The 230,686-nt window shown below is 56.7% G+C and carries 207 protein-coding genes, 13 tRNA genes, 1 other RNA gene, 1 pseudogene and 1 riboswitch (2 of these 223 cut by a window edge); of the genes and pseudogenes, 143 read left to right on the top strand and 79 right to left on the bottom strand.

The features are described 5' to 3' along the window. Both dctP and AAY24_RS05925 read right to left on the bottom strand, forming a co-directional pair. Positions 1-785: the 5' portion of a TRAP transporter substrate-binding protein DctP gene (dctP, locus tag AAY24_RS05930; RefSeq protein ID WP_046858899.1), read on the bottom strand. 274 nt of this gene lie to the left of the window's left edge; the window shows 785 of its 1,059 coding nt (coding positions 1-785); the start codon lies at positions 783-785; the stop codon falls past the left edge of the window. Positions 786-859: 74 nt separating this feature from the next. Then, positions 860-2,215 carry an FAD-dependent oxidoreductase gene (locus AAY24_RS05925; RefSeq protein WP_046858898.1) on the bottom strand — a complete coding sequence of 452 codons (1,356 nt, stop codon included), beginning with the start codon at positions 2,213-2,215 and terminating at the stop codon, positions 860-862. Positions 2,216-2,636: 421 nt separating this feature from the next. Between AAY24_RS05925 and AAY24_RS05920 the strand changes: the two genes are divergently transcribed. Then, a complete protein-coding gene (locus AAY24_RS05920; RefSeq protein ID WP_046858897.1) occupies positions 2,637-3,905 on the top strand; it encodes an HD-GYP domain-containing protein in 1,269 nt (422 codons plus the stop codon). A 46-nt stretch (positions 3,906-3,951) separates the two neighbouring features. Here AAY24_RS05920 and AAY24_RS05915 read toward each other — a convergent pair whose 3' ends face one another. Both AAY24_RS05915 and AAY24_RS05910 read right to left on the bottom strand, forming a co-directional pair. Further along, on the bottom strand, positions 3,952-4,392 hold the full coding sequence (locus AAY24_RS05915) for a DUF488 domain-containing protein (protein WP_046858896.1): 441 nt from the start codon (positions 4,390-4,392) through the stop codon (positions 3,952-3,954). A gap of 199 nt (positions 4,393-4,591) precedes the next feature. Further along, positions 4,592-5,140, bottom strand: coding sequence for an REP-associated tyrosine transposase (locus AAY24_RS05910; RefSeq protein WP_082117054.1), 549 nt, complete (start codon positions 5,138-5,140; stop codon positions 4,592-4,594). Between the two features lie 343 nt (positions 5,141-5,483). Between AAY24_RS05910 and AAY24_RS19605 the strand changes: the two genes are divergently transcribed. Both AAY24_RS19605 and AAY24_RS05895 read left to right on the top strand, forming a co-directional pair. Beyond that, positions 5,484-6,344, top strand: a complete 861-nt coding sequence (locus AAY24_RS19605) for a MarR family winged helix-turn-helix transcriptional regulator (RefSeq protein ID WP_335337216.1) — start codon at positions 5,484-5,486, stop codon at positions 6,342-6,344. 274 nt (positions 6,345-6,618) lie between these two features. Continuing rightward, positions 6,619-8,754, top strand: a complete 2,136-nt coding sequence (locus tag AAY24_RS05895; RefSeq protein WP_046858893.1) for a YgiQ family radical SAM protein — start codon at positions 6,619-6,621, stop codon at positions 8,752-8,754. 21 nt (positions 8,755-8,775) lie between these two features. On the opposite strand, the gene AAY24_RS05890 is transcribed toward AAY24_RS05895, so the two are convergent. Continuing rightward, complete coding sequence (locus tag AAY24_RS05890) at positions 8,776-9,405, bottom strand: class I SAM-dependent methyltransferase (RefSeq protein WP_046858892.1); 630 nt, start codon at positions 9,403-9,405, stop codon at positions 8,776-8,778. Positions 9,406-9,462: 57 nt separating this feature from the next. Next, entirely contained in the window at positions 9,463-10,908 is a 1,446-nt protein-coding gene (locus AAY24_RS05885) for a helix-turn-helix domain-containing protein (RefSeq protein WP_046858891.1), read from the bottom strand. Between the two features lie 220 nt (positions 10,909-11,128). Here AAY24_RS05885 and thrC point away from each other — a divergent pair, with 220 nt between their 5' ends. From thrC to AAY24_RS05865, 4 genes are all read left to right on the top strand, one after another. After that, entirely contained in the window at positions 11,129-12,511 is a 1,383-nt protein-coding gene (thrC, locus tag AAY24_RS05880; protein ID WP_046858890.1) for a threonine synthase, read from the top strand. 147 nt (positions 12,512-12,658) lie between these two features. Beyond that, the gene (locus tag AAY24_RS05875; protein ID WP_046858889.1) at positions 12,659-14,206 is read left to right on the top strand and encodes an alpha-isopropylmalate synthase regulatory domain-containing protein; all 1,548 of its coding nucleotides are present in this window, start codon (positions 12,659-12,661) and stop codon (positions 14,204-14,206) included. Between the two features lie 85 nt (positions 14,207-14,291). After that, complete coding sequence (locus AAY24_RS05870; protein WP_046858888.1) at positions 14,292-14,759, top strand: hypothetical protein; 468 nt, start codon at positions 14,292-14,294, stop codon at positions 14,757-14,759. A gap of 132 nt (positions 14,760-14,891) precedes the next feature. Next, entirely contained in the window at positions 14,892-15,752 is an 861-nt protein-coding gene (locus AAY24_RS05865) for an HDOD domain-containing protein (protein ID WP_046858887.1), read from the top strand. Between the two features lie 79 nt (positions 15,753-15,831). Here AAY24_RS05865 and AAY24_RS05860 read toward each other — a convergent pair. Together AAY24_RS05860 and AAY24_RS05855 are read right to left on the bottom strand one after the other, a co-directional pair. Further along, positions 15,832-15,907, bottom strand: a tRNA-Gly gene (locus AAY24_RS05860). A gap of 198 nt (positions 15,908-16,105) precedes the next feature. Then, on the bottom strand, positions 16,106-16,906 hold the full coding sequence (locus AAY24_RS05855; protein WP_199930504.1) for a TSUP family transporter: 801 nt from the start codon (positions 16,904-16,906) through the stop codon (positions 16,106-16,108). A 149-nt stretch (positions 16,907-17,055) separates the two neighbouring features. Between AAY24_RS05855 and AAY24_RS05850 the strand changes: the two genes are divergently transcribed. Then, a complete protein-coding gene (locus AAY24_RS05850; RefSeq protein ID WP_046858886.1) occupies positions 17,056-17,538 on the top strand; it encodes an asparaginase domain-containing protein in 483 nt (160 codons plus the stop codon). Positions 17,539-17,542: 4 nt separating this feature from the next. On the opposite strand, the gene AAY24_RS05845 is transcribed toward AAY24_RS05850, so the two are convergent. From AAY24_RS05845 to phaZ, 5 genes are all read right to left on the bottom strand, one after another. Further along, complete coding sequence (locus tag AAY24_RS05845; RefSeq protein WP_046858885.1) at positions 17,543-18,697, bottom strand: carboxylate-amine ligase; 1,155 nt, start codon at positions 18,695-18,697, stop codon at positions 17,543-17,545. Positions 18,698-18,736: 39 nt separating this feature from the next. Beyond that, positions 18,737-19,540, bottom strand: coding sequence for an N-formylglutamate amidohydrolase (locus AAY24_RS05840; protein ID WP_046858884.1), 804 nt, complete (start codon positions 19,538-19,540; stop codon positions 18,737-18,739). 748 nt (positions 19,541-20,288) lie between these two features. Next, positions 20,289-21,338, bottom strand: coding sequence for a Glu/Leu/Phe/Val dehydrogenase dimerization domain-containing protein (locus tag AAY24_RS05835; RefSeq protein WP_046858883.1), 1,050 nt, complete (start codon positions 21,336-21,338; stop codon positions 20,289-20,291). Between the two features lie 35 nt (positions 21,339-21,373). Next, positions 21,374-24,826 carry an indolepyruvate ferredoxin oxidoreductase family protein gene (locus AAY24_RS05830; protein WP_046858882.1) on the bottom strand — a complete coding sequence of 1,151 codons (3,453 nt, stop codon included), beginning with the start codon at positions 24,824-24,826 and terminating at the stop codon, positions 21,374-21,376. Positions 24,827-25,491: 665 nt separating this feature from the next. Continuing rightward, entirely contained in the window at positions 25,492-26,652 is a 1,161-nt protein-coding gene (gene phaZ / locus AAY24_RS05825; RefSeq protein ID WP_046858881.1) for a polyhydroxyalkanoate depolymerase, read from the bottom strand. A gap of 303 nt (positions 26,653-26,955) precedes the next feature. On the opposite strand from phaZ, the gene msrB reads away from it, so the two are divergent. The 7 genes from msrB (at position 26,956) to AAY24_RS05790 (ending at position 32,204) form a co-directional block, all read left to right on the top strand. After that, the gene (gene msrB, locus AAY24_RS05820; protein WP_046858880.1) at positions 26,956-27,426 is read left to right on the top strand and encodes a peptide-methionine (R)-S-oxide reductase MsrB; all 471 of its coding nucleotides are present in this window, start codon (positions 26,956-26,958) and stop codon (positions 27,424-27,426) included. Positions 27,427-27,613: 187 nt separating this feature from the next. Then, entirely contained in the window at positions 27,614-28,798 is a 1,185-nt protein-coding gene (locus AAY24_RS05815) for an O-succinylhomoserine sulfhydrylase (RefSeq protein WP_046858879.1), read from the top strand. Beyond that, positions 28,770-29,396: a class I SAM-dependent methyltransferase gene (locus AAY24_RS05810; RefSeq protein WP_234422253.1), complete on the top strand. Its 627-nt coding sequence runs from the start codon at positions 28,770-28,772 to the stop codon at positions 29,394-29,396. Before AAY24_RS05815 ends, AAY24_RS05810 begins: the two co-directional genes overlap by 29 nt. 133 nt (positions 29,397-29,529) lie before the next feature. Beyond that, positions 29,530-29,949, top strand: coding sequence for a CBS domain-containing protein (locus tag AAY24_RS05805; RefSeq protein WP_046861057.1), 420 nt, complete (start codon positions 29,530-29,532; stop codon positions 29,947-29,949). 7 nt (positions 29,950-29,956) lie between these two features. Next, entirely contained in the window at positions 29,957-30,175 is a 219-nt protein-coding gene (locus AAY24_RS05800; RefSeq protein WP_046858877.1) for a DUF2835 domain-containing protein, read from the top strand. Further along, positions 30,172-31,062: a hypothetical protein gene (locus AAY24_RS18440; protein WP_052761092.1), complete on the top strand. Its 891-nt coding sequence runs from the start codon at positions 30,172-30,174 to the stop codon at positions 31,060-31,062. Before AAY24_RS05800 ends, AAY24_RS18440 begins: the two co-directional genes overlap by 4 nt. 155 nt (positions 31,063-31,217) lie before the next feature. After that, positions 31,218-32,204, top strand: coding sequence for a WD40 repeat domain-containing protein (locus AAY24_RS05790; protein ID WP_052761091.1), 987 nt, complete (start codon positions 31,218-31,220; stop codon positions 32,202-32,204). A gap of 97 nt (positions 32,205-32,301) precedes the next feature. On the opposite strand, the gene AAY24_RS05785 is transcribed toward AAY24_RS05790, so the two are convergent. Then, positions 32,302-32,377 (bottom strand) — tRNA-Asn (locus AAY24_RS05785). 102 nt (positions 32,378-32,479) lie between these two features. Then, positions 32,480-33,037, bottom strand: a complete 558-nt coding sequence (locus AAY24_RS05780) for a GspH/FimT family pseudopilin (protein ID WP_046858876.1) — start codon at positions 33,035-33,037, stop codon at positions 32,480-32,482. Between the two features lie 227 nt (positions 33,038-33,264). Between AAY24_RS05780 and uvrB the strand changes: the two genes are divergently transcribed. Then, positions 33,265-35,271 carry an excinuclease ABC subunit UvrB gene (gene uvrB, locus AAY24_RS05775; RefSeq protein ID WP_046858875.1) on the top strand — a complete coding sequence of 669 codons (2,007 nt, stop codon included), beginning with the start codon at positions 33,265-33,267 and terminating at the stop codon, positions 35,269-35,271. 4 nt (positions 35,272-35,275) lie between these two features. Here uvrB and AAY24_RS05770 read toward each other — a convergent pair whose 3' ends face one another. Next, positions 35,276-36,031 (bottom strand): phosphatase PAP2 family protein, encoded by a 756-nt coding sequence (locus AAY24_RS05770; protein ID WP_046858874.1) that lies wholly within the window; start codon positions 36,029-36,031, stop codon positions 35,276-35,278. Positions 36,032-36,198: 167 nt separating this feature from the next. Here AAY24_RS05770 and AAY24_RS05765 point away from each other — a divergent pair. The 10 genes from AAY24_RS05765 (at position 36,199) to AAY24_RS05720 (ending at position 44,151) form a co-directional block, all read left to right on the top strand. Next, positions 36,199-36,275: transfer RNA gene (locus tag AAY24_RS05765), tRNA-Val, on the top strand. 278 nt (positions 36,276-36,553) lie between these two features. Continuing rightward, on the top strand, positions 36,554-38,464 hold the full coding sequence (thrS, locus tag AAY24_RS05760; RefSeq protein WP_046858873.1) for a threonine--tRNA ligase: 1,911 nt from the start codon (positions 36,554-36,556) through the stop codon (positions 38,462-38,464). A 100-nt stretch (positions 38,465-38,564) separates the two neighbouring features. Next, complete coding sequence (infC, locus tag AAY24_RS05755; RefSeq protein ID WP_046858872.1) at positions 38,565-39,056, top strand: translation initiation factor IF-3; 492 nt, start codon at positions 38,565-38,567, stop codon at positions 39,054-39,056. Positions 39,057-39,161: 105 nt separating this feature from the next. After that, positions 39,162-39,359: a 50S ribosomal protein L35 gene (gene rpmI / locus AAY24_RS05750; RefSeq protein ID WP_046858871.1), complete on the top strand. Its 198-nt coding sequence runs from the start codon at positions 39,162-39,164 to the stop codon at positions 39,357-39,359. 20 nt (positions 39,360-39,379) lie between these two features. Then, entirely contained in the window at positions 39,380-39,739 is a 360-nt protein-coding gene (gene rplT, locus AAY24_RS05745) for a 50S ribosomal protein L20 (RefSeq protein WP_046858870.1), read from the top strand. A gap of 144 nt (positions 39,740-39,883) precedes the next feature. Further along, positions 39,884-40,915 (top strand): phenylalanine--tRNA ligase subunit alpha, encoded by a 1,032-nt coding sequence (gene pheS / locus AAY24_RS05740; protein WP_046858869.1) that lies wholly within the window; start codon positions 39,884-39,886, stop codon positions 40,913-40,915. A gap of 84 nt (positions 40,916-40,999) precedes the next feature. Then, entirely contained in the window at positions 41,000-43,378 is a 2,379-nt protein-coding gene (gene pheT / locus AAY24_RS05735) for a phenylalanine--tRNA ligase subunit beta (protein ID WP_046858868.1), read from the top strand. A gap of 3 nt (positions 43,379-43,381) precedes the next feature. After that, positions 43,382-43,681, top strand: coding sequence for an integration host factor subunit alpha (locus AAY24_RS05730; protein ID WP_046858867.1), 300 nt, complete (start codon positions 43,382-43,384; stop codon positions 43,679-43,681). Then, positions 43,662-44,021, top strand: coding sequence for a MerR family transcriptional regulator (locus AAY24_RS05725; protein WP_046858866.1), 360 nt, complete (start codon positions 43,662-43,664; stop codon positions 44,019-44,021). The genes AAY24_RS05730 and AAY24_RS05725 overlap by 20 nt, the downstream gene beginning before the upstream one ends. Positions 44,022-44,074: 53 nt before the next feature. Then, positions 44,075-44,151: transfer RNA gene (locus AAY24_RS05720), tRNA-Pro, on the top strand. 91 nt (positions 44,152-44,242) lie between these two features. Here the strand turns inward: AAY24_RS05720 and AAY24_RS05715 are convergent. Beyond that, positions 44,243-44,824: a DNA-3-methyladenine glycosylase I gene (locus AAY24_RS05715; RefSeq protein ID WP_046858865.1), complete on the bottom strand. Its 582-nt coding sequence runs from the start codon at positions 44,822-44,824 to the stop codon at positions 44,243-44,245. A gap of 354 nt (positions 44,825-45,178) precedes the next feature. Then, positions 45,179-45,374: riboswitch (cobalamin riboswitch) on the top strand. A gap of 310 nt (positions 45,375-45,684) precedes the next feature. Between AAY24_RS05715 and AAY24_RS05710 the strand changes: the two genes are divergently transcribed. The 6 genes and pseudogenes from AAY24_RS05710 to AAY24_RS05685 all read left to right on the top strand — a co-directional run bounded on the left by AAY24_RS05710 (position 45,685) and on the right by AAY24_RS05685 (position 51,665). After that, positions 45,685-47,400, top strand: a complete 1,716-nt coding sequence (locus tag AAY24_RS05710; protein WP_052761090.1) for a TonB-dependent receptor domain-containing protein — start codon at positions 45,685-45,687, stop codon at positions 47,398-47,400. 200 nt (positions 47,401-47,600) lie between these two features. Next, on the top strand, positions 47,601-48,425 hold the full coding sequence (locus AAY24_RS05705; RefSeq protein WP_052761089.1) for an ABC transporter substrate-binding protein: 825 nt from the start codon (positions 47,601-47,603) through the stop codon (positions 48,423-48,425). Beyond that, positions 48,422-49,429 carry a FecCD family ABC transporter permease gene (locus tag AAY24_RS05700; RefSeq protein ID WP_335337215.1) on the top strand — a complete coding sequence of 336 codons (1,008 nt, stop codon included), beginning with the start codon at positions 48,422-48,424 and terminating at the stop codon, positions 49,427-49,429. Before AAY24_RS05705 ends, AAY24_RS05700 begins: the two co-directional genes overlap by 4 nt. A 71-nt stretch (positions 49,430-49,500) precedes the next feature. Then, positions 49,501-50,205 (top strand): annotated as a pseudogene (locus tag AAY24_RS05695) (ABC transporter ATP-binding protein); the annotation flags it as partial. Positions 50,206-50,208: 3 nt separating this feature from the next. After that, positions 50,209-50,925, top strand: a complete 717-nt coding sequence (locus AAY24_RS05690) for a 16S rRNA (uracil(1498)-N(3))-methyltransferase (RefSeq protein ID WP_046858863.1) — start codon at positions 50,209-50,211, stop codon at positions 50,923-50,925. Positions 50,926-51,026: 101 nt separating this feature from the next. Next, a complete protein-coding gene (locus tag AAY24_RS05685) occupies positions 51,027-51,665 on the top strand; it encodes a LysE family translocator (RefSeq protein WP_046858862.1) in 639 nt (212 codons plus the stop codon). A gap of 3 nt (positions 51,666-51,668) precedes the next feature. Here AAY24_RS05685 and AAY24_RS05680 read toward each other — a convergent pair whose 3' ends face one another. Both AAY24_RS05680 and AAY24_RS05675 read right to left on the bottom strand, forming a co-directional pair. Next, entirely contained in the window at positions 51,669-51,926 is a 258-nt protein-coding gene (locus tag AAY24_RS05680) for a hypothetical protein (RefSeq protein WP_046858861.1), read from the bottom strand. A 131-nt stretch (positions 51,927-52,057) separates the two neighbouring features. Next, a complete protein-coding gene (locus AAY24_RS05675) occupies positions 52,058-52,477 on the bottom strand; it encodes an Lrp/AsnC family transcriptional regulator (protein ID WP_046858860.1) in 420 nt (139 codons plus the stop codon). A 143-nt stretch (positions 52,478-52,620) separates the two neighbouring features. On the opposite strand from AAY24_RS05675, the gene lysA reads away from it, so the two are divergent. Further along, positions 52,621-53,946, top strand: coding sequence for a diaminopimelate decarboxylase (gene lysA / locus AAY24_RS05670; protein ID WP_082117050.1), 1,326 nt, complete (start codon positions 52,621-52,623; stop codon positions 53,944-53,946). On the opposite strand, the gene AAY24_RS05665 is transcribed toward lysA, so the two are convergent. Beyond that, a complete protein-coding gene (locus tag AAY24_RS05665) occupies positions 53,928-55,334 on the bottom strand; it encodes an ATP-binding protein (RefSeq protein WP_082117049.1) in 1,407 nt (468 codons plus the stop codon). The genes lysA and AAY24_RS05665 overlap by 19 nt on opposite strands. After that, positions 55,327-56,001, bottom strand: a complete 675-nt coding sequence (locus AAY24_RS05660) for a response regulator (protein WP_046858857.1) — start codon at positions 55,999-56,001, stop codon at positions 55,327-55,329. The genes AAY24_RS05665 and AAY24_RS05660 overlap by 8 nt, the downstream gene beginning before the upstream one ends. A 134-nt stretch (positions 56,002-56,135) precedes the next feature. Here AAY24_RS05660 and AAY24_RS05655 point away from each other — a divergent pair, with 134 nt between their 5' ends. The 4 genes from AAY24_RS05655 (at position 56,136) to AAY24_RS05635 (ending at position 60,389) form a co-directional block, all read left to right on the top strand. Further along, positions 56,136-58,067, top strand: coding sequence for an LTA synthase family protein (locus AAY24_RS05655; protein WP_046858856.1), 1,932 nt, complete (start codon positions 56,136-56,138; stop codon positions 58,065-58,067). 20 nt (positions 58,068-58,087) lie between these two features. Beyond that, on the top strand, positions 58,088-58,837 hold the full coding sequence (locus tag AAY24_RS05650) for a phosphatase PAP2 family protein (protein ID WP_046861051.1): 750 nt from the start codon (positions 58,088-58,090) through the stop codon (positions 58,835-58,837). A gap of 507 nt (positions 58,838-59,344) precedes the next feature. Further along, the gene (locus tag AAY24_RS05640) at positions 59,345-59,662 is read left to right on the top strand and encodes a DUF1244 domain-containing protein (protein WP_046858854.1); all 318 of its coding nucleotides are present in this window, start codon (positions 59,345-59,347) and stop codon (positions 59,660-59,662) included. A 91-nt stretch (positions 59,663-59,753) separates the two neighbouring features. After that, entirely contained in the window at positions 59,754-60,389 is a 636-nt protein-coding gene (locus AAY24_RS05635; protein ID WP_046858853.1) for a hypothetical protein, read from the top strand. Positions 60,390-60,446: 57 nt separating this feature from the next. Here the strand turns inward: AAY24_RS05635 and AAY24_RS19565 are convergent, their stop codons facing one another. From AAY24_RS19565 to AAY24_RS05590, 9 genes are all read right to left on the bottom strand, one after another. Continuing rightward, positions 60,447-61,064: a sulfur globule family protein gene (locus AAY24_RS19565; RefSeq protein ID WP_063370448.1), complete on the bottom strand. Its 618-nt coding sequence runs from the start codon at positions 61,062-61,064 to the stop codon at positions 60,447-60,449. A 162-nt stretch (positions 61,065-61,226) separates the two neighbouring features. Next, positions 61,227-61,601 carry a sulfur globule family protein gene (locus AAY24_RS05625; protein ID WP_046858852.1) on the bottom strand — a complete coding sequence of 125 codons (375 nt, stop codon included), beginning with the start codon at positions 61,599-61,601 and terminating at the stop codon, positions 61,227-61,229. A gap of 186 nt (positions 61,602-61,787) precedes the next feature. Further along, the gene (locus tag AAY24_RS05620; RefSeq protein ID WP_046858851.1) at positions 61,788-62,906 is read right to left on the bottom strand and encodes a hypothetical protein; all 1,119 of its coding nucleotides are present in this window, start codon (positions 62,904-62,906) and stop codon (positions 61,788-61,790) included. A gap of 14 nt (positions 62,907-62,920) precedes the next feature. Further along, positions 62,921-64,183, bottom strand: coding sequence for a vWA domain-containing protein (locus tag AAY24_RS05615; RefSeq protein ID WP_046858850.1), 1,263 nt, complete (start codon positions 64,181-64,183; stop codon positions 62,921-62,923). A 23-nt stretch (positions 64,184-64,206) separates the two neighbouring features. Beyond that, on the bottom strand, positions 64,207-65,253 hold the full coding sequence (locus tag AAY24_RS05610) for an AAA family ATPase (RefSeq protein ID WP_046858849.1): 1,047 nt from the start codon (positions 65,251-65,253) through the stop codon (positions 64,207-64,209). 145 nt (positions 65,254-65,398) lie between these two features. Next, positions 65,399-66,313, bottom strand: coding sequence for a KPN_02809 family neutral zinc metallopeptidase (gene ypfJ, locus AAY24_RS05605; RefSeq protein ID WP_046858848.1), 915 nt, complete (start codon positions 66,311-66,313; stop codon positions 65,399-65,401). 134 nt (positions 66,314-66,447) lie between these two features. Next, positions 66,448-67,638, bottom strand: a complete 1,191-nt coding sequence (locus tag AAY24_RS05600) for a YbfB/YjiJ family MFS transporter (RefSeq protein ID WP_046858847.1) — start codon at positions 67,636-67,638, stop codon at positions 66,448-66,450. 232 nt (positions 67,639-67,870) lie between these two features. After that, positions 67,871-70,084 (bottom strand): EAL domain-containing protein, encoded by a 2,214-nt coding sequence (locus tag AAY24_RS05595; protein ID WP_052761087.1) that lies wholly within the window; start codon positions 70,082-70,084, stop codon positions 67,871-67,873. 17 nt (positions 70,085-70,101) lie between these two features. After that, entirely contained in the window at positions 70,102-72,228 is a 2,127-nt protein-coding gene (locus tag AAY24_RS05590) for an HDOD domain-containing protein (RefSeq protein WP_046858846.1), read from the bottom strand. Positions 72,229-72,386: 158 nt separating this feature from the next. Between AAY24_RS05590 and AAY24_RS18435 the strand changes: the two genes are divergently transcribed. After that, positions 72,387-73,553 carry a P-loop NTPase gene (locus AAY24_RS18435; RefSeq protein WP_052761086.1) on the top strand — a complete coding sequence of 389 codons (1,167 nt, stop codon included), beginning with the start codon at positions 72,387-72,389 and terminating at the stop codon, positions 73,551-73,553. A gap of 169 nt (positions 73,554-73,722) precedes the next feature. Next, positions 73,723-74,802: a zinc-binding metallopeptidase family protein gene (locus AAY24_RS05580; protein WP_046858845.1), complete on the top strand. Its 1,080-nt coding sequence runs from the start codon at positions 73,723-73,725 to the stop codon at positions 74,800-74,802. A gap of 32 nt (positions 74,803-74,834) precedes the next feature. Here AAY24_RS05580 and AAY24_RS05575 read toward each other — a convergent pair whose 3' ends face one another. Further along, positions 74,835-75,566 (bottom strand): proteasome-type protease, encoded by a 732-nt coding sequence (locus AAY24_RS05575; RefSeq protein WP_046858844.1) that lies wholly within the window; start codon positions 75,564-75,566, stop codon positions 74,835-74,837. 139 nt (positions 75,567-75,705) lie between these two features. Here AAY24_RS05575 and AAY24_RS05570 point away from each other — a divergent pair, with 139 nt between their 5' ends. Together AAY24_RS05570 and AAY24_RS05565 are read left to right on the top strand one after the other, a co-directional pair. Next, positions 75,706-77,163 (top strand): circularly permuted type 2 ATP-grasp protein, encoded by a 1,458-nt coding sequence (locus AAY24_RS05570; RefSeq protein WP_046858843.1) that lies wholly within the window; start codon positions 75,706-75,708, stop codon positions 77,161-77,163. A gap of 1 nt (position 77,164) precedes the next feature. Continuing rightward, positions 77,165-78,085, top strand: coding sequence for an alpha-E domain-containing protein (locus AAY24_RS05565; RefSeq protein WP_046858842.1), 921 nt, complete (start codon positions 77,165-77,167; stop codon positions 78,083-78,085). Between the two features lie 13 nt (positions 78,086-78,098). Here AAY24_RS05565 and AAY24_RS05560 read toward each other — a convergent pair whose 3' ends face one another. The 11 genes from AAY24_RS05560 to AAY24_RS19125 form a co-directional block, all read right to left on the bottom strand. Then, positions 78,099-78,941, bottom strand: a complete 843-nt coding sequence (locus AAY24_RS05560) for a universal stress protein (protein ID WP_046858841.1) — start codon at positions 78,939-78,941, stop codon at positions 78,099-78,101. Positions 78,942-78,956: 15 nt separating this feature from the next. Continuing rightward, entirely contained in the window at positions 78,957-80,435 is a 1,479-nt protein-coding gene (locus AAY24_RS05555) for a SulP family inorganic anion transporter (RefSeq protein WP_046858840.1), read from the bottom strand. 913 nt (positions 80,436-81,348) lie between these two features. Next, positions 81,349-81,603 (bottom strand): DUF2188 domain-containing protein, encoded by a 255-nt coding sequence (locus tag AAY24_RS18745; RefSeq protein WP_063370447.1) that lies wholly within the window; start codon positions 81,601-81,603, stop codon positions 81,349-81,351. 43 nt (positions 81,604-81,646) lie between these two features. Next, positions 81,647-82,585, bottom strand: coding sequence for an ADP-ribosylglycohydrolase family protein (locus tag AAY24_RS05540; protein WP_046858838.1), 939 nt, complete (start codon positions 82,583-82,585; stop codon positions 81,647-81,649). Then, positions 82,575-82,784: a hypothetical protein gene (locus AAY24_RS05535; protein ID WP_046858837.1), complete on the bottom strand. Its 210-nt coding sequence runs from the start codon at positions 82,782-82,784 to the stop codon at positions 82,575-82,577. The genes AAY24_RS05540 and AAY24_RS05535 overlap by 11 nt, the downstream gene beginning before the upstream one ends. A gap of 362 nt (positions 82,785-83,146) precedes the next feature. Then, positions 83,147-83,767 (bottom strand): hypothetical protein, encoded by a 621-nt coding sequence (locus AAY24_RS05530; protein ID WP_046858836.1) that lies wholly within the window; start codon positions 83,765-83,767, stop codon positions 83,147-83,149. Positions 83,768-83,840: 73 nt separating this feature from the next. After that, a complete protein-coding gene (locus AAY24_RS05525) occupies positions 83,841-84,458 on the bottom strand; it encodes a hypothetical protein (protein WP_046858835.1) in 618 nt (205 codons plus the stop codon). Continuing rightward, complete coding sequence (locus AAY24_RS05520) at positions 84,455-85,978, bottom strand: YfjI family protein (protein WP_046858834.1); 1,524 nt, start codon at positions 85,976-85,978, stop codon at positions 84,455-84,457. Before AAY24_RS05520 ends, AAY24_RS05525 begins: the two co-directional genes overlap by 4 nt. After that, on the bottom strand, positions 85,975-86,862 hold the full coding sequence (locus AAY24_RS05515; protein WP_046858833.1) for a toprim domain-containing protein: 888 nt from the start codon (positions 86,860-86,862) through the stop codon (positions 85,975-85,977). The genes AAY24_RS05520 and AAY24_RS05515 overlap by 4 nt, the downstream gene beginning before the upstream one ends. A gap of 196 nt (positions 86,863-87,058) precedes the next feature. Continuing rightward, complete coding sequence (locus AAY24_RS05510; protein WP_046858832.1) at positions 87,059-87,256, bottom strand: helix-turn-helix transcriptional regulator; 198 nt, start codon at positions 87,254-87,256, stop codon at positions 87,059-87,061. Positions 87,257-87,423: 167 nt separating this feature from the next. Continuing rightward, positions 87,424-88,002, bottom strand: a complete 579-nt coding sequence (locus AAY24_RS19125; protein WP_199930503.1) for a hypothetical protein — start codon at positions 88,000-88,002, stop codon at positions 87,424-87,426. Between the two features lie 420 nt (positions 88,003-88,422). Here AAY24_RS19125 and AAY24_RS05500 point away from each other — a divergent pair, with 420 nt between their 5' ends. The 7 genes from AAY24_RS05500 to AAY24_RS05470 all read left to right on the top strand — a co-directional run bounded on the left by AAY24_RS05500 (position 88,423) and on the right by AAY24_RS05470 (position 98,930). Further along, positions 88,423-90,630, top strand: coding sequence for a type I restriction-modification system subunit M (locus tag AAY24_RS05500; RefSeq protein ID WP_046858830.1), 2,208 nt, complete (start codon positions 88,423-88,425; stop codon positions 90,628-90,630). 163 nt (positions 90,631-90,793) lie between these two features. Continuing rightward, positions 90,794-91,768, top strand: a complete 975-nt coding sequence (locus AAY24_RS05495; protein ID WP_046858829.1) for an Abi family protein — start codon at positions 90,794-90,796, stop codon at positions 91,766-91,768. Next, complete coding sequence (locus tag AAY24_RS18430) at positions 91,765-93,114, top strand: restriction endonuclease subunit S (protein WP_052761085.1); 1,350 nt, start codon at positions 91,765-91,767, stop codon at positions 93,112-93,114. The genes AAY24_RS05495 and AAY24_RS18430 overlap by 4 nt, the downstream gene beginning before the upstream one ends. After that, positions 93,111-94,037 carry an FRG domain-containing protein gene (locus tag AAY24_RS18425; protein ID WP_052761084.1) on the top strand — a complete coding sequence of 309 codons (927 nt, stop codon included), beginning with the start codon at positions 93,111-93,113 and terminating at the stop codon, positions 94,035-94,037. The genes AAY24_RS18430 and AAY24_RS18425 overlap by 4 nt, the downstream gene beginning before the upstream one ends. Before the next feature lie 11 nt (positions 94,038-94,048). Then, positions 94,049-97,147, top strand: coding sequence for a type I restriction endonuclease subunit R (locus tag AAY24_RS05480; protein ID WP_046858828.1), 3,099 nt, complete (start codon positions 94,049-94,051; stop codon positions 97,145-97,147). A gap of 22 nt (positions 97,148-97,169) precedes the next feature. Then, positions 97,170-98,450 (top strand): hypothetical protein, encoded by a 1,281-nt coding sequence (locus AAY24_RS05475; RefSeq protein WP_199930502.1) that lies wholly within the window; start codon positions 97,170-97,172, stop codon positions 98,448-98,450. Positions 98,451-98,516: 66 nt separating this feature from the next. After that, the gene (locus tag AAY24_RS05470; protein ID WP_046858826.1) at positions 98,517-98,930 is read left to right on the top strand and encodes a type II toxin-antitoxin system PemK/MazF family toxin; all 414 of its coding nucleotides are present in this window, start codon (positions 98,517-98,519) and stop codon (positions 98,928-98,930) included. Positions 98,931-99,100: 170 nt separating this feature from the next. Here AAY24_RS05470 and AAY24_RS05465 read toward each other — a convergent pair whose 3' ends face one another. The 3 genes from AAY24_RS05465 to smpB all read right to left on the bottom strand — a co-directional run bounded on the left by AAY24_RS05465 (position 99,101) and on the right by smpB (position 101,447). Further along, positions 99,101-100,312: a tyrosine-type recombinase/integrase gene (locus AAY24_RS05465; RefSeq protein ID WP_063370446.1), complete on the bottom strand. Its 1,212-nt coding sequence runs from the start codon at positions 100,310-100,312 to the stop codon at positions 99,101-99,103. Positions 100,313-100,475: 163 nt separating this feature from the next. Further along, positions 100,476-100,852, bottom strand: a transfer-messenger RNA (tmRNA) gene (ssrA, locus tag AAY24_RS18740). 112 nt (positions 100,853-100,964) lie between these two features. Next, positions 100,965-101,447, bottom strand: coding sequence for an SsrA-binding protein SmpB (smpB, locus tag AAY24_RS05460; RefSeq protein WP_046858825.1), 483 nt, complete (start codon positions 101,445-101,447; stop codon positions 100,965-100,967). 221 nt (positions 101,448-101,668) lie between these two features. On the opposite strand from smpB, the gene AAY24_RS05455 reads away from it, so the two are divergent. From AAY24_RS05455 to AAY24_RS05445, 3 genes are read left to right on the top strand one after another with little or no spacing between them, the layout of a single operon-like run. Then, the gene (locus AAY24_RS05455; RefSeq protein WP_234422279.1) at positions 101,669-102,997 is read left to right on the top strand and encodes a sodium-dependent transporter; all 1,329 of its coding nucleotides are present in this window, start codon (positions 101,669-101,671) and stop codon (positions 102,995-102,997) included. Then, on the top strand, positions 102,998-103,435 hold the full coding sequence (locus tag AAY24_RS05450) for a type II toxin-antitoxin system RatA family toxin (RefSeq protein WP_046858823.1): 438 nt from the start codon (positions 102,998-103,000) through the stop codon (positions 103,433-103,435). Then, a complete protein-coding gene (locus tag AAY24_RS05445; protein ID WP_046858822.1) occupies positions 103,413-103,745 on the top strand; it encodes an RnfH family protein in 333 nt (110 codons plus the stop codon). Before AAY24_RS05450 ends, AAY24_RS05445 begins: the two co-directional genes overlap by 23 nt. Positions 103,746-103,751: 6 nt before the next feature. Here AAY24_RS05445 and AAY24_RS05440 read toward each other — a convergent pair whose 3' ends face one another. Continuing rightward, positions 103,752-104,246: an outer membrane protein assembly factor BamE gene (locus AAY24_RS05440; protein ID WP_046858821.1), complete on the bottom strand. Its 495-nt coding sequence runs from the start codon at positions 104,244-104,246 to the stop codon at positions 103,752-103,754. Positions 104,247-104,341: 95 nt separating this feature from the next. On the opposite strand from AAY24_RS05440, the gene fur reads away from it, so the two are divergent. After that, the gene (gene fur, locus AAY24_RS05435; RefSeq protein ID WP_046858820.1) at positions 104,342-104,770 is read left to right on the top strand and encodes a ferric iron uptake transcriptional regulator; all 429 of its coding nucleotides are present in this window, start codon (positions 104,342-104,344) and stop codon (positions 104,768-104,770) included. 30 nt (positions 104,771-104,800) lie between these two features. On the opposite strand, the gene recN is transcribed toward fur, so the two are convergent. Together recN and AAY24_RS05425 are read right to left on the bottom strand one after the other, a co-directional pair. Continuing rightward, positions 104,801-106,468: a DNA repair protein RecN gene (gene recN / locus AAY24_RS05430; RefSeq protein ID WP_046858819.1), complete on the bottom strand. Its 1,668-nt coding sequence runs from the start codon at positions 106,466-106,468 to the stop codon at positions 104,801-104,803. A gap of 5 nt (positions 106,469-106,473) precedes the next feature. After that, positions 106,474-107,355 (bottom strand): NAD(+) kinase, encoded by an 882-nt coding sequence (locus tag AAY24_RS05425; RefSeq protein ID WP_046858818.1) that lies wholly within the window; start codon positions 107,353-107,355, stop codon positions 106,474-106,476. Positions 107,356-107,583: 228 nt separating this feature from the next. On the opposite strand from AAY24_RS05425, the gene hrcA reads away from it, so the two are divergent. The 16 genes from hrcA to AAY24_RS05345 all read left to right on the top strand — a co-directional run bounded on the left by hrcA (position 107,584) and on the right by AAY24_RS05345 (position 130,713). Beyond that, a complete protein-coding gene (gene hrcA / locus AAY24_RS05420; protein ID WP_234422250.1) occupies positions 107,584-108,648 on the top strand; it encodes a heat-inducible transcriptional repressor HrcA in 1,065 nt (354 codons plus the stop codon). Positions 108,649-108,782: 134 nt separating this feature from the next. Continuing rightward, complete coding sequence (gene grpE / locus AAY24_RS05415) at positions 108,783-109,388, top strand: nucleotide exchange factor GrpE (RefSeq protein WP_046858817.1); 606 nt, start codon at positions 108,783-108,785, stop codon at positions 109,386-109,388. A 92-nt stretch (positions 109,389-109,480) separates the two neighbouring features. Then, the gene (gene dnaK, locus AAY24_RS05410; RefSeq protein WP_046858816.1) at positions 109,481-111,415 is read left to right on the top strand and encodes a molecular chaperone DnaK; all 1,935 of its coding nucleotides are present in this window, start codon (positions 109,481-109,483) and stop codon (positions 111,413-111,415) included. A 117-nt stretch (positions 111,416-111,532) separates the two neighbouring features. Then, positions 111,533-112,666 carry a molecular chaperone DnaJ gene (dnaJ, locus tag AAY24_RS05405; protein ID WP_046858815.1) on the top strand — a complete coding sequence of 378 codons (1,134 nt, stop codon included), beginning with the start codon at positions 111,533-111,535 and terminating at the stop codon, positions 112,664-112,666. Positions 112,667-112,723: 57 nt separating this feature from the next. Next, on the top strand, positions 112,724-113,527 hold the full coding sequence (gene dapB / locus AAY24_RS05400; RefSeq protein WP_046858814.1) for a 4-hydroxy-tetrahydrodipicolinate reductase: 804 nt from the start codon (positions 112,724-112,726) through the stop codon (positions 113,525-113,527). A 37-nt stretch (positions 113,528-113,564) separates the two neighbouring features. Next, entirely contained in the window at positions 113,565-114,032 is a 468-nt protein-coding gene (locus tag AAY24_RS05395) for a hypothetical protein (protein ID WP_046858813.1), read from the top strand. 214 nt (positions 114,033-114,246) lie between these two features. Beyond that, positions 114,247-115,236 (top strand): flagellar hook-length control protein FliK, encoded by a 990-nt coding sequence (locus AAY24_RS18420; RefSeq protein ID WP_052761083.1) that lies wholly within the window; start codon positions 114,247-114,249, stop codon positions 115,234-115,236. Positions 115,237-115,499: 263 nt separating this feature from the next. Beyond that, positions 115,500-115,787: a LapA family protein gene (locus AAY24_RS05385; RefSeq protein WP_046858812.1), complete on the top strand. Its 288-nt coding sequence runs from the start codon at positions 115,500-115,502 to the stop codon at positions 115,785-115,787. Between the two features lie 78 nt (positions 115,788-115,865). Continuing rightward, positions 115,866-117,086, top strand: a complete 1,221-nt coding sequence (gene lapB / locus AAY24_RS05380) for a lipopolysaccharide assembly protein LapB (RefSeq protein WP_046858811.1) — start codon at positions 115,866-115,868, stop codon at positions 117,084-117,086. Continuing rightward, the gene (gene pyrF, locus AAY24_RS05375) at positions 117,083-117,808 is read left to right on the top strand and encodes an orotidine-5'-phosphate decarboxylase (RefSeq protein ID WP_046858810.1); all 726 of its coding nucleotides are present in this window, start codon (positions 117,083-117,085) and stop codon (positions 117,806-117,808) included. Before lapB ends, pyrF begins: the two co-directional genes overlap by 4 nt. Positions 117,809-117,900: 92 nt before the next feature. Beyond that, complete coding sequence (gene recC / locus AAY24_RS05370) at positions 117,901-121,110, top strand: exodeoxyribonuclease V subunit gamma (protein WP_046858809.1); 3,210 nt, start codon at positions 117,901-117,903, stop codon at positions 121,108-121,110. A 1-nt stretch (position 121,111) separates the two neighbouring features. Beyond that, entirely contained in the window at positions 121,112-124,735 is a 3,624-nt protein-coding gene (gene recB, locus AAY24_RS05365) for an exodeoxyribonuclease V subunit beta (protein ID WP_046858808.1), read from the top strand. Next, the gene (gene recD, locus AAY24_RS05360; protein ID WP_234422249.1) at positions 124,732-126,588 is read left to right on the top strand and encodes an exodeoxyribonuclease V subunit alpha; all 1,857 of its coding nucleotides are present in this window, start codon (positions 124,732-124,734) and stop codon (positions 126,586-126,588) included. Before recB ends, recD begins: the two co-directional genes overlap by 4 nt. A 317-nt stretch (positions 126,589-126,905) precedes the next feature. Then, positions 126,906-127,637: a nucleotide-binding protein gene (locus AAY24_RS05355; protein ID WP_052761082.1), complete on the top strand. Its 732-nt coding sequence runs from the start codon at positions 126,906-126,908 to the stop codon at positions 127,635-127,637. A gap of 325 nt (positions 127,638-127,962) precedes the next feature. After that, a complete protein-coding gene (gene sat, locus AAY24_RS05350) occupies positions 127,963-129,150 on the top strand; it encodes a sulfate adenylyltransferase (protein ID WP_046858807.1) in 1,188 nt (395 codons plus the stop codon). Positions 129,151-129,438: 288 nt separating this feature from the next. Continuing rightward, a complete protein-coding gene (locus tag AAY24_RS05345) occupies positions 129,439-130,713 on the top strand; it encodes a bifunctional O-acetylhomoserine aminocarboxypropyltransferase/cysteine synthase (protein WP_046858806.1) in 1,275 nt (424 codons plus the stop codon). A gap of 90 nt (positions 130,714-130,803) precedes the next feature. Here AAY24_RS05345 and AAY24_RS05340 read toward each other — a convergent pair whose 3' ends face one another. The 5 genes from AAY24_RS05340 to AAY24_RS05320 all read right to left on the bottom strand — a co-directional run bounded on the left by AAY24_RS05340 (position 130,804) and on the right by AAY24_RS05320 (position 134,217). Then, on the bottom strand, positions 130,804-131,175 hold the full coding sequence (locus AAY24_RS05340) for an SEL1-like repeat protein (protein WP_052761081.1): 372 nt from the start codon (positions 131,173-131,175) through the stop codon (positions 130,804-130,806). Positions 131,176-131,456: 281 nt separating this feature from the next. Then, positions 131,457-132,275 (bottom strand): mechanosensitive ion channel family protein, encoded by an 819-nt coding sequence (locus AAY24_RS05335; protein WP_046858805.1) that lies wholly within the window; start codon positions 132,273-132,275, stop codon positions 131,457-131,459. Between the two features lie 118 nt (positions 132,276-132,393). Then, positions 132,394-133,269 carry a secretin N-terminal domain-containing protein gene (locus tag AAY24_RS05330; RefSeq protein WP_199930501.1) on the bottom strand — a complete coding sequence of 292 codons (876 nt, stop codon included), beginning with the start codon at positions 133,267-133,269 and terminating at the stop codon, positions 132,394-132,396. Next, positions 133,232-133,759, bottom strand: a complete 528-nt coding sequence (locus AAY24_RS05325; protein ID WP_046858803.1) for a DUF7931 domain-containing protein — start codon at positions 133,757-133,759, stop codon at positions 133,232-133,234. Before AAY24_RS05325 ends, AAY24_RS05330 begins: the two co-directional genes overlap by 38 nt. After that, on the bottom strand, positions 133,756-134,217 hold the full coding sequence (locus AAY24_RS05320) for a GNAT family N-acetyltransferase (RefSeq protein ID WP_046858802.1): 462 nt from the start codon (positions 134,215-134,217) through the stop codon (positions 133,756-133,758). Before AAY24_RS05320 ends, AAY24_RS05325 begins: the two co-directional genes overlap by 4 nt. A 537-nt stretch (positions 134,218-134,754) precedes the next feature. Here AAY24_RS05320 and AAY24_RS05315 point away from each other — a divergent pair. Further along, the gene (locus AAY24_RS05315) at positions 134,755-135,354 is read left to right on the top strand and encodes a lytic transglycosylase domain-containing protein (RefSeq protein WP_052761080.1); all 600 of its coding nucleotides are present in this window, start codon (positions 134,755-134,757) and stop codon (positions 135,352-135,354) included. Positions 135,355-135,371: 17 nt separating this feature from the next. Here AAY24_RS05315 and AAY24_RS05310 read toward each other — a convergent pair whose 3' ends face one another. Then, positions 135,372-135,710 (bottom strand): PilZ domain-containing protein, encoded by a 339-nt coding sequence (locus tag AAY24_RS05310; RefSeq protein ID WP_046858801.1) that lies wholly within the window; start codon positions 135,708-135,710, stop codon positions 135,372-135,374. Between the two features lie 21 nt (positions 135,711-135,731). Continuing rightward, positions 135,732-137,987, bottom strand: coding sequence for a DUF1631 domain-containing protein (locus tag AAY24_RS05305; protein WP_234422248.1), 2,256 nt, complete (start codon positions 137,985-137,987; stop codon positions 135,732-135,734). A gap of 496 nt (positions 137,988-138,483) precedes the next feature. On the opposite strand from AAY24_RS05305, the gene AAY24_RS05300 reads away from it, so the two are divergent. Genes AAY24_RS05300 through AAY24_RS05285 form a run of 4 tightly spaced genes read left to right on the top strand, consistent with a single transcriptional unit; the run spans position 138,484 to position 141,428 of the window. Continuing rightward, the gene (locus tag AAY24_RS05300) at positions 138,484-139,017 is read left to right on the top strand and encodes a glycine zipper 2TM domain-containing protein (RefSeq protein ID WP_046858799.1); all 534 of its coding nucleotides are present in this window, start codon (positions 138,484-138,486) and stop codon (positions 139,015-139,017) included. A gap of 45 nt (positions 139,018-139,062) precedes the next feature. After that, positions 139,063-139,374: a PepSY domain-containing protein gene (locus AAY24_RS05295; protein WP_199930499.1), complete on the top strand. Its 312-nt coding sequence runs from the start codon at positions 139,063-139,065 to the stop codon at positions 139,372-139,374. Positions 139,375-139,383: 9 nt separating this feature from the next. Further along, positions 139,384-140,070 carry a response regulator transcription factor gene (locus tag AAY24_RS05290; protein ID WP_046858798.1) on the top strand — a complete coding sequence of 229 codons (687 nt, stop codon included), beginning with the start codon at positions 139,384-139,386 and terminating at the stop codon, positions 140,068-140,070. Continuing rightward, complete coding sequence (locus AAY24_RS05285; RefSeq protein WP_046858797.1) at positions 140,070-141,428, top strand: ATP-binding protein; 1,359 nt, start codon at positions 140,070-140,072, stop codon at positions 141,426-141,428. Before AAY24_RS05290 ends, AAY24_RS05285 begins: the two co-directional genes overlap by 1 nt. A 94-nt stretch (positions 141,429-141,522) precedes the next feature. Here the strand turns inward: AAY24_RS05285 and AAY24_RS05280 are convergent, their stop codons facing one another. Further along, positions 141,523-142,590: a DUF2333 family protein gene (locus AAY24_RS05280; RefSeq protein WP_052761078.1), complete on the bottom strand. Its 1,068-nt coding sequence runs from the start codon at positions 142,588-142,590 to the stop codon at positions 141,523-141,525. Positions 142,591-142,744: 154 nt separating this feature from the next. Here AAY24_RS05280 and gorA point away from each other — a divergent pair, with 154 nt between their 5' ends. Then, positions 142,745-144,097, top strand: coding sequence for a glutathione-disulfide reductase (gene gorA, locus AAY24_RS05275; RefSeq protein WP_046858796.1), 1,353 nt, complete (start codon positions 142,745-142,747; stop codon positions 144,095-144,097). A 25-nt stretch (positions 144,098-144,122) separates the two neighbouring features. Here the strand turns inward: gorA and rsgA are convergent, their stop codons facing one another. From rsgA to AAY24_RS05260, 3 genes are read right to left on the bottom strand one after another with little or no spacing between them, the layout of a single operon-like run. After that, positions 144,123-145,133 (bottom strand): small ribosomal subunit biogenesis GTPase RsgA, encoded by a 1,011-nt coding sequence (rsgA, locus tag AAY24_RS05270; protein WP_046858795.1) that lies wholly within the window; start codon positions 145,131-145,133, stop codon positions 144,123-144,125. A 21-nt stretch (positions 145,134-145,154) separates the two neighbouring features. Continuing rightward, the gene (locus AAY24_RS05265) at positions 145,155-145,442 is read right to left on the bottom strand and encodes a hypothetical protein (protein ID WP_046858794.1); all 288 of its coding nucleotides are present in this window, start codon (positions 145,440-145,442) and stop codon (positions 145,155-145,157) included. Continuing rightward, positions 145,439-146,713: a M48 family metallopeptidase gene (locus AAY24_RS05260; RefSeq protein WP_046858793.1), complete on the bottom strand. Its 1,275-nt coding sequence runs from the start codon at positions 146,711-146,713 to the stop codon at positions 145,439-145,441. Before AAY24_RS05260 ends, AAY24_RS05265 begins: the two co-directional genes overlap by 4 nt. 78 nt (positions 146,714-146,791) lie before the next feature. On the opposite strand from AAY24_RS05260, the gene orn reads away from it, so the two are divergent. Then, positions 146,792-147,352, top strand: a complete 561-nt coding sequence (gene orn, locus AAY24_RS05255) for an oligoribonuclease (protein WP_046858792.1) — start codon at positions 146,792-146,794, stop codon at positions 147,350-147,352. 15 nt (positions 147,353-147,367) lie between these two features. On the opposite strand, the gene AAY24_RS05250 is transcribed toward orn, so the two are convergent. Then, positions 147,368-147,991, bottom strand: a complete 624-nt coding sequence (locus tag AAY24_RS05250) for a putative metalloprotease CJM1_0395 family protein (RefSeq protein ID WP_052761077.1) — start codon at positions 147,989-147,991, stop codon at positions 147,368-147,370. A gap of 80 nt (positions 147,992-148,071) precedes the next feature. Beyond that, on the bottom strand, positions 148,072-149,133 hold the full coding sequence (queG, locus tag AAY24_RS05245; RefSeq protein ID WP_046858791.1) for a tRNA epoxyqueuosine(34) reductase QueG: 1,062 nt from the start codon (positions 149,131-149,133) through the stop codon (positions 148,072-148,074). Positions 149,134-149,245: 112 nt separating this feature from the next. Here queG and AAY24_RS05240 point away from each other — a divergent pair, with 112 nt between their 5' ends. From AAY24_RS05240 to AAY24_RS05175, 14 genes are all read left to right on the top strand, one after another. After that, complete coding sequence (locus AAY24_RS05240) at positions 149,246-150,751, top strand: bifunctional ADP-dependent NAD(P)H-hydrate dehydratase/NAD(P)H-hydrate epimerase (RefSeq protein ID WP_046858790.1); 1,506 nt, start codon at positions 149,246-149,248, stop codon at positions 150,749-150,751. Then, complete coding sequence (tsaE, locus tag AAY24_RS05235; protein WP_046858789.1) at positions 150,752-151,231, top strand: tRNA (adenosine(37)-N6)-threonylcarbamoyltransferase complex ATPase subunit type 1 TsaE; 480 nt, start codon at positions 150,752-150,754, stop codon at positions 151,229-151,231. Between the two features lie 109 nt (positions 151,232-151,340). Next, on the top strand, positions 151,341-152,642 hold the full coding sequence (locus tag AAY24_RS05230) for an N-acetylmuramoyl-L-alanine amidase (RefSeq protein WP_052761076.1): 1,302 nt from the start codon (positions 151,341-151,343) through the stop codon (positions 152,640-152,642). A gap of 267 nt (positions 152,643-152,909) precedes the next feature. Next, entirely contained in the window at positions 152,910-154,703 is a 1,794-nt protein-coding gene (gene mutL, locus AAY24_RS05225) for a DNA mismatch repair endonuclease MutL (RefSeq protein WP_046858788.1), read from the top strand. Between the two features lie 50 nt (positions 154,704-154,753). Beyond that, a complete protein-coding gene (miaA, locus tag AAY24_RS05220) occupies positions 154,754-155,665 on the top strand; it encodes a tRNA (adenosine(37)-N6)-dimethylallyltransferase MiaA (RefSeq protein WP_046861033.1) in 912 nt (303 codons plus the stop codon). A gap of 115 nt (positions 155,666-155,780) precedes the next feature. Then, positions 155,781-156,035: an RNA chaperone Hfq gene (gene hfq, locus AAY24_RS05215; RefSeq protein WP_046858787.1), complete on the top strand. Its 255-nt coding sequence runs from the start codon at positions 155,781-155,783 to the stop codon at positions 156,033-156,035. Positions 156,036-156,380: 345 nt separating this feature from the next. Continuing rightward, on the top strand, positions 156,381-157,667 hold the full coding sequence (gene hflX / locus AAY24_RS05210) for a ribosome rescue GTPase HflX (protein WP_046858786.1): 1,287 nt from the start codon (positions 156,381-156,383) through the stop codon (positions 157,665-157,667). Between the two features lie 123 nt (positions 157,668-157,790). After that, positions 157,791-158,939 (top strand): FtsH protease activity modulator HflK, encoded by a 1,149-nt coding sequence (gene hflK / locus AAY24_RS05205; RefSeq protein WP_046858785.1) that lies wholly within the window; start codon positions 157,791-157,793, stop codon positions 158,937-158,939. Next, positions 158,939-159,814 carry a protease modulator HflC gene (hflC, locus tag AAY24_RS05200; protein WP_046858784.1) on the top strand — a complete coding sequence of 292 codons (876 nt, stop codon included), beginning with the start codon at positions 158,939-158,941 and terminating at the stop codon, positions 159,812-159,814. The genes hflK and hflC overlap by 1 nt, the downstream gene beginning before the upstream one ends. Positions 159,815-160,007: 193 nt before the next feature. Beyond that, positions 160,008-160,193, top strand: a complete 186-nt coding sequence (locus AAY24_RS05195; protein WP_046858783.1) for a DUF2065 domain-containing protein — start codon at positions 160,008-160,010, stop codon at positions 160,191-160,193. Positions 160,194-160,205: 12 nt separating this feature from the next. Continuing rightward, positions 160,206-161,384 (top strand): ATP phosphoribosyltransferase regulatory subunit, encoded by a 1,179-nt coding sequence (locus tag AAY24_RS05190; protein WP_046858782.1) that lies wholly within the window; start codon positions 160,206-160,208, stop codon positions 161,382-161,384. A 44-nt stretch (positions 161,385-161,428) separates the two neighbouring features. After that, positions 161,429-162,724 (top strand): adenylosuccinate synthase, encoded by a 1,296-nt coding sequence (locus AAY24_RS05185; protein ID WP_046858781.1) that lies wholly within the window; start codon positions 161,429-161,431, stop codon positions 162,722-162,724. A gap of 207 nt (positions 162,725-162,931) precedes the next feature. Further along, positions 162,932-164,725: a DEAD/DEAH box helicase gene (locus AAY24_RS05180; protein ID WP_052761075.1), complete on the top strand. Its 1,794-nt coding sequence runs from the start codon at positions 162,932-162,934 to the stop codon at positions 164,723-164,725. A gap of 102 nt (positions 164,726-164,827) precedes the next feature. Beyond that, a complete protein-coding gene (locus AAY24_RS05175) occupies positions 164,828-165,481 on the top strand; it encodes a rhodanese-like domain-containing protein (protein WP_234422247.1) in 654 nt (217 codons plus the stop codon). A 14-nt stretch (positions 165,482-165,495) separates the two neighbouring features. Here AAY24_RS05175 and efpL read toward each other — a convergent pair whose 3' ends face one another. Both efpL and AAY24_RS05165 read right to left on the bottom strand, forming a co-directional pair. Further along, positions 165,496-166,062, bottom strand: a complete 567-nt coding sequence (efpL, locus tag AAY24_RS05170) for an elongation factor P-like protein EfpL (RefSeq protein WP_046858779.1) — start codon at positions 166,060-166,062, stop codon at positions 165,496-165,498. A gap of 90 nt (positions 166,063-166,152) precedes the next feature. Further along, on the bottom strand, positions 166,153-166,590 hold the full coding sequence (locus AAY24_RS05165; protein WP_046858778.1) for an RrF2 family transcriptional regulator: 438 nt from the start codon (positions 166,588-166,590) through the stop codon (positions 166,153-166,155). Between the two features lie 98 nt (positions 166,591-166,688). On the opposite strand from AAY24_RS05165, the gene AAY24_RS05160 reads away from it, so the two are divergent. The 6 genes from AAY24_RS05160 (at position 166,689) to AAY24_RS05130 (ending at position 171,019) form a co-directional block, all read left to right on the top strand. Then, the gene (locus AAY24_RS05160; protein WP_046858777.1) at positions 166,689-167,015 is read left to right on the top strand and encodes a metal-sulfur cluster assembly factor; all 327 of its coding nucleotides are present in this window, start codon (positions 166,689-166,691) and stop codon (positions 167,013-167,015) included. Between the two features lie 61 nt (positions 167,016-167,076). After that, complete coding sequence (locus AAY24_RS05155; protein WP_046858776.1) at positions 167,077-168,195, top strand: hypothetical protein; 1,119 nt, start codon at positions 167,077-167,079, stop codon at positions 168,193-168,195. A 282-nt stretch (positions 168,196-168,477) separates the two neighbouring features. Continuing rightward, positions 168,478-169,565, top strand: a protein-coding gene (locus AAY24_RS05145) for an IS3 family transposase (RefSeq protein ID WP_418064575.1) whose coding sequence is annotated in 2 segments (ribosomal slippage) — positions 168,478-168,730 and positions 168,730-169,565 — 1,089 coding nt in all. Because the reading frame shifts where the segments join, the coding sequence is not laid out codon by codon here. A 194-nt stretch (positions 169,566-169,759) separates the two neighbouring features. Then, positions 169,760-170,191: a hypothetical protein gene (locus AAY24_RS05140; RefSeq protein WP_199930497.1), complete on the top strand. Its 432-nt coding sequence runs from the start codon at positions 169,760-169,762 to the stop codon at positions 170,189-170,191. 2 nt (positions 170,192-170,193) lie between these two features. Beyond that, positions 170,194-170,586 (top strand): helix-turn-helix domain-containing protein, encoded by a 393-nt coding sequence (locus AAY24_RS05135; protein WP_046858772.1) that lies wholly within the window; start codon positions 170,194-170,196, stop codon positions 170,584-170,586. Continuing rightward, the gene (locus tag AAY24_RS05130; RefSeq protein WP_046858771.1) at positions 170,567-171,019 is read left to right on the top strand and encodes a hypothetical protein; all 453 of its coding nucleotides are present in this window, start codon (positions 170,567-170,569) and stop codon (positions 171,017-171,019) included. The genes AAY24_RS05135 and AAY24_RS05130 overlap by 20 nt, the downstream gene beginning before the upstream one ends. A 179-nt stretch (positions 171,020-171,198) precedes the next feature. On the opposite strand, the gene AAY24_RS05125 is transcribed toward AAY24_RS05130, so the two are convergent. Next, positions 171,199-171,273: transfer RNA gene (locus tag AAY24_RS05125), tRNA-Val, on the bottom strand. A gap of 121 nt (positions 171,274-171,394) precedes the next feature. On the opposite strand from AAY24_RS05125, the gene gltX reads away from it, so the two are divergent. From gltX to AAY24_RS05095, 6 genes are all read left to right on the top strand, one after another. Further along, complete coding sequence (gene gltX / locus AAY24_RS05120; protein ID WP_046858770.1) at positions 171,395-172,807, top strand: glutamate--tRNA ligase; 1,413 nt, start codon at positions 171,395-171,397, stop codon at positions 172,805-172,807. Positions 172,808-172,859: 52 nt separating this feature from the next. Further along, positions 172,860-174,548, top strand: a complete 1,689-nt coding sequence (locus AAY24_RS05115; protein ID WP_046858769.1) for a glutamine--tRNA ligase/YqeY domain fusion protein — start codon at positions 172,860-172,862, stop codon at positions 174,546-174,548. Positions 174,549-174,613: 65 nt separating this feature from the next. Further along, a tRNA-Ala gene (locus AAY24_RS05110) sits at positions 174,614-174,689 on the top strand. A gap of 67 nt (positions 174,690-174,756) precedes the next feature. Next, a tRNA-Glu gene (locus tag AAY24_RS05105) sits at positions 174,757-174,832 on the top strand. A gap of 165 nt (positions 174,833-174,997) precedes the next feature. Then, a tRNA-Ala gene (locus tag AAY24_RS05100) sits at positions 174,998-175,073 on the top strand. Between the two features lie 72 nt (positions 175,074-175,145). Next, positions 175,146-175,221, top strand: a tRNA-Glu gene (locus AAY24_RS05095). A gap of 118 nt (positions 175,222-175,339) precedes the next feature. On the opposite strand, the gene AAY24_RS05090 is transcribed toward AAY24_RS05095, so the two are convergent. Continuing rightward, positions 175,340-176,299: an AraC family transcriptional regulator gene (locus AAY24_RS05090; protein ID WP_234422246.1), complete on the bottom strand. Its 960-nt coding sequence runs from the start codon at positions 176,297-176,299 to the stop codon at positions 175,340-175,342. Positions 176,300-176,457: 158 nt separating this feature from the next. Between AAY24_RS05090 and exaC the strand changes: the two genes are divergently transcribed. Next, the gene (exaC, locus tag AAY24_RS05085; protein ID WP_046858768.1) at positions 176,458-177,978 is read left to right on the top strand and encodes an acetaldehyde dehydrogenase ExaC; all 1,521 of its coding nucleotides are present in this window, start codon (positions 176,458-176,460) and stop codon (positions 177,976-177,978) included. 106 nt (positions 177,979-178,084) lie between these two features. Here the strand turns inward: exaC and AAY24_RS18415 are convergent, their stop codons facing one another. From AAY24_RS18415 to mfd, 4 genes are all read right to left on the bottom strand, one after another. After that, complete coding sequence (locus AAY24_RS18415; protein ID WP_052761074.1) at positions 178,085-179,092, bottom strand: DsbA family protein; 1,008 nt, start codon at positions 179,090-179,092, stop codon at positions 178,085-178,087. A gap of 130 nt (positions 179,093-179,222) precedes the next feature. Continuing rightward, a complete protein-coding gene (locus tag AAY24_RS05075; RefSeq protein ID WP_046858767.1) occupies positions 179,223-180,164 on the bottom strand; it encodes a bile acid:sodium symporter in 942 nt (313 codons plus the stop codon). A 21-nt stretch (positions 180,165-180,185) separates the two neighbouring features. After that, entirely contained in the window at positions 180,186-180,932 is a 747-nt protein-coding gene (locus AAY24_RS05070; protein WP_046858766.1) for a peptidoglycan binding protein CsiV, read from the bottom strand. 160 nt (positions 180,933-181,092) lie between these two features. Further along, on the bottom strand, positions 181,093-184,584 hold the full coding sequence (gene mfd, locus AAY24_RS05065; protein WP_082117042.1) for a transcription-repair coupling factor: 3,492 nt from the start codon (positions 184,582-184,584) through the stop codon (positions 181,093-181,095). Between the two features lie 237 nt (positions 184,585-184,821). Between mfd and napF the strand changes: the two genes are divergently transcribed. From napF to moaA, 8 genes are all read left to right on the top strand, one after another. Further along, positions 184,822-185,340 carry a ferredoxin-type protein NapF gene (gene napF, locus AAY24_RS05060; RefSeq protein ID WP_082117041.1) on the top strand — a complete coding sequence of 173 codons (519 nt, stop codon included), beginning with the start codon at positions 184,822-184,824 and terminating at the stop codon, positions 185,338-185,340. A gap of 21 nt (positions 185,341-185,361) precedes the next feature. Further along, a complete protein-coding gene (locus AAY24_RS05055) occupies positions 185,362-185,619 on the top strand; it encodes a chaperone NapD (RefSeq protein ID WP_046858765.1) in 258 nt (85 codons plus the stop codon). Then, positions 185,616-188,177 carry a nitrate reductase catalytic subunit NapA gene (gene napA / locus AAY24_RS05050; protein WP_234422245.1) on the top strand — a complete coding sequence of 854 codons (2,562 nt, stop codon included), beginning with the start codon at positions 185,616-185,618 and terminating at the stop codon, positions 188,175-188,177. Before AAY24_RS05055 ends, napA begins: the two co-directional genes overlap by 4 nt. Before the next feature lie 139 nt (positions 188,178-188,316). Then, positions 188,317-189,132, top strand: a complete 816-nt coding sequence (gene napG, locus AAY24_RS05045) for a ferredoxin-type protein NapG (protein WP_335337214.1) — start codon at positions 188,317-188,319, stop codon at positions 189,130-189,132. Continuing rightward, positions 189,129-190,055: a quinol dehydrogenase ferredoxin subunit NapH gene (napH, locus tag AAY24_RS05040; RefSeq protein WP_335337213.1), complete on the top strand. Its 927-nt coding sequence runs from the start codon at positions 189,129-189,131 to the stop codon at positions 190,053-190,055. The genes napG and napH overlap by 4 nt, the downstream gene beginning before the upstream one ends. Before the next feature lie 48 nt (positions 190,056-190,103). Beyond that, complete coding sequence (locus AAY24_RS05035) at positions 190,104-190,532, top strand: nitrate reductase cytochrome c-type subunit (RefSeq protein WP_052761347.1); 429 nt, start codon at positions 190,104-190,106, stop codon at positions 190,530-190,532. Between the two features lie 95 nt (positions 190,533-190,627). Continuing rightward, positions 190,628-191,191 carry a NapC/NirT family cytochrome c gene (locus tag AAY24_RS05030; RefSeq protein WP_046858761.1) on the top strand — a complete coding sequence of 188 codons (564 nt, stop codon included), beginning with the start codon at positions 190,628-190,630 and terminating at the stop codon, positions 191,189-191,191. Positions 191,192-191,332: 141 nt separating this feature from the next. Then, positions 191,333-192,313, top strand: a complete 981-nt coding sequence (moaA, locus tag AAY24_RS05025) for a GTP 3',8-cyclase MoaA (RefSeq protein WP_046858760.1) — start codon at positions 191,333-191,335, stop codon at positions 192,311-192,313. Positions 192,314-192,401: 88 nt separating this feature from the next. Here moaA and AAY24_RS05020 read toward each other — a convergent pair whose 3' ends face one another. Then, entirely contained in the window at positions 192,402-192,701 is a 300-nt protein-coding gene (locus tag AAY24_RS05020) for a YciI family protein (RefSeq protein WP_046858759.1), read from the bottom strand. Further along, positions 192,702-193,259, bottom strand: a complete 558-nt coding sequence (locus AAY24_RS05015; protein ID WP_046858758.1) for a septation protein A — start codon at positions 193,257-193,259, stop codon at positions 192,702-192,704. 150 nt (positions 193,260-193,409) lie between these two features. Between AAY24_RS05015 and AAY24_RS05010 the strand changes: the two genes are divergently transcribed. From AAY24_RS05010 to icd, 9 genes are all read left to right on the top strand, one after another. Further along, positions 193,410-194,267 (top strand): PHP domain-containing protein, encoded by an 858-nt coding sequence (locus AAY24_RS05010; RefSeq protein WP_046858757.1) that lies wholly within the window; start codon positions 193,410-193,412, stop codon positions 194,265-194,267. A gap of 42 nt (positions 194,268-194,309) precedes the next feature. Beyond that, a complete protein-coding gene (locus tag AAY24_RS05005) occupies positions 194,310-194,933 on the top strand; it encodes an L-threonylcarbamoyladenylate synthase (RefSeq protein WP_046858756.1) in 624 nt (207 codons plus the stop codon). A gap of 40 nt (positions 194,934-194,973) precedes the next feature. Further along, entirely contained in the window at positions 194,974-195,630 is a 657-nt protein-coding gene (locus tag AAY24_RS05000) for a site-2 protease family protein (RefSeq protein ID WP_046858755.1), read from the top strand. Positions 195,631-195,725: 95 nt separating this feature from the next. Beyond that, positions 195,726-196,943 carry a tryptophan--tRNA ligase gene (locus AAY24_RS04995; RefSeq protein WP_046858754.1) on the top strand — a complete coding sequence of 406 codons (1,218 nt, stop codon included), beginning with the start codon at positions 195,726-195,728 and terminating at the stop codon, positions 196,941-196,943. 89 nt (positions 196,944-197,032) lie between these two features. Continuing rightward, positions 197,033-197,872 (top strand): segregation and condensation protein A, encoded by an 840-nt coding sequence (locus AAY24_RS04990; RefSeq protein WP_046858753.1) that lies wholly within the window; start codon positions 197,033-197,035, stop codon positions 197,870-197,872. Positions 197,873-197,968: 96 nt separating this feature from the next. Next, entirely contained in the window at positions 197,969-198,778 is an 810-nt protein-coding gene (gene scpB, locus AAY24_RS04985) for an SMC-Scp complex subunit ScpB (protein ID WP_063370444.1), read from the top strand. Next, positions 198,768-199,613: a 23S rRNA pseudouridine(2605) synthase RluB gene (gene rluB, locus AAY24_RS04980; RefSeq protein WP_046861025.1), complete on the top strand. Its 846-nt coding sequence runs from the start codon at positions 198,768-198,770 to the stop codon at positions 199,611-199,613. The genes scpB and rluB overlap by 11 nt, the downstream gene beginning before the upstream one ends. After that, positions 199,610-200,275 carry an endonuclease III domain-containing protein gene (locus AAY24_RS04975; protein ID WP_046858752.1) on the top strand — a complete coding sequence of 222 codons (666 nt, stop codon included), beginning with the start codon at positions 199,610-199,612 and terminating at the stop codon, positions 200,273-200,275. The genes rluB and AAY24_RS04975 overlap by 4 nt, the downstream gene beginning before the upstream one ends. A 91-nt stretch (positions 200,276-200,366) precedes the next feature. Beyond that, positions 200,367-201,623: an NADP-dependent isocitrate dehydrogenase gene (gene icd / locus AAY24_RS04970; RefSeq protein ID WP_046858751.1), complete on the top strand. Its 1,257-nt coding sequence runs from the start codon at positions 200,367-200,369 to the stop codon at positions 201,621-201,623. Positions 201,624-201,829: 206 nt separating this feature from the next. Here icd and cspD read toward each other — a convergent pair whose 3' ends face one another. Further along, on the bottom strand, positions 201,830-202,042 hold the full coding sequence (gene cspD / locus AAY24_RS04965) for a cold shock domain-containing protein CspD (RefSeq protein ID WP_046858750.1): 213 nt from the start codon (positions 202,040-202,042) through the stop codon (positions 201,830-201,832). A gap of 361 nt (positions 202,043-202,403) precedes the next feature. On the opposite strand from cspD, the gene clpS reads away from it, so the two are divergent. Together clpS and clpA are read left to right on the top strand one after the other, a co-directional pair. Then, a complete protein-coding gene (clpS, locus tag AAY24_RS04960; RefSeq protein WP_046858749.1) occupies positions 202,404-202,724 on the top strand; it encodes an ATP-dependent Clp protease adapter ClpS in 321 nt (106 codons plus the stop codon). 95 nt (positions 202,725-202,819) lie between these two features. Next, on the top strand, positions 202,820-205,078 hold the full coding sequence (clpA, locus tag AAY24_RS04955) for an ATP-dependent Clp protease ATP-binding subunit ClpA (RefSeq protein ID WP_046858748.1): 2,259 nt from the start codon (positions 202,820-202,822) through the stop codon (positions 205,076-205,078). A gap of 23 nt (positions 205,079-205,101) precedes the next feature. On the opposite strand, the gene infA is transcribed toward clpA, so the two are convergent. The 3 genes from infA to aat all read right to left on the bottom strand — a co-directional run bounded on the left by infA (position 205,102) and on the right by aat (position 206,901). After that, positions 205,102-205,320 (bottom strand): translation initiation factor IF-1, encoded by a 219-nt coding sequence (gene infA / locus AAY24_RS04950; RefSeq protein WP_029134356.1) that lies wholly within the window; start codon positions 205,318-205,320, stop codon positions 205,102-205,104. Positions 205,321-205,475: 155 nt separating this feature from the next. After that, positions 205,476-206,210, bottom strand: a complete 735-nt coding sequence (locus AAY24_RS04945) for an arginyltransferase (RefSeq protein WP_046858747.1) — start codon at positions 206,208-206,210, stop codon at positions 205,476-205,478. Beyond that, the gene (gene aat / locus AAY24_RS04940; protein ID WP_046858746.1) at positions 206,197-206,901 is read right to left on the bottom strand and encodes a leucyl/phenylalanyl-tRNA--protein transferase; all 705 of its coding nucleotides are present in this window, start codon (positions 206,899-206,901) and stop codon (positions 206,197-206,199) included. Before aat ends, AAY24_RS04945 begins: the two co-directional genes overlap by 14 nt. A 72-nt stretch (positions 206,902-206,973) precedes the next feature. On the opposite strand from aat, the gene AAY24_RS04935 reads away from it, so the two are divergent. Next, positions 206,974-207,642, top strand: coding sequence for a flagellar brake protein (locus AAY24_RS04935; RefSeq protein WP_046858745.1), 669 nt, complete (start codon positions 206,974-206,976; stop codon positions 207,640-207,642). A gap of 46 nt (positions 207,643-207,688) precedes the next feature. On the opposite strand, the gene trxB is transcribed toward AAY24_RS04935, so the two are convergent. Continuing rightward, positions 207,689-208,651, bottom strand: coding sequence for a thioredoxin-disulfide reductase (trxB, locus tag AAY24_RS04930; protein WP_046858744.1), 963 nt, complete (start codon positions 208,649-208,651; stop codon positions 207,689-207,691). Between the two features lie 321 nt (positions 208,652-208,972). Here trxB and AAY24_RS04925 point away from each other — a divergent pair, with 321 nt between their 5' ends. The 6 genes from AAY24_RS04925 (at position 208,973) to serS (ending at position 215,319) form a co-directional block, all read left to right on the top strand. Next, positions 208,973-211,273 carry a DNA translocase FtsK gene (locus AAY24_RS04925; RefSeq protein WP_046861024.1) on the top strand — a complete coding sequence of 767 codons (2,301 nt, stop codon included), beginning with the start codon at positions 208,973-208,975 and terminating at the stop codon, positions 211,271-211,273. 37 nt (positions 211,274-211,310) lie between these two features. Next, positions 211,311-211,904: an outer membrane lipoprotein periplasmic chaperone LolA gene (lolA, locus tag AAY24_RS04920; protein ID WP_199930495.1), complete on the top strand. Its 594-nt coding sequence runs from the start codon at positions 211,311-211,313 to the stop codon at positions 211,902-211,904. A 77-nt stretch (positions 211,905-211,981) separates the two neighbouring features. Next, positions 211,982-213,259 (top strand): replication-associated recombination protein A, encoded by a 1,278-nt coding sequence (locus tag AAY24_RS04915; RefSeq protein WP_082117234.1) that lies wholly within the window; start codon positions 211,982-211,984, stop codon positions 213,257-213,259. Positions 213,260-213,406: 147 nt separating this feature from the next. Then, positions 213,407-213,733: a fluoride efflux transporter CrcB gene (gene crcB / locus AAY24_RS04910; RefSeq protein WP_046858741.1), complete on the top strand. Its 327-nt coding sequence runs from the start codon at positions 213,407-213,409 to the stop codon at positions 213,731-213,733. Next, the gene (locus AAY24_RS04905; protein WP_046858740.1) at positions 213,730-214,041 is read left to right on the top strand and encodes a DUF190 domain-containing protein; all 312 of its coding nucleotides are present in this window, start codon (positions 213,730-213,732) and stop codon (positions 214,039-214,041) included. Before crcB ends, AAY24_RS04905 begins: the two co-directional genes overlap by 4 nt. A gap of 3 nt (positions 214,042-214,044) precedes the next feature. Continuing rightward, entirely contained in the window at positions 214,045-215,319 is a 1,275-nt protein-coding gene (serS, locus tag AAY24_RS04900) for a serine--tRNA ligase (protein ID WP_046858739.1), read from the top strand. Between the two features lie 74 nt (positions 215,320-215,393). On the opposite strand, the gene AAY24_RS04895 is transcribed toward serS, so the two are convergent. Further along, a complete protein-coding gene (locus AAY24_RS04895) occupies positions 215,394-215,579 on the bottom strand; it encodes a hypothetical protein (RefSeq protein ID WP_046861023.1) in 186 nt (61 codons plus the stop codon). A 65-nt stretch (positions 215,580-215,644) separates the two neighbouring features. Continuing rightward, positions 215,645-216,316 carry a Bax inhibitor-1/YccA family protein gene (locus AAY24_RS04890; RefSeq protein ID WP_046858738.1) on the bottom strand — a complete coding sequence of 224 codons (672 nt, stop codon included), beginning with the start codon at positions 216,314-216,316 and terminating at the stop codon, positions 215,645-215,647. Positions 216,317-216,534: 218 nt separating this feature from the next. On the opposite strand from AAY24_RS04890, the gene AAY24_RS04885 reads away from it, so the two are divergent. The 9 genes from AAY24_RS04885 to AAY24_RS04840 all read left to right on the top strand — a co-directional run bounded on the left by AAY24_RS04885 (position 216,535) and on the right by AAY24_RS04840 (position 222,417). After that, a tRNA-Ser gene (locus AAY24_RS04885) sits at positions 216,535-216,625 on the top strand. A gap of 490 nt (positions 216,626-217,115) precedes the next feature. After that, positions 217,116-218,075, top strand: a complete 960-nt coding sequence (locus AAY24_RS04875) for a hypothetical protein (protein ID WP_046858736.1) — start codon at positions 217,116-217,118, stop codon at positions 218,073-218,075. 212 nt (positions 218,076-218,287) lie between these two features. Next, a complete protein-coding gene (locus AAY24_RS04870) occupies positions 218,288-218,932 on the top strand; it encodes a response regulator (protein WP_046858735.1) in 645 nt (214 codons plus the stop codon). 3 nt (positions 218,933-218,935) lie between these two features. Next, positions 218,936-219,565, top strand: coding sequence for a uracil-DNA glycosylase (locus AAY24_RS04865; protein ID WP_046858734.1), 630 nt, complete (start codon positions 218,936-218,938; stop codon positions 219,563-219,565). A gap of 7 nt (positions 219,566-219,572) precedes the next feature. Continuing rightward, a complete protein-coding gene (uvrC, locus tag AAY24_RS04860; RefSeq protein WP_046858733.1) occupies positions 219,573-221,402 on the top strand; it encodes an excinuclease ABC subunit UvrC in 1,830 nt (609 codons plus the stop codon). 6 nt (positions 221,403-221,408) lie between these two features. After that, positions 221,409-221,993, top strand: coding sequence for a CDP-diacylglycerol--glycerol-3-phosphate 3-phosphatidyltransferase (gene pgsA, locus AAY24_RS04855; RefSeq protein ID WP_046858732.1), 585 nt, complete (start codon positions 221,409-221,411; stop codon positions 221,991-221,993). Between the two features lie 64 nt (positions 221,994-222,057). Further along, positions 222,058-222,133: transfer RNA gene (locus AAY24_RS04850), tRNA-Gly, on the top strand. 99 nt (positions 222,134-222,232) lie between these two features. Continuing rightward, positions 222,233-222,306 (top strand) — tRNA-Cys (locus AAY24_RS04845). Between the two features lie 23 nt (positions 222,307-222,329). Further along, positions 222,330-222,417, top strand: a tRNA-Leu gene (locus AAY24_RS04840). A 39-nt stretch (positions 222,418-222,456) separates the two neighbouring features. Here AAY24_RS04840 and AAY24_RS18870 read toward each other — a convergent pair. Next, positions 222,457-223,242, bottom strand: coding sequence for a GntR family transcriptional regulator (locus AAY24_RS18870; RefSeq protein WP_082117039.1), 786 nt, complete (start codon positions 223,240-223,242; stop codon positions 222,457-222,459). Positions 223,243-223,457: 215 nt separating this feature from the next. Here AAY24_RS18870 and AAY24_RS04830 point away from each other — a divergent pair, with 215 nt between their 5' ends. From AAY24_RS04830 to AAY24_RS04805, 6 genes are all read left to right on the top strand, one after another. Then, positions 223,458-224,459: a TRAP transporter substrate-binding protein gene (locus AAY24_RS04830; RefSeq protein WP_082117038.1), complete on the top strand. Its 1,002-nt coding sequence runs from the start codon at positions 223,458-223,460 to the stop codon at positions 224,457-224,459. 96 nt (positions 224,460-224,555) lie between these two features. Then, positions 224,556-225,044, top strand: coding sequence for a TRAP transporter small permease (locus AAY24_RS04825; RefSeq protein WP_046858730.1), 489 nt, complete (start codon positions 224,556-224,558; stop codon positions 225,042-225,044). A 2-nt stretch (positions 225,045-225,046) separates the two neighbouring features. Next, positions 225,047-226,342 carry a TRAP transporter large permease gene (locus AAY24_RS04820; RefSeq protein ID WP_234422244.1) on the top strand — a complete coding sequence of 432 codons (1,296 nt, stop codon included), beginning with the start codon at positions 225,047-225,049 and terminating at the stop codon, positions 226,340-226,342. A gap of 37 nt (positions 226,343-226,379) precedes the next feature. Then, on the top strand, positions 226,380-227,606 hold the full coding sequence (locus AAY24_RS04815) for an aconitase X (RefSeq protein ID WP_046858729.1): 1,227 nt from the start codon (positions 226,380-226,382) through the stop codon (positions 227,604-227,606). Next, entirely contained in the window at positions 227,606-228,019 is a 414-nt protein-coding gene (locus AAY24_RS04810; RefSeq protein ID WP_046858728.1) for an aconitase X swivel domain-containing protein, read from the top strand. Before AAY24_RS04815 ends, AAY24_RS04810 begins: the two co-directional genes overlap by 1 nt. Positions 228,020-228,121: 102 nt before the next feature. Next, positions 228,122-230,686, top strand: the 5' portion of a protein-coding gene (locus tag AAY24_RS04805; RefSeq protein WP_046858727.1) for an FAD-binding and (Fe-S)-binding domain-containing protein. It continues 267 nt past the right edge of the window; 2,565 of the gene's 2,832 nt are visible here — the first part of the coding sequence; the start codon lies at positions 228,122-228,124; its stop codon lies off the right edge, out of view.

Below are 230,686 nucleotides of genomic sequence, written 5' to 3'. Positions count from 1 at the left end.
TGCTGATCTTCGGCGCTGAGCTTGTCCCAGGTCTTGTGGTTGATGACCAGTTCGAAGGGTGCAGTGGGTTGGTGAACGCCGGGCACGATCACGTATTTGGACACCTTGTTAAAGCCGGGGGAGACATTCTCATAAGGCGTTCCCCATTCGGTGGCATCGATCACCCCACGCTCCAGCATGGTGTAGACATCAGCGGCCGGGGAGGTGACAGTGGCGGCCCCTAACTGCTTGGCCAGATCCAGCCAGGCACCCACGGTGCGCAGTTTCAGGCCCTGCATATCGGCCAGGGTGCGGACCGGTTTACGGGAGTGCAGAAACACTTCCGGGGTGCGGATAAACAGGGGCATGGAGACCAGACCAAACTCCTTTTCACGGAACTCCCGCTGCAACTCATAACCACCGCCCTGGTAGAGCCAGTGCAACATCACCTCGCTGTCAAAACTGCCGGCATATCCGGCAAACAGCACGGTGGTGGTGTCCCTGCCCCAGTCGTGGCCCATCCAGAGATGGCCCATATCGGCGATACCGTTTTTCACCGTCTCCGACACTTTTTGCGGATTGCCCAACGCGCCGCCCGGGAACACTTGGATCTGGATGCGCCCATTCGAAAGTTCCTCGACCTTCTTGGCAAACGCCTTCGGGCCCTCATCCATGATGGGACCGCCGGGCCATCCCGTTGCCATCTTGAACCGGTATTCGGGTGACCCGGCCGCATTGACCGTTGATGCGGCGATGCATAGCGCGGCGGTGACGCCGAGTACTTTTTTTACAAACGATAACTTCATCACTCTTCCTCCAACCTAGGGATAAAAACGGGACTTGCCAGCCCCTCTTGTAATACTTTTATCTGCAGTGCCGCTCAGTCGAGCGCAGCACCATCTTCGTTTAGCAGGGCACGTATCTGTTCGCCGCTGATGGCGCGTAGGGGAATGCGTTCACGGATGGCGGTGACGGCGGCAATCCCGGCCGCGTGGCCATAACCGAAACACTGTGCGGTAACCCGGGCGGATGCCAGCGCCTGGTGTTGTGCGCTGAGGCAGCGGCCGGCCACCAGCAGATTCTCGCCCTGGGCTGGAACGAGGGCGCCGTAAGGTACTTCGTAGTAGTCATCAAGCAGCCATTCGACGGTTGGTTTCTGACCGTTGTGCATTTCTATCGGCCAGGGCGAGCGAACCACGCCGTCAGCCCGTTTACGCCGGTTCACCACATCACTGTCGGAGAGTGTCTCCACGCCAACAATGGAGCGGGTCTGGCGTATACCTACTTCAACACCGGTATCGTTAATAAAGCTGGCTTCGCAGCCGGGCACTTGGTCACGCAGAAAGCGTGCATATTCGCGGGCCTGACCACGGCCCACCTGTTCTGCCTCGGTGTGATCCACCGGGTCGAGGACATTCAGGTCCCGGCCGTCACGACCCAGGACGCGGGTCGCGTTGATGAGTAATTCCCCGGGGCGGGGTGTTTCAAAAATCCAGATTTTGGATCTGGGTAGCTCATAACCACCCGTACTATCCGCTTCGATCAGGGCCTTGATCACTTTCTGGGAGCTGATCGTATCGTCGCCCCAATAGGCTTTGAATCGGTCCGTGTCCACACCCGCGAGACGGAAGATCATGGTGGGATTCTGGATGTGGCCATCGTCACCCAGTTTGAAGCTGTAACCGGCGCGGGCCACCACATCGGCGTCACCACTGGCATCGATAACCACTTTTGCGTGTACCGCGCCAATGCCGGATTTACTGTTGAGCACCACGCCGTGCAGGGTGTCATCCTCCTTGATCACACCGATCACCTGGGTGTGGTAGAGCATCTGTACACCGGCGTCGATCAGCAGGCCCTCGCCAACTTCGCGCCAGACCAGTGGGTCGTGAGTGACCGTCCAGGTTTTGCCATAGAGTTGTGGATCGGTGATGCCGTTACGCAGCGCCATGGCGGCCCGGAAGCGTTCCGTAAAACCGAACACCACCTGCTCCGGTCCGCTTTTGAGCGCGTCGGTGGAGAGGTACATACCACAGATGGTGCCGGACAGACCCGCCACAGCTGCACCACCACAAAATCCGTAACGCTCCACCAACAAGGTTTTAAGACCGCGTTGAGCGCTGGTTACCGCGGCTGCGATACCCGCCGCGCCACCACCGACAACCACAACGTCAACCTCCGTTAGAACCGGGAGTGAGTGATCGGTCTGGTGAACCTGATTTAGCTGCCATTGCATAGTTGCGCCTCACAGAGATCCAATAGATGTATAACTAACATATCAGTCATACATTACAGTGGCAAGCGCTCTGAAAGAGAAAAAATAACCGGTGTTTTGTACGGTTTGATGCGCGTTATTGGCGTTTACTGGGGGGGGAATTGATATGGGAAACGAGTGAGGTGAGAAAGGGGGTTGCCAGCGCATGCCTGGATTTTTCGATGCTGGATTAATTGCCGGCAACCGAACAGTCGGAACCGTATTCTGTTTTTCTTCACGGAATCGGCACATTTATGGTGCGAAGGAGAATTAAAACAGTGTTATTCGGCGGGGGATTGGCCTGCTTGTTGGGACAGATCAACTGATTATCATTTATATCGTTCTGGATTTTTGGCGGCAGTTAGACTATCCACCATTTAAACAGGCTGCTTCAGGTAACTGAATGAATTCTTTTGAAACCCTGACCATCGACCTTCGTCAGATGATCTTTGCCATCGAGGCAGCAGTTTCCCAGGTGGGGATGAACGATACCAATCACGGCAAGCGGGTTGGCTATATCGCCAGTCAGCTGGCCCACCACCTGGACTGGGATGAGGCGGATATCCAGTTTGCCTTCGAGCTTGGCCTGTTGCATGACAGCGGGGTCTCTACTGAGCAGATGCATTCGGCGCTGGTTAATCACTTTGACTGGCGAGATGCCTATATCCACTGCGAGATCGGTTACCGTCTGTTGAAGGATTTTGAACCGCTGGCGCGCTTTGCCGGTCCCATTCGCTATCACCACACACCCTGGGAGAAGCTCCGGGAGCTGGATATCAGTCAGCGGGACAAGCAGATGGCGAATCTTATTTTTCTGTCAGACCGGATAGACGTACTGGCGGTCTCCCATTACGAAAACGATATACTGCTGGCCCGGCAGGAGGTGATGCAGTCCATCCTTCGTTATCGCGGCAGCTATTTTGACCCGGAACTGGTGGCGGCTTTTCAATTAGCGGAACAGTCGGAAGCTTTCTGGATTGCGCTGGAGGATCGGCATGTCACCCGTTACGTCTGGGACATGGGCCAGTACGGAAACCGGGAAAAGTTGAGCATTGCCCAGATCAAGCAGCTGTCACTGATCATGGCTTATATCGTGGATCAGAAGAGCCCGTTCACTGCCCGGCATTCGGTCCGGGTGGCCGGCCTGGCCCGCTACCTGGCTGATAAGCATGGCCTACCGGGGGAGCAGTGTGACAAGATCGAAATCGCCGGGCTGCTGCACGATCTGGGCAAACTCCATATGCCGGACCAGATCCTGGAGAAGCCGGGGCCGCTCACACCGCTTGAGCGTTCCATCATGAATAAACACAGCTTTGAGACTTTTCAAATCCTGCGTCATATCCAGGGGCTGAACGAAATCGCCGACTGGGCGGCGTTTCATCACGAAGAGCTGAATGGGGCCGGCTACCCGTTCCATCGCCGGGCACAGGAGCTGAGTATCGAAGCGCGAATCATCGCCGTGGCAGATGTGTTCCAGGCGCTGGTGCAGGACCGCCCGTACCGGGCCGGCATGCAGATGGATGAGGTACTGATAATCCTGGAAGAGTACAGCCAGAGTGGGAAACTGGATCCGGAAATTTCCGCCCTGGCCCGGCAACATGCCGAAGCGTGTTTTCGGATTGCCCTGGGTCAGAATCGGCCGGAAGGGGGGAAGTCACTGCGACCGGCTTAGGCTGTTAATAGTCGGGTAGTAACGAGAACCAAGGAAGGTGCCATAACTATATTAAATGCTTAACCTGAAGTTCGAGCCCGGTATGCTCGTTCAAGTATTCCACCACAAGCCTGCGGTGGCAGTGATGCGGTTGGTGTTCACTACAGAGTAAACAACCCTGCTCCAGAACGCTTTGATCCACATCTTTTTCTATTGATCTGCGTGCCATGAGATTCAGAAACTTATCCTGGTAAGCATCCCACGTGATTGCTTTTTTCTGGTATGCGCTGAGTATATCCTTGGTTGGTGCCCAGTCAGGTAGGTGAATATATGATGCGTCACATAACTCCCGTAGAAAAAAGCGCAGATCATCTTTTTTAGCGAAACCGGACAGTTGTGAAATATTATTCAACCGTACATCAATTAAGGTGCGTATGTTCGAGTTACGGATAAGGGTAAAAAAATGCTCCGCTTTTTTCTGGGTGAACCCGATAGTATAGACATGCATTATTCCGCACCAATAGTCTTAGACGGTAGTCGCTACAAGCTTGCACTGCCGTCATTATACGCTGTCCCCAGGGTTACGCAGACAAATACTTGTTGTTTCTTTGCTCCGTAAAATAGCATCAGGCATTGGGCAGTAGGGTGGGTGTCGCGGCGTTCCAATATGGGTAGGGTGGGCACGTCGTTTGTGCCCACGCGGTATATCATTCCCCAAAATCCCCACCAACCGGTTTTGTCTTATCCCCAGCCCAATCCTCTGTATAAATACCTCGCGCCACCTCCCGGTGAAAGGTGGAGTAGGGCCAATCCATCACCCGGTTACAAATGCCATGTTTGACCGGGTTGTAGTGAATATAATCGACATGCCGGGCAAAGTCCTGCTCATTCCGGATTTGGTGTTCCCAATAGCGGCGCTGCCAGATCGTCGACTCCCGATACTTACGTTTTGAAGCGTTGATCCAATCGTGCCGTTTGTAATCTTTCGCACAGGCTCTGCTGACCAAGCGTTTGATCATTCCCCATCGAAACGAATAATTTACGTCATCCGGTGGCAGTGTCCAGATGCAATGCAAATGATCAGGCAACAGAACCCACGCTTCTATTTTGAATGGGTATTTTTCGCGCACCGTTTTGATAGCCTGTCGCAACGCTGTGCGTATTTGCAGATCACATAGGATCTGTTGTCGGCGATAGGTCACCACCGTGAAAAAATAGCTGGTGCCTTTGTTATGAGTTCGTCTGTATCGAGACATCCTTGTTCGATTTTTGATTGTTGTTTGATCCGCGTGGGCACGAAAGGCGTGCCCACCCTACTTGTCTGCAACTGTTTTAGTTTGGTAGGACGGGCACGTCTTTCATCCCCAAGGGGCTATTCTCTCCTCAAATGTTGCGTCTTCGAGCATCATTTTGTTGTCCCCGGGGTTTGTGCCCAGCAAGTAATAATTCTCCAAGGGTTACAATCTTTCGAACATAGGTCGGACACTCAATTTGGTATGTATTCTGCGACCATCTCTGATGTTCATTGCCATTAGTATAAGATTAATCCCTCCTGCTAACAGCTCAATACTTTGGACAATATAGAAATGGGTGCCGAGCATGCCAGCGGAAGCCCAGTGGTCTAGCAGTATTGCGCAGGGTATTAATACGACTATGCCATTTGCACCGATAATCGGCATTCGGCGCTTCTTCAGTTGGGTCAATTTTCCATTTCGTGATTTCGCCAGGGCAAAACCGCTTCCACCAGTCAGCGCGATGGAAGGGACCAGGATGAAAAGTCCCGGCGATACAATCAAACTTTTTACCGTTGCGATAGTTGTCGTGTCACCAAAAATTTCGACAAGAAGAGTTGCTGAAAAAAACATAGCTACACACAAAATGGCTACTAATGCTGCGAATCTATGGAGTAGAAGTGTCATAGTTTCTTCCGGAAGCGTTAATTTGGTAACATATTGTCATTATGCGAGTGATGTATTTGGTTGTCAACATGTTGTCAAGTTATTGGAAGAATTGCAGATGAAAGAATCCGGGAAAGGTTCAGTATTCACCAATATTGTGCTTGAAGTGTTCAGACTAGGAGGATTGCTGGTTAGTGAAGGTGACCAGATGGGTTTTGAGTATGGCGTCACCAGTGCTCGTTGGAAAGTGCTGGGGGCACTCTCACTGGCCGGTGAGCCGCAAACTGCTTCACAGATAGCAAGAAGCATGGGGTTAACAAGACAAGCTGTACAACGATTGGTTGATGCCATGTACGAGGATCAACTCCTGATCTTTCACGAGAATCCAGATCATAAGCGTGCCAAGTTGATCAGTCTGTCAGAACTAGGTGAAGAGGTTTATTTGAAGTTGGATGAAAAACAAACAGAATGGGCAACGAAATGCTCCATTGGTATTACGAAAGTAGAACTCGAAACTACACTGTCAGTCCTTAAAAGAATCTCTGATACTTTAAACCGCTAATAGTTGATTAAGCCGAGTGTTGTAGATATGCGTTAAATTCATGGGAGGCTGTCAACAAATTCAAATTAGGTGAAAAGCATTTCGATTGCCCGCTCAAGCTTGGCTATTTAACGAGTAGGTTTTATACAGCGGGATATCGTTTCTTCGGCTTTAAGGTGGGTGGCTTATTGTCCTGGTTTAACCTTTTATTTCATCAGGTTAAGCCATGCCCGCCTGCATTCCTTCAGCCAACCGGGTATACTGTTCCGTCAACTCTCTTCACGGAATATTTCCCATGCAATCGGCTCCCAATCTCTTCTCCTATCGCCAGTACTGGGCCAAGCGGTTTGGCACAGCGCCGGTGCTGCCCATGTCCCGCGCGGAGATGGATGAGCTTGGTTGGGATAGCTGCGATGTGATCCTGGTGACGGGGGATGCCTATGTGGATCACCCCAGTTTCGGTATGGCGCTGATCGGTCGCTTGCTGGAGGCCCAGGGGTTCCGGGTCGGTATCATCGCCCAGCCGGACTGGCGCTCGGTGGAGGATTTTCAGCGGCTGGGTAAGCCGAATCTCTTTATCGGTATCACCGCTGGCAACATGGACTCCATGGTCAACCGCTATACCGCCGACCGCAAGATCCGCTCCAACGATGCCTATACCCCGGACGGGGAGGGCGGCAAGCGGCCGGATCGTTCGGTGGTGGTGTATGCCCAGCGTGCCCGGGAGGCGTTCAAAGGGGTGCCGATTATCATCGGCGGGATCGAGGCGAGCCTGCGCCGTATTGCCCATTATGATTACTGGTCTGACAAGGTGCGGCGCTCCATTCTGCCGGACTCCAAGGCCGACCTGCTGATGTACGGTAACGCGGAGCGGGCCATTGTGGAGGTGGCCCACCGGCTGGCCCGGGGCGAGCCGATCAGCGAGATTACCGATGTGCGGGGCACCGGTTTCATGCGCCAGAGTGTGCCGGAGGGGTGGCTGGAGATCGACTCCAGCACGGTGGATGAGCCGGGCCGGATTGATCCGAAACCCTCGCCCTATGAGAGTGAGCCGGCCTGTGAGTCGGCCCCGGCTGCAGATGGTCAGGTGGTCACTTTTCATCAGCGGCCGAAAAAGTCCGACCGCAGTCACGCGGTGGTGCGTATCCCCTCGTTCGACCAGGTGGTGGCGGACCCGGTGCTCTATGCCCACGCCTCGCGGGTGTTTCACCTGGAGACCAATCCGGGCAATGCCCGGGCCCTGGTGCAGCGGCACGGCAAGCGGGAGGTGTGGCTCAACCCGCCACCGATCCCGCTGGAGACCGACGAGTTCGACCGGCTCTACGAGTTCCCCTACACCCGCAAGCCCCATCCCGCATATGGCGAGGCGAAAAACCCGGCCTGGGAGATGATCCGCTTCTCCATCCCGATCATGCGCGGCTGTTTCGGTGGTTGTACCTTCTGCTCCATCACCGAGCACGAGGGGCGCATTATCCAGAACCGCTCCCACGAATCGGTGATCCATGAGATCGAGACCATCCGCGATACGGTGCCGGGTTTTACCGGCACCATCTCCGACCTGGGTGGGCCCACCTCCAACATGTACCGGATGCGTTGCGAGAGTGAGAAGATCGAGTCCGCCTGTCGCCGGCTCTCCTGTGTCTTCCCGGATGTCTGCAAGCATATGCAGACCAACCACAGCTCCCTGACCCAGCTCTATCGCAAGGCCCGGGCAGTGAAAGGGGTGAAGCGGGTGCTGATCGCCTCCGGTCTGCGTTACGACCTGGCAGTGCGGGACCCGGAATACATTAAGGAGCTGGTGACCCACCACGTGGGCGGTTACCTGAAGATCGCCCCGGAGCACACCGAGGCGGGGCCGCTGGACAAGATGATGAAGCCGGGCATCGGTACCTACGACCGCTTCAAGAAGCTGTTCGAGAAGTACTCCCGGGAGGCGGGCAAGGAGCAGTATCTGATCCCCTACTTTATCGCCGCCCACCCCGGCACCTCGGACCAGGATATGCTCAACCTGGCACTGTGGTTGAAGCGGAACGACTTCCGTCTCGACCAGGTGCAGGCGTTCCTGCCCACGCCACTGGCAATCGCCTCCGCCATGTACCACACGGATCGCAATCCGCTGAAAAAAGTGAAACGGGATTCAGAGTTGGTGTCGACCCCCAAGGGGGCGCGCCAGCGGCGGCTGCACAAGGCTTTTTTACGCTACCACGATGCGGAGAACTGGCCGCTGCTGCGGGAGGCGCTGAAGCAGATGGGCCGGGCCGACCTGATCGGCAATGGCAAGCGTCACCTGGTGCCGACCTGGCAGCCGGAAGGCACCGGTAAACGGGATGGGCGTCGGGGCAGTCAGGTGAAACGTACCCCCCGTGGCATCAAACCACCGGTGGCGAGAAAGGTTGCCGGTGGCCGGAAGCGGGTCGGTAAGCGGCGCTGATCCGGGCTCGCCGGGGCGGCTCTACAGCGCCGGGGTGAAGCGCAACAGAAAGTAGTTGAACTGCTGCTCCGTGCCGTCCGGTGTCTGGTGGGTCTCCTGCCGGGTCTGTTGCAGTTTAAAGGCGTGCCCCAGCTCCGCGGAAATCTTCCGACTGTCATACTGAACAATATCCAATCCACTGCACTGTTTCGGCCCCTCCGGGGCGAAGGCGGCGATAATCAGGTGTCCGCCCGGCAGCAGCGTCTTTTTTACATTGGCCAGATAGCGATGCCGCTCCTCCGCCTGGATGAGGAAGTGAAACACCGCCCGGTCATGCCACAGGTGTACCTGGTGCGGTAGCTGGAAATCGGTGGCGTCCGCCTCCAGCCAGTCGACCTGGCTTGCCCGATCCCCCAGGCGCGCCCGGGCCAGATCCAGGGCCGCCCCGGCAATATCCAGTACCGTGATGGAGCGGTAACCGGCCTCGATAAGATGATCAACCAACCGGGATGCGCCGCCGCCCACGTCGATAATGGTCTCTTCCGGGGCGAGGTGACATTGGGCGATCAGTTCCAGGGAGCGTGCCGGGGCCGGTTGAAACCAACTCATCTTGTCGGCGTCGCGGCTCTGGTAGAGATGTTCCCAGTGTGCTTTGCGGTCGATCGGTTTCATGGCGTTCTCCGACTGATGTTTACGGGAATAGGTCGGGCGTGTCGTGTCAGCCGTTGTCTAGCGCTCACCGGAGTCGGAATCCTCGAAGGAATAGGGGAATGCGCTGCGGGCATTCTCGTCGATGCTGATACGCCGGGAGAGGGGCGGGAAGGCCCGTTGCGGGCAGTCGCGGCGCTCACACACCCGGCAGCTGACACCGATCGGTTCCACGGCCGCCGGATCTTCCAGGTCGAGACCGGTGGAGTAGATCAGCTTGTGGGCGTGTTTGATCTCGCAACCCAGGCCGATGGCGAACTTGCGCTGCGGTTGCAGGTAACTGGTGTCGGATTCATATACGGTACGGGCCAGGCAGAGATAGGTCTTGCCGTCCGGCATTCTGGCCAGTTGGCGCAGGATGGTGCCGGGGGAAGAGAAGGCTTCATGCACGTTCCAGAGTGGGCAGACGCCGCCGAGTCGGGCAAAGTGGAAACTGGTGGCGCTCTGTCGCTTGGAGATGTTGCCGGCCATGTCGACCCGTACAAAATAGAACGGGACGCCCTTGTCACCGGCCCGCTGCATGGTGCTGAGGCGGTGACACACCTGTTCGAAGCTGGTGCCGTAGAGCCCGCTCAGGCAGCCGATGTCGTAGCGCAGCCGCCGGGCGTCGTTGAGAAACTGGCTGTAGGGCATCAGCAGGGCGCCGGCAAAATAGTTGGCCAGGCCGACCCGGCAGATCGCCTGGGCCTGGCTGCTGCCCAGTTCGGCGTCGGCCAGTTCCTGCTCGATCAGATCGTGGAAGCGCAACAGGGCAATCTGGTAGGCGATATGGAACGAGCGTCGGGCCGGGGAGGAGGGTTTGGCCAGGTAGAGGGTCTTGTTGGTGGCATTGTACTTTTTCTGCAGTGAGCCTTTCTGTTCAAAACTGTTCAGCTGTACCTTGATGCCGTACTGCTGCCTGACGAATTCGGTCAGGTTCTGTTCCAGGTTGTCGATTTCAAACCGCTGCGCCTCAAACAGGGATTCGGCCGCCTGGTCCAGGGATTCGATATGGTTGTTGCGCCGATAGAAGAAGTCACGCACCTCTTCATAGGGGAACTGGGCACCATGCAGCGCTTTGATGCGCTCTTCACCGGCAATCGATTCGGACAGGGTCTGGTGATCCACCTGGAGGCGTTGATAGGCACGGAACAGTTGCAGGAAACGGTCCGCCAGCCGGGGCGAGGTGGAGACCACTTCCCGCAGTTCATGGATGGCGATATCGGAACCCCGGAAGATCGGGTCGTTGAGGGACTCCCGCAACTGGTTGGCGCGCCGGTCCTCATCCTCGGTCCAGTCGGTGAAGTCGATGTTCAGGGCCAGTTCCAGTTTGGTCAGGATGCGCTTGTTGAGCGGGCGGGCATCGTTCTCGATCTGGTTGAGATAGCTGGCTGAAATGGCCATCTTTTCCGCCAGTGCGGCCTGGGTCAGGCCCTTCTGATCCCGCAGCTTCCGGATTCGACTACCCAGGTTGGTCAGTTTTGTCATTCGCCAAGGACTCGTTGAATATGCTGAATTGTAAATATAATTGCATAAAAATATATAACAAACAGAATCTTATGTTACATATCCTGTGTTAGCAATACAGTTTGAAAAGATTTGCAGATAACGCTTCAAAGGGTAGCTTGGAATCTGATTCTCTGCTCAAGACTGGTATACTGGCCCGCTGTTGCGTTTTTACCATTATCAGGATCGAGGACGATCAACCATGCGTTATGTGAGTACCCGAGGGGGCATAGAGCCGGTTTCCTTTTCTCAGGCCGTCATGATGGGACTGGCCACCGATGGCGGTCTGCTGCTGCCCGAGTCCTTTCCGCAGGTCGATGCCGCAACCTTGCAGCGCTGGGCCAAGCTGTCGTTCCAGGCGCTGGCGGTGGAGGTGATGCAGCCCTTTGTGGGGGAGGACATCTCCCGTGAGGAGCTGGTGGCGCTGGTTGAGAAATCCTATGCCAGTTTCAGTCATCCGGAAGTGACCCCGCTGGTGGAGCCGGGCAACCTGCGGATTCTGGAACTGTTCCACGGTCCCACCGCAGCCTTCAAGGATGTGGCCTTGCAGTTCCTGGGCAACCTGTTTGAGCTGCTGCTGGAGCGCAGTGGCCAGCGCCTGAATATTCTGGGCGCCACCTCTGGCGATACCGGCTCGGCGGCCATTTATGGTGTGCGGGGCCAGGAGCGGATTGATATCTTTATCCTGCATCCGAAGGGACGGGTGTCGCCCATCCAGGAGCGCCAGATGACCACGGTGCTGGATGCAAACGTGCACAATATCGCCATCACCGGCACTTTTGACGACGGTCAACGGATTGTCAAAGAGCTGTTCAACGACCTCGACTTCAAACAGGAGTACAAGCTGGGTGCGGTCAACTCCATCAACTGGGCGCGTATCCTGGCCCAGGTGGTCTACTACTTCTACGCCTGGGGGCGGGTGAGTGGTGGGGATGCTTCGCAGAAGGTCTCCTACTCGGTTCCGACCGGAAACTTTGGCGATATATTCGCCGGCTACGTGGCCCTGCGTATGGGGCTGCCGGTGGAGCGCCTGATCCTGGCCACCAACCGCAACGACATCCTGAGCCGCTTCGTTAACAGCGGTGTCTATCAGACCGGCGAGGTCCATCCCACCATCAGTCCATCCATGGATATCCAGATCTCCTCCAACTTTGAGCGTTATCTCTACTTCCTGATGGACCAGAATCCCGCCAAAGTGCGGGAGCTGATGGAGCAGATGGGCCGGGAGGGCAAGCTGGAGGTGTCGCCGGAGAAGCGGGCCGAAGTGGCAGCGCTGTTCCATGCGGCGGCCGTGAGTGAAGATGAGACCCGGGAACAGATCCGGGAAACCTATGCCGAGACCGGTTATATTCTCGATCCCCACACCGCGGTTGGTGTGCATGCGGCCAGGGCGTTCCCCGGCGCTATCTGCCTGGCAACGGCCCATCCGGCCAAGTTCGGCGCGGCGGTGAAAGAGGCGATCGGCGTGGAGTCCGAACCGCCCCCTTCGCTGCAGGGTCTGATGGAGAAAGAGACCCGTTGCGCCGTGCTGGCTGCGGATGCAGGGGTGATCCGGGATTTCATGAAATCGACCCTGGCCGACTGATCCCGAAGGCATGGGGTCATTCCGGTTGATAAGCCGGCCTGCGCCAGGCCCAATCTCCTGTCGAGATCCAGATACAGAGGGCGGATAGGCCCATGCCTGTCCGTCATTGGCAATCAGTGACTAATCAAAAATCAGCGAATAAAAATCATGGCAACAGAGTCCAGACAGATCAAGATCGTCGATACCACCCTGCGTGATGGTGAGCAGACCCAGGGGGTCTCCTTTTCACCGGAAGAGAAGCTGAATATTGCCAAATCGCTGCTGGAATTGCTTAAGGTTGACCGCATTGAGGTGGCCTCAGCGCGAATTTCCGAAGGCGAGAAGGCGGCGGTGGCGGAGATTATCCGCTGGGCGGACAGTGTGGGTCTGGCTGATCGGGTCGAGGTGCTGGGGTTTGTCGATTTCAAACGCAGCGTGGACTGGATTCGGGAGGCGGGCGGCCGGGTCATCAACCTGCTGGCCAAGGGCAGCGAGAACCACTGTGTCAACCAGCTGAAGAAGAGCCTGACCCAGCACGTGGGGGATATCAAGAAGACCATCAATTACGCCCACAAACAGGGCATGAAGGTCAATATCTACCTGGAGGACTGGTCCAACGGTTATCGGGACAACCGGGAGTATGTCTACGAACTGATGGACCGCCTCAAGGGGCTCGGCATCGAGCATTTCATGTTGCCGGATACTTTGGGCGTACTCACCCCGGATGAGGTGTACAGCGATCTCACCGACATGATCGAACGTTTCCCGGAGTGCCAGTTCGATTTCCATCCCCACAACGATTATGGTCTGGGGACCGCCAACGCGGTGATGGCGGTCAAAGCCGGGGTCTCTTCCATCCACTGTACCCTGAACTGCCTCGGTGAACGGGCCGGTAACGCCTCCCTGGCGGAAGTGGCGGTCAACCTGAAGGATCAGATGGGCATCAAGCTGGGTATTAACGAATCCCACCTGGTGTTGCTCAGCCAGATGGTGGAGAGCTTCTCCGGCAAGCGGGTGGCGGACAACGCGCCCATTATCGGCGCCGACGTGTTTACCCAGACCAGCGGTATCCATGCGGATGGGGACAAGAAGGGCGGACTCTACCAGACCAAGCTGACACCCGAGCGCTTCTCCCGTCGCCGCAGTTATGCCCTGGGCAAGATGAGCGGCAAGGCCTCGCTGCAGAAAAACCTGGAGCGGATGGATATCTCCCTCTCTCCGGAGAATCTGGAGAAGGTGCTGAAGCGGGTGGTGGAACTGGGTGACGAGAAGAAGGCGATCACCTCCGATGACTTGCCTTTTATCATTGCCGAGGTGCTGGAGAGCAAGGACTATCACCACATTGAACTGTTGAACTGCTCCATTACATCCGGACTCGACCTGGAGTCCACCGCCAGCATCCGGGTACTGATAAAGGGTGAGGAGGTGCGCGCCTCCGGCATCGGGAATGGCGGTTTCGATGCCTTTATGCACGCAGTGGCCAAGGTGCTGAAGAAGCATGATGTGCCGTTGCCGAAACTGGTGGATTTTGAAGTGCGTATCCCCCGGGGAGGCAAGACCAATGCGCTGACCGAGGCATCAATCGCCTGGGAGATCGATGGGCGTAGCTATAACACCCGTGGTATCCACTACAACCAGGTGTTTGCCGCTATCAACGCCACCATGCGCATGCTCAATATCCTGCTGCATCGGCAGGAGAAACTGGCCGAGAGGTAGCGCGCAGCTGTCCGGTCTGATTTAAAGATTTTCAGTGGTATGTCGCTAACTCCGGGTAAGCTCTATGCAAATGGAAAAGTAATTCATGGAAAGTATGCAAAAACTGTTTGATTCCATCGAAGCCTGTGCCGAGCGCTTGGATCAGTTGAATAAGCGTTACACACACCTGTCTACCGAGGCGACCCGGGAGAGTGTCAAGACCTGGAGAGTGGTCAGGGAACAGGTTCTTGCTGAGCAGGTGGACGAGAGCTCTGATCAGCAGGCGCCTGAACTGAAACCGCTGGCCAATGAACTGCTGGAGAAGCAGGGGCACACTCTGGACGAAACGATCGAAATTCTGGAGGCGCAGCATGGCATTACAGTTGACTTGGTGGGCCTGATCCAGAGCATCGGAAAAACCGCCTACATCGCAGCCCTGAGACGGGAGGCGGTGGAACTGCAGGAAAATGCCATATCCTTCCCCCAGATCGCTTCACTCTGGAATGATCAGGGCCGTCCCGCCATCGGTGGCGAGACCTGGAGTGCCCGAACTGTGTCTATTCTGGTTGAATAGCCGGACAGAGATGGGGAGCTGGTTCCATTTTTTCAGTCCATATTCCGGCCAGGGGTGTTTTTCTCCACTGTAATCTGACTGATAATAGCCTTTTTGGATTACTCAACTTAATCTATATCCTTTGGTTGCCGCATGAGTGATAGTGATACTCCTAAATTTGATGTAAAGGCGTTCGCAAACACCCTGGTGGCGGATATCGAGAGTAACCGTATTCGGCTGCCCACTCTGCCGGCGATCTCTCTGGAAGCACTGCTGGTGGTCAATGATGCGGCCAGTTCCATGGCCGATGTGGCGCGTATTATCAGCAAGGATACCTCCATGGCGGCCCGGTTGGTGCGGTACGCCAACAGCCCGCTCTACCGGGGCGTCAGTACCGTCACTTCCGTGAAAATGGCCATCACCCGGATCGGTTTTGATGCGGTTAAGAACGCCATTCTCAGCCTGGCGATGCGGGATGTATTCACCACCGCCTTCAGACCCCTGCAATCGCGAATGGAAGCGCTCTGGAAACATAGTGTGGATGTGGCTACCAAGGCGACCCTGCTGGCGTCCCACTTTTCCCATCTGAATAAGGATGAGGCGATGCTGGCCGGTTTGATTCACGACGTGGGTGTCATTCCGGTACTGATCAAGGCCACGGAATATCCCTTCCTGCTGGAGAGCGAGGAGAATCTCGACAAGGTGGTCGATAAACTGCACATGCCGATCGGTAAATTCATGCTGTCGCGCTGGAACTTCGATCCCGCCCTGGTGGACGTGGCTGCCAGCCATGACAAGCTGGATCGTGTGCCGAAAGGGGACAAGGTGGACTACGTAGATATTATCCAGGTGGCGAACATTCTCAGCCACCAGGGAACTGAACAGCGCTGGGCCGGCCTGGATATCAGCAGCAACCTGGCCTGCATACGGGTGGGCCTGGACCTGATTGCAAACCTGGATAAATCCGTGCAAGTTGAAGAGGACGAGTCGGAACTGAGCGATATGCTGAACTGATCGGTCGCGGATGGTTTTACTTTTTTGAATCGCGCATAAAAAAAGCCCGGGGCCAATCGGTCCCGGGCTTTTTTGTGTTTGGAGCGGGAAACGAGATTCGAACTCGCGACCCCAACCTTGGCAAGGTTGTGCTCTACCAGCTGAGCTATTCCCGCATCAATCGAAGGCCGGTATTCTATTGATTATGATTGTCATGTCAAGCGCTAACTGAAATTTCTGGCAGATTTTCGAGCGGTTGACGGATTGGCCGCCAAGGGGCATTCCGGTCCGGTTATCGGACTGTCCGGCAGATTGATTTCTCTACTGATCGGGCCATTGAGGAGCGCCCGGAACCCGCTCCCCAAACCACTGGTTCAGTGTTGCGTGAGACCGCTCCAGGCCAGCAGGGCCGGGTAATTCTCCAGCAGCAGTTTGGCGCTGATCAGGATACAGACCAGCACGATCATGGGGCGGATCAACCGTACGCCCCGTTTCAGAACCAGCCGGGCGCCAAACCGGGCGCCGATCAGTTGTCCCACTCCCATGATCAGTCCGATGCTCCAGACCACGTGACCGCTGAGAATGAAAAAGCTCAGGGAAGCAAGATTGCTGGTCAGATTGAGTACCTTGGTGTGGGCGGTAGCCCGGGTCAGCCCAAAGCCGAGCAGGCCGACAAAACCGATGGCAAAGAATGAACCGGCACCCGGCCCGAAAAAACCATCATAAAAGCCGACACCAAACCCCACGGTCAAGGAAAACAGCCAGGGTGTGATACGGGCGTTGCGATGCTCGTCGCTGATGGTTGGGGAGAGCAGGAAATAGAGCGCCATGCCGATCAGCAGCAGCGGGATGATACCGGCCAGAAACTGGGTGCTGATCCGCTGCACCACCAGGGTTCCTGCCACGGCACCGACAAAGGTGCAGGCGATCATCAATTTCAGCTCACCCAGCTTGATCAGGTCGTTGCGGATGAAATAGAGCGACGAGGAGAAGGTGCCAAAAGAGCCCTGCAACTTATTGGTGGCCAGGGCCTGGGTGGGTGGCATGCCGGTGGCGAGCAGGGCGGGCAGGGCGATCAGTCCACCACCGCCGGCGATTGCATCCACCATGCCGGCCAGCAGGCCGGTAACAAATAGCAGAATCAGGAGCTCCGCCGACAGTTCAATAACGGACATAATGGTTGGTCCACAGTGGCGTTTCAGGCATGATTGGCACCCGGCGCAAATAGCTGCATGTTAGCCGAGTTGAGTATGGCAGCATACACTGAATGGCATCCCATCACTTTATAACCGACAGACGCTCTACGACTAGGGGATACACCGCAATGAAGATCAAGATTTATACCACCGGTGGCACCATCGACAAGATCTATTTTGATCAGAAGAGTGAGTTCCAGGTGGGCGAACCGCAGATTGTGGAGCTGTTGCGGGAAGCCAACATCACCTTTGATTACGAGTTGGAATCCCTGATGCGCAAGGACAGCCTGGATATGGATGATGCAGACCGGGCGCTGATCGCGGAGCGGATTCGCCAGGATCCGGATTCGCGCATTCTGCTGACCCATGGCACCGATACCATGGTGGAGACCGCCCGGGCGTTACTGGGGATCGAGGGTAAGACCATTGTCCTGGTCGGCTCCATGCAGCCGGCCCGGCTGCGTTACAGCGATGCGGTTTTCAATATCGGTTATGCGATTGCCACGGTGCAGATGATGCCGCCCGGCATCTACGTGGCCATGAACGGTCAGGTGTTCGATCCGTTGCATGCGCGCAAGAATGTGGCTGCACACCGGTTCGAGGCGGTCTGAGCCGTCACGGCTGCCAGGCAGCGGACGCTTCGGTGCCTACCAGGGTCTCATCGATCAGCAGACCCACTACCTCCCGCAGTGCCTGCTCATGCTCCATGCCGTCGGCCAGTGCCGTCTCGTAAGCCCTGACCTGACGATGGGCGCTGGTGCCTTCCCGGACAATGGTGCGCATGTGGTTCAGCTCCTGTTGGCAGCCGAAAAACTCCCCATCCTCCTGTAACAGCTCCAGCACCTCATCCATCAACTCGTCAAACTGGACAATGGTCCCATGGCCAAAATCGATCAGCCCCTCGTCGATCCCGTAGCGGTGGGCACGCCAGCGGTTCTCGTTGATCAGAAACAGGCTATAGCGCCGCCAACGCTGATTGCTGCGGCGGAGCCGGTAGAGCATGCGCAGCCAGCAGCGATAGAAGGCCGCTACGCAGAGCACATCATCGAGCCGGGGGCAGACATCGGATATGCGCATCTCCAGGGTGGAGTAACGGTGGCTGGGGCGGATATCCCACCAGATCTTGGAGGCGTCCTCGATAACGCCGGCCTTGACCAGTACCGCGATATGCCGTTCGTACTCCCCGTAGCTGTCGAAATAGTCCGGCAGGCCGGTTCTGGGCATGCCGTCCCACAGGGAGATACGATAGGACTTCAGGCCGGTGTTGCGGCCGCGCCAGAAGGGCGATGAGGTGGTGAGCGCCAGGATATGGGGCAGTATATAGGTAGCCTGGGACATCAGGTCGATGCGCAGGTCGTCGTCCTCGATGCCGACGTGGATATGCATGCCGCTGATCACCAGCTGCCGTACCACCTCCTGCAGGTCGTTGGCCAGTTGGTTGTAGCGTTTCTTGCGGGTATGCTCCAGTTGGCTCGGTCTGCCAAAGGGATGGGTGGAGGCGGCAACCAGTGCCAGGTTGTGCCGTTCGGCGACACCGGCCACGGTACGGCGCAGATAGGCGAGATTCTCCCGGGCCTCGGAGAGGCTGTTGCAGATCTGGGTGCCCACCTCGATCTGGCACTGGAGGAATTCCGGTGAAACCTGGTCCACCAGCAACGCCTCGCACTCTTTCAGCATGGTCTTCGGTGCCTGGCTGATCAGATTGCGGCTCTCCCTGTCGACCAGCATGTACTCCTCTTCGATACCGATGGTAAAAGACGGTTCCTTCATGTGCCCTCCAGGTCGACCGGTTTATTGCTATGGTGCTCGTCAGGTAAAGGTCATCCGAGCCAGGATCGGTTTTAGATGGCTATGGATGATTTCGGCCCATTCAGTGACTCCCGCCTGTTGTCCGATCAGATCCTGGCGGATCTCCATCAGCAGATGGGGGTAGCCGTTTTTCTCCGCATGCACATCCATGGTAAAGCCGACCGGATTACGCGCATGGTACGGCTCATTGTCACCCACGTTGAAGCGTTGGGCGGCTTTCAGGCTCTCCAGCATAGGCTGGGCGATCCGCCGGTCCCGATCCCACAAAATGCCGATATGCCAGGGACGGCTGAATCCCTTGAATATGGGGGTGAAACTGTGAATGGAGCAGAGTATCGGTGTCTGGCCCCGACTGACAATTCTGCCCAGAATATGTTCGATCTGGTTGTGATAGGGCCAGAACAGGGCCATCTCTCTTTGCCTGATCTGGTCCGGCGTCAGGGCGTGGTTACCGGGAATCTCGATATCATCGCTGACCTCGGGTATGGATGAGCCATCACCCGGGTGTCTGTTCAGGTCGATCACCAGGCGGGAGTAGTTGGCCAGCAGGGCCGTTGCGTTGAAGTGACTGGCCAGCAGGCGGGTCAGCTTCTCACAGCCGATGTCGTAGGCGACGTGCATGCCCAGAATATTGAGATCAAGACCCAGATGGGCCAGTTTATGGGGCACCCGATTACTGGCGTGGTCACAGACCAGCAGCAGCGGGGATTGGCTCTCACTGTTTAACTCCTCCCAGGCCGGCGGCTCTTCCGGGGTGAGGAGATCCTGGTGGGTCGGGGTCTGTGCGGTATCTGGGCGTTCCAAGAACCTTGTCCTGTTCGCTGTGGCGCCTGTGTCTGCGCCCTTATATGTCAGTATATCTGATGGAGAATGGCTCCACCAACGGAGTGGTCACCGGCATTGTCCGGTATCAATAACCCTGTGCCTGGAAAAAGGTATTTGGGTACTTTTGGCCTCAAAAGTGCTTCGCCAAAGGCCGGCTGGCCGGGCGAAATTTGTTTTACAATGAGGATTCCGGTCCTGTGGACAGGGTTACTTTTAGGGGTAAAAGTAACCAAAACCCTCGCTCCACCACGCCACCCCTGCGGGGTTCCCTGCGTTTCTCGCCAGCGACGGGGCGCGCATAACTCGCTGCGCTCAGACAAATGCGCGCCGTTTTCCGTCGCCGGCTGCGATACTCGGTGGCGTGGAAGTCGGACTATCCTGCCGGCCCCGAACTCCGGGTTACCTGCTTTATGGCGAACAAGCCGATTGGCAGACTGTATGATAGTGCGCCAACCCCGTTCAGCCTGTCGAGCATCGCAGGACTGAGCGGAATCAAGCGTGAAATTGTCTGAGCCGCAACGCGGCGAGTTTTTTCACGCGCCGCTCGGGCCGAGAAGCGCAGAGCACACGCAGGGCAGGCTGACCGGGAAAGGCTTTTGGGTACTTTTGGCCACAAAAGTACCTCGCCGAAGGCCGGCTGGCCGGGCGAATCCCCTTCAATCGGCCAATGTTCTCTTCGCCGTTATCCTCGCAGAACCTTTGATCCTGCACCGGCGCTGATCAGGCTTCAGCTGAACCGCTCTTCCGCCAGCTGATCAGCCAGCACATCGGTGGGTTTGTGCTGCTGTTCGGCGCGGCTGAAGATCTCCGTCAGGGTGTCGCCGATACCATCCACCTGTTCCATCACCTGCTGCGGATCCATGTCCGATCGTTCGTAACAGACATCAATCACTCCGCCGGCGTTGATCACATAGTCCGGGGCGTAAAGTATGCCCCGTTCCATCAATGCCTGGCCGTGGCGTTTGTCCGCCAACTGGTTGTTGGCAGCCCCGGCCACGATTCGGGCCTGCAGGCGCGGGATGGTGGTGTCGTTAAGAATCGCCCCCATGGCGCAGGGGGCGAACAGATCCACCGCCTGATCATAAATCTCCCCGTTGGCCACCGCCACGGCCCCCAGTTCGTCGACTGCGCGCTGCACTGCCGCCTGATTGATATCGGAGACCCAGAGCCGGGCGCCTGCGGCGCGCAGCTGGCTGGCCAGGTGATAACCCACGTTGCCCAGGCCCTGAATAGCCACCCGGACCCCCTGCAGATCATCCCGGCCCAGGCGGTATCTGACCGCCGCCTGGATGCCCACAAAGACGCCCCGGGCGGTAATGGGGGAGGGGTCGCCGCTGCGCCGCTTGCCGTCGGCATCGAACTTTTCCGCAATGCCGGAGATATGGCGGGTCTGCTCACTCATCAGCAGCATGTCCGGAACACTGGTGCCGGAGTCCTCCGCCACGATGTAACGACCGCCCAGGCGTTCCACCGCCACGCCCATGGCGCGGATCAGTTGCGGGGTTTTGTCGCTATGTGGATCGCCGATGATGACCGACTTGCCACCTCCCAGGGGCAGGTTGGCAATGGCGGACTTGTAGGTCATGCCCCGGGAGAGTCGCAACACGTCATTCAACGCCTCCGCTTCACTGGCATAAGGATACATACGGCAGCCGCCCAGGGCCGGTCCCCGGTGAGTGTTATGGATGGCGATAATGGCCTTCAGCCCCGATGTTTTGTCATGGCAGAAAACCACCTGTTCATGGTTGTCGAATTCGTGATGGCTAAACAGTTTCATTGCTTATTGTCCTTTGTTTTTTGTCAGGGTTGTTGTCACGCGGCCTGCTGTGCTTCCAGCGTGTTTCCCAGCAATTGGTTAAGCAGTGCCTGCTGTCGGATTGCGGCCTGCTCGGCTGCGGCCTGTTTGACATGGCCGAAACCACGAATCTCCTCCGGTAGTCGAGCCAAAGCGATGGCGGTCTCCAGGTTATCCCTGTTCAGCCCAGAGAGCAGTGTCTCCAGGGTGGTTTCGTAATCCTCGATCAGTGCCCGTTCCAGCTGCCGGTCGGGATTGTTGCCGAACGGATCCAGGCGACTGCCGCGTAACACCTTCAGGTGTCGCAGCAGTCCCAGCATTTTCAGCATCCAGGGGCCAAACCGGCGCTTCCGGTGTTTGCCGGTTTCCGGGTCAGCCTTCGACAGGATTGGCGGATCGAAATGGAATTCCAGGTGGAAGTCGCCTTCGAACTGGTTGGCGATCTGTTCCCTGAATGCGCGGTCGCTGTAGAGTCGGGCCACCTCGTATTCGTCCTTGTAGGCGAGCAGGCGGGCATAGTTCTCCGCTACGGCCTCAGTCAGGCCACTCAGTCCAAGCACCTGCTCCCGCTCCCGCACCCGCTCCACCAGCTGGCGATAGCGTCTGGCGTAGGCGGCGTTCTGGTGATCGGTCAGGTGTTGGCTGCGGTGAGCGATCAGCTCATCCAGGGTTTTGGGGGCTGCAACGGCCGGCTTGTCCGGCGCGGCCAGCTGCTGTACCGCCTCCAGATCGACCGCCGCACGGCGGCCCCAGAGCAGGGCGCGCAGGTTGTCCTGGATCGACACGCCATTCAGTTCGATGGCCTTTTTGAGCGCCTCCAGGGAGAGGGGCAGATAGCCCTTCTGCCAGGCGAAACCCACCATGAACAGGTTGGCGCCGATGGCATCCCCGAGCAGGGACTCCGCCAGCTGGCTGGCATTGATGAACTGGGCATGCCGGGTGGTCTTCTCCAGTTGGGCCTCCAGGGCCGGGGCCGGGAAAGTGAGATCCTTCTGTTTGATGAATCCCGAAGTCATGGCCTGGTGGCTGTTGATCACCGCATCGGTCCGTTCCGGGTTCAGCTTGGCCATGGCTTCGAAACCGGTGGCCACCGCCAGATCGCAGGCCAGCAGGGTGTCCGCCTGACCGGCGGCAATGCGCATGGCGTGGATATCCTCAGGTTTTACGGCAATTCGGATGTGACTCACCACGGCACCGTATTTCTGGGCCAGGCCGGTCATGTCCAGCACCGTGACGCCGCGGCCGTCGATGTGGGCCGCCATGCCAAGCAGGGCGCCGATGGTCACCACGCCGGTGCCGCCGATCCCGGTCAGCAGGATGTTGTGCGGACGCTCCAGGCCGGGCAGTTCAGGGAGAGGCAGATCGGGCCACTCCAGTCCGTCCGGCTGGCTGGCGACCCGTTTCAGCTGGCCGCCGTGCACGGTGACGAAACTGGGGCAGTAACCCTCCACACAACGCATGTCCTTGTTACAGGAGGATTGATCGATGGCCCGTTTGCGACCGAACTCGGTCTCCACCGGAATGATCGACAGGCAGTTGGACTGGGTGCTGCAGTCGCCGCAGTTCTCGCAGATGGCGCTGTTGATAAAGGGACGTACCTTGGGATCATTCAGCAGCCCCCGCTTGCGCCGTCGCCGCTTCTCGGCGGCACAGGTCTGTTCGTAGATCAGCACCGACACCCCCGGGGTTTCACGTAGCTCGCGCTGCACTTTTTCCAGGTTGTCCCGGTGATCAAACGTGGTGTCCGGCGCAAACTCGGTGCGGTCCTTGAACTTGTCCGGATCGTCGCTGACCAGGGCGATCCGTTTCACCCCTTCCGCCGCCAGTTGTCGGCTCAGCTGCTGGACGCTGAAGCTGCCGTCCACCGGCTGGCCACCGGTCATGGCCACCGCGTCGTTATAGAGGATCTTGTAGGTGATATTCACATTGGCCGCCAGGGCGGCGCGGATCGCCAGCACACCGGAGTGGAAGTAGGTGCCTTCACCCAGGTTGGCGAAGATGTGTGGGGTGTCGGTGAACGGGGCCTGGCCGATCCAGGGTACACCTTCGCCCCCCATCTGGGTAAAGGTGTCGGTGCCGCGATCCATCCAGGTGGCCATGTAGTGACAGCCGATACCCCCGGTGGCCCGGCTCCCTTCAGGCAGCAGGGTGGAGGTGTTGTGGGGACAGCCGGAGCAGAAGTGGGGTACCCGATCCAGGGTGACCCGGGGCAGGGCCAGTTCCGCCTCCTTTTTCTGCAGGAAGTGGAGTCGCTTCTCGATCACTTCGCTCTGGTGGAAACGCTCTATCCGGGCGGCGATCACCCGGGCGATGCGGGCTGGTGTCAGCTCCCCGGCGGAAGGCAGCAGCCACTGGTTGGACTCGTCGAACTTACCCACGATCTTTGGTCGGACGGCCTCCTTCCAGTTGTACAGCTGCTCCTTGATCTGGTTTTCGATCAGGCCGCGTTTCTCCTCCACCACCAGGATCTCATCCAGCCCCTCGGCGAACTGTCTCACTCCTTCGCGCTCCAGGGGCCAGCTCATGCCGATCTTGTACAGGCGGATGCCGATCTGCGCCGCCATGGTCGGAGTGATTCCCAGATCCTCCAGCGCCTGCATCACATCCAGGTAGGATTTGCCGGTGGTGGCGATGCCCAGCCTGGGGGTGGGGGTGTCGATGACGATCCGGTTCAGCTTGTTGACCCGGGCGAAGGCTAGGGCGGCGTAGAGCCGATGTCGATGTTGCAGGCTCTCCTGTTCCAGCGGTGTGTGGGGCCAACGGATATTCAGTCCGCCCTCCGGCAGTTCATAGTCGTCCGGGATGGTGATCTGCACCCGCTTGGGATCGATGGATACCGAGGCGGAGGTGTCGACGGTTTCGGCAATGGTCTTCAGCGCTACCCAGCAGCCGGAGTAGCGGGACAGTGCCCAGCCGATCTGCCCGTAATCCAGAATCTCCTGGACTCCGGCCGGATTCAGCACCGGGATCATGGCGTCCATAAAGGCGTACTCGGTCTGGTGCGGCAGGGTGGAGGATTTGCTGTTGTGGTCATCCCCGGCGATAACCAGCACGCCGCCATGGGGCGAAGTGCCGGCCGCATTGGCGTGTTTGAACACGTCACCGGAGCGATCAATGCCCGGCCCCTTGCCGTACCACATGCTGAACACGCCGTCATAGCGGGCCCCTTCAAACAGATTGACCTGCTGGGTGCCCCAGACAGCAGTAGCCGCCATATCTTCATTCAATCCGGGCTGGAAGTTGATGTGGTGTTGATCCAGGTATTTGCCTGCTTTCCAGAGCTCCTTGTCCAGACCGCCCAGGGGGGATCCGCGGTAGCCTGAAATGAAGCCGGCGGTATTGAGACCGGCCTGCTGGTCGCGCTGCTGCTGCAGCATCGGCAGACGGGTAAGGGCCTGAACGCCGGTCAGGTAGACACGACCAGTGTCCAGGGTGTACTTGTCATCGAGTTTGATATCAGCCAATGCCATATGAGGATCTCCCAAGGCCTGCTTCGGGCCCGGTGGCCCGATAGAGTCAGTCGCCGACGATCAGATACCAGGCAACGGCGTGAACCGCTGCACCTTGGTCGTGCGGCCTGTTTAAATCGATCAGACGTTGCGGCTAGCTGATCGGTGCGGATTGGCCGGGAGAGGCCGCGTAACTGGATGGGTGGTAGGGATGGTCGGGTGGACAGGTCCACCGGGTGGATGTGGCATTTATCATTTTTCAGTTCTCCAACGCGGGGTCGCCGCTTTTGGTTGCTGCCCGGACCGGTCGGTTCGGGCTGATCGAGGCCCTTTTGGGGCCTCCTATCAGTGCTTGGTAACGGCCTGGGTGAGGCGCGTTACAGTCAGACGATAAAATACCTTAGTAAATGCGTCAAGTTTAACGGGACTGCCCCTGGGCCGGGGCCGGCACCGATCCGTTGCCGGCATGTTCATCCGGGGACGGTAGCAGTGGCCCGTTAGCGGCTGTTCAGACAGGGGTCAAGACGAAGTTAATGGAACTGGATGGCGTGCTTTTCCAAGCACAGGCGGGTGGACTGTTAGGTCGGGATGCAGGTGAGGATGATATGGAAAGGTGGGCACGGAGATGGTGCCCACCCTGGAATTGTCGGTTTAGATTCGGTGGCGGGTTTCCACCAGGGAACTGCCTAGTTGTCATCGACCTGGTTGATAAAGGCGCGAATCCGGGGTGCGATCTCCTCGCGGAAGCGGCGGCCATTGAAGATGCCGTAGTGGCCGACGCTTGGCTGGGTCAGATGCTCGTGCAGTGGCGCCGCCGGACAGAGCTTGTGCGCCGCCTGGGTCTGCCCCGGACCGGTGATATCGTCCAGCTCCCCTTCGATGGTCATCAGGGCGGTATCCTTGATCAGCTCCGGTTTTACCAGCCTGCCGTTGCACTCCAGGATCCCTTTCGGCAGATGGTGTTCCAGGAAAACCTTCTGGATCGTCTCCAGGTAGAAAGGGGCGTCCAGATCCATGACAGCCAGATACTCGTCGTAAAATGCCTCGTGCTGGGCTGCGCTGTCTCCATCACCTGAGACCAGGTGATCAAAGTAGTCGTGATGGGCCGAGATGTGCCGGTCCAGGTTCATGGAGAGGAAACCGGCCAGCTGCAGGAAGCCGGGATAGACGCTGCGACCGGCACCGCGACGATTCATCGGCACCGTGTGAATGGTGTGGCGCTTGAACCAGTTCAGGTCACGGTTCTCGGCAAAATCGTTCACTTCGGTCGGGGTCTTGCGGGTATCCACAGGGCCACCCATCAGGATCATGCTGCGGGGTACCTGTTCCTGGTCTTCCGACATCAGGGCGACAGCCGCCATGGCCGGGACCGAGGGCTGGCAGACCGCCATCAGGTGCACATCACCGTCGAAGTAGCGGATGTACTGACGCAGATAGTTCACATAGGTGTCCAGGGTAAAGCGACCTTCTGACAACGGAACGCTGCCGGCGTCGTGCCAGTCGGTGATGTAGACGTTGTGGTCGTGCATGAACTCCCGGACGGTGCCCCGCAACAGGGTGGCGTAGTGACCGGACATGGGAGCGACCATGAGCAGATTGGGTTTGGTTGGATCCGGGGTGCCGAAGCGCAGCAGATCTCCGAACGGGTTGCGGATCACGACCTGCTCTTCGATATCCAGGTCGAAGGCGGGACGGGAGTAGGGACGGGTATAGCGTTCCAGCAGGCGGCTCGCCGCATGCCACTGTTTTAACCAGGGATTGTCTTTGGTTAACGCGGCATTGATAAAAGCATAGAAATTGACCGAACGGGCCCAGAAAGCGCCCATGGCGTGGAGGTTGTAAAGCATAACTATAACTCGCCGGTATGTCTCGAAGGGGCACTACAGTACCCTCGATAATGCGGTGCAGCAACAAGCAATTAACGAGAGATAACACAATTAACCCATTGATAGTTTGACAGTTACCGATAGTCGCAGATGTAACCGATTGAATTTTATTGAGTAAGGTCTATATAACTTGAAATCCAAGGGGTTTTTGTTGTCAGTTCGAAATGATTATCGCCTGGTGGCGAAGCTGGAACCCCACAATTATCAGGTTTTTATTGGCCGGTGATTGAGCTATAGCTATCAGACAGATTCCAGGAGAACAGTATGTCCAGTGAAAACCCGAGCAAAAAAACATCCCCCTTTGAACGCCCCACGGATGACGATCTGCGCGGACGCCTGACCGATCTCCAGTACCAGGTGACTCAGCAGGAGGGAACCGAACGGCCGTTCCAGAATGAGTTCTGGGATGAAAAACGGGACGGACTCTATGTGGACGTGGTGAGTGGCGAGCCGCTGTTCTCTTCCCGGGACAAGTTTGATTCCGGCACCGGTTGGCCCAGTTTCACCCGACCGGTGGATCCGGCCCATATCGTGGAACGCAAGGATAATAAGCTGTTCATGGAGCGCATCGAGGTACGCAGCAAAAACGGCGACTCCCATCTTGGTCACCTGTTCCCAGATGGCCCGGCCCCCACCGGGTTGCGTTACTGTATCAATTCTGCCTCACTGCGCTTTATTCCGCGGGAATCACTGGAGGCGGAGGGCTATGGCGAATATCTCGAACTGTTTGAGTGACCCCGACCCATCTGCAACAGCTTGACACTCTCCAGCGGACAGCCTAGTCTTTGCGGGAGCGCCGATTTATCTCAGATTGCGGGCGCTATAAAAATGCGGCTAAAGCGAGGAACACCTGCTTTGGCTGTGCGGCCAGGCGGGTTTTTTCATGCCCGCTGTTTTTTTATTCCAGTAAAGGTATCCCTAAATGGCACAGGCGAAAGACGAGTGGGGCTTGGCGACACGAGCGATCAGGGCCGGACACAACCGCACCGCCGAGGGCGAACATTCCGAACCCATATTCACCACCTCCAGCTTTGTGTTTCAGAGTGCTGCCGAGGCGGCGGCCCGATTCAGCGGTGATGAGCCGGGTAACATCTACTCCCGTTTCACCAATCCGACCGTGACCTGTTTTGAACAGCGTCTGGCCGCCCTGGAAGGGGGCGAAGCCTGTGTTGCCACCGCCTCCGGTATGTCGGCAATTCTCTCCACCTGCATGGCGCTGTTGCAATCGGGAGATCACATCGTCTCATCCCGCAGCATTTTCGGCGCCACCAATGCCCTGTTCAACAAGTACCTGTCCAGAATGGGCATCACGACCAGTTATGTACCGTTGAACGATCTGGCCGCCTGGGAGGCGGCGATTGGTCCCAATACCCGTCTGCTGTACGCCGAGACCCCGTCCAATCCACTCACTGAACTGGGCGATATAGCGGTCCTGGCGGATCTGGCCCACTCCCATGGTCTGTTGCTGGTGGTGGACAACTGTTTCTGCACTCCGGCCCTGCAGCAACCGTTGGCGTTGGGGGCGGATATCGTGATTCATTCCGCCACCAAGTACCTGGATGGGCAGGGGCGTTGTGTCGGCGGTGCCGTAGTGGGCGATGCCAAGCGGGTGGGGGAGGAGGTGTTCGGTTTCCTGCGTACTGCGGGCCCGACCATGAGTCCATTCAATGCCTGGGTGTTCCTGAAAGGATTGGAGACCCTGCGTCTGCGTATGCTGGCCCATTCCGAGAATGCACTGGCCCTGGCCCGCTGGCTGGAGCAGCAGGCGGCGGTTGAACGGGTCTATTACCCCGGACTCCCCAGCCACCCGCAACACGACCTGGCGCAGCGTCAGCAGAAGGCCGCCGGTGGCATGCTCTCGTTTGTGGTGAAGGGTGGGCGAGAGCAGGCCTGGCGCCTGATCGATGCTACCCGGATGATCTCCATTACCGCCAACCTGGGGGATACCAAGACCACCATTACCCACCCGGCCACCACCACCCACGGCAAGCTTACAGATGAGGAGCGCCGTTCGGCCGGCATCGAAGAGGGGCTGTTGCGTATTGCGGTGGGGTTGGAGGATATCGAGGATATCCAGCGTGACCTGGCCACCGGTTTGGGCGGGTAGTTCCATGCAGGATAAGGCGTTGCTCGATATGTGGAACCGGCGTCATGCCGAGGCGGAGAGTCTGGGGCAGGTGGCTGACGTGCTGGAGCAGAATATCCATCTGGCCAGCCCAGGCGGCCAGGCACTGGATCTGGCCTGTGGTCGTGGTGCCAATGCGCTCTACATGGCCAGGGCGGGATTCGATGTGACCGCCTGGGATCTCTCCCCGGTTGCCATCGAGCGGTTGAATCAGGCGGCGCAGCAGGCCGGACTCGATATCCGTACGGCAGTCCGGGATGTGATTGCGCAGCCACCGGAACCGGGCAGTTTCAATCTGATTCTGGTCAGCTATTTCCTGGAGCGGAGCCTGGCCAGGGCTATTGCCGCCGCCCTGAAACCGGGGGGGCTGCTCTATTACCAGACCTACAGCCGCGCTGCTGTAACCGATGCGGGGCCATCTTCACCCCACTACCGCCTGGATGACAATGAACTGCTGACGCTGTTTCCCGCCCTGAAGGTGCGGGTCTACCGGGAAGAGCGTCTGCTCGGGGATAGGGAGCAGGGCTGGCGGGACCGGGTCATGCTGGTGGCAGAGAAGGTCTGGACCAGGCGCCGCTGATCCTGTTCCCGGTTGCTGTTTCCTGGAGATGCCCCGGGAGTTGGATGATAATGTGGGACAAATCGTCATGCCTGCTGGCTGGGATTGTTCAGCCTGATTGATGGTGGCATCGCCTGTCATCGAGGAGAGCAACATGAGTAAGGCACTCCCCCATGTCCGTGTGAGGGACATAATGGATACCGGGTTCGGCCTGATCGAAGGGAGTGCCACCGTTTACCAGGCGCTGCTGATGATGAAGGAGCTTGGAGCATCCTTTCTGGTGGTGAACCGGCGCCACGAAGATGATGAGTATGGCCTGGTGCTGGTGTCGGATATCGCCCGGCAGGTACTGGCCGTGGACCGACCGCCCAAACGGGTCAATGTGTATGAAGTGATGACCAAGCCGGCGGTTTACGTGGATCCCGAGATGGATATACGCTACTGCTCCCGTCTGTTTGCCCGCTTTGATCTGATCCGGGCTCTGGTGGTGGAGAAGGGACAGATGCTGGGTGTTATCAGCCCCAAACTGCTGGTACTGGACGGCATCTTCCTTGGTCTGGATCAGCAACGATAACCGCCAAATGCAACGCCACCGATTCAGTATTGATATCAGCGCCGACACTTTCCTGCGCTACTATCGGGGTGTGGCCAGCGCGGTTATCGTGCGGGGCGAGGATGGGCGGACCATTCAGCTGCCGGCTAAACACTTCCGCCCTTTCGTCACCGCCGCCGGGGTTTCCGGGCGTTTTGAGCTGTTGCTGGATGCCAATGGCAAATTGATTGAATTGAGACGTCTATGATCAGAATTTTCCTGCTGCTATTTGCTGTCTGCCAACCTCTGCTGGCGTTTGAGCTGCGCTATGTGCCCGCCGACCAGGCGATGGATATGGAATCAGTAGGGACCGGTACAGACGACCCCGAGGCACTGCCGGATGGGGTGGCCAGCGTGGGAACGGGGGCAGTGAGCCGGGCCTGGCTGGTGTTTCCCACCGGCCGCTATGATCACGCTATCCTGGGGGATGGGATTGAGGCGTCGGGGGTGAGGGTAGAGCGGGCCTCCGGTGAACGCCAGACGCTCCGGCTCCCGGATGGTTCGGTTTTTGAGGATCGTTATCCCCGCCTGGCCGATCTGGATGGGGACGGCGAGGATGAGCTTGTGCTGGTGCGCAGTTATCTGGAGCGGGGCGCCGCGTTGGTAGCGTTAAAGAGCACGCCGCAGGGCCTGGAGATCCTGGCGGAATCGGCGCCCATCGGCCTGGCACACCGCTGGCTGAATCCGGTTGGCACGGGTGATTTTGACCGGGATGGTAGCGTCGAACTGGCGGCGGTGGTCACTCCCCATATCGGTGGCGTTCTGACGCTCTATAAACGGGACGGTGACCGGCTGGTGCCGGCATATCGGATGGCCGGCTTCTCCAATCACCGCATCGGTTCGAGCCTGCTGGGACAGTCGGCGGTGCTGGATCTGGATGGTGACGACATCCCCGATCTGGTGGTCCCGGCCCCCGGCTTCCGCGAGCTGCGGTTTATATCCATAGTGGATGGGGCGTTGCAGGAGGTCCGTAAGCTGTCCCATAGTAGTCCCATCGTCACCGCCCTGGAGATTGTGGATCTGGACGGGGATGGGGATCAGGATCTGCGTTACGGCCTGGCCGATGGACGGCAGATAGAGCTGTTGTTGCCCTGACAAGTTGCAGCCCGCCCCGGATGGATCATTGTGCAGGGGAATCCCGCTGATCAATGAATCGTTATGCCCTGTTGCCCACTGTCTTGATAAGGTGAATTGGGTAGTGCTTTAGAAGAAGCCGACCATGATCGGCTATGGAACGAACCGGATGAGTTATGCGCACTGTTGCGACCAGTCTGATGTTGTTGTTAACCCTGTTGCTTGCTGGTTGTGCCGGGCTGAAACCGGCCCAGCCGCCCGATCTCAATATTACCAATGGCCACCTGTTCGGTATCACCCGGCTGGCGTTTGAGCCCACCGGTACACGTATCGCTTCAGCCGGATTCCAGGGCGATCTGGCGGTCTGGTCGGTGCCGGCCGGCGAGTTGCTTGGCAGGTTCAAGTGGCACGATAAACCGGTCCGGGGGCTGGCCTGGCTCCCTGGTGGGCAACTGTTGAGCGCCGACGAATCGGGCTTGATTGTTATTTCTGATCTGGCCGACAAGCGGATTCTGCATCAGCATGAAACGTCATCCGGGCTCACTTCGCTGGCCTACCTGGCCGGGGCGCATTTGGTTGTGGCCGGTTATGAGGATGGTCGGGTGGTCACCCTGAGCTATCCCGATCTCACGGGGCAGGGGCAACGGGAACTCGGCTCCGAGGTGGTGGCATTGGCCAGCGATCATGCCGGTGAGCGGCTGGCAGTCTCCACCGACGATCGGCGGGTACGGCTGTTCGATTCTAACCTGACAGAGATCCGGCAACTGGAGTCTCCCTCGGGCACTGCTCTGGAGCTGCGTTTTTCTCCGGATGACCGGGAACTGGCTGCCGGTGCCTGGTACAGGATCTTCTACTGGGATCTGGCCACCGGTGGCATCCGGGCTCAGACAACCGAACACTGGGGGGCGGTCACCTCCATCGACTACCACCCCGCTGGTGATCGACTGATCAGTCTCGGACGACATACCGATGCCAATCTGCGCCTGGTGACGACGGATGGGGGGAAAGTGTTGCGGAGATTGCAGGGGCATCGGCTCTGCGGTGCGGCGGTACGCTTCAGTCCCGATGGCCGGTTTGTCGCCAGTGGCAGTGATGATGAGAGCATCCGCTTGTACGATCTGAACAAGCCCTATCGGCCCCAGCGGGTAGGTAGGAACTGGTGATCCGAAGCCGGTTGGAAAAGCGTCGCCCGGGGCGCAAAAAAACGTTCAACAAAGAAAAAGGGTTAGTGACCGCTAAGTCGCTAACCCTTTTAAAATATGGCTCCTCGGGACGGGCTCGAACCGCCGACCTAGTGATTAACAGTCACCCGCTCTACCAACTGAGCTACCGAGGAATGTGTCGAGGCGCGTATACTAATCACCTATTCCGGTGGGGTCAAGAGTGGACGGAAAAAAGTTTTCATTTACCACATCACACCCGGATTCGGAGCGGATTATCAGGGACAGTCGATTGCTGAACCGTCGGGTTTGGTGGATGACAGGCGAGGTCGTCCGGTGTTGGAGAGAATGATTGCCCGTGGCTCAACCGCTTGTCGCTGATCGCAGAAACTCAGGGTCAGGTTGTAACCCGGTGACATGCCTCGCGGGTTGAACAGGATACGTTTGCGGCCCGGGGTAGAGCGGATGGTGATCCGGTCATCCGGTTGCTGAACGTGGCGAATCAACTGGTCGCCGTTATCGACAGCGTTGCTATTGTTGCTGTCTTCCACCAGGATGTAACCCTGCTCCCAGACGGTGCTGTCGAGGCAGTCCTGGCCGTTCTGGCTGGGGCAGAGAATGGTGTCTTTGCCACGGGTGATCGCCTCACTGCGGCCCAGCTGCAGATGGCTGATCATGGTGTTGATTGAACTGGCCCGGGTGTTGGTTCCAATCAGTGCCCCCATAGCCGGTATCGCCAGCGATAGGGTGATGCTGGCGATGGCCAGCGTGGTAAGTAACTCCAGCAGGGTGAGCCCTCCACAGTGACGGGAAAGCCCATTCGTATGGGTTTTCATGATGACACTCCTATGTCGGGATGTGGCACAATTCCATTGCGCCATGCGGAGCTGAATTTACCCCGATAAATTTGGGGAATGGATAAGATTGTTGTGAAGCCCGGGTAGGATATTTCTGAATTTAACTCCTGGCGGCCGATCGCTTGTCGGCGGTTCGTTCAACCCCGTTCGGACAGGGCGCGGCGGTTTTTTTGGGTTCCATTGTTAACCGGTAATTATTGATAGATATGGCCAAGGCGTTCCAACTAGTCTCAGATTTCCAGCCCGCCGGTGATCAACCGGAGGCTATTCGCCAGCTGATTGAGGGGATTCGGGATGGTGAGGCAGGACTGACGCTGCTCGGTGTAACCGGTTCGGGCAAGACCTTTACCATCGCCAACGTGATCCAGGAGCTGCAGCGCCCCACCCTGATCCTGGTGCACAACAAGACCCTGGCCGCGCAGTTGTATGGGGAGATGAAAGAGTTCTTTCCACACAATTCGGTGGAATACTTCGTCTCCTACTATGACTATTTCCAGCCTGAGGCTTATGTTCCATCTTCAGATACGTTCATTGAAAAGGATGCCTCGATCAATGACCACATCGAGCAGATGCGACTTTCTGCCACCAAGGCACTGCTGGAGCGGCCGGACACTATTATTGTCACCACCGTCTCCTGTATCTATGGTCTGGGTGATCCCCGTTCCTACCTGAGCATGGTGCTCCACCTGGTACGGGGCGATCAGCTGGATCAGCGGGATATCGTGCGCCGTCTGGCGGAGTTGCAGTACACCCGCAACGATGTGGAACTGCACCGCGCCACCTACCGGGTGCGGGGGGAACTGATCGATATCTATCCGGCTGAGTCGGATGGCGAGGCTGTACGCCTGGAGCTGTTTGACGGCGAGGTGGAATCAATAGCACTGTTTGACCCGCTTACCGGCGAGATCCTGCGCAAGGTGCCCCGTTATACCGTCTATCCCAAGTCCCACTATGTGACCGAGCGCGTCACCCTGCTGGAAGCGGTGGAGAAGATCAAGCTGGAGCTGAAGGAGCGGCTGGAGCAGTTGCGGGACGCCAACAAGCTGGTGGAGGCGCAGCGACTGGAGCAGCGCACCCGCTTCGATATCGAGATGATCCTGGAGTTGGGCTACTGCTCCGGCATCGAGAACTACTCCCGTTATCTCTCCGGTCGCGAGGCGGGGGAGGCGCCGCCTACCCTGTTTGATTATCTGCCGGATAACGCCCTGCTGGTGGTGGATGAAAGCCATGTCTCCATTCCCCAGGTCGGCGGCATGTTCCGCGGCGATCGTTCGCGCAAGGAGACCCTGGTGGAGTACGGTTTCCGGCTCCCCTCGGCCCTGGATAACCGGCCACTGCGCTTTGAGGAGTTCGAGCAGCGCTCCCCCCAGACCATCTATGTATCGGCCACTCCACGCGACTATGAGCTGGAGCACTCCGGGGCGGTGATTGAGCAGGTGGTCCGTCCTACCGGCCTGGTGGACCCGGAACTGGAAGTACGTCCGGCCGGCAGCCAGGTGGATGATCTGTTGTCAGAAATCAATCTGCGTATCGCGGTGAACGAGCGGGTGCTGGTTACCACCCTGACCAAGCGGATGGCCGAAGATCTGACCGATTATCTGAATGACCACGGCATCCGGGTCCGCTATCTGCACTCGGATATCGATACGGTTGAGCGGGTTGAGATTATCCGTGATCTGCGGCTTGGCGAGTTTGATGTACTGGTGGGTATCAATCTGCTGCGTGAAGGGTTGGATATGCCGGAAGTCTCCCTGGTGGCGATCCTGGATGCGGACAAAGAGGGTTTCCTGCGTTCCGAGGGGGCGCTGATCCAGACCATCGGCCGGGCCGCGCGTAACGTCAACGGCAAGGCGATCCTCTATGCTGATCGCATAACCGGCTCCATGCAGCGGGCGCTCGATGAGACCAACCGGCGCCGGGAGAAGCAGGTTGCCCATAACCTGGCACACGGAATCACACCCCAGAGCATCACCAAATCGGTGGCCGATATTCTGGAAGGTGCCCGGGCGGGCGGCCCGATGTCGGCCAAGCGCTATGCCAGGGTGGCGGAGGAGGAGACGGAGTACGGTTCCCTGTCGCCTAAACAGATGGCCAAGCGTATCCAGGCACTGGAGAAGCAGATGTACCAGCATGCCCGGGATCTGGAGTTTGAGGAGGCCGCCAGGATACGCGATCAGATCAAGTCGCTGAAAGACAAGGGGTTGCTGGCTTGACCGGTCAGGTCTGAGGGCTGGTTCCCCAACTTGCCGGCAGTATGAATTTCAGTATCCGGACCCCCAGGCGCTGCAGATAGTAGCCGATCGGTGTGAAGAGCACCCAGGCCAGCAGCAGCAATACCGGCAAGCTGGAGCCCACCAGGTTGTCGGTCAGCCAGTGAGCACCGGCCACCATGCGCGGCAGCAGGATCAGGGCGCCGATCAATGCCGCTGTCAGGCCCCAACGCCAGCGGGCGAAGAACCAGACAGAGCCGACCCAGATCAGGGTGACGATTCCGTGGTCACCCGGAAAGCTGCCATAAGAGAAGTCCTTGGCCTTGATATGGGGCACCAGTTCACTCAACCGGTAGGCCGGCTCCAGTACCAGCGACGGGCTGAACCGCTGCATCGCCAGTAACTCCTTGTAGAGGCTCAGTAATTCACTCTGGCTCAGCAGGATAATGAAGGACATGACGCCAAACATGCTGAGGCGCTCGATACGCAGAGTTCTGGGACCGCTGAAGATAAACAGAAAGAAGAACAGGATCATACCCAGCCCCACCACCACATCGGCAGTCTTGGTATTGAGTGCAGCCCAGAAGCCGACCTGCCAGTCGCCATCGGCCAGCAGGCCGTTGAGCAGGAAGAAAAGTTGGTTGTCCAGGGCGTCCCAGAGTGCCCGGGTCGGTTCAAACAGCCAGCTACCAAAAAGCAACAGCGCGAACAGATGGCAGAGGAAAAAGGGCAGGGGGTACCAGACGCGCCGAATTTGCTGCACAAAACCACTCCAGATGGTAAAGAGAGCGGGTTTTAGCCCCTATTCCGGGGGAAGTCAACCGAGTGCTGTCTAGGGGTCAACCCCCCGCCAACATTTTTTTCTGTCCGAAACGGTTTTTGCTGCTTGCATAAGCGGTCGGTGGCCGTGTATTATGCGCCCTCTTTTACAGGCGCGTAGCTCAGTTGGTTAGAGCACTACCTTGACATGGTAGGGGTCGTTGGTTCGAATCCGATCGCGCCTACCAACACCGGGAAAGCCCCCGTTCATGCGGGGGCTTTTTCTTTCGTCCATGAAGGGACGAAATCTGCACAGTAAAGCAGTGATCAGGGTTATAAGATCGGTTAGTCAGCAGTCTGTCTGCCCCGGTACACGGGGTGAGTGAAAAGCAGGAAGCGCGACCACACGACTGAAACCTGTGTTAATCCTTGCGGCCTGCCCGGCAGGCCGCTTCTCATGGATCGTTTTGATCCGTTGTAATTCACGTGGCCTCTCGTATGGGTCACCACTGAGAGAGAGAATAAAATGCCTGTCATTACCCTCCCCGACGGCTCCCAGCGGAGCTTTGATAACCCCGTTTCCGTACATGATGTAGCTGCCTCTATCGGACCGGGCCTGGCCAAGGCTGCACTGGCCGGGCGTGTCGATGATCAACTGGTGGATACCTCTTTTCTGATTGAGCAGGATAGCCGGCTGGCGATTATTACCGATCGGGACGCTGAAGGCGTGGAGGTGATCCGTCACTCTACTGCCCACCTGCTGGCCCAGGCGGTGAAACAGCTGTTCCCCACCGCCCAGGTCACCATCGGCCCCACCATCGAGGATGGGTTCTATTACGACTTCTCCTATGAGCGCCCCTTCACGCCGGACGACCTGAAGGCGATCGAGGCGCGGATGAAGGAGTTGGTCAAGGCCGATATCCCGGTCACCCGGTCGGTTATGTCCCGGGACGAGGCAGTCAAACTGTTCCGTGACATGGGGGAGCAGTACAAGGCGGAGATTATCGAGTCGATTCCGGCCAACGAAGAGCTGTCGCTCTATACCCAGGGCGATTTCACCGATCTGTGTCGGGGTCCCCATGTCGCCCGTACCGGGCAGTTGAAGGCATTTAAACTGATGAAACTGGCGGGTGCCTACTGGCGCGGTAACTCGGACAACGAGATGCTGCAGCGGGTGTACGGCACTGCCTGGCGGGACAAGAAGGAGTTGAAGGCCTATCTGCATCGCCTGGAAGAGGCGGAGAAGCGGGATCATCGCAAGCTGGGCAAGGCCCAGGATCTGTTTCATCTGCAGGAAGAGGCCCCCGGCATGGTGTTCTGGCACCCCAATGGCTGGACCATCTACCGGGAAGTGGAACAGTACATCCGCGGGAAGATCCGCAAGGCCGGCTACAAAGAGATCCGTACACCGCAGATCGTGGATCGCAGTTTGTGGGAAAAATCCGGTCACTGGGACAAGTACCGGGAGGATATGTTTACCACCAAAGCGGAAGAGCGGGATTTTGCCATCAAGCCGATGAACTGCCCCTGCCATGTGCAGGTGTTCAACCAGGGGCTGAAAAGCTATCGTGACCTGCCACTGCGTCTGGCCGAATTTGGCTCCTGTCACCGTAACGAGGCGAGTGGCACCCTGCATGGCCTGATGCGGGTGCGCAATTTTGTCCAGGATGATGCCCATATCTTCTGTACCGAGGATCAGATCCAGGATGAGGTCTCGGCCTTCGTGGATCTGCTGTTCGAGGTCTATGCCGATTTCGGCTTTACTGATATCCAGATTGCTCTCTCTACCCGCCCTGAGAAGCGGGTGGGCAGTGACGCAGTCTGGGACAAGGCGGAAAGCGCCCTGGAGCAGGCGTTGAACGCTAAGGGGCTGGATTGGCAGCTACAGCCGGGCGAGGGAGCCTTTTATGGACCCAAGATCGACTTCTCCCTGCGGGATTGCCTTGGTCGGGTCTGGCAGTGCGGCACCATGCAGGTCGATTTCTCCATGCCGGGGCGGCTGGATGCCAGCTATATAGCGGATGATAACAGTCGCCAGGTGCCGGTCATGTTACACCGGGCTATTCTCGGTTCGCTGGAGCGTTTTATCGGGATTCTGCTGGAGGAGTCGGCGGGCGCGTTGCCGCTCTGGCTGGCGCCGAATCAGGCGGTAATTATGGATATTACCGACCGGCAGGCCGATTATGTGAAAAAAGTATCCGAAATGCTGGATAATCAGGGGTTCCGGGTACAAATAGACTTGAGAAACGAGAAGATCGGCTTTAAAATTCGCGAACATACTCTGGCAAAAGTTCCCTACCTGTTGGTAGTGGGCGACCGCGAGATGGAAGAGGGAACAGTGGCCGTACGTACACGGGGCGGCGAAGATCTTGGCAGCATGACCGTCGAGGCGTTCGCGCAGCGCATGCGGGACGAAATCAGCCGCCGTTCAAAATAAAGGCTTACCAGTTGAAAGCACCGGTTATCGGTGCTTTTTGTGTTGGTAAGCTTAGGTTCTCTGGAGGAACTGAGTTATCGCTGCACCAAAAAGAAACCGGATGAACGATGAAATCGACGTCCGTGAAGTCCGTTTGATCGGCGCCGATGGCGAGCAGGTCGGTATTGTCCCGCTGGAAGAAGCCATGGGTGTCGCCGCAGAGAGTAATCTCGATCTGGTCGAGATTCAGCCCAATGCGGAACCGCCTGTCTGCCGTGTCATGGACTACGGCAAATATGTTTTTGAGGCAAAAAAGCAGAAATCAGCGGCCAAGAAAAAGCAGAAGCAGGCGCAGGTTAAGGAGATCAAATTCAGGCCAGGGACTGGTGAGGGGGATTATCAGGTCAAACTACGCAACCTGATACGTTTCCTGAATGACGGGGACAAGACCAAGGTAACCATGCGGTTCCGCGGTCGTGAACATGCCCATCGGGAACTCGGTCTGGAGTTGCTGAAACGTGTTGAGACAGATCTGGCTGAATACGGTGAAGTCGAACAGCAACCTCAGATGGAAGGCCGGCAGATGGTGATGGTTCTGCGTCCCAAAAAGTAAGTATCTTAAAATCGAGATCCAAAGATCGAGACAGGTTGATGCCGGTACCACGCAGGTGCTGGGCAGAGGCCCCGATCGGCGGATTAAATAGCGGAGTTACAAGTAATGCCAAAGATCAAGACAAATCGCGGCGCTGCCAAACGGTTCAAGGTAACCGGCAACGGCGCTATCAAGCGTGGCAAGTCCCACCGTCGTCATATCCTGACGAAAAAGAGCACCAAGCGTAAGCGTCAGCTGCGTTGCCCCTCACAGCTGCACAAAGCTGACGTGGCCGTAGCACGTCGCATGATTCCGTACGCCTGAGCCGATAGGAGACTGAACAGATGCCTCGCGTAAAACGTGGTGTACAAGCACACGCCCGACACAAAAAAGTGCTTAAAGCGGCCAAAGGTTATTATGGCGCCCGTCGTAAGGTCTATCGCGTAGCCAAACAGGCGGTGATCAAGGCCGGCCAGTATTCCTACCGTGATCGTCGCCAGAAGAAACGGCAGTTTCGTGCCCTCTGGATTGCCCGTATCAACGCCGGTGCCCGCGCCAACGGACTCTCTTACAGCCGTATGATCAACGGCCTGAAGAAAGCCGGTGTGGAGATCGACCGCAAGATGCTGGCCGATCTAGCTATTTTTGACAAGCCGGCGTTTAGCGCCCTGGCAGAACAGGCCAAGGCCAGTCTCTCCAGCTGATAGCTTGTCATTGCGACCGGAAGGTTCCGGCGCATTAGTGTGACAACGACAGGGGAAAGGCCTTTTGGTCTTTCCCCTTTTGTTTTGTGTGCAGTGTCCGGTCCGGCAGGTTCCTGGCGCTGGCTCCAGATGAGGACCCTTTTGATGGATTCTGAATCCAATATTGAACTTTCTGCCCTGGTCGATGAAGCGGCCGGTCTTATTGAGCGGGCGGATAAACTGGCGGCCCTGGACGAGGTACGGGTGCGCTATCTCGGCAAGAGCGGCCTGTTGACGGCCCAGCTCAAGCAGTTGGGTAAGCTCCCGGCCGATCAGCGACCGCTGGCGGGGCAGGCCATCAACAAGGCCAAGCAGGCGCTGCAGGGCCTGATCGAGCAGCGCAAGAGTGCGCTTGAGCAGCAGGCATTGGCCGAGCGCCTGAGTTCAGAGCGGGTCGATGTGACGCTGCCGGGACGTGGTCTGGGGCAGGGTGGTCTGCATCCGGTATCCCGAACCCTGGCACGGATCGAAGAGCTGTTCTCCCGGGCCGGATTCGCCATTGAAGAGGGGCCTGAGATCGAAGATGACTACCACAACTTCGAGGCGCTCAATATACCGGCGCACCATCCCGCACGGGCCATGCATGACACCTTCTATTTTGACACCCATCTGCTGTTGCGGACCCATACCTCGCCGGTGCAGATACGTACTATGGAGAATGCCGGTCCGCCGCTGAAGATTATCGCGCCGGGACGGGTCTACCGGTGTGATTCCGATCTGACCCATACCCCGATGTTCCACCAGGTGGAGGGGCTGCTGGTGGATGAGGATGTCTCTTTCGCTGATCTGAAAGGGGTGTTGTACGATTTCCTGCAGAACTTTTTCGAGCGCGATCTGAAGATTCGCTTCCGCCCATCCTATTTCCCTTTCACCGAGCCGTCCGCAGAAGCCGATATCGAGTGCGTGATGTGCGGTGGTGAAGGCTGCCGGGTGTGTAGCCACACCGGCTGGCTGGAGGTGCTGGGCTGCGGCATGGTGCATCCTGAAGTGTTCCGTCATGTGGGTATCGACAGCGAGAAGTACACCGGTTACGCCTTTGGTATGGGAGTAGAGCGGTTGACCATGTTGCGCTACGGTATCAATGACTTACGGCTGTTTTTTGAGAATGATTTGAGATTCCTCAGGCAGTTTGCCTGAGTGATCTTCCGGACCCGGCCCCATGTCGGGTCATTCGCGATATTCGGAGCGCAGTAGGCGCCCCTTAGGATTGGATAAGAGATTATGAAATTCAGTGAAGCCTGGTTGCGTGAGTGGGTAAACCCAGCCGTTTCGACCACTGAACTGGCTGACCAGCTCAGCATGGCGGGGCTGGAAGTGGATTCGGTCGAGCCGGTGGCCGGCGAATTTGAAGGTGTGCTGGTGGGTGAGGTGTTGACCCGGGAGCAGCACCCCAATGCGGACAAACTGAGCCTCTGTACGGTGAATGTGGGCAGCGGTGATCCGTTGCAGATCATCTGTGGTGCGCCCAACGTGGCGGCCGGCCTGAAGGTGCCGGTTGCGGTGATCGGTGCCGTGCTGCCGGGCAATTTCAAGATCAAACGGGCCAAGCTGCGCGGACTGGAGTCCCAGGGCATGATCTGCTCCGCCTCGGAACTGGGCCTGGCAGCCTCCTCTGATGGCATACTGCCGTTGCCGGCAGATGCCCCGGTGGGGGATGATTTCAGAACCTATCTCGACCTGAACGACCAGGCGATCGACGTGGATCTGACGCCGGATCGGGGTGATTGTCTGGGTCTGGCCGGTATCGCCCGGGAAGTCGGTGTGATCAACCGTACCCCGGTTACACCACCCGCCATGGAGCCGGTGGAGGCTGTGAATGATGAACGGTTCCCGGTCTCCCTGGAGGCGCCTCAGGGCTGTCCCCGCTATCTGTGTCGGGTGATCAAAAATATCGATCCGGCGGCCCAGACGCCACTCTGGATGCAGGAGCGGCTGCGCCGCAGCGACCTGCGTCCCATCAGCCCGGTGGTCGACGTGACCAACTACGTCATGCTGGAGCTGGGGCAGCCGATGCATGGCTTCGACCTGGCTGAACTGGAAGGTGGCATCCGGGTCCGCATGGCGGAAGAGGGCGAGAAACTGGTGTTGCTGGATGGTCAGGAGATCACCCTGCGCAGCGATACCCTGGTGATCGCTGACCAGGCCAAGCCGGTCGCCATTGCCGGCATCATGGGTGGTGAGCATTCGGGCGTCAGTGACAGCAGTCGGGATGTGCTGCTGGAGAGTGCATTTTTCGCCCCCACCATGATCGCCGGGAAGGCGCGCAGCTACGGCCTGCACACCGATTCATCCCACCGCTTCGAGCGGGGTGTTGACCCGCAGCTTCAACGCCGTGCCATAGAGCGGGCCACCCAGCTGCTACTGGCCATTACCGGGGGTGAGCCCGGGCCGGTGGTGGAGTCGGCCGATGAGTCCCTTATAGAGGCGCGTCCGGAGATCCTGCTGCGCCGTGCCCGGGTGGCCAGGGTGCTGGGCCTGGAGATTGATGATGACACCATCAGCGACATCCTGACCCGCCTGGAGATGCAACTGGAGCCGGTAGCGGAGGGCTGGAAGGTGACTGCCCCCAGTTGCCGTTTCGACATCAGCATCGAGGAGGACCTGATCGAGGAGGTGGGTCGGATCTACGGTTATACCCGGATACCGACCCGGCGCAATTCAGCGGCTACCGCCATGCAGTCCGAACCGGAAGTGGCATTCAGTCTGCGTCGGGCCAAGCAGTTACTGGTGGATCGGGATTACCAGGAAGCGATCACCTACAGCTTCATCAGTCGCGGGATGCATGACCTCATCGACCCGGCGCATGGCACAGTAGAACTGGCTAACCCGATATCCTCCGATATGTCGATCATGCGCACCACCCTCTGGGCTGGTCTGCTACAGACGGCCATGTATAACCAGTCACGTCAGCAATCCCGGGTAAGAATATTCGAGTCCGGTCTTAGGTTTATTAAGCAAGATGATGATATTAAACAGGAATTGATGCTTGCTGGTCTGGTTTCCGGGGCTCTGCAGCCGGAAAGTTGGGCCGCTCCTGAGCGAAACGTGGATTTCTTCGATCTGAAGGCCGATCTGGAGGCGTTGTTCGCCCTGACCAGTTGTGCAGACGAATTTCGGTTCCAGGCGGAGACCCACAATGCACTGCATCCGGGGCAGAGCGCCCGGATCACCCGGGGGGATGAGCAGGTCGGCTGGATCGGTAAACTGCACCCGCAACTGGAACAGAAACTGGATCTCTCTTCCGGGGTCTATCTGTTCGAGATCGGCCTGAACCGGCTGATGGAAGGCCGCTTGCCTGCCTTCAAGCCACTCTCCAAGTACCCTTCGATCCGGCGTGATATCGCCATCGTGGTGGATCAGGCGGTCGGTTTTGACCAGATTCGACAGACTATTCGTGAATCGGTACCGGAAATTCTGAGAGAAATTCTGATTTTTGATGTCTATACTGGTGAAAAGGTAGACTCAGGACGAAAAAGTCTCGCTTTGGGCTTGATTTTACAGGAAAGTTCCCACACTCTTACCGATGAAAATGTGGAGCGTGTAATGGCGCAGATAGTCGCCGCGCTTGTCGAACGCTACAATGCACAACTGAGAGATTGAGATATGGCTTTGACCAAGGCGGATCTTGCCGAAAAACTTTTTGATGAACTTGGCCTGAACAAACGGGAGGCCAAGGAGATGGTTGAAATGTTTTTTGAGAAAGTGCGCATTTCCCTACAGGAGGGCTCACAGGTTAAATTGTCCGGTTTCGGAAATTTTGATCTGCGTGAAAAGAAAGAGCGCCCTGGCAGAAATCCGAAGACCGGGGAGGAGATCCCAATTTCAGCGCGCAGGGTGGTGACGTTCCGCCCGGGTCAAAAACTGAAGGCGAGGGTAGAAGCTTATGCTGGAAGCAAGCAGTAATACTGCCGATCTGCCGGCGATACCCGGCAAACGCTACTTTACCATCGGTGAGGTGAGTGAGCTGTGTGGTGTGAAGCCACATGTGCTGCGCTACTGGGAGCAGGAATTCAGTCAGCTGAAGCCGATCAAGCGGCGTGGTAATCGCCGCTATTATCAGCGCCATGATGTATTGATGATCCGCCAGATACGCAGTCTTCTGTACGATCAGGGCTTTACTATTGGTGGAGCGCGTCAGCAGCTCTCTGGAGAGGGGGCCAAGGAGGATCAGGATCAGAGTCACCAGATCGCCCGGCAGCTGCGTGCGGAACTGGAAGAGGTGTTGCAGATCCTCAAACGCTGATTCCTGCAGCATTGACAACAGTGTGCATACCGCCTAGTATGCGCGCTCAGTTTCGGGCGGTGGCGCAGTCTGGTAGCGTGCTTGTCTGGGGGACAAGTGGTCGCAGGTTCAAATCCTGTCCGCCCGACCAAACGAAAAAAAGGGGTGTCCGCAAGGGCACCCCTTTTTTGTTGTTTGGGTTGGAGTCCGCCCCGGTTTTTACCCCGGCCGCGTCTGCTGGTTCAGGCGGAGTCCAACAGTTCCCGATGCCGGAAACAGTCCAGGGTGTGGTCATTGACCATGCCGATGGCCTGCATGTAGGCGTAACAGATGGTGCTGCCGACGAACTTGAACCCGCGCCGTTTCAACTCCCGGGACATGGCATCCGACTCGGGTGTGGTGGCCGGAAGCTGCTGCAGTGATGGCCAGTGGTTGATGATCGGTTCATCGTCCACAAAGCGCCAGATGAAGCTGGCAAAGTCACCGTATTCGGCCTGAATATCCAGGAACAGTTTTGCATTGGTGATGCTTGCCATCACTTTCAGGCGGTTACGGACGATGCCGGGATCGGCCAGCAGTTGCTCCACTTTGCTGGCGTTATAGCGGGCGACCTTCTGTGGATTGAACTGGTCGTACACCTTTCGATAGTGGTCCCGCTTGCGCAGTATGGTAATCCAGGACAGACCAGCCTGGGCGCCCTCCAGAATCAGGAACTCAAACAGGGTTCGGTCATCCCGGCAGGGCACGCCCCACTCCCGGTCGTGATACTGCTGATAAAGGGGATCTGATCCGGCCCAACCACAGCGTTGAATGTTGCTTGGCATGACGTTATTACCTGCACGGGATAAGCGCATGTTTTATGGAATAAAGCCGCTTTATCGGCGGCAGTTGGGTGTACCGGCAGATGATCCGGATCAGAGCTCTCCATCTCCGCTGGTATGGGCCATATCGGCTGTTCCGTGCCGACCGCCGGTCGCCCGATGATAACATCGCTGGCTGGGTAAGATCTGTAATCGCTTCGCAGATGATGGCTCCAGGTGTACCTGTTTGTATCCATAACCCCTTTGTTGGGAAATTAACCACTTCTGCTGGGCTCTGCTCGGCCTTAATTTCCAGGCACCGCTGTTTAACTTGTGAATAGGGGGATAAATCCCTTGTGGATTTTCATGTATGGATTAAAATGGCCGCCTCTGAAAGGTGCCCGCTACGGGTTAATAGGGAACTAAGGTGCGCCTCATCCAGGCAACTCCTTGACTGTCCTCGCAACTGTAAGCAAGTAGTCCGGTCTCATTACGCCACTGGTCCGATGATTGGGAAGGCGATACCGGGTAATGATCTGCAAGTCAGGAAACCTGCCTTTCACGCGTCGCATTTCTACCGAACGGGGTATTCAGTAGAGCGGTCTTCCGTTAGCTGACGCATCCACGCAGGTCGGAAAAACCTGTGCTTGTATGCAGTCCCGCTGTGGCCATGCCCGGGTAAGGCATTCCCATCACTCGCAAGTCTTTTTCCGTCCTGCATTGTCTTTAGAATGCACTCCCGCAGTGGAGTAACGGAGAGGCCTGTAATGACCTGCAAGAAACCTTATTCACCAGCCGTTCTATCCACACTTTGCCTGCTATCGCCTATTGCGCTTGCTCAGGCAGCCACTTCAATAAATACCATCAACGTGACCGCCTCTCGAATGTCTCAAACGGTTGATGAGACCCTGGCGTCAGTGACGGTGTTGACCCGAACGGAGATTGAAAAGAGTCAGGCCCGGGATATTACCCAGTTGCTGGATGGCATCCAGGGACTCAGCATGAGCAATAACGGGGGGCTGGGCAAGACAACCTCAATCCGGTTACGGGGCACCAACTCCAACCAGGTTTTGGTGTTGATCGATGGTGTCCGTATCGGCTCGGCTACCCTGGGAACGGTCAGTTTTCAGGATATTCCGCTGGCTCAGGTTGAGCGCATTGAGATCGTCCGGGGACCCCGCTCCCAACTCTACGGTGCCGATGCCATGGGTGGGGTGATACAGATCTTTACCAAGCGAGTGCAGTCCGGAACCCAGATAAATGCTGATGCGGAGTACGGTTCGCACAATACCCGTCGTCTGGCCCTTGGGGTAAACGGCAGCCAGCATAACCTGGAGTACGGTTTTAACCTGTCTGATCTGCATACTGATGGATTCAGTGCCCTGAAAAACAATAATCCGGATGACGACGGTTACGATAACCGGGCTTTTTCCGGCCATCTGGGCTACCGTTTTTCCAACGGGCTGAAGCTCACGGTCAGTGCCCTGCGGGCCAAGGGTGAAAATGAGTATGACAGCGCCTGGGGACCGGCCAATTTCTACGACTCCGAGTCGATACAGCAGTCGTTGAACGGCAAGCTGGAATATTCGCCCAATGATATTTGGGATATATCGCTTTCAGTCGGCGAAAGTCGAGACGAAATGACCAGCTATGTGAATGATGTTTTCAACTCGTTCTTCAATACTAAACGCCGTCAGTTTACCTGGCAGAATGATGTGGCTCTGGGTGAGGAGAGCATTCTGACATTCGGTTTTGATTACCTGCGGGACGAGGTGGCCGGCACCAGTAACTACAGCGTAAACGAGCGGGATAACAAGGCGGTATTTGCCCAGTACCAGCGGGAGTTCGGGCGCAATGATATCAGCATCGGGCTTCGGCATGATGACAATGAATCGTTCGGGACCTACAACACCGGCAGCATCTCCCTGGGACGGGAGTTAACCGAAACCCTCCGGCTGGTAGCTTCCTACGGAACCGGCTTTCGTGCTCCCACATTCAATGATCTCTATTACCAGGATCCCTGGGGATCCAACGGTAATCCCAACCTGACCCCGGAAGAGTCGGAAAGCTTGGAGTTGTCTCTGCGTGGCAAGCCGTCCTGGGGCAGATGGAACATCAATCTGTTTCGAACCGATATCGACGATCTGATCGATTGGGTAGAGGTGGCTCCCTTCACCTATCAGCCACAGAATATTGGCCGGGCCCGGATCAATGGTATGGAGGCGGGGGTGACCACAGAGCTGGCCGGCTGGGAGATAAGCGGCAACCTGACCCTGCTTGATCCGCGAAATCGTATAACCGGTAAGCAGCTGACCGATCGCAGCAAGCGGTCCCTGCGTATCGATATTGACAGAGCCTTTGGCAGGACCGAAGTAGGCGCCACGTTCAATGCCCGCAGTCACAGCTTCAGTGACACGGACAATACGCTGCTCACTGATGGTTTCGGTACCCTGGATCTGCGGGTGGCACAGCATTTGACCAGCGAGTGGACCCTGCGTGGGCAGATAAGCAATCTGTTTGACCGGGACTATGAGACCATCCGCACTTATAATACCGGCGGCCGGGAACTGTTTGTTTCTCTCCATTACGTGCCAAAATAGTCCGACCGGTTAGATAGTCGAGGGCGGAACCAGGATCGGGGCGCGCAATAACAGGGTTGTTGCACGCCCCGATCCTGCTTTTAGTCGTCAGTCGCGGGCGTGGTGGAAGATGCGGGTATCGGTCATAGAGATCCAGGGAATTTGGTTGGCTTTGGCGATGGCGGACTTGACCCGTCGGGACAGGTAATCAGGAATCAGTTTTGAATCGGCGTCTACTCACTATTCTGTTTTTGATGTTGTTTGCCGTTGCTGTCAGTGGCGCCGAACGGCCTGGCCGGGTGGTCTCCATCAACCTCTGTACCGACCAACTGCTGCTGATGCTGGCTGCGCCGGAGCAGATCGCCTCGGTCAGCCACCTGGCCCTGGAAGCCAACAGCTCCTTCATGGCGGTGCAGGCGGCCAATTATCCGGTCAATCATGGCAAGGCGGAGGAGATCCTGGCCCTCAAGCCGGACCTGATCCTGGCTGGCGCCTATACCGATCGACCGCTGATTGCCCTGTTGAAAAAACTGGGCTACCGGGTGGAACAGTTAGCCCTCTCATCCAGTATTGAGGATGTTCGTCACAATATCCGCCTGATTGCCCGCCTGATCGGCCGTGAAGCAGAAGGACGGCAGATGATCCAGACGATGGATCAGCGCCTGGATCGTATAAAGCAGTTACGGCCCAAGGTCAGGCCACGCGGCGCTTTTTATCAGCCCAACGGTTACACCAGTGGCCGGAACACGCTGCAGCACGCGGCCCTGGAGCTGGCCGGCTGGGAAAATATCTCAGCTCAGGAGGGGGTGGTGGGCTATGGCGCCATTGACATGGAGCGGTTGATCCTGGCCAGGCCGGTGCAACTGTTCACCTCCTCTTACTCACCGGGTACTTACTCCCGGGGACAGCAGATGCTGGAACATCCGGTGCTGCGCCGGCTGACCCAGGGCAGGGCGCCAATCGAGGTGGCCTACCGCTACTGGATCTGTGGCGGTCCGATGATCGCTGACGCGGTGGAGATACTGCACCGGAGTCTGCCCAGGTGAACCGCCCGATAAATATACCGCATGGCAGGCTGGTCCTGATGCTGGGTCTGTTGGTGGCGCTGCTGTTTGTCGCTTCACTGTTCTTCGGTTCCAATCCCCTGCCGGTGTTGCAGGCCGCCCGGGAGAGTCTGTTGGATACGCCCACCGTGCTCGGCCTGATCTTCGCCGAGATCCGTCTGCCCCGTGCCCTGATCGCCCTGTTTGCCGGGGCTACCCTGGGTCTGGCGGGTGCCGCCATGCAGGGCCTGCTGCGGAATCCGTTGGCCAGTCCAGGGCTGATCGGCAGTGCCAGTGGAGCTGCTCTGGGGGCGGTTGGCATGCTCTATTTCGGGATGGGGGCCCTGTTGCCACTGGCGGTGCCTATGGGGGGTATGGCCGGGGCGCTGCTGGCTACCTTCCTGGTCTACCTGATGGCGGGACGGGAGGCCGGTACCCTGACCCTGATCCTGGCCGGTGTTGCCATCAACGCCCTGGCGCTGGCCATGATCTCCCTGCTGCTGAACCTGGCACCGAGCCCCTATGCGGTGCGGGAGATCGTGCTCTGGATGATGGGGTCGATAGCCAATCACAGCATGCACGATCTGTGGATACTGCTGCCCGGCGTGCTGCTGGGCTGGGCCATGCTACTGGGTACCGGCCGGTCGCTGGATGCCTTGACCCTGGGGGAGGAGACCGCCAGTACCATGGGGATCTCACTCACCCGGCTGCGCTGGCGTATCTTTCTGGCGGTAGCCCTGTCGGTGGGTTCGGTGGTCTCCATTACCGGCTCAATCGGTTTTGTCGGCCTGGTGGTGCCCCATCTGCTGCGGCCCCTGGTGGGCTTTCAGCCATCACGACTGTTACTGAGCAGCGCACTGGGTGGTGCGGCACTGCTGCTGGCGGCGGATATCACTACACGGCTGTTCCCGGTTGGCACCGATATCAAGGTGGGGGTGGTGACCTCCCTGGTGGGGGCGCCGTTTTTCCTCTATCTCATAATCAAAAGTCGGCGCTATCAGCTATGAATCGACTGCAGGGTGAAAATCTGCTGGTATCCCTGGGTGGGGTATCTGTGCTGAAGGGGGTCGATTTCAACCTCAAGGCGGGTGAGATGCTCGGTCTGATCGGACCCAACGGGGCGGGTAAGACCACCCTGCTGCGGGTACTGGCCGGTCTGTTGAAGCCCGCTTCAGGCAGTCTGTTCTGGGGCCGGAGCGACTATCTCCAGTTGTCCCCCGCAGAGCGGGCCAAACGGGTCGCCTATCTGGCCCAGAGCGGTACGGCCCACTGGCCCATGAGTGTGGAACGGCTGGTCTCTCTGGGCCGTCTGCCCCATCTGTCCGACTGGCAACGGCCGGGTGAGGCGGATGAGGAGATCATTCAACAGGTGATGGCGGAGACCGACCTGAGCGATTTCCGCACCCGGCAGTTCGATACTCTGTCCGGCGGAGAGCGCTCCCGGGTGCTGCTGGCCCGCGCCCTGGTGGCGGAACCGGAACTGCTGCTGGCGGATGAGCCGGTGGCGGCGCTTGATCTGGCCCACCAGATTGAAGTGATGTCGCTGTTGCAGTGCTATTGCCAAAGAGGCGGATCGTTGGTGGTGGTACTGCATGACCTGCGCCTGGCTGCCCACTACTGTGACCGGCTGATGCTGTTAGTGGCGGGTGAAACCCTGGCCGATGGAACGCCGGAATCGGTCCTGACCGGCGATAACATGGCGCGCGCCTTCGGGGTGCGCCTCAGCAGCGCTGCCACGTCGATTGCGGAGACCCTGAAGCTGCCCTGGGAGCGGAGTCGCTAGACAATGAATCTGCTGCTGCTCGATCAAGCGGATCTGCTGGAGAGTGACGTTGCGATCATCCGCGATCATCGGTTGCAACATCTGCTGAATGTTCACCGCGCCTGCCCCGGGGATCGTCTCAAAGCCGGACTGCTCAATGGCGAGATGGGCCAGGCGGAAATTCTGCGCCTGGATGGCCAGCAGGCGACACTGCGCCTGATGCTGAATGAAACGCCACCCAAACCCTTGCCCCTGATCCTGGTGCTGGCACTGCCCCGTCCCAAGATGTTGCGTCGCTGTCTGGGTATGGTGGCTGAACTGGGCATCAAACAGCTCTACCTGATCAACAGTTATCGGGTGGAGAAGAGCTACTGGCAGAGCCCCCTGCTGTCACCGGATGAGATACACCAGGCCCTGCTGCGGGGATTGGAGCAGGCCAAAGACACCCGCCTGCCGCAGGTGCAGATACGGCAACGTTTTAAACCGTTTGTGGAGGATGAACTGCCCGGATTGGTGGCGGGCAGGGCCGCACTGGTGGCCCACCCCTATACTGGTGGCGCCGGTAATCCTCCGTTGCCCTTGAGCCAACCGGCGCTGGTCTGTGTCGGACCAGAGGGTGGATTCATCTCCTACGAGGTGGAGAAGTTGCAGGCGGCTGGTTGTCGGCCGCTGGCATTGGGTGAGCGGATCTACCGGGTGGAGACAGTGCTGCCCCTATTGGCGGGTCGACTGTTTGGTTGATGGAGGGCCACTGCAGATAGTAGTTCAGCAGGCGGATTCAATCGTGCTAGAATGATTTATTGCTTATATTTTTGTAAGCTATTGAATATAAAGTGAATTATATGTTTTTTGATACCTATCTCTGGGCCTATCTGGTGGCCATTATCCTGCTCACGGTGGCACCCGGGGTGGATACCCTGCTGGTGATCAGAAACAGCGTTCGCGGCGGCTTCAGGGATGGGGCACTGACCAGTTTTGCCATCTGCATGGGGGTATTCGTGCATGCGGCGGTCTCTGCCGGGGGTATCTCCCTTATCCTGATGCAGTCGGCCCTGATGTTCTCCCTGCTCAAACTGGCCGGTGCCGGTTACCTGGTCTGGTTGGGAGCCAGGAGTCTCTACAGCGCCTATCGTGGGGAAGCGGGCCTGAAACTGGAGTCTGGAAAGATCCGGCACCGGCAGGTCAGCGCCTGGACCTCCCTGCGGGAGGGCTTCCTCTCCAATATACTGAACCCCAAGACCGCTATCTTCTACATGGCGTTTCTGCCCCAGTTCATCCAGCCGGGCGACCCGGCCCTGACCAAGTCCCTGTTTCTGGCCGGCTTGCACTTTGTCATTGCCAATATCTGGCAGCTTGCGCTGGTGCTGATGGTGGGACGGGTAACCAACTGGCTGGCCCGCCCCCGGGTGGGGCGCTGCTTTAACAGCCTGACCGGGTCGGTGATGGTTCTGTTCGGTATTCGCCTCGGCTTTGACTCCTGACCGCTATACCTCGTCCTCAAGCCATTCAATCAGGTAGTAGAGACGGAACCCTTCGGATGAACGGGAGGGACCGTACACCAGGGCGGGAAAGTGCTGCTCCTTTGCCTCGGCCTGCTCAATGGCGCTGCTGCAGGAGTCCACGATCTGCACGCAGTTCTCGGCAAACCGGGCCCGTTTCTTACCGGGGGCGTAGATCACCGCATACTGTTTATTGACCACCGAACTGGCCGGGTCGTTACCGTGGGTTCTGGGAAATTTCATTAAAACACCGCCTGTTGCCAAGGAACGCTTTCAGCTTAACGCGATTGCAACCGGATGAAAAATCAGCCCTGTTAATCGCTGAATAGTTGCAGTGGATGGTGGATTACAGCTGTTGTCGCGGAACCGGCCGGTTACGGGGAGATTGATTGCAGCACCGGACAGGTGAGCAATCTTTTCAGATCCGGCAGTTGCTCCAGTTCACGACGGATCTGATTCAGGCGCTCCATGGAATCGGTTTCGGCAAACAGGATCAGGTCCACCTCGCCACTCAGGGCGTGTCCGGAGCGGAGTTCCGGGATGGCCTGGATGGCCGGTAGCAGCTCATCCAGTTTGAAGGGGGAGAAGCTGAGCTGGAAGTAGGCCTGAACTGCTTGCCGGCCGTTCTCCGCCAGTTTGAGGGTATAGCCCTGGATAATCCCCCGCGCTTCCAGGCGTTGTATCCGCTCTGCCACCGCGCTGCGAGAGAGGCCGATATCACGCCCGATAGCGGCCAGCGATGCCCGGGCGTTCTGTTGCAGGCGGCTGATGATCTGTTGGTCGAATTTATCCACTACACGATTATGGCGAGTTCGGGGGGCTCCCGTCCAGCACTCTCCTGATAGGCGATTTCACGGAAATAACCGACATTTACCGGTCAATAACCGGCCTGTTTACAGCTGTGTTGTGGCTTGGTCGTCAGTAGCATGGGCGCCAGATGAGCAGCACACCCGTCAACTATCCGCCAGCGGCTCCACTTGCCGGCGGGATCAAACAGAGGAGCGCGTCGGTGCCCAACGAAACCAGCTGGCATTACCAGAATCAACAGCTTTGCATGGAGGCGGTACCCGTGGATCGCATGGCGGAAAAGGTGAGTACACCGTTCTACTGTTACTCCGCGGCGGCAATCCGGGGTCGTATTGGGTTGTGCCAATCCGCCTTTGAAGCGATCGGTGCCACTATTCACTATGCCGTGAAGGCCAACAGCAACCTGGCGGTGCTGGGGCTTATGGCGGAGGCGGGACTGGGTGCGGATATCGTGTCGGAGGGTGAACTGGTTCGTGCATTGCAGGCGGGAATTGAACCCCGGACCATTATCTTCTCCGGCGTCGGGAAAAGGCGTGCGGAACTGCTGGCCGCGTTGGATGCCGGCATTTTCCAGTTCAATCTGGAGTCGCTCCCGGAGCTGGAGCAGTTGGCTGATCTGTGCCGCACCCGGGGATGCACGGCCAATGTCTCCATCCGGGTCAACCCCGAGGTGGATGCGGCCACCCACCGGCATATCACCACCGGAGTGAAGGGCAGCAAATTCGGAATACCCATTGAACAGATGGCGTCTGCCCTGAATCTGATCGCCGCCAGCGACGGTTTGCAACTGCATGGCCTTGCGGTGCATATCGGATCCCAGATCGTGGAGCCGGAGCCCTATCGCCGCGCCTGCCGGCGTCTGCGGAGGTGGGTGTTCGACATGCGGGCCCAGGGGCACGCCATCAATCACCTGGACCTTGGGGGCGGTTTCGGGATCGATTATGGTGATGGTCGCTGTCTCGATTACCGGGCAGTTGCTGCTGTAATGGAGCAGGAACTGGGGGATCTGGCGGTGCAGATCGCGGTGGAGCCGGGGCGTTCCCTGGTGGCGGAAGCGGGGCTGCTGGTGAGTGAAGTGGTCTATCGCAAAGAGGTGGAACCGGTACCGTTTCTGATTCTGGATGCCGGTATGAATGATCTGTTACGACCGGCCCTGTACCAGGCTACTCACCAACTGGTCACCCTGAAGGAGCCGGATGGGGTGCCGGAGATCTGCCATGTGGTGGGACCTGTCTGTGAAAGCAGTGACACTTTTCTGCGTCAGGTCAGTCTGCCGCAAATCGCTGCGGGAGAGCGTGTCGCCCTGCTGCACGCTGGTGCCTATGGGGCGGTGATGGCCTCCGGCTACAACAGCCGGGATATTATCCCCGAAGTAATGGTCTCCGGTGATCACTATACCCTGGTCAGAAGGGCCGTCAGCTACCGTGACCTGATGGCCTATGAATTGCCGGAGTGAACGGGTTGCCTGTCCCGGTTAACTGAGGAGTCCGCTTGCAGCAGGATGCCGATACTGAATGGCTGTCCGCTGGCCTTGTCGGCGGGGTTGACCGTGATGGTGGCCCCATGGAGCTCTGCGATCCGCTTCACAATCGACAGCCCCAGGCCACTGCCGTTGGGGCCGCTCTGTGTACCACGCCGAAAGCGCTGAAACATCAGCTCCAGGGTTTTTTCGGACATACCGGCCCCGGAATCCCACACCTCCAGCCGGAGTTGCCCGTCACCATCCATCAGCCGGATACCGGCGGTTCCCGGAACCGGTGTGTATTTAATGGCATTTTCCAGCAGATTGCGCAGCATGATCTGCAGCATGGTCGGATCGCCACTGATCCGGTACTCATCCGCATCTGCCTCTATGGTCAGTCGGATCCGGTGTTGTCCGGCATCCGCTTCCAGGCTGTTGATCACGCTCTTGCTCAAACTGACCAGATCGACCGGTTGGAACGCCAGTGTGGTTTCACTCTCCCGGTCAGCCCGCGCCAGGGTCAGCAGCTGATTGACCAGGTGGGTGGTGCGGTCGATCCCTTCCAGTGCCTTGCCCATCGCCTTAGTGCGTTGTTGTTCATCGGTGGCACGTTGTGCCACCTGCAACTGCACCTTGAGTCCGGCCAGCGGGGTGCGCAACTCATGGGCCGCATCGGCGGTAAAACGACGCTCGTTTTCAATGGTTCGGGCGAGGCGTTGCAGCAACCGGTTGAGGGCACCGATCAGTGGCGCCACTTCAGTCGGTGCGTCCGCCATATCAAACGGTCGAAGCGCATGCGGCCCCATGCTTCCCGCCTCTTTCACCAGTTGGTTCAGCGGTTGCAGGCTGCGGCTGACACCGAGCCAGATAAACAGACCCAGCAGGGGTATGATCAACACGATAACGGAGAGCGTATCTTTGATCAGATAGGAGACCAGCTCTTCCCGCGCCTCCAGCTTTTGCGCCGTGTAGACAACCAGGCCGGTCTGTGAATCCCGCAGGGTAAAGACACGCCATTTTTCGCCATCAAACCGGTAGTCACTGAAACCTTCCGGCAGATTGGTGAGGAAGTCGGGTGCATCTTTGGACTGGATGATGAGTCGGTCCAGCACGGCGGAAAAGGCGATATTCAGTTCGTAGGCGTGTTGAAAGTGACGATCCAGCTCAATCTTGCGGATCATCTCCACTTCGCCTTCCAGGATCTCCTGTTGCAGCAGTCCGAACAGGACCCGGGCGTTCTGGGCCAGGCTGGCGTCGTAGATCTCTTCCAGTTCGTGGGTGGCATCCCGGTTGACCAGGACAAAAATCCCCAGCCAGGTGATGCTGATCAGACCGATCAGGCTCAGCAGCAACCGCCTGCGGATGGAGCTCCGTCTAGCCATTCGGGCCGGCCTGTTTTGGGATGATATAACCGATTCCGCGCACGGTCTGAATGGTGGATTTTCCCAGTTTTTTACGCAGGTGGTGGATGTACACCTCGATGGCGTTGCTCTCCACGCCATCGTCCCAACCGTACAGTGCCTCCTCCAGCCGCTGTCGTGACAATACCTGGCCACTGTTCAGCAACAGGGTTTCCAGAATGGCATACTCCCGGGAGGTGCAGGAGACCGGTTGGTCGTTCAGATGGACTGTACGAGCGGCCGGATCGAGCGTAATGGCTCCGTGCCGGAGCAGGGGAGTGCCACGACCGGCCCGGCGCCTGGCTATGGCCCGCAGACGGGCCGCCAGCTCCTCCAGGTCAAACGGTTTGGGTAGATAGTCATCGGCACCGGAATCGAGTCCGATGACACGATCATTGAGACTGTCCCGTGCAGTGAGCAACAGCACCGGAATGGGGTTGTCCTGCTGGCGTATCCTGCGTAGCAGGGTGAGTCCATCCTGTCCCGGCAGGGAGATGTCCAGGATGGCCAGGTCGAGACTGTGGTCCTGCAGGGCAAGCTCCGCCTGGAACCCGTCGGATATCCAGTCCACGGTATAACCCATCTGTTCCAGGCCGACGCAGAGTCCATCGCCCAACAGTTGATCATCCTCTACCAATAATATCCGCATAACGGCCCGTTATCCCGCTGGCATTGCAAAATGAACCCCCTATCAAACAGGGGCAGTCTTAAGTTTTCCTTAATTTTTGCCAAGTAGTCTTCCCCCCTGATAGATCCACGGTTTTTAGCAGGGGACAGGTTTTTATGCAGGAGAGATTCGCCAACAGCCGGTATACACTGATCGGGCAGATGTTCATGATCGCACTGATCTGCTTTTTTATAACCCGGACGCTGCTACTGGTGGCGGTATTCCCGGAAACCGATCTGTCGATCATAGCACTATTAAAGATCTATCTACTGGGGTTCATTTACGACCTGGCATTCTACAGTTACGCTCTGATACCGGTCACCCTGTATCTGCTGCTGATTCCCGAGCGGTTCTGGATAACCGCCCTGAATCGCGGAATTGTACGTCTGGCGATCTTTGCCACCCTCTACGGTCTCGGTTTCATTCTGGTGGCGGAACTGCTGTTCTGGGATGAGTTCAGCGTACGGTTTAACTTTATCTCGGTGGATTACCTGGTTTACCGGCGTGAAGTGACCGATAACATTCGTGAGTCCTATCCACTGCCGCTCTATCTTGGTGCCATTCTGGTGGGCAGTTCCCTGGTCTACTGGTTGGTATCCGGCAGGATACGTGCGGCCCTGGATGTGCAGGAGAGTTTCCGGCACCGCGCGGCTTATGCGGGCGGTCTGCTGTTACTCCCGGTGTTGAGCTTCCTTCTGGTCAATCAGGATCTGCGCGAGTTCTCCGCCAACAGCTATCAGAATGAACTGGCCAGCAACGGCCCTTACCAGTTTATCGCCGCTTTCCGCAATAACGAGCTGGACTATTACAAGTTCTATCCGACACTCCCTGACTCCACCGCTGCCAAACTGCTGCAACAGGAGATTCGTCCACAGCAGGCGAACAGCCCCAGTTTTGATATTCGTCGGCCTATAGACAATCCGGGTTCTGAACGACGTCTCAACATTTTCCTGGTGATGGTGGAGAGCCTGAGCGCCGATTTCCTCGGTACTTTCGGCAATGCCGAGAACCTGACACCAAACCTGGATCGCCTGGCGGAGCAGTCCATGCTGTTTACCAATCTGTATGCCACCGGCACCCGCACCACCCGGGGGCTGGAGGCGGTCACCCTGTCGATTCCGCCGACCCCGGGGCGCTCCATCGTCAAGCGTATCGGGCATGAAACAAACCTTTGGTCGATCGGCAATGTGCTGAAACAGAAGGGCTATGACGTGGAGTTCATCTACGGTGGGCGGGGCTATTTTGAAAACATGAATGCCTTCTTTGCCGGTAACGGCTACGGCATTATTGACCAGTCCAGTACACCGGATGATGAGATGGGCTTCACTAATGCCTGGGGTATGGCGGATGACGATCTGTATAACCAGGCCATCAAAGCGGCGGATGCCGCCTATAGTGCGGAGAAGCCGTTTTTCTTCCACTTGATGACCACCACCAATCACCGGCCTTACACCTATCCGGATGGCCGGATCGACATGCCCTCCGGCAGTGGCCGTTTCGGTGCGGTTAAATACACCGATTGGGCCATCGGACAGATGATTGAGCAAGCGCGGAAAAAGCCCTGGTTTCAGGACACTCTGTTTGTAATCATGGCGGATCACACCTCCGGCAGCGCAGGTAAGGTGGCACTGCCGGTGCCGAAATATCACATTCCCATGCTGATCTACAGCCCGGAACATATCGCTGCACAAAAGGTGGATGCCCTGTCCAGCCAGATCGATGTAGCTCCTACGCTCCTGGCACTGTTGAACATGGATTATGAGTCTGCTTTTTTCGGCAAAAATATCCTCACCATGCGGCCACAGGATGAGCGGGCGCTGATCGGCAACTATCAGAAGCTGGGGCTCTATGCCGACAATCGACTCTCCATACTCAGTCCGAAACGGCGTATGACCCGACAGATCGACCCGACGGGTCCGGATCCCGTTGAAGCCCCTGTTGCTGTACCCGATACCCAGATTGAACGGGACATCGCCTACTATCAGGGTGCCAGCTATATCTATTCCCAGCATCTGAATGCCTGGGACTCCCCAACGGTCACCCGGTAATGCAGCAGAATGGCAATTTTATGCGCAACCATCTGGTTCTGCCGTTGCTGATGTTTACTTTAGTGGCGGGTTGTCTGGAGGTGAGCTCTCTGGACCTGCAGATCGCCGATCTGATCTACCAGGCGGGTGGGGCGGGCTGGACCCTGCGCGGAAATCCACTGTTGGCTGATATTCTGCACGATGATGCCAAGGCGCTGGTGAAGATGATTGGCATTGTGCTGCTGCTGGTTGCCGTGGTCAGCCAGTTTCTCGACTCCATGCGACCCTACCGCAGGGCGATCTGGTATCTGGCCCTGGTCATGCCCCTGTCAGGTCTATTAGTGGGTATAAGCAAGGATCTTACCCATGTTGACTGTCCCTGGAGTCTGTTGCGCTATGGGGGGGATCACCCCTACGTGCGGCTGTTTGAAGCCCACGCTGGCGAGTATAAATATGGCAAGTGTTTTCCGGCCGGGCACGCCAGTGCCGGTTATACTTTCCTGGCACTCTACTTTTTCTTCGCCCTGCTGCGACCCCGGTGGAAATTTTATGGCTTGGCAGTGGGCGTCTGCCTGGGACTGGTGTTCGGTATTACCCAGCAGATACGCGGCGCCCATTTTTTCTCCCATGATCTATGGACCGCCGCGATCTGCTGGTTCAACAGTCTTGGTTGGTATTGGTTTCTCTTCCTGAGAAAAAAGTCTCCGGTGCCAGAAGAAAATTTGCAGTTTCCCAATACGTCATGGCAACAACCCGGGACGGTGGTCAGTATGACTACCAACGAAGAATAAGGGTGCCTGAAGAGCGACCATAGTGGTGTCGATACCCCGGTGTGCTGTAATAGCGTGGAGGGGCTGGTCTGTGGTGATGGGGGCGATACTGTTTAGGTGGTTGATAGTGTTTGTATGGCGGGCGATGCCGCGGCTGATTGTGGTGGATACTCTTGCCGGTATAGTGTCGCCGATCAACCGGGCGGGCAGTCCATGTGACCTTCACAACTTCATGCTGGCTGCCGTGATGTTTTGCAGTAGCGCTCTTACCGTGGCGGTCAGCCGCCTGAACCTGTGCGACAGCTGCCAGTGATAAGGATGCGATAATCAATGTTCTGGTTAAAAGTTTCATTCCGTTTCTCCTCTCTGATTTCAGGGTACGGCTAAAGCATAAAGCCCGGTGACTGAATGCCACCTGAACGGGATTGTGGGTTTTTGCCATAAAAACCCTGTGGTTTGTCTTTTGTCTGGTAGCCCGTAAAGGGATAGATTAGAGCTACACAATCGGAACAGGAGCTTGGAGGCATTATGAATGAGCTGGACAGAATGAAATTGGAGGCGGCCGCTTTTCGGGGGTTGGTTGGCCATCTGCGAGAGCGGACCGATGTACAGAATATCGACATCATGAATCTGGCCGGTTTCTGCCGCAATTGCCTGTCCAAATGGTACAAGGCGGCGGCCGATGTCCGAGGTATTGAGCTCACGAAAGACGAGGCGCTGGAGGCGATCTACGGCATGCCCTACGACGAATGGAAGGCAAAATACCAGCGGGAAGCCACCCCGGAGCAGAAGGCGCAATTCGAGCAGACCAAACCGTTGCACGCCAAGATCAGCGGACACCTGTAGGGGAGGTGTTCCTCGCAGGTTGAATATTAACCGGGGCATTTCTGTGTCACACTGTCCAGCCCGGATAACGCCTATCCCTGCAGGGAATACCATGACAAAACTGAAGCTGGAAGAGATCCTTGAACGTCTGCAGAAGCTGCAGACAGAGCTTGAGCGGGAGATCGACCAGCTGCTGATTGAGAAACGGCGCCAGTTCCACTACTCACTTGAACAGGGCAAGGTCCGCTTTGAACAGAGTTTCAGGGCCCTGCACCGGCGGCAACGGGTGGGACTGTGGCGTTACCTGCGTGGTGCCAGGATCAGGCATCTGTTGTCTGCCCCGATCATCTACAGTGTGATCATACCGCTGGCGCTGCTCGATCTGATGATCACTGTTTACCAGCACACCTGCTTCAGGATCTACGGCATTCCCCTGGTACGTCGGGCGGACTATCTCTCTGTGGATCGACTGCAGCTCTCCTATCTGAACGCGATTGAGAAACTGAACTGCCTCTACTGCAGTTACGGGAATGGGGTAGTGGAGTATTGCAGAGAGATCAGTGCCCGTACCGAACAGTATTGGTGCCCGATAAAGCATGCCCAGCGGACCCCGGATCCCCATCATCTGGTGGAGAAGTTTTTCGATTACGGCGATGCGGAGGCCTATCGCCAGCGGTTGCAGCATCTGCGTCGGCAGTGGGATGAGTGCGAACCGGCCGACAGATCAGGCACGGGCACGGGTACTTGAAGGGATAGCCAGGTGGAAATACAGGATGGGCAATATTTTGCCCATCCTGCCATTCACTTACTGCTGCGGGCTGTTGGGCTGCTCCTGCATGCCGCGTTGCATCGCTTCCTGCTGGGCTTCTATCTGTTTCTGTGCCTCGGCACGACGGGCCTCCATATGTTTCTGCATCTCGGCGCGGTAGGCGTCCCGTTGCTTCTGCATTTCGGCACGGCGCGCTTCCATCTGCTTCATCCACTCTTCCTGTTGTGCGTCTGCAGCGGGATTGCTCCCGTGGAAAGGTGCCATGGGACGGGCGTAACCGGGCTGGTACGGGGCTGAGGGCTGAAACTGTTGACGCTGGGCGCGCATCGCCTCACGCATGGCCTGATGCCGTGCCTGCATCTCCTGCATCTGCTCCTGGGTCATGTAAGGCTGCGGTGCAGCGGCCGGACCCGGAGCATAGGGATAGGCGCCGGCACCATAGGGATAGCCGTAATAGGGGGCGTTATAACCATAACCGTTCCCGTTACCGTACATGTTGCCACGGCCACGGAAGCTCATGTTGAAGTCGCCGGAACCGTCGCCCATACCGTTACCGAATCCATTTCCGTTCCAGGGGTTTCCACCCCACCAGGCACTGGCGGTCATGCAGGTGGCGGTGAGGGCAATCGCAGCGATTACTTTGGATATTTTCATAGAATTAACCTTGGCGGGTTATTGGCAGAGTGGCATTGCTCATCTTCCCGGAGTTCATCCGTTGAACCCTGGGAATCCGAGACTCTGCACAGCACTTAAAGGGGATACTACAGTCGGCACGTCCCTGTGCCTGTTTACATCCTTGGATCATCAGATGATCGGTTATTGAGCTGGTGCCTGCGGAGCTACCGGTGCGGCAGGAGCCGGGTAGCCGTAAGGAGCCGGTGCGCCGTAACCGTAGGGAGCTGCACCGTAAGGGGCCGCGCCATAAGGAGCTGCACCATAAGGGGCTGCACCATAAGGAGCGCCATAACCGTAAGGTGCGCCGTAACCACCATAGTAGGGATTGCCATAACCATAGCCGTTACCACGGGTATAGGCATTGCTGCGACCGCTGAAGTTCATGTTGAAATCACCGGTGCCGTCACCAAAACCATCACCCATGCCATTCCAGGGACCACCGCCCCACCAGGCAGATGCAGTGGCGGAAGCGGACAACATGGCGACAACGGCAGCGATTTTTGCAAATTTATTCATGGGTATCTCTCCTGATATTTCTTAATTAAGTTTGTTTTTCGTCCTGTAAAGCGCTACAGCTCGCCTTAACTGAGCAACAGAATATAAGAAAATACTAAAATAGTAAATAACTATTTCAGAGAAAATAATAATTCCCTTTATTTTCAGGTGGTTGGTTTCTTCCTGCTGCGAACTATTGGTGAAATGTTACTGTTTTCTACCCAGCAGACAGGTGAATTTTTGCACCATGGGCAGTGAAACCGGTTGAATTTTCTTCCGCATTACCGAGCCCACTGCGTCTGTCAGACTGAGAATTGGGGTGAGTACACTGTCGTCCATGTGTGCCAGGAACAGCATGGAACGGATCTCTGTTTCCAGATCGGGCAGCCGGCTCCGCAGTTGCAGGAGGGGACCGTCGTCAGCGGTTATCAGTTGCTCCACCACCTGCTCGATCTGTTCCAGCTCGCGCAGTTCCTCTTTGTGAGTGCGGATATCCGAGAAATAGTTGCCCACCGCCCGGAACAGGGCACTCACCACGTCCTGGTTGGCCGGCCGGGTCAGTACGTCAATTACCGCGTTGGCAAAAGTCTGTCCCCGCTGGTCCAGCAGTTTTTCCAGAAAGCCGGCATAGGGATTGCCCTCCGCGGTCAGTGTCTGCAGGGTAGGGTGGTGGTCGGGCAGATCGTATCGGGCCGGCAATGGCTCAGGCAGTTGATCCGGTACGGTTTCCAAAAATCCGACCCGATAACTCTTTGATGAGCGGCCCCGGTTCCAGAGGCGCTGCTTCATCTCATCATCGATCAGTCCCGGCTGGAGTACCAGGCGCACGGTCTCCAGCATCTGCTGGGGTTCGGTCTCAAAGGGGAGATGCTCGACCAGAAATGCCGCCAGTTCCTTGGCCAGCGGGCCTGTTGCCACAGCGGGCTGCTCCAGCAGCCGCCTGGCGTACTCGGCCTGAGGTTCGCACCACCAGGCCAGGCAGGCCAGCTCGTGGCTCAGGCCGGGGGAGCAGACCACCGCCATGACCGCCTCCGGCTCGGCCAGTTTCAACAGGCTCGACATCCGGGCACTCTCCACCTGTCCCATGCGGGTCCAGCGCTGAATAAACACCGGGTAGCCACCGGGGGAACCTAATGCGGCGCCGGCCAGCAGTTCCCGAACTTTCTTCAGATAACGATCCGGGTTGCCGCCCGGGTGCAGCGCGACCTTCATCTGCTTGTCGCCCTTCTTGCCCAGCACCTCCATGCGATTCTCATCAATGCGGATAGCGTCGGCGTTGACAGCCAGAACGTTGAGACGCAGAAGATCCTCGTGTGTCAGGTCCATATAACCCGGACTCCTCAATTGAGTTGAATGCGTTGACCCCAGGGGATCTCCGCCTTGCCCTTGATCAGCCAGATCACCGGTATGGCCGGCTCCTGGGGCGGAAAATCCCCCTGGGCATCGGTAAAGTAGATGAGCAGGTCGGCGTGGGTCCCCTCCTGCTCGACCCATTCAAAGACCGGCCGGAAATCGGTATCACCGCCACCCTTGAACTCCCGTGGCAGCCGCAGTGGCTCCCAGGGTTCAGCAATCCAGGGGCCGTCGCTGGCCAGCACGGCATCGCAGGCGAGCAGGGTGACGCGGGCATTGGCCTGCCCCTTGATGGCATCGATTTCAGATATGAACTGGCGCATCTCTTCATGGCTGATGGAGCCGCTGGTATCCAGTCCGATCACCACTTTCAGTTCGTTGCTGCGCAGGCTCGGCAGTATGGCGTCGCCCTCCCGACGTGATGGTCGGGTCCAGTTGTAGTCCTCCCGGGCGGTGGCGGTCATGTATTTGGCCAACAGCATGCGCCAGGGCAGCTGGGGTTGCAGCAGGTGACCGATCATGCGCCCCAGTTCGCCCCCCATCTTGCCCGCCTGCATCGCCTGCTGGTGTGCCCCGGCTAACCGCTGGCTCCACTGCACCGCCAGTTGTTCCCGCTCGCCTGGCGACAGGGGTTCAGGTTGTGGAGCACCATCAGGCTTTGAACCGGACACCGTTTTGTTGCCGCCGGCGGTTTGGGTCGATTCGCTCTGTTGCGGCCGGGGCTGGTCAGCGTTTTTTTCAGAGGGGGGGTGATCGTCCGGCTGGCCACCGCCGCTATCCGGGTTGCCACCGGGATTGCTGTCGTTCTGATCGTAGATGTGGTGATCATGGGTGTTCATCTGATCGCTTTCAGCGATGCAGGGGTAGATCTCCTCGGCGGTCATGCCCTCAAATTCGGCCAGATTGAGGGCGCCCGGGCAGGGCTCCAGCTTTTCGGCCACCAGCAATGGGTTGATGGCCAGATCACAAGCGATATCCCAACGGTATTTGTCCCGGTGCATTCTGCGGGCGAAGTGGGACAGACCGCAGTGGAGCGCTTCGTGAGCCAGCACAAACTGGGTCTGCTCCAGGGTCAGGGCATTGATGAAATCGGCGTTGTAGTAAAAGGTCCGCGCATCGGTGGCGGTGGTCTGGCACCAGGTCGGGTCGGCCTCTTGCATCGGCAGACGCAATACCAGGGCACCCAGGAAGGGTTTGTCCAGGATCAGTCGCGTCCGGGCGGCGCTGAGTTTTGTTTCGATCTCACTCATCGTCTGGCTGTATCGCCTATCCGTCAGAGATCGTAAAGCATGACATCTGCCACGGCCTCGGCCCAGGGGGCGAACTCCGCCACGCCGAACAGATCCTGGCCGATAGCGCGGTGCATATCGGAAACCAGCATGATGCCCATCTCCCGCTGGGGGAACTTGCCGGCATAGTCCAGTATACGTCCATAGATCTGCTGCTCGTCAGCGCTGCCCCGGGCCTTTACCGCCCGTGCCACCAGGGCAGAGGCGACCGCATACTGCAGATCGATTTCACTCGGTACCAGCGCGTTGTCACCTGCCAGGATGGCATCGATGTCGGGCAGCTTGTCCAGGTTGTCGACAAACGCCGCCAACTCGATACCGGCAGCGGGCCCCACACAGGCCTGCAGAGTGTCGCAGAGCAGATCGGGCATAGCGCCAAACTTCTGCAGTCCACGGTGGGCGAACTCCCAGGAGCGGGGTGTGGGGAAAGCCACCGGGTTGTGGGCCGGATCAAAGTCGAACAGGCGCTCGGGGCGGAAACGCAGAAAAGCGATCACCCGTTCGTCGATGCCGTTGTCGTAGGCCCAGGCGACCCAATCGTCCAGGTGGGTGTCGACCTCAAAGTGGGTAAAGCGGTTGGCCAGTGGAGCCGGCATGGTATAGGTGACCCCCCGGTCACCCTGGCGATTGCCGGCAGCAAATATGGCCCAGCCCTCCGGTACGTCGTACTCCCCCAGGCGTCGGTCAAGAATCAGCTGATAGGCGGCGGCCGAGACACTGGGAGGAGCGGAGGTGATCTCATCCAGAAACAGAATACCCCGTTCGCCATGACTATCGACATGGGGCAGCAGTGCCGGTTCGGCCCATTCAACCCGTTCGCCACTGCGGAACGGAATACCGCGCAGGTCGCTTGGCTCCATCTGTGACAGGCGTATATCGATCACCGGTATCTGGTGGCGGTCACCCACCTGGCTGACCAGTTGTGACTTGCCGACACCCGGGGGACCCCAGAGCATAACGGGGGTGTGGTGGCCTTGTTCGGTACTCAGGTATTCACGGTCCAGGATGGCCGATATCGCGGCTGGTCGCATGGTACTCCCTTGGTTTTAAAGTAGTGCAGATACGCTGTCTGCTAATAACCTACCATAAAACTGGGATAATCAAATAATAAGAGATAGTGATACAAGCGCTGGTGAAGTTTATCAATATGACCGGACGGTAGCTATTGAGCCCGCACTACAGTGTACTGGCGGAAAAGGTGTCGCACAGCTTCAGATTGCCGCTCTGAAACCCCTTCTTGAACCAGGCGACCCGTTGTGCCGAACGTCCGTGGGTGAATGAATCCGGCGTTACGTGGCCCTGGGTCTGTTTCTGCAGTCGGTCATCGCCAATGGCGCTGGCTGCGGTCAGGGCCTCTTCGGCGTCACCCTCCTCAAGCAGCTGTCGTGATCGGTCTGCGTGATGTGCCCAGATACCGGCAAAACAGTCTGCCTGCAGCTCCTGCCGCACCGACAGTTTATTGGCCTCGACCTTGGAGAGGGAACGTTTTGCTTCGTGAACTTTGCTGGAGATGCCCAACAGGGTCTGCACATGGTGTCCCACCTCGTGGGCAATCACATAGGCCTGTGCGAAGTCACCGGGGGCCTTGAAGCGGGATTTCAGGTCATCATAGAAACTCAGATCGATATATACCTGCTGGTCTGCGGGACAGTAGAAGGGGCCACTGGCGGCCTGGCCCAGGCCACAGGCCGATTTGACCACATCCCGAAAAAGCACCAGTTTGGGCTCCTTGTAGGTGCCCCCCATCTGTTGGAACAGGGCATGCCAGGTGGTCTCGGTATCCGCCAGCACCACGGATACGAAGCTGACCAGCTCCTGTTCGGCGGCGGTCTGTTTGATAGGGCCTGCCGATTGGGAGTCGACGGACTGGATGCCACCGCTACCCAGCATGCCGCCGAGGTTGCCGGTGTAGAGGCCGTAGGCACCAAACGCCAGGATGGCAACCACGCCACCCTTAAAGCCAAACAGTTTGAATATGGTCGGTAGCAGGTTGAGCATGCCACCGCCGCCGCCAAGTCCGCCCATGGCCGGACGGCTGCTGCCTCGGCGATCCTCGACGTTGCTGCTCTGTTTCTGACCCCGCCAACGCATTGTGTTGCTCCATTTGTGTCGAGAAGAGGGTGACCTGTCGGTCATCTGCTAACCAATTCTGACAGCTTCTCATTAATCGGGCGGCAGCCAGTAGAGGGTAATGGTAAACCTTTGTTAAATCTATCCGGCGGGATTCAGCCGGGGACCACCTGAAGCTGGGCATTTTCACGGAATGCCAGCCAGCCGATCAGCAGCAGGCCAATACTCATGATAATAGCAGCCAGATAGAGTGAGCCGTTGTAGGTGCCGGACGTTTCAGCCAAGGTGCCTGCCAGTGCCGGGGCGATGATCTGGGCCACACCGTAGCTCAGGGTCAGCTTGCCCATGGGTTTGGCCGGTTTGGTTGGGTAGAACTTTCCGATCATGGTCAGCATTAAACTCACGATGCCAATGAAGGTGCCGCCGTACAGGGCGGCACTGAAAAGCACCAGTTGCAGGCTGGCATCGAACAGGGTCGGGAGCATGATGCCGATAATCTGCAGTCCGAAGGCGATGGCCAGTGCTTTCAGCTCCCCGGTCTTCCGGGCAATACGGTCCCAGATGAAGCAGGCGGGTGCGGCCGCCAGGCCCACCATCAGCCAGGCCAGCTCTCCATAACCCTGCAGCGCGGGCTCTGACTCCACAATGACCACTAAAAACGTAGCGCTTACCACATAACCGAAACCGGCGCAGAAGTAACTGCTGAACAGAATGATCAGCCAGTTGCGTCTGGGGGGAGCGTCTTCCATCCTGACACCGCTGTTGGTGAACGGCGTGCTGTCGGGCCGGGGCAGCCAGCCCCAGGCGGGGATAAACAGGATGACGCCGATCAGGGTCAATGCCAGCCACTGCTGATCCCAGCTGAGGTGGTCTGCCATCAGGTCAACGGCTACCGCACTCAATACAATACCCAGGCCCAGGCCACTGAAATGGATGCCCAGTTCCATTCGGTGGTTATGTCTGATCAGCCAGTTCAGAATCAGGCCTGATCCGATTAACAGCCCGGCTGCGCTGCTCAGTCCGGCCAGAAAACGCATCGCACCCCAGATCCAGATGTTTTCGCTAAGCCCCATCCCGGCCGTGGTGATCAGCGCCAGAATCAGGCCAATACGGTAGAGGGTGTCCTTCAGGTGCAGGTTGCTGATGGAGGCGGCGATCAGTGCCCCGGCCATGTAACCCATGTAGTTGAAAGTCGCCAGCCAGCCGCCGGAGGCGTCCCCGAGGCCGGCCTGGGATTGCATGATAGGTAGCAATGGTGTGTAGGCGAAGCGCGCTATGCCCAGCGACAGGATCAGGCTCATCACGCCGGCAAACAGGACTTTTATATGGGATGGAGAGTGAGGCATCAGTACTCCTGACGGGTTATCAGAGACCGTTATACTCGGCCTTCAACGAATTTCCTGATGGTGCCCTGAAAATAGTTTCAATGTAAACCATTAGTAATTTGAGGATATTGCTGGTTACGCGGGGTGAATGGGGATTTTGAGCGGGGGGTTATTGGAACGGGAACCACTGTCTGCTCCAGTGAGCCGGGGCAGACAGTTGGGGTGCGGTTTTCAGGCGGTCGCCGGTGGTTTCTCAGCTGTGCTGTTGCTGCAGTTCGACCCCGTTCAGAAACTGCGCGGTCTGTTCCTTGGGCATGGGTCGGCTGAACAGGAATCCCTGGGCATGGGGGCAGCCAAGCTGTTTCAGTTGTTGATGCTGGCTCTCTGTCTCCACCCCTTCCGCGATGATCCTCAGGCCCAGCTCCTTGGCCATGGCGATGATGGCGGTGACGATGGAGTTTCGGTTGTTAGTGGCGCGGATACCACTGACAAAGGAGCGATCAATTTTTAGTGTGCTCAGCGGTAGGGATTGCAGATACCCCAGTGAGGAGTAGCCGATACCGAAATCATCAACCGCAATGCAGATACCGGCGGCATGCAGTTGCCGCAGCTTGTTGATCACCTGATCCATATCCTGGATCAGAACATTTTCCGTGATTTCCAACTCCAGCGCGGAGCCGGGGATACCATGCTTCTCCAGGGTGTTGAAAACCTGCTGTTCAAAATCGGCTTGCGCCAGCTGTTTCGAGGAGACATTGACTGCCAGGTTCAACTGGTTATGTCCGGCCTGACGCCATTTTTTCAGTTCGGCACAGCCGGCATCCAGTACCCACAGGCCGATCTCATTGATCAGTCCGTTTTCTTCCGCCACCGGGATAAACTCGGTTGGGCTGATATAGCCGGCCTCCGGGTGCTTCCAGCGTAACAGGGCCTCCATGCCGGAAATCTCACCGGAGCGCAGGTCAATCTGGGGCTGAAAATAGACATGTAACTGCTCTTCATCTATAGCTCGTCGCAGACCGCTATCCAGCGACAGGTGTTGATCCACCATGGTCTTCATGTTGCTGGAGAAGAACTCGTAGCCATCCTTGCCGCGACGTTTTACATGGTACATGGCTATATCGGCATGTTTGATCAGGGTATCCATGGTCTCGCCGTCATCGGGATAGAGTGCAATCCCAATACTGAAACTGACGAACACCTCGACTCCATCAATGAAGATAGGCGTTTTGAGATTTTTCAGAACTTTCTCGACCAGTCGGGCCACGTCTTCCTTATCGGTGACTTCCGGTACCAGCAGGTTGAATTCATCACCTCCCACCCGGGCCAGGGTGTCGCTGTCCCGCAGGCTGTTGCGCAACCGGTTGGCCACGGTCTGTAACAGCTGGTCGCCGGCTACATGGCCGAGGGAGTCGTTGATGACCTTGAATCGATCCATGTCCAGGTACATCAGGGCCAGTTGATTGCCACTCCGCCTGGCCTGGGAGATGGCCAGTCCGAGCCGGTCCCGCAGCAGTGCCCGGTTGGGCAGCTGGGTGAGCAGATCGTGGTAGAGCTGGAAGTTGATGATCTCTTCCGCCCGTTTTCGCTCACTGATGTCCCGGGCTACGCCATAGGTGCCGACGTAACGCTTGCTATCGCCGTCGTCACTGTTGCTGTAGATCCCCATGGAATTCAGTTCGATAGAGACGGAGCGGCTCTCGAAATAGCGGCTGCCCTGGGCGTTATCCCGGCAGCGCAGTCTGAATTCAACGTTCCGGCTGGCCCGGTCTCCGGTGCGGCGTTCGGCAAAGGCGTATTTGGCCTTTTCGATATCCTCTTCATGCACTACTGCCGAGTAGTGCTGACCAATCAGTTCATCCTTCGGGTAGTCCAGTAGTTGGCTGATGCGATCATTGACGAAACAGAACCGACCGTTTTCGTCCAGCATGTAGATGATGTCGGGGGAGTTGTCGACGATGAATCGATAACGGTATTCGGAGGCCTCGAGTTGCTGGTGTACCTGTTTGAAGTCCCGCTCGAGGTTTCGTTTTTTCAGAACCTTTTCGATAATTCCGATCAGTTCGACTGGATTATAGGGTTTGCGCAGAAAGTCGTGTACTCCCTGCCGGAGGGCTTCGGTGGCATTGGCGAAGGTTGCTTCGCCACTGACGATGACCACATCGATATCGGGATAGTCGGCCTTCAGCATCTCCAGGAAATCGAGCCCGGAGATCTCCGGCATATTCAGGTCCAGCAGGATCAGTTCAATCGATTGTTGGCGCAGGATTTCCAGCGCGATCTTACCGTTTGCGGCAATAACACTCGAATGTCCATAGGCCCGGAGAAGATCACGAACGCTTTCCCGCATGCGCACTTCATCGTCCACCACCAGGATTTTGGGTTGCTCAGCCTGGGATGCTTGTCTGGTCCCGCCGGGTAACTGGGGTTCAAGATCACTCCCCAGCCAGGATTCCGTCGGCTTCATTATTCTTATACCTCCAGTTACTCGTCCCCGAGAAGACGAGGGAGGTGGATTAGAAATTCAGTTCCACCTCCTGAGCGACCTCTGCAACTGATGCTCCCTTTCAGCTCATTAATAAGGTTATTTACGATGGTTAATCCTAAACCCGAGTGGTTGTTGCCTTTGGTGCTATCTACCGGTGTGAACAGTTTTGCCATGATTTCCGGGGGGATACCGGGACCAGTGTCCCCAATACTCAATTCAACGTACTCACGCCCTCCGATGTTGATATGGTCGTGGGTTCTGATGGAGAGCTCTCCGCCATCCTGCATGGCCTCGACCGCATTTTTGATCAGGTTGGTCACTACCTGTTTCAGGGCCGCCCGGCTGGTCTGAATGGGCGGCAGATTTTTGTCCAGATCCAGTTGTGCACTGATCTTGTGGGTCTGGAAATAGGAGTCTCCGAACAGGGAAACCAGGTCATTAATAACGCCATTGACGTCCACTGAGTGGGCGGCGGCATTCTTGGAGTCGTCTATGTCCCGTAACCGCAGCGCAATGTCTCCAACCCGCTGTATCTCTTCCGTGACAATTTTCAGTTGATCGGAAATGGCCGGATCGTCGCTGAATTTGACCGACAGGACGTGCAGATAATTATTGATAATACCCAGGGGATTGTTGATCTCATGGACAATGCTTCTTGCTTCGCGCTGGTGCCATTGACGGGTATTTTCCAGCAGTTCTCCGGTGCGTTGCTCAATGTTCCGTCGGGTATCGATAGTCCGGGCGACGGTGCCGGCGAACACAGGCAGAAACTCCTGCTGGTGCGAAGACAGCTCGAACTCTGATTCATGGCAACCCGCCACAATCACACCCAAGCGGTTTGCTTCGCTGATCAGGGGAATACAGAGCAGGCCGTCCCTGTCCAGTGCACGGGCCAGTTGTTGATCAATCAGGGCTACCGGGTTGGCGTCTGCCGCACTCACCGGCATCTGGATCTCTCCGGTAATCAGCGCCTGCGCGACCCGGCTCCGCCCCTCCTGTATGGGGAGGGTGAACTCCATCATCTGGGCGTGGCTGACTGACGGAGCCGCTACTGCCTGCAGGTGCTGATTATCCCCATCTGCCAGGAATAACAGGGTGTGATCCATGCCGAACAGGATATGCAGCTCCATAAGAACGGCGTTGAGGAACTCCTGCAGTTCCTGCTCTTTTCCCGGTTCCAGGTTGATACCGCTGAGCAGGGCAAACTCACGCACCCGGCGGGCCAGTTCCAGTCGCACCTCCTCGGTTTCAACCTGGACTTCGATCTGTCCTGCTCCATCCCGGTTCAGTTCGATGCCAAGACCGTCGGCACTCTTCTGCACCTGTTTTTCGATATCTTTTTGCAGATGATCTATTACCGACGGTGTCAGACCAAACAGCAGGTCTGCTTCTTTATAGAGTGTGTCCCGGTCTTCACTGGGATCAGACAATTTATGGATGAAGTTGATCAGGCGTACCAGGCGTGGCGATTCCAGCAGCCGTTCAGCCGGTTCATTCTGGTACAGCAGGGCATCACTGATAAAGGACTTCAGCTCCCACTCCCGCATCACCAGGGCACCGACTTCGTGATAGGCGGCTCCGAACTGTTCCCGCTCCAGCTCCGCCAGTGCGCTATCGCCAGAGGTGTTCAGCAGTAACTTGCTGTAATCCTCGGGGTGATTGCTCAGAAAGACCAGCTGTCCGAGTCGGTGCAGCAAACCGGCCAGATAGGCCTCATCCGGGAACTGGTAGCCAGTCAGGGCAGCGAGGGATTTTGCCGCATGGGCACACCAGAGCGATTTGTACCAGACTGCACCGAGGCTTTTCCCGGTCTGTATATTGAACTGGGAGAAAAACTGCTGTACCGCAGCCTCGACCGCGATGGTTTTGACATTGTTCAACCCCAGTACCACCAGGAGATGCTCGAAGTCCCGGTCTTCGTTCCATTGTGCATAGGCGGGGGAGTTGCAAATAGCGGTGATTCTGGCGGTCAGTCCGCTATCCTGCTGAATAATATTCGCCAGTGTATGAAAACTGACATCGACTTGATAGCAGGCTTCGATTAATCTGAGTAGTACCTGCGGGACAGAAGGGAGCCTTCCCAGGTTGAGATTTTCGATAGATAGCGGCGTTGCCTTTTTCATGGCGTTACATCCTGCACCAATTATCAATCATAAGTCAATGAGATAAAAAGAAATTCCATACGATTTCTGGATAAATGAAAACCAAATTAGCAACCATTTGTGGCACGCTTGGCAGAAGTGATAGCGTGGAAGTTCCAAAACGTGAACCGGTTAACACAATGGTTGTGATCGCCAGCGGAAAAGGTGGTGTCGGCAAAAGTACCCTGTCCGCCAATCTGGGCATAGCCCTGGGCCAGATGAACCAGCAGGTCTGCCTGTTTGATGCGGATACCAATCTGGCCAATATCAATATTCTGTTCGGTATCAATCCGCGCCAGACGCTGCGCGAATATCTGAGTGGCGAGCGGCGTATTGAGGAGATCCTGTTATCGGTTTCGGAACGGCTTAACATCGTGCCCGCGGCCAGTGGTATTGCGGAGTTTCTGGAGTTGTCATCGCAACAGCAGGAGCGCCTGCTGGATGGCCTGCGCCACATTGAACAGCAGAATGATGTGATCCTGGTTGATTCCGCGGCCGGTGTTGGATCGGGACAGCTGGGCTTTTTCCTCGCCGCTGTCTGTCCGGTGCTGGTTATAACGCCCGAGCCCACTTCGCTCACAGACGCCTTTTCGTTCCTGAAAATGGCCAAGCGCTACGGATTCAGTGGTACCGTCTATGTGGTAATCAATCAGGCCACCGATCTGCACGCCGCCAGAAGTGCCTTTAAACGGTTCAGAAAAGCGACCGAGAAGTATCTGCAACTACCGGTGGGATACCTGGGGTATGTATTACAGGATCAGCAGGTCCAGCTTTCAGTCAGTAAGCAGCAACCGGTACTGCTTGGCAAGCCGGAGTGCCTGGCCAGCCGCTGTATCCGGGTGATCGCCGAACGCTTGATACGGCTGTTGCAGAACCAGCGGGGTGGTGCCGAGACATTCAGCCACTACCTGAAGGAGATGAATCAACCCTTTGGGATTGCCCTGCCGCAAGTGGCTGAAGACGCTTCGGCACAGCTAACAACGACGCAGGTGGCGGCTTGGCAGGCGCAGGTGCTGGAGCGGCTGGGCGAGCTGGACCAAGGCGAGTCAAAGGCGTTTATCCGGCGTGCGGTGAGCGAATGGATGACCCGCTACGATGCCGATGAAGCCGCGCTGTTTGATGACCGGGAATCTCCCCAGTTGCAGGTGCCAAATGATCAGCATGGGTCGGCCGGCTCTGCCGAAACGCTGCACAACAGCGGGCAGGAGCGGCCACAGCGACACCAATTCAAAGAGGCGCTGGCCGGGAGTCCGTATACGGCCGCCGCGCAGTTTGCTGAACTGTTGGCCCGCATCGAGGCAAAATAACCGGGCGCTGGTCGACATGCGTGCTGGCGGCCAGCAGGTGGATCATCACCATAATCAGGCCGACGATGGTGATTGATCGCCATCTGTCGGTTCAACGGCCCGGGCGGATGGCTCCAAAACCGGACGGTAGTGAGTATTGCAAGGGTAATGAGATGCGTGGAATTGAGTTATGAAGACATACACCTGCCAATGCGGCTCGCGCCTGCATTTTGAAAACTCCCTCTGTGTCAGCTGCGGACATGAGCTGGGGTTTCTGCCGGACAGGCGTACACTCTCCGCACTGGAACCGGCCGGGGAAGGGCTTTGGCGGGCCACGGCTGACGGGGCGCTCTATCGGAAGTGTCGCAACTATACCGAGCACCACGTCTGCAACTGGATGGTGCCGGAAGCGGATAACCATGCGTACTGCTTCTCCTGCCGGCTTTCGGAAATCATTCCCGACCTGGGTAATCCCAACAATCTTAAGCTCTGGGGTTTGATTGAGCAGGCCAAACGGCGCCTGCTGTACAGCCTGATGTGGCTGGAGCTGCCCATTGTCAACCGGGAGCAGAATCCCCAGTTTGGTCTCGCTTTTCACCTGATGGAGGATCAGGGCTATTCCGAGTTTGCACAGGAACAAGTCCCACAGAATCAGGTGTTTACCGGGCACACAAACGGTGTTATTACGCTCAACATTGCCGAGGCGGACCCGGTTGCCCGTGAATTGACCCGGGCCCACATGGGGGAGAGCTATCGCACCCTGCTGGGCCATTTTCGCCATGAGTCGGGGCACTACTACTGGGATGTTTTAGTGAAAAACTCGCCCCGGATCGAGGCGTTCCGGCAGCTGTTTGGGGACGAGCGTATCGGCTATTCCGATGTGATGCAGGGCTATTACATGAACGGCCCGGTGGCGAACTGGCAGACCAACTGGATCAGCGGCTACGCCAGCGCCCACTCCTGGGAGGACTGGGCGGAGACCTGGGCACACTATCTGCATATGATCGACAGCATGGAGACGGCCCGGGATTACGGTTTTGATCTGGGTGATAAAACGCTCCATGTGGCGAACCGACAACAGTTCCATGCGGAGTACCTCTCCTCGATCTCCATCAATGAGCTGGTGAATGAGTGGAGTAATTTTACCGTCGCCCTGAATGACGTGAACCGCAGCATGGGGCTGCCGGATGCCTATCCCTTTGTGCTGACGGACGTGATTATTGAAAAGCTGGCGTTTGTGCATGACGTGGTGATCAACAAGGGCCAGTAACCGTCCGGTACATCGGTCAGCGGGGTGGGGGCCTATTCCCAATCAAACTTCGGCAGATCGGTAAATGCCCGTTTCAGCCCGTCATTCCACGATTTCTGCAGCGATTTGTAATAGGGGGAGGCCAGTTTCAGAGAGAGTTGTCGGGGCTCCTCCAGGCTGTCGCGGGTATACATGGCCAGTTCAAAGGGAGGGCCGACCGAGATGTTACTGCGCATGGTGGAGTCCAGTGATACCAGTGCACAGCGGGCTGCATTGTTCAGTGAGGACTCTACGGTGATCACCCGGTCCAGTATGGGCTTGCCATATTTGTTCTCGCCGATCTGCAGATAGGGGGTGTCGGTGGAAGCGGCAATGTAGTTCCCTTCCGGGTAGATCAGGTAGATGCCGTGCTCCTTTCCCGACAGCTGTCCACCCAGGATGAAGCTGGCTGCGGCACTGCCGCCGCCCTTCTCCAGGGCCGGACCGTGGTGCTGCTGCTCTTTCAGACTCAGATCGCCGATATAGTCCGCCACGTCGAACAGGTGCTTGGCTTTCAGCAGATTGAATTCGGCATCCGGATCGTCCAGGTCACGCTGGATAGCGTTCACCACCGCCTGGGTAGTCGCCAGGTTGCCTGCGGAGAGCAGCACGATAACGCGGTCCCCGGGCCAGCAGAATCGGTGCATTTTTGAACAGGTACGAATGTAATCCACACCGGCATTACTGCGCGAGTCGGACGCAAACACAATGCCGTCGTTGACACAGATTGCAATACAGTAGGTCATTCCATAGGCTCCAGGGATAAGTCAGGACCGGGCTGGAATAGTACCAGATTGTTGGCTGATACCCATGGGAATTTACTTGGCGATCCCGTTGGAAGTACGCTATTGTGAGTAAAGGCAAACAACAGATAGCAGAGACCGTATGACTATTCGTTGGGGCAGCTACAGGGTCAAGGGGTTCTACGACGAACTGATGCGCGTAACCGGGAAGCCACGCCCGGCGGCGGCAGGGCTTTGCCAGTATCTGCGGGATCTGTCGGACCGGGAGATTGAAGAGTACAAATCCGCCGCCGACATGGCCATCAGTCTGATGGGCATTACCTTCACTGTCTATAGCGAGGAAGAGGGATCCATCGATCGGGCCTGGCCATTCGATATTATTCCCCGGGTTATCGCGAAGTCCGAATGGTTGCAGGTGGAAGCCGGCCTCAAACAGCGGGTCCGGGCCCTTAACTGTTTCATCGACGACATCTACCACGACCAGCAAATTGTCAAAGAGGGGCTGTTTCCCGCCGGTCTGCTGGAAAACTCGGTCAATTTTCGTAAGCAGTGTATCGGAGTCAATCCGCCGGGCGGTATCTGGGCCCACATCTGCGGCTCGGATCTGGTCCGGGATAAAGATGGCACAATCTATGTGCTGGAAGACAATCTGCGTGTCCCTTCCGGTGTCTCCTACATGCTGGAAAACCGTCAGGTGATGAAACGGGTCTTCCCGGACCTGTTTGAAAATCAGAATATCCTGCCGGTGGATGATTACCCCTCCAAGCTTTACGACATGCTTGCCGCCCTGTCGCCCCGGCAGATCGAACAGCCGGAGATCGTGGTTCTGACGCCGGGCATCTATAACTCCGCCTATTTTGAACACTCCTACCTGGCCCAGCAGATGGGTGCCGAGTTGGTGGAGGGGAGTGACCTGATGGTGGAGCAGGATGATTGCGTCTATATGCGCACGGTGGAAGGGTTGTCCCGGGTGGATGTGATCTACCGGCGTGTCGACGACCTGTTCCTGGATCCGGAAGTGTTCCATCCCGACTCCTACCTGGGGGTACCGGGGCTGATGCGGGCCTGGAAAGCGGGCAATGTCGCGCTGGCCAATGCGCCCGGAGCAGGTGTTGCCGACGACAAGGTGGTGTACGCTTTTGTACCGGAATTTATCCGCTACTACCTGAACGAGGAGCCACTGATGGGTAACGTGCCGACCTACAAGTGTGTGGATCGGGAGGATCGTGAATATGTGCTGGAGCATATCGCGGAACTGGTGGTGAAGCCGGCCAATGAGTCGGGCGGTTACGGCATGCTGATCGGCCCCCATGCTACGGTCAAAGAGCGGGAGCAGTTCAAGAAGTTGATCCGCAAGGATTCGCGCAACTATATCGCCCAGCCCATGCTGACTCTGTCCACAGCACCCACCCTGGTCAAGAACCGGGCGGAACCCCGGCACCTCGATTTGCGGCCGTTTATTCTCAGTTCGCCCAACGACATCTATGTCACCACCGGCGGGTTGACTCGGGTCGCGATGCGTAAGGGTTCCATCGTTGTGAACTCATCCCAGGGCGGCGGTAGCAAGGACACCTGGATCGTGGACGACGAGGGAAGCTGACATGCTGTCACGGGTGGCGGAAAATATCTACTGGATGGCCCGCTATGTGGAACGTGCGGAAAATACTGCGCGTCTGATCATGGTCAATACCAACCTGTTGCTGGATCTGCCCAAGGGACTGCAGCCGGGTTGGCAGCCGATTATGGAGATCCTCGGCACCGAGGAGTATTTTCTGGAACACTACGATGAGGTCAATGAGCGTACCGTCCTCAAGTTTCTGATTGCCGATCCCAAGAGTCCCTGCTCAATCATCCAGTCACTGCAGATGGCCCGGGAGAATGCCCGGACTATCCGCGACATCATTCCCCGGGAGGGGTGGGAGCAGATCAACGACCTCTACCTGATGGCTAAGAGCAACGCCGTCAGTGGCTATTCGAAGCGGGGTCGTTACGATTATCTCAAGCGTATCGTTCAGGGCACCCAGACCATGACCGGTCTGCTGGCCGGTACCATGCTGCATGATGTGGGTTACGAGATCCTGCGCATGGGACGCAATCTGGAACGGGCTGAGATGACCACCCGCATAATCGATGTGCGCTCGGCCAACCTGCTGGAGGAGCACGAGGGCCTGAGCCCGTTTGATAATATCCAGTGGATGAGCGTGCTCAAATCCCTCTCGGCTTATCAGATGTATCGCCGCACTATCCAGGTGCGGGTCCGGCGGCGGGATGTGCTCAAGTTCCTGCTCAAGGATAAGCAGTTTCCCCGCTCTTTTTTCCACTGTCTGCTGCAGGTGAAGAGTTGTCTGCAGGGGCTGCCGCGCAATGAGGATGCCATTACACTGCTTAACGAGGTTGGCAAAAAGGTGTTGCGTGCCGACCAGGCGATTCTGCAGCAGGATGAACTGCACCAGTTTATCGATGAACTCCAGGTTGGTATGGCGGAACTCCACCAGTCCATCACCCAGACCTACTTCCAGTAGTCCCTATCGCGCTCTAACGTAGCAGAAGTACCGGCACGGAGGCGTTGCGTATCACGTTGGTGGTGGTGCTGCCGACCAGAAAGCGGCGGATCACCGAATGGCCATAGGCGCCCATCACCAGCAGGTCGATGTTGTGGTTGGCCCGGTAGTCACACAGTACCCGTTCCACCTCTCCGTCCAGAATTTCGGCTTCAGTCTGGAAGCCGGCTCCCTCAAGGGTGGTGCTGGCCCAATCGAGCTGGGCCTGTGCCGAATCACTCGCTGTTCCCACCATCACCAGATGGCAGGGCAGTCCCTTAAACAGCGGGCTGTCGGCCACCATCTCCACACCCTTGCGGGTAGTGGGACTGCCGTCAAAGGCGATCATGAACCGTTGCGGGGCTTTGAAGCTGGCGGTGGTAATAAGGATCGGGCGGTGCAGGGTACGCACCACGTTCTCCAGGCGGCTGCCGATATGCTGGCTCAGGTGGTCATCATGTTTGCCCATGATCAGCAGCCGGATATCGGACTCCATCTCGATCAGTGTCTCCACCAGGTTACCGTGGCGCTGCCGGCTGCCCGGTGTTGCCATGCCCTGGGAGATGGCCCGCTCCCGGGCCGCCTCCAGCACCAGTTTGCCCTGTTTCAGCGCCAGTTTGCCCCGCTGTTCATCCAGTGCCGCCAGTTCATCCAGCAGGGCTTCCCGGCTGCCCAGGCCGATGTTACCGCTGAGATTGGTCTCGGTCGGGTACTCTGATTTGTCCAGCACATGAAGGAATTCCAATGGGGCATCAATCCGCAGGCTGGCCCACACGGCGTAGTCACAAACAGCCGGTGAGATATTGGTGCCGTCAATACAGGCGATCACTTGGGTCATCGGAGTACTCCTTGATCAATGGTTCATCAGCTTTTCAACGGCGGTCGGATCGTCGTGCACGGCGAATCGGTCAACCACGGTGGCACTCGCTTCATTGAGTCCGGTCAGCTCCACCTCGGTCCCTTCGCGGCGGAACTTGAGCACTACCTTGTCCAGTGCCGCGACCGCAGTGATGTCCCAGAAGTGCGCCTGGTGCAGGTCGATGACTACTTTATCCACCACTTCCTTGAAGTCAAAGAACTCGACAAACTTTTCCGCCGAGGCGAAGAACACCTGGCCCACTACCTGGTAAGTACGCAGCGTACCATCCTCGCTCAGTTGTGACCGTACATGCTTGAACTGGGCCACTTTGTTGGCGAAGAACATAGCCGCCAGCAGTACCCCGACAAACACGCCATAGGCGAGGTTATGGGTGAGCACCACCACCAGTACCGTGGTGGTCATGACAATATTGGTGCTGAGCGGGTGTTTCTTCAGATTGCGCAGAGAGTCCCAGCTGAAGGTGCCGATGGAGACCATGATCATCACCGCCACCAGTGCTGCCATCGGGATGTGTGCCACCCAGTCCCCCAGGAATACCACCAGCAGCAACAGCGCCACGCCGGCGGTCAAGGTGGACAGCCGGGTGCGGCCACCCGATCTTACATTGATCACCGACTGGCCGATCATGGCGCAACCGGCCATGCCGCCCAACAGGCCGGAGGTGATATTGGCCACACCCTGGCCTTTACACTCGCGGTTTTTGTTGCTGCCGGTATCGGTCAGGTCGTCAATGATGGTGGCGGTCATCAGGGACTCCAGCAGTCCCACTACCGCCAGCGAGGCGGAATAGGGAAGGATAATGGTCAGGGTTTCCAGGGTCAGTGGCACGTCCGGCCAGAGAAAAACCGGCAGGGTATCCGGTAACTGGCCCATGTCTCCCACGGTGCGAATATCCAGATCCAGGCCAATAGCCACGGCGGTCAGCACCACAATGGTCACCAGGGGTGAGGGGATGGCACGGGTGAGGTAGGGGAACAGATAGATGATGCCAAGCCCGCCGGCGGTCATGGCGTAGACATGCCAGGTGACGTTGGTCAACTCCGGCAACTGGGCGATGAAGATCAGGATCGCCAGGGCGTTGACGAAACCGGTCACCACCGAGCGGGAGACAAAGCGCATCAGGGAGCCCAGCCGGAGATAACCGGCGAGGATCTGCAGCAGGCCGGTGAGCAGGGTTGCTGCCAGCAGGTACTCCAGACCATGCTCCCGCACCAGGGTGACCATCACCAGCGCCATGGCACCGGTGGCGGCGGAGATCATGCCGGGTCGTCCGCCCACAAAGGCGGTCACCACCGCGATACAGAACGAGGCGTAGAGGCCCACTTTAGGATCGACCCCAGCAATGATGGAGAAGGCGATCGCCTCGGGAATCAGGGCCAGCGCTACCACCAGACCCGCCAACAGGTCACCGCGGATGTTACTGAGCCAGCTATTTCTGAATGTCACAACCATAAACAACTTCCAAAATCCTGTGTCAATGAATCCCTTTGGCGGCGTTCTGACAGGCCGCCTGGTCTGACGCTATGGCCAAATTACGGGGTGCAGGCAGCGCCAGCCCATGGGCATCATGGGGCGCTGGAGTATCGGCTGGTTTTTAAATCAACTGGAGAGGGAGTGGGTGAGCACACCACCCATGGGTGGTGATGATCTTAGCGTGATCCCGCGTTCGTGAACCGATTTTTGATCCTGCAGACTGCTTTGTTTAACTGTAAAACGGGCGCGATGCTACCACAGTTGAGGGTGTGGCGGCCAGATCGGCAAGCTCCATCAGACGCTATAGTTACCTGTAACCCGCCGTTTACAGGCCAACTTCGGGTGGATACAGGGCAAAAACCGGGCTGGCCGGGTCGGCGGGCATCACTCCCAGGGAGGTCAGAAAATGTGTGCAGCAACTGATAGTGCAGGATACGCAGTTTCGGGTAGATCCATGGCGGGGTGGGGCTTGGCCGTTTTCATGCTCACCACCCTGACTGGCTGCTTCCATACAACGCCAACCAGCACCACAGCAACCATCCCCAACTGCAGCGGCGCGGGATGCTGCTGTAACTCACCCATAGAACACTACAATCCAAGCGCCGGCCGTTGGCCCGATTGCGCGACCGGCTTTACCTGCAAAGGTATGCGTCCCGGTGGCGTAATCCATCCCGCCGGTTTCCGAGTGGACGTCAATGTCTGCCAGACCAACGGCGCACCCTTAACGGCTCCGCTGATGATCAAGCCGGGGGAGCCGTCTTACTGCCGGACCGATCTGTAGCTGTTGGGTACCGTATCAGGTGACTTAATCGGGTATGGTGATTCTGGGCAGGAAGGGAAAAGGGTCGCTGGTTAGCGACCCTTGTGATATGTGGAGGGTGCTCCAACCCGATCAGAGAAATGATTTTTTCCCTAGATTTTCCGGCACCGGAGGTCGGTTGTCTCCGAAACGGTGCTCAAATTGAACCCGGGCATCATCCCTTCGGGGATCAGGATTCTTCCCGTCCTTGCCGTTGTAGAGCTGGGTGCCTTGGTTCAGGCTGATCTTGACCCCGGCATCGACCGCATCCCGTTTCTTATCGAAGTGGCGGTTGCTGTGGGCCGCACCGCCTTTGTTGACGTCCCAGCCGTTCGCGGCGTGGGGCACAAGACGTGGTGATCCTGGTTTGTTTGGCGTCATTGCCGCCGGTCTACTGGGTTCCTGTTGAAATCAGTTGCGTCGCCAGTTCCAACGCATCCACCGGCCAGAAACACTCGGGGCGTGGTCGATGGACGCCGGGATGTCCGGCTTTTGGGCGGCAGTTCAGAACCTGGTCGACCCATTGGGCGGGTATGGCGTCCAGGCCGTACACCGCGCCCAAAAGCGCACCGCAAATGGCCGCATTGGTATCGGTGTCACCACCCCGCATCACCGTATCGACGACGCCCGCTTCAAAGCTCGGGGCATTAAGCAGTTGCCACAGGGCGTTGCGAAACGCGGTCAATACCCAGCCCTGTTGCTGGACGTAGTCGGCGGGAGGTGCGGCGGCAGCTTTAGTAATGGCGTGCATCAGGATCGGGTCAACGGCCAGGTCGGCAGCCCACTGATTGATATTTTGGTAGAGCGTGTCAGCCTCACAGCCGGATGTAATGGCATGCGCAATCGCCATGGCGAAAAGAGCGTTTGCCTGCAGACAGACCAGATTGGGGTGCGTCAGCCCGGCGTCCTGCATGGCCCAGTCACTGACTTTCTCCAGCGGGTGGTTGGCTCCCAAGATGCCGAGGGGGCTGATCCGCATCATGGCTCCATTGGCCTCGCTATCTACGTTTGGACACCCCCGAAGACCATCGGAGATGGTCAGGCCGCAGTCAAAGGGATTGGAGTCGAGCCAGAATTGGTAGGCCTGAAGCGCAGCATCAGGGTCATAGGTTCCACGCTCTGTCAGCATCCGGGCCAACAGCAGCGCCATTTCCGAATCATCGGTCGGCTGACCGGCAAGGGTATTCCAGGTGCCACCATCGGCCAGTTCCCGAACACCTTTCGGATAACGATGTTTAATCTCCTCCGGTGTCTGGAACTCCACCAGGCTGCCGAGCGCATCTCCGGCAAGTTGACCCAGAAGACAGCCCTGGGCGCGCTTAAGCCGCATAGGTCACCCCAGGAACCTGTAAGCGTTGTTCCCGGACTTCCTTTACTGTTGCTGCCGGGGCAACGGCGGCAAATCGAATTTCAAGGTTCTGGATCACAATGGTCTTGTTCACCCTATCGCCCATGGTGAGTAGCTGGAACTGTTCTTGCTCGGCGACCAACGCTACAGGTCGATATCCAAGGGCGGGTTCGTCTTTCATCTGGTAATAATGTCGGAAACCACGTGGCGAATGTAACGCATGGATAGTGGCCGGCAATATAACACTTGATAACCCCGATGCAACTTGCCTTTGAATAGCGTTTGGGTAGACGAACGAGGGTGGCCATGACCAATCCCATCCATCCTGAATGTGGAGGCGGGACGGTTCATAGTAGTGGAGCTTTAATTACAGGCAAGAAAAAAGGGTCGCTGGTTAGCGACCCTTGTGGTGGCGGGGACTACCGAAAAGTATTTGTAACCAACCGTTAGTTAAGGGTAATCTCTTTTTATTCATGCGCAGTTGCCCCCAATGTTGCCCCCGTGTCCAATAGGTCGCCGCTGGTTGTTTAAGCCATCTTACATCTAATCATCTAGCGATTCCCCCAGCAGGTTCAGCCGTTCCGCTATCCCAGCCAATGAAAGCTGCACGAAGGCATCGTGCTGGGTGGTCAGCCGCTCGAAAGTGTTCCAGTGCATCCCCTTGGGCTTCCAACCGTTACCGTTGAGGAAACCCGGCTCCCACCCCAGCTTGTCGCGGATTCGATCCGCCCGCCGTGCTGCACGCTCATCCCAGGTTTCCCCCTGGCTGGTGTATGAAAGATTATAGCAGTGACGACATGCAAAAATGTTGGAGCCAAGATAGAGAATAGCGGCACGGCGGTTGCAGCCTTGTGCAGGGCATAAAAACCAAGGGCGTTTCCCACCTATATTGCACTTGGTCCAAGTTAAGCCGATTGGATAGTGCATTGATATCCATTTTTCATTCTCTCGGCAATATCGATAATCCAGAATAACGCGGTCTGGCTCAGCAGATAATTTGATTGTGCCATTTACTATTCCATTTCGGCTCCAATTTATAGTGCACGATCGCCCGGGGAGTAGCAGATCATGCCGCTTTAAATATCGAACATCCAGCCATCGATAATCCTCAATTGTGGCTTTTTGCTCAGTGTACCAGCGCCGTCCGCTACCCATACCGCCCATGTTCACCTCCAGAATTTTTTACCGAAATCATTTGGGAAATCCACCTTTTTGTTTCGGCCCTTGCGGGCCGTGGTTAGTTGTTGTTGGCCTGCTGTGGACTTGGTAAAAAACGTTCGCAATAGTGCCGGTCCGTGTCCCACAATCCGGAGATAGCTTCCGGCTCTCCTTTGGCGCAGTGGCCAAGGTGCGGATGGTCGATCCGCTCGAAGTGGATGCAATCGCTGCAGCGGACGGAGCAGGGACGCGGTATCGGCTTGTCGGCCGTACGGTTCCAGCACCAGGGGCAGCCCAGTACTTCGCCGGAGAACCATGACCAGATCGGGCCGCAGTGCTGGCAGTTGGCTTGCTCGGTGTAGTGGTCGGGGCGTTTGCCCTGCTTCATCTCCCTGCGTTGCACCAGTGAGTGGGCGAAGGTGGCCATGGTTTCGACGCTGATTGTACCGGCGTGCCAGTCCTCGATGTCTTCCGGTGCCAGTGCTTCCTTCACCTCAGTGGGTGTGATGTCGAGTCCCCGGCAAGCATCGGACAGGGACTCCAGCAGCTTGGAGCTTTGCTGTTCTGAATTCCTATACGCAGAATTCGCAATATCCGCACAATTCCCCAGTTCAGCGGTTTTTTGCGCATTCTGCGAATTGTGCGTATAGGGTGCTTCGGTCGAAGAAGTTACCCCGAGGATTTCGCGCCAGCTCATTGCCAACCCCTCGCTATCTCCGGTCGCACCCGCACCATGGGCGAAGGAGGACGGCCGGGTCCGTCACGGGGCGGTTCAATTACCTCCAGATAGCCCCGTTCTCCCAACGCCTCCAAGGCATCGCGCAACATGGCGACGCGTGGGAAGGTACCGCGCAGGGCGTTGAAGGCTTGGCGCACGGTGAATCGGTCCAGTCGGCCCCGCTCGATCCAGCTCCACACCAGCCGGGCGGCGGCAATGGTGGGATCGGCCCCCATCATGTTCAGTGCCGCCAGGCTGTGGCGGGTGATGACGGCCATGATCTCCAGGGCAGCGGTCATGGTATCGGCGGTGATGTCTGCCTCCCATGGCGCACCATGGGCGTGCTTGATGCCGTGTAGCACCCCGGCCAGGCGTGCTGCCGCGCCCGGCGCCTTGTCCGCCCAGTCGGTGAAGTGCTCCAGCTCCCGACCCGGTTGCATCTGTACCTCGATAGCCTGGGCAAAGTTGAACCACTCTGCGTAGGCGTCATTGCTCAGACGCAGCAAGTGGGGATATTTGTCGCCGTGTTCATCGGTGGCGAGTTCCCAGTCCAGCATGGCGCGGAGTCCGGTGGTGTAGGCGTCCCGCACGCCTTCTGGTACGGGATGGGATTGCAACGCTCGGTATCCCAGTGGAGACGGTGGCAGCAGATAGAGAAACCGCCCCAGCAGCACCCGGCCCCGGAATCCCGGCTTGGTGGCCAGGCCCCGCAAAACATCCGGTTGGGGGCTCAGACCGATACTCAGTCGTGGGCTTTGAAGGAAGACCGGTGGGCGGCTGCCCCGGTCCACTCGTTCAGCATCGCCGCTATGGGCCTTCAGTACCAAGTCCAGATTAGGGATGCCATTGGAGTAGCGGCCTTGCAGCAGGTCAAAAACGCCGCCCTCGGACGACAGCCAGGCCATGCACTCGCCCTGTTCGGCCAGCATTGCCCCCAGACGCTCCGGGGTGGCATCTGAAGTCCATATCTGCGGTTGCATGGGAACCTCAGGTAGTTCGGCCTCAATGTCGGCGGCCTCCCGCGCCAGCTCTTCCGCCTTACTGTTGTTCTTCTCCTTGGCGGCCTTGCTGCGCTTCTCCTTGGCGCGAGCCTCCAAGGTCTTGCGCTCGCTGGAGATGCGTTTGATCTCCGGCTCTATGATCGTGGCTTGATCACGCTCCCAGGCCACGAGTGGCGCGGTGGCGGCGGCCTGCACTGCACTCTTTCGGTTGCCAGGGGGCAGGGCAGCTACTACCCACAGGTTACAATGTTCGAAGTAGCCAGGCGTCACCGCGACCCGCAGACGACGAGCAGCAGCGGTAGCGCAGGCGATCAGGATCATCCCGGCGGCCAGCTCCGGTGGGGTCTCAGTAGTGGCAGCGATGGCGCGGGCATAGTCTCCAGCCCAGCTGGGCAGGTGTACGAGATCGAGATGCGGCAGGTTGGGCGCATCTAAGGACACCAGCTCCGGCCAATCCTCTGGCGGTGGCGCGGCGGACTTCAGCAGATCGGCATTCATACTTCACCTCCTGCTAGCCATACGGCCAGGTCGTTGAAGTCAGTCAACTGCTCCGGAGCACCCTTCGGCCACTGGGGCAGCGCCAGGAGCGCCCCCGATGCGATGGCGGCGAACTTTGCCTTGGTGGCTCCGGGATTGCCAGCGGTCAGCCGGTCATCGTCACCCGCAATCACCAACTCGGCGGATGGCCAACGGCAGCGGGCAGCGACGGCCACCGGTGCCAAATTTCCAGCATCGATAGCAGCCAGCACCAGGGCGGCAGGTTCATCCTCGGCCAGGGTGCAGCCGGTGGCCCAGCCCTCGCAGATGATGACGCGGGTGGGATTTTCCATGTCTCCCGCCACGGGGATGAAACAGCCCTGCTTGCGTCCACCTGCGAGCAACAGCTTGCCACCATCGGGGGCGATGAATTGCAGGCTGGTCAGTTTGTCGCTGAAGTCCAATATTGAAAGCATCAGCGCGCCCTTGTGAAGCCTTGCGCCGTGCGGCTGGATGCGCTTGCGGATCAGATAGGGGTGGTCGCCGGGGGCGGATGTTGCCGCATTCCAGATCGCGGCGGCCCGGTTTGCGGCATCGGCCTGCTGGACGCAACGTTGTATCTCGGCCTGCTTTTTGGCCTCTTCTACCCGACGGGCGAAGGCAGCCCGTTCGGCCTGCGAATAGGGCTTGTCGCGTTTCGCCTGCCAGTTCTCGGTAAAGCCCGACGACCAGTCGCCGAAACAACCGCCTATGCCATCATCAAAGAGCTTGCACCAACCGGCGGTGTTGCCGTAGCGTTTACCCGTACCGGGGAAGCGGTGCAACTTGCCGAGCTTTATTACATCCGGCGGCTCCAGGCCAGCAGCGCGGATTGCATCACGAAAGCTGGAGATGGCATCAATCATCACGCGCCCCTCCCCAGTGAATGAGCCAGTCCGCCACCGCTACTGGGAGCAGGCCCCACAGTGCCAGGGTAACGATTGCTGCTTTGCTGCAGGCGGCAAGGCCGGTAGAATGACAGGTGTGTTTAGAACTCTTAGGGGTCGTCTGGTTGCAGCCAGCACGGCCTTTTCTGTTTGTGGTCATTGCCTTGATTCCCAATTAATCCGCAACCTTGCGGCTAGCTTCAATCTGCTGGTTCACCCAGTCATCCACTTCAGCCTCGATCCAGCCGACGGCACGACTACCTAGGGAGATGGGCTTGGGGAAGCTGCCTTCCGATATGCGTAGATAGATGGTTGATCGGGAAAGGCCGGTGCGGGCCTTGACCTTGGGAAGACGTAGTATCGAATAAGTCATAACGGGGCCTCTTGGGTGTAGTTTGAAGTGCATCGGACTTGAAACTAACGGGCCCAACTGTCATTAACGGCTAATTGACAGTAGTTTGTTTTACAGCGGGGTATATTCGAGTGTTTTTTTGTTGGTGATTTGTTGAGTTAATAGAATAAAAATCTTGTGACGTTTCCTCAAAAATCTGGTTTGAAGTCCTTCACAGCTCTATAGAAGGTGGATTCACTGATATCGAAGCGTTCTAAGGCATCGAGCATTATGCATTTTTTAGAATCTGATGAGTGATAGCCCCGTCGAAAGATGTAACGGGCAACCTCTTCGTAAGAGACTTTTTTTGAGGCGTCTCGTGGTTTAGACGAACGTTCACGACTGAGCGCGCTATTCACTCCCTTCGAGGCATATTCGCTGAAACCGCCTTTAAGATAGTTGTGAAGTGCCTCGAACGCTTCGTCAAGCGCGACTATTTTGTTCAAGTGCTGGTATGGGATTGGTGCAGATTTAATGACGTTATCTGATGGTTGATCTACCAAGCTGGTAACGCCAACATTAGCGATATAATTTGCTCTAGCTCTTCTCCAGTTAAATAACATTTCTAGTGCATAGTCTGGGTCCAGGTCCCGTACATTGTGTAATGCCCTCGATACCTGGTCGGCTAGAATCCTTGGAAATCTCCTTTGTGAAATTTTTTCAGAATTATTCGGCTGGCTGGTGGTTTTGGTGCTTTCGGATGGCTGTTTATTTGTGAAATTATCCATTCGCTCGGGCAACTTTAAATGCATGGGATCACAAGTGTATCAGTTCTTGAATGAAACCAAACTACGCAGCCATAAAGCCTCGTTGTGCCTCAGAATAGATGGCTACGTTTTACCGCTGGCTAAAAGAATTAACACTTTATACCGTAATTTTATTCCCTATGCTCCAGAATAAAGTTAGTATATCCGCAGTACATCCGAAAACCTACTCTTTTGTGAGGTTACTTATGGCTGAAACTAAATCGACAACCTTGACTGTCCGCGTGCACCCGGAAGTAAAGGAGGGGCTACGGTCAGTGGCTGATAAGGAGCGGCGTAGTCTTGCCAATATGATCGAGGTAATGATCCGGGACTATTGCGAGCGAAGTGGTGTTCAGATATATGAAGAAAAAAGTAATTAAATAACAAGGACATAAATAAAGAATGAACGGCGAAACCCACAGCCAACTGGCCAACTTTATCTGGGGTATCTGCAATCTGCTGCGCGGCCCCTACAAGCGCAATGAATACCGCAAGGTCATCCTGCCGCTCACCGTTTTGCGCCGCTTTGAATGCCTGCTGGAGCCCACACGGCAGGCGGCTCTGGAAGAGTTCAAGTCGCTAAAGACCAAGCCAGAGCGTGTGCAGCAAGCGCGTCTGCAGCAGGTTACGGGGCATCGCTTCTACAACCTGTCGCGGATGCAGTTGACCCTGCCAGCGGAAGGTATCCACTCCCTGCTGGATGATCCCAACAACCTCGCGCCCAACCTGAATAGCTATATCAATGGCTTCTCGCCCAACGTGCGCGCCATCATGGAGAAGTTCAAATTCAGCGAGCAGATCGCCCACATGGGCGAGAAGAACATCCTGTTCGAGGTGGTGAAGGCGTTCTGCAAAGTTGATCTGTCTTTTCCTGGCCTGCAGCCGGATGAAGCCAATATTCATATGGGCTATGTGTTCGAAGAACTGATCCGGATTGGCGCGGAACAGTCGAACGAAGAGGCCGGGGAGCACTTCACCCCCCGCGAGGTGATCAAGTTGATGGTCAATCTGCTGTTGGCCCCGGAGGATGATCTCAACGAAGGCGACAAGGTGAAGACCATTTATGATCCTGCCTGCGGAACGGGGGGCATGCTTTCGGTGGCGGAAGCCTACATCCGTCAGCTTAATAGCCAGGCTCGGCCACTTCTCTACGGCCAGGACTGGAACGACGAGGCCTGGGCGGTCTGCAAGGCAGACATGCTGATCAAGGGCGAGGATGCCGACAACATCATCCAGGGCGATACCTTTACCAAAGATGGCTTCAGACCTGGCAATGCGGAAGGCCGTCCGGACCAGTTCGACTACATGCTGGCCAATCCCCCGTTTGGCGTGGAGTGGAAGCAGCAAAAGAAATACATCGAACAGGAGGCCGATACGCTCGGCTATGCCGGACGCTTCGGAGCGGGTACGCCGCGCATCAACGACGGTGCGCTGCTGTTCCTGCAACACATGATTTCCAAGATGCGGCCCGTGGATAAGGAGGGTAGCCGCATCGGTATCGTTTTCAACGGCTCACCCCTGTTTACCGGTGACGCGGGCAGTGGCGAGAGCGAGATCCGCCGCTGGATCATCGAAAACGACTGGCTGGAGGCCATCGTCGCCCTGCCGGAGCAGCTTTTCTACAACACCGGCATCGCCACCTACATCTGGGTGGTGACCAACCGCAAGGCTAAGGAACGCAAGGGCAAGATGCAGCTCATCGATGCCCGCAACTTCTGGGTACAGATGGAGAAATCCCTCGGCAACAAGCGTCGCCGTATCGGTGACCCAGATGACCCAAACCACCCCCGCGACCCCGGCCATATCGCCGACATCACCCGCGTCTATGAGAACTTCAACGATGGAGAAAGCCGATGGGTTGTGTTCGACAAAGACAATAAGGTATTGGGGATCGGTGAGAAGGAACCAGAGATCGATGAATCAAACGGACAAAAGAAAAAACACCTGATCGTCAGCAAGCTCTTCGACAACGAAGACTTCGGTTATCACAAGATCACCGTCGAGCGCCCACTGCGCCTGAACTTCCAGGCAACTGAAGAACGCATTGCCCGGCTGGAGGAGCAGACCGCCTTCAAGAACATCGCCAGCAGCAAGAAGAAAAACGAAACCATTCGCCAGCAGGAGATTGAAGTGGGTAAGGCACGGCAACAGACCATCCGCGATCTGTTGGCGGCCTTTGCCGAACAGCATGGCGAGACCCTGTTCAAGGACCGTAAACAGTTTCTCATCGCCCTGCGAGAGATCGACCGGGCGCGGGGCGTCAAGCTCTCCGCACCGGAGCTGAAGGCCGTGCTAGCTGCACTGGGAGAGCGTGACGAAACCGCCGAAATCTGCCGGGACAGAAAAGGGGAGCCAGAGCCGGATGCCGGCCTGCGCGATACCGAGACCGTACCGCTGAAGGAGAGCATCGAGGAGTACTTCGAGCGCGAGGTGCTGCCCCATGTGCCCGATGCCTGGATCGACCACAGCAAGACCAAGGTGGGCTACGAGATACCCCTCAATCGCCACTTCTACCGTTACGAGCCGCCGCGTGAGCTGGATGTGATCGAAGCCGAGATCAAGGGGCTTGAAGGGGAGATTCTGGAATTGCTCAAGGAGGTGACGGCGTGAATCACCAGCAAAACCTCTGCCGGCCCTATGCGGGCAATCTGGCCGGGCGGCCTCAATCGGTCTTGAAAAAGGTACGCATTGCGTATAGTCTTTACCACAACACACCCGCCATGCCTCTCAACGATGCACACTTTGGCGGGTTTTTTGTGTCCGGGGGGCGCCCGTGACCCACTTCGACAAGGCCGCCTATACCCTCGAACAGCACCTCAAACTGCTCCGCCAGCGCGGGCTGGAGATGGCCGACGAAGGCCGCGCCCGCCACTACCTAGCCAATATCGGCTACTACCGCCTTTCGGCCTACACCCGCGCCTGTTACCAACCGGGGCTGGATGAACACCGTTTTCTTCCTGGCACTGATTTCGAGTCAGTCCTCGACCTCTACATCTTCGACCGCGAACTAAGGCTCCTGCTACTGGATGCCATCGAGCGCATCGAGGTGACGCTGCGCGCCCAGCTCGCCAACACCCTGGCCGAACACCACGGCCCCCACGGCTACCTCGACCCGGCCCTGTTCGACACCCGCTACCGGCACCACTGGCTTATCGACAAGCTCGACCGCGAGGCGCAATCCCGCCAGGTTGAAACCTTTCTCGCCCACTACCGCAGCAAGTACACCGCCGCGCCGCCTCAACCACCCATCTGGATGGCGGTGGAGCTGCTCAGCTTCAAGGAGGTCTCCACCCTGTTCGCCAACCTGCGCCTGCCGGCTGATACCCAGCGTATCGAGGCCCATTTCGGCTGGAAATTCCCCCTGCTGCGCTCCTGGTTCCGCAGCCTCTCCGACCTGCGCAACCACTGCGCCCACCATGCCCGCGTCTGGAACCGGGAGTTCGGTAGCCGCCCCGAGATGCCCCGGCGGCTAACGCGCCCCTGGCCGCAGATACCGCCAGCGATTCCCGCAGGCAGCAGCGAACACCCGGAGCAGCGCATCGACCCGCGCCGCCGTCTCTACGCCCAACTGGTGGTGATCGAGACCCTGATGCAGGTCGCCTGTCCCGAGAGCCGTTGGGCCGAGCGACTGGCGCAACTGCTGCAACGCCATCCGGCCCCATCGCGGCCCCACATGGGCTTTCCGCCGGAATGGGACAAGGATGCCTTCTGGCAGGCCGCTTTGGCCAGGAACGGAGGTGCGGTATGAGGTATCCGGCTTACCCCGAATACAAAGAGAGCGGCGTCCAGTGGCTGGGGCGGGTGCCGGGGCATTGGGGCGTTAAATCGGCACGTTTTGACTATGCTATTCAACTTGGAAAAATGTTGCAGCCAGAAGCATCTTCACTGTCCGACCAAGAAACACCATATCTCAAGGCTCAGCATGTACAGTGGGAATCTGTAAGGACTACTGATTCGCCTACAATGTGGGCTTCTCAGTCCGACAGGAACAAATACGGCGTCTGCGATGGTGACCTGTTGGTGTGTGAGGGTGGTGACGTCGGCCGAGCTGGAATAGTGCGCAACCCTCCAGATGCAACCATCATCCAGAATGCTTTGCATCGTGTCAGATCTCGAAACGCTGACCTCCGGTATCTGATGTTTGTTTTAGAACATGCTGCAAGTCAGAATTGGTTTGAAATACTCTGCAATCGCTCAACTATCGCTCATTTCACCGGCGAGAAGTTTGGGGCTTTACAAGTTCCTGCCCCCCCACTCCCCGAACAAACCGCCATCGCCGATTTTCTCGACCGTGAGACGGGGCGGATCGATACGCTGGTGGCGAAGAAGCGGCGGCTGGTCGCGCTGCTCAAGGAGAAGCGCACCGCGCTCATCTCTCGCATCGTCACCCGTGGCCTGCCGCAAGACGCCGCCCGCGAGTTCGGCCTGGAGCCCCATACCCGCTTTAAGGATTCCGGTATTGAATGGCTGGGGCAGGTGCCGGAGGGGTGGGATCTTAAAAAAGTAAAGTATGTGGCCAAGGTAATAATCGGGATCACATATTCACCGGATGATGTTGTGGATGAGAGTGAAGGGATTCTGGTTCTAAGGGCTTCAAATGTTCAAAACGGGAAACTTAGTTTTAACGATAATGTTTACGTAGAGAAGAAAATTAAAGATTCTGATCGCGTAAAACAGGGTGACATATTGATTTGCTCGAGAAATGGCAGCGCACATTTAGTTGGGAAGTGCGCATACATAACTGCTGAGCACTCAGGATACACATTCGGAGCATTTATGTCGGTTGTACGCTCTGATTATGGCCTTTATCTCTATCAATTTTTTAATTCAGACATTTTCAAAGCCCAGTCTGGATTGTTTAATACAAGCACGATAAATCAACTAACTTCAAGTACTCTTGAAAATATGGTTGTGGCTTTTCCTCCTAAAAAAGAACAAACCGCCATCGCCACCTACCTCGACCGCGAAACCGCCAAAATCGACAAACTGGTGGAGAAGGTTGAGGCAGCCATTGCCCGCCTGCAGGAGTACCGAATTGCCCTGATCACCGCTGCCGTAACGGGAAAGATTGATGTCAGGGAGGCGGTAACATGAACGAGTTCACCATCAAGAGTTTTGAGCAATACCTGACTACAGTTCGCGATGAACTGGGTATTGTGGAGCAGAATGGCCAGCGGGTTCGCCGCTATTTTCGCGGTCAAACCAAACGGGCGGACGCGGGCTATGACCTCAAGCCTTCTATTGGCCGCTATGCCCACCTGAACGATCTGTCTCTCGCCGAACGTGACAGGTTGGAAAATGAGGTGCTGGAGACCTTCAGCAACCATCTGATTTCCTATGTCAATCATTTGCCGCGCAACGATTGGGAAGCGCTCGCTATTGCTCAGCATCATGGCCTGCCAACACGTTTTATGGACTGGACCACGAATCCATTAGTGGCACTCTATTTCGCCTGCCGTGACTCCAAGAAAGATAAGAATGGCAACCCGTGCGACAGTGCCGTTTATGTGCTGATCAGCGATCCGCCGCGCTTCAGCGAACTGCGCCGCCAGCAGAAAAACGGCCACTACAGTGCGGAGGAAGCAGAGCCCGACGAACCTTATTCAAACGACGATGATGGCTACGATGGTTTCGGACTGGACGAAAACGATGAGCCGGCGGTTGTTTCAGATGATGATCTGGACACCGCTACTGATTCCGGGCCGCGCACACCGACGGAACCTGCCCTGGAAGGTGGACTGTCGCCTTTCGATATTAGTAGTAACGTTATCTACGATCCGCCGCATGTGTCACCACGCATCCGCGCCCAGGACGGTGTGCTGCTGGCGTGCCATCAGCCGATGCAGCCACTGGAAGAAAAAGACGTTCTGGAGATTGTGATCAGCCACACAGCCCATGACGATATTCGCCGACGACTGGATCAATACGGTGTATTCGATAAACAGCTGTTCCCCGATCTGGATGGCATTGCCAAGTGGCTCAAGTATCGGGTGTTTGAGATCAACGGAGTGACCTGAGGAAAAGCACCATGAAGCAAACGACCGAAAAAGCCTTTGAATCCTATGTGGTGCAGATGCTGCTGGCCAAAGGCTGGCAGGCCGGAAATGTGAACGGCTGGGACCAGGAACGGGCACTGTTCCCGCAGGTGATCACCGATTTCATTGCCGAGACACAGAAGGAGCTGTGGCTGGCCATGCGGGAGCAGCATGCCGATAATCTGGAGCCGATGCTGCTGGCAACCCTGGTCAAGGAGCTGGCCATCAAGGGCAGCCTCCATGTGCTGCGCCATGGCTTCAAATTCTACGGCAAGACCTTTCAGCTGGCCTATTTCAAACCCGCCCACGGGCTGAATGAAGAGGTGCTGGCGCAATACCAGGCCAATCGGCTGACCGTAACCAGGCAGGTGCCTTGCCATCCGGGTGATCACTCCACGGTGGACCTGGTGTTTGCCGTCAATGGCCTGCCGGTGGCGACCTGTGAGCTGAAGAACCCCTGGACGGGGCAGAACTGGCGGCATGCGGTCAAGCAGTACAAGAATGACCGAAATCCCCGTGCGCCGCTGTTCGAGTTCAAGCAGCGGGCGCTGGTGCATTTTGCTGCCGACCCGGATGAGGTGCACATGACCACCCGGCTGGCCGGGGGAAAGACCTTCTTTCTGCCCTTCAATCGCGGCAGCCATCCCGGCGAGGTGGAGTGTGGCGCGGGCAATCCGCAGCATGCTTCTGGCTATCGCACTGGCTATTTCTGGGAAGAGGTGCTAGAGCGGGAGAGTTTTCTCGACATCCTGGGACATTTCATCTTTATCGAGAAGAAGGATGAGAAGATCGATGACGGGAAGGGGGGTAGCCGGTTGCGAACCAAGGAGACCATGATCTTCCCGCGCTATCACCAGCTCGATGCCACCCGCAAGCTGATCCATGCCGCCCGTAATGAGGGAGCGGGGCAGAACTACCTGATTCAACATTCGGCAGGTAGCGGCAAGACCAATTCCATCTCCTGGCTGTCGCACCGGCTGGCCAGCCTGCACGATGCGCAGGATCACAAGGTGTTCGATTGCGTGATCGTGATTACCGATCGCCAGGTGCTGGACCGCCAGTTACAGGATGCCATCTACCAGATCGAACACGCCCAGGGCGTGGTGAAGGCCATTGACCAGGATTCGAAGCAGTTGGCCGAGGCGTTGATCGACGGTACCCGGATTGTGGTCACCACCCTGCAGAAGTTTCCCTTTGTGTTGCGTGGCCTGCTGCACGCTGCTGGCGCCGATGATGTCGATGCACCGGATGAGGCGGCCCAGGCGCAAGCCAGGGTCTGGGAGGCGGAGATCGCCAAGCGCCGCTATGCGGTGATTGTGGATGAGGCGCACTCCTCACAGACCGGGGAGACGGCGCGGGAGTTGAAGGCCATTCTGGGGGCGAATAGCGGCAACAATGGCGATGATGAGGAGGCCGATTGGGAAGATGGGCTGAACCAGGTCATGGCCTCGCGTGGCCGTCAGCAGAACCTGAGCTTTTTTGCCTATACCGCCACGCCGAAGGGCAAGACGCTGGAGCTGTTTGGTCGTGTGGGCGCCAAGGGTACGCCCGAACCTTTCCATCTCTACAGCATGCGCCAGGCCATCGAGGAGCGTTTTATCCTCGACGTGTTGCAGAACTACACCACCTACAAGACCTATTTCAAACTGGTTAAGGCGGTGGAGGAAGACCCGGATATGCCGAAGAAGAAGGCGGCGCGGGCACTGGCCAAGTTCCTGGTGATGCACCCCACCAATATCGCCCAGAAAATAGAGGTGATTGTCGAACATTTCCGCAGCCATGTACGTACCCATCTGGGCGGGCGGGCCAAGGCGATGGTGGTAACCAGTTCGCGCCTGCAAGCGGTGAAGTATATGGAGGCCTTCCAGCGATACATCGATGAGAAGGGCTACGCTGATATCCGTCCGCTGGTGGCTTTCAGTGGCACCGTGCGTGACCCGGACAGTGGGTTGGAATACACCGAACCGGGTATGAATACCGATGTGGTGAGCGGAAAGCCGATCAGTGAAAAACAGTTGCCGGAGCGATTTGGTTCGCCTGACTACCAGGTGTTGCTGGTGGCCAATAAATACCAGACCGGTTTTGACCAACCGCTCTTGATGGCCATGTATGTCGATAAGCGATTGGATGGCGTGCAGGCGGTACAGACCCTTTCTCGCCTCAATCGCATGATTCCGGGAAAGGAAGCGCCGTTTGTGCTCGATTTCGTCAACGAGGCCGAGGACATCTATGCCGCGTTCAAGCCTTACTACGACGCGACCAGTTTGCAGGAGAGTTCCGATCCAACCCAGCTGGAACAGATGAAACACGAGCTGGATGTGTTTCAGGTCTATCACTGGAGTGAGGTGGAGGCCTTTGCCCGTATCTTCTACAGAGCGCCGAAAAAGCAAAACCCGGCCGATCACGCCCATTTACAGCGTCATCTGCAACCGGCAGTGGATCGCTTCAAGGCGATGCAGGATGATGACCAGCGCGGCGAGTTCCGAGACAAGCTGAGCGGCTATGTGAAGGTTTACAGCTTCCTGAGCCAGATCATCCCCTATGGCGATCAGGACTTGGAAATGCTCTACAGCTATGGTCGGTTCCTGTTGCCTCATTTGCCACTTGAGCGCGATACCAGCACGGTCAAGTTGGGCGACGAGGTGAATTTGCAGTACTACCGCCTGCAACGGGTCTACTCAGGGGCTATCGATCTGAAAGATGGTGACGGCGAGGAGTATGGGGTTAAGAGCCCCACGGATGTGGGCAGCCGTAAGGCCAAAGAAGAAAAAGCACCGCTGTCGGAGATCATCGAAGTGCTTAACGATCGCTTCGGTACAAACTTTACAGAGGAAGACCGGCTTTTCTTCGAGCAGATAAAAGAGAAGGCGGCTAATACACCGGAAGTGGTGCGTCTGCGTCAGGCCAATCCCTTTGACAAGTTTCAGCTTGGATTACGGCAGATGCTTGAAGACCTGATGATTCAGCGCATGAGCGAGAACGACAAGATCGTCTCGCGTTATATGGATGATAAGACGTTTGAGGATGCGGCTTTCGCGGTGTTGTCGAAAGTGATTTACGAGACGATTCCGGCGGACGAGGGGGAACTGTGAAATTTCCATGGAGGCCAAACCCATGAACGACGGTGAGCTGTTTTGCCATTTGTCCTCGGCCAGAATTGCGGAACTGATTCGAACCGCTGAAGGGGCTGTCTGTTATGCGGGGCCGGGTATCCAGCAGGAACCGGCAAAGGCCATAGCGGAGGTCGCCAGCCGCATCGGCCCCGAACTGGTCACTGTCAGCCTGGACTTCGACGAGCGCGTTATGCGCATGGGATACGGCGATATAGCGGCGGTTCAGTCGCTGCGTGAGGCCGGAGTCTTGATCAACAGCTCGCCGGGCTTGCGCAGTGCACTGATAATTGTGGATGGTGAGGGGTACACCTTTACGCCAACGCCGCTCTATCTCGAAGCGGAAACGGCCACTGATTCGGCACGCAATGCCCTGCGCCTTTCCCCGGAGCAGGTCGCCGAGGCACTGGCACGGTTGTCACCAGCGGCAAAGGCCATTGCTATTGCCCGTACCAATGATCCGGTGGAAAAGACACGTATCGCCAATTTGCCCGTAGAGGTTGGCGGTATCCAGGTTGATGAAGTCCAATTCAAACAGGTGGATGAAAATCTGAAACAAGCGCCGCCGGTCCGGTTTGATCTGGCCCGGCAGGTGCGTGTATTCGAGCCCTATCTGCAATATGTGGAACTGAGCCTGACCGGGGCCGCGATCCAGCGTCATCGGCTGGCGATACCGGCCAGTATTCAAAAACTTGGTGTCAGCAAGGATCTGGAAGGGAGGCTGCGCACCACGTTCGACCTGATCGAGAAGGGTGGCAAGCTCTCGTCCAAGCCGTTGGAGAATGCCCTCAATAAAATCCGCAAGAACTTTACGCCATCGCTGGGCAAGGATCACGGGCGGGTGGTGTTGAAGTCGGCCAAACCGATCCTGATTGAACGACTTGAGGCGTTTCGCAAACAACTCGAAGAGCACCAACAGCAGGTCGGCGCAGAACTTCAGAAGCATCTGGATGAATCCCGGCAGACCATTGTTGATTACTACTTGCCTCGGGTGATGGAGGCTCCGCCCGATGCATTGCTGGGTCAGTCGCTTTCCGGTCAGGCCACCGAGAATGGAGCACGCCAGTGGTTGAACGCTGAGCTGGACCGGGTGTTCCCCAGCGCCGAGTCCCTGATCCAGGTTATGCGCTTGGAGGAGCGATACAAGGACGTGACCTTTGAGACGTTAAACCGCGAGGATTTTCTGCAATTGGTCAAAGAAGCGTTTTCGGGTGTAGATTGGGACAAGGCTTATGCAGAGTTTCGGGCAGCCGGTGAGGATGGTTCCGATGCCCAGAAAGATTGAATGCCATAATTTTGGCGTGGCGCGCTTTGCTTGCCCGCTTTGCGATGGTGTAGGGGGCAAGCTCGCATGGCGCTGACCTTTCATCCCCATCCCGGTATGGTGCTGATCTGTGACTTCAATACTGGCTTCAAGGTCCCGGAGATGATCAAGCGGCGGCCGGTGGTAGTGATATCGCCCCGGCCCCGGCGCTCGAACCGGCTTTGCACCATCGTGCCGTTGAGTACCACCGTCCCGAATCCGGTAGAGCCATTTCATCATCGCATGGACCCACGTTCATTACCGGGGAAACTGGCCCGAAGAGAGACCTGGGCCAAGTGCGATATGCTGGCCACCATCTCATTGGAGCGGCTGGACCGGGTGATGGCCGGGAAGGAACCAAGCGGGAAGCGAATATACGTCGCAGACCCAGTGACCCCCGACGATCTTGAGGCGATCCGCCGGGGTGTGATGATTGCCCTCGGATTGGTCAATCCATCTTGATTCAATGGCCCACAGGAACCATAATGGGGGTGTTCCCGATAAATCGGGCTTGAAAGACTACCTTCGGGTAGCAGACCCCAGCCGGTGATGACAAACTGACTGGGGCCTCTGATCCAAGGCTCTGCATCGCTAGGTGCAGGGCCTTTTGTCTATCTGGAGGGCGGCTTCGTTCAAGCGTGCTGGTTAATCGAAATGATCTCCGCGCCTGCTTTCAGCTTGTCCAGGTAGTCCGCCCAGTCCTGCATCATCTTGCGCCGTTCCGGCAGGTGGGCGGTGCGGTTGTAGGCGCGTCCATTGGGATCGCGTACCGCATGGGCAAGCTGGTGTTCGATGTAGTCAGGACGGAAACCAAGCACTTCATCAAGGATGGTCCGCGCCATGGCCCGGAATCCGTGGCCACTCATTTCATCTTTGCTGATCCCCATACGCCGCATGGCAGCGAGTATGGCGTTTTCACTCATCGGGCGTGCTGCGCTTCGCGCGCCAGGAAAAACGTAGTGGCCCCGCCCGGTAAGAGGGTGCAGTTCTGTCAGGATTTTCACGGATTGGCGGGAGAGGGGGACAATGTGCTGGGTGTTGGTCTTTGTTACTGTGTAGCGCCATTCGGCTCCCTCCAAGTCGATGTCCGCCCACCTTGCATGACGCAGCTCCCCAGGTCGGACAAAGACGAGAGGGGCAAGACGCAACGCACAGCGTACGGTAAGGGTGCCTTCATAGCTATCCAAAGCGCGTAGTACCCCGGCAACTTTCGCTGGATCGGTGACGGATGCGAAGTGTGTCTCTTTAACGGGAGGTAATGCGCCGCGCAGATCGCCGGAAGGATCACGTTCGGCCCTTCCTGTGGCTACCGCATAGCGGAAGACCTGTCCGCAGTTCCCGAGGGCGCGATGGGCGGTTTCCAGGGCTCCGCGTTTCTCAATACGGCGGATAACCTCAAGCAGTTGCGGGGCGGTGATGTCGGCTACAGGGGAGCCGCCGATCCACGGGAAGATGTCCCGCTCCAGGCGGCGGATGATCCGATCGCCATGATTGGCGGACCAGTTGGGGGAGTGTTTCGCGTACCACTCCCGCGCCACTACCTCAAAGCTGTTGGCCTGTTTCGCCACTTTCGCCGTTTTCTGGGCCTTGCGGTGTTCGCCGGGGTCGATGTCAGCGGCAACCTGCTTGCGTGCCTCGTCCCGCCGGTCTCTGGCCTCTTTCAGACTCACATCGGGGTAGGTGCCGAGTGAAAGCAGCTTTTCCTTACCGTCGAAGAGGTATTTGAACCGCCACCACTTGCCGCCCTTGGGGCTGATCAGCAGGAACAGACCCCGCTCGTCATAGAGCTTGCGCTGTTTGGCCTCGGGCTTGGCCTTTTTGATTGCGGTGTCTGTAAGCGGCATTTGGGGTAACTGCTCCGTCAGTCTTGGGGTAACCCCAATAGTTACCCCCATGTGATTCAGGATTCTATGGGGTAACTTTAGACGCTACAGGACAAGCAGGCAATAAAAAAGCCCGCTGTTATGCGGGCTGTAGGCTTTTATTGGATCTTATTAAATGTTGAATTGGTGGAGGCGGGGGGAATCGAACCCCCGTCCGCAAGCACTCCGCCTTTGGCTCTACATGCTTAGTTCTGCCGATTATATTTAACCGGCTACTGCCCGGCAGACAGGGCGTGTAGACGGCGGTTCCGGTTAAGTTTTAGCGATTCCGTCCCGGACGTACTTCATCGCGATCTTGTGAGCTGTGACGCCTGAAATGTCCCGAGGGACTCTGGACGCACAAGCACGGCTCCAGTCAGACGGCTTCTACCGGTTATTAAGCGGCGAGAGCGTAGTTGTCGTCGTTGGCAACTATAGTGTTACAGACTTATTTACGAGGCTGTCTGTATCCTCGGCATGCACCTCAGGTTTCATCACCCACGTCGAAGCCATGTCGCCCCCTGGGTAAAACCTAACTAAGTAGACAGTATACCCTGTCTGTTGGTTCCTTGTCCGCAATGATATGGGGTTACGGCGGGCTATTTCAAGCGGCCGGTGCGTAGCGCCAGTCCGTTCAGCGGGCCTTGAGGATACGCTGTTTGTCCCGGTCCCAGTCCCGGTTCTTTTCGGTTTCCCGCTTGTCATGCAGCTGTTTGCCCTTGGCCAGGCCGATCTCCAGTTTGACCTTGCCTTTCTTCCAGTACAGCGCGAGCGGTACCAGGGTATAGCCCTTGCGATCCACCATGCCGATCAGCTTGTCCAGTTCCTGCCGATGCAGCAGCAGCTTGCGGGTGCGCATCGGCTCCGGCTTGATGTGGGTGGAGGCGCTGAGCAGCGGTGTGATATTGGTGCCGATCAGAGCGGCTTCGCCATTTCTCAGAAAGACGTAGCTGTCGGTAAGTTGCACCCGACCTTCACGCAGGCTTTTGACCTCCCAACCCTGCAGTGAGATGCCCGCCTCGTAACGCTCCTGAATGAAGTATTCGTGTTTTGCCTTCTTGTTCAGGGCAATGGTTGAACTGCCCGACCCAGGCTGTTTTTTCGATTTCTTTGCCATGGGGGGATTGTATGTGAGAGGGTGGGGCGGAGGCTAGTAGGATGTTATTGATGGCATTGGTTTGCCGACCCTTTACTTGTCCTGAGCAGGGAATTGGCTGAAAATGCGGTTTTTCTGTTTCCCGGGACGGCTGAGCTGGCTTTTGTCGGCCAACCAGGTTTTGGAGGATTGACTCCTTGTCCAAGCGTATCTCTATCCATGGCCAGTGGTCGTCCCGCCTGATGTTTGTTCTTGCGGCGACGGGATCTGCCGTGGGTTTGGGAAATGTCTGGAAATTCCCTTATATGACCGGTGATAACGGGGGTGGTGCCTTTATCCTGGTCTATCTGCTCTGTCTGGCCCTGGTGGGCATCCCGATCATGATGGGTGAGGTGCTGATCGGTCGCCGTGGTCGTCAATGTCCCGTGAACAGTCTGCAGACACTGTCGATTGAAGCGGGTGCCAGTCGGGCCTGGGGTTGGTTGGGATGGGCCGGCATGCTGGCCGGTCTGATTATTCTCTCCTACTACAGCGTGATAGCCGGCTGGACCCTCGCCTACCTGATGCGCATGGTGGCCGGTGCCTTTGAGCGGGTCACCGCAGAGGGGGCGAGCAGTATCTTCACCCAGTTGGTGACAGATCCGGAGCGGCTGTTGGCCTGGCATACCATCTTTATGGTGATGACTATCAAGGTGGTCTCCCGGGGAGTGGGCAATGGTCTGGAGAAGGCGGCCCGGATACTGATGCCGTGCCTGTTCCTGTTGCTCCTGATTGTACTGGTTTACGCCGCCAGAACCGGTGATTTCAGTCAGGCCTACGCCTACTTGTTTGATAGTGATTTCAGCAGCCTGACACTGTCCGGGGTTTTAAGCGCCATGGGCCATGCCTTCTTTTCCCTGTCGCTGGGGTTGGGGGTGATGCTGATGTACGGCTCCTATCTGCCCCAGGGCGTCTCTATAGCCAGGACTTCTGTTCTGGTAGGTTTGCTGGACCTGGTGGTGGCGCTGCTGGTCGGGCTGGCCATATTCTCGCTGATGTTTGCCAATGATCTGGCGGCGGGTGAAGGCCCGGGGCTCATTTTCCAGACTTTGCCCATCGCATTCGGGCAGTTGCCGGGCGGGATGCTGTTTGGTGCGCTGTTCTTTCTCCTGCTGGTGTTTGCCGCCTGGACCTCATCCATTGCCCTGATCGAGCCGCTGGTGGCCTGGTTGGTGGAGAATCGCGAAATAGACCGGATTCGGGCCGCCATCTGGAGCGGTATTGTGGCCTGGTTGCTGGGTATTGTGACGATTCTCTCCTTTAGCAGTTGGTCGTTCAGTTTCAATTTTGCCGGTGTGCTCAAACGCCACGGTCTGTTCGATGTGCTGGATATCGCCATTTCGAGTATCATACTGCCCCTGGGGGGGCTTGGCATGGCGCTGTTTGTCGGTTGGGTGCTGCCCCGGGAGTCGGTGCTGGACGAACTGGGTGGTTCCGCCAGGATCGGTTTCAAGATTTGGTATTTCATTATCCGTTTTATTACGCCTGCAGCCATGCTGTTGATTTTCCTGCGGGCGATAGGAGTTTTATAGTTGCCTGTAGTCCGAAAGAGTGCCCTGGTGGGACATTCAGCCGCCGAGATGTTCGAGTTAATCAACGATGTGGAGTCTTACCCACAGTTTCTGCCGTGGTGTAAGTCGACCGAGTTGCTCTCCCGAACGGAAGAGAAGCTGTGTGGTCGGCTTGAAGTGTCCCGTGTCGGTATCAGTCAGTCATTCTCCACCTGTAACCAGCTTTTCCCCTATGAGCGGATAGTGATTCAACTGCAGGAGGGCCCGTTTAAACACCTTCAGGGCGAGTGGCGCTTTACCGCTTTACGTGAGGATGCCTGCAAGGTGGAACTGGAGCTCGATTTTGAGTTTTCCGGCCGGCTGATCAATTCCGCATTTGGTGCCGTTTTTGGTCAAATTGCCAATACACTAGTCGATGCGTTCTGCAAACGAGCAGATGAGGTGGTCCGTCGTGAGTGAACATTTTGATGTTGAAGTAGCCTATGCCAAGCCTGAGGAACAGGTCATCCTGACGGTCAGTGTCGAACCGGGTACTACTGTTCAGCAGGCAGCAGAGCGGTCCCGCATTACTGATCGTTTTCCCGAGATAGATCTGTCCAGTGCCAAATTTGGTGTGTTCGGCAAGGCGGCCAAGGGTGACGCCACGCTACAGCCAGGTGATCGGGTGGAGATCTATCGACCTTTGATTGCCGACCCGAAAGAGGCCCGTAAGAAACGCGCAGCCCAGGGCAAGCAGCTGAAGAAAGGGGGCGGCAAGGAGACCGGCTGAACCGGTTTATTCGTCCGGCTCGATGCCAACAGATTCCAAAACCCGGGAGAAGATACCCTGATCGTCGCCGGTATAATCCGGTACCGAGATAATCAGCTCATCTTCCGGTTTGGTCTCGATCAATTCATCCGTGGGTTCCGGCCGGTAGTCCCCTTCGATCCGGGTCAGACGATCGTCCACAAAGTACAGGGTGACCCGCTCCTGCTTGATCTCCTCGTTACCGGTCTTCATGCTGTAAAAATAGTCCCACCGGTCCTGGTGAAATACGTCCACTAACATCGGGGTTCCCAGCAAGTAGCTGACCTGGCTCTTTGACATGCCCGGCTTCAGATTGTTGATGGCCTCCTGACTGACAACGTTGCCCTGCTGGATATCGGGGCGATAGACCAATGGCAGTCTGTTCAGCGCGTCAGGGATGGCGTTACTGATGTCCTTGACGGTAGAACAGCCAGCGAGTAGGAGGCTTGCACCACATACCCAATAGATGAGAAGCTTTTGCATTCAATCTTTCCGGTTTGATAAGGGATCTATCCAAATCTGAAGTTGGCCGGAATGATACCTGAATCACAGCATGAAAACACCTGAGGTAATTTGTTTTGGAAGATCAGGATATTAGGAAGGCTGGCTTGAAGGTGACCGCACCTCGGGTGAAGATTCTTGAGCTGCTGGAGAAGAGCCCGGAACGGCATGTCAGTGCAGAGGATGTCTATAAGATGCTGCTGGCTGCCAATGAAGATATCGGCTTGGCGACCGTCTATCGGGTGCTCACCCAGTTTGAAAGTGCCGGCCTGGTGGAGAAACGCCATTTTGAGGATGGTTACTCGGTGTTTGAACTCAGTCGGGGTAGCCACCACGACCATATTGTCTGCATCACCTGTGGTCGGGTACAGGAGTTTGTCGATGACACCATCGAGAAACGTCAGCAGATAATTGCCAATGATCTGGGGTTTCAGATCAGCGACCACGAACTGGTCATCTACGGCAAATGCCTGGATGAGAACTGCCGCCATAAGAAGGCGAAATAGTCGACAGACGGATTTGACACCGGGCCTCGCTCAACTGTTGGTGCGTTCCACCATCTCCCGAGCGTGGCTCAGGGTCTGGGCGGTGATTTCCACACCCCCCAGCATGCGGGCGATTTCGTCGATCCGGGAGTCACCGTCCAGCCGACCGACCTGGGTTCGGGTCTCCTGCCCGTTGGAAGCCTTTTCAATCCGCAGATGCTGATGTCCCTGGGAGGCTACCTGGGGCAGATGGGTGACGCACAGCACCTGGCGGCTGTCGCCGATCTGGCGCAGTAAACGTCCGACAATCTCCGCAGTGCCGCCGCCGATACCCACATCCACCTCGTCAAAGATCAGGGTGGGTACCTGGGTGCAACTGGCGGTGGCTACCTGAATGGCCAGGCTGATGCGGGAGAGTTCGCCCCCCGATGCCACCTTGGCCAGGGGTTTCGGCGGCTGTCCGGGATTGGCAGAGACCAGGAAATCAATCTGATCCAGGCCGTTGGTCGTCGCCTTATCCTGCGCTACTGGCGTTACCTGGGCCACGAATTGTCCGTTTGGCATGTCGAGGGTACGCATGCAGTCGGAAACCTGCTGCGCCAGCCGTTCCGCCGCCTCCTGGCGTGATTGGCTCAATTTTCTGGCGTTGCCGAGATAGTCGTTCCAAAGTGTATCGACCTGTGTTGCCAGCGCGGTCAGGTGCGTGTCTGACTGCTCCAGCTGGCCGAGCTCCTCCTGTAACTGTTGCAGCAGGGCAGGGATCTCTTCCGGTTTGCAGCGGTATTTTCTGGCCAGATCGTGAATCTCCTGCAGACGCTGATCCAGGTGGTCAAGCCTGGCCGGGTCAAGTTCCAGGTTATCCGCGTAGTGTCGGAGCGATGAGAGGGCTTCACTAACCTGAATGGCCGCGCTGTCGAGCAGGTCGCAGGCGCTTTTCAGCCCCGAATCCATCCCGCTCAGCTCCTGCAGTTCGTTATAAGCCCGGTTGATGCGGGAGAGGGCTGCGTCCTCGTCATCCAGCAGATTGAGGGCGCTATTACAGTGCTCAATGATATTCCCAGCGTTGCTAAGCAGGCCATGTTCCTGGAGTAGCTCTGCCAGTTCGTTCTCACCCAGTTCAAGTGAGTTCAATTCGTTGATCTGGTAGCGCAACAGGTCGATTCGGGCGCTGCGCTCCGCCTCGTTACTGCGCAGGGTGGCCAGTTCCTGTTCCGCTTCCCGCCAGGTCAAGTAGCATCTGGCGGTCTCCTGACAAAGCTTGCCGTGACCAGCGTACTCGTCCAGCAGTGCTCTCTGGTGCTGACGCCGCAACAGGGATTGGTGGGCGTGCTGGCCGTGGATGTCCACCAGTTGTTCACCGATTGCCTGCAGGGATTTCAGCGGGGCCGGGCTGCCATTGATGTAGGCCCGGGAGCTGCCGTTACGCAGTAAGACCCGGCGGATGATGCATTGACCGTCATCGTCCAGGGTATTCTCTTCCAACCACTGGTTTACCGCCGGGAGCTCCCGGATATCGAAAATGGCAGTGATCTCGGCCCGGTCGCAGTCGTTACGGATCATGCCGGTATCGGCGCGATCCCCCAGCACCAGCCCCAGGGCGTCCACCAGAATCGATTTGCCGGCCCCGGTTTCACCCGTGAGCACGGTCATCCCGGGGAACAGCTCGACCTCCAGGGAGCTCACAATGGCCAGGTCTTTGATGTTTATCTGTTGCAGCATCGGGGCTACTTTTCCTTGAAGGCGTTGTTGTGCTCGCTCCAGCCCAGTTTGGTTCTCAGAATATAGAAGTGGTCATGGTTGAGTGGATGGATCAGTCGTACCGGGTGGGCATGTTTGCGAATGGTTACCCTGTCGCCCCGGAGTGGCAGACTGGTCTGGCCGTCACAGGTGATCCGCAAATGGGCATTTTCTGCCAGATCGCAGACCACAATCTCGATTTCGCTGTCGCCGTCCACCACCAGCGGGCGGTTGCTGAGGGTGTGGGGACAGATCGGGACCACCAGGGTGGCGTTCAGGTCTGTGTGCAGCAGGGGGCCTCCGCCAGAGAGGGCGTAGGCAGTCGAACCGGTGGGTGTGGAGACGATGATACCGTCGGAACGTTGCACATTGACGAAACTGCCGTTGATGTAGGTCTCCAGTTCAATCATGCGGGCGATATTCCACTTGTGTACCACCACATCATTAAAGGCGGTGTAGTGGGCCCCATCGATCTCGGCATTGAGCAGGAATCGGGACTCTTCCCGATACTCCCCGGCGAATATCTGTCCCAGGGTGGTGAGCATCTCCTTCGGGGTGATGTCGGCCAGGAAGCCGAGACGCCCCAGGTTGATGCCCAGCAGGGGGACGTTGTAGTCCGCCAGGCTGCGGGCCGTGTGCAGCAGGGTGCCGTCCCCACCCACCACGATGGCCAGGTCAGATTCGGCCCCCAAGGTGTCCAGAGAGACCGGGATCATCCTGTGATTCGGGGTTCGGTTGGCTGTATTCTCTTCCAGCAGGACCCGGTGCCCCCGCTTCTGCAGGAACTGTCCCAGTTCGAGGATGGTCGCGTGAGGCGACAGATCCCCATGTTTTCCGATCAGACCGATAGTCTGGAATTTCTCTGGCATGGGTGTTGTCATCTGTGTTGTCATGCAGCAGTTGCAGGCGTCAACTTATCATGCCGCTACTGGCCAGCCAACTATCGGCATAAGCTTTATGATGCCGGGATCCTTTCTTGACACTGCCAGATGTCAAAATGATAATCCAAGGAGTTAGCACTCGATTATCAAGAGTGCTAATGGGTGCATATCAGCAACGGACGGGAAATAGTTGCTCGGGTACTACAGGGGTTGGTTGTGACGGTTAAAAAAGTGTCGAGTGAATTGTCGGTAAACGAGCGCGCTCAGCACTTGTTGAAGATTCTGATAGAGCGCTACATCGAGGACGGTGAGCCGGTCGGTTCCCGCACCCTGTCGCGGGATTCCGGGCTGGATCTGAGTCCGGCCACAATTCGCAATGTCATGGCCGATCTTGAAGATATGGGGCTGGTCTCGTCGCCCCACACCTCGGCAGGCCGGGTGCCAACCGTCTCCGGCTATCGCATGTTTGTTGATACCCTGGTGACACTGAAGCCCCTTGAAGCGGGGAAAATCAAGCAACTGGAAACCGGGTTAGGTGCTTCTGCCGATCCCAAGATACTAGTGGAGTCGGCGTCGAAACTGCTCTCCCGTCTAACCCACATGGCCGGACTGGTGATGGTCCCGCGTCGCAAACAGCTCACGTTCAAGCAGATTGAGTTCCTGCCACTGTCCAGTAAGCGACTGTTGACCATTCTGGTGACTACCGATGGCGAAGTGCACAACCGGGTAATCGATGTCCGTAAGGCCTATACCCCATCCCAGTTGGTTCAGTTTGCCAATATGCTGAACCAGCACTACTCCGGGCTCTCCATGGAAGAGATGCATCAGCGGCTGGTGCGGGAGATGGAGCAGGCTCGCAAGGATATGAACCAGATCATGGCCCAGGCCCTGGAAATGGCAGAACAGGTGATTGATCCGGAGATCAGCGGTGATGATTACGTCATGGCCGGGCAGACCAACCTGATGGACTTCAATGACTTCTCCCAGATGAACAAGCTTCGTGAGCTGTTCGACTCATTTACGGAAAAGAATGAAATTCTCCATCTGCTGGACGGTTCGATGATGGCGGAAGGTGTACAACTGTTCATTGGTGAAGAGTCAGGGTACCGGGCGCTGGACCAGTGCAGCCTGGTCACCGCCCCCTACCAGGTGGACGATAAAGTGGCTGGAGTGCTGGGCGTGGTGGGGCCAACGCGCATGGCGTATGACCGGGTGATACCGATCGTAGATATCACCGCCAAGCTGTTAAGCACTGCCATGCAGACACGCACAGAAAAATAATTGACTGAAATGGCTTGAAACAGCCTTAACCATCCCCAGTTTGTGGGGATTATCAGGATCTTCTTTCAATCAGGCTGCCGAGCCCGGTGGTTGGGTTGATTTATATTAAGGCTTCAACAAGTTAGAGGAAACAGATGAGCAAAGATCAGGAACAGGTCAGCGATCAGGTGGTGGTTGACGAAGCCGCTGAGGAGAGTGCCGAGGCAGAGTCAAACCAGGAGCCTGCAGCAGCCGAAACGCCGACCCCTGAAGAGTTGGTTCTGCAGTTGGAAGATGCCCGGGCCAAGGCGGATGAACACTGGGATCAGTTGGTACGCACCAAGGCCCAGATGGATAATCTGCGCAAGCGGCAGGAACGGGAGCTGGAGAACGCTCATAAGTACGCCTTGGAGCGGTTCGTGAATGAGCTGCTGCCGGTGCGTGACAGCATGGAGATGGGGCTGGCGGCGGCCAATGAAGAGAATTCGACCGTTGACCAGTTGCGTGAAGGCACCGCGCTTACCCTGAAGCTGTTCTCCGATGTGATGGAGAAATTCAATGTGGTGCAGATCAACCCCGAAGGTGAACCCTTTGATCCGGATCTGCATCAGGCAATGAGCACGCAACCGCGTAATGATGTGCCCCCGAATACCGTGGTGGCAGTGGTGCAGAAGGGATATACCCTGAATGGTCGCCTGGTTCGGCCGGCCATGGTGATGGTCTCCCAGGCCGCACCCGGCCAGGTGGATGAGAAAGCCTGACCTTGAAAAGCGCAGGGTTATCCCCCATCTGGAATAACAAGTAGAAACAAGTACTTTAATATTTATAGACAGTTAACCGGAGAGACCAAACAATGGGAAAGATCATCGGAATCGATCTGGGCACAACCAACTCCTGCGTCGCAGTGATGGATGGGGACAGCGCCCGTGTTATCGAGAACAGTGAAGGCGATCGCACAACCCCCTCTATCGTTGCTTATAACAGTGAAGGCGAGGTGTTGGTCGGTCAGTCAGCAAAACGTCAGGCGGTGACCAATCCCCAGAACACCCTGTTTGCGATTAAGCGTCTGATCGGTCGTCGTTTCGATGATGAAGTGGTTCAGCGTGATATCGAGATGGTGCCTTACAAGATTGTAAAGGCCGATAACGGTGATGCCTGGGTTGAGGCGAATGGCAAGAAGATGGCGGCGCCGGAGATCTCGGCAAAGATTCTTCAGAAAATGAAGAAGACCGCCGAGGATTATCTGGGTGAAGAGGTGACCGAGGCCGTGGTTACCGTACCCGCCTACTTCAACGATTCACAGCGCCAGGCCACCAAGGATGCCGGTCGTATTGCCGGACTGGATGTGAAACGTATCATCAATGAGCCGACCGCCGCCGCACTGGCTTACGGTATGGACAAGAAGCGTGGCGACCAGAAACTGGCTGTGTTCGATCTGGGTGGTGGTACCTTCGATATCTCCATTATCGAAATTGCCGAGATTGATGGCGAACACCAGTTCGAGGTGCTCTCCACCAATGGTGACACCTTCCTGGGTGGTGAGGATTTCGACCTGCGCATCATTGATTACCTGGTGGAAACCTTTAAGAAGGAGCAGGGCTTCGATCTGCGTAACGACCCGCTGGCCCTGCAGCGACTCAAAGAGGGCGCTGAAAAGGCCAAGATCGAGCTTTCCAACGGTCAGCAGACCGACATCAATTTACCCTACATTACGGCGGACGCCAGTGGTCCGAAACATCTCAATATCAAGCTGACCCGCTCCAAGCTCGAAGCATTGGTAGAGGATCTGGTAAACCGGACGATTGCCCCCTGCCGCACGGCACTGAATGATGCCGGTCTGAGCGCCTCCGAGATTGATGAGGTAATCCTGGTGGGTGGACAGACCCGTATGCCCAAGGTCCAGGCCAAGGTTGAAGAGTTCTTCGGCAAAGCCCCCCGGCGCGATGTCAACCCGGATGAGGCAGTAGCTATTGGTGCAGCTATCCAGGGCGGCGTCCTGGGTGGTGATGTGAAGGATGTGCTGTTGCTGGATGTGACTCCGCTCTCTCTCGGTATCGAGACCATGGGTGGTGTGATGACCAAGCTGATCGAGAAGAACACCACGATCCCCACCAATGCCAGCCAGGTGTTCTCGACGGCCGATGACAACCAGACCGCAGTGACTGTGCATGTTCTCCAGGGTGAGCGGGAACAGGCCAGTGCCAACAAGTCACTGGGGCGCTTCGACCTGACTGACATTCCACCGGCACCCCGTGGTATGCCGCAGATCGAGGTCAGCTTCGATATCGATGCCAACGGTATTCTGAATGTGTCGGCCAAGGATAAAGCGACGGGCAAGGAGCAGTCCATCGTGATCAAGGCATCGTCTGGATTGAGCGATGATGAAGTAGAACGGATGATCAAGGATGCCGAGGCGCATGCCGAGGAGGATCGCAAGTTCAACGATCTGGTCCAGGCCCGTAATCAGGCGGACAACATGATTCATGCTATCCGCAAGTCAATGGAAGAGTTGGGTGAAGATAAACTCGAACCCGGTGAAAAGGACTCCATTGAGGCGGCCATCAAGGATCTGGAAGAGGCTGTCAAGGGTGATGATAAGGATGCCATCGAGGCCAAGACCAAGACCCTGACCGAGGCGTCTGCCAAGATGGCGGAACGACTCTACGCCCAGAAGGGTGGAGATGGAGCTGCCGGGGCCGCCGGTTCTGCTGACGCCAGTGCCGGCTCCGCGGGTAAGGATGATGATGTGGTTGACGCCGAGTTCGAAGAGGTAAAAGAGGACAAGTAACGGTATAGAGTGACGGGTTACCCGTCTGATATTTCACAGTTGAGGCGCGAGGGTATGGAGGGGCTGTAGAGCTCCTCCATACCCTCGCGCTTCGGCGGTTTACAAAGCAGATCGAATATGTCGAAGCGAGACTTTTACGAAGTATTAGGTGTCAGTAAGAACGCCAGCGAAGCTGAGATAAAAAAGGCTTATCGACGCCTCGCCATGAAGCACCATCCGGATCGTAATTCCGGAGACAAGTCAGCTGACTCTGAAAAGCTGTTCAAAGAGGCCAAGGAGGCTTACGAGATCCTTTCCGATCCACAGAAGCGCGCCGCTTACGACCAGTTTGGTCATGCCGGTGTGGATAACTCTGCGGGTGGGGGCTATGGACACGCCGGCGGAGGTAACTTCAGCGATATCTTTGGTGATGTGTTTGGCGATATCTTTGGGGGTCGAGCCGGTGGTTCCCGGGTGCATCGGGGGGCTGACCTCCGTTACAACCTGCAGATCTCCCTGGAAGATGCCGTGGCTGGTACCACGGTCAAGATCCGTGTGCCCACCATGGTCAAGTGTAACCCGTGCAATGGGACGGGTGCCAAAAAAGGCACCAAACCCAAGACCTGCAGCACTTGTGCCGGTCATGGCCAGGTGAGAATGCAACAGGGTTTCTTCTCGGTTCAGCAGACCTGTCCGACCTGCCGTGGTAAGGGCACGGTCATTGAATCACCCTGTCCGGCCTGTCACGGTGCGGGTCGCATACAGGAGCACAAGACGCTGTCGGTGAAGGTGCCGCCCGGCGTCGATACCGGCGACCGGATACGCTTGTCGGGTGAAGGGGAAGCGGGGGAGAGCGGTGGACCCGCCGGTGATCTGTATGTGCAGATTTCAGTCAAACCGCACGAAATATTCACCCGGGAAGAGAATCACCTGTTCTGCGAAGTACCCATCAGTTTTGTCAGTGCCGCCCTGGGGGGAGAGCTGGAGGTGCCGACCCTGAATGGCAAGGTGGTATTGAAGATTCCGGCCGGTACCCAGTCCGGCAAGATGTTCAGAATGCGTGGCAAAGGGGTCAAGCCGGTTCGGGGTGGCCCGGTCGGTGACCTGCTCTGCAAGGTCATGGTGGAGACGCCGGTGAATCTGACCGATGACCAGAAAGAGCTGCTGCGCCAGCTGGACGAATCGATGAAAGGCGCCGGCAGCAAGCACAGCCCCCACTCCACCGGTTGGATGGATGGCGTGAAGAAGTTTTTTGAAGGTATGGGGTTCTAGTCGATCCGGCTGAACCATCCGCGCAACCGAATAAATTCAGTGACAGGAACAGTATCGATGACAAGAGTAGCAGTCGTGGGGGCCGCCGGGCGTATGGGCAAGGCGCTGATACAGGCCGTAACAGACGCTGAAGGCATGAATCTTGGGGCTGCGGTGGAGCGACCCGGTAGTACGCTGATCGGTGCAGATGCTGGTGAACTGGCGGGCGTTGGTTGTATCGGTGTAACCGTCCGGGATTCACTTGAGACGGTTGCGGAAGATTTTGATGCGGTAATTGACTTTACCACGCCCCAGGCAACCCTGAATCACCTGGAGATCTGTCGTCAACACAAAAAGCGCATAGTGATCGGGACTACCGGCTTTTCCGAGGCTGAACGGGCGCAGCTGCAGAGCGCATCGGCCGAGATTCCGATCATCCTGGCCCCCAATATGAGTGTCGGGGTCAACCTCTGTTTCAAGCTGCTGGACATGGCGGCCAGGGTGATGGGGGATGAGGCGGATATCGAGGTCATCGAGGCTCACCATCGCCACAAAGTGGATGCACCTTCCGGGACCGCTCTGCGCATGGGCGAGGTGGTGGCCTCGGCCCTGGGGCGTGATCTGAAAGAGTGTGCGGTGTATGGGCGTGAAGGAATCACCGGTGAGCGTGAGCGTAAAACCATCGGATTCGAAACCATTCGGGCCGGTGATGTGGTGGGTGACCACACCGTGCTGTTTGCGACGATGGGTGAACGGGTTGAGATAACCCACAAGGCCTCCAGTCGCATGACCTTCGCTAACGGTGCGGTGCGCGGTGTACGCTGGCTGATGCAGCGGGATAGCGGCCTGTTCGATATGCAGGATGTCCTTGGTCTGCGCTAACCACCATACCGGAGCTGTCTGGCCCGGATCGGTCGGATTGCTGAAGCGGCTTGGCGCACTGCTGCTGTTGCTGCCGCTGTTGGCTTCCTGCAGTGGTGATGATACGAGCCCTGAATCACGCATACGCGCCTTGCTGAACACGGCCGAGGAGGCCGTGGAGTCCCGTTCCCTTTCTGCCGTTTCTCCCCTCCTGTCACCTGCCTTCAGCGATAGTGCCGGGCAAGACAAACAGGCTCTGTTGCGCCTGCTGGGCGGTTACTTCGTGACCCATCAGTCGATTCATCTGTTGACCCAGGTAAGTCGTCTCGACCTGATCGGGCCGGACCGGGCCCATGTGACACTCTATGTTGCCGTGGCGGGCCAGCCCCTCAAGACTGTTTCACAACTGATTTCGCTCCGTGCCGAGCTTATACGCCTGGATCTGAGCCTGGCTGAGGAAGCGGGGGAGTGGCTGGTGGTGTCGGGAGCCTGGAGACGGGCAGAAAAAAGCGATTTTCTCGAGTAATCCTCGTTCTGGAGTCGATTGGCATAGTTGCTGCTTGTTAATTGTCAGTCCAAAAGGCGCAAACCAGGAGTGACAAGTGAATAGTGCGGTGCCAGGTCCAGATATGTTTCCATCCGTATCGCCTGCTTCGTCAGGAAGTGGTGCTACATCCTCGTCAGGTATAGCGAAAAATCAAGGGAATCAGTCCGATTTTAACCAGCTTTTCGAGGGGGAGATGCTGTCCCCTGAAGATATGGCGAAGCTGAAGGAGCTGCTGCCACCCGAGCAGTTACAGGAGCTGGAATCCATGATGGAGAACGGCAATTCATTGCCGTGGGCGGCAGATCTTGCCGATCCCGCCACGGCCAATCCGGCGCTGTTGCAATGGATCCTGCAACTGGCCGGTATTGAGCCCGGGGGGGAAGAGGCCGCCAACCGGCTCGGTACACAGTCGGGTGCGGGGGCTTCCCTGACCCCGGTGGATCTACGCAACATGCTGTTGAGCCAGGGAGCAAATACGGGACCCGCCTCCGGGACACCCGGGCAGTTGAATGGGGCGCTGAGTCCGGCGGATGCCCAGAGCGCAATCCTGCTGGCCAAAGGTGAACTGGCGGCGGACGCAATGGGAATTAAATCGGCTGTAAATGCCGGTGACCTGTCCGCCGGTTTGCTGAACAACACCGGGACGACTTCAGGGACACCTTTTGCGTCGCTGGTTTCAGGCCTGGAACAGGCGTCGTCCTACCGTTCCGGTGTCTACACCCCTCCGGCCATTAATCTTCCTGTTGGTGAGAAGGGCTGGGACAATATGCTCGGTAACCGGGTTGCCTGGATGGTAGGCGGTCAGTTGCAGCAGGCTACCCTGCATATCTCGCCACGACACTTGGGGCCGATCGATATCCAGATATCCATGCAGCACGATCAGGCCAGCGTCAGCTTCCTGGCAAATAATGCCGCGGTGAAGGAAGCCATTGAAGCGGCCATTCCCCGGTTGCGTGATATGTTTGCCGACAACAATATGCTGTTGGCCAATGTGGATGTGGGGCAGCATGATGCCAGCACCCAGGACGGCGGCCCGGAGATGTTCGGGCAGCCGGGCGGCAGTAGTGGTGGCAACGGTTTCGGGATGGATGGGGAATCTGGCCAGACAGCTGAAGACTCCACGGATATGCTCCAGAGCGAGACCCTGGTAACAACCAATGGGCTGGTGGATGACTACGCCTGACTAAGCCCCGGCCCGGCCAGCGGCCGGCTATCGGCCTCCCCGCTGACGCCGGGCCAGAGGTGTTGTATCAACCCGTCTGGCCCGGTGCCAGAGCTCTATTTTTTCCTGCCACTGTTTCCAGTTCTACTCTGTTGAGAGCTCCGTGTTAACGATCCATCGGCACAGTTGTGGTCCAGCGTCTTAATTTCCCGGTACGGTTCCGGCGGAATCTTGGTTATGATAGTCGCTATCGGTATCTGATCGACCATGGGAGAGACTAGACTGTGCGATATTTAAAGCTGATTTTCATTTTACTGATCATGATGATCGGCGCTGCATTTGCGGTCATGAATGCCGAGACCGTGCAACTCAATTACTATTTTGGAGTGCAAGAGTTCCCCTTGTCGGTGATACTGGTGGCGGCTGTGGCTATCGGGGCGATTCTGGGCGTGCTTGCCACGCTGGGCAGTTCCCTCAAGCTGCGCCGGGAGAATATGAGCCTGAGGCACAAGGCCAAAATTGCCCGTCAGGAGGTCAACAACCTACGTGCGTTACCGATCAAGGACAATTGAGATTATGTTAGGGAAAGGGATAATCCGTTCAGGATCTGCTGTTTTGCCTCGCCACAGTCCGTGGACCGCTGAAACCCCATGATGGAACTGTTCTGGTTACTGTTGCCTGTTGCTGCCGCCTCCGGCTGGTGGGCGGCGAAACGAAGCATCTCCCGCCAGGAGGTGACGGCGGCCGAACGCTCGCCCGGTTATTTCAGTGGCCTGAATTATCTCCTGAACGAACAACCCGACAAGGCCATTGATGTCTTTATCAAGATGCTGGAAGTCGACAGCGACACGGTGGAAACCCACTTGGCCCTGGGCAATCTGTTCCGACGTCGTGGTGAAGTGGATCGTGCCATCCGGATCCATCAGAATCTGATCGCCAGGCCGATGCTGAATCGGGAACAGCGCGCCCAGGCGCTGTTGGAACTGGGTCGAGACTACATGAAGGCGGGATTGTTTGACCGGGCCGAGAGCCTGTTTAATGAGTTGGGTGAGATGAACATGTTCCAGGCCCAGGCGCTGGAGAATCTGCTCACTATCTATCAGCAGGAGAAGGATTGGGAAAAGTGCCTGCAGGTGGCTAAACGACTGGAACAGCGCACTGGCATTTCGCGCCGCAGGGAGTGTGCCCACTACTACTGCGAGCTTGCGGAAGAGGCCCAGCTCCGTAAGGATCTGGTTAAAACAACCAAGTTATTGAAAAAAGCCCATCTCTCCGATGAGAGTTGTGTCAGGGCGACTATTCTACAGGGCCGGATTGAGGCAATGAACGGCTCGCCCAAGAGCGCTATCCGTACGCTGAGGCAGGTGGAGAAGCAGGATTCAGCCTATCTCTCTGAAGTCCTGCCGGAGATTATCGACTGCTACCGGGAACTGGGTAACCGGGCGGAACTTGTCAAATACCTGCGCAAGCTTTATGAGCGCCATCACTCGATCAGCAGTGTGCTGGCGCTGACCGATTTTATTCAGGAAGATGAGGGTGATGAGGCTGCGCTGCGCTTTTTAAGCGGTTATCTGCATGCCCATCCACACCTGGAAGGCCTGAACCGGATGGTGGGGCTGTCGCTGAAATCAGGCCACACCGATGGGTGGGGAAGTCTGCAGATACTGCAACAGGTCCTGACCAAATTGCTGGACCACCGTGCGGCCTATCAATGTGTCAGTTGCGGATTTACCGCCAAGACACTGCACTGGCAGTGCCCCAGCTGCAAATCCTGGAGCAGTATCAAGCCAAGGGACGGGCTGGATGAGATCTGCCCCCGGCTGCCGCCTCAAATTGATCAGAACCCAACACTTGCAAGGCATAATCCATGACCGTTTTATCCCGCAACCCCCGTATTATTGTCGCCCTCGATTACCCCTCCGCTGCACCGGCTCTGGACCTGGTTTCCGGCCTGGATCCGGCCTCCTGTCGCCTCAAGGTAGGCAAGGAGATGTTCACCCGGCTGGGGCCGGGCTTTGTGGAAAAGCTGGTGGGGAAGGGCTTCGATGTGTTCCTTGACCTGAAATTCCACGATATTCCCAACACCGTGGCGGCGGCTTGTGCGGCGGCGGCTGACCTGGGGGTCTGGATGGTCAATGTGCATGCCTCCGGTGGCAGCAAGATGATGATGGCCGCGCGGGAGCGGCTGGAGTCCCTGAGCCACCGGCCACTACTGATTGCGGTGACCATTCTGACCAGCCTGGGGGAGAAGGATATAGCCGAGATCGGTTTTTCCGGTGCGCCGGCGGATAATGTGATTCGCCTGGCCAGGCTGACGGCGGATTCCGGACTGGACGGGATTGTCTGTTCGCCCCTGGAAGCGGCGGAAGTGCGGCCCCTGGTCGGGCCGGAGTTTCTTCTGGTCACGCCAGGTGTCCGTCCCGCCAGTGCCGTCCAGGATGATCAGAAACGGGTCATGACCCCGTTGAATGCCCTCAACAACGGTGCCGATCTGCTGGTGATCGGTCGCCCGATCACCGCCGCCGATGATCCCCAGGCGAGCCTCGACCGGATCCAGCAGGAGATTGCCGGTTTTTGCGGCGCACAGAGCTGATCCGGCAGTCCCAGGCTCATGGAATGAGCCTGGCAGACGGGTAATATCCGGGCGGTCATGGCTTCAGGTAATCCATAATTACAAACGCCCCTATGCTGCATCTCTACCATAGCAATCGACTGGAACAGCTGACCGACCTGCTGGCCGATACCCTCCGCCAGCCATTGGCAGATCCGCTGGCGACCGAAACCATTGTGGTGCAGCATCCCGGTATGGGACGCTGGCTCTCCCTGCAATTGGCCCGACGTCTCTCCGTCTGCGCCAACGTGACATTCCCGTTACCCGCCGGTTTCATCTGGCAGCTGCTGCGCCAATTGCTGGACGATGTGCCGGAGGTGGATGGTTTTAAACCGGAGCTGATGCAGTGGTGGCTGTTTGAGCGGCTGGCACAAAGCCTGCCAACAGAGGGGTTTGAGCCGCTGCACCGTTACCTGGAATCGGATGATGAGCTGTCCCGGTTTCAGCTTGCCGGCGAGATTGCCAACTGTTTTGATCAGTATCTGGTCTATCGGCCCGACTGGATAACCCGTTGGCAGCAGGGCCGCAGTGCGATGCCCGATGACCATTGGCAGGCGGCACTGTGGCGCGACCTGGTGGCCAGTCAATCTGCCGAACACTGGGTCGATCTGCAGCAGCGCCTGGCCCGGATGGTGGAGCATGGGTCCATCGATCCGCAACGCCTGCCGGAACGGATCAGCCTGTTTGCCCTGAATGCCCTGTCACCTGGCTACCTGGAGATTCTCCAACTTGCCGGCCGCTGGCTCGACATCCACCTGTTTATCCTGAATCCGACCGAAGGTTACTGGATGGACCTGGTCTCGGAGGAGGAGCGTGGCCGGCGTGCCCTGGAGAGCACGGATCAGGGGCTCTATCTGGAGGTGGGTAATCCCCTGCTGGCCTCCATGGGCGGGCAGGGGAGTGATTTCCTGGCGTCGCTGCTGAATTACGATCCGGGTGCCACTGAAGCGTTCATTGAACCATCCGGGGAGAGTCTGCTGCACCGACTGCAGCGCGACATCCTGCATGCCGCCGAGATGGATGAATGGCCCGATGATGCTCCGGTGCATGGGGAAGACCGCTCGTTACAGTTCCATCTCTGTCACAGCCCCATGCGTGAAGTGGAGGTGCTGCACGATCAATTGCTGGCGTTGCTGGCCGATGACGAGACCCTGCAGCCCAGTGATATTCTGGTGATGACTCCGGATATGGACAGCTACGCACCCTACATCGAGGCGGTGTTTGGTGAGTCGGTCGGTCGTACCCACATCCCCTATACCCTGTCGGATCGCAGTCAGATTGCTGAAACCCCCGTTGTTTCGCTGTTTATGCAACTGCTGGCCCAGCCGGGCGGCCGTTATCCGGTGGATGAGATTTTTGCCCTTCTGGAGCAGCCTATCCTGCATCGCCGCTTCGGTCTGACCGCGGCTGATCTGCCCCGAATTCGCCAATGGCTGGAAACCGTAGTCATACGCTGGGGGCGGGATGGCTCGGAGCGGGCGGCGCTGGGCCTGCCTTTGTGCGGACAGAACAGCTGGCAACAGGGACTGGACCGCCTGTTGCTGGGGTACGCGCTGCCAGGTGATGATGAACAACTGTTCCAGGACCTGCTGCCCTGTGATGCGGTGGAGGGGAGTGATGCACAGCTGTTGGCGGGGCTATACAGTTTTGTCACGGCCCTGTTTGAGCTGGAACCACTGCTGCGGGAGGATGCCTCACCCGCGGACTGGGTGGTACGGCTGAACAGTCTGATCGACCGCTTTTTCGAGCCCGATGAGGCGGAGTCCCGCCTGGTCCAGCTGCTGCGCAGCAGTGTTGCCCGGCTGGCCGAGACTGCCGCACTGGCCGGTTATAGCGGCATGCTTTCCCGGGATCTGTTGATCGCCCAGTTACAGGATCAGCTTGCCGCGCCGTCGGGAGGGCGTTTTCTGGGGGGTGGTGTCAGTTTCTGTGCCCTCACGCCGATGCGGGCACTGCCATTCCGGGTGATCTGCATGATCGGCATGAACGACGGCAGCTTCCCCCGGGAACGGCGCCCGGTGGGATTCGATCTGATGGCCGGCAATCGGCGTCAGGGTGACCGGTCACGACGGGCAGATGACCGCTACCTGTTTCTGGAGACCCTGATCTCGGCCCGGGATCTGCTCTATTTCAGCTACGTGGCCCGGGATATCCGGGACAACACGCCCTTGCCACCTTCGGTGTTGGTAAGCGAATTGATGGATTATCTGGATGACCGGTATGGGACGGATCAGCCCGGGTCCCTGTCCCAGGAGTTGAGTGTCTGCCATCCGTTACAGCCCTTCAATCCACGCTATTTCGTACCGGACACCGGACTGTTCAGTTTTGATACCGCCAACTGCCAGGGGGCAAAGGCGCTGCTGGCACCGACGGGTCAGCCGGGTCGTTTTATCCGGCAGCCGCTTGGGGAGCCGGAAGAGCAGTGGCGGCAGGTGGAGCTGACCCAGCTGATCCGTTTTTATGATAATCCGGTGCGTTATCTGTTATCGGCCAGGCTCGGTATCACCATCGCCTATGAGCAGGCCGGGATGGAGAGTCGGGATCCCTTTGAGCTGGACTATTTTCAACGCAGTGACCTGTTCCAGCGGCTGGTGCAGCGGGCATTGCAGGGGGGCGATCCGGCCCAGCAACTGAGCGTGGAGCGGGCCCGCGGCATCCTGCCCCACGGCACCCATGGAGAGGTTCATTTTGAGCGCCTGGCTGAGCGTGCCCGGCAATGGGCCGATCAGTTGCAACCACTCTACCCGGCGGAGACCCGGGTGATCAGTGTCGATTTCCATCACCAGGCGCTGCGGCTGGTTGGCCGGCTGGAACAGGTCTCTGCCGACGGTCTGCTCGGCTATTCACTGGAGAAGATTCCCGATCGCCAACTCCTTGCATTGTGGATCAGGCACCTGGTGTTGAATGTCGCCGCTCCGGAAGGGGTGGCGCCGACCACCCGCTGGCTCGGTGGTGAAGGGTTGGTGACCCTTCATCCAGTGGTCGATGCAGAGGCCCGTTTGGGTGAGCTGCTGGATCTCTACTGGCAGGGACTTCAGTGGCCGTTACCCCTGTTTGCCCGCAGTGCCCGGGCCTATGCCAACGCACTGGCAGAGGATAAGCCCCGTGAAACGGGACTGAAACGGGCCCGGGACAGATGGTTTGGCGGCTACCAGGGATACGCCGAGTATGACAATCCCTACTACCGGCTCGCCTTCCCCGATGGCGAGGTGCTGGATGAAAGGTTTGAGGCTGTGAGTGAGCAGGTCTTCCTGCCGCTGCTTTTGGCCATGGAGGTGAGTTGATATGCAGCCACTTGCCCTGTTTGATACCCCCCTCGATGGCATGAATCTGATCGAGGCGAGCGCCGGGACCGGCAAGACCTATACCATCACCGGTCTCTATCTGCGCCTGATCCTGGAGCAGGGGCTGACGGTGGAGCAGATCCTGGTGGTCACCTATACCAAGGCGGCCACCGCTGAATTACGGGAGCGCATTCGAACCCGCATGGTGGCGCTCAAACGGGCGGCGGAGATGGATGGGGCGGATGAGTTCCGGGATGCTCTGCTGGCTGATCCTGCGACCGTGGAACTCCGTTTGCAGCGCCTGACACTGGCCATACTCAGCTTTGATCGCGCTGCCATTTTCACTATCCACGGCTTCTGTCAGCGGCTGCTGTCAGAAAACGCCTTTGAGAGCGGTATGCCGTTTCAAACCGAGATGTTGCTGGATGAACGATCCCTGGTTCAGGAGGTGGTGGATGATTTCTGGCGTCGCCATATCCAGGATATCCCCTCCGGTCTGCTCGGTTATCTGCTGGATCGGGGTATCACTCCCGACCAGCTGGCGGATGGACTGAGGGGCAATATCAATAAGCCCTATCTGGAGATCCGGGGTCAGGGGATGCCGGAGGGGCTGGCGGAGCTGGAGCGGGATTTTCTGAACCACTTTGAAGTGGCTCGCCAACTCTGGCTGGATCAGCGTGAAGCGATCGTTACGCTGCTTAAACAGAGTGATGGGCTGAACCGGCAGAAGTATCGACTGGCATCCATCGATAAGTGGGTGCTGGCGATGGATCAGTTCCTGCAACCCGGTCCCGGCCCCCGATTCGCGGAGCTGGAAAAATTCACCAGCGGTGCATTGGCCAAGGCCCTGAAAAAAGGTGGCGTTGCACCAACCCATCCCTTTTTTGATCACTGTGACACGCTGCTGGGCGCACTGAACTCCCTGGAGTCCCATTATGAGCAGGCCAGGGTAGCACTGCTTAGCGAACTGATCCCCTACGTCAATGAAGAGCTGTACCGGCGCAAGCAGCAGTTGCGGGTGCAGTCCTATGACGACCTGTTGCTGAATCTGCAAGGGGCGCTGCGCGGGGATCGGGGTGCGGCACTGGTGGATGCGGTGCGGCGCACCTACAACGCCGCCCTGATCGATGAGTTTCAGGATACCGATCCCGTTCAATACGAGATTTTTGAAACACTGTTTGTGGAGCGGCCTGGCATCCTGTTCCTGGTTGGGGATCCGAAACAGGCCATCTACAGCTTCCGGGGCGCGGATATTTTTGCCTATCTGAAGGCCAGTGCGGAGGCCAGAAACCGGTACACCCTGGATGTGAACTGGCGCTCAGTAGCCCCCTTGATCGACGCGGTTAACCACCTGTTTGCCCAACCCCAGGGCGGTTTCCTTTTTCCGCAGATAGGGTTCCAAGTATCCAAGCCGGCGCCGAAAGAGCAGACGCGACTGCTTGACCCGGCCGGTGATCCGGCCTGCTTCAGAGTTGGTTTTATCCCTGGCAAACAGAGCAAGGAGCAGGCTGCGCAGATCGCCGCAACCTGGACCGCCCGGGAGATCGCCCGTCTGCTCGGTCCGGGAGTGAGTGCCGCCCGCCTGGGTGAGCGCGCCCTGGTCGGTGGAGATATTGCTGTGCTGGTACGCACCCACCGGCAGGGCCGGATGATCCGGGATGCCCTGGCGGAGCGGGGTATCTACAGCGTCCAGCGCGCCCAGGAGGACGTGTTCAAAACCCATGAAGCCACCGAGCTGGAGCGGTTGTTGCGGGCGGTTATGGAACCGCAGCGGGACGGACTGGTCTTCGCCGCCCTGGGGACCGATCTGCTGGGTGTGTCAGGGGATGAGATTGCCGGATTGGCCAGCGATGAAACACAACTGGGTGGTTATCTGGAGCAGTTCCAGGTCTACCATGAACTCTGGCAAGCGCACGGTTTCATGCGCATGTTCCGCCACCTGCTGCGGGAGTACCGGGTTACCGAGCGACTGCTGGGTCTGCCCGATGGTGAGCGGCGATTGACCAATATCCTGCACCTGAGCGAACTGATCCATCAGCAGGAGCGTGATACCACCGCCGGTATGGAGGCGCAGATCAACTGGTTCAGCCAGTTACGTCTCGGGGATATGCCGGAAGATGAGCAGCGCCAGCTGCGCCTGGAGAGTGATGACAATCTGGTGCAGATTGTCACTATCCATAAGAGCAAGGGTTTGCAGTATCCGGTGGTGTTCTGTCCCTTTGTGTGGGATGGGGGAACGCGCGCTATCCGTTCCGATGAAGCGTGTCACTTCCATGATCCGGGTAAAGATAACCAGGCGGTGCTTGATCTGGGGTCCCCTGACTGGCCGGCCGCCTGTCAGGTGAGCCAGGCGGAGACCCTGGCGGAAAGTCTGCGACTGCTCTATGTGGCACTCACCCGGGCGGAACAGCGCTGCTACATCACCTGGGGCAAGGTGAATGGTGCCGAGACGTCGCCACTCGCCTGGCTGCTGTACCCGCCACCCTCCCCGGAAGATATGGGCCTGGATGCCCCTGCGGAAGCGAAGGATCAGGATCGGCTGGAAAGTCTGGCGACCCATTTCAAGTCCCTGGACGAGTCCGCTCTGCTGGGGCCACTGCAGGCCTGGAGTGAGCAACTGTCGGGCGAGGTGTTGATCAGCCCCTGTGATACGGAGCCGGAAGAGCCCGAAGTGGCCAGTGAGCCGACTGCTGTTGAGCGACACTCTCCTTACGTGGCGGAAGCGTTGCAGGCTCGCCAATTCAACCGATATCTCAGTCGCGGTAACGCGGTGACCAGCTTCTCCGCCCTGGCCGCCGGCAGTGAACATTTTGAGCTGCCGGATCATGACGAGATCCTGTCGCCCATGGAGCTGACCAGTGAACCGCCAACCGGCCGGGATCGGTTCAGTTTTCCCCGGGGCGCCAATCCCGGAAGTTGCCTGCATGCCATTTTTGAACGGCTTGAATTCAATCGGCATACGCTTGACGAGTTACAGGATCTGGTGCAGCAGCAGCTGGCTGCCTATGGCATCGACCCGGTGTGGCAGGATGTTGTCTGCCAACTGGTCAACGATGTGCTCGATACCCCCCTTGAACCCGGCAGTGACCGCTGCCTCAGACGGCTCAGCAAGGCGCAATGCCTGGTGGAGATGGAGTTTAACTACCCGGTCGCCAGGCTCCAGGCGCCGGGTCTGGCTAAGCTGTTGATGGAGCAGGGGTTCGCCGGGTCGGAGGCCCTGGAGCAGGCGATTCGCCGCCTCTCGTTTACCGATACCAAAGGATACCTGAAGGGCTTCGTGGATCTGATTTTTGTCCATGACGGGCGTTATCACCTCCTTGATTACAAATCCAACTGGCTGGGTGATCAGATTGAAGACTACGGTCAGGCTAATCTCGCCTCCGCCATCGCCCGTGACGGTTACTATCTGCAGTACCTGCTCTATAGTCTGGCTCTGCACCGCTATCTCGCCCAACGGATTGCCGATTATGACTATGAGCGCCATTTCGGCAGCATCTACTACCTGTTTCTGCGTGGTATCTCGCCGACAGCTGGGCCAGATTACGGCATTTTCCGGGATCGTCCCGCCAGGCGGCTGATCGAGGCGCTGGATGACTATTTTGCCGGGACGGAGGTGTCTGCATGAACCGGTTGCCCGATGTGGTGATGCGATTGAAAGCGCTGCTCCCGCTGACCGACCTGGATCTCCATTTTGCCCGGTTGATAGGGCGGCTGGCCGGGGATCAGTGCCCGGAACTGTTGACTGCTGCCGCCCTGACGAGTCATGTCACCGGTGCGGGTGATGTCTGTTTGCCGCTTGACCAGTGGAGTGACCGCAAGATCGGTGACGACGGGGATGCAATCAGCCTGCCGGGTCGGGCAGAGTGGGTCACTCTGTTGCAGGAGTCCCCGGTTGTTGGATCTCCCGGTGAGTTCAAACCCCTGATCCTGGATCGGGCGGGGCGCCTGTATCTGCAACGCTACTGGGCTTACGAGCAGCAACTGTCCGATTTGCTGCGGCAACGCAGTCAGCAGGATCTGGGGGGGATCGATGAAGAGAAACTGCAACAGGGACTGGGGTTGCTGTTTCCCCCGCAACCGGATCTGGTTGTGGACTGGCAGAAAGTGGCTGCCGCCGTTGCGGTAAGGAAACGACTGGCCGTTATTTCAGGGGGGCCGGGGACTGGTAAGACCAGTACCGTGGTACGGATTCTGGCACTACTGCAACAGCAGGCGGCCAATCCGTTGGTCATCGCTTTGGCAGCGCCAACCGGAAAAGCGGCTGCCCGCCTGCAGGAGTCGATCCAGATAGCCCGGGAGCAGTTGCCCATGCCGGCGGAAGTGCTGGAGACGATCCCGACCCGGGCGACGACTCTGCACCGGCTGATGGGGAGTCGACCCGACCGGGTCCAGTTCAGGCATGATGCCCACAATCCCCTGCCGGTGGATCTTCTGGTCATCGACGAGGCATCAATGGTGGATATGGCACTGATGGCCAAGGTGGTGGCTGCGTTGCCGGTCGGCGCGCGACTGATTCTGCTCGGTGACCGCAATCAACTGGCTTCGGTGGAGGCCGGTGCGGTGTTGGGGGATATCTGTGGAGACCAGGCGGGTTATACAGTGGATTGCCGACAGTGGCTAGAGCGGTTGACCGGCCAGATCCTGCCCGATGAGGGGCTGGCGCTGAATCCGCTGGCGGACGCCGTGGTGCAATTGCGGCACAGTTACCGTTTTGGTGGTCAGAGCGGCATTGGACAGCTGGCCGAGGCGGTAAACCGGGGGGATGGCGAGACCGCGCGGCGGTTACTGGACCAGGCCCAACCGGCGGATGTCCGACAACTGGACCGGGAGGAGGAGCCGGTAGCATTTGCCGCTGGCATCTATCGGGACTATTTGCAGCGGATTGCCGGGGGGGCGGCGGTTGGGGAGATTTTTGCCGCTTTCGACAGTTTTCGCGTGCTTTGCGCTCTGCGCTCGGGGCCAGCCGGTGTTGCAGGTCTGAATCAGGAGATTCGTCAACACCTTGAGCAGGACGGACTGATCGATCGGGGTGTGACCTGGTATCCGGGGCGACCGGTGTTGATTACCCGGAATGACCATAACCTGAAACTCTACAATGGGGATATCGGTATCCTGTTGACGCACGATTCGGGCCTGCTGCAGGTCTGTTTTCAGACCGCGGACGGACTCCGCTGGGTCAGTCCGGCGCGACTGCCTCCCCATGAAACGGCTTTTGCCATGACGGTACACAAGAGCCAGGGCTCGGAATTTGACCGGGTGCTGCTGGTTCTGCCGGAGCGGGATTCGCCACTACTCAGCCGCGAACTGATTTACACCGGCCTTACCCGAAGTCGCCGGAAGTTTATACTTTCAGACCGGCGTGGGATGTTGCTTCCGGCGCTGGCCAGACGCACTCGCCGGGCGTCCGGGCTGCGGGAGAAGCTCTGGGGTGATGAAAATAGGGGTGCAGATGTGACCGCCATCACCGTTGAAAGATGAATTCGGCGGGATATCCCTTTTTTGTGAATTTTATCAACGCAGCAGGGGTAAAAAATGTCAGAAAATCAATCGGCAGATCCTGATTACTTGCGTTTTACTTTAATTTGGATAATATTCATGCGGGTATTTAAGAGGGTTATAACTTTCTGGTAGTATTACCAGGGTCGGGGGAGTCCTCTGAGTACTTTATTGGAGGGATGGTTGTCAGCGGCCGCGCTCAGAGTGATGGATCGGAGAATCCGGGAGGCTGAATATCTAGGGGCACCGGTCAACGGAATGGCTGCCTCTTAACATAAAATATGCGGGGACAGGACTAAATGCACAATATCATGGTGCTAAACGCGAAAGGTGGTTGTGGCAAAACAACAATATCAACCACGTTAGCCTGTTATTTTGCCGGCCAGGGCTATAAGACAGCACTCATGGATTACGATCCCCAGAACTCCAGCCACAACTGGCTGGATATGCGAAAACCCTCCCAACCCCAAATCCTCTCCATAGACGCCGCACATCAACGCACCGGAATGACACGAACCTGGCAGCTGCACGCCGGGGCAGGGACCGAAATCGTCGTTATCGATACACCGGCAGGCGTTACCGGGGGACAGCTGGTTGATCTGTTCAACAAGGCCGACACCATCCTGATACCGGTCATGCCCAACATTATCGATCTGCAGGCGGCGGAAGGTTTTCTGACTGAACTCATGCGTTTTGCCAAGAACCGACTGCACGGCAAGCGGGTAGCCATGGTGATCAACCGGGTTCGTTTTAAAACCGCCACCTACCAGAAGATCGAAGAGCTCTCAGCACGGATGGGTATACCCCTGATCGGTTCCCTGCGTGATACCCACAACTATGCCATCGCCATGGAGTCGGGTATGGGCATCTGCGAAATGAAGGCCAGCATGTCATCCAAGGATCGAAAACAGTGGCAGCCGATTATCAACTGGCTGCATGAAGCGATTCCGGGTAAAGATCCTGTGGAAGAGGCCAAGTTCGCCAAACTGCAGGGTTGGCAGTCAGAAGCCAAGAGCGTCGCTCTCTCCTGAAGCTGATGCCGATGTAAGTTCTTTCCGGACAGCCGCCGGAGAGGCTATTTCCAACCAATTCAATACAGTATTTTTTTACTGCCCTTATAAATATAAATTTGGGATAACCCACTCATCCATGTGTTAGGGTATGCCCTGACTTTTTATTGGGTGTGACACCGGTACTCAAACGGCTAAAGTCCTGGTGAAGTGTTACCAGCGACTGGCTGCATGACCGGATCGGATGTATCCCGCTCATTTCTATACTGACCGATTGGACGAGTTTTAGTCGTAATCGGAAAATAAAATACTAAACGATAATCTGTTCTTAAGGAGATCTAGAGAGATGATCAAGCCTGTCGGATCCGATACCCTTCAGCCGCTTTTTGTCTATGACACCGATAAACATCATGCCCTCTCCCACGAGGCCGAATCCCTGCCTTCAGTGGTAATCAGCTCCCAGGCCGCGGGTAATGCGGTGATGTTGGGTGCCGGTTATTTCAACCCGCTGAAAGGTTTTATGGATGTCGCGGATGCCATGGGTTGCGCCGAGAAGATGAAAATGTCTGATGGCAGCTTCTTCCCGGTTCCTGTCCTCTGTCTGCTGGAGAGCGTGGAAGGGATCCAGGGTGCCGCCCGTATCGCCCTGCGTGATCCGAACGTGGAGGGAAATCCGGTTCTGGCCGTCATGGATGTTGAGAAGGTCGAACAGGTTTCCGATGAGCAGATGGAGGTCATGACCAGCCGGGTCTATGGCACCACTGATCCAGAGCACCCTGGCGTGGCCGCCTTCAACAACCAGGGACGCTATGCGCTTTCCGGACCGATCCAGGTGTTGAATTTCAGCTATTTCCAGAGTGATTTCCCTGACACCTTCCGCACCGCGGTGGAGATCCGTAACGAGATCCAGGAGCGTGGTTGGAAGAAAATCGTAGCCTTCCAGACCCGCAACCCGATGCACCGGGCCCATGAAGAGCTGTGCAAGATGGCGATGGATGCGGTGAAGGCCGATGGTGTGGTGATCCACATGCTGCTGGGCAAATTGAAACCCGGTGATATTCCGGCACCGGTGCGGGATGCGGCGATTCGCAAGATGGCGGAGCTCTATTTCCCGCCCAACACCGTCAGCATTACCGGTTACGGTTTCGATATGCTCTATGCCGGTCCCCGAGAAGCGGTGCTGCACGCCTATTTCCGCCAGAACATGGGTGCTACCCACTTCATTATCGGTCGCGACCATGCCGGTGTGGGTGACTATTATGGCGCCTTTGACGCCCAGACCATCTTTGATACCGAAGTGCCGCCAAACGCACTGGATATCGAGATCTTCCGGGCCGATCACACCGCCTATTCGAAGAAGCTGAACCGGGTTGTGATGATGCGGGATGCTCCGGATCACAACAAGGAAGACTTCGTACTGCTGTCCGGCACCAAAGTGCGCGAGATGCTGGGGCAGGGCATGGCGCCACCGCCTGAGTTCTCCCGTCCTGAAGTGGCGGAGATCCTGATGAACTACTATCAGTCATTGAACTGATAGGCGACGCCCCCTCCGGTGTGCCTGCACCGGAGGGGTGCTTAATTCCGTTCAGGCCACACCGACGATTCCTCCCCCATTCTTCCTGCCCCTCCGAGCAGGACCTATACTTAGCTGAACCCGTGGTGACCCGATAGAGGGTTGGCTATGAATCCACCATTTGGCGGGCAGTTTCATAGCTGCTGGTTAGTCTGTCAGAACAGATAGTTATTCGACAGCGCGTTGATCAAGCAGTTAAGATGCAGAACATTTTGAGTGGATTGGCAGAATAACAGTGGAGGAGCGCCAATGAAGATTGAAACAGTCGCGATACACGGTGGGTTTGAACCGGATCCCACCACCAAAGCGGTGGCGGTACCGATCTATCAGACCACGTCGTACGCCTTTGATGACACTCAACATGGCGCCGATCTGTTTGATCTGAAAGTCCCGGGTAATATCTATACCCGCATCATGAACCCGACGACCGATGTGCTGGAACAGCGGGTGGCCGCCATGGAGGGGGGCGTTGGTGCTCTGGCACTGGCTTCCGGCATGGCGGCGATCACCAACACCATATTCACGCTCTGTGAGGCGGGTGACAACATTGTCACCACTACCACCCTCTATGGCGGTACCTATAACCTTTTCGCGCACACCTTACCCCAGCTGGGGATAGAGGCCAGGTTTGCCGACCCTAAAGATGTGGAGGGCATGGCGGCTCTGATCGATGACCGTACCAAGGCGGTGTTCTGTGAGTCTATTGGTAATCCTGCCGGCAACGTGGTGGACATCGGTGCAATGGCAGATATGGCCCATGCCCATGGCGTACCACTGATTGTTGATAATACAGTTCCATCACCCTATCTCTGTCGGCCGTTTGAGCATGGGGCGGATATCGTGGTACACGCACTGACCAAGTATATGGGTGGCCACGGTACTACTATTGCCGGTGTGATTGTGGATTCGGGCAAGTTCCCCTGGGCTGAACACGCCGATCGCTTCCCCCGGCTCAATGAGCCGGACGTCTCATATCACGGCGTGGTTTATACGGAAGCCCTCGGGCCGGCGGCCTTTATTGGTCGGGCCCGGGTAGTGCCATTGCGTAACATGGGGGCGGCGATCTCTCCATTTAACAGTTTCCTGATTCTACAGGGTATAGAGACTTTGCCCGTGAGGATGGACCGACATTGTGAAAATGCCCTGGCGGTGGCGAACTACCTGCAGTCCCATCCCCAGGTGGAGTGGGTCCGGTATGCCGGTTTGGAGGGCAGCCCGGACAAACCACTGGTGGATAAATATATGGGGGGGCGGGCTTCCAGTATTCTCTCCTTCGGTATTACCGGCGGCAAGGAGGCTGGCGCCCGCTTTATCGATGCCTTGAAACTGGTGGTTCGCCTGGTGAATATAGGTGACGCCAAGACTCTGGCTTGTCACCCGTCTACCACCACCCACCGGCAGCTCAATCCGGAAGAGTTGGCGAGAGCAGGGGTCAGTGAGGATCTGGTGCGGCTCTCTATCGGTATTGAGCATATTGACGACATTATCGCCGATCTCGATCAGGCGCTGGCGGCATCCCGATGACGTAATCCGGGGGATCGGTTACACCGATCCCCCGGTTCCCAGAGGCGGATGGATTATCTTCCCTCAGTTGCTCCCCTGGTTGATATTGAACTACTCTTCAACCCGCCTTATATAGTCGGCCATAATCTCCTCGGCATGTTTCACCTGTTCCAGGGTCATGGAAGAGGCGGCGGCCATCTTGAATTTCTCTGCATACTTGTCACCGCTGTGTTCTGCCATGCCGAACCAGATGTACGCCTTTGAATAATCTTTCTCAGTTCCCCGTCCATAGAGATAGAGACCGGCCAGTTTACCGTAGGCGTCCGCATCTCCGGCTTCAGCGGCCTGTTTGAACTGGTTAAACGCTTCTTTGTGATCACCCCGGTCGTAGGCGGCCAGACCCGCTTCAAGGTCTGCATGGAGTGGTGTGGAGATGAGTGCCGTCAAGGCGGCGATGAGGAGCAGTTTTCTGTTTGGTTTCATAACCTGATCTCCAGTGGCGAGAAGCGGCTATTTTAATGTAATCAACCGGTAGTTAGAAGCTGACCGATTGACCCGAAACAGTGATATCTCATAATCAGTGGGGAAATTTTGGCTGATGGGGTGGTATTCCCCCATCCGCTGCTAGAGACGGAATGTTGATCTGTTGCTGAGAACTTGCGTCCGGGGTGCGCTAAATCGCTTCGCCGGAGTTAGGGGGCAGGGCCAGAATATGGTGCAGGAGGAGAAAAAAGTGCCCGCCATTGGCGGGCACAGTCAGACAATTATTCTGCCTTATCCAGATGCACATCCATCTGTGGGTAGGGGATAGAGATGCCGTTGTCGTCAAAGGCAAGTTTGATCCGTTCGGTAAGATCAAATTTGACGTTCCAGTAATCAGCGCTTTTGACCCAGGGGCGGACATTGAAGTTGACACTGCTGTCAGCCAGTTCTCCAACAGCAACCAGCGGGGCCGGATCTTTCAGCACGCGCTCATCAGCTTCCAGGATATCGTTCAACAGCTGTTTGGCTTTGCGTATGTCGTCGCCATAACCGATGCCAAACACCATGTCGATACGGCGCGTCTCACGGGCGGAAAAATTGGTGATGGTGCCATTGTAGATGGAGCCATTCGGGACGATCACTTCCCGATTGTCACCGGTACGCATGATGGTGCTGAAGATACTGATGGTTTCCACCACACCGGCAGTGCCACCAGCTTCAACAAAATCACCGGTTTTGAAGGGCCGGAAGATGATCAGCATGACACCGGCAGCAAAGTTCTGCAGCGAGTTCTGCATGGCCAGGCCGACAGCCAGGCCGGCTGCACCGAGCAAGGCGATCAGTGAGGTTGTATCCACACCCAGCTGATCCATGGCTGCAATAACAATGAACAGCAGCAGGATGGCGTGCAGGATAGACGTGACGAAATTGATCAGAATCGCGTCCATCTTGCTCTTGTTCAATAACTTTCTGACTATCTTGAGCAGAATACTGGCTACCCAACGACCGATGAAGAAGGTCGCCAACGCAAGAACAATGTTAATGCTCCAGGGGATTACAAAGGTGGATACCAGCTTCTCTATGTCCATGAATTCAGGCATGTATGTATGACTCCTATCGATACCGGTTTAGTAAGTGGGGTATCCGCCTAATATAACAGATAGACGTCGCTATCCATCCCCTGGAAAATGTGAAACAAGGTAAATTGTGTGCTGTCATTCAGTAGTGCAGCTCTTCAACCAGTAGTTCGATGGCCCGATCATCCTGACTGACCATGCGAGCCTCCTTTAAAATATCGTGACCCGTTGTACCCATTGTCCGGGCCGCACCACCGAGGCTGATCCATTCCCCCAGTTGTCCCGAAACGATGCTTTGTACCTGTTGCTTGTCATAGTGGCCCTGTCTGTTCCCGGGGCGATTCATCTCTGTACTGATTTCCAGCGTGACCCGATTTCCGTTGACCCGGGGCACGACATAAAATCCGCTGGCGACATCCCGGTACTGGGTGGTTGTGCGTTGGCGGAGGGTATTGCGGGTGACAATAGTAGTTCGTTCGGGGATCGGGACGGACTGACCGGTGGCGATGAAAGCGGGATATCCTTCCAGTACCTGGACTGTATGGGTGACATCCCGATGGCTTTCGGTTTGTGCTTTTTTGACCCGCAGCCGGACGTCACCATCTCCGGGTTGGCCTACAATGACTCTGCCCTGTTTGCCGACCATCGCATCTATGTCTGCCCCCAGGGCCTGTTGCGAGGCGTGATTGCCGGCGAATTGCCTGACTGAGATCCGTAATCGTCTGGGTGGCTGGTCGAGTCGCTGCAGGATCTGCCGGATCTCGGCCAGATTGGCGGCCGAGGTACGTATAATCAGTTGATCATTCATGCCGCTGATTGAGCCATCGGAATCGATAAAGGGTTTCAGTATGGGAATGATCTCCGCCACCGGGCGGCTCTTGAGTTGAATGATCTCCAACGGATAATCAGCGGCGGACTGGCCGTATACGAAGAGGAGAATGAGTAGAAGAAGGGGATGCCGCATGGTGATGGCCTCTGGATTAAAGGTGGAGTCTGCGCAGGCTGCTCTCCTGTTCACTCCGTTCCCACACTTCGGAGAAAAAATCGGTTAACAGGCGGGCTTCCATAGGGTGGCAGAAGTTTGCTTCGCCCTCATAGAGACCGGTATTTCTGCGCCTGATATAGCCGATCCGGTCGACTATGATGAAGTTTTCCGGGTGATCGATATAGTCCTCATGGGGACGCCGGATCTCAATCTTGCTGGTGATCCTGCGTGACAGATCAACTAAACGATGTCCTTCCCGACGTGCCCGTTCGCTGTCCTGGAGTAGAATACGGATACCCATCCCCCGGCATGTGAGCGCGAGTTGCTTGACCGCTTCCAGGAAGTCTCCCTGATCGAACACCGGCTTGTCCAGGTCGTAAGTGAATATATCGAGCGTGCGCTTCGCCTGCCGGACCATGGCCTCGCTCGCCTGCCGGAACTGGTCGCGGCCCTGCAAGGAGATGCGTTCGCGGCTTTCAGCCAGCATCAGTCCATCGAAATTGACTGCTTCTGATCGACTCATACTGGCTCCTGACGGGTTTTGGGTGGTGCTGCTGTAAGTTCCATCCGACGGTGGGGGATATCGGCCTCGAAGAAGGTCTCACCGACGCAGTGGAAACCGTGCTGCAGATAGAAGGGGATGGCGCGCTCCTGGGCGTTCAGGAAAAGCGGAAGCCTATTATGGGTATGGGCGAGCTCGATCAGCCGGCTCAGCAAGGCACTGCCAACCCCCTGGTTGCGCCAGTCAGCCAAGACAGCCATCCTGCCGATCTGACCATCCACAGTGAGACGTCCGGTACCGATTCCGTTGCCTGCGTTGTCCGTAGCGACAACATGCAGGGCAGATGCGTCCAGGTCATCCCATTCCAACTCCTTCGGTACCCGTTGTTCAATGACAAATACCGATTCCCGGATCGATCGGAGCAGCGATCTGTTTCTTAACCAATGGGCCTGGCTTACCGTGAAGGCTGGGCTGGACATCTGAGTTTTCCGCTCTGTTGTATATCGTTCCGACAGTATAGATGAGGTCCGACCTGAGCTGAATTACTGAATGATCAGCCGTTTAAGAATTGGCTCCAAATGCCGATGAGGTAGCAATAGGGTGTGCTGAGGAGAAGCCTGCTGAGGTGAAGATTAACAACAACGGCCCGGGTGAAAATTTGCGGGAGGGCGGCCGTTGTCATCAATCCTCGGCGTTTATAGTGGCTGACTCCCGATCCGGTGATTGTGTTGATGGTCACAAATCCTTTGGCAGCACTGGTATTTGCCGTTTTGGTATCGAGAATTGTGTCCTGGGTACGGTGAAAGTGGTATCTGCATAACAGCTTGGAGTGAAGAGCTGTTCTCAGCTTGCCCGCAAAGGCCCATTAAGCTGTCCCGGGCCAGGCAGACAGGTTATGATTGAAAGTCATGCGGACCCTAACCGGCGCGGGCGTTGAAAGTGGCTTGCCGGTTAACCGCCATAGGGGATCTGGATTGAAAGTCTTACTGAAACCTGGAATCAGGCTTGTGGCGTCAATGGGGCTGATGATTATCATCGCCCCGGCATTTGCCGATATCTACAAATACGAGGATCGGAGCGGAAAGCTCTATTTTACCGATCGCCCCATGAAGGGGAGTCGTTATCGGCTGTTGTCGCAGACCAAGACCAACCAGAAAAGATCCTCCGGTTCTCGGATCGACATCGCCTCAACAGAAAAAAATCGCCAACGCTATGCTCCCCTGATTCAGGAAGTTGCCCGCAAAGTCCGTCTTAATCCGGCCCTTCTGCATGCAGTGATCAGAACCGAATCGGCTTATGATCCCCGTGCACTGTCCCGCACCGGGGCCAGGGGATTGATGCAGCTGATGCCGGAAACGGCCAAACGTTACGGGGTGTATGACAGCTGGGATCCCAAATCGAACCTGACGGGAGGGGCGACTTACCTGCGGGACCTGCTAGTCATGTTCGATAACGACCTGCGCTTGGCCGTGGCAGCCTATAACGCGGGTGAAAATGCGGTGAAACGGTTTGGTAATCGGGTGCCGCCCTATCCGGAAACCCAGGCCTATGTGACCCGGGTGCTCCAGTTCTACAGCGAGAATGAAACGTCAGGCCGGTTCGCTTCTATCGATTGATACTCGCTAGAGGTTTTTTATTCCCGCCACTCACTGATCAAGCGAGCAATAGTGCTCCTGTCCTCATCCGATATGTCGATAATATGGAAACCTATCCAGCGTTGATTGGATCCATCCATCTCCTGAATCCACAGGCTTTCGGCACCGAGTTCCATGCTGGTTGACTCCTCGCAACCGGGAGCAAATACCAGTTTGAACTGGAACACATAGTTTTCCGGTAATTCTTTTTCCGAAATCATCATGAACCCGCTGACCGATATATTCACCAGGGTTCCAATCAGTTCATTCGACTCAGAATCGAGAATATCAATTCTGGCGTCGCAGATTTTTCTCGGGTTGGAACGTTTTTCAGGCATTTCCATTTTCCTTATTAGCGTCTAACCGGCAGTACTCATACCGATGGATTTTTGCAGAATAGCATGAATGGTTTTCAATGCCTTGCTCACAAATGGTATGCCGGTAGACTTTATGATACTTGCCTTGCCAGCGCTAAGCATCTTTGCCAACTCATCGGCCGGGGTTATATAGGCCTGGATGCCAAACCGGTCGACAAACATATACTTATGGGTGATCGGGCTAAACCATGAGAGCTTCAGCCGACGTAACTTGTTGTCCTCGTCGATCAACTCGAACCAGGTGCCGAATTTAATTTCCCGTAATTTGAGTCGCATCTGCAATTCCGTTTCACTGGGTTCCTCCTTGACCGGTTGTTCTTGCGGAGTTTTTGCTTCACTGGTAATCGGTTTGATAATCGGCTTGGATACCTCAACCACCTCTTCAGGCTTTTTCTCAGCAGGAGCGGGTACTGGTTTGTCCGCCACTACCGAGTCGAGTAGCTTAAACAGTGCATTACTATCCGGGTGATGATAATTACCCAGTGAGTCGAGTCCGCTCTTGATATGCTGAATCAGGGTCTCCTTGTTCTTGATCAACCACTCTCTGGCCTTGGGGTTGTGTCGCGCATCAATGACTTTTACCAGGCTGTCTACCACCACCAGGGCTGAAGACCACTCCTTGCTTTTTTCAATATCCGGATCCCGCAGCAGCATCAGAATCATCCGGTCCAGCCAGGCGTGATTGAGAAAACGCTCCAGCACCGGGTGCAGGCTGCGCCCCTTGGTCATGTCGTTGATAACCTGTTTGGCCTGCTGTCGGGCAGACTCCAGCCGCTCCCGGCCCTTGGCTGCCTCCTGGTTCCGCTCCTCCAGTACCTTGGCGCGGGACTCTAAATCGCCGACCTGACTTTCCAGCTTGTAGTACATCTCATCAAAGATCGACAAGTCGTTCTTGAAATCAGACAGGATGGTTTTGACGATCTCCTGCGTCGGGTAATAGATGCCCCGTCGCAGATCTTCCTCATCGATCCAGAGTTTGCCCGCGTCAACCATCAGGTTCAGCAGTTTTCTGGCGATGTGCCCTTCATCGGTTATAAAAGAGCGATCCAGAATGGCCACTTTCAGATAGGGGGTGTGCAGGTGACTGATCAGCGCCTTAGTGATATTGGCCAGGCCCTCTTCGTTCAGCACCTGCTCAAACAGCATGCCCACCAGTTCAATAGTATCCAGGTCGGCGGTGGGGATGGTGTCCTTATTCAGATCATGGAGTATTTTACTTCGTTCCGACTCCAGGGTTTTCCTGACCTTCTGGATCAGCCGGGTATCCAGTTCAATGGACTGGGGGATACCTCCGTCGCTTTCCGGTTGCGGCAGATAGTCCGCTTCAGATCGTGGTTGTATCTGCTCTATGACCTGCACGATGGCGGTCGGTTGTCTCAACTGAGTGACGTTACCCCCCGGTGCGAATTCCGGGTGATTACTGAACGCCGGGTCTGCCGCTCGTCTGAGGGTCAGCAGATCATGAATCGATTTAAACAGCTCTTCACCCAGGGCAACATTGCTCCCGGCGCCTGGGCTCTGGCCGGCGGCTGGGGAGGAGATTTCCGGTCTCTCGTTAAGCGGAGCAGTCTGGGCAGGCTCGGTCGGCAGGGAGTTGTCTTCGTCAGTCGTCTCCGTCTGGCCGCCTGATGGGGGAATGATGGAGCTCAGTTTGAGGTTAGGGAAGATGCCCTCCTCAATCAGCTTGTCATTCAAGTTCTTGTATATGGTGGCAGCATCCCCGAGGACAAACTTTCCAAACAAGAAATAGATAATCAGCAGGATCTGCTTATCTACATCGAGGATGTCACTGGCCTGCTGAAACGCCGTGGCGGTATGGGCGGGGCAGGCGGGGATATCATAGTCCGGCAGTTTCATTCCGCCACGCAGCACAGCCATTCGCTTGCCAAGGGCGTAGAGTTCCTGGTAGCAGTTGGACTGGGTTTTGGAAATCATGCTTTGGATGGCGATGTGCTTCTCCAGTGCATCGTTATCGACCATCTCCAACTCGATCTCGCTGGACTCTTCAGCCGGTGTATCGGGATAATTGATCGGTTTGCCCTGTACAAACGATCTGAAACCCTGCTCAATCGATTCCCGGAACGCCCGTTCAATCTCTTCCCGGCGGGAAAGAACCTGGTCGATAGCCTCGAAAAATCGTGCCTGGGAGGCGTTGGTTTCGGCTTTTTTGGCAAAATCGATAAATGCCGGCTCAATCTGCCCGAACAGCTCGTTGAGTTGAGTGGTGAGGTAAACCATCACCATGTCTCTGCATTCACCCAGAATTTTTTGATGTTTGTTGTCTATGTGGGTCGCTGATGACTTCGAGTACAACTCATCCATAGGACTTCCTTGACTTTGTTAGTGCATGGTGGCGTGGACTGAACCGTCTGCGGGTCCAAGCCATTGCGTGCTTTAATTATGTAGTCTTTAGACCATCTTTACCTAGATTCCTTTTTGTTGGCAAGGAGTCGATGGATTAAAGAGTGTCTGGGCAATTTGCTCGGGTAATATTTATAGATCCGTGATTGGTGTGATAGCGGACGATTCGTGCGCATCGTTCATATATTAAATATCGAATTATATCAAAATGATAGCTTGTAGTAGATGCTGGGTTTGGTGGCTGTTTTTATAACCCCTCCTGGTTTGGTTGGGATGATTTTCTGTTCAGGTTCGGTTCAGGGGACTGGGCGTACTCTGCGGTCAAAGGTGAAGGATTGGCCTCTCACCGGCGATCAAAGTACAGGAAGCTATCATGAAAAAAAGAGCCGTTATTCTGGCGCTGAGCATTATTGCAGCCCCCGGTATGCTGTTAGCGGGCAATGATTTCCGGGCCCAGGCACGGGTGCTGTCCAGCCAGCCAATCTATGAGGTGGTCCGGGTCAATCAGCCGGAGGAGCGATGCTGGACCGAGCAGGTCCACCACCGTGGCGGTTCCCGCACTGAATCGTATACCCCGACTATAGCAGGTGCCATTGTTGGTGGTGTGGTTGGAAACCAGTTTGGCCACGGCCGGGGCAAGGATGTGATGACTGTTGCGGGCGTCCTGCTGGGGGGATCGATCGGCAATGATCTGGGCAAAAAGCCGACCCGTGGTTATGTGACCAATGAGCGGCGTTGTGAACTGGTGGATCACTATCGGGAGTATGAGGAAGTGGTCGGTTATGATGTAACATACAGGTATCAAGGCGAGGTGTTCCATACCCGTACGGACAAGGAGCCCGGAAAGTTCATTGATGTACGCGTCTCTGTGGACCCTGCCGGTCGTCATCACAGGAGCTTTCGGTAGCATGACCGAAGCCCCGGTTAGCGGGGGTTCTGTCGGGAGGATTGTATGGTTTTAAGGCGTCGCTGGCGCATGATGATGGGGTTGCTGCTGGCTGGCATGATGTTGAGTCTGCCGGTGGCAGCTCAAAGATACAATGCATCGGAAAACAGGACCAATGAGCGGGGTGTTGACCTGGATTCAACCGTGGAACGGATTCGACGGGAGACGGGAGGCAGGGTGCTGCATGCCGAAACCAGGAACAATAAGGGCAACCGGGAACATCGGGTAAGAATCATTACCGATCGGGGCGAAGTGAAACGCTATCGGGTGGATGCCGGTTCAGGGAAAGTGGTGTCCCCTGGCAAGCAGCGTAATTGAGGAGTCGCCATGCGTATTTTGGTCGTGGAAGACGAAGCCAGCCTGCGCAATCAGTTACAGCAACGGCTTGTGTCAGAAGGGTATTCAGTGGAGGCGGCGGCTGATGGAGAAGAGGGGCGATTTTTTGGCCAGGAGTACCCCTTTGATGTGGCGATTATCGACCTCGGATTGCCAAAACTATCGGGTATCGAACTGATACGAGGACTGCGTCAGCAGCAGATCAGCTTCCCGATCCTTATTCTTACCGCCCGGGACAACTGGCAGGACAAGGTGGAGGGTTTGGAAGTGGGAGCAGATGACTACCTTGTGAAGCCCTTCAACATGCAGGAGTTGCTGGCCCGGCTCAACGCCCTGTTGAGACGCTCAGCGGGCTTCGCCTCGCCCCGGATCGCTTGGGGACCGATTGAGATCGACACCCTGCAGCAGGTGGCGACGCTGGAGGGCCGGGAAGTGACACTGACGGCCTACGAGTACAAGGTACTGGAGTACCTGATGCTCCATGCCGGTAAGGTGGTATCGAAGAGCGAACTGACAGAACATATTTACGATCAGGACTTTGATCGTGACTCCAATGTCCTGGAGGTATTTATCCGGCGGCTGCGGAAAAAGTTTGACCCGGATGGGAACCTGCAACCGATCGAGACCTTACGTGGCCGGGGTTATCGTTTTAACCGTCTACAGCCCACCAACAGCTGATGGGATCGATCCATGGCAGACTGTTACTGGCAGCTTCCGTGGTGCTGGCTGCCTTCCTGGGACTGGGGGCACTGGGGCTGGATCGGGCCTTCAGAGACAGCGCGGAAAGCGCTTTGCAGACCCAATTGATGGGGCAGGTTTATGCACTGCTGGGAGCCGCCGATACCGATGAGCAGGGCCGCATGCGGCTGCCGGAAACTCTGCCGGACCCGCGTCTGTCCAATCCGGCATCGGGTCTTTATGCCCAGGTCAGCGGAGAACAGGGCAACTACCACTGGCACTCCCCCTCTGCAGTGGGGCGCAATCTGCCCATGATCGATGGGATCCCCCCCGGCCAACCGCACTTTGAGTATCTGGCCTCCGATGACTCCCTCTATCTGCTCAGCTACTCCCTGCTCTGGGAGGACGATGCCGGTGGCGAGATCGCCTATCTGTTTGCCGTGGCTGAAAACGCCTCCGGCTTGCAACAGCGGGTGGCGGCTTTCAGGCGGACTATCCTGCTCTGGCTGGGTAGTGCGGCGGTGATTCTGCTGCTGGTACAGGGCGTGGTTCTGCGTTGGGGACTCAAACCACTCCGTGCAGTGGCGCAGGATCTGCGCATGATTGAAACCGGTAGTCGCACGCGGCTTGAGGGGGACTACCCCCGGGAACTGCGGCGGCTGACCGATGGTATCAACTCCATGATTCAACAGGGCGAGTCGAGTCGGGATCGCTACAGAAACAGTCTCGGTGATCTGGCACACAGCCTGAAAACACCGCTGGCGGTACTACAAGGCGCTGCCGAAGGAGGAGACGCCGGGCTGCTGAGAGAGGCGGTGGCCGAGCAGGTTCCCCGGATGAACGATATTGTGCAGTACCAGCTCAAATCGGCCGCCGTTGCCGGTCGTGGCGTGAGCCTGACCCACAAGACGCGGGTGCGCCCCGTGATCGATAAGCTGGTCAATACCCTGCAGAAGGTCTATCGGGACAAGGCGATCGATTGCCGCTGCTCGGTGGCGGAAAATGCGCTGTTTCCTGCCGAGCAGGGTGATCTGTTGGAGTGTCTGGGGAATATTCTTGAAAACGCCTTTAAATATGCCCGTACCACGGTGGTTGTGGATTTTGAACGGACCCCGGATGGGAAGCGCGTATCTCTAGGTATAGGCGATGATGGGCCAGGAATTCCCGTTGCAGTACGGGAACGGGTGTTACGCCGGGGTGAACGGGCCGATCAGCGGACGCCCGGTCAGGGAATCGGACTCTCTGTTGCCAGCGAGATTGTCCACCTGTATGGCGGTGATCTGGATATCGGTGAGAGTGATCTGGGCGGCGCCAGAATCGTGATAGTAATGCCGGGACCGGACAGGCAAACCGGTTGATCCTAGCTGGATCGGAAAGCTGCGTTAGCCGATCGGTCCGAAGTCCCAGGAATTTCGGCACTTTTGCACCAGAGAGTGCAAAAGTGCCGGTCAATCATCCCTCACTCATCAGATTACGCAGGTCGATCACGGCTGCATTCGCCCGGGAGATATACGACGCCATCACCAGGGAGTAGTTGGTGACGATGCCGAATCCGCCACCGTTCAGCACCATCGGGCTCATTACCGGCTGCTGGGTTGCTTCCAGTTCCCGAATGATCTGGCGCAGGCTGACCAGGGCATTCTTTTTCATCAGAATCTCGCGGAAATCCAGTTCCACCGCGCGCAGGAAATGGACCAGCGCCCAGGTGGAGCCCCTGGCCTCGTAAAAGACATCGTCGATCTCCAGCCAGGGGGTGTGGACTTCCAACTGGCTCATTCCCTGAGTGGATTGGGCTGCGTCCGGGTCACCGGCCAGATCGGTATTGATCCGCTCCTGGCCCACACTGGCGCTGAGACGCTGGGAGAGGCTGCCGAGCCGTTTTTCTACCACCGACAGCCAGACTCTCAGGTTGTCCGCCCGGGCGTAGAACTGGGTATTCTGGGCATCGTTTTTCGCCAACCCGGCAAGATAGCGGCGCAGTGCCTGTATGCCTTTCCTGTATTCGCCTTCAGTGGAGGGGAGGATCCAGGAGTCATTGCTGAAATTGAACTGGGGTTCGGCCACCGACAGGTCTTTGTTCTCGGTTGACTGGGACTGGGAGCGGCTGATGTCGTTACGCAGGGCACGGGCCAGATCCCTGGATTGTACCAGGGCGCCGAATTCCCAGTTGGGGATGTTATCCAGCAGCACGCTGGGGGGCATGATGTCATTGCTCAGGTAGCCGCCGGGTTTCTCCAGCAGGGTCTCCATCACCCGGATCAGTGCCGCCGTGGTGTGCGCACCGGTCACGCTGTCGGCCCCGGACAGCTCCTGGCGGGTGTTCTCCTCGATATCGAACGAGTCGGGTTCCAGGCTCCAGTAGACACTCAGACCGTACAGGATGATGATGAGAGTCACGGTCGCCAGCCCGCTGGACCAGATCAGGCCTTTTTCCCGCAGTGTCTGCGGATGGTAGAGCCAGGAGATGCGACGAATCAGCTGACTGAATTTAGCTATCAGGGTGGTAAGAAAATTCTTCACTTGTTTAGGGTTCCCTATTATTGACTGTCCAAGATTAGCTCATTTTGGGACAATAGCCCGGGTCGTGAGCCTGGCGGTCCGTCGGTCCTGGCGGGGTGACATGCGCCCAACCCGGCAGGCTGCTAAAGTATCCCATATTTAGCAGGAGTGATGTATGGCCAAAACCTATGATCTGATCGCCATTGGTGGCGGAAGCGGCGGGCTCTCAGCCGCTGAACGGGCGGCAAAATATGGTGCCCGCACAGCGGTGGTGGAAGCGGGAAAGCTGGGCGGGACCTGTGTCAACGTGGGCTGCGTGCCGAAGAAGATCATGTGGTATGGCGCCTCTATCGCCCACACCCTGCACGACGCTTCGGCGTACGGTTTCTCCCTCAGACAGGAGGGCTTTGACTGGTCCCAGTTGGTCGCGGAGCGGAACCGTTACGTGGCCAATATCAACACCTGGTATCACACCTACCTGTCCGATTCCAATATTGACGAGATCAGTGGTTATGCCCGCTTTGTGGATAATCACACCCTGGAAGTTAACGGCGAACGCTACCGGGCGAAGCATATTGTCATCGCACCAGGCTCCTATCCGGTCGTGCCCGATATCCAGGGCGCCGAGTTGGGTATCACCTCGGATGGATTTTTCGCCCTGGCTGAACAGCCCAAGCGGGTGGCGGTGGTTGGCAGTGGTTATATCGCCGTGGAACTGGCGGGCATGCTCAATGCGGTCGGCAGCGAAGTGACTATGTTCCTGCGCAGTGAACATCTGCTGCGGCGCTTTGATGACATGTTGCGTGAAAGCCTGATGGAGGAGATGCTGAATGATGGGGTCAATATCATCTCCTCATCCAGTATCGACCGGGTGGAGCGGGCAGATGACGGGACCCTGAGTCTGTTCTGTGCCAAAAGTGGCCAGGTACAGAGCGGTTTTGACCAGCTCATCTGGGCGATCGGTCGCAACCCTTCGTCCGGGGATCTGGGGCTGGAGAATACCGACGTGGTCTGTGATGCTGCCGGATATATCGGTGTGGATGCCTTTCAGAATACCGCCGTGCCCGGGATCTATGCCCTGGGTGACGTGACCAATGCGCCGCAACTGACGCCGGTGGCCATCGCGGCAGCGCGACGGCTTTCAGATCGCCTGTTTGGCGGCATGGAGGATCGCCATCTGGATTACTCACTGGTACCCAGTGTGGTCTTCTCCCATCCGCCGATAGCCACCGTCGGTCTGACTGAGGCGGAGGCGCGGGCCTCCCATGGCGAGGCGGTTAAGGTCTACCAGACCCGTTTTACACCGATGTATCACGCCTTTACCGAGCGCCAGAGCAAGGTGGCGATGAAACTGGTCTGTGTCGGTGCACAGGAGAAGGTGGTGGGTTGCCACATCATCGGTTTCGGGGCGGATGAGATGCTGCAGGGCTTCGCCGTGGCGATTCGCATGGGTGCCACCAAGCAGGACTTCGACGATACCATCGCCATTCACCCCACCGGTGCGGAAGAGCTGGTCACCATGCGCTGAGGCCAGCGCTACCCGGTGATTCCGATCAGCTGTGGAGTGGCGTCATGCCTTCTGCCATGTGCAGATAGTTGGCCAACCGTTGCGGCGTGATTTTTCCGTCAGCGACCGCTTGTTGCAGGGCACAGCCCGGCTCATGCTGATGGCTGCAGTTACTGAATCGGCAGTGGCCGAGGAATTCCCGGAACTCAATAAAACCGTTGGCCAACTCCTCCAGGGCCAGTTTTCCCAAGCGGAAACTGCGTACCCCGGGGGAGTCGATCAGCATGCCGCCGCTGGGTAGCTGGTAGAGGGTGGTGGCCGAGGTGGTGTGACACCCCTGGCCAGAGGCCGCCGACAGGCGGCCGACCTGAATTTCGATATCCGGTAGCAGGGCATTGACCAGTGATGATTTGCCGACGCCGGATTGGCCGACCAGGATGCTGGTCTGGTCGTTGAGTCGATCGATCAGCGGATCCAGCCCGTGTTCATATTTTGCGCTGATCTCGATCAGTGGGTAACCGATCTGGGGGTAATGTCCGAACTGCTGCTCAAATGCGGCCAGTGCTGCTTCGTCCATCAGATCCCGTTTGTTCAGTGCGATCAGGGTGTTTACCCCGATCTGTTCTGCGGCCACCAGATACTGGTCCACCAGATAGGGGGTGGGGGCGGGCTCGGGTGCCAGCACGATGACCAGTTGGGTGATGTTTGCCGCCAGGGCGCGCTGTTCACCGCTGTAGTTGGGACGGATCAGGGCCGTATCCCGGGGCAGAATGGCGGTGACCACGCCCTGATTGTCACCGGTGGGCTGCCAGACCACCCGATCACCACAGACAACCTGGCCGATGTTTTGCCGGCTCAGACAGTGGGTGTAGTGACCCGAGTCATCGCTCACCACCAGGTTCTGTCCGTGTCGTGTTACCACCAACCCTTCAAGTGCGTGACCCGTTCCGGACTCGCTGATCAGCTCATCCACCTGCTGCCTCAGCTTCTCTCTTCGTCGCTCCTGTATCGCCTTAATCCGCTCACGCTGACGCTGGGTCAATCTCCGTTTTGCCATGCGAAAGCTGCTACTCCGGTTTTACTTGTTGAACTTGTAGTAGTTTTGATTCAGGTATTCCGCGGTGTTCTCCACCTCGTCATCAAACCAGTTCAGATTGAGTGCCAGCTGACAGCGCTGTACCTGGGCGGTGAGGCCTTTGCGGCTGGTCACCATTCGGTCTTTCCGGGTATACAGTTCACTGCCGTGGCAGGAGGTGCAGTTTTCCGTCACCTGTGATTTTCCTGCCTGTATATCGAAGGCATTAGCCTGGCCAATGGTGAGTCCCATCAGACAGGTTGTGGCGATAAATGTAGTCAGGTTTTTCATTCAGTGATCTCTTCCGTAGTTGGGACAGACTCTATTTTAGCCGATAAATGTGCGACCCGTACCGGTGCCGGTGGATGACTGTCATGGAATGCCGAATAGAGCGGGTCTGGGGTCAGGGTATTGGCATTTTCCCGGTAGAGCTTGACCAGCGCACGGATCATCGGCTCAGCCCCGGTCTGCTGCACGGCGAAATCATCGGCTTCGAATTCGTGTTTCCGCGACAGGATCGCCATCACCGGTTGCAGGAATTGGGTGAATACGGGCAGCGTGAGCATAAACAGCAGCAGTGCCAGTGCGTTGCTCTGGGCATTTACCCCCAGTGAGTGGTAGAACCAGCTCTGTCCGGCCAGCCAGCCGAGCAGGGCAAAGCCCAGCAGCGACAGGAGAGTGGAAAGCAGCAGCTGTTTGAACACATGGCGACGTTTGAAATGCCCCAGTTCGTGGGCCAGCACCGCCTCCATCTCGCTCCCTTCCAGGCTATTCGCCAGCGTATCGTAAAAAACGATACGCTTGTTTTTACCGAAACCGGTAAAGTAGGCGTTACCGTGCCCGGAGCGCTTTGAACCATCCATGATGAAGATGCCATTACTGGTGAAGCCACAGCGCTCCAGCAGGCCCTGGATGCGCTGTTTCAGCGGCCCCTCTTCCAGGGGGGTGAACTTATTGAATACGGGCGCGATCAGGGTGGGATAGATCCACAACATCAGCAGCATGAAACCCATCCAGACCGCCCAGGCGGCCAGCCACCAGTTGTCACCCGCACGCTCCATCAGCCACAGGATTACCCACAGCAGGGGGGTGCCCAGCAGCAGCGCCAGTAACAACTGCAGTAGCAGGTCGCCCAGGAAACGGCGTGGCGTGGTGCGATTGAAGCCGAAACGCGCTTCCACCACGAAGGTGTTCCAGACACCTAGCGGCAGTTCCACCAGGGCGGAGATGAGGGAGACGGAAAAGATCAGGCCGATGCCGCTCCAGAGCGGATCGCCCGACAACAGCTGCCACTGCCGGTTAAGGAAGTCGATCCCTCCACCCAGGGTCCAGACCAGCAGCAGGCCGGTACCGATAAACAGGCTGATCTGACCGATATCCAGTTTTGCACGGGTGTAGTCGGCGGCCTTCTGGTGCTCTGGCAACGTTACCTGGGCGGCAAAGGCCGATGGCACCTGGTTCCGGTGGGCGGCCACGTGCCGCAGCTGACGCTGCATCAACCAGAGTTCCAGGAACAGTCCAATAGCGACAGCGGCAATGAATAAAAGGGTAAATAGTTGCATCCCTACAGGATACAGCGATCCCGGTGCTTCTGCTAGAATGCGGCAGCTAAGCAGACACAACCAGCCACGGGAGATGAGATGGCGCAGGAATCAACCAACCTGATCTGGATCGATCTGGAAATGACCGGCCTCGATCCGGAAAATGATCGCATTATTGAGATCGCCACCATCGTTACCGATGGTGATCTGAATGTGCTGGCCGAGGGGCCGATGATCGCCATCCATCAGGCTCCCGAGGTGATGGCGGCGATGGATGAGTGGAATACCAACCAGCATGGTAAATCGGGCCTCACTGAACGGGTACTGGCCAGTGAAGTGAGCGAAGCGCAGGCGGAGCAGGAGACCCTGGCCTTTCTACGTCAGTACGTGCCCCAGGGTGTATCGCCGATCTGTGGCAACAGCATCTGTCAGGATCGTCGGTTTCTGGCTCGCTACATGCCGGAGCTGGAGGCCTATTTCCATTACCGGAACCTGGACGTGAGCACACTCAAGGAGCTGGCCAAACGGTGGGCACCGGCTATCGCGAAAGGGGTGGTGAAGAGTGGTCGGCATCTGGCGATGGATGACATCGTGGATTCGATCAACGAGCTACGACACTATCGCGACCACTTCCTGCGCCTGCCGGAAGAGCCGGCCTAAGCTTTCGATCGGCACTCAGATCAGCAGGTCGAGTTCCTCGATGGATTCCGATTTGAGCGACACCGCGCCACTGCTGGCCAGTCGATTCTCCAGGCGGGTGGTGCCGGTTTCATCGGCCGGACCGGTCGTTGCCAGGTTCTCCCGGGCGGCCTGCTGTATCTCCGCTCTGGCCGCTGCCGCCATTCGGCTCGCCTGTGCCGCTACGCGCCTGTCCTGGGCGGAAGGCTCGCTGGGAGCCAGCGCGGCCCGGTGCAGCGCCTCGGCCTTCTCCAGTGTGGCCTGGGGATCGCCCGGGACCGGGCTGGCGTCGATCCGCACATCTCCACCCACGGCGTAGAGCCGGCCATCCGGCCCCCGCTGGAAATCAAAGTTGGCACCGCTGACGGCGAAGCGTCCCGCTGCACTGAGATGGGCCTGCTCATGGGCGCGCACTTCCCGATCCCGCTGCTGCAGAGCCCGCAGAGCCTGATAATCGGCACTGTCCGTTTCAGTGGGGCTGTCCGTCCTGTCGCTCGGTCTGGTGGCTGACGCCGGCTCAGGTGCCGTGATCAGACTGTTCCCTTGGGTACGGTCTGTCCCCGGCCCGCCCGAGGCGGGAGCTGTGTAGCGGTATGCGGGGGTGATTGAATGTATCTCCATGGCGGTCACTGTCACTCATGAGAGGCATGCAATAAGCATAGTCTACTCCGCACAGATGTCCCGTTCAAAGGCGGCTGCCCTCAATCCAGATGCTGTGCAAGCGCCCATTGGACATGTTCCCGAACCAGTTCCGATGGGTCATTGCGGCGGCTGTTAAGCGCCTCCAGTGTCTCCGCTGTGGTCTCCCCATTGCCCAGGGCAACGGCAATATTCCGTAACCAGCGCTGATGGCCGATGCGGCGGATGGGGGATCCCTCCAGGCGTTTCAGGAATGTCTCTTCCTCCCAGGCAAACAGGGCACACAGGGTGGCGCTGTCCAGACCGTTGCGGGGGTGGAAGTCGGCCTCCTTTGTCGCCTTGGCGAAACGGTTCCAGGGGCAGGCCATCAGGCAGTCGTCACAGCCATAGATACGGTTGCCCATCAGCGGGCGCAGCGGCTCCGGTATGGGGCCATCCAGCTCGATGGTCAGGTAGGAGATGCAGCGCCGGGCATCCACCTGATAGGGTGCGACAATGGCCTGGGTGGGACAGATGTCGATACAGGCGCTGCAACGACCGCAGTGATCCGCCTCCGGCCGGTCTGTCGGAAGTGGCAAAGTGGTGTAGAGTTCGCCCAGAAAAAACCAGGAGCCGGCCTGCCGATTGACCATGTTGCTATGTTTCCCGATCCAGCCCAGTCCCGCCTTCTCGGCCAGGGCTCGCTCCAGCACCGGTGCGGAATCGACGAAGGCGCGGTAGCCAAACGGGCCGACAGCGGTTTCAATCCGGTTGGCCAGTTTCTGCAGTCGATTCCGCATTAGCTTGTGATAGTCCCGGCCCAGGGCGTAGCGGGAGATAAAGGCACGTTGGGGATCAGCGAGGGCTGCCCGGGGATCATCGTCGGGTGGCAGGTAGTCCATGCGTACCGAGATGATGCGCAGAGTGCCCGGCACCAACTCGGCCGGACGGGAACGCTTCACCCCATGGCTGGCCATGTAGGTCATGCTGCCGTGCATGCCGCGATCCAGCCACTGGTGCAGGTGCTGCTCGGCCAGGGTCAGGTCGGTATCGGCAAAGCCGACCTGCTGGAAACCGAGTTCGGCACCCCAGTGCCGGATCTGCTCGGCCAGGGCCTGATAATCTGTCGATGGTTGCTGTGACATGGTGAGCCGGGATCATAGCATCTATTCCAGCTCGGGATAGTGCCGGAGGGGCGGGACAAATCCCTGGTCAAGACCCTACAATAGGCGAAACAACTGTTGCGGATTGAGCCCCATGACACTGATTACCGATCAATCACAGTTCCCGTGCCGACTCTACCAGGCTGAACAGGTACGAAGCCTGGATCGTTGTGCCATTGAGACGTTTGGTATTCCCGGCCTGACCCTGATGGAGCGCGCTGGTGACGCCGCTTTCGACCTGATCCGGACACGTTGGCCCGCCGCACGGCACATCACTGTGCTGTGTGGGCCCGGTAATAACGGCGGAGACGGTTTCGTGGTGGCCCGTCTGGCGATACAGGCGGGGCTGACGGTGCGTCTGCTGCTACTGGGAGACAGTGCAAAACTCCGGGGAGACGCACTGACCAGCGCCGACAAATTTCGTCAGGCAGGGGGACGTATCGAATCCTTTAGTGAGCTGGATTTCTCCACCGACCTGATTGTGGATGGCGTATTGGGTACCGGCCTGGAGCGGCCGGTCACCGGTGATTGGGAAACCGCCCTGTTGGCCGCCAACCGTCATCCGGCGCCAATTCTGGCCCTGGATATCCCCTCCGGACTCCATGCCGATAGTGGTCGCATCCTGGGTTGCGCCATCCGGGCAGAGGCGACCATCACCTTTATCGGACTCAAGCGGGGGCTGTTTACCGGCCAGGGTCCGGCCTGTTGCGGATCGATTGCCCTGGATGATCTGGCGGTGCCGGGCGGTGTCTATCAGAGCATCGATGCAACGGCCCATCTGTTGCGTTGGCAAACCTTCGCGGAACAGTTGGTGCCACGGGTACGCACTCTGCACAAGGGGCAGTGCGGCCATCTGCTGCTGGTTGGTGGTGACCGGGGCTTCTCCGGGGCGATTCGCATGGCGGGTGAGGCGGCGTTGCGAACCGGGGCAGGGCTGGTCTCCATTGCCACCCGGGCTGAGCACGCAGCACTGATCAGCAGTCAACGTCCGGAACTGATGTGTCACGGGATTGAGCAGCCGGAGGCGCTGCTGCCGCTCATGGCCCGGGCTGATGCGGTGGCCATAGGACCGGGCCTGGGTAAGTCGTCCTGGGGGCAGGACATGCTGGGCCAGGTGTTACAGAGCGGTCTGCCCCTGGTGGTGGATGCGGATGGGCTCAATCTGCTGGCCCAGGAGCCTGCCCAGAGAGCGAACTGGATTCTGACCCCCCATCCGGGCGAGGCGGCTCGGTTGTTGGGTTGTGCCACGACAGAGATTCAGGCGGATCGGTTCGGTGCCGTGGTACAGATACAGCAGCGCTTCGCCGGCGTGGTGCTGCTGAAAGGGGCCGGTACATTGATCAGCGGTGGGCCGGACCAGCCAGTCGGCGTCTGTTGCGAAGGCAATCCGGGCATGGCCAGCGGCGGAATGGGTGACCTGTTGACCGGCATTATCGGTAGTCTGCTGGTACAGGGCAGTACGCTGGAGACGGCTGCAGCGATGGGTGCCTGCCTGCACGGGGCTGCCGGGGATCTGGCCGCGAGAGCCGGCGAGCGGGGCATGCTGGCGACCGATCTGTTGCCGGAGATTCGTCGGTTGATCAATCCGGAGGTGAACTGAATGGTGCGGCTGGAGGCCAGTAGTGAGCAGGCGCAGGAGAGGATTGGCGAACGGCTCGCCCGGGTTGCTCCGGCCCGTTGTCTTATCTACCTGACCGGAGACCTGGGGGCCGGCAAGACCACCCTGACCCGTGGCCTGTTGCGCGGTCTGGGGTACCGCGGTGCGGTGAAAAGTCCCACCTACACCCTGATAGAGCCCTATGAGATTGGTGACCAGCGCTGTTATCACCTGGATCTCTACCGTCTCGCCGATCCGGATGAGATTGAATACCTGGGGTTGCGGGACATGCTGGAGGAGGACGCGATCATGCTGGTGGAGTGGCCGGAGCAGGGCGCCGGTGCGCTGCCCGATCCCGACCTGATGATCCATATCGGCTATCTCGACCAGGGCCGGGAGCTGACCCTGAGTGCGGCGACTGAACAGGGCGTTCGGGTGCTGAAAGCGCTGCAGCAGGAGTTAGGTGAAGGAGTTAAGAGTTAAATGTAGGTTAGCTTGCTATCCTTTAGATATTTCTGGAATTTATTGGATTTGCATGCTATCGTTTAATAGCATCACATCATCCGGTCCGGTAATTGAAGCGACACAGAATATGAAGAAGTTAACCGCAATCCTGCTGATGTTGGTCTGTTGGCCGTTGTTGGCCGGGCAGACAGTGGTCGATAATCTTCGTCTCTGGGCAGCGCCAGATCACACTCGCCTGGTCTTTGATACCAGTGGTCCGGTGCAGCACAAACTCTTTACCTTGAAACAGCCGGATCGGCTGGTCATCGATATCAACAGTGCCCGCCTGACCGGTACCATGCCGGTGGTGAATGACAATCCCCTGATCAAACGGGTCCGTAGTGCCCAGCGCAAAGACGGTACCCTGCGGGTTGTGCTGGATCTGCATAACCCGACTCACCCGAAAAGTTTTGTGCTGCGGCCAAACAGCAAATATGGCCACCGGCTGGTGGTGGATCTGTTCGGTGAAGACGAGCCCGCCGGAGGGAAAACGGTACAAAAACCGGTCAAGCAGGTACAAACCGACGGTATGCGCGACGTGGTGATCGCCATCGATGCCGGTCATGGCGGCGAGGACCCCGGTGCCGTAGGTCGGCGGGGAACCTATGAAAAGAATGTGGTGCTCTCCATTGCCCGTAAGCTGGCTGCGCTGGTGCAAAAAGAGCGCGGTATGAAAGCGGTTTTGACCCGGGATGGAGATTACTACCTGCCTCTGCGCAAGCGCATGGACCTGGCCCGATCCCATCGTGCGGATCTGTTTATCTCTATTCACGCCGATTCATTTCGTGATTCCCGGGCTCGCGGTTCATCGGTTTACATCCTCTCCAAGCGCGGCGCTTCAAGTGAAGCGGCACGCTGGTTGGCGGAGAGTGAGAACAGTGCCGACTTGATCGGTGGTGTGAAACTGGAAGACAAGGACGATGTATTGGCCTCGGTGTTGCTGGATCTCTCCCAGACCGGTACCGGGCAGGCAAGTCACGAAGTAGCCAGCAAAGTGCTGACTCAGCTCAAACGGGTTGGGCGAACCCACAAGAGTTCTGTACAGCATGCCGGGTTCGCGGTACTCAAGTCACCTGATGTCCCCTCGATCCTGGTGGAGACAGCGTTTATCTCCAATCCGGACGAGGAGCGCAAACTGGTGAGTTCGGCGCACCAGCAGAAAATGGCCAGCGCCATCATGAGTGGTCTGCGCAGCTATTTCCGCAATAGTCCGCCACCCGGGACCCTGTTGGCTCAACTGAAGTCACGGCAACATACCATCGCCCGGGGTGACACGCTCGGGGCTATCGCCAACCGTTACAACATCAGTCTTGCGAGCCTGAAGTCGGCCAACGGTATTTCCGGTGATGTAATCCGGGTCGGGCAGGTACTGGTGATTCCGGAAACCTGATCCATTCCGTGGCGTCTTAAGCGGTTTATCGGGACCAAACCTCGGCATTCGACCGGTTCGACCCGCGGCTCAAGCCGCCTCTCCTGGTTACTATTGATCCGGATTACCGGATATCCATTTCTGTCCGGTCGGATCGTTAAAAATATACCCCTGCCGACTCACGCCGGCGGCCATTCCCGGTTATAATTCTGACCTTTACCCGCTCACTCAATCCGGGGAGACGTTTCCTGCGAGCGTTGCTCCCGCCGCTATTTCGGTACTGTCCAGATGCGAATACAGGCGCTTCCAGCACAATTGATCAATCAGATCGCGGCCGGCGAGGTGGTGGAGCGCCCTGCATCCGTACTCAAGGAACTGGTGGAAAACAGCCTGGACGCCGGTGCCAGCCGGATCGAGGTGGACATTGAACAGGGCGGTGCGAAGTTGATTCGGGTGCGTGATAACGGCGCTGGCATCCATCCGGAAGATCTGCGGTTGGCGCTGTCCCGTCATGCCACCAGCAAGATCACCACGCTGGAAGAGCTGGAGCGGGTCAGCAGCATGGGGTTTCGCGGTGAGGCCCTGCCCAGTATCGCTTCCGTTTCCCGCCTGAGTATCGCTTCCCGCGCAACCGGTCAGGAGAGTGGCTGGATTGTCAGTAGCGATGGTGGCGACCGGTTTGCTGATCCGGCACCCAGCGCCCACCCCCAGGGCACCACGGTGGAGGTGCGGGACCTGTTCTACAATACCCCGGCGCGCCGCAAGTTCATGCGTACCGAAAAGACCGAATTCGGTCATATCGAAACCCAGTTGAAGCGGCTGGCCTTGAGTCGGTTTGATGTCTCCTTCAGTCTCTCCCATAACCGCAAAGAGGTGTTTACCCTGCCACTTGCTGACCAGGTAATGGAGCAGGAGCGCCGGCTGGCCGGTCTGCTCGGTTCCGGATTCCTGGAACAGACCATTCATCTGGATCGGGAGCAGGCGGGCCTCGCCCTGCGTGGCTGGGTTGCCCGGCCGGTTTTCTCCCGCAGCCAGGCCGATATGCAGTATTTCTACGTCAACGGGCGCATGGTCAGGGACAAGCTGGTCACCCATGCGGTACGGCAGGCGTTCCAGGATGTACTGTTCCACGGTCGCCATCCGGCCTATGTACTCTACCTGGATCTGGATCCGTTGCAGGTGGACGTGAATGTCCATCCCGCCAAACATGAAGTGCGCTTCCGTGATGGTCGGATGGTGCATGGATTTATCTATCGCACTCTGCATCAGGTACTGGCCGATACCCGGCCCGGACAGGAGGTTGATCGCTCCACCGGAGAGATTCGGCTGGTGGAGGCGGAACAGCGGCCTGTAACTCCGGTGAGCGGCTCGAATGCCTACCAAAGACCGCTGGGATTCCAGGTTCAGGAGCGTCCGGCCACTTATCAGCCCAGTTTTGATATGCAGCAACCGCTGCCGACCCCGGCGGCACGGGAAGGGGCTCGGGAAGAGGATGACATTCCGCCGCTCGGTTTCGCTCTGGCACAACTGAAAGGGGTTTACATTCTGGCCGAGAATGCCACCGGACTGGTTCTGGTGGATATGCACGCCGCCCATGAGCGGATCACTTATGAGCGTTTCAAACAGGCGGTGGTGGACGGGGGGATCAGTCGCCAGCCATTGCTGGTCCCGGTATCGGTATCTGTGAGCTCCCGGGAGGCCGACCTGGCGGAGTCACAACAGGCATTGTTCCGGGAACTGGGCCTGGAAGTTGACCGCCTGGGAGCGGAGACCCTGGTTGTACGGGCTATACCGGTGCTGTTACAGGGGGCTGATGGAGAGAAACTACTGCGGGATGTTTTGTCCGATATTGTGGTGCATGGCAGTAGTGAACGGATCCGGGATGAGATAAACCAGGTGCTCGCCACCATGGCCTGCCATGGTTCGGTCAGGGCTAATCGGCGCCTGACCATTGAAGAGATGAACGCCCTGTTGCGGGACATGGAGCGGACCGAGCGCAGTGATCAGTGCAATCACGGGCGACCGACTTGGGTGCAGATGGATATGACCCGCCTGGACAAGCTGTTTCTCCGGGGGCAGTAGTGGATCAGGAGAGCGCATCACAGGCGGCGCTGCCCCCCGCCATATTCCTGATGGGGCCGACGGCCTCAGGCAAAACTGCGTTGGCCATGGAACTGGTAGAAAAACTGCCCTGTGAGATCATCAGTGTCGATTCCGCGCTGGTTTACCGGGGTATGGATATCGGCACGGCCAAGCCGGATGCGGCGGAACTGGCTAAGGCGCCCCATCGATTGATTGATATCTGTGATCCGAGCGAGGCCTATTCTGCGGCCCGCTTCCGGGAGGATGCCCTGGCCGCGATGACTGAAATCAGTGCGGCCGGACATATTCCACTGCTGGTGGGGGGTACCATGCTCTATTTCAGGGCGCTGGAGTATGGGCTCTCCCGGTTGCCGGATGCAGATCCGGAAATTCGGCTGGAGTTGGAGCGTGAAGCCGTTTTATCAGGATGGCCGAAGATGCATGGTCAGCTTAAAACAGTTGATCCTGAAGCAGCAGCCAGAATTCATCCCAACGATCCCCAGAGAATACAGCGGGCTCTGGAAGTCTATCGATTAACCGGACAACCCATGTCACGTTTGCAACTTGAGTCTAATCAGGACCCGTTGCCCTATCGCCTGATCAAACTGGCCCGGGCTCCCCGTGACAGAGCAGAACTGCACCAGCGGATCGCTGATCGTTTTCATCAGATGTTGGCACAGGGTTTTGAAGCGGAAGTCCGGGGCCTGCTGGAGCGAGGTGACCTGACGCCCGATTTGCCATCCATGAGATCGGTGGGATATCGCCAGATGATTCGTTATCTGCAGGGCGATTGGGACCGGAAAACCATGGTGGAACGGGGTATTATTGCAACCCGGCAACTGGCCAAGCGGCAGTTCACCTGGTTGCGTTCCTATCCGGATGTACACTGGCTGGACGAAGAGCAGGGAGATATTTTGCAACAAGCCTTGAAAATTGTCCGTGCCGGCCTCAGCTTAGAATGACAGTGTGAGCTGTGTATGAAAAAACCTGTAAATTATTGGACTTTTTTCTGGTAGAAGCTTGTACCATAGCCTATTTTTTAAATACTGACGCGATATTACAATAAGGAGAACTCTGATGTCTAAGGGGCAAAGTCTACAGGACCCTTTCCTCAACACGCTTCGAAAAGAGCGTATTCCCGTATCGATCTTCCTGGTGAATGGAATCAAGCTACAGGGGCAGATTGAATCGTTTGATCAGTTTGTGGTATTGCTGAAAAATACGGTCAGTCAAATGGTATATAAACATGCCATTTCCACTGTGGTTCCCGCGAGGAATGTGCGGTTGCAGATGCCGGGTAGTGATGACGCCACCGAACTCGGCAATAGCTGAACAAAGCGGATTAGAGGTACTGGTCAGCTGCTCCGCCCCAGGGGAGACTGGCAGATTTTGCAAGCGGATCGTCTCCGATGGCACGGTTGGCGATGATGCTTGTCCACAGGCTGCCCCAAACCTGCTCCTGATAATGGGCAGGCCAGGGTGGCTTACGTAGGTTTTTGTTATTCCATATTTCACAGATAGATGCCGACCTTTATGCCCCAGGCAGTAAAAACCCCATCTTCACTCCCTTATCCCAAGATATGATACCTTTGAGAGTTCAAGTTCTGTGTTCTGACTATGGTTTGGACGCTTGCCCGGAAGATCTGATGAGCGTGCTACCGTCCGGCAGGATTCAGCGTGTTTGAACGTCCCAAGATCGGTGAAAAAGCCATACTGGTCCATGTGGACATGGATGCCAGGGCGGATTCGGATGAGATTGATGAATTCAGGGAACTGGTGGTCTCCGCCGGTGCAATGCCGGTAGGCATGGTGACTGGGAGTCGCAGATCTCCTGATCCACGACTGTTTATCGGCAGCGGCAAGGCAGATGAGATCCGCGACCTGATCCGCATGGAAGAGGCTGAGTTGGTGATATTCAACCACGCGCTCTCTCCCAGTCAGGAGCGTAATCTTGAGCGGGAGTTTCAGTGCCGGGTAGTCGACCGAACCGGGTTGATTCTGGATATTTTTGCCCAACGGGCACGCTCTTTCGAGGGTAAGCTCCAGGTGGAACTGGCGCAATTACGGCACTTGTCGACCCGCCTGGTTCGAGGCTGGACCCATCTGGAACGTCAGAAGGGTGGTATCGGTCTGCGTGGTCCGGGTGAAACCCAGCTTGAAACAGACCGCCGACTGCTGAATCACCGTATTGCCCAGATTCGGCGCCGGCTGGAGAAAGTCGATAGCCAGCGTAATCAGGGTCGCAAAGCACGCAGCAAGGCGGAGATCCCGACGGTCTCGCTGGTCGGTTATACCAATGCGGGAAAGTCGACCCTGTTCAACAGGTTAACTGATGCAGAGGTGTATGCGAAGGATCAGCTGTTCGCGACCCTGGATCCGACGCTGCGCCGGCTGGATCTTCCGGGGGAAGGCGCCTGTGTTGTGGCCGACACAGTGGGTTTCATTTCTAATCTCCCCCATGCCCTGGTCGCCGCCTTCAGATCCACCCTTCAGGAGACATCAGAAGCATCCCTGCTGCTCCATGTGATAGATGCGGCAAGTCCCCAGCGGGCAGTCTGTATCGCGGAGGTAAACGATGTACTGAAGCAGATCGGGGCGGACAAGATTCCACAGATCGAAATCTACAACAAAATCGATCTGACTGAGACCGAAGGTCCCCGGATTGAACGTGACGAGGATGGACTGGTCAAACGAATCTGGTTGTCGGCCCTGACAGGCGATGGTATCGACCTGCTCAAGCAGGCATTGGCGGAGTTTTACCATCAGGAGCATGTACACAAGCTACTGCAGCTGCAACCGGCAGATGGCCGATTGCGAGCTCGATTGTTTGAGTTGGGGGGGGTCATCTCCGAAACAGTTACCGAATCCGGTGGATGGGATATGGAGATTGACCTGCCCAGGGTCGCTTATGAGCGACTGTTGCAGCAGGAACTGGTACTCGAAAGCCGCTTGGTGGGTGGATAAACAGATAAACTGATTCGCCGTTAGTCCTAACTAATGTTAAGTTAGGAAAAATTAGCTGCCCGGATGATTGTGCAGTATCCTCCGGGTATATTATTTACTTACTAGAAAGCACTGGAGTTATCGATGGCCTGGAATGAACCGGGGGGAGACAATAAAGATCCCTGGAGTGGTAAAGGGGGCGAACAAGGCCCACCAGACTTGGATGAAGTGGTCAAAAAGATGCAGGACAGGCTGGGAGGCCTGTTTGGCGGAAAGGGCGGCAGTGGTGGTAGCCGCTCAGGTGGCGGTTCGGGTGCAGGACCCGCCGGAACCAAAGGCATAATTGGCCTGGTAGCAGTTGGGCTGATTGTACTGCTTGCGTTCAAGAGCTTCTATACGGTTGAGCCGGCAGAACGCGGCGTGGTATTGCGTTTCGGTGCTTACCATGAAGTGACCCAGCCCGGCCTCAACTTCCTTATTCCGGTGGTTGATGATGTCATCAAGGTGAACGTCGACCAGATCTCCACATTCCCATCCAAGGAAACCATGCTGACCAAGGATGAGAATATTGTTGATATCGAGTTGACCGTCCAGTTCCGGGTACAGGACCCGGTTGATTACCTGTTCCAGGACCGCGATCCTGACAAGACGATCCGGGATGTAACCGAGACAGCCCTGCGGGAAACGATCGGTAAGAGCAATCTTGATTTTATCCTGACCGAAGGGCGTAGTTCGATTGCCAACGATATCAAACTGCGTATACAGGAGCTGATCAGCTTCTATAAGACTGGTCTGGAAGTGACCAGTGTGAACACCCAGCCGGCTAAGCCGCCCGAGGCTGTCAAGAGCGCCTTTGATGATGCCATCAAGGCCCGTGAGGACAAAGCCAGGCAGGAAAACCAGGCGGAAGCCTATGCCAATGATGTTGTACCCAGAGCGCGGGGTGCGGCGGCGCGCGTGATTGCTGCCGCCAAGGCTTATAAAGAGCAGGTTATCGCAGAAGCTGAAGGTGAATCCTCACGTTTTCTGGCGGTCATGAAAGAGTATGAAAAGGCGCCTGTTGTCACCCGTCAGCGACTCTATCTGGAGACGCTCGAGCAGGTGATGGGCAATACCAACAAGGTGATAATGGACGTGAAATCCGGCAACAGCCTGATGTATCTGCCCCTGGACAAGTTGATCGAGGCGAAGCCCGAATCGATTATGCGTGGCAGCACCAATTCTCAGACAAAAGTAACCGAGCCGGTGCAGGACTTGCTGCGTGAAGATACCCGCAGCAGGAGGGTACGTTAATGAATAACGGAAAGATTAGTATTTTTTTCGTAGGTGTAATCCTGCTGGCCGGATTGTTACTCTCATCCCTGTTTGTGGTGAACCAGTGGGAGATGGCTATCAAGCTGCAGTTCGGTAAGATAGTCGATTCCGACTACGAACCCGGTCTGCATTTCAAGATTCCACTTATCCAGAATGTGCGGAAGTTCGATGGCCGTATCCAGACCATGGACTCGAATCCCGAGCGTTTCCTGACCATTGAAAAGAAAGACGTGATCGTCAACTCATACGCCAAGTGGCGTATTACCAATGCAGCCCAGTATTTCCGTTCTACCGGCGACAATGTGGCCAATGCAACCCGGTTGCTGTCGGAACGGATCAATACCAGTCTGCGTGACGAGTTCGGTAAACGCACAATTCAGGAAGTAATCTCCGGAGAGCGGGCGGAAATCATGGCCTTGCTGACCAAGGATGCTGACGAAAAAGCAGCTGAACTGGGTATAGAGGTGCTTGACGTGCGAGTGAAGCAGATCGACCTGCCGATGGAGGTGAGTCAGTCTGTCTATGACCGTATGCGTGCTGAACGTGAGCGGGTTGCCGCTGAACTGCGTGCTCAGGGTGCCGAGGCGGCTGAAACGATTCGGGCCAACGCCGATGCACAGCGGGTGGTGATTATGGCCAATGCCTACAAACTCTCCGAGGAGACCCGAGGCGAGGGCGATGCGCTGTCAGCTGAGATCTACGCCAATGCATTCCAGCAAAACAAAGAGTTTTACGCCTTCTATCGTAGCCTTAATGCCTACGGTAAAACGTTCAACAGCAGCGGGAATATGATGGTGTTGGATCCCGACTCCGAATTCTTCCGCTACTTCAAGAACGCAGAAGGTACCCCCTAAAGCGGACACTTCCCGCCCCAGTGGGGGCGGGAGGCGGAGAAATGGACAATTCCGGCCCGGTTTGGCAGAATCGGCGCCGCTGTCCATAAAACCAGAATGTGCTGGCCGGGTTATCAGCCCGGCCTTATTTTTGTCCAGGCATGGACTTATACAGCGAAGCACAGGGAAGTCGAGAGCATGACCGGACTCTGATATGTGGCATGACTTATGGGTTGCCTTAGCGCTGGTGATGGTGATTGAAGGTATAATTCCCTTTTTAAGTCCGGGCACTACCAAACAGATGGTGCTGGCTATTGTTAAGATGGATGATAAATCCCTGCGAATCAGTGGATTGATCAGCATGGTCCTAGGTGTGCTGGCACTCTACCTTGTAAATTAGATTGAGAAAACGATGAACAATGCGCATTGGTTGTTGCCGGAGGGGATTGATGAACTCCTTCCTCCCCAGGCGCTTCAACTGGAGAGGGTACGTCGGGACCTTCTGGACCTGTTCCACAGTTGGGGATATGACCTGGTACAGCCACCCCTGATTGAATACCTGGAATCTCTGCTGACCGGTACCGGTGGTGATCTGGATCTGCGCACCTTCAAGCTGACCGATCAGATCACCGGAAGAACCCTCGGTATCCGGGCTGATATAACCCCCCAGGCCGCCCGTATCGACGCCCACCAGTTACGGCGTGAAGAGCCGACCCGGCTCTGTTACGCGGGAACAGTGCTCAATACACGCAATGATGATTTCGCCGGTTCACGCTGCCCGGTGCAGATTGGGGCGGAACTGTACGGTCATTCAGGGGAAGAGAGCGACCAGGAGATACTCAGCCTGATGCTGAAGACGCTGGAGCGTGCCGGCATCGGTAATGTCTACCTCGATCTGGGGCACGTGGGCATCTTTCGTGCGCTGGCCGAAGAAAGCGGCCTGGACAAACAGCAGGAGTTGGCGCTGTTCGATGCCTTACAGCGCAAGGCAGTTCCGGAGATCGAGGCCCTGTTAGACGCCTGCAGTATTGATCAGGCCGCCCGCAGTCGGTTGGCTTCGCTGGCCAGTCTCAGCGGGGATGATGCACTGAAGCGTGCCCGACAATCGCTGGATGGTGCTGGCGCTTCGGTGCTGGCGGCCCTGGCGCAACTGGAGCGGCTGGCGGCACTGCTGGCAGAGCAGTGTCCGGAAGTGCCGGTGCATTTTGATCTGGCCGAACTGCGCGGTTACCACTATCATACCGGGGTTGTATTTGCGGCCTTTGTGCCAGAGCTCGGTCAGGAGATCGCCCGTGGCGGGCGTTATGATGATATCGGCCTGCTGTTTGGGCGGGCGCGACCTGCGTGCGGTTTCAGTGCCGATCTGAAGATGCTGTTGCGTCTTGGTAGTGCGGCCAACCTGAACGACGCGACTGGAATTTTTGCCCCGGCAGACAATGACCCGGCTTTGCGGCAACGGGTGGATGAGCTGCGCGCCGAAGGGCGTCGGGTAGTGATGGCGTTACCCGGTCAAAGAGGTGACGCCAGTGCGATGAGTTGTGGGGAGGCCCTGGTAAAACAGGGTGATAACTGGGTTGTTCAGGCGCTCTGAAGCCTCTGGCAAACTCGTGAAATCACGTATTAAAGAGTACGAACATGGGTAAAAATGTAGTGGTAATCGGCACCCAATGGGGTGACGAAGGCAAGGGAAAAATCGTCGATCTGCTGACCGACCGGGCCGAGGCAGTAGTCAGGTTCCAGGGTGGTCACAATGCCGGTCACACCTTGGTAATAGACGGAAAGAAAACCGTTTTACACCTGATTCCTTCCGGGATTTTGCGGGCAAACGTCCGCTGTCTGATCGGAAATGGTGTCGTACTTTCACCCAGTGCGCTGCTGGAGGAGATGGAGGTACTGAAACAGAATGGGGTGCCCGTATTCGAGCGGCTGGGAATCAGTGAATCCTGTCCCCTGATCCTGCCTTACCATATCGCCCTTGACCAGGCCCGGGAGACAGCCCGTGGCAAGAAAGCCATCGGTACCACCGGCCGCGGTATTGGTCCCGCTTATGAAGACAAGGTCGCCCGACGGGGCATCCGCTTTGGTGAGCTGTGCGACGAAGCGCTGTTCAAGGAGCGGTTACGGGAAGTGATGGAGTACCATAACTTCACCCTGGTCAACTATTTCAAGGCCGATGCGGTGGATTACCAGCAGGTGCTGGATGAGTCACTGGCCAAGGCCGAACTCCTCACCCCTATGGTGGAAGATGTGACTGGTACCCTGCACAGAATGCGTGCCGAAGGTCGCAACGTCATGTTCGAGGGCGCCCAGGGCGCACTGCTGGACATCGATCATGGAACCTATCCCTATGTGACCTCATCCAACACCACCGCTGGTGGTGCTGCCTGCGGCAGTGGTGTGGGACCCTGTCACATCGATTATGTGCTGGGTATTGTCAAGGCTTACACCACCCGGGTGGGTGCGGGACCGTTCCCGACCGAACTGTTTGACGACATGGGTAACCACCTGGGCGAGAAAGGGCACGAGTTTGGTGCCACCACCGGGCGCAAGCGGCGCTGCGGATGGCTGGATGCGGTGAGCCTGAAAAGATCGTTGGAAATCAACAGCGTCACCGGTATCTGTATTACCAAGCTGGATGTGCTGGATGGCTTGGAAACCCTGAAGATCTGCGTCGCTTACAAGCACAATGGCAGCGAAGTGACAGTCCCCCCGGCCGGTGCAGACGGTTTCGAAAAGTGCGAGCCGATCTATATGGAGATGCCGGGCTGGAGCGAATCAACAATCGGTGCGGAGAGTGTTGATGGTCTGCCGGAGAACGCCCGCCGCTATCTGGAGAAGATTGAAGAACTGACCGGCGTGCCGGTGGATGTGATCTCTACCGGGCCGGACCGCAAAGAGACCATCGTGGTACGTCATCCGTTTGACGTCTGACCAGAGCAGCCGGTGCTGAAAAGAGGACGACGGGGCCAGCTTGGCCCCGTTTTAGTTGCAGCGGAAAAACCCTGTATTGTCATATTAAATGGGAAAATGGTACACATCTTCTGGCTAAGTCTGTATGATTAATCGGTTTACTCCTGTACAACTCCATTGATGAACTCCTTCGGTGGATTTTGCACCATCCCCCCAGAGGTTATCATTATGGACTCCGCTCCCGCTCCCGCCGGTTTCGACACATTTGGTTTGTCGCCGGCCGTACTCCAGGCTATTCAGGATCAGGGTTACGAAATCCCGACCCCCATCCAGGCGGCCTGTATCCCCGAACTGCTGGCCAACCGCGACCTGCTTGGTCAGGCCCAGACCGGTACAGGTAAAACCGCCGCCTTCGCCCTGCCATTGCTGAGCAACATTACACTCAATTCACGGGATCCCCAGGTACTGGTTATCACCCCGACCCGGGAGTTGGCGCTGCAAGTGGCTGAGGCATGCCAAAGTTATGCCAAACATCTGAAGGGTTTCCATGTCCTGCCGGTATACGGCGGTCAGGGTATGAGTCTCCAGCTACGGCAGTTGCAACGTGGTGCCCAGGTGATCGTAGGCACGCCAGGAAGGGTCATCGACCATCTCAAACGGGGCACTCTGAAGCTGGGAAATATAAAAAGCCTGGTGCTGGATGAGGCCGATGAGATGCTCAAGATGGGCTTTATCGACGAGATCGAATGGATCTTCGAACAGGCCCCAGAACAGCGCCAGGTGGCGCTGTTTTCCGCCACCATGCCCGACTCCATCCGCAAGGTGGCGAAGAAATACCTGCGCAATCCGGTTGAGATCAAGATCAAGTCGAAAAGCGAGGCGGTGACGGCGATTGACCAGGTGCACTACGTGGTCAGCCGGGATCTCAAGATGGACGCCATGACCCGCATCCTTGAGGTGGAAGAGTTCGATGGCATGATTGTGTTCGTGCGCACCAAACTGGCCACGGTGGAGGTGGCGGACAAACTGGAGGCACACGGTTTTGCCGCCGAAGCGTTGAATGGGGATATGAACCAGGCGATGCGGGAACGCACTATCGACCGACTCAAGCGGGGCAAGCTGGATATTGTGGTGGCTACCGATGTGGCCGCCCGGGGTCTGGATGTGGAGCGCATCAGCCACGTGGTCAATTACGACATCCCGAATGACCCGGAGTCTTATGTACATCGCATCGGGCGGACCGGCCGGGCAGGGCGTAAGGGCAAGGCGCTGCTGTTTGTACAACCCCGGGAGAGCCGCCTGCTGAAGGCCATCGAGCGCTCTATCCGGCAACAGATTCCGGTCATGGAACTGCCTTCCGCCAATGATCTAAGCGAACATCGGATCGACCGTTTTACTACCCTTCTCCGGGAAACCCTGGCCCAGCAGGATCTCGATTACTATTACGGGCTGGTCCAGCGTATGACCCGGGAGCAGGAGATGAGTGAGCTGGACATCGCAGCCGCACTCACCTACCTTGGACAGAAGGAGCGGCCGTTTATCGTCAAGGACGTGGTGGATACCGCTGCCCGTCGCAGCAAGGCCCGAGGTCGGAAAGAGCCGGCGGCCTACCGGCCTGAGGGTCCGGCGGATAAGGGCAAGCGTAAGCCCAAGGGCGAGCGGAGGTCTGGCAAAAGTGATGTCCCGATGGAGACCTATCGACTGCAGGTGGGTTCAAAACACGGTGTGACACCCCGTGAAGTGGTGGGGGCACTGGCCAATGAAGCAGGTCTGGAGGGCGCCTATATCGGGCAGGTCCGGATCGAAGAGGATCATACCCTGGTGGATCTTCCCGAGGGAATGCCGGGTGATGTCTACAAGCATCTGCAACGCGTCTATGTCTGTAATCAGCCGTTGCGACTAAAGCCCTTGAAAGCACGCCAGGTTGGCGTAAAGGCGCAGCCGGAGAAGCCTAAAAAGGCCAAAAAGCGCAGTAAAAAACCGAAGCATAAGAAGTTTGAGTCGCCCGCAGCCGGGGAATGATGATGGCTGGTGGGGGATTTGGATGGAAAATTAAAGCGGGCAGAGTGGCTATACAGTAAATAACACCTGTCCTGTGTTGGCGCTAATGAGGAGAGGTGGAAAGTGAGAACTGCATGGATAATGCTGACGGTGGTGCTGATGAACATCACCGCAGCCAACGCCCTGGAGGTCAATATCACCCGAGACCTGGGCCAGTTCCAGGTGACCCACGGGCCGCGGCAGATCACGATCATGCGCCGGCAGGATCATACATCGACCATTGCGCCCGACTTTTCCCTGACTGCGCGGCCCTGTCCACCATTCTGTGCCCAGCCGATGCAGGTGGCGGAGGGCGTCACCACCATTGGTGAAGTTGAACTTGTCGACTTTATGCGTCGACAACTGGCGGACGGCAGCGGCATCCTGATCGATGCCAGAACAGCGGACTGGCATGCCCGCGGCACCATACCCGGATCGGTGAATATCCCGTTTACCAGACTGAATCCGGCGCAGGGCGCGGATGATATTACTCTGAGTGAATCCCTGAGCCAGCTGGGTGTCACGGAACAGGATGAGGGTTGGGATTTTTCCCAAGCAAAGCAGGTGGTACTTTGGTGTAATGGCCCCTGGTGCGGTCAATCACCGACCGCCATCAAGGGCCTGCTGAGTATCGGTTATCCGGCCGGAAAGCTGCTCTACTATCGCGGTGGCATGCAGTTATGGCAGGTGTTCGGACTACCCGTTGTCACCCCGGACGGGCAGTTGATCGAGGAGTAAGCCGGATCAAAGCCTCAGGCGCGGGAGATGAACTTCCCGGTACCGGTATTGATCTTGATGGTCTCGCCGGGCTCCAGGTATTCAGGTACCTGGATCTCCAGTCCGGTGGTCAGGGTGGCCGGTTTTGTGCGTCCGGTTGCGGTGGCACCTTTGATGCCGGGCGCGGTATCGGTAATAGTGAGGGAGACCGACTGGGGTAGCTCAATTCCCAGCAGTTTGCCGTCCACCAGCAGAGCAGTGATCCCTTCCAGCCCTTCGGTCAGGTAACCGACCTGGTCCTCGATATCCTCCCGGTTGATGGCGTACTGGCTGTAATCCTCCATATCCATGAAGACATACTGGTCGCCGTCCAGGTAGGAGTACTGCACCTGAGGACGCAGGCAGTCGATACCCTGCAGCAGATCGTCGCCCTTGTAGGACTCGTCCAGTTTCTGCCGGGTCTGCAGGTTGGTGAAACGGACCTTGTACAGGGTGGCGGCGCCCCGGGATGAGGGGCTTTTGGTTTCAACCTGTTTCACCACATGGGGTGCGCCGTTGATCTCCACAATGACGCCTCGTTTTAAATCACACGCTTTCGGCACGACAATGCTCCACTACTGGATTCGGGGCGGCAATTATAACAGATGGTGCGGCAACGGAATCGGTCTGCGATGCTGGGTACGGAAGATCATTCACCCCTGGTCGGAGAGCAGGTGATCAAAGGCGGGTGCGTCGATTGCCAGATCAGCCAGGGTGTACGCCTCCAGTACCTGGTAAAAGGCTTCCTGGGCTTCCGCCAACACGCCTGTCAGGCGGCAGACGGGCCGTATTTTGCAACCGCAATTTTCGCTCTTGAAGCACTCCACCAGCACACTGTTCCGCTCCGTCTGTCTGATCAGCTTACCTATATTGATGGCATTCGGGCTCAACGCCAGCTGTATGCCGCCACCCTTGCCCCGGAGAGTTTCGATATAGCCCTGTTGTCCCAGGTAGTGGACCACTTTGGTCAAGTGGTTGCGAGAAACCCTGTAGCTGTTGGCCAGTTCCCCCACGGTGGTCAGTTTTTCCCGGTTCTGGGCGAGATAGATGAGTACCCTGATGGTGTAATCGGTAAAGGTTGTCAGACGCATGAAAGCTGGTTGTTAATATGTATTTGAAATGTTGATTCTCTCAAATCGGCATGCTAGATTAAACATGCAAATAATATATAGCTTATAGGTTGTCTGGAATGAAAGATAACGCTGTCGATCAGGCCATTACGTCCGAGGGAGTCTATAACCTGCTGCGGGAGATTGTTGATCCGGAAGTGGGCGTCAATGTGGTCGACATGGGCCTGATTTATGACGTGCTTGTCCAGAGTGAGCGGATTGAGGTGACTATGACCCTGACATCGCCCGCCTGCCCGATGGGTGCCCACCTCGCGGATGAGTGCCGGCAGGTACTGGCGGATGCAGTGGGGTCGCAGATACCGGTAGCGGTCAGCCTGGCCTGGGAGCCGCCCTGGAGCCCGGAGATGATGTCAGATGAGGCCAAGCAGCTATTGGGCTGGCAGTGATCCGGCAGCAGGGGACAGGTCCTCTGATTAACAGTAATCCACTGTATGCAAGGTAATGAAGATGTGGCGCGATCTTAAGCCGGTGTACCGCTATCCCATCCTGGTGCTGGGTATGTTGTCTCTGCTCATCGGTGTGCTGGCCGGTCTGGGCAGATTGGGGGTGGCGGTTCCCCATATCGCTCTGCAGCAGGTAGCTCTGCACGGTGTACTGATGATTCCAGCCTTTTTCGGTACCGTGATCGGGTTGGAGCGGGCGGTGGCGATTGGTCAGCGCTGGGCCTATGCTGCCCCGTTGTTCACCGGCTCTGGGGGCGTTGTGCTGCTGTTGGGTGTCGCTCCGGTTACCGGTCTGAGCCTACTGACGGTCGGTAGTCTGCTGTTTCTTATCGCTTCGGCCAAGGTGCTCTATATCCAACAGGCGGTGCACAACTGGATTCTGCTGGGTGGAGTTGCCGGGCTGTTTATCGGAAATCTACTGCTACTGAACGGTCAGTCGGTAAACCAGGTGCTCTACTGGTGGATCGCCTTTCTGGTCCTGACCATTGCCGGCGAACGGCTGGAGTTGAGTCGTCTGGTGATCCGGGATCCGCGCAAACGCGTAGCGCTTGCCCTGTTATCGCTGATCCCGTTGGCTGGTGCCGCCATCGAGGGGCTTTATCCCTCGTTCGGTTTGATCCTGTTTGCCGTCGGGTTGGTGGGTATCGGGGGTTGGCTGCTGCTGTTCGATATTGCCCGGCGGACCGTACGCCAGAAAGGCCTGACCCGTTTTACCGCGGTCTGCATGCTGGCGGGTTACGGCTGGTTGTTGCTGGCAGCACTCCTTTTTCTGGGGATGGGGGTAGGATGGGGTGGTATCAGTCGGGACGCCGCCCTGCATGGGATTTTTCTCGGCTTTGTCTTCTCCATGGTCATCGGTCACGCCCTGATTATTTTCCCCGCAGTGACCCGGCTGAAGATTCCCTATTCGCCGGCGTTCTACTTCCCCATGCTTCTCCTGCAACTCTCGCTACTGTTGCGTATCGCCGGTGGGCTCGGCGGCAATGCCGGTTTCCTGATCCAGGGCGCTGTCCTGAATGCCCTGACCCTGGCGCTGTTTATCCTGACCCTGCTCTGGAGTATCGGGCGTGGTTTGACCGGACGGTCGGTACCGGACAGGGGAGAGGCATCACCGGATATCTGATGATCTGCCTGTTCTGTGCGGTTTGAAATGGTGGGCGCGCCTGGGATCGAACCAGGGACCCCTACCGTGTGAAGGCGAAAAAAAGCCATTTTCAGTCAATGCTTTGCGTCATAACCTTCTGATTTTATTGAATTCACTAATAAGTGGAATCGACAGCTATAAAGGGCTAGGATTTACAAACTCTGAAATCAGGGCCACTGCCATGCAGAAAGGTAATCCCCCCGAAAAATAGTGGCGTTTATAAGTAGAATTTTCCAATATAGAGATTGAAGGAGAATCTACGTGAAGAAATCCCGCTGTAATGAGCCCCAAATCATCAGTATCCTCAAAGAGGCGGAGAACGGCATACCGGTAGCCGAACTCTGCCGAAAACACGGGATGAGCGACGCCACCTTCTATAATTGGCGCTCCAAATACGGGGGCATGGATGTCTCGATGATGAAGCGCATGAAAGAACTGGAAGAAGAGAACCGTCGCCTGAAGAAGATATACGCTGAAGAGCGGCTGAAGGCAGAGATCATCCAGGAAGCGCTTGAAAAAAAGTAGTAAGGCCATCTCGAAGCAGGGAGATGGCCAGGCAAGCGGTTGAACAGCGACAGATTTCGATCCGTATGGCCTGCCGCCTGTTCGGTATCAGTGAAACCTGCTATCGATACCAGGCCAAGCTTTCGGGTGAAAATTCCCATATAGCGGACTGGCTGCTGAGATTGACGACCACTCACCGGACCTGGGGCTTCGGGTTCTGTTTTCTGTATCTGCGCAATGTGAAGGGCTATGGCTACAATCAGAAGCGTGTGTACAGGGTCTACCGGGAGTTGGAACTCAACCTGCGAATCAAGCCAAAACGGCGCTTGAGGCGGGATAGGCCGGATGAACTGGCCGTGCCACGCCAGATCAATGATATGTGGTCAATGGACTTCATGCATGACAAATTGAGAGATGGGCGTAGCTTCCGCACCTTCAATGTGATCGATGACTACAACCGGGAGGGGCTGGGTATTGAAGTGGATTTGTCACTCCCGGCGCTGCGAGTCATCCGGAGCCTGGAGCAGATTATCGAATGGCGAGGAAAGCCCAAGGCGATCCGGTGCGACAATGGTCCAGAATATCTGAGCGGTCGACTGGTGGAATGGGCCGACAAGCAGCGTACCCAGCTCCAGTATATTCAGCCAGGCAAGCCACAACAGAATGCCTATGTGGAACGATTCAATCGGACGGTCAGGCATGAGTGGTTAGATCAGCATCTGTTTGAGTCCATTGCTCACGCCCAGGATACGGCAACGAAATGGCTCTGGAGCTACAATAACGAACGGCCTAATATGGCACTTGGTGAAATAACCCCGATTCAGAAGTTAACCCAGGTTGCATGACCTCTACTTTTGAGCGTCATTAAAAATGGGGGGATTACCCCACCCCGCCCGGTTCGCTTGAGGGATATTTATTCTTATAATTCAGAAAATGCCCATATCCGCTCTAATAGAATGGTATTATCGGACGATAACCAATAAATAGGGAATTTGTCTTGAAATTCTATTGTTTAGAACTTAACTTATAAGTTAATATTGTGAAGCTAGTAATTATCGAAAGGGGGCGTTTCACTGTCACTGCATACGTGGACACTGATTCTACCGGAAAAGATTGCATTCCAGTTTTCGACGATATGAAAGGACTAGGAAAGCGGTATGCGGGATCTGTAAAAGGTGCTGCGGATCTTTTTAAGAAGTATGCGGAGCATGGAAGACTTAGACCGGATGGGGTTACAGAGGAGCAACTTCATCATGCGAATTATGATCCTGATATTTTCCAGTTTATTAAAGGAGATGTCAGGATTTTTTGCGCCATTGACGAAGGTATGGTGGTTCTGATCAATGCTGGTATCAAGCGCGGCCAAAGACCGAATCGTAAGGATGTCAATAAGGCAATCAAAGTACAGAGAGCCTATTTAGATGCAAAAGTTAAATGTATGTTGGAGTTCATGGAAAAACAGCGGGGGTAGCAATGAGCATTAGTGAGACTTTAGATTGGTATGATTCTTTAGAGAATGATGTCGGATATGCTTGTGAGCGGAACAAAAATGATTTTGCTGTTTTGATTAATACCTTGATGATGGAGCAAGGAATAAGCAAAGCTGATTTATCACGGCTTACCAGGAAGAGTGCACCTTATGTCACCAAAGTTTTACGCGGTGATGCTAACTTAACTATTTCCAGTATGACTAAGCTGCTTGATGCTATCGACTGTAATTTACATATCACGGGTTGCCGTAAGGAGCACGAAATAAAATCTTTCAAGATTATTTCCAATGGACAGTCTATGGGGATGACTCCAGCACAAAAAGATGCAACTTCAATTTGGGTTAAGCAGGCAAATTATGACCAGCAAGCCGCATAATGTCCGGATTGAACAGTATTTCTTTCCTGAGACTCATGTAGTAGCACTACAAAACCACGACCCAGCAGGGGAACTGCACGGCACTAAGCAGAAAGTCTCTCATCATATCGAAAAAGTAGAGGGCGACCAGATTCGACATGGTGTATCTCTCATTATCGAGACCGATGACGAGGCGAGTGTTAATCCTCCATATCAGTACAAGATTGGTGCTTACGGTGTATTTCAGCCGCAGTCGGATGAGTCTGAAGAGTTACTTCAAGGCTACCTGGATAATGTCGAGCCTGTAGCTATACAGATTTTAATGGGTGCAGCTAGAGAGCATCTAGCGGCCATCACGGCACGCAGTCCGTGGGCTACTTTCATATGTAACACAGCGACCATCAATTTTACCTTCCCTGATCAGGAAGCGCCCAACGAACAGGATACCGACTGAATCATTAGCCCAGGGTGTTGCAGGCCTCGGTAAAGCCGCCCTGGCACTTGCCCTCGCTTGGCTAGTCCGGCGGGGGTTTTGTGCTTTAATTCTCAGAAAGTGGTTTTACAGGGGATTTACAAGGGCTTTTTTATTGCTCACGTAGTTCTAGCAAAATAACTTAAGCCATTGTTTTTAATTGGTGGGCGCGCCTGGGATCGAACCAGGGACCCCTACCGTGTGAAGGTAGTGCTCTCCCGCTGAGCTACGCGCCCCCTAAGTGGAGGTGCGCAATTCTAGTGATTTGTTTCTCCCAGGTCAAATGCTCGATACGCAGAACCATACACATCTGCTAGAATGCGCCTCTTTCCGATATTGGCTGCCCGGTAGTGAGTTATGACGACCATCCGTACCCGTTTTGCCCCCAGTCCAACCGGTTACCTCCATGTGGGAGGTGCCCGTACTGCACTCTTCTCCTGGCTCTATGCCAGACACCATGGCGGTGCCTTCGTGTTACGCATCGAGGACACTGACCTGGAACGTTCAACCGAGGCGGCGGTCAACGCCATTCTGGAGGGGATGACCTGGCTGGGCCTGGAGTACGAAGAGGGGCCGTTTTACCAGACCCATCGGTTTGATCGCTATAACGAAGTGATTGATGAACTGCTGGCCAGTGGCCACGCCTACCGTTGCAACTGTTCAAAGGAGCGCCTGGACGGTCTGCGTGCCGCAGCTGAAAAGAGCGGCGGGATGCGCGGCTATGATGGCCACTGTCGGGATAAGTTTGTCAGTCCCGATGAGCCACACGTGGTGCGCTTCCGTAATCCGGAAACCGGCGTGGTGGCCTTTGATGACCAGGTACATGGCAAAGTAGTGGTGCACAATTCCGAGCTGGATGATCTGATCATCCGCCGCACTGATGGCTCGCCCACCTATAACCTGACGGTGGTGGTGGATGACCATGATATGGGGATCACCCACGTGATCCGGGGCGATGATCACAAGCGTAACGCCTCGCGCCAGATCAATATTTTCAAGGCCCTGGGTTGGGACGTGCCCCGGTACGCCCACGTGGCCCTGATCATGGGTGATGATGGCACCAAGCTCTCCAAGCGCCATGGTGCGGTCAGCGTGATGCAGTACAAGGAAGACGGTTTTCTGCCGGAGGCGCTGCTCAACTACCTGGTGCGACTGGGTTGGTCCCACGGTGACCAGGAGATATTCTCGGTCGATGAGCTGATCCGCCTGTTTGATATTGCGGATGTCAACAAGGCCGCTTCCACCTTCAACACAGAGAAGTTGCTCTGGCTGAATCAACACTACATCAAGGCTGGCGATCCGGCCCATCTGGCCCACCTGTTGAGCTACCATATGGGCAAGCTGGGCATTGACCCGTCCCAGGGTCCGGATCTGGTTGAAGTGGTCAAGGCGCAGCAGGAGCGGGCCCGCACGTTGGTGGAGATGGCCGAGATCAGCAGCTTCTTCTACCGGGACTTTGATGAGTTTGACGCCGACGCGGCCAAAAAACACCTGCGCCCGGTCGCCCGGGAGCCGTTGGAGCGAATGCGTACCGCTTTGGAAGTCCAGACAGACTGGTCCCCGGAGGCACTGCACCAGCTGGTGATGGATGTATCGGCGGAACTGGAGGTAAAAATGGGCAAGGTGGCCCAACCCCTGCGCGTGGCGGTGGTGGGACGGGCGGCCTCGCCCGGTATCGATGTGACCCTCAGTCTGGTGGGGCAGGCGGCCTGCCTGCGTCGGATTGACCGGGCGCTGGATTACATCAGCAAGCGGGAAACGAACGCCTGATTCGAGGCGAATTGGATAACAGAATATCAGCAACTCTTTGGCGTTACAGGTTATGAGCAACCAGGAAAAAACCGCACCGACACATTTTATTCGACAGATCATCGAGCGTGACCTGGAGGCCGGTAAGCATGGCGGCAGGGTGCATACCCGGTTCCCGCCCGAGCCCAACGGCTTTCTCCATATCGGACATGCCAAGTCGATCTGTCTCAATTTCGGACTGGCCCGGGACTATAACGGGTTGTGTAATCTGCGCTTTGACGATACCAATCCGAACAAGGAGAACGTTGACTACGTCAAGGCGATCCAGGAAGACGTGCGTTGGCTCGGTTTTGATTGGCAGGACCGGCTCTACTACGCCTCTGACTATTTTGAAAAGCTCTACGGCTATGCGGTGGAGCTGATCAAGGCGGGCAAGGCCTACGTCTGTGACCTGAGCGCTGAAGAGATCCGGGAGTACCGGGGCACCCTCACCGAACCGGGCCGGGAGAGCCCCTATCGTAACCGCTCGGTGGAAGAGAACCTGGATTTGTTTCAGCGTTTCCGGGCGGGTGAGTTTCCCGACGGTAGCCGGGTGTTGCGGGCCAAGATAGACATGGCCTCGCCCAACATGAACATGCGTGACCCGACCCTGTACCGGATTCGCCACGGCGTGATCCATCACCAGACCGGCGAGGAGTGGTGCATCTACCCGATGTACGACTTTACCCATCCCATTTCCGATGCTCTGGAGGGTATCACCCACTCGCTCTGTACCCTGGAGTTCGAGGATCATCGTCCGCTGTATGACTGGGTGCTGGATAACATCAGCATCGACTGTCATCCGCAACAGATCGAGTTCTCCCGGCTCAATCTGGAGTACACGGTGATGAGCAAACGTAAGCTCACCCAATTGGTGGACGAGGGGCTCATGAGCGGCTGGGATGACCCGCGTATGCCCACCATTGCCGGCCTGCGCCGGCGCGGTTATACGCCGGCATCGATCCGCACCTTCTGTGATCGTATTGGCGTCACCAAGTCCGCCAACTCGGTGGAGATGGGTATGCTGGAGGCCTGTATCCGGGAGGATCTGGATCAGCACGCCCGCCGTGCCCTGGTGGTGTTGAATCCGCTCAAGGTGGTGATCGAGAACTACCCGGAAGGGCAGGTGGAGATGCTGGATGCCCCGAACCATCCAAAGGATGAGAGTATGGGCAGCCGCCAGCTTGCCTTCACCCGCGAACTCTATATCGATCGGGCCGACTTCCGCGAGGAGGCCAGCAAGAAGTACAAGCGTCTGGTGAGCGGCGGTGAAGTGCGCCTGCGTAACGCTTACGTGATCAGGTGTGACCAGGTGATCAAGGACGACTCCGGTGAGATCGTCGAGCTGCGCTGCAGCTACGATCCCGATACCCTGGGGGCCAACCCGGTGGGGCGCAAAGTGCGTGGGGTGATTCAATGGGCATCGGCCAGCCATGGGCTGCGGGCCGAGGTGCGGCTCTATGACCGCCTGTTTAATCATCCGGCGCCGGACAGCGACAAATCGGTGGATTCGTTCCTGGAGCACCTCAACCCTGACTCCCTGCAGGTGGTTGAGGCGGTAGTGGAACCGAGTCTGGGGCAGGCGGTGGAGGGCGACCGCTTCCAGTTCGAGCGGGAAGGCTATTTCTGTGTGGACAAGGATAGTCGTCCAGACCACCTGGTGTTCAATCGTACGGTTACCCTGCGGGATACCTGGGCGAAGATCGCCGGGCAGAATGACTGAGTGAAAAAATTGTCCGGATGGTCTGGACAAAGCCCATCGCTTACCTTAATATTCGCGCCTCGTTTGGGGCCATAGCTCAGCTGGGAGAGCGCTACACTGGCAGTGTAGAGGTCGGCGGTTCGATCCCGCCTGGCTCCACCAAACAATATCAGGCAGGACGCCTTGCTGATTGAAGTCGAGTTCAGTCAGGGTTATTGAAATGTTCCAGGTCCCCTTCGTCTAGAGGCCTAGGACACCGCCCTTTCACGGCGGTAACAGGGGTTCGAACCCCCTAGGGGACGCCATCTGAAAGCCCGATTGCCACTGCGGCAATCGGGCTTTTTTATGTTTCGGTAACTGCTGTCCGGGTTATGCCGGGGGGATCGGTCAGCTGACCAAAAAAGCCCTGAAAATTGCCACTGAAAACTAGACAAACGGTGCCGGATACCTTACCATGCGCGCCTTGTTACGGGGCCATAGCTCAGCTGGGAGAGCGCTACACTGGCAGTGTCGAGGTCGGCGGTTCGATCCCGCCTGGCTCCACCAAACAGATAAAGGGCAGGACGCCCGCAGAAACGATATCCAGCATCTATCGTTCATCTAACGGAAACAGTTTAAGTCCCCTTCGTCTAGAGGCCTAGGACACCGCCCTTTCACGGCGGTAACAGGGGTTCGAACCCCCTAGGGGACGCCACTTTAAATCTCCATGAAAAGTCCGGATCCGGCGATAGCCGCTCGGTACCGCTTGTCATGGGGATTGCAGGTTTGGATACCCACTTGAAAACGGCTGCCCTTGGGCAGCCGTTTTTCTGTTAATTGCTCTCCTTGCCTGTTCTGCGTTTTTGATAATCCCTTGGAGCACAGCCAAAGAAACTGCGGAAGCGTCTGCTGAAATGGCTGGTGTTGGTGAATCCCAGGTCGTAACAGACCCGTGTGACGGTCTCTCCCCGGTCGAGTCTTCTGGCCGCTTCCTTGAGGCGTAGCTGCTGCTGTAGCTCACAGGGAGAGCAGTCAAGCTGACTCTTGAATTCGGCGTACAGCCGACTGCGGCTCATACAGGCAATACGGGAGAGCTGCTCGATATCCAGTGGTTCTGCCAGATGCTGTTCAAGGTGATGGAGGGCCGCAGTCAGGCCACTTGAATCCGGCGCATTCCGGCAGTAGTTCAGCAGAAACTCCCGTTCCTGGTGGCGCAGCATGCGGATGACCAGTTCGGAAACCCCCAGGTCCACTAACACATCCCGGTCCGGATGGTCTTCGGTAAAGAACGAGACCAGTCGTGCTAACAGGTGTTGCGTGGCCGTGGTGTGGTGGGTGTGCAGGATATTGCTGTCAAACTGCCAGGCTTCCGGTCCGGCTTCGATAGGATGTATATCACTCAGACGATCGGAGATTTTGGTCACCCGCTCCTTGGAGATTTCGATAGTCAGGCAGGTGGTCGGAGATTGGGTCGTGGCGTCCGGAAAATCGATTTCCACATGTTCGCCGGGCGCCATGACAAAGGATTCGTGGGGCAGAAACAGCTGCTCGGTGGGATGATGGAGGTCATGCATGATCTTGCGCCCCTGGATCATGCCACAGTAGAGCAATTGGTCCGCATCCAGCCCCACCCGGGATGCAGCGTAGTAGGTGTCGTAGACACTCAATTCCGCTTCCGGACCTGCAAAACAGACACGATTCTCCACCAACTGTCGTGGTTTTCTGCGCTTGCTTAACGCTGCTGAACGCATTTTCAGCCCCTCGCTCTGGTTCAATGAAAGAGAGTCAAACAACTCCGGATTCAGGGGTCTTGTGCCCCTTTGTGGTTCGCTAGCATGCGGCGTGACTGGACACAGAGTCAAGTGATCTGGAATTCCAGGCAAGTTTTCTTCCTGAAACAAGGATAGCTTAATAATCCGTATTACTATTCGAAAATACCCCAGGAGGATGTATGAAATTTGCACAACCAGGGCAAGATGGCGCCGTTGTCTCGTTTAAGACCCGTTATGAGAACTTTATCGGTGGGACTTGGGTAGCGCCTGTCAAAGGCAACTACTTTGACAATCATACACCGGTTACCGGTGAGAAAATTTGCGAAATACCCCAATCCACTGCAGAAGATATTGATCTGGCGCTGGACGCCGCCCATGCGGCAAAGGCCGCCTGGGGAACCATGTCGGTCACTCACCGCTCCAATCTGCTGCTAAAAATCGCCGACCGTATTGAGCAGAACCTGGAACTTCTGGCAGTGGCGGAAACCTGGGACAACGGTAAGGCGGTACGTGAGACACTGGCTGCAGACGTGCCCCTGGCAGCGGATCACTTCCGCTATTTTGCCGGTTGTATCCGTGCCCAGGAGGGGTCGATCGGGGAGATTGACCAACATACCGTTGCCTACCATTATCATGAGCCGCTGGGTGTGGTGGGGCAGATCATCCCGTGGAACTTCCCGCTGTTGATGGCCGCCTGGAAACTGGCTCCGGCCCTGGCGGCAGGCAACTGTGTGGTGCTCAAACCTGCCGAGCAGACCCCGGTGTCAATCCTGAAGTTTGTTGAATTGATTGAAGATTTGCTGCCGGCCGGCGTGCTCAATATCGTCAACGGCTACGGCCGGGAAGCGGGGCAGGCGCTGGCCACCAGTACCCGCATTGCCAAGATCGCCTTCACCGGTTCCACACCGGTCGGTTCGCACATACTCAAATGTGCAGCGGAAAACATCATTCCTTCTACGGTGGAGTTGGGTGGCAAGTCTCCCAATATCTTCTTCAATGATGTACTGCAGCAGGAAGATGAGTATGTCAGCAAGTGTGTAGAGGGGGCCGTGCTGGCGTTTTTCAACCAGGGTGAAGTCTGTACCTGTCCGTCCCGATTGTTGGTACAGGAAGATATCTATGAAGATTTTATTGCCAGGGTGATTGAACGTTCAAAGCAGATCAAACGTGGTAATCCGCTGGATACGGATACCATGGTTGGGGCCCAGGCTTCCCGGGAGCAGTTCGACAAGATTCTCAGCTATATGGAGATCGGCAGGAAAGAGGGTGCCCAGGTGTTGATTGGTGGCGATGTGGAGAGCCTGGGTGATGGACTGAATGATGGCTACTATATCCAGCCGACCCTGCTCAAAGGTACTAACAAGATGCGTGTCTTCCAGGAGGAGATCTTTGGCCCCGTGGTTTCTGTCACCACCTTTAAGGATGAGGCGGAGGCACTGGCCATTGCCAACGATACCGAGTTCGGTCTGGGTGCCGGTGTCTGGACCCGGGATATGAACCTGGCCTATCGCATGGGCCGCGGTATTCAGGCAGGACGTGTCTGGACCAACTGTTACCATCACTATCCGGCCCATGCCGCTTTTGGGGGTTACAAGAAGTCGGGTGTCGGTCGTGAGAACCACAAGATGATGCTGGACCATTATCAGCAGACCAAGAATCTGCTGGTCAGCTACGATGTCAATCCACTGGGATTCTTCTGAGCCGACGGTCAGAATACCCCAGGCCATAACAGGAACAGCCCGGCATAGCCGGGCTGTTTTTTATGTTGATGGCCGGACAGGCAGGGCTTGTCCGGACACCCCGCTGTTAACGTCCCTGCAGGTATTTTTCAAGGGCGGTGGCGAAGACGTTTGCCGGTTGCGCGCCGGAGATCAGTTCACCCTCCACGATACCCTTGTCCGGATCGTAATAGCCGACGATGAAACCGGGGGTGCCGGAGATGCCAACCGATTGAGCGGCCGCCATATCGTTGGCGACCCGTTCCGCATACTGCTCCTTATCCAGGCAGCTGTTGAACTGCGCCAGATCCTTCAGACCGACCTTTTCGGCTATCTTTTTTAAGTTGGGTCGGGAGAGATCGGTCTCGTTGAAAAGGATCTCATGCATGGCTTCAAACCCATCCTGATCGCGTGCGCATTCCACGGCATAGGCTGCATCGTCCGCTTCAGTGTGGAAAGCGAGCGGGAAGTGGCGGTAGCCGAAGGCGACCCGGTCTCCATACTGCTCCATCAGTTCATTAACCGTACCCTGGGCGCGTCTGCAGAAGGGGCATTGATAGTCGGAAAACTCCATCAGCATCACCTTGGCCTGCTGATTACCCCGTACAAAACCGCTTTCAACCGCCAGGTTGAGCAGCATCTCCTTGGGCTTTACCAGTCGGCTGGTGATGTCTCCCCGGGAGGTGGCAAGTTTGTAGATGTTGAAATCGCTCTGGGCCTTGGCCATGCCCTCCATGTACTGCTTGATCATCGGGCTCAGCTCTTCCAGGGAGCCCCGGCTCTGCAGGTTGTTCTGCGTGTAAAAATTCTCCACCTGCTCATCGCTGACCGGGCTAGGCGCTTCCTGCTTGTAATCCCCGGAGCTGTTTGACAACGTTGTCACCGCATGGCGGATAAAGGCCTCCTGGAGGGCACCATGGAGCTCGATCCGCAGTTCGTTGATCTTCTGATCCTCGATATCCGACAGGCGGATCTCTTTGCCGCCTACAGTGCCAATGACGCTCTCTTCAGTGAGTAGTGCATCTGGAGCAGCCTGGAGTGAAGAGGTGCTGGCAAGCAGAACCAGAGTGAGTGTAAATAACTTGATTGGCTTCATCGAATATCCTTGCTGATTAGTCAGTCAGATGAGTGTGGGAGTCGTTTATGGTCGGACAGGGAGTTGCTGCCAGAGTTCCGGAGCAGGCTGCTCTTCACTGTCGGGTTATACCTATTTGGTAAATACATGATTAAGCGGTATCCGGTTCAGCTGCACTGCGAACCAGGCGGGCAGCCAGTAGGGAATCCACCAGCAGTTGCATGAAATGAAACAGGATACAGGCCACCAGTGCCACACCGATCGGTTGATTGAGTGCGGCCAGTATGCCGATGGCCACCGGCAGGGTTTTTTGTGACGCGGTGAACAGCAGCGCGAGCCACTCTGCGCGATCCGGATGATAGAGCCGGCGCGATGCCAGGCAGAGTGCGATCAACGCGCCATGCAGCAACAGGGCAGCGATGGTGATGTTCACGATCAGCAGCAGGCTGATCTCCCGGAGCGTTTCACTGGATGCCGAGATGGATATCCAGACCGTGGTGATGACGCAGCTGGATGGCAGGTAGCGGATCAACCAGTGGCGGGGTGAGAACTGCAGCATCCGCCGGACCAGCATTCCGATGACAAAGGGCAGCAGTACGATCAGCAACAGCTGTTTCAGCAACGGCCAGGGTGACAGGTCCAGTGTGCCCACATTATCCAGCACGGCTGGCAGTATGAACGGAATCGTAAAGATGCCCACCAGATTGAGCAGGATGGTGAGGAACAGCGCCTTGATGCCATCGCCCCCCGCCAGTTGGGTGAGAACTATGCCGGAGGAGAGGGTCGAGGGCACCGTGGCAGTGATGATCAAGCCGATCGCCGCCGCACTCGGGAGCGCCAACAGGCTGGCGGCCGCCAGACCCAGAAACGGACTGATCAGCAGGTTAATCAGGATGGCGACGATAGCCGTGGTCCAGAGTTTTCCCGATAAGGGCATCTGGCTCAGTACCGTCTGATAACCGTTGACCAGAAAGATGGTCACCACCATCCAGGGTATGATCCCCATCTGTTGCAGCGCGCTGCCGGGTTCTGGCAGAAACCAGGCTATCAGAAAGGCCACTACCAGGCCGATTGGGAGAAAGTATCCACTCATTCCGGATAGACCGCCCGGCTATCAGTTGGCTGCCGCAGCCGGGGCGGGTTTCTCCGGCTCCTGGGGCTCCGACTCGGCGCTGGCTGGCTCACTGTCCGTTGCGGGACTTTCCTGAGCGGCCGGCGGTTGCGGAATCCTGGCGCGGCTGATCATGATCAGGGCACCCATTTTGGGGTGGTCGATATAGTGCAGTTCGTCACTGCGCATGCGCCGTTTGGCCTGAAACCGGATACTGCCCCTGGATGGGCTGGCGAGGAGATCCGGGGTATTCAGAGGGTGATTGCCATTTGCGCCCCGTAATAAAATGTCCAGATCCACATGCAGATAACGGCTGACGCTGATCTTGATCAGGCCTTCAAACGGCGGGGGCGGTGTACCTTCACTGCGGGTTCTGTCGGGCCCCAGGTAGATGCTCTTGGCAGACCGGCTGGTGGCAACTTGTTGCCGCCAGGCCTGGTGAAACAGCGGCTCGAAACCGTTCCGGGAGCGGCGCAGGGTATTGTAATGGGCATTCAGTCGCCAGGCGCTCCTGGGCAGCAGAGCGTAGGATTGGCCTGCCGCTGACTGGGGTTGCAGGGTGACCGCGCCGGTCCAGTCGGGGCTGCCCGGATCCCCGGGCCAGTTTTCGCTGGCACCACTGCCGGTCGGGCCCTGTTTGAACAGGATCAGTTCCACGTCATACCAGGGGGCCGTATCTGCGGCCTGCACAGTGGTTGTCAGGACGGATAAGCTCAGGGCGAGTGTAATAAAGAGTCGGAAAAGTTTCATAAAACTAAGTTGTTTGGCGAAAGCTCTGCTTGGATAACAGCTGTTGATTGTCCCTTTCGCAGGAAAAAATGTATAGGGGTAATATCACTATTCGGGCCGGAGGACGCATCGGGGCCGGTGCAGCAACAGACCGCAGAGTATACTTGCTGCGGTCCCCGGTTTAACCGCTTATCTCATCCAGAATATTGCCCACCAGTTCAATGCGGCGCTGACGGTCACTGAGATCCTTGAAGAAGCGCAGTTTCTCGCCGCCATCCAGTTTGTACTCCCGCGGACGGGTCTGGATCAGCCGGATGATCTGTCCCGGATCGATTTTTGGTTGGCCGTCAAACAGAATACGACCACCCGCGGGTCCGGCTTCGATCTTGCGAATTCCCAGGGGATTGGCCTTCAGTTTCAACTCGGTGATACCGAACAGATTCTGGGCTGGTTCCGGTAACAGGCCGAACCGATCGATCATCTCCACCTGCAGCTCCCGCAATTCCGCTTTGGATGCGGCGCTGGCGATCCGTTTGTACAGCACCAGACGGGAGTGGACGTCCGGCAGATAATCTTCCGGCAGCAGGGCGGGCAGTTGCAGATCGATCTCGGCGCCATGGTCCAGCGGCCGGTCCAGGTTGGGGTGCTCTCCGGCTTTCAGCGCCTTGACGGCCCGCTCCAGCAAGTCGCTGTAAAGACTGAACCCGACTTCGTGTATCTGGCCACTCTGGCCTTCCCCCAGCAGCTCTCCTGCACCACGGATCTCCAGATCGTGGGTCGCCAGGGTGAATCCGGCACCCAGATCTTCAAGTGATTCAATAGCTTCCAGGCGTTTCTTCGCGTCAGCGGTGAGTGTCTTGGGCGGTGGCGTTATCAGGTAGGTATAGGCCCGGTGATGGGAGCGTCCAACCCGTCCGCGCAGCTGGTGCAGCTGGGCGAGACCGAGCTTGTCAGCCCGGTTGATGATCATGGTATTGGCACTCGGGACATCGATGCCACTCTCAATAATGGTGGTACAGACCAGGATGTTGAAGCGCTGGTGGTAGAAGTCACGCATGATCTCCTCCAGCTGCCGCTCGCGCATCTGGCCATGGGCCACCTGAACCCGCACGCCGGGTAACAGCTTCTCCAGCTTGTTGGCGGTGTTCTCGATGGTGCTCACTTCATTGTGCAGGAAATAGACCTGTCCACCACGCTTGATTTCGCGCTGGCACGCCTCGACGATCAGGGCGTCGTTCCACTGGCTGATAAAGGTCTTGATCGGATGTCTGGCGGCCGGCGGGGTGGCGATGATGGAGAGATCGCGCATCCCGGACATGGCCATGTTCAGGGTTCTGGGGATCGGCGTGGCAGTCAGGGTCAGCATATCCACCTCACTGCGCAGTGCCTTGAGTCGCTCCTTATGCCGTACGCCGAAGCGGTGCTCCTCGTCGATCACCACCAGGCCGAGGTTTTTGTACTGAATGTTCTCCTGGAGCAGTTTATGGGTACCCACCACGATATCCACCGTGCCCGCTGCCAGTCCATCGGTGATGGCCTTCTGCTGTTTGGCGGTGCGGAAACGGGACAGACTCTCCACTTTAACCGGCCAGTCGGCGAAGCGATCGGAAAAGTTATCGTAGTGCTGCTGGGCCAGCAGGGTGGTGGGGACCAGAACGGCCACCTGCCGACCACCCTGAACTGCCATGAAGGCAGCGCGCATGGCCACTTCGGTCTTGCCGAAGCCCACGTCGCCGCAGACCACCCGATCCATGGGATGCGGGGCAGTCATGTCGGCTATGACCGACTCGATCGCCTGGAGCTGGTCAGGCGTCTCTTCAAATTCGAAAGAGGCGGCGAAGGCAGCATACTCTTCCCCCGGAGGTGGGAAGGCGTGCCCCTTGTGGGCGGCCCGGCGGGCGTAGATCTCCAGCAGTTCTGCCGCCACATCCCGTGCCTTTTCCGCCGCTTTCCGTTTTACCCGTTCCCACTGGTCGCCACCCAGGCGATGCAATGGTGCTGTCTCCGGCGAGGCGCCGGCATAGCGACTGATCAGGTGCAGCGACGAGACCGGTACATAGAGTTTGTCCCCCCGGGCATACTCCAGGGTCAGGAATTCGGTGGTCATGCCACCCACTTCCAGCACCTGCAGACCAAGATAGCGGCCGACACCGTGGTCTTCGTGGACCACCGGTGCACCGATGTGCAGTTCGGTCAGGTTGCGGACGATCTGATCGGCGTCCCGCTGTTTGGCTTTTCGGCGCCGGTCCTGGCGGACCCGTTCTCCCAGCAGCTGGCTCTCGGTGATCACCACCAGGCCGGCCTGATCCAGCCAGAGCCCCTGCTCCAGAGGCGCCACGGTCATCATCAGGGGATGCTCATCCTCGACAAATGAGCGCCAGTCGGTCACCTGGCGCGGGCGAATGTTAAAGCCAGCCAGGGTCTCTTTCAGCATCTCCCGGCGGCCGGCACTCTCGGCAATAAACAGGATGCGGCCCGGCGATCGATCGATGAACGCCTGCAGTGCGGCGGCGGGATGCTCGGTCCGTGGCTGCAGGCTGATTGGTTCGGGTACCCGGGTGGCGAAATTACAGATCCCGCTGTAACCCTTGCTGCGGGACTCCACTTCGCTGCGCTGCAGCCGGATCGACATGCCGCGATTCAGCCTTTCCATCAGGTGATCGGTATCCAGATAGAGCTGATCCGGGGGCAGCAGTGGCCGTTCCGGGTCATGCCGGCGCTGCTCGTAGCGCCCCTGGACCTGTTGCAGAAACTGGTCGGCAAAGTCGCGGGTTTCGGTACTGCGGATGGTCAACAGCTGGCCGGGCAGAAAATCAAACAGGCTAGCGGTCTGTTCAAAAAACAGGGGCAGATAGTACTCCAGACCACCCGGGGCATTGCCGTTGGACACCTCCCGGTAGATCAGGCTGCGCTGGGGGTCACCCTCAAAGGTGTTGCGATAGGCCTGTCTGAAATGGGTGATGCCGGCTTCGTCCAGTGGATACTCCCGCGCCGGGAGCATCTCGATTGCCTCGACCCGATCCAGGGTGCGCTGGGTCTCCGGGTCGAAGGTCCGGATGGTTTCGATCTCTTCGTCAAACAGGTCTATCCGGTAGGGCAGTCCACTCCCCATGGGGAAGATGTCCAGCAGGGAGCCGCGGATAGTGTATTCGCCGTGTTCCACCACCTGAGAGACGTACTGGTAGCCCGACTGTTCCAGTTGGCGGCGCATCTCCTGCAGCGATAACGGATCGCCGGGCTTCAGCATGAGGGTGTTGGCCTGCAGATACTGCCTGGGTGGCAGGCGTTGCAGCAGGGTGCTGACCGGAAGAATCAGCACCGCCTGCTGCATACGATCCAGTCGGTACAGGGTCAGCAGGCGTTGGGATACCAGTTCGGGAAGGGGCGAGAAGACATCGTAGGGGAGGGTCTCCCAGTCGGGAAAGCCGAAAACCGGGATGGACTCACCGGCCAGAAAAAACCGCAGCCCATCCTCCAGCTTTGCGGCGGTCTGGGCATCGTCGGCGACCACCATGGTGGTGCCCGGAAAGGTACGGGCCGCCGAGGCAATGGCCAGCGCATCACCCATGCCATAGAGCCGTCCCCACTGGAGGCGCTCATCCGGCTTATTCGGAATGGGGGCGTTCAGCGGATCATGCAACGGGGCAGGATTGGTTGTTTTCAAATCGGCCATGGTTCCAGAGATTCAGGTAAAACAGGCGGGGCATTCTCGCACAGCTGGCCAGTGTATCGAAGGCATATTTCCCCACTATTCAATCCGGGCCGGCGCATTAAAGCTGTGGATTAGTTGATATGGATCAACAGTACAGTCCGGTACCGGGCAGATTTGATCTAGATCAACGATGGTCCGGGGAGCGCCCCCCTAAATAACCACTCATTATTTGTGTAAATAGTGGCGGGGCGTCAATCCATGGGACACAACATCAGTCGTGCGCAGCTACTCAGCGGCCTGCCAAACAGCGGAAGTTCGCCGTTTCGCCCCCCCTGGTCTGTTCCCGAAATTGACTTTATTGATCTATGCGATGGCTGTGGTCACTGCATCACCGCTTGTCCGGACAAGCTCATCGTGGTCGGGCGCGGCAAGCTTCCCCGCATGGATTTTTCCCGGGGTGGTTGTGATTTCTGCATGGCCTGCGTTTCCGCCTGTAAAACCGGTGCCCTGGTAGAGGCTGTTCAATCCGATCAGCTGCCCTGGAAGATCAAGGCATTGATCCAGCCGGGTTGTCTCTCCCTGCAGGCCGTAATCTGCCGCTCCTGTGGCGAAGTCTGTGATGAGCGGGCTATCCGGTTCACGCCGGAACCGGGTGGTGTGGCCCGACCATCGTTATCTACCGATTCATGCACGGGTTGCGGTGCCTGTTTTTCCGTCTGCCCGATACAAGCCGTCACTCTCAGTTCAACTAACGAGCCGCGCAACCAGGCCGCGTAACTCAAGGAGTACATCACGACAATGAATATTTGCAGCGCCATTGTACATGCCAAGCCTGAAATGGCAGGTGTCGTGCGAACAGATTTAGAGCGATTCCCGGGAGTGGAGATTCATGGTGGGGTTGAAGAGGGCAAGCTGATCGTGACCCTGGAGGGGGAAAACGATGATGCATTGGCCGATACCATGGCCGAATTTAACGATGTAACCGGTGTAATCAATACGGTGATGATCTATCACTATTGCGCGGAAGAATCTGCTGACGAGGAGGTATCGAAGTGAAATTAACCAGGCGTGATTTCATAAAGAGTAATGCGGCCACGGCAGCAGCCGTGGCAGCGGGGGTAACACTGCCAGCTATTCAGGCGGCCCGGGCAACTACTGCCGATGGCATGGATGCTGACGGTATTCGTTGGGACAAAATAGCCTGCCGCTTCTGTGGTACCGGTTGCTCTGTCCTGGTCGGCACCCGGGATGGAAAAATGGTAGCCAGCCAGGGCGATCCGGATGCCCCCGTTAACAAGGGGCTGAACTGTATCAAGGGCTATTTTCTGCCGAAGATCCTCTATGGAGCGGATCGCCTTACCCAGCCGCTGCTGCGTAAGAAGAACGGACAGTTCGCCAAAGACGGCAAGTTTGAACCGGTCTCCTGGGATGAGGCCTTTGATGTGATGGCGGACAAATGGAAAGTCGCTCTGAAAAAGGACATGGAGCGAAATACCGGCAAGCCAGTGGACAAGATGACCTCCTCGGTCGGTATGTTCGGATCAGGGCAATGGACGGTGTGGGAAGGGTATGCGGCATCCAAGCTGATGAAGGCAGGGCTCCGTTCCAACAACCTGGATCCCAATGCCCGTCACTGCATGGCCTCTGCCGTCGGTGCCTTTATTCGCGCATTTGGAATCGATGAACCGATGGGTTGCTACGACGATCTGGAGCACGCCGATGTATTCGTGCTCTGGGGCGCCAATATGGCTGAGATGCATCCCATACTCTGGTCCCGCCTGACGGATACCCGCCTGACCAAACCCGGTTGCGAAGTGCATGTGCTCTCCACCTATGAGCATCGCTGTTTCGAATTGGCCGATAATGGCCTGGTATTCCATCCACAGTCGGATCTGGCCATCGCCAATTACATCGCCAATTACATTATTCAGAACAAGGCGTACAACAAGGAGTTCATTGACAAACATGTCAATTTCACCAAGACCCCTACGGATATCGGGTATGGGCTGCGTCCTGAACACCCCCTCGAAAAGGCGGCGAAAAACGCCGGCAAGGGCAAGCTGAGCAAAATCAGTTTTGAAGAGTATGCCGCCTCCGTTGCGCCTTATACCGTGGAGAAGGCGTCGGAGATTTCGGGGGTGCCGGTAAAAAACCTGGAGCGGCTGGCAAAGGTTTATGCCGACCCGAACAAGAAAGTCTCCTCCTACTGGACCATGGGCATGAATCAGCATACCCGGGGCGTCTGGATCAATGGGCTGGTCTATAACATTCATCTGCTGATGGGCAAGATATCCGAACCAGGTAACAGCCCGTTCTCCCTGACCGGTCAACCGTCGGCCTGTGGGACAGCCCGGGAAGTGGGCACCTTCTGCCACCGGCTGCCGGCGGATCTGGTGGTACCCAACCCGGCCCATCGCAAGTTTTCCGAGCAGGTGTGGAAACTCCCTGAAGGCACACTGAACGGCAAGGTGGGTTATCACGCTGTGTTGATGCATCGCATGCTGAAAGACAGCAAGCTGAACACTTTCTGGGTGATGTGCACCAACAATATGCAGGCGGCCGCCAATCTAAATGAAGAGTCCTATCCCGGCTGGCGTAACCCGGACAACTTCATCACCGTCTCTGATCCCTATCCCACTGTCTCGGCCATGGCGGCGGACCTGATTCTACCTACCGCCATGTGGGCTGAAAAAGAGGGTGCCTATGGTAACGCGGAGCGACGCACCCAGTTCTGGCGTCAACAGGTAAAAGCGCCGGGTGAAGCAAAATCCGACCTGTGGCAACTGATGGAGTTTTCGAAACGTTTCCAGATGGAAGAGGTCTGGCCGGCGGAGTTACTGGACAAGGCGCCAGAGTACAAAGGCAAAACCCTATTCGACGTGCTATTTGCCAACGGCCAGGTGGACAAATACCCGGTTCAGGAAGTGCGGGATAGTCAGGGTAACGTCTACGAAAATGACGAAATGGCGCACTTCGGATTCTATCCCCAGAAGGGGCTTTTTGAAGAGTACCGGATGTTCAACTCGGCCGACAATATTATCAAGAAAGGCCATGAGATGGCCCCGTTTGATGACTATCACAAAGCGCGCGGAATCCGCTGGCCGGTGGTGAACGGTAAGGAGACCCTGTGGCGCTTCCGTGAAGGTTACGACCCCCATGTTGCGAAGGGTGAGGGTGTCAGGTTCTACGGTAAGCCGGACGGCAGAGCCAACATTATCACCGCGCCTTACGAGCCGGCCGCAGAGAGTCCGGATGATGAATTCGATCTCTGGCTGTGCACCGGGCGGGTACTGGAGCACTGGCACTCCGGCTCCATGACCCAGCGGGTCCCGGAACTGCATCGTGCGGTGCCTGATGCCGTGGTGTTCATGCATAAGAAAGATGCCAAGAAGCGACGGCTGCGGGATGGCCAGATGGCCAAGTTACAGACCCGTCGCGGAGAAATAGTGGCACGGGTGGAGACCCGGGGACGGAACCGCCCGCCGGAGGGTCTGGTATTTATCCCCTGGTTTGATGCCACCCGACTGGTCAACAAGTTAACCCTGGATGCGACGGACCCGCTCTCCAAGGAGACCGACTACAAGAAGTGTGCGGTGAAGATCGTCAAGGTGTAACGGCGGTTTGAAGGTCCGGCCATCAGGAACCGGTCGGACCATCAAACTGAAGTTGTGGTTACCAGATCGATAGCAGAGTGGCAACGAGATGTCAGATTCAGGTAGGGGTACAAGCAAAGGCATAGACCGCCGGCAGTTTTTGAATCAAACACTCAAAACTGCCTGCGGGGTCGGTCTGATTGGTATGGGGCTCGGCTTTTATGCGAAGCAGGCGGAATCGTTACCGGCGATGGCTATCAGGCCACCGGGTGCGCTTCCGGAGGAGGCGTTTCTCGGGGCCTGTATCCGCTGTGGATTGTGCGTGCGGGACTGTCCCTATGACATGCTCTCGCTCGGACAGCTTGGCGGGGACGTGGCGGCCGGCACCCCGTACTTTTACGCCCGGACGGATCCCTGCGAGATGTGTGAGGATATCCCCTGTGTGGCAGCTTGCCCGACCAATGCACTGGATCATGGGTTGACTGATATCACTGATGCCCGCATGGGTCTTGCTGTACTGGTCGATCAGGAGACCTGTATCGCCTTTCAGGGGCTGCGCTGTGAAGTCTGTTTCAATGTTTGTCCGATCCGGGGCAAGGCGATCTCACTGGAGTACGAGCACAACACGCGTTCGGGTAAACATGCGCGGTTTCTGCCCGTGGTGCATTCCGCTGCCTGTACCGGCTGTGGCCTCTGTGAGAAAGCCTGCATTCTGGAAGAGGCGGCTATCAAAGTGTTCCCGATTCATCTGGCGAAAGGGGAGATCGGTGGACATTATCGACTCGGTTGGGAAGAGAAAGAGAAAGCGGGACAGTCACTGGTAACGCCGGATGTAAAACATCAATACAACCTGCCGGAAGGGGTGCGTTATGACCTGCAGGGCCGAGGTCTGATTGTGGAACCGGCGGATCAGCAACCAGAACCGTTTCCTTCAGATCCGCTGAAACGACTGAATCAGGGACTGGAGGATCAATGATGGCTGAAAAAAGTGTCGTGGGTGCAGACGCCATCACCAGCAAGGGCTGGATTAAGGCCCACCGGTGGTTGATTCTCCGGCGGATCAGTCAGTTGTCTGTGCTGGGTCTGTTTCTGGTTGGCCCCCTGGTCGGCCTGTGGATAGTCAAAGGGAACCTGGCGGCCAGTGTGACGCTGGATACCCTACCGCTGACAGACCCTCATGTCCTGTTGCAGTCGGTACTTTCCGGCGTGTCGCCCGAGTTGTCCGCCGTGGTTGGGGCAATCATCGTGATCGCTTTCTATCTGCTGGTGGGGGGAAGGGTCTACTGCTCCTGGGTCTGTCCGGTAAACATAGTGACAGATGGGGCTGCCTGGTTACGTCGGAAGCTTGGCATCAGGTCCGCGTCCCCGCTGGCCCGATCGACACGCTACTGGATGTTGCTACTGACGCTGATCCTGCCGCTGATCACCGGGTCACTGGTGTGGGAGTTGTTCAATCCGGTGTCGATGCTGTTTCGCGGCATCGTGTTCGGTATCGGCATGGCGTGGGTTCTGATTGTGGGAGTGTTCCTGTTTGATCTGTTCATAACCAAGAATGGTTGGTGCGGAAGACTCTGTCCCGTGGGTGCATTTTACGGCCTGCTGGGTATTGGCAGTGTAATCAGGGTGGTTGCTGCCAGAAGGGAAAGCTGTGATGACTGCATGGATTGCTTCGTGATCTGTCCGGAGAGTCAGGTGATTAAACCCGCCTTGCAAGGTGTGGATAAAGGAACAGGGCCGGTCATACTCTCTGCTAACTGCACAAATTGTGGCCGCTGTATTGATGTGTGTGGGAAAGATGTATTTCAGTTTGGTACCCGTTTTTACAACACGATAGAGAACGCATCCGTGAGACAGGCTGACGACTGCACAGGAGCTGCTGTTCATACAGACAATACCTGAGCTGTCAGGCAGCTGGATATCATCATTTTAAGTTTTATGGAGATTGACATGAAAAAAGTAATCGTAACCCTGATGGTTACCCTGATGACACTCATGTTTAACGGTAGTGCCATTGCCGGTGTCACTTCGTTGCGAGGCGATAGTGATTTGACTGATGGGGCAGATAAATATCCGATGCGCAAACAGGTGATCAGTCAGGGCGGTGTAGATCGAAGCTACAAAATCCAGCCACCAATGATTCCGCACAAGATCGATAAGGAGAAGATCAATCTGAAAATAAACACCTGTATGAAATGCCATTCAGAGAAGACTTATAAACAGAAAAAGGCACCCAAGGCAGGTGATTCACACTATGTGAGCCGGGACGGAAAGGTGCTGGATACAGTCTCCTCCCGCCGTTATTTCTGTAACCAGTGCCATGCACCTCAGCTGAATGCTGACCCGATTGTTAACAATCAGTTTGAAGGCGCGAAATAACAATAAATGCCGGATATTGAGGTTATCCCGATTCAAACGGACGGAGTTGGGGTGTTCCGGGCAACTATAGTAGAGAACAGTGTGGGGTCGTAGAGATGACTAAGGGTACTAAGCGTGGCGTTTGGGGACTGTTGGTGACGGGTGTTTTCCTGGGCATTATCCTCTGGGGTGGATTCAATACCGCCATGGAGGCAACCAACACGGAACAGTTTTGTATTTCTTGCCATGAGATGGAAGAGAATGTCTATCAGGAGTTGCAGGACACGATACACTTCAGCAACCGCACCGGTGTACGTGCGACCTGCCCCGACTGCCACGTGCCAAAAGACTGGGTCCACAAAGTGGTGCGCAAGGTCAAGGCGAGTAACGAGCTCTATCACAAGCTGATGGGTACTATCGATACACCTGAAAAGTTCGAGGCCAAGCGCATGGAACTGGCGCAGAATGTCTGGAACACCATGCAGGCGACCGACTCCCGGGAGTGCCGGAATTGTCACAACTTTGATTCCATGGACTTCAGTCGTCAGGAGGAGCGAAGCGCCGACTCCCATGACGAAGCGATCGAGAAAGGCTACACCTGTATCGATTGTCATAAAGGAATTGCCCACTCGCTGCCGGAAGGATATGACCCGACAGAAGACATTCCCGGGGAGGGATGAACGGCCAGTTGGAATTAGTTGGCCTGGATCAACTAAAGTCCAACTTGAAGGGCCTGTGGCCAACCGAATAGGAACGGCAGGTTATTGTGTTTTAATCGAGAACAAGAAACAATTACCGCTCAATTTTTTGGGTTGATAATCATGAACGAACTCATTGATCGTTTTGGCCGGAGAATCGAGTATCTGCGACTGTCAGTCACGGATCGCTGCGATTTTCGCTGTTTCTACTGTATACCAAAGGGATTTAAAGGATTTACCGACGTAGAGGATCGGCTGAAACTGGATGAGTTCATCCGGTTAATCCGGGTATTCAGCGAACTGGGTGTCAGCAAAATTCGCCTCACCGGGGGTGAGCCCCTGATCCACAAGGATATTGAGCCGTTGGTCCGGGGCATTGCGGCGCTGCCGGACGTGGAGGACTTCTCCATGAGCACCAACGCTTCCCATCTGGCGCAGCACGCCCGGATGCTCAAGGATACCGGGGTAGGACGCATCAACGTCAGCCTCGACTCGCTGAACCCGGAAGTGTTTCACCACATCACCCAGGGCGACCTGAGCAAGGTGATCGACGGCTTGATGGCGGCGAAGCGGGTTGACCTCTATCCCATCAAGATCAATATGGTGGTGATGCGGGACCTGAATCTCCACGAAGTGGGTGATATGGTGGATTTCTGTATCGAAAACCGCTTCACCCTGCGGTTTATTGAAACCATGCCGGTGGGCGCGGCCGGGCAGATGGCTCGGGATCGCTATGTGCCGTTGGATGAGGTCCGTGAAATTCTTGAACAGCGCTTCAAGCTGGAACCGGCCCGCATGAAGGGGGCCGGTCCGGCCAAGTACTTCAAGATTGTCGACAAGCGTATCAAGATCGGCTTCATTACCCCCATGTCGCAGCACTTCTGTGAGGATTGTAACCGGGTGCGGTTGTCGTCCGAGGGCACGCTCTATCTCTGCCTGGGGCAACAGGATAAGTTGGAGTTAAAACCGCTTATTAGACAGGGTCTTTCTGATGAGCAGCTCAAGGATGAGATCCTGGCGGCCATCCAGCGCAAACCGGAAAAACATGAGTTCAACACCAATCCCGACCAGGTTGTGCGGGTCATGTCCATGACCGGGGGGTAGGGATTGGCCAGCCGCCAATCCATCACTGTACCTGAACAGACAAACGCCCCCGTTTCGGGGGCGTTTGTTTTGTGGGGCTGATGTTCGATCAGGGCAGAACTTTCAGGAAGGGTTTCACCGTGATCTCTGAAAAGACACCGGTTTGGGTGTAGGGATCGTCGTCCGCCCAGGCCTTGGCCTCTTCCAGGCTGGCAAACTCGGCAATGATCAGGCTGCCGCTGAAACCGGCAGGCCCGGGATCTTCACTGTCGATTGACGGGTGCGGGCCGGCCAGCAGCAGACGGCCTTCACTCTGTAACTGTTTGAGCCGCGCCAGGTGTTCAGGCCGCGCCTGCAGGCGGGCTTCCAGGCTGTCTTCGCGATCCGTACCCATAATTGCGTATAACACTCAACTCTCCTCCGGGGTGGTTTTCTGCTCTACTTCGCTAATGTATTTGGCCAGGTAGAATGCCTGAAGGATGATAAACAGGATGGTCATCCCCATCATCCCAAACAGTTTGAAATTGACCCAGGTGTCTTCAGAAAAACTGAACGCCACGTACAAATTGATGGCTCCCATGGCGACAAAGAACAGGGTCCAGGCCATGTTGAGCCTGCTCCAGACCGGCACGGGTAGTGCCACGCTCTTGCCCATCATTCTCTCGACCAGGGTCCGGTTGCCGATAAAGTGACTGCCAAAAAATACGATAGCGAACAGCCAGTTGACCACCGTGGGCTTCCATTTGAGGAACAGCGGATCCTGCAGATAGAGGGTCAGGCCGCCAAACAGCAGCACCAGCAGCAGGGTCACCAGGTGCATCTTCTCCACTTTCCGGTAACGAAACCAGTTGTAACCGACCTGGACGATGGTGGCGACAATGATGACCGCTGTCGCAACATAAAAGTCATACATTTTGTAGGCAATAAAAAAGAGTATGACGGGAAACAGGTCGCTTAAAAACTTCATGGTTATGCAATGGCTCTAGTAATAGATGCTGGCAGGATAGCACAAATATTCCCAGTCCCGGCAGAGAGGTTGTCCATTTCCCTCCGGGCCGGATGACCTGTAGAGCCGGGCGGTGAATCAATCTGCCCGGCTTTGGGGTACAATGCCCGGATGAACGCCTGTTACGACCTGCATTGTCACTCCACAGCCTCGGATGGAACCCTCACACCAGTCCAACTGGTGGCCCGCGCGGCCGAGGCGGGGGTGGACGTATTGGCGTTGACTGATCACGACACCACGGAGGGCTTGCCGGAGGCCATCGCGGCCGCCCGAAGCGCCGGGCTTTGCCTGGTTACTGGCGTGGAGATTTCTGTCACCTGGGCGGGACAGGTCGTGCATATTGTGGGTCTGGGATTTGATCCCGGTAACCCGGCGCTACAGGCTGGATTGGCCGGATTGCGCCGGTTTCGCGACTGGCGAGCCGAGGAGATCGGTCGACGACTGGCTAAAAGCGGCATACCCGGTGCCTATGAAGGGGCCCGGGGATACTCTAATGGCCACCTGATCAGCCGAACCCATTTCGCCCGTTTCCTGGTCGAACAGGGCTACTCCGCCGATATGCGTAAAGTGTTCAAGCAGTTTCTGACCCGGGGCAAACCGGGACATGTGGCCGGAGAGTGGGCTGAACTGGACCAGGCGGTTGGTTGGATCAAGGATGCGGGCGGTCAGGCGGTGATCGCCCATCCGGCCCGGTACGGTATGACCCGAACCCGGCTGAGGCGGCTGATTGGCGAGTTTCAGGAGGCGGGTGGTACGGCGCTGGAAGTGGTTTCGGGCAGCCACAGCCGGGATGAAGTGTTTACTATGGCGCGACACAGTCGCGATTTCTCTCTGTGCGCCTCGGTCGGCTCGGATTATCATGGACCTGAAACCCCCTGGGCCCAGTTGGGCAGGCTCATGCCGCTTCCGGACAATGCGGTGCCTATCTGGCACGACTGGTCCATCTCCAAGACGCAGGCGCTGGCCTGATATTATTCCGATCTTTTTATCTATCTTTTCGATTCATCACTCATGGCACAGTTTTTTCAGATTCATCCCGAAAATCCACAGTTACGACTGATACGCAGCGCGGTGGATATTATTCGCCAGGGCGGCGTGGTGGTTTATCCCACCGATTCCAGCTACGCATTGGGTTGCCATATCGGCGACAAGGCGGCCATGGAACGGATTCGCGCCATCCGTCGGTTGGATGACAAGCACAATTTTACCCTGGTCTGCCGGGATCTGTCGGAAATCGCCAATTATGCGAAGCTCGACAATCACCACTACCGGATGTTGAAAAATCTCACTCCGGGCCCCTATACCTTTATTTCTAAGGCCACCAAGCAGGTGCCGCGGCGTTTGCAGCATCCGAAGAAAAAGACCATCGGCATCCGGGTCCCCGATAATGTCATCGTCCGGGCGCTGTTGGCGGAACTGGATGAACCCATAATGAGTTCCACCCTGATACTGCCGGGTGAGGAGATGCCACTGACCGATCCCTATGAAATGCGGGATATCCTCAGCCATCAGGTGGACCTGGTGATCGACGGCGGTTATTGCGGCTTCGAGGATAGTACGGTAGTGGATATAGAAGGGGATACGCCCTTTGTGGTACGTGCCGGCAAGGGCGATACCTCCCTGTTCGAGACCTGAGCGGGGAGCCGTGGATAACTAGACAGGTATATCTAAATAGATGGAAGGTTTAACCACAATTCAGAAAATAGCGGTACTGTTTCTGCCGGTACTGTTCGCCATCACCGTACATGAGGCGGCGCACGGCTGGATGGCAAAAAAACTGGGGGATCAGACTGCCAGCCTGTTGGGCCGTGTCACCCTCAACCCGTTGCGCCACATCGATCTGGTTGGAACTATCTTGGTTCCCCTGGGGATGTTTGCCCTGACCGGCTTTCTGTTTGGTTGGGCAAAACCGGTGCCGGTGGATGGGCGAAATCTGCATCATCCCAGGCGGGATATGGCGCTGGTGGCGGTAGCGGGTCCCGGTGCCAACCTGATCATGGCCATATTCTGGGCCGGTATGATCCACCTGGGAGTGATTCTGGGCGACAGCTATGCCTGGTTTGCCCTGCCCATGATCTATATGGGTTATGCAGGCATACTGATTAACGCCTTTCTGATGGTGCTTAATCTGATCCCGATTCTGCCGCTGGATGGGGGGCGGGTGGTCGCTTCTCTGCTGCCGCCTCGACTGGCGATGCAGTACGCCCGGCTGGAACCCTGGGGATTGATTATCGTGATGGCGCTCCTGTTCAGTGGATTACTGGGCAGCGTGGTGCAACCTGGTGTGGGCCTGGTACAAAATTTCAGCACCTGGATAGTGGGCTTGCATTGAACAGTTTGCTAATCTGAACTCAGTGCGATGCCACATCCAGACCAATTTTTTAAAAAATACTTTTGTAATACAAACACCAACTTGAGGTAGAAATCTTGAACTCTGTTCCTGCGCAACATGCCCGAATTCTTTCCGGCATGCGACCGACCGGCCGTCTTCATCTGGGTCATTATCACGGTGTTCTGAAAAACTGGGTTGAACTCCAGCACGAATATGAGTGTTTCTTTTTTGTGGCCGACTGGCATGCCCTGACGACGCTCTATGACGACCCCAGTTCCATTCCCGATAGCGTCATGGAGATGGTGATTGATTGGCTGGCAGTTGGCGTGAATCAGGGCGAAGCGAAGATTTTTATCCAGTCCCAGGTGCCGGAGCATGCCGAGCTGCATCTGCTGCTCTCCATGATTACCCCACTCGGCTGGCTCGAGCGGGTGCCGACCTATAAGGATCAGCAGGAGAAGCTGAAAGAGAAGGATCTGGCTACCTATGGTTTTCTCGGTTATCCGCTGCTGCAGGCGGCCGATATCCTGATTTACAAGGCGGGACTGGTGCCGGTAGGTGAGGATCAGGTGTCCCACGTGGAGTTCACCCGGGAAGTCGCCCGTCGCTTCAACCATATTTATGGCCGGGAGACCGGGTTTGAGGAGATGGCTGAGCAGGCGATCAAGAAGATGGGTAAAAAGAGCGCCAAGCTCTACAACCGCTATCGCAAGGCCTACCAGGAGCAGGGCGATCAGTCGGCGCTGGATGCGGCCCGGGCACTGCTGGACAGCCAACAGAATATCACCGTTAATGACCGGGACCGGCTGTTTGGTTACCTGGAAGGGAGTGGTCGGGTCATTCTGCCGGAACCCCAGCCGCTGCTGACCAAGGCCTCCAAGATGCCGGGATTGGACGGACAGAAGATGTCCAAATCCTACGGTAACACCATCGCCCTGCGGGATGACCCGGAAGTGGTCGAAAAGTCCCTGCGTACCATGCCGACCGATACCAATCGGGTGCGTCGTACCGATCCGGGTGATCCGGATCGCTGTCCGGTATGGCAGTTCCACCTGGTCTACTCCAGTGACGGTGTCAAGACCTGGGTACAGGAGGGGTGCCGGAGTGCCGGAATCGGTTGTGTCGAGTGCAAACAGCCGATCATTGATGCGGTATTACAGGAACTGAAGCCGATCCAGGAGCGTGCCAAATCATTCGAGGCCCAGCCCGACCTGGTTCGCTCTATTTTGGCGGAAGGGTGTGAAGCCGCCCGGGACATGGCGCAGTCCACCATGGTTGAGGTACGCCACGCCATGTCCATGAACTACCGCTAATTTCCGGTAATAAGTGACAATGATAGTTGTGTTGGCAGCCCTTAAATGGGGTTATCATGGCTTGCCAAAACCCTGCAATCAGGAATTAAATGTCAGACAAGGAAACCAATCTGCCGCTGCATAACCATCCCCATCCGGAGCAGGAGGAGATGCCGTTTGCTGTGGTACAGGGGGCTCCCTGGACGACGATACCGAAGGATCTCTACATTCCCCCGGATGCGTTGGAGGTGTTTCTTGATGCCTTCGAGGGGCCGCTGGATCTGCTGCTCTACCTGATCAAGCGACAGAACCTGGATATTCTGGACATACCCATTGCCGAGATCACTACCCAGTACATGGAGTATGTGGATCTGATGAAGAATATCCGTCTGGAGTTGGCGGCGGAGTACCTGGTAATGGCGGCCATGCTGGCGGAAATCAAGTCCCGCATGTTGTTGCCTCGACAGGAAGAGGAAGATGAAGAGGAGGGTGATCCTCGGGCCGAGCTGATCAGGCGACTACAGGAGTATGAACGGTACAAACAGGCGGCGGAGGATATCGACAATCTGCCCCGTATGGGCCGGGACCTGTTTCAGGCCGCAGCCGATGTGCCGGACCGGATTATCCAGCGGCGGCCGCCGGATGTGGATCTGCGGGAGATTCTGCTGGCCCTGAAAGAGGTGATGCACCGGGTGGATATGTTCAGCCATCACCAGGTTCAGATGGAACCGCTGTCGGTACGGGAAAAGATGTCCGGTATCCTGGAGCTGATCAATGCGGAGAGCTTTACCGAATTCACCCAGCTGTTTGATCCCGAAGAGGGTCGGTTGGGCGTGGTGGTGACCTTCCTGGCGGTGCTGGAACTGATCAAGGGATCCCTGATTGATCTGATCCAGGCGGAGAGCTTTGGTCCGATTCATGTCAAAGCCGTATCCCAGGCGGAACATTAGACCAGAGAACTGGCCCGGACCCGGTTCAACCGATAATTACAACCATTCAGTGGGAGCCGAACCGGATAACGGAAGGCTGGACTGAGCGACAAGCCGATGATGGATAAACTGAAACAGATTGTGGAAGCTGCCTTGTTGGCGGCGGGTGGTCCCCTGACCGTTGACCATCTTCAGGAGCTGTTCCTGGAGGAAGAGCGACCGGAAAAGAAGGATGTGCGCGAGGCGCTGGCCGCCCTGGCGGAAGATTACCGCGGTCGCGGGATCGAGATCGCCGAAGTGGCCGGTGGATTCCGGGTCAATGTACGGGAAGAGTATGCCCCTTGGGTCTCCCGGCTGTGGGAAGAGCGTGCACCGCGCTACTCCCGTGCTTTACTGGAGACACTGGCACTGATCGCCTATCGTCAACCGATAACCCGTGGTGAGATCGAAGAGATTCGCGGGGTCAGTGTCAGCAGCAATATTGTAAAAACACTTCTGGAGCGGGAGTGGGTGCGGGTGGTCGGGACCCGTGATGTGCCGGGAAAACCGTCGCTCTACGCCACCACCCGGGAGTTTCTGAACTACTTTGGACTGAAAAGCCTGGATGAGTTGCCGACCCTGCAGCAGATTCGCGATCTGGACTCCATTAACCAGGAGCTGGAACTGGCAGAACCGGGTAGTGAAGTGACCGAAAACAGCCCCATGGCCGATGGGGAAGACCCTGACTACGTCGAGGAGATAGGGGCTGAAGCTGAGCCGGCCGATGGGCCTGACTCTGCCGATGACCCGCTGGCGGAGGTGATCCCCCTGCATGGGGAAAGTGCCGCTGCCGAGGCTCCCGAGGCGGAACTGGAGTCAGTGACCGGATCGGACACCGATAGCAGTTCCGAATCAGCTGCTCTCGATGGGAAAAAAGATGAAGAATAAACCGCAACAGCGCGGGCCAGGTGAACGGTTACAGAAAGTGCTGGCGAACGCCGGTTTCGGATCACGGCGGGAAATCGAACGACAGATCGAGGCGGGCGAGGTCTCGGTCAATGGCAGAACCGCCCAACTCGGTGATCGGGTAACGCCGGAAGATACCATCTACATCGGTAGAACCAAGGTGGGTGCCTGGCGGCTTAAAAAGCAAGAGACCCAGGTCATCGTCTATAACAAACCGGAAGGTGAACTGGTCACCCGTGATGATCCTGCCGGTCGTCCCACGGTGTTTTCCCGCTTGCCGAAACTGGTGGGTAGTCGCTGGATTGCGGTGGGCCGACTGGATATCAATACCAGCGGTCTGATGATCTTTACCACGGACGGCGAGCTGGCCAACAAGCTGATGCACCCGTCCCAGCAGATCGAACGGGAGTATGCGGTCCGGGTTCATGGTGATGTCACTAACGAAAAGCTGGAGCAGTTGGTTAACGGGGTGAATCTGGAGGATGGTTTCGCCCGCTTTGAGGATATCGTCGAATCCGGGGGCGAAGGGCGCAACCGCTGGTTCCATGTGGTGATCATGGAGGGCCGCAACCGGGAGGTGCGGCGGCTGTGGGAGGCGGTCGACCTGAAGGTCAACCGGCTCAAGCGGGTCCGCTTTGGACCGCTGTTTCTGGATAGCAGTCTGGCTATCGGACGGCACAGACCATTGACCGCAGAGGAGTTGCAGGAGCTGCTGCTGGCCACGGGAGCTGCGCCGGAGCCGGCTCCGAAAAAACGCCGGCCAGGCAGGAAAGGTAAGCCCCGATCCACCCGGAACAAGACCACATCCAGGCGATGAGTGCCGTTGGCGCCAATTCATCGGGCCAGCTCCACCAAGTCTACTGCCGTTTGCTGGAGCGCTACGGCCCACAAAACTGGTGGCCGGCAGACACAGAGTTCGAGGTGATGGTCGGTGCGATACTGACCCAGAACACCGCCTGGCGTAATGTGGAGTTGGCGATTCGGAACCTCAAGCAGGCAGATCTGCTTGCCGCCGAACGAATACTGGCCTGCCCGGATGGGGAGTTGGCCCAACTGCTGCGACCTGCAGGCTATTTCAATATCAAGGCAAGTCGTCTGAAAAATCTTTGCCGTTTTCTGGACAGGGTCAGTTGTCGGCAACTGGAGGCGATGCCCACTGCCGAGTTGCGGGAACAGTTTCTGTCGGTGAAGGGGGTGGGGCCGGAAACCGCCGATGACATCCTGCTCTACGCTTTCCGCAGACCGGTTTTTGTGATCGATGCCTATACCCGCAGAATCTTTTCCAGATTAGGACTAGTATCCGGTGCGGAAAGCTACGAACAGCTCAGAGCCCGCTTCGAAAAGGAGCTGGCTCCATCAGACGCGGTTTATGGTGAGTATCACGCGCTGATCATACAGCATGCCAAGGTGGCATGTCGGGTCAGACCGGAGTGTGATGGCTGTACCTTGGCTATCCAGTGTGAATATTTGAATAAATAGTACAATTGTCCTATAAGGTCGGAAAAAAAATTTCGCCTAACCCTGGGGCCAGTGCTAAAATTACCTTTTTTAGACAACGATGGAAACACGCATGGCATACGATAAGATTAAAGTTCCGGCAGACGGCGAAAAAATTACCGTTAATCCTGATTTCTCCCTCAGTGTTCCCAATCGCCCAATTATTCCCTACATAGAGGGAGATGGTATCGGTGTCGATATTACCCCGGTGATGTTGAAGGTGATCGATGCCTCGGTGGAGAAGGCGTATGGCGGAGAACGCAGTATTGCCTGGATGGAGATCTTTGCCGGGGAAAAAGCCAACAATCTTTATGGCGGAGATACCTGGTTGCCCGAAGAGACCTATGACGCGATTCGGGAGTTCGTGGTATCCATCAAGGGACCGTTGACCACACCAGTTGGTGGTGGCATGCGATCGCTCAACGTGGCGCTCCGCCAGGTGCTGGATCTTTTCGTCTGTCTGCGTCCGGTTCGTTATTACGAAGGGACCCCAAGCCCGTTGAAACGTCCCGATCTGACCGATATGGTCATCTTCCGGGAGAACTCGGAAGACATCTATGCGGGCATCGAGTGGGAAGAGGGCACCGCTGAAGCCAAGAAAATGATCGATTTCCTACAGAATGAGATGGGCGTCACCAAGATCCGCTTCCCGGAGTGCTCGGGTATCGGTGTCAAGCCGGTTTCCCGTGATGGAACCCGGCGCCTGGTCCGCAAGGCGTTGCAGTATGCCATCGATAACGATCGCGCCTCGGTTACCCTGGTACATAAGGGTAACATCATGAAGTATACCGAGGGTGCATTCAAAAACTGGGGTTACGAGATCGCCAAGGAAGAGTTCGGTGCAGTTGAGATCGATGGGGGACCCTGGTGCAGCTTCAAAAACCCGAAGACCGGTAAAGAGATTATCGTCAAGGACTCGATTGCCGATGCCTTCCTGCAGCAGATCTTGTTGCGTCCGGCCGAGTACGACGTGATAGCGACCCTGAATCTGAATGGTGATTACATTTCAGACGCGCTGGCGGCACAGGTCGGTGGAATCGGTATCGCGCCGGGCGCCAACCTGTCCGATACGGTGGCAATGTTTGAGGCGACTCACGGCACCGCGCCAAAGTATGCCGGCCAGGATAAGGTAAACCCCGGTTCGTTGATTCTTTCAGCAGAGATGATGCTGCGCCATATGGGGTGGGTGGAAGCAGCTGATTTGGTCGTCAAAGGGATGTCTGGTGCGATCAAGGCAAAGACGGTCACCTATGACTTCGAGCGCCTGATGGAAGGTTCAACACTGCTGAGTTGTTCGGCCTTTGGCGATGCCATGATTGCCAATATGTAATTCGGCAGTCAGACATGGAAATGTAAAAAAGCCCGTGGCCAGATGGCCACGGGCTTTTTTAGTTTCCGGTTGCTGATTGATGCAGCGCGTAACCCGACGTCTCCGAATAATGATATTCGGTGGCTAACTGGCACACTCGCTGTACGCCAGAACCGTTCTACACCACCCGGATGGGGGGCGGGTAGTACGGGACGTACGCCTGGGAATCAGGCGTCGGAAATAGACTGCAGATTGGCTGCGTGTAGTCCCTTGGGCCCCTCTTCAAGTTCAAACTGAACTTTCTGGCCCTCCTTGAGTGTCTTGTAGCCATCCATACTTATGGCCGAGAAATGGATGAAAATATCCTGTTCGCCCTGATCAGGCGTGACAAACCCATAACCTTTAGCGTTGTTGAACCATTTAACTGTGCCCGTTGCCATAACGCGTACTCCTCCAATACTCCAGTACAGACCAAGTTTGTCACTGCATAAATTGTAGGGCTATTATTATTAATGGTGCCCGTTGAGTTATGCAGATTACGAATGTAAAGCGGGTAGGATTCCCAACCCAATCATAAAATAAACTTCTACCCCCCTCAAACTAATTAGTATAGCGACTCGGAACGGTTGGTCAAATATTAGCCATTTTACCGTTAAATAATAGGGTAGTTGAAAAGGATCAATTTGTCGTTAAATAGGGGATAATCAGGGGTAGGACACTCATGGGAGCAGGGAGGGATTCCCTCCACTTAACACGCTTCCGAAAATATTACCCAACATTAATTTTTACTAGAATCAGGCTATGACGGATAAATCCAACCCATATGATGACGGCGGGCTTGCGGTAGAGACTTCCAAGCCGAAGCTCAAGCGGCCGCCCATGTATAAGGTGCTGTTATTGAACGACGACTACACACCCATGGAGTTTGTGGTGTTGGTGCTGGAAACGTTTTTCAAGATGGATCATGAAAAAGCCACTCAAATCATGCTGAATGTACATACACGTGGCGTTGGTGTTTGTGGGGTCTACACTAAGGATGTGGCGGAGACAAAAGTAGCCCAGGTGAACGAGTTTTCCCGCAGCCACCAGCACCCGTTACTTTGTGCGCTGGAGGAGGCTTGACGTCCTCCGATCGAACCGATGGATCGAACAGTAGTCAATAGGGTATAGCCCCTTACACCAGTCACTTTAATGTTACCAGGAAGCCAAGGTCTGCCATGTTAAGTAAAGAGCTCGAATTTACCCTGAACCAAGCCTTCATGGAGGCGCGGGACCGGCATCATGAGTACATGACGGTAGAGCACCTGTTGTTGGCTCTGTTGGATAACCCAACTGCAGTTAATGTATTGCGGGCGTGTGGTGCGGATACCGAGGTGTTGCGGCGCGATATCGATCAGTTTATCGAGGAGACTACCCCGTTGCTGCCGGATGATACGGACCATGAGACGCAACCAACCCTCGGTTTTCAACGTGTACTGCAACGCGCCGTTTATCACGTCCAGTCTTCCGGTCGGGATGAAGTAACCGGCGCCAATGTGCTGGTCGCTATTTTCAGTGAACAGGAGTCCCAGGCGGTTTTCTTTCTGCATCAACAGGATATTGCTCGTCTGGATGTGGTTAACTACATCTCCCACGGTATTTCCAAGGTGCATGGCGAGTCGGAGCAGCGGGATGAAATCAGCCGCAGCAGCGATGAAATTGAGGTGGAATCGCCATCCACCAACCCAATGGACAACTTTTCCACCAATCTCAATGAGCAGGCCCGGTTGGGCAAGATCGATCCACTGATTGGTCGGGATCATGAGATCGAGCGCACTATCCAGATACTCTGTCGCCGCAGGAAAAATAATCCGTTGTTGGTGGGTGAGGCCGGTGTCGGGAAAACGGCAATAGCAGAAGGGCTGGCCAAGAAGATCGTGGATAAGGAGGTGCCCGAGGTTCTCTCTGGGTGCACGATCTATTCGCTCGATCTGGGTAGTCTGGTGGCCGGCACCAAGTATCGGGGTGACTTTGAGAAGCGACTCAAGGCGGTGTTGGCTCAGCTGAAGAAGGAGCCCGAAACCATCCTGTTTATCGACGAGATTCACACGGTTATCGGTGCCGGAGCGGCATCCGGTGGTGTGATGGATGCTTCAAACCTGATCAAGCCGGTGCTGGCTTCTGGGGAGCTGCGCTGTATCGGTTCGACCACCTATCAGGAGTTCCGTGGAATTTTCGAGAAGGATCGGGCGCTGGCACGCCGCTTCCAGAAGATCGATGTGGAGGAGCCCTCCGTGGAGGAGACTGTCGCCATATTGAAAGGCCTGAAGAGCCGCTTTGAGGAGCATCATCAAATCAGTTACTCCGATGAGGCTCTGCGGACAGCAGCCGAGCTGGCGGAGCGTTATATCAATGATCGGCATCTGCCCGATAAGGCGATTGATGTCATTGATGAGGCCGGTGCCAGTGTCCAGTTACAGGATGCGGGTAATCGCAAGCAGTCGATTGAAGTAGAGGATATCGAGAATATCATTGCCAAAATGGCCCGTATCCCGCCAAAGAGTGTCTCCGTCTCCGATGTGGAGGCGTTGAAAAACCTGGATCGTGATCTGAAGATGGTGGTGTATGGCCAGGATGAGGCCATTTCCACATTGACATCAGCGATCCGGATGAGTCGCTCAGGCCTGGGAACCGAACAAAAGCCGGTTGGCTCCTTCCTGTTCGCCGGTCCGACCGGCGTGGGTAAGACCGAGGTGACACGACAGCTGGCTCGTATCATGGGTATCGAATTGATCCGCTTCGATATGTCTGAATACATGGAGAGGCATACTGTCTCCCGTCTGATCGGGGCCCCTCCGGGCTATGTTGGTTATGACCAGGGTGGCTTGTTGACCGAAGAGATCGCCAAACACCCCCATTCGGTTCTGCTCCTGGATGAGATTGAGAAGGCGCATCCGGATGTGTTTAACCTGCTGCTGCAGGTGATGGATCATGGCACCTTGACCGACAATAACGGTCGCAAGGCCGACTTCAGAAACGTGGTAATAGTGATGACCACCAACGCCGGCGCCGGGGAGATGGCCAGAGCCTCGATTGGCTTCACCTCCCAGGATCACAGCAGCGATGGCATGGAATCGATCAAAAAGATATTTTCACCGGAATTCCGCAATCGGCTCGACGCGATTGTTCAATTCAGGCCGTTGCCGCTGGATGTGATCGGGAACGTGGTGGACAAGTTTATCTTCGAGCTCGAAGGGCAACTGGAAGAGAAACACGTAACCCTGACCGTTGACGATACAGCCAAAGAGTGGCTCGCAACCCATGGCTATGACTCAAGCATGGGCGCCCGCCCGATGGCGCGCCTGATCCAGGAAAAGATCAAGAAGCCAATGGCCGAGGAGCTGTTGTTTGGCGCGTTGTCCGATGGCGGTCACATCAAAGTGACGGTGGTCGATGGTGAGCTGACGCTGGAGATGGAGGGCTGTGCCATACACTAACCCAGCGTTTCGTTCAATTTCGGTTAGCGCGCGCGGTAGGTGATGCGGCCTTTGCTCAAATCGTAAGGGGTCAGCTGAACGGTGACGGTGTCCCCGGTGAGTATGCGGATATAGTGTTTACGCATCTTGCCTGAGATATGGGCTGTAACGACGTGACCGTTTTCCAGCTCAACACGGAACATGGTGTTGGGGAGGGTCTCTATAACCGTACCGTCCATCTCAATAAAGTCTTCTTTTGCCATTCGTTCTCCTGGTTTAACCTGGGTTTTAATCGGCGGATTATAACACATTGCCGATCATAATAAGGGCGCAATTATGATTGAAAATGGTTTGAAGGCAAGTGATTTGTGGCTATTTTGGCCAGTTCAGGCGGCCGAGAAGGGTTCACGGTTTTATTTTATTGACGTTTTGAAACCCGGACCCAGGCGTCATCGATAAGCAATTCGTGAGGAAGATACTGATTTTTATAGGACATTTTTCTGCATCCCGGAATCCAGTAGCCGAGATAGAGCCAGGGTAGACCGCGTTTTTTACACATCTCTATTTGCCAGAGCAGGCAGAAAACCCCCAGGCTGTTCCGTTCCAGTTCCGGATCGTAAAAGGTATAGACGGCGGACAGGCCCTGCCGGAGAATGTCAGTGACCGCCACGGCAATCAGCTTCTCTCCCTGATAAAATGCATAGCTGTGACTGGTGGACCAACTACTGGCAATAAACTGTTGGTAACCCTCCGCACTGGTCGCTTCCATTCCGCCATCCGGGTGGCGTGTCTGCATATATCGCTGAAACAGCTCATAATGGGCCGGGTCAAATGCAGCCGGTTGTTCAATAACCCGGTAGAGCGACTGCTGGCGGTTCCATATCCGACGCTGTATTCGACGGGGGCGGAAATCGTTTACCGGGACACGCATGGGAATACATTGATTGCAAGCGTGGCAGTCGGGTCGGTAGATGCTGTCTCCGCTGCGTCGAAATCCCTGATCGATCAACGCTTCATAGAGTGACATCGAGTGGGTCCGGTACGGGTCTACAAACAGGCTTCTTGACTGTCTCCCCTCCAGGTAGGGGCACTCCTGTTCCGGTGATATATAGAGTTGTACCGTCATCGATTGCCCGTTGTCACGATTTATCATGGGTCTCGGTCCAACTGCCGGTCAATCCCGCTTGATTACAGAAGTGTTGCAGATATTCGCAAAACTGCTGGCGCCGGATCTCTTCCGCTCCCAGGGAAATCAGGTGGGCGGAATAGACCTGGCAATCGATCAATCCGAATTCTTTGTCGTCCAGATAGCGGGCCAGGTGGACCAGGGCTATCTTTGACGCGTCACGCACCCGACTGAACATGGATTCACCATAAAACACCCGGCCGATGGCAATGCCGTAGAGTCCGCCCACCAGCCGGTTCTGTTCCCAGATCTCTACAGAGTGGGCGTGCCCCAGCTGATGTAGCCGGATATAGGCCTGTTTCATCTCCGCTGTTATCCAGGTCTCTTCCCGGCCCGGTTGTGGTGTGGCGCAGGCGTCGATCACGTCGGCAAAGGCGCTATCGAAGGTGAAGCGGTAATCACGATTGCGCAGGGTTTTGGCCAGGCTTCTGGAAACCTTTATGCGCTTTGGAAACAGAACGGTTCTGGGATCTGGTGCCCACCAGAGTATGGGTTGGCCGAGCGAGTACCAGGGGAAGATGCCATGCCGGTAGGCGTTCAGCAGGCGCGTAGGGGAGAGGTCTCCACCCACTGCAAGCAGTCCGTCAGGTTCCCGTTCGGCCTGTTCAACCGGAGGGAATGGCTCCTCCGGGTTATCCGGATCAAGCAATGAAATCATGGGCGCTAATGCTTGCCTTTTCGGTTAATCTCTGCGATATGAAAACAATATAGGTATCTGGAAATAAATACCATGCCTGAAAATATTCTGAATCTCCATGTCGGCAAGATGATCCAGCTCCAGCGGATATCGCCCGAGAAGCATGACCGGTTTACGGTTATGTTGATTGGTTCCCTGCCGGGGCAGGGGATAATCGTGACTACACCGGTAGTGCGGAAAAAGGTGCAACTGATCCAGGAGGGTGTGCGCTTCGCTGTACGCCTGTTACACGGCAGTAAAGTGCTCGGCTTTGTGGTGACAGTTACTCACTCCTCCAGCAAGCCCTATCCCCATCTCCACATGAGTTACCCGAAAGAGATCGAGAGTCTTGCCATTCGAAATGCCGAACGGGTATCCACCAACCTGCCGGCCCTGGTAAGAAATGTCCGTTACGGGGACGATGAGAATGCCTGGCAGCCGGTGTTGGTGAAAGACCTCAGTATGACGGGGGCAAGGCTTGAGAGTATCGAGCCGCTGGGCCGAACGGGTGAACAACTGGTGATGAAGTTGGATATCGAGGTGTGCGGTGAGCCCGAACAGTTGACCCTGGTCACCGAGATCTGCAACCGCGCGGCGATCAGTGACAGACTGGACCGGGAACAGACCAGATACGCCTGTGGCGTCTCTTATCTGAAAATCGATCGGACACAGGAGGTGTTGTTGAATAGCTGTGTGCTACAGCTGAAGGCCGGGGATCAATGAATGGCGGACACCGGACGGCTGCTACCGGCCGGTATCCGCGGTCTCGCTATTGCTCAGCTTCCTTGGCGTCCAGGTAACGCTCTGCATCCAGCGCCGCCATGCAGCCGGTACCGGCAGAGGTAATTGCCTGACGGTAGATGTGGTCAGCTACATCGCCCGCGGCAAACACGCCTTCAATGCTGGTTTGGGTGGCATTGCCCTCAACGCCGCCGGTGACCGTAATGTAGCCGTGCTGCATCTCCAACTGTCCTTCAAACAGGTCCGTATTGGGCTTGTGCCCGATGGCAATGAAGACTCCCATCAGGTCGATCTCCTCGGTACTGCCGTCCTGGACGTTCTTGATCCGCATGCCGGTGACGCCGCTCTGGTCGCCCAGCACTTCATCCAGCACATGGTTCCATTTGATGGTGACATTGCCGGTTTCGGCCTTCTGGATGAGCTGGTCGGAAAGGATTTTCTCGGAGCGGAATTTGTCCCGACGATGCACTACAACCACTTCGGAGGCGATATTTGAGAGGTAGAGTGCCTCTTCAACTGCCGTATTACCGCCACCGATTACGGCGACTTTCTGGTTCTTGTAGAAGAAACCGTCGCAGGTGGCGCAGGCTGACACGCCGCGGCCCTTGAAGTTCTCTTCCGATTCCAGTCCCAGGTATTGTGCCGAGGCGCCGGTAGCAATGATCAGCGCATCACAGGTGTAGCTGCCCTGATCCCCGGTCAATCGAAATGGACGCTCTGACAGGTCTGCTGACTTGATGTGGTCGAAAATAATCTCGGTATCAAACCGTTCGGCATGTTTCAGCATGCGATCCATCAGTTCCGGTCCCTGCACGCCGGCAAAATCACCCGGCCAGTTATCCACCTCTGTAGTGGTGGTCAGTTGCCCACCCTGTTCCATTCCGGTAACCAGGACCGGGTTCAGGTTGGCCCTGGCTGCGTACACGGCCGCGGTATAGCCTGCAGGTCCCGATCCGAGGATCAGGAGGCGGCAATGCTTGGTATCACTCATGTATAATTACTCCTGCGAATGTCCATGCAATCTGAACCACTTCCAAGACGGGGGTGGAACAGGCACTCAATAGATTACCATGGGTATTTCCGTCTTGAAGGCGGATTACACCCGCTAGCGCTCGGTTTTCAAGCCCAAGGGCAAGATGGGTGACGATGGTACGTAAAGCGTGATGGAGGGTAAAGACTCTTTTTGTAGGCTAGATGAAGCTTCCCTCACGAAAACCACTCCGGGTGTTAGGTGATCAATAGCTATCAAGTTAGACTAGATAGCTACTCTAACTATATAATTTAGAATCTATTTTTTATTTTGGTGGATACGGTGGCACAAGCCAGTCAAACAGAACAGTTGCGCAGTGACGTGGGAAGCGTTGCCGGCCAGCGGCTCAGGGAGGGCGCGCTGGTATTGTTGGTGGCCATTTCGGCCTACCTGATGCTTTCGCTGGTGACCTACGCGCCCAACGACCCGGGCTGGTCCTATGCTGGTCCACGGGAGTTTGCCGAGAATGCCGGTGGGTTGGTGGGAGCCTGGCTGGCAGATGTGTTATTAAATCTGTTCGGTCTCTGGGGATACCTGTTCCCGATCATGATTGGCTGGAGCGGCTGGTTAATCCTGAAGGAGCGTAATCCGGACAACAGTCTGAATATCCCCATGGTGGCCCTGCGATGGATCGGTTTTCTGCTGACCCTGGGGGCTGGCAGCAGCCTGGCGGCACTGCATCTATCCCATATCGCGACATTTCTGCCGGGTGGCTCCGGCGGCATGTTGGGGGCCTTTTTTGGCCAACAGTTGGTAAGTGTTTTTAGCTTTGCCGGGGGCAGCCTGCTGTTGCTGGCCCTGATGCTCTCGGGTTTCACCCTGTTTACCGGCATCTCCTGGTTCCGGGTGATGGATGGCCTGGGTGGGCTGGTACTGCGGTTTTTGCGTTACCTGGCCACATTCCAGGGGCGCTGGGCGGAAGCGCACAAGGCGAAAGAGGTGAAAAAGCGCCGCAGTGAAACCTTCAAGGCCGAGAAGAAGCGGATTGAGAAGCGCGCTCCGCCGAAGATTGAACCGGTGATTCGGGAAGTGAAAACCAGCGAACGGGTGGAGAAAGAGAAGCAGGTCCAACTGTTCGATACGGCGGAAGAGGGCGGGTTGCCGCCTCTCGGTCTACTGGACGAAGCCAGGAAGAGCGGCCTGGGCTACTCCAAGGAGGCCCTGGCAGCCATGTCCCAACTGGTCGAGCTGAAGCTGAAGGATTTCGGTATTGAGGTGGAGGTGGTGGCGGTCCATCCGGGACCGGTGATTACCCTGTTTGAACTTCAGCTGGCCCCCGGCACCAAGGCCAGTAAGATCACTAATCTCTCCAAGGATCTGGCTCGCGCCCTCTCCACCATCAGCGTGCGGGTGGTGGAGGTGATTCCGGGTAAGAGTGTCATCGGTCTGGAGATTCCCAATGAACATCGGGAGATGGTGTTCCTGAGCGAGGTGTTGAAATCGGAGGCCTATGATTCGGCCAAGTCCCGTCTGACCCTGGCGCTGGGCAAGGATATTGCCGGTAATCCGGCGGTGGCGGACCTGGGTAAGATGCCCCACGCCCTGATTGCCGGTACCACTGGTTCGGGTAAATCGGTGGCGATCAACGCCATGATCCTGAGTCTGCTCTACAAGGCCTCCCCCAAAGAGGTCCGGCTGATCATGGTGGACCCGAAGATGCTCGAGTTGTCGGTTTATGAAGGGATACCCCATCTGCTGACGCCGGTGGTCACCGATATGAAGGAGGCAGCCAATGCCCTGCGCTGGTGCGTGGGGGAGATGGAGCGGCGCTACCGCTTGATGGCGGCCTTGGGGGTTCGAAATATAGCCGGTTATAACAAGAAAGTGGACGAGGCCGAAAAACGTGGCGAGCCGATCAAGGATCCCCTGTTCCAACCGGACCCGCTGTTCGAGGCCCAGGAGGTGCCCAATCTGGAGCGCCTGCCCTATATCGTGGTGATTATCGATGAACTGGCGGACATGATGATGGTGGTGGGGAAAAAGGTTGAAGAGCTGATCGCCCGTCTGGCCCAGAAGGCCCGGGCCTCCGGCATCCATCTGCTGCTGGCCACTCAACGCCCTTCGGTGGATGTCATTACCGGTCTGATCAAGGCCAATATTCCTACCCGTATCGCTTTCCAGGTCTCATCCCGGATTGACTCCCGCACCATTCTCGACCAGATGGGGGCAGAACATCTGCTGGGGCATGGCGATATGCTCTATTTGCAGCCAGGCGGCAGTTTCACCCAGCGTCTGCACGGTGCTTTTGTGGATGATAACGAAGTACACCGGGTGGTTAATCACCTGAAGAAAAGCGGTAAGCCGGACTATATTGAAGAGATTCTTAAGGAACCAACCGAGGTGATTCCTGGTCTCTCTGGTGAAGCAGCGGATACGGAAGATAGTGATCCCCTGTATGACGAGGCGGTACAGATCGTAACCGAATCGCGGCGGGCCTCCATTTCGGGTGTTCAACGCCGTCTGAAGATCGGTTACAACCGGGCTGCCAGATTAATCGAAGAGATGGAGCGAACCGGCATCGTCTCTCCCGCCCAATCCAACGGAAATCGTGAGGTGCTGGCGCCCCCACCCCCTGAGATGTGATGTGATTGATTATTTAAACAGATGTAAGTGGCTTCTGGTGCTGCTGTGTTGGGTATCCACACCGGTCTCGGCCAGTTCGTCGTTGGCGCAGATGGAACAGTTCCTTACCGGAATGCAGAGTCTGCAGGCCAGTTTTGAACAGTCGGTGCTGGATCCCCAGCAGCAGCTGGCAGCCCGCTCCCAGGGGGTCTTTTATATGCAGCGTCCCGGGCGCTTTCGCTGGGATTACTCGGAACCGGATGAGCAGCAGATTATAGCCGATGGTCGTCAGATCTGGTTGTTGGATCCGGAACTGGAACAGGTGAGTGTGCAGTCCCAGTCATCTGCCTTACAGGGTACGCCCGCCATGTTTCTGATCGGCGGCGATCCGGTGGAGAAGCATTTTGAAGTGGTGGATATCGGCGACAGCCAGGGGTTTGCCTGGGTTGAACTGATCCCGCGGGACAAGGAGAGTCAGTTTATCCGGGTGCTGCTCGCTTTCCATGACAATCTGTTGCAGCGGATGGAGATGACGGATACTTTCGGTCAGGTCACCCGCTTTCAGTTTTACGATATCCAGCAGAACCCCACCTTGAAGCCCAGCCTTTTTGTCTTCGAGCGACCGGCTTATTACGACCTTTATGAACGCTGATCACAGGTAACCGGGTGTCCGATAACGATCTTTTTTCACAAGATGCGCCCGAGCTGACGCGTCCACTCGCCGACCGGATGCGCCCGCGTAATCTGGATCAGTTTCTCGGCCAGGCCCATATCGTTGGTGAGGGCAAGCCGTTGCGCATGGCAATTGAATCAGACCGGTTGCACTCGGTGATTTTCTGGGGACCTCCCGGCACTGGAAAAACAACCCTGGCCACCCTGATTGCTCACCACTCCGGGGCGCAGTTCCTCAGTCTTTCTGCCGTACTTTCCGGTGTGAAGGATATTCGTGCCGCTGTTGACAAGGCGCGGGAGGCGTATCGGTTGAACGGACAGAAAACGGTGCTCTTTATCGACGAGGTGCACCGCTTCAACAAGGCACAGCAGGACGCCTTCCTACCCCATGTGGAAGATGGCACGGTACTGTTTATCGGTGCTACGACGGAGAACCCCTCCTTTGAACTGAATAATGCATTGCTCTCCAGAGCCCGTACCTATGTATTGAAAAGCCTAGGGCCGGAAGAGCTTGAGCAGATTATTGATCAGGCATTGATGGATTCTGAGCGGGGCTTGGGTGGGCGCGGCCTGCAACTGGAACCGGAGCTGCGGCGGTTGATAGCTGAAGCCGCAGACGGTGACGCCCGTCGCGCCCTGAATCTGTTGGAGATCGCTGCGGACCTCTCCAGCGGAGGCAGCATCAGTCGATCTGCAGTGGAAGAGGTGGTGGGTGGCAATCTGCGCCGTTTCGACAAGGGTGGGGATGGCTTTTATGACCAGATATCCGCCCTGCACAAGTCGGTGCGGGGCTCTGCACCGGATGGGGCACTCTACTGGTTCGCCCGCATGATCGATGGTGGCTGCGATCCACTCTATATCGCCAGAAGGGTGGTACGCATGGCCTCGGAGGATATCGGTAATGCCGACCCGCGGGCCTTGACGATTGCCCTGAACGCCTGGGAGACCCAGGAACGGCTGGGCAGCCCGGAAGGGGAGTTGGCGATCGCCCAGGCGATTCTTTATCTTGCCTGCGCTCCCAAGAGTAATGCGGTCTACCTCGCCTACAAGGCGGTGATGCAGGATATCCGGGAATCGGGGAGTCACGAGATACCGGTGCACCTGCGTAATGCGCCCACCCGATTGATGAAAGAGCTGGGTTACGGACGAGATTATCGTTATGCCCACGATGAACCCGATGCCTACGCAGCCGGGGAACACTATTTTCCCGAGACACTGCCGGAGCGGCGATATTACTATCCGGTGGAGCGGGGATTGGAGATAAAAATCGCCGAGAAACTTGAACGATTGCGCGCGCTGGATAGGAAGGCCCGGGGCGAGGTGCCGAACGATTGACGGGGGTAGTTTTCTGTCCGGTGTTCCAGTCCTCCTACAGTGTGTAAAATAGCTCCTTTTGAGTGCCGGCGAGGCGCGGTGGCCGTTGAGGCGTGAATATTGTTCCAGGTTTTAACCATTGCAGCAGGCGGTGCACTCGGCGCATTAATGCGTTTTTGGGTATCCAACGGTATCTACGGCGTGTTCGGCAGGGGGTTTCCCTACGGCACTCTGGTGGTTAATGTCCTGGGTTCCCTGGTCATGGGCTTTTTCTATATCCTGTTTCTGGAGCGGATGAGTGTCACTCCTGAAGTGAGAGGGGCCCTGCTGGTGGGTTTTCTGGGCGCCTTTACCACCTTTTCCACCTTTTCCATTGAGACGATCAACCTGATTGAACAGGCGGATTTCCTCAAGGCTGGCCTCAATATGTTGCTTTCGGTAAGTGCCTGTGTGCTGGCCTGCTGGGCCGGAGTGATTCTTGGGAGACAGCTATGAGCGGCAAACCGGTAACCATGGTTCGAATCTACCTGACCGAAGGACAGCATCAATACCAGCAACTGATGAGTTTGCTGCACGATCAGGAAAAAGTGGCCGGCGTGACGGCGTTTCGAGGGATCGCTGGATTTGGCCAGACTGGCATCCTGCATTCATCATCGCTGCTGGATATGTCCCTGGATCTGCCCATTATTCTGGAGTTTTTTGATGCACCGGAAAAAGTTTCCGGTGTACTGGATCATCTGAACTCTTTCATTAAGCCGGGCCATATTGTCAGTTGGTCGGCTACCGTTAACAGTGGTGAATAAAATATGCTTGACCCCCGTTTACTCAGAACCGAACTTGAAGCCACCGCCGAGCAACTGAAGCGGCGCGGAGTTGTACTGGATGTGGCTCGCATCCAGTCTCTGGAAGAGTCCAGAAAGAGGCTCCAGGTGAGTGCTCAGGAGTTGCAGAACCAGCGCAACAGCCGATCCAAACAGATCGGCAAGGCGAAGGCCGCCGGTGAAGATATCCAGCCGCTACTGGCCGAGGTTGCCGACTTGGGGGAGGCGCTGAAAAAGGCGCAGGATGAACTGAACAGGGTGCAGGAGCAACTGAGCGAAATCGCCCTGGGAATCCCCAATATTCCCCATAGCTCGGTTCCCGAAGGTGACAGTGAGTCCGATAACCGGGAAGAGCGTCGCTGGGGTGAGCCGAAAACGTTTGAATTCGAACCCAAGGATCATGTGGATCTCGGTGCTGCCCTGGGGTGGCTCGATTTCGAAACCGCAGCCAAACTGACCGGCTCCCGTTTTGTTACCATGCAGGGGCCACTTGCCCGCATGCATCGGGCGCTGGCCCAGTTCATGCTGGACACCCACACCAGCGAACACGGCTATACAGAGACCTATGTCCCGTTTCTGGTGAATGCGGACAGCCTCCAGGGAACGGGTCAACTGCCCAAGTTTGAGGAAGATCTGTTCAAGCTCTCGGGTGAGTTTCCCTACTACCTGATCCCGACCGCAGAAGTGCCAGTCACCAACCTGGTGCGGGGCGAGATCATCGAGGATGGGGATATGCCGCGGAAATGGGTTGCCCAGACACCCTGTTTCCGTAGCGAGGCGGGGTCCTACGGCCGCGATACCCGGGGCATGATTCGTCAGCATCAATTTGAAAAGGTCGAGATGGTGCAGGTAGTTCGACCAGCCGACTCCTACGCGGTTCTGGAAGAGTTGACCGGGCATGCGGAGAAAATCCTGCAGAGGCTCGGCCTGCCTTACCGGGTGGTAACGCTCTGTACGGGAGATATCGGCTTCTCCGCCGCCAAGACTTACGATATTGAAGTCTGGTTGCCGGCACAAAACACCTACCGGGAGATCTCCTCCTGTTCCAATTTTGAAGATTTCCAGGCGCGCCGACTACAGGCGCGCTGGCGGAATCCGGAGACCGGCAAGCCCGAACTGGTGCACACCCTGAATGGTTCCGGGCTGGCGGTTGGCCGTACTCTGGTTGCTGTCATGGAGAATTACCAACAGGCCGATGGCAGTATCGTTGTCCCGGATGTACTGAAGCCTTACATGGGCGGTATTGAACGTCTTGGCTGATGTTTGATCAGCTTTGCGTAAAAAACGCGGCCAGGGGCCGCGTTTTTTATTGGTTCAGGGCGAAGGCCAGGTAATCAGACCAGCATGATCAACAGTAGTACAAAGCCCACCACCGCCAGCAGCGGGACCACTGCCGCCATCCAGTCACCCTGCTGAGCCTTGGGACCGTCCTGCATCCACCGTTTGGCGCTGGGGTAGAGGAAAAACAGCATCATACCCATGGTGGCGGCGAGCGCTATCTGCAGCCAGATATTATCCATCAACTTCTCCAAACAAAACCCCGGCAGCAGCCGGGGTCTTAACAGGTTCTAGTCAGTCGGGCAGATTAGTCATCCCCACCAAAGACGCCCAGGATCTGCAGCAGCGAGATGAAGATATTGAATATCGCCATGTACAGACTGTAGGTGGCAAAGATGTAGTTGGTCTCACCGCCGTTGATCATCTGGCTGGTCTGGAACAGGATGAAAGCACTCATCAGCAACATCACGCCAGCGGAAATAGCCAGTGACAGGAAGGGCAACTGGAGGAAAATATTGGCAATGATCGCCACCACCATGACCAGCATGCCGGCGAATACAAATCCACCCATGAAGCTGAAATCACGTTTGCTGGTCAGTGCATAACCGGAAAGTCCCAGGAAGATCACGCCGGTGCCGCCCAGTGCGGTGGCGATGGTCTGGGGTCCGTGTGGCAGTTGCAGATAGAGGGTCAGAATGGCACCCAGGCCAAAGCCAAGCATACCGGTAATCAGGAAGATAACACCGATGCCGGCGGAAGAGTTGGCCGTACGTGGCAGCACGAACATCCCCAGCAACATGGCGCCGATAACAGAAATCATATAGGCCATGGGGGGCATGGCAAAGAACATCGACACCATCGCCATAACGCCACTGAAGAGGAGTGTGGCGGAAAGCAGCATGTAGGTGTTCTTGATGACTTTATTTACTGCGACTCCGCTTTGTGCGGGGTGGGCAATAGTCTGGTTAAATCGGTTCATATTGCATTTTCTCCATTAAATCCGATGGTTATGCAGGTTTATTGAAACGGTCGATCTGTTTTGTATGACTACAGAACAGCGTATTGGTTCATAGTTATTCGAATGATCATAGCATACTGAATTGTGGCGAATGTTCAACAAATCAAGGTGTTAAAATTGTGTGGCCAAGGGCTGGCGGAACCTTTCCGGATCGGGTATTCTTCGCAACTCGAAATTTTGGAGAGATGGCAGAGCGGTTGAATGCACTGGTCTTGAAAACCAGCGAGGGTTTGTAGCCCTCCCAGGGTTCGAATCCCTGTCTCTCCGCCAAATAAAAAGCCCCGCCTTGCGCGGGGCTTTTTATTTGGTGAAGTGTACAGGATTTGAAGAGAGCCCTCGGTTCGACAGATCGGCAGGAGCCGATCTGGACGTTGCCGCAGGCAACGCCCGGAGGGTGAGCGCCAGGGATGGCGCGAATCAATCCCTGCCAGCTATGTGCAAACACTATATCGGTACGATATCCGCCTTGCGCGGGGCTTTTTATTTGGTGAAGTGTACAGGATTTGATGAGAACTCTCGGTTCGACAGATCGGCAGGAGCCGATCTGGACGTTGATGGCAAAGCTCGAAGGCTTGGAATCAGGGAAAGTATGGATCAATTCCTGTCAGCGGGGTTGATACCGGTCCCAAAAAAGGTCGTTATAGAGCGCTCGATACCTTTAATAATGACCGTTGTACAATATTTGCTCCCAGAAGTATGTGGTCGTCGGGACGCAAAACAGGGGATTTTCAGTGGTGGATAGGTTTTATGGAGCATTTTAATGGCAACTTTTGATGTCTTTAACGGGGATGCCGATGGTATCTGCGCACTCTTGCAACTACGACTGGCTGAGCCGTTGGAGAGCACGCTGGTGACGGGGGTTAAACGGGATATCAATTTGTTGCGGCGGGTAAATGCGGTAGCTGGTGATCAGGTGAATGTACTGGATATCTCGCTGGCGCGTAATCGGGATGATCTGCTGCGCTTATTGGCAGGCGGGGTTGAGCTGTTTTATGTGGACCACCACATGGCGGGTGAGATTCCTGACCATCCCGCATTGAAGACCATAATCGATACCTCTCCGGATGTCTGCACCAGCCTGTTGATCAATCGTTATCTGAACGGGCGTTTTGTATCCTGGGCTGTCACGGCGGCCTTTGGTGATAACCTGGTTGGGGTGGCGGAGCGTGTTGGCCGGGGAGTCGGGCTGTCGCAGGCTCAGCTTGAGAGACTACGGGTGCTGGGCACCTGTCTCAACTATAACGGCTATGGGGAGTCTGTTGATGATCTGCATGTCTCCCCGGACAGGCTTTATCGTTCACTGCTCGCCTACCCGGATCCGGAACAGTTTATAGCCGACGCAGACTCCTGTTATGGGCAACTGCACGCTGGTTATAACGAGGATATGGCCCGGGCCAATGCCCTCAAGCCCGACTTTGAATCAGATGCGGTGGTTATTTACCTGCTGCCGGATCAGGCCTGGGCACGTCGTGTCAGCGGGGTGTTTGGCAATCTGCTGGCCAATGCTGACCCACAGAAGGCCCATGCCGTTGTTACGCTCAACCGGCAGGGGGGATACCAGGTCAGTGTTCGTGCGCCTCTGACCAATAAGCAGGGGGCGGATGAGTTGTGCAGTCAGTTTCCGACCGGTGGTGGCAGGAGCGGGGCAGCGGGTATCAACCACCTGCCGATTGACCGGTACGATGATTTTGTTACGGCTTTTGAAAACAGGTATGGATAGGGCGTTCCTGGGCCGTTGGGACATTTAAACTGCCGAAAAACTGGTGTGCGCCTTGACGGATCGCCAAGCTGAGTCGTGAGTCACGGAACGTCCGGTTGATCCATCTTGACAGCCAGACATGATATAGTTAGTTTCTAAAATGGCCGTTTAGTTATTAATATCCTATCTTTTTTCTGCGATTTGCTGGGCATGCAACCCTACGGAGTGAATGGGTGATCAAGGTACTGCTTGTCGACGATCATGAACTCGTACGCACCGGGTTTCGTCATATTCTTCAGGGCTCCGATGGTATCGAAGTTGTGGGAGAGGCAGAGTGCGGCGAGGATGCGGTTCTCAAGGCAAAGCAGGAGAAACCCGATCTGGTTCTGATGGATGTTAATATGCCGGGAATCGGCGGGATCGAAGCGACCCGGCGTATTCGGCGACAGAATCCATCCACCCAGGTGATCGCCGTCACTGTGCTCTCCGATGCCCCTTTTCCTGAACAACTGCATGAGGCCGGGGCACTTGGCTACCTGACCAAGGGGTGTCCGGCAGATGAGCTGTTTCAAGCCATCAAGATGGTCGCTTCCGGGCGACCCTTCGTCTCCAGTGAAGTTTCGCAAAAGCTGACCTTGGCCATGCTGACCGGTAACAACCCGGACTCCCCCTTCAACCGGCTCTCCCAGTGGGAGATGCAGGTGTTGATGATGATCACCCAGGGGCAGAAAACCCAGTTTATCTCGGATTCACTCTGTCTCAGTCCCAAGACTGTCAGCACCTATCGGCATCGACTGTTTGAAAAACTGGGCGTGGAAACAGACGTTGAATTGACGCTGTTGGCGATTCGTCACGGCTTGATTACAACGGAAAAATAGTCAGTGTTTGATCCTGACTGTCGCCAGTGTCCGCGTCTTGCGGCGTTTCTTGATCAGGTTAAGGCCGATCATCCGGATTACTATGCCCGACCCGTACCACCCTTCGGAGATCCGGCGGCGCGACTGCTGATAGTGGGGCTGGCTCCTGGGATGCACGGAGCCAATGCCAGCGGGCGACCGTTTACCGGAGACTACGCCGGTATCCTGCTTTATGAGACCCTGCATCGCTTTGGGTTTGGCAGCAAGCCGGAGTCGCTGTCGGCCGATGATGATCTGATACTCACGGATTGTCGGATCACCAATGCCGTCAAGTGCCTGCCGCCCCAGAACAAGCCAGTGGGCAGCGAGATCAACACTTGTAATCAGTATCTTGCCCAGGAGCTCAGCACAGTCCCCCGGTCAGGCGTGATCGTAGCGCTCGGGTTGGTGGCCCATAATGCGGTGCTCAAGGCGGTCGGTCTGAAGCAGAGCACGTGCAAATTTGCCCATGACGCCCATCACCAACTGCCGAACGGGCTGCAGTTGATCGATTCCTACCACTGTAGCCGGTACAACACCCAGACCCGGCGCCTGACCCCGGAAATGTTTCAGGAAGTTTTTGTACATGCCAGGGCACTGCTGAACGCTCTATAATTGCCTCATGGCGGCAAAGAATCCTACCCCGGTATTCGATCACGAGAGTTTTCTCAAGAACCTGACCCGGCTACCGGGTGTCTATCGCATGCTCGATGCCGAGGGTGCGGTGCTCTACGTGGGCAAAGCCAAAGATCTGAAGCGGCGGGTCAGCAGTTACTTCTCCCGGGCGCTGAATCGTCGTATTCAGCTGATGGTATCCAAGATTCGCGCCATCGAAGTGACCGTGACCCATACCGAGGCGGAGGCGCTGATTCTTGAAAATAACCTGATCAAGAGCCTCAAGCCCAAATACAACGTGCTGCTTCGGGATGACAAGAGTTATCCCTATATCTATCTCTCGGCTGACCGGTTCCCCCGGCTCGCCTATCATCGCGGCAAGCGTCAGGCCAAAGGACGCTATTTTGGTCCCTATCCCAATGCCGGATCGATGCGGGAGACGTTGCAACTGATGCAGAAGCTGTTTCCTGTCCGGCAGTGCGACAACACCTTTTATAACAACCGTTCCAGAGCCTGCCTGCAGTACCAGATCAAGCGCTGTGGTGCGCCTTGTGTCGGACTGATTTCGGAAGCGGAGTACGCTGAGGATGTCAAGGATGCGGTGCTGTTTCTGGAGGGCAAGGCCAATCAGGTGATTGACGGATTGGTGAAGCGGATGGAGAAGGCGTCGGCTGCTCTGGAGTTTGAGCAGGCAGCCCGGTTACGGGATCAGATCGCCGCCCTGAGCCGGGTGCAGGAGAAACAGTACATCACCGGTGAGCGGGGCGATATGGATATTATCGCCTGTGCGGTAAAGGGGGACGTTGCCTGCATACAGCTGTTTTTTATTCGTAACGGACGTAATCTGGGAAATAAGAGTTTTTTTCCCAGCACGGGGGGTGTTGAGCAGGAAGGAGAGATACTGACCGCCTTTATCACCCAGTACTATATCGGCAAACAGATCCCCCAGGAGATTCTCCTCAGCCATACCCCCGTGGACAGACCATTGCTTGAAGAGGTGCTTGGCCAGGAGGCCGGTCACCAGGTGAAACTGCGCCAGCAGGTGCGTGGTAATCGGGCCCAGGGCCTGCGTATGGCGGCCCATAATGCGCAGCTTGCACTGGATGCAAAACTGGCCAGCAAGGCGGGTATGCAACGGCGTATAGAGCTGCTGCAACAGGCGCTCTCTCTGGATGAGCCCCCCAATCGGATGGAGTGTTTCGATATCAGCCATACTAGTGGTGAACTGACGGTAGCCTCCTGTGTGGTGTTTGATGCGACGGGTCCTGTGAAGTCTGATTACCGGCGCTTTAATATCGAGGGGATACAGGGTGGTGATGACTATGCTGCCATGGCCCAGGCGCTGACCCGGCGTTATACCCGCCTTCAATCGGGGGAGGGGGTATTACCGGATATACTGTTTATAGATGGTGGTAAGGGACAATTGGGGGCGGCTGCCGATGTACTCGATGAGTTGGCCGTGGTCGGCGTGCAGTTGGTGGGGGTGGCCAAGGGGCCCGATCGGCGTCCGGGTATGGAGCAGCTGTTCTTGTTCGGTAAGGATAGCCCCATTATACTGCCGGCTGATTCCCCCGCGCTGCACCTGGTCCAGCAGATTCGGGATGAAGCGCATCGGTTTGCCATTACCGGCCATCGACAGCGGCGCGAGAAAAGCAGAAAAACCTCTGTGCTGGAACAGATTCCCGGGATCGGTTCAAAGCGGCGGCAACGTTTACTCAAGCAGTTCGGCGGGTTGCAAGGCATTGCCCGGGCGGGCATTGTCGATCTGGAACGGGTAGAAGGGATCAGCCGTAAACTGGCGGAACAGATCTACGCGGTCTTTCATGAAGATAGATAGAGAAGCATGCTCCAGAATATACCCAACATACTGACACTCCTGCGCATACTGTTGATCCCGGTATTCGTGGTGCTGTTCTACCTGCCCTGGCAGTATGCGGCGGAAGCCTGCGCTTTCGTCTTTGCCCTGGCGGCAATCACCGACTGGTTTGATGGCTATCTGGCCAGGAAACTGGAGCAGGTTTCGGCGCTGGGGGCATTTCTTGACCCGGTAGCGGATAAGCTGATGGTAGCTGCCGCTTTGATTCTGTTAGTTCAGCAGGATCCGATCCCCGGACTGGCAATTCCCGTACTGGTGATTATCGGCCGGGAGATCACGATTTCAGCTCTGCGTGAATGGATGGCGGAGATCGGGGCGCGGGCCCAGATTGCGGTATCTGCCATTGGTAAGATCAAGACGGCGTTCCAGATGACGGCAATCTTCTTACTGATTTATCGAAATGATCTGTTTGGTCTGCCGCTTTATACGATCGGTTTTGTATTGCTCTACGTGGCGGTGATTCTCACTCTGTGGTCCATGTTTCTGTATCTGCGCGCAGCCTGGCCCAGTTTGAATCAACAGGGTGCTCCGCAAACCGAGGAAAACGAATGATCCGTGCGATGTTCAGCTTGACACGGTCGGCTGGACGATTACAATAGCCCGCGCATCAGGAGACGCGGGAATAGCTCAGCTGGTAGAGCACAACCTTGCCAAGGTTGGGGTCGCGAGTTCGAATCTCGTTTCCCGCTCCAAGTTTCGGAATACCCCGGGCAAAGACTCGGGGTTTTCTTCTTCAGGTGGTGGAAAATTCACGGGAAATGCCCGATACTTCCGCACCGATACAGATAAATGGCTGAGTAGCAAAGTGGTTATGCAGCGGTTTGCAAAACCGTCTACCTCGGTTCGACTCCGGGCTCAGCCTCCATTTTATCCGCTTAGAACTTCTCTGCCCGGGTGGCGAAATTGGTAGACGCAGCGGACTTAAAATCCGCCGGTCATTGCGACCGTGCCGGTTCAAGTCCGGCCCCGGGCACCATTTAATTCATCTGTTTCTCCCCATCTGTTAGCGCTCCCGCTATTTTGTTGTGATGCCCAGATCCAGCTCGTAGTCCGTCGGCGGAATGTAAAAGTCCTGGTAATACATCGGTTCGCCATTGAGACCGTAGGCAATCACGTTAAACAGGGTGGCGGGAAAGCCGGCCGGGCAGTCACCATGTTCCACTACTTCCGCGGGGGGGATTACGTATCGCAACTTCTGTTTCACCTTGTGCACCGGTACGTGATAACGACGGGCGATAAAGGTTTTCAGGTTTTTCCCCCCCAGTGCGGCTACCGGTAGTTCGATCAACTCGGGAAAACGGGAAGCGATGGCATAAAAGATTGAGTAGATCCTGCAGTCATTGTTTACCGTAAAGATTCGATCAATCCTAACTACCGGATTGGTGCCGGACTCGATGGCGTTAGTCCAGGGTCCTTGTTCTTCCAGAATGTGGCGATCAAGTACCTCGGTAAACAGAGGAAGATAGGCGGTATTTCCTTTTGTGGGATCCAGGAATCGCATGTGCCACGGCTCTTCAATCGGTCCGTTGAGATCTGCTACTACTGAACCACTGCCTCGTCGTCTTTCTATGATTCCATCAGCCACCAACTCTCTGAGAGCGCGTTGAACGGTTGCAAGTCCGCAGGGTGTGGTGGCAACCAGGTCAGCTTCAGTGGGAAGCCTGGCGCCGACCTTCCAGAATCCTTCCATGATCGATTGGGTCAATGCTCTTCTCAATTGCTCATGCTTGGGTAGATTGGGATCAGGTGGCCAATATCGGCGCACAAACTCGGTGGGGCGTTCAAGCGAGTAACTATCCATAAATTTATATTTTATCCTGCAATATCACTATTCGACTGCTTGCTTGGTAGTTGTTGCGAGAAACAGTGCCATAAAATTGTTGACTCTTCAATATTGCTATGTATTAATTACTACGTAGTAATTGAGGGGCGTCGCGTAACTACTGTCATCGCGCTCTCCTCGACTATGGAGAAAAAGCCTGTTTAAACTGGCATTGTGGAAAGTGAGGAGACAACGTGATTAGAAAACTATTAAAAGCAAGTGCAACCGCTATTACTGCTACAGCTTTCACCCTGGCGTCACAGGCTGTATCCGCTGAGCGACTATCGCTCTCTTCCTGGGGTAGTCCGAAACATTTTCAGGTGGCTGAGTTTGTACCGGTATTTAAAAAGCTCCTTAAGGAGAAGTCAGACGGGGAGATCCGGCTGAAGACATTTGCTGGCGGTGAGATGGTGAAGCAGCAGTTTGTCTCCACTGCTATCCCGCAGGGTACGGTTGATATCTCCCTGACCACTCTGGACAACTGGTCGGGTCGTATTTCAGATGTGGGGATTCTTAGTACGCCACTCTGGGATAAATCGATGGAGTGGACCTATCAGAACCTGAGGCCCGGAAATAAGGTTTTCGACTATTTTGATGCGCAGCTTCAAAAAGAGGGTGCAGTGCTTCTTGCCATGTTTGATATCGGTCCTCCGGTAGTGACCGCCAATTTCAAAATTGAAGGTCCGGAATCTTTTAAGGATATGCCCATCCGGGCGTTATCAAAGGGTACCGCAGAAGTGCTGCAGGTGCTTGGGGCTGCTCCCACCATTATGGGGGTAGGTGATGTTTATTCGGGGCTGCAGCGTGGCACTGTTAAGGGTTCCATGAGTGGCCTGGGTGGTGCCGTGGGCCTGAAACATTATGAGGTCACCTCTTACATGTTTGTCCCGAATGGCGTGATGGGCACCATCATTGATGCCTACGTGATGAACAAGGATAAGTTCGATAGTCTCTCACCAAAACTGCAAAAAGCCGTTATGGAAGCGGCAACCGAAGCACGGGATCATATGCAGAAGTTTGCCATTGACAAGATGAAAAGCCTGATCGACCAGGTTCGTGCCAGTGGTAACGTCGTCACCGTTGTGGAGCGGAACGGGGAACTGTGGAACTCCTTTGCCAAGAAATTGGAACCACTGACCTTGGCCGCTAAATCGACCTACTCGAAAGAAGTACAGGCGGCTCTCGCCGAAGATTAACCAGTGTCAGGGCGGGTCGCCTGTTGGTGACTCGCCTTTTTTTCAATCTCCTTAGACTGTCTGAGTCGCGTTTACTCTTTTTTGGAGGCAACGACTATGATCTCGCTCGCCCAGAAGATCGGACAAGTGATGACCGCCATTTCGGTTACCTTGATGATATTGCTCTGTATTCCAATCGCTTACGAGGCGATTGCCCGTTCGTTTAATGCCCCTACTGTTTGGGCATTCGAAACCACGCTCTATGCGTTCATATTCCTGGGTTTTCTGGGTAACGCGTTGGCAGTACAGAAAGGCGCACACTTTCGTGTGACCCTGTTGCTGGAACTGTTCCCGAATAAACGTCACGTGTTTGATCGCATATCCGAAATAGCCACGCTGTTGTTCGCTCTGTTGATCATCAGTTCCGGCATCTATTTCATGTGGTATTCAATCACCAATGAAATCGTATCGGCCACCCTGTTAGAGGTGCCGCTGTGGATTCCACAACTGGCAATCCCGCTGGGTGGCTTGGGATTGTTCCTGCAGACATTGGTGCAGATGACCAACGGTGAGCCGCCGGTTGATGCCAACCTCGTAGGAGATTGATCATGATGATGGACTTCTTCTACGATTATGCTGGCTTTATAGCTATCGGCATTCTCTTCACCCTGATGCTGATATCAGTACCGGTATTTGTAGCAATGGGTATAGCAGCTTTTGCTGCGGCACTGCTGATCGAAGACCCCTTCCATGTGTTCAAGGGACTGGTCAACGTGGCTTGGCAGGGGGCATCGATTTTTGAACTGGTAGCACTGCCACTGTTCATCCTGACCGGCACGATCATGCAGCGGACCGATGCAGGAAGAGATCTGTTTGAGGTCACCAAGGCGTGGGCGGGCTCGATCCCCAACTCTCTCGGTGTGGCGACTATTACGGCGTGTGGTATTTTTGCGGCCATCTCCGGTTCGTCAGTGGCTACCGCGGCAACTGTGGGCCTGGTTGCCATACCTCTATTATTGGAGGAGGGATACGGGGAGCGTCGGGCGGGCGGTTTCGTTGCCGGTGGCGGCACGCTGGGTATCATTATTCCACCATCCATTCCGCTGATTCTTTACGGCGTTATTACGGAAACCTCTATCGGTCAGTTGTTCATCGCTGGCGTGGTTCCGGGGCTCATTATGATCACCCTGTTTACCATCTACGTTTTGCTTACCCGACCCCGTGTCCGGGTAATCCACAACATGTCAATGGAACAGAAGGTGAAGACCACCTGGAGTTCTCTGGGTATCGTGCTGTTGCCGGTGGTGATTATCGTCGCAATCTACAGTGGCGTATTTACGCCGACTGAAGTAGGTGCTCTCTCGGTACTCTATGTGACCCTCCTGGGTGTGGCGCAGAATCGACTGGATTTTGCCAAGTTGAAAGATGCGGCCGTGACGGCTACGGCGACAACGGCGATGCTGTTTATGTTGATCGTATTTGGCCAGTATTTTGCGCACTTTCTCACCTTTGAACAGGTGCCCCAAGCGATTGCCGCCACCATTATCGAGAACGCCAGCGGAATTTATGCGGTGACCTTGATGATTCTGGCCTACGTCGTGCTTGGTATGTTCCTGGAAAGTGCAGCCATGTTGTTGATCTCTATACCCATCTTTTTTCCGGTAGCGGAACAGCTGGGAATGAACCCGCTTGTCTTTGGGATATTTGCCGCCATCGCCATGGAGATCGCCCAGATCTCGCCGCCAATCGGCGTGAATCTGTTTACGATCCATGGCATCTCAAAAATCGATCTATGGAAACTGGCCCGTGGTGCCCTGCCTTTCCTGCTGATCCAGATTGCGATGCTTTATCTCATCTATCTGGTGCCTGAGATTGTCCTTTGGTTACCGGAATCCATGCAGTAAGTCCATCAGAAAAACTATCAATTGAGGAGCCTCTACTATGAGACTTAATGATGAAGAACAAGCCATGCTTGCCGGTGAAATGGGTGAGCCAAAACGCTGGGCAATCGACCACCAGATCAAAGTAGGGCGCATGTTCGATGCTGAAGACCTGGTGCCGGTGAGTCAGTCACACATGATGGCAGACCCGGAATCAGTCGGAGATGCGGGCGTCTCCTTCTTGGAAAAGCTGGCCGATCAGGGCGCTCGGGTCGCCATACCGATGATTACCGATCCACGGGGCGTGGATCTGAATTACTACAGGCCGTTGGGACAGACGGAAGAGATGGCTGATCTGGATCGTCGCACCATCGAAGCCTGTTCCAAAATGGGCATTCTGATGACCAACACCTGTACCAACTACCAGACCATTATGTCACCGGTATTGGGTGATCACGTGGCTTTTGGTGACACCGGCGTAGTGATCTATTCCAACAGTGTTTGTGGTGCCCGTTCCAATTATGAAGGCGGTCCTTCTGCACTAGCGGCCGGTCTTACCGGCCGTACTCCCCGTTACGGTCTGCACCTGGACGAAATGCGGCGTGCGACCCGGCGCTTTGTGGTGCGCCAGCAACCCAAGGGTTTGACCGACTGGGGTGTGCTGGGAGCGCTGGTTGGCAAGCTGGCGGGGTCCTATTGGGAAGTACCCGTTATTGAAGGGCTGGAAGTGGTGCCAACCTCTGATGACCTGAAGCACATGGGAGCAGCCATGGCCAGTTTCGGCTCTATCCCGCTGTTCCACCTGGTGGGTATCACGCCGGAGTCGCCAACGCTTGCTGCTGTTGGCGGAGAAAAGCTTAAGGCTGAAGAGATCACCGCTGCGGACCTGAATGCTCTGCGTTCCGGTTTTGGTGGACGTGGCGACAAGGTGGATGTGGTGGTCTTTGCCGCGCCACAGCTGTCGCTGGTGGAGATGCAGCAGGTTGCCGATCTTTGCGCCGGCCAGACGCTCAAGACACCGATGCTGGTCTGTACCTCGCCCCAGGTCTATGCGGACGCCGTGCGGATGAAACTGGTGGAAACCATCGAAGCGAGTGGCGGCAAGGTTCTTGAGGGAACCTGTTTCTACAACCAATATGCACGGGAAATCGGTGTTGCCAATGGTTGGAAACGGTTGCTGAGTAACTCAACAAAAATCGTGAATATTCTGGGTGGATACGGTTATCAGCCCGCTTTGGCCAGCATGGAAGATTGTGTGGCTTCTGCTATTGCCGGAGAGATAGTCTAATGATTGAGTTTAAGTGTCACAAAGGTATTGGTTCCAAGGTGGAAGGTGAGGCTCTGGTTGCTGATGACAACTTTTCCGCCCGTTATGACCTGGACCGTATTAAAGGTGTATTCTCACGGCCACAACACAAACTGGCAGGAGAGTCCTACCGGGACAAGATTCTGGTGTTGAACACCGCCAAGGGCGGTGTTGCAACTGCCTGGATGTTGCATGAGATGAAATCCAGAAATATTGTGCCGAAGGCGATTCTGTTCAACGCGGCCAATACGATTCTTGCCCAGGGTGCGGCTTTGGCAGAGCTTACCATGTGTGATCGTTTTGAAGACGGCGATGTGACCAGCCTGCTGAAAACGGGTGATCAGGTGGTTGTTGATCCTGATGCCGGCCTGGTGACGGTATTAAACCGGGACTGACCGATGCGCCTGAAGTAAGTGCATCTCTATCAGGCCAACAGTCCGATTCAGTTTGAGCCGGACTGTTGGTTGCAACCCATTCACTGACAGAACCCGAAAACCATGTCCCATAGTGCCCTTAAAGCAGCGCTGTCTGCCTTTATTCCCAATGAACGATTGATCGATGATCCGTTGCGCACACTCGCCTACGGCACCGATGCCTCCTTCTATCGGCTGGTGCCCAAGTTGGTGGTTAAACTGGTCGATGAATCGGAAGTGGTACGTCTGCTGGCTGCGGTCAACCAGTTTGGAGTACCGGTTACTTTTCGTGCGGCTGGTACCAGTCTGTCTGGCCAGGCGGTCACTGACTCGGTGCTGGCCGTGCTTGAAGGCAACGCCTGGCGGGACTATGAGATTTCACCGGATGGCAGCACTATCCGGCTGCAGCCGGGCGTCATTGGGGCACAGGCGAATGCCTACCTGGCACCGCTCAATAAAAAAATCGGACCCGATCCAGCTTCCATTGGTACCGCCAAGATTGGCGGTATCGCGGCGAACAATGCCTCGGGCATGTGTTGTGGAACGGCCCAGAACAGTTACCACACCCTGGATGCCATGCGCATCGTGTTTGTCGATGGCAGCGTACTGGATACCGCCGACCCGGTATCGGTCGAGCGATTCCGGGAAGAGCATCAGACGCTTCTGCGGGGTATTGAACAGCTGGTTGCACGGCTTGCGGATAATCCGGTACTTGCCCAACGGGTTCGTCATAAATTCCGAATGAAGAACACCACGGGTTATGGGATTAATGCCCTGCTCGATTACCAGGATCCTATTGATGTGATTCCACATCTGATGATCGGCTCCGAAGGTACACTCGGGTTTATTTCGGAAATCACCTACCGTACCGTGCCCGACCATCCTCACAAGGCAACCGCGCTGGTGTTGTTCCATAACCTGGAAGAGGCCTGTCGTACGGTAACGGCGCTGAAAGAAATGCCGGTGGATGCGGTAGAGTTGATGGATCGTCCGGCGCTACGTTCCGTTCAGGACCTGCCCGGTCAGCCGGATCACCTACAGTCGCTGGGACCGGATGGGGCGGCACTGTTGATTGATATACGTGGTCCGGATTCCGCCACACTGCGTGCCAATATGGATGCGGTAACGGTGGTTATCGCCGGTTTTGAAACCGCTCAGCCGGTGCAGTTCAGCGAGGATCCGGTTGAGTATGCGCGCCTGTGGGGTATCCGCAAAGGACTGTTCCCCGCTGTGGGTGCGGTGCGTCCTGCCGGCACTACCTGTGTGATCGAGGATGTGGCCTTCCCCGTCGAGGATCTGGCAGCAGCCACACGCCAGTTACAGGAACTGCTTCACAGCAATGGCTATGAAGAGGCCATTATCTTCGGCCATGCTCTGGCTGGCAATCTGCACTTTGTCTTCACTCCCGAGTTCTCTAGCGATGAGGCGATTCAGCGATATCGCAAGTTAATGGATGAGGTGGCGAACCTGGTCACGGTGGAGTATCAGGGGTCGCTCAAGGCGGAACACGGTACGGGGCGCAACATGGCGCCATTTGTGGAGATGGAGTGGGGCGCGGAAGCCTATGCCTTGATGCGTGAAATCAAGACCCTGTTTGATCCCCGAGGTCTGCTCAACCGCGGCGTTATAATTAACGATGATCCAGAGATCCACTTGAAAAACCTCAAACCACTGCCGGCTGCTGATCCTCGGGTCGATCGCTGTATCGAGTGTGGTTTCTGTGAACCCATCTGTCCCTCCCGTAATCTGACTCTGTCACCTCGCCAGCGAATTGTCGCCCTGCGGGAACAGGCCCGCCTGGAGCGCTTGGGTGATACCGTGGCGTTGGAGGCGCTGAATACCGGCTACCGTTATGCGAGTATGGATACCTGCGCCACGGATGGTCTCTGTGCCTCCCGTTGTCCTGTGGGTATAGATACCGGCGCCATGATCAAATCGCTACGGGCGCAACACTCCAGTGCAGCGGCGGGTGGCATCTCCCGCTGGGTTGATCGGCGCATGGCAGGAGTGACCGCAGCAACCCGGTTTGCCCTGCGATCACTGCACGGTATAAGCAAACTAGTGGGACCGGCACCGGTTGAGTCCCTCAGCAGGGGAGTCCGCAGGTTAAGCGGCAATCGTCTGCCGGCTTGGGATCGGTATGATGCTCGTGGTGCTTCCAATCTCCCGCTGACTGAATTAATCGATGGGGAACGTGAAAAAGATAAGCTCTGTGTCTATTTCACCGCCTGCGTAAGTCGTACGCTGGGTACGTCCAGTAACGATCCGGAAAGCCGAGACCTGTCGCAAGTAATGATGAATCTGCTCAATAAAGCGGGCTTTGATGTTATCACGCCGGATAATATGAACACACAGTGTTGTGGCATGCCTTACGAGAGTAGGGGGGTGGGGGATACTGCCCGTGCTTCCCTGGCCCGTCTGGAAGAGGCTCTGTGGGTGGCCTCGAACGAGGGCAGATTGCCCATTCTTTGCGATACCAGTCCCTGTACGGCTCGCATGGTTGAACTGTTTGAGAAACCGATGCGGGTGCTGGATACAGTGACCTTCATTCGGGAGTATATTCTGCCCGAACTGAAACAGGTTAAGCGCGTTCCAAATATCGCCGTGCATGTCACTTGTTCGACACGAAAGATGAATCTGGATAATGAT

This window comes from Sedimenticola thiotaurini (assembly GCF_001007875.1).
Taxonomy (GTDB): Bacteria; Pseudomonadota; Gammaproteobacteria; order Chromatiales; family Chromatiaceae; genus Sedimenticola; species Sedimenticola thiotaurini.
The sequence above is the reverse complement of the archived record's forward strand: the minus strand, read 5'-3'. Positions and strand labels throughout refer to the sequence as shown.

Bases quoted from the DNA above. Each gene is read 5' to 3' on its own strand.
- AAY24_RS05925 (WP_046858898.1), bottom strand. From the start codon at position 2,215: ATGCAATGGCAGCTAAATCAGGTTCACCAGACCGATCACTCACTCCCG.
- AAY24_RS05920 (WP_046858897.1), top strand. From the start codon at position 2,637: ATGAATTCTTTTGAAACCCTGACCATCGACCTTCGTCAGATGATCTTT.
- AAY24_RS05915 (WP_046858896.1), bottom strand. From the start codon at position 4,392: ATGCATGTCTATACTATCGGGTTCACCCAGAAAAAAGCGGAGCATTTT.
- AAY24_RS05910 (WP_082117054.1), bottom strand. From the start codon at position 5,140: ATGTCTCGATACAGACGAACTCATAACAAAGGCACCAGCTATTTTTTC.
- AAY24_RS19605 (WP_335337216.1), top strand. From the start codon at position 5,484: ATGCCAGCGGAAGCCCAGTGGTCTAGCAGTATTGCGCAGGGTATTAAT.
- AAY24_RS05895 (WP_046858893.1), top strand. From the start codon at position 6,619: ATGCAATCGGCTCCCAATCTCTTCTCCTATCGCCAGTACTGGGCCAAG.
- AAY24_RS05890 (WP_046858892.1), bottom strand. From the start codon at position 9,405: ATGAAACCGATCGACCGCAAAGCACACTGGGAACATCTCTACCAGAGC.
- AAY24_RS05885 (WP_046858891.1), bottom strand. From the start codon at position 10,908: ATGACAAAACTGACCAACCTGGGTAGTCGAATCCGGAAGCTGCGGGAT.
- thrC (WP_046858890.1), top strand. From the start codon at position 11,129: ATGCGTTATGTGAGTACCCGAGGGGGCATAGAGCCGGTTTCCTTTTCT.
- AAY24_RS05875 (WP_046858889.1), top strand. From the start codon at position 12,659: ATGGCAACAGAGTCCAGACAGATCAAGATCGTCGATACCACCCTGCGT.
- AAY24_RS05870 (WP_046858888.1), top strand. From the start codon at position 14,292: ATGGAAAGTATGCAAAAACTGTTTGATTCCATCGAAGCCTGTGCCGAG.
- AAY24_RS05865 (WP_046858887.1), top strand. From the start codon at position 14,892: ATGAGTGATAGTGATACTCCTAAATTTGATGTAAAGGCGTTCGCAAAC.
- AAY24_RS05855 (WP_199930504.1), bottom strand. From the start codon at position 16,906: ATGTCCGTTATTGAACTGTCGGCGGAGCTCCTGATTCTGCTATTTGTT.
- AAY24_RS05850 (WP_046858886.1), top strand. From the start codon at position 17,056: ATGAAGATCAAGATTTATACCACCGGTGGCACCATCGACAAGATCTAT.
- AAY24_RS05845 (WP_046858885.1), bottom strand. From the start codon at position 18,697: ATGAAGGAACCGTCTTTTACCATCGGTATCGAAGAGGAGTACATGCTG.
- AAY24_RS05835 (WP_046858883.1), bottom strand. From the start codon at position 21,338: ATGAAACTGTTTAGCCATCACGAATTCGACAACCATGAACAGGTGGTT.
- AAY24_RS05830 (WP_046858882.1), bottom strand. From the start codon at position 24,826: ATGGCATTGGCTGATATCAAACTCGATGACAAGTACACCCTGGACACT.
- phaZ (WP_046858881.1), bottom strand. From the start codon at position 26,652: ATGCTTTACAACCTCCACGCCATGGGCGCTTTCTGGGCCCGTTCGGTC.
- msrB (WP_046858880.1), top strand. From the start codon at position 26,956: ATGTCCAGTGAAAACCCGAGCAAAAAAACATCCCCCTTTGAACGCCCC.
- AAY24_RS05815 (WP_046858879.1), top strand. From the start codon at position 27,614: ATGGCACAGGCGAAAGACGAGTGGGGCTTGGCGACACGAGCGATCAGG.
- AAY24_RS05805 (WP_046861057.1), top strand. From the start codon at position 29,530: ATGAGTAAGGCACTCCCCCATGTCCGTGTGAGGGACATAATGGATACC.
- AAY24_RS05800 (WP_046858877.1), top strand. From the start codon at position 29,957: ATGCAACGCCACCGATTCAGTATTGATATCAGCGCCGACACTTTCCTG.
- AAY24_RS18440 (WP_052761092.1), top strand. From the start codon at position 30,172: ATGATCAGAATTTTCCTGCTGCTATTTGCTGTCTGCCAACCTCTGCTG.
- AAY24_RS05790 (WP_052761091.1), top strand. From the start codon at position 31,218: ATGCGCACTGTTGCGACCAGTCTGATGTTGTTGTTAACCCTGTTGCTT.
- AAY24_RS05780 (WP_046858876.1), bottom strand. From the start codon at position 33,037: ATGAAAACCCATACGAATGGGCTTTCCCGTCACTGTGGAGGGCTCACC.
- uvrB (WP_046858875.1), top strand. From the start codon at position 33,265: ATGGCCAAGGCGTTCCAACTAGTCTCAGATTTCCAGCCCGCCGGTGAT.
- thrS (WP_046858873.1), top strand. From the start codon at position 36,554: ATGCCTGTCATTACCCTCCCCGACGGCTCCCAGCGGAGCTTTGATAAC.
- infC (WP_046858872.1), top strand. From the start codon at position 38,565: ATGAACGATGAAATCGACGTCCGTGAAGTCCGTTTGATCGGCGCCGAT.
- rpmI (WP_046858871.1), top strand. From the start codon at position 39,162: ATGCCAAAGATCAAGACAAATCGCGGCGCTGCCAAACGGTTCAAGGTA.
- rplT (WP_046858870.1), top strand. From the start codon at position 39,380: ATGCCTCGCGTAAAACGTGGTGTACAAGCACACGCCCGACACAAAAAA.
- pheS (WP_046858869.1), top strand. From the start codon at position 39,884: ATGGATTCTGAATCCAATATTGAACTTTCTGCCCTGGTCGATGAAGCG.
- pheT (WP_046858868.1), top strand. From the start codon at position 41,000: ATGAAATTCAGTGAAGCCTGGTTGCGTGAGTGGGTAAACCCAGCCGTT.
- AAY24_RS05730 (WP_046858867.1), top strand. From the start codon at position 43,382: ATGGCTTTGACCAAGGCGGATCTTGCCGAAAAACTTTTTGATGAACTT.
- AAY24_RS05725 (WP_046858866.1), top strand. From the start codon at position 43,662: ATGCTGGAAGCAAGCAGTAATACTGCCGATCTGCCGGCGATACCCGGC.
- AAY24_RS05715 (WP_046858865.1), bottom strand. From the start codon at position 44,824: ATGCCAAGCAACATTCAACGCTGTGGTTGGGCCGGATCAGATCCCCTT.
- AAY24_RS05710 (WP_052761090.1), top strand. From the start codon at position 45,685: ATGTCTCAAACGGTTGATGAGACCCTGGCGTCAGTGACGGTGTTGACC.
- AAY24_RS05690 (WP_046858863.1), top strand. From the start codon at position 50,209: ATGAATCTGCTGCTGCTCGATCAAGCGGATCTGCTGGAGAGTGACGTT.
- AAY24_RS05685 (WP_046858862.1), top strand. From the start codon at position 51,027: ATGTTTTTTGATACCTATCTCTGGGCCTATCTGGTGGCCATTATCCTG.
- AAY24_RS05680 (WP_046858861.1), bottom strand. From the start codon at position 51,926: ATGAAATTTCCCAGAACCCACGGTAACGACCCGGCCAGTTCGGTGGTC.
- lysA (WP_082117050.1), top strand. From the start codon at position 52,621: ATGAGCAGCACACCCGTCAACTATCCGCCAGCGGCTCCACTTGCCGGC.
- AAY24_RS05665 (WP_082117049.1), bottom strand. From the start codon at position 55,334: ATGGCTAGACGGAGCTCCATCCGCAGGCGGTTGCTGCTGAGCCTGATC.
- AAY24_RS05660 (WP_046858857.1), bottom strand. From the start codon at position 56,001: ATGCGGATATTATTGGTAGAGGATGATCAACTGTTGGGCGATGGACTC.
- AAY24_RS05655 (WP_046858856.1), top strand. From the start codon at position 56,136: ATGCAGGAGAGATTCGCCAACAGCCGGTATACACTGATCGGGCAGATG.
- AAY24_RS05650 (WP_046861051.1), top strand. From the start codon at position 58,088: ATGCGCAACCATCTGGTTCTGCCGTTGCTGATGTTTACTTTAGTGGCG.
- AAY24_RS05640 (WP_046858854.1), top strand. From the start codon at position 59,345: ATGAATGAGCTGGACAGAATGAAATTGGAGGCGGCCGCTTTTCGGGGG.
- AAY24_RS05635 (WP_046858853.1), top strand. From the start codon at position 59,754: ATGACAAAACTGAAGCTGGAAGAGATCCTTGAACGTCTGCAGAAGCTG.
- AAY24_RS19565 (WP_063370448.1), bottom strand. From the start codon at position 61,064: ATGAAAATATCCAAAGTAATCGCTGCGATTGCCCTCACCGCCACCTGC.
- AAY24_RS05625 (WP_046858852.1), bottom strand. From the start codon at position 61,601: ATGAATAAATTTGCAAAAATCGCTGCCGTTGTCGCCATGTTGTCCGCT.
- AAY24_RS05620 (WP_046858851.1), bottom strand. From the start codon at position 62,906: ATGGACCTGACACACGAGGATCTTCTGCGTCTCAACGTTCTGGCTGTC.
- AAY24_RS05615 (WP_046858850.1), bottom strand. From the start codon at position 64,183: ATGAGTGAGATCGAAACAAAACTCAGCGCCGCCCGGACGCGACTGATC.
- AAY24_RS05610 (WP_046858849.1), bottom strand. From the start codon at position 65,253: ATGCGACCAGCCGCGATATCGGCCATCCTGGACCGTGAATACCTGAGT.
- ypfJ (WP_046858848.1), bottom strand. From the start codon at position 66,313: ATGCGTTGGCGGGGTCAGAAACAGAGCAGCAACGTCGAGGATCGCCGA.
- AAY24_RS05600 (WP_046858847.1), bottom strand. From the start codon at position 67,638: ATGCCTCACTCTCCATCCCATATAAAAGTCCTGTTTGCCGGCGTGATG.
- AAY24_RS05595 (WP_052761087.1), bottom strand. From the start codon at position 70,084: ATGAAGCCGACGGAATCCTGGCTGGGGAGTGATCTTGAACCCCAGTTA.
- AAY24_RS05590 (WP_046858846.1), bottom strand. From the start codon at position 72,228: ATGAAAAAGGCAACGCCGCTATCTATCGAAAATCTCAACCTGGGAAGG.
- AAY24_RS18435 (WP_052761086.1), top strand. From the start codon at position 72,387: ATGGTTGTGATCGCCAGCGGAAAAGGTGGTGTCGGCAAAAGTACCCTG.
- AAY24_RS05580 (WP_046858845.1), top strand. From the start codon at position 73,723: ATGAAGACATACACCTGCCAATGCGGCTCGCGCCTGCATTTTGAAAAC.
- AAY24_RS05575 (WP_046858844.1), bottom strand. From the start codon at position 75,566: ATGACCTACTGTATTGCAATCTGTGTCAACGACGGCATTGTGTTTGCG.
- AAY24_RS05570 (WP_046858843.1), top strand. From the start codon at position 75,706: ATGACTATTCGTTGGGGCAGCTACAGGGTCAAGGGGTTCTACGACGAA.
- AAY24_RS05565 (WP_046858842.1), top strand. From the start codon at position 77,165: ATGCTGTCACGGGTGGCGGAAAATATCTACTGGATGGCCCGCTATGTG.
- AAY24_RS05560 (WP_046858841.1), bottom strand. From the start codon at position 78,941: ATGACCCAAGTGATCGCCTGTATTGACGGCACCAATATCTCACCGGCT.
- AAY24_RS05555 (WP_046858840.1), bottom strand. From the start codon at position 80,435: ATGGTTGTGACATTCAGAAATAGCTGGCTCAGTAACATCCGCGGTGAC.
- AAY24_RS05540 (WP_046858838.1), bottom strand. From the start codon at position 82,585: ATGCGGCTTAAGCGCGCCCAGGGCTGTCTTCTGGGTCAACTTGCCGGA.
- AAY24_RS05535 (WP_046858837.1), bottom strand. From the start codon at position 82,784: ATGAAAGACGAACCCGCCCTTGGATATCGACCTGTAGCGTTGGTCGCC.
- AAY24_RS05530 (WP_046858836.1), bottom strand. From the start codon at position 83,767: ATGGGCGGTATGGGTAGCGGACGGCGCTGGTACACTGAGCAAAAAGCC.
- AAY24_RS05525 (WP_046858835.1), bottom strand. From the start codon at position 84,458: ATGAGCTGGCGCGAAATCCTCGGGGTAACTTCTTCGACCGAAGCACCC.
- AAY24_RS05520 (WP_046858834.1), bottom strand. From the start codon at position 85,978: ATGAATGCCGATCTGCTGAAGTCCGCCGCGCCACCGCCAGAGGATTGG.
- AAY24_RS05515 (WP_046858833.1), bottom strand. From the start codon at position 86,862: ATGATTGATGCCATCTCCAGCTTTCGTGATGCAATCCGCGCTGCTGGC.
- AAY24_RS05510 (WP_046858832.1), bottom strand. From the start codon at position 87,256: ATGACTTATTCGATACTACGTCTTCCCAAGGTCAAGGCCCGCACCGGC.
- AAY24_RS19125 (WP_199930503.1), bottom strand. From the start codon at position 88,002: ATGGATAATTTCACAAATAAACAGCCATCCGAAAGCACCAAAACCACC.
- AAY24_RS05500 (WP_046858830.1), top strand. From the start codon at position 88,423: ATGAACGGCGAAACCCACAGCCAACTGGCCAACTTTATCTGGGGTATC.
- AAY24_RS18430 (WP_052761085.1), top strand. From the start codon at position 91,765: ATGAGGTATCCGGCTTACCCCGAATACAAAGAGAGCGGCGTCCAGTGG.
- AAY24_RS18425 (WP_052761084.1), top strand. From the start codon at position 93,111: ATGAACGAGTTCACCATCAAGAGTTTTGAGCAATACCTGACTACAGTT.
- AAY24_RS05480 (WP_046858828.1), top strand. From the start codon at position 94,049: ATGAAGCAAACGACCGAAAAAGCCTTTGAATCCTATGTGGTGCAGATG.
- AAY24_RS05475 (WP_199930502.1), top strand. From the start codon at position 97,170: ATGAACGACGGTGAGCTGTTTTGCCATTTGTCCTCGGCCAGAATTGCG.
- AAY24_RS05470 (WP_046858826.1), top strand. From the start codon at position 98,517: ATGGCGCTGACCTTTCATCCCCATCCCGGTATGGTGCTGATCTGTGAC.
- AAY24_RS05465 (WP_063370446.1), bottom strand. From the start codon at position 100,312: ATGCCGCTTACAGACACCGCAATCAAAAAGGCCAAGCCCGAGGCCAAA.
- smpB (WP_046858825.1), bottom strand. From the start codon at position 101,447: ATGGCAAAGAAATCGAAAAAACAGCCTGGGTCGGGCAGTTCAACCATT.
- AAY24_RS05455 (WP_234422279.1), top strand. From the start codon at position 101,669: ATGTTTGTTCTTGCGGCGACGGGATCTGCCGTGGGTTTGGGAAATGTC.
- AAY24_RS05445 (WP_046858822.1), top strand. From the start codon at position 103,413: ATGAGGTGGTCCGTCGTGAGTGAACATTTTGATGTTGAAGTAGCCTAT.
- AAY24_RS05440 (WP_046858821.1), bottom strand. From the start codon at position 104,246: ATGCAAAAGCTTCTCATCTATTGGGTATGTGGTGCAAGCCTCCTACTC.
- recN (WP_046858819.1), bottom strand. From the start codon at position 106,468: ATGCTGCAACAGATAAACATCAAAGACCTGGCCATTGTGAGCTCCCTG.
- AAY24_RS05425 (WP_046858818.1), bottom strand. From the start codon at position 107,355: ATGCCAGAGAAATTCCAGACTATCGGTCTGATCGGAAAACATGGGGAT.
- grpE (WP_046858817.1), top strand. From the start codon at position 108,783: ATGAGCAAAGATCAGGAACAGGTCAGCGATCAGGTGGTGGTTGACGAA.
- dnaK (WP_046858816.1), top strand. From the start codon at position 109,481: ATGGGAAAGATCATCGGAATCGATCTGGGCACAACCAACTCCTGCGTC.
- dnaJ (WP_046858815.1), top strand. From the start codon at position 111,533: ATGTCGAAGCGAGACTTTTACGAAGTATTAGGTGTCAGTAAGAACGCC.
- dapB (WP_046858814.1), top strand. From the start codon at position 112,724: ATGACAAGAGTAGCAGTCGTGGGGGCCGCCGGGCGTATGGGCAAGGCG.
- AAY24_RS18420 (WP_052761083.1), top strand. From the start codon at position 114,247: ATGCTGTCCCCTGAAGATATGGCGAAGCTGAAGGAGCTGCTGCCACCC.
- lapB (WP_046858811.1), top strand. From the start codon at position 115,866: ATGATGGAACTGTTCTGGTTACTGTTGCCTGTTGCTGCCGCCTCCGGC.
- pyrF (WP_046858810.1), top strand. From the start codon at position 117,083: ATGACCGTTTTATCCCGCAACCCCCGTATTATTGTCGCCCTCGATTAC.
- recC (WP_046858809.1), top strand. From the start codon at position 117,901: ATGCTGCATCTCTACCATAGCAATCGACTGGAACAGCTGACCGACCTG.
- recB (WP_046858808.1), top strand. From the start codon at position 121,112: ATGCAGCCACTTGCCCTGTTTGATACCCCCCTCGATGGCATGAATCTG.
- recD (WP_234422249.1), top strand. From the start codon at position 124,732: ATGAACCGGTTGCCCGATGTGGTGATGCGATTGAAAGCGCTGCTCCCG.
- AAY24_RS05355 (WP_052761082.1), top strand. From the start codon at position 126,906: ATGCACAATATCATGGTGCTAAACGCGAAAGGTGGTTGTGGCAAAACA.
- sat (WP_046858807.1), top strand. From the start codon at position 127,963: ATGATCAAGCCTGTCGGATCCGATACCCTTCAGCCGCTTTTTGTCTAT.
- AAY24_RS05345 (WP_046858806.1), top strand. From the start codon at position 129,439: ATGAAGATTGAAACAGTCGCGATACACGGTGGGTTTGAACCGGATCCC.
- AAY24_RS05340 (WP_052761081.1), bottom strand. From the start codon at position 131,175: ATGAAACCAAACAGAAAACTGCTCCTCATCGCCGCCTTGACGGCACTC.
- AAY24_RS05335 (WP_046858805.1), bottom strand. From the start codon at position 132,275: ATGCCTGAATTCATGGACATAGAGAAGCTGGTATCCACCTTTGTAATC.
- AAY24_RS05325 (WP_046858803.1), bottom strand. From the start codon at position 133,759: ATGAGTCGATCAGAAGCAGTCAATTTCGATGGACTGATGCTGGCTGAA.
- AAY24_RS05320 (WP_046858802.1), bottom strand. From the start codon at position 134,217: ATGTCCAGCCCAGCCTTCACGGTAAGCCAGGCCCATTGGTTAAGAAAC.
- AAY24_RS05315 (WP_052761080.1), top strand. From the start codon at position 134,755: ATGGGGCTGATGATTATCATCGCCCCGGCATTTGCCGATATCTACAAA.
- AAY24_RS05310 (WP_046858801.1), bottom strand. From the start codon at position 135,710: ATGCCTGAAAAACGTTCCAACCCGAGAAAAATCTGCGACGCCAGAATT.
- AAY24_RS05305 (WP_234422248.1), bottom strand. From the start codon at position 137,987: ATGGTTTACCTCACCACTCAACTCAACGAGCTGTTCGGGCAGATTGAG.
- AAY24_RS05300 (WP_046858799.1), top strand. From the start codon at position 138,484: ATGAAAAAAAGAGCCGTTATTCTGGCGCTGAGCATTATTGCAGCCCCC.
- AAY24_RS05295 (WP_199930499.1), top strand. From the start codon at position 139,063: ATGGTTTTAAGGCGTCGCTGGCGCATGATGATGGGGTTGCTGCTGGCT.
- AAY24_RS05290 (WP_046858798.1), top strand. From the start codon at position 139,384: ATGCGTATTTTGGTCGTGGAAGACGAAGCCAGCCTGCGCAATCAGTTA.
- AAY24_RS05285 (WP_046858797.1), top strand. From the start codon at position 140,070: ATGGGATCGATCCATGGCAGACTGTTACTGGCAGCTTCCGTGGTGCTG.
- gorA (WP_046858796.1), top strand. From the start codon at position 142,745: ATGGCCAAAACCTATGATCTGATCGCCATTGGTGGCGGAAGCGGCGGG.
- rsgA (WP_046858795.1), bottom strand. From the start codon at position 145,133: ATGGCAAAACGGAGATTGACCCAGCGTCAGCGTGAGCGGATTAAGGCG.
- AAY24_RS05265 (WP_046858794.1), bottom strand. From the start codon at position 145,442: ATGAAAAACCTGACTACATTTATCGCCACAACCTGTCTGATGGGACTC.
- AAY24_RS05260 (WP_046858793.1), bottom strand. From the start codon at position 146,713: ATGCAACTATTTACCCTTTTATTCATTGCCGCTGTCGCTATTGGACTG.
- orn (WP_046858792.1), top strand. From the start codon at position 146,792: ATGGCGCAGGAATCAACCAACCTGATCTGGATCGATCTGGAAATGACC.
- AAY24_RS05250 (WP_052761077.1), bottom strand. From the start codon at position 147,991: ATGGAGATACATTCAATCACCCCCGCATACCGCTACACAGCTCCCGCC.
- queG (WP_046858791.1), bottom strand. From the start codon at position 149,133: ATGTCACAGCAACCATCGACAGATTATCAGGCCCTGGCCGAGCAGATC.
- AAY24_RS05240 (WP_046858790.1), top strand. From the start codon at position 149,246: ATGACACTGATTACCGATCAATCACAGTTCCCGTGCCGACTCTACCAG.
- tsaE (WP_046858789.1), top strand. From the start codon at position 150,752: ATGGTGCGGCTGGAGGCCAGTAGTGAGCAGGCGCAGGAGAGGATTGGC.
- AAY24_RS05230 (WP_052761076.1), top strand. From the start codon at position 151,341: ATGAAGAAGTTAACCGCAATCCTGCTGATGTTGGTCTGTTGGCCGTTG.
- mutL (WP_046858788.1), top strand. From the start codon at position 152,910: ATGCGAATACAGGCGCTTCCAGCACAATTGATCAATCAGATCGCGGCC.
- miaA (WP_046861033.1), top strand. From the start codon at position 154,754: ATGGGGCCGACGGCCTCAGGCAAAACTGCGTTGGCCATGGAACTGGTA.
- hfq (WP_046858787.1), top strand. From the start codon at position 155,781: ATGTCTAAGGGGCAAAGTCTACAGGACCCTTTCCTCAACACGCTTCGA.
- hflK (WP_046858785.1), top strand. From the start codon at position 157,791: ATGGCCTGGAATGAACCGGGGGGAGACAATAAAGATCCCTGGAGTGGT.
- hflC (WP_046858784.1), top strand. From the start codon at position 158,939: ATGAATAACGGAAAGATTAGTATTTTTTTCGTAGGTGTAATCCTGCTG.
- AAY24_RS05195 (WP_046858783.1), top strand. From the start codon at position 160,008: ATGTGGCATGACTTATGGGTTGCCTTAGCGCTGGTGATGGTGATTGAA.
- AAY24_RS05190 (WP_046858782.1), top strand. From the start codon at position 160,206: ATGAACAATGCGCATTGGTTGTTGCCGGAGGGGATTGATGAACTCCTT.
- AAY24_RS05185 (WP_046858781.1), top strand. From the start codon at position 161,429: ATGGGTAAAAATGTAGTGGTAATCGGCACCCAATGGGGTGACGAAGGC.
- AAY24_RS05180 (WP_052761075.1), top strand. From the start codon at position 162,932: ATGGACTCCGCTCCCGCTCCCGCCGGTTTCGACACATTTGGTTTGTCG.
- AAY24_RS05165 (WP_046858778.1), bottom strand. From the start codon at position 166,590: ATGCGTCTGACAACCTTTACCGATTACACCATCAGGGTACTCATCTAT.
- AAY24_RS05160 (WP_046858777.1), top strand. From the start codon at position 166,689: ATGAAAGATAACGCTGTCGATCAGGCCATTACGTCCGAGGGAGTCTAT.
- AAY24_RS05155 (WP_046858776.1), top strand. From the start codon at position 167,077: ATGTGGCGCGATCTTAAGCCGGTGTACCGCTATCCCATCCTGGTGCTG.
- AAY24_RS05135 (WP_046858772.1), top strand. From the start codon at position 170,194: ATGAGCATTAGTGAGACTTTAGATTGGTATGATTCTTTAGAGAATGAT.
- AAY24_RS05130 (WP_046858771.1), top strand. From the start codon at position 170,567: ATGACCAGCAAGCCGCATAATGTCCGGATTGAACAGTATTTCTTTCCT.
- gltX (WP_046858770.1), top strand. From the start codon at position 171,395: ATGACGACCATCCGTACCCGTTTTGCCCCCAGTCCAACCGGTTACCTC.
- AAY24_RS05115 (WP_046858769.1), top strand. From the start codon at position 172,860: ATGAGCAACCAGGAAAAAACCGCACCGACACATTTTATTCGACAGATC.
- exaC (WP_046858768.1), top strand. From the start codon at position 176,458: ATGAAATTTGCACAACCAGGGCAAGATGGCGCCGTTGTCTCGTTTAAG.
- AAY24_RS18415 (WP_052761074.1), bottom strand. From the start codon at position 179,092: ATGAAGCCAATCAAGTTATTTACACTCACTCTGGTTCTGCTTGCCAGC.
- AAY24_RS05075 (WP_046858767.1), bottom strand. From the start codon at position 180,164: ATGAGTGGATACTTTCTCCCAATCGGCCTGGTAGTGGCCTTTCTGATA.
- AAY24_RS05070 (WP_046858766.1), bottom strand. From the start codon at position 180,932: ATGAAACTTTTCCGACTCTTTATTACACTCGCCCTGAGCTTATCCGTC.
- mfd (WP_082117042.1), bottom strand. From the start codon at position 184,584: ATGGCCGATTTGAAAACAACCAATCCTGCCCCGTTGCATGATCCGCTG.
- napF (WP_082117041.1), top strand. From the start codon at position 184,822: ATGGGACACAACATCAGTCGTGCGCAGCTACTCAGCGGCCTGCCAAAC.
- AAY24_RS05055 (WP_046858765.1), top strand. From the start codon at position 185,362: ATGAATATTTGCAGCGCCATTGTACATGCCAAGCCTGAAATGGCAGGT.
- napH (WP_335337213.1), top strand. From the start codon at position 189,129: ATGATGGCTGAAAAAAGTGTCGTGGGTGCAGACGCCATCACCAGCAAG.
- AAY24_RS05035 (WP_052761347.1), top strand. From the start codon at position 190,104: ATGAAAAAAGTAATCGTAACCCTGATGGTTACCCTGATGACACTCATG.
- AAY24_RS05030 (WP_046858761.1), top strand. From the start codon at position 190,628: ATGACTAAGGGTACTAAGCGTGGCGTTTGGGGACTGTTGGTGACGGGT.
- moaA (WP_046858760.1), top strand. From the start codon at position 191,333: ATGAACGAACTCATTGATCGTTTTGGCCGGAGAATCGAGTATCTGCGA.
- AAY24_RS05015 (WP_046858758.1), bottom strand. From the start codon at position 193,259: ATGAAGTTTTTAAGCGACCTGTTTCCCGTCATACTCTTTTTTATTGCC.
- AAY24_RS05010 (WP_046858757.1), top strand. From the start codon at position 193,410: ATGAACGCCTGTTACGACCTGCATTGTCACTCCACAGCCTCGGATGGA.
- AAY24_RS05005 (WP_046858756.1), top strand. From the start codon at position 194,310: ATGGCACAGTTTTTTCAGATTCATCCCGAAAATCCACAGTTACGACTG.
- AAY24_RS05000 (WP_046858755.1), top strand. From the start codon at position 194,974: ATGGAAGGTTTAACCACAATTCAGAAAATAGCGGTACTGTTTCTGCCG.
- AAY24_RS04990 (WP_046858753.1), top strand. From the start codon at position 197,033: ATGTCAGACAAGGAAACCAATCTGCCGCTGCATAACCATCCCCATCCG.
- scpB (WP_063370444.1), top strand. From the start codon at position 197,969: ATGATGGATAAACTGAAACAGATTGTGGAAGCTGCCTTGTTGGCGGCG.
- rluB (WP_046861025.1), top strand. From the start codon at position 198,768: ATGAAGAATAAACCGCAACAGCGCGGGCCAGGTGAACGGTTACAGAAA.
- AAY24_RS04975 (WP_046858752.1), top strand. From the start codon at position 199,610: ATGAGTGCCGTTGGCGCCAATTCATCGGGCCAGCTCCACCAAGTCTAC.
- icd (WP_046858751.1), top strand. From the start codon at position 200,367: ATGGCATACGATAAGATTAAAGTTCCGGCAGACGGCGAAAAAATTACC.
- cspD (WP_046858750.1), bottom strand. From the start codon at position 202,042: ATGGCAACGGGCACAGTTAAATGGTTCAACAACGCTAAAGGTTATGGG.
- clpS (WP_046858749.1), top strand. From the start codon at position 202,404: ATGACGGATAAATCCAACCCATATGATGACGGCGGGCTTGCGGTAGAG.
- clpA (WP_046858748.1), top strand. From the start codon at position 202,820: ATGTTAAGTAAAGAGCTCGAATTTACCCTGAACCAAGCCTTCATGGAG.
- infA (WP_029134356.1), bottom strand. From the start codon at position 205,320: ATGGCAAAAGAAGACTTTATTGAGATGGACGGTACGGTTATAGAGACC.
- AAY24_RS04945 (WP_046858747.1), bottom strand. From the start codon at position 206,210: ATGATAAATCGTGACAACGGGCAATCGATGACGGTACAACTCTATATA.
- aat (WP_046858746.1), bottom strand. From the start codon at position 206,901: ATGATTTCATTGCTTGATCCGGATAACCCGGAGGAGCCATTCCCTCCG.
- AAY24_RS04935 (WP_046858745.1), top strand. From the start codon at position 206,974: ATGCCTGAAAATATTCTGAATCTCCATGTCGGCAAGATGATCCAGCTC.
- trxB (WP_046858744.1), bottom strand. From the start codon at position 208,651: ATGAGTGATACCAAGCATTGCCGCCTCCTGATCCTCGGATCGGGACCT.
- AAY24_RS04915 (WP_082117234.1), top strand. From the start codon at position 211,982: ATGCGCCCGCGTAATCTGGATCAGTTTCTCGGCCAGGCCCATATCGTT.
- crcB (WP_046858741.1), top strand. From the start codon at position 213,407: ATGCGTTTTTGGGTATCCAACGGTATCTACGGCGTGTTCGGCAGGGGG.
- AAY24_RS04905 (WP_046858740.1), top strand. From the start codon at position 213,730: ATGAGCGGCAAACCGGTAACCATGGTTCGAATCTACCTGACCGAAGGA.
- serS (WP_046858739.1), top strand. From the start codon at position 214,045: ATGCTTGACCCCCGTTTACTCAGAACCGAACTTGAAGCCACCGCCGAG.
- AAY24_RS04895 (WP_046861023.1), bottom strand. From the start codon at position 215,579: ATGGATAATATCTGGCTGCAGATAGCGCTCGCCGCCACCATGGGTATG.
- AAY24_RS04890 (WP_046858738.1), bottom strand. From the start codon at position 216,316: ATGAACCGATTTAACCAGACTATTGCCCACCCCGCACAAAGCGGAGTC.
- AAY24_RS04875 (WP_046858736.1), top strand. From the start codon at position 217,116: ATGGCAACTTTTGATGTCTTTAACGGGGATGCCGATGGTATCTGCGCA.
- uvrC (WP_046858733.1), top strand. From the start codon at position 219,573: ATGGCGGCAAAGAATCCTACCCCGGTATTCGATCACGAGAGTTTTCTC.
- pgsA (WP_046858732.1), top strand. From the start codon at position 221,409: ATGCTCCAGAATATACCCAACATACTGACACTCCTGCGCATACTGTTG.
- AAY24_RS18870 (WP_082117039.1), bottom strand. From the start codon at position 223,242: ATGGATAGTTACTCGCTTGAACGCCCCACCGAGTTTGTGCGCCGATAT.
- AAY24_RS04825 (WP_046858730.1), top strand. From the start codon at position 224,556: ATGATCTCGCTCGCCCAGAAGATCGGACAAGTGATGACCGCCATTTCG.
- AAY24_RS04820 (WP_234422244.1), top strand. From the start codon at position 225,047: ATGATGATGGACTTCTTCTACGATTATGCTGGCTTTATAGCTATCGGC.
- AAY24_RS04815 (WP_046858729.1), top strand. From the start codon at position 226,380: ATGAGACTTAATGATGAAGAACAAGCCATGCTTGCCGGTGAAATGGGT.
- AAY24_RS04810 (WP_046858728.1), top strand. From the start codon at position 227,606: ATGATTGAGTTTAAGTGTCACAAAGGTATTGGTTCCAAGGTGGAAGGT.